The following is a 228,183-nucleotide window of genomic DNA, read 5'->3' as shown; positions in this document are numbered from 1 at the left end:
GCGATCGCGATTTTCAGCCAGCGCTTCGGCTTTTTTTCAGGCTGCACTTCTTCCTCTGGAGGAGGGTTGAAAAATTCCTCTTTCGTTAAATAGTTTTCGCCATCAAAGTATAGAGGTTCTTCCGGTGGACGCTTTTCTTCCACCTCTGACTCCCCACCTTCTCTTTGATTGATATCCGTATTTTCCTCTGCTGGAGAAGTGTTTTCGTTATCTTCGTCATGTTCTCTCATCTACTTCGGCCCTTTCTATCTACAGTATGCGCTCTCCAGCTGCAGCTCTTGCTGCCAGTACTCCTGAACTCGCTGCCCCGATCGATCCTGCTCCGGGGAATACCGTATCACCGCAGACATAAACGCCCTTCAGACCGGTCGTAACGTCCGGTGCATGCCAGAGTGTATTGGAGGGAAACTGCGGATAGCCTCCAACTCCGCTGCGGTTAATATACCGCTTCCATGCAGCGGGACCTCCGTTTTCTAAATGGACAATACTGTCCCGAAACCCTGGATACTGTTCCTCCAGACGCTGGAGCACCTGCTCTGTAAGAAGCTGTTTCTGGCTGTCGTATTCTTTTTTCGTTTTCCACCTGTTTAAATCGATGTGGGTCGACATAGTTATTGTAACAAATCCTCCCGGCGCACGCAGTTCATCGTTCTCCATTGATTTGGAAACGAAGAAGTGATCTGCTTCTTCAGAGAGGTAAAGCTGATGAAAAAGCGGCATGCTTGTTACAGCTCCGGCTTCTACGGCAGCGTAGATTACAAACGCTCCCCACTCCTTTTTCTTTTCGGGAAGTGCTACTTTATGCTGAAGGTTTTCCGGAAACAGCTCGGCAGCGCGGTGATGGGAATTGTTTATAATTATCGTATCCGCCTCATGAACCCGTCCACGGTGTTCCACCGCTTCATAACGGGCATTTACACCACGCCGGATCCGGGTGATTTTTCGTGCCCGGATACAGGTTCCCCCTTCACTTGTAATATGCTCAAGCAGGTTCTCGATCACTTTATACAGACCCCCATGAACGTAAAATGTTCCGCGGTGATAAATATCGAGAGCAGTACAGCCGAATAAAAGGGAACATTTATCGTGCGTTGTCTGCATGCTGTCCAGAAGAATATGGTCGAGCAGCTGAAGGAATCTGCTCTCATTCTGTAATTGATGTCTGGTTATCAGTAAATCCATCGTTTTCATCAGCTCGGGCACCAGCTTAAGCTGCCCCGGTCGAAATCCTTTGAGCAGACTGCCTGCAGCTGAAGCCGATGCCGGAGGAATGGATGGAAATTGTTTCATCAGCGGACGAAGAAGCGCCGCACGTGACCAGACATCGCGGAAAAACCGGCGTATTCTGCCCGCAGCATGCGGAAACAGACGGTCCCACTCCTGAAGAAATGCTTCTCTCTCTTCATAGTAGTACAACGTTTCCCCTTGACTGGAAAGCGTCATAGCATACTGCTGGCGCGTATAGGCTGGTCTGGAACCGAGATACGTATGAATCCGGTCATGAATGCCTCCAGGCTCCCACCCCATTCCGAGTGTAGCTCCCACAGGAAAGCGGTATTTCCTCCGCTGAAATTTACCTGCGCTTCCACCCCACTCGACGGAAGATTCAATAAGTGTCACCGTTTCTCCATGTTTCTGCAGCAGTGCTCCCGCAGTGGCGCCTGCGAATCCGGAACCAATTATAAGGATATTTCCCACGGTCCAACCACCTCCGGTTTCAGTATATCGCTTCCTTCAATAAATGTCCTCGAATGCGAAGTGGAGGCCGTCCGTTATACGAGGTCCGAATCGGCATCTGTTGAATGTAGACAGCTGCCCGAAAACGACGGATGCTGAATAAGTCAGCAGAACAAATTACTGTTTCAGCAAAGCTTTACCACTGCACCTGAAGCTGGCCGCTCCGAAACATAGGCCGCATCCGCCCATGCTCTCCAGCCGTGCAGACAGCACCCGGCTATACGAAAAGTCTAAGCCAGACATCTGCCGAAAAGCAGAGAAACCGATAGATGGAACAAAGGTGAACTGCCGAGTCCTTTGGCACACCAGCTGGAATGAAGTTTCGAATTGTATACATTTCAAAGCTGTGAAATAAACCAGGCAGAAACCGCCTGGTCTTAAAAGAAAAGTGAGGTATGTTGAATAGGTTCCCGCTTTCTGCCTGCACGTGCAGCCGTACGCGTTCCGGAGGGATTTCGAAAAGCGGAAGCGCCCTGCTCACGAGCGACCAGTCCTGGAAGCCCTGTCGACGAAAGCCGCTCTTCGCTTTCTTCGGCAGGGGTGAAGGAACCTCGAGCGAGTGGGTGCTGGAGCTGGACATTGCTTCGATTGAAGAAGCACGGCTCCGCGCGGCCGCGCCGCAGGCCAGAAGTTCGCTGCCCTGCGCCTCAAACCATAGGCCGGCTCCACGCGTGCTTTCAGCCGCTTGACGCGGAATGGATTTTCGCCTCGTTCCGATCCTCCCGGAGTCGACGGCCTCCGGTTTCGGCAGGTAGGAAGAAAACACTTGTTAGAAGCGATCCCTTTTGCGCAGAAAATGCTGTCATTCCATCGAATTGGAAGAGACCATCATTACCATATAAACATCGTTTCTGCTATAAATCCTTCGTATTTCATCTCTATTTTACTGCGCTTCGAAGCGTTCGGCAGGGGTGAAGGAACCTCGAGCGAGTGGGCGCTGGAGCTGGACATTGCTTCGATTGAAGAAGCATGGCTCCGCACGGCCGCGCCGCAGGCCAGAAGTTCGCTGCCCTGCGGCTCAAACCATAGGCCGGCTCCGCTCATGCTATACAGCCGTGCAAACAGCGCCCGGCTGGAAGACAAGCCCACGGCAAGCTTCTGCCGAAAAGCGGAGAAGCTCCATTAACAAAAACAAGCGGCACATAGATCAGAACGTTGAAATGCTATAACCCTTGGCATTCCTGCTCGAAAGAGGCTTTGGATTTTATACACTCTTATCAGTCAAAAAAGACCACACGCTGATACTAGTCAACGTGTGGTCCGGAAAATTTCGTAATATGATTAACCCTGGAGAAGCAGCTGTTCCGGATCTTCGATTAATTCTTTAATAGTTACGAGGAACCCAACTGCATCTTTTCCATCGATAATACGGTGGTCGTAGGAAAGAGCAATGTACATCATTGGACGATTTTCAAAGCGGTCCTTATCGATTGCCACCGGACGGTTCTGAACGGTGTGCATTCCGAGAATTCCCACCTGCGGCGCGTTAAGAATCGGCGTGGACCAGAGGGAACCGAAGATACCACCATTTGTAATGGTAAAGCTTCCTCCCTGGAGCTCATCCAGTTTCAGTTTTTTGTTCTGAGCCTTCTGCGCAAGATCACCGATTTCACGCTCAATGCCGGCAAAATCGAGACGGTCTGCATCGCGGACAACCGGAACGACGAGTCCGTCATCGGTGGAAACAGCCATACCGATATCATAAAACTGTTTCAGCACTACTTCGTCTCCATCAATTTCAGCATTAACATATGGGTACTTCTTCAATGCACCGATAACAGCTTTTGTGAAGAAAGACATAAAGCCGAGCTTCACTCCGTTCTTATCCTGGAAGCTGTCTTTATGACGCTTTCTCAGTTCCATCAGATTCGTCATATCCACTTCGTTGAACGTTGTCAGCATAGCAGCTGTCTGCTGGGCTTCGACAAGACGCTTTGCAATCGTCTGACGGCGGCGGGACATCTTCTCCCGCTTCACCGGCTTGCCAGACGTTTCCTGCTTCGGCTCTTCTTTGGCTTCTTTTTTCGGAGCCTGCTGCTTGGACTGGTGCTCATCGATATCTTCTTTTCTTACGCGGCCGAGCGGATCACGCGCATCGATATCATGCAGGTCGATGCCTTTTTCACGCGCATAGCGGCGTGCTGCCGGGGACGCAACAACCCGGTCGGAGGAGCTTTTCTCTTCTGCAGCAGGAGCTTCGCCCGGTTTCTCTTTTTGTGTATCTTCTTTCGGTGTTTCTTTTTTCTCCTCAGGCTTACTTTCTTTCTTTTCTTCTGAAGAAGAGCTGTCTTTGCTCTCTTCCGAAGCCCCGCCTTCTGCGTTCGTATCGATGACGGCAATCACGTCACCTACTTTTACAGTATCGCCTTCATCTGCTTTTGCTTCTTTAAGAACTCCTGCTTCATCGGCAGAAATCTCTACGTTTACTTTGTCCGTTTCAAGTTCGACGATATCTTCGCCTTTTTCCACGTAATCACCCGGCTGCTTTAACCATTCTGCAACCGTGCCTTCTGTTACGGATTCTGCCAGTTCAGGTACTTTTACTTCCAGCATTATTCATTGCTCCCTTCAACGTCTCGGTTAAGTGCTTCCTCAATTATACGTGCCTGTTCCAGCTTATGAACTTTCGGATCTCCTTCCGCCGTGGAGGATCGTCTGCGGCGGCCTGCGAAATGAACAGGCAGTTCCCCGCCGGAGAGGCTGCGGAGGTACGGATAAATATAGTGCCATGCCCCCATATTCTGCGGTTCTTCCTGAACCCACATATACTCTTCAATGTTGTCAGCACCTTCAAGAATTTCTTCAATATGCTTTCTCGGGAACGGGTAAAGCTCTTCTACTTTCAGGATATGGAGCCATTCCGGATAGTCGCCTGTTTCCTGAAGCTTTTCCTCCAGATCCACTGCTACTTTCCCGGAGGCAAAAACGACTTTTTTAATCTTTTCCGGAGACGTACCGAGCCCTTCTACCGGCAGCACCGGTTCGAACGTTCCTTCTGTAAAGGAAGCAAGTGTAGAAGCAACGCTTTCGTTACGCAGCAGGCTTTTCGGCGCCATCAGAACGAGCGGGCGCACTTCATCTTTCGTAAGCGTCAGAGCCTGACGACGAAGAAGATGGAAATACTGGCTTGCTCTCGTTAAGTTCGCCACGTGCCAGTTGTTTTCCGCTGCAAGCGTAAGGAAGCGCTCCATACGGCCGCTGGAATGTTCCGGGCCCTGTCCCTCATAGCCGTGCGGAAGCAGAAGTACCAGACCGGATTTTTGTCCCCACTTTGCGCGTCCGCTCGAGATAAACTGATCAAAGAGGACCTGGGCACCATTGGAAAAGTCACCGTACTGCGCTTCCCAGATCGTCAGCGTTTCCGGCGAGTGAACATTGTAGCCGTATTCAAAACCGACACAGGCTGCCTCAGAAAGCGGACTGTTATGGACCGTAAAGGTTGCATTCGCATCCTTTAAGCCATGAAGCGGGTTATATTCCCCATTCTTCTCATAGTCATGAAGCACAAGGTGGCGCTGGGAGAATGTTCCCCGCTCCGAATCCTGGCCGGTCAGACGGATTGGCGTTCCGTCCGTAATGATGGTGGCAAAAGCGAGTGCTTCTGCGTGCCCCCAGTCAATACGGTCGTCCTTTTCAGCAGCGTCGAGTCTTCTGTTCAGGATTTTTTCGAGCTTAGGAAAGATCGTAAAATCCTCAGGATACTCAAGAAGCTGGCGGTTTATGTCCAGCAGCGATTCTTTCGAAATCGCTGATTCAATTCCTTCCAGACGATCTTCTACATACTCCGGTGGATTCATATCATTATCAATATGATCACGCTTATTTCCTTTAATTTCCTCGAAGAAATCGGTCAGTTTTTCCATAAAGGAGTCTCTCATTGAAGAGAATGTCTCCTCTTCGATCACCTTTTCCTTCACCAGTTCTTCGCCGTAAATATGGAAAACGGTCGGATGTTCTTTTACTTTTTTGTAAAGCTGCGGCTGTGTCGCAAGCGGCTCATCCATTTCATTGTGGCCGTAACGGCGGTAGCCGATCAGGTCAATGACAATATCTTTATGGAATTCCTTCCGGTAAAGATACGCCAGGTGCATGGCGGATACACACGCTTCCACATCGTCCGCATTCACATGGATCACCGGCACTTCATACCCTTTTGCCGGATCACTGGCATACGTCGTTGAACGGGAATCCGTACTTACAGTCGTAAAGCCGATCAGATTGTTTGCGATAACGTGGATCGTACCGCCGGTATTGTAGCCGTCCAGACGGCTGAGGTTAAGTGTCTCCGCAACGATGCCCTGACCAGGGAAAGCAGCGTCTCCATGAATAAGGATTGGCAGCGCCCGGTTGTGGTCCTGTTTCGGCGTACCAGCTCCGTCACGGTCATCCTGTGCCGCTCTCGCAAGTCCCTCCACCACTGGATTGACGAATTCAAGGTGACTTGGATTGTTTGCCAGTGTCACCGTCGTATCTGTGGATTCTTCATGAATTTCCCGGTCGGCGCCAAGGTGATACTTTACATCCCCTGTCCAGCCGTAGTTAATGCCGACGGAACCTTCAGATGGCACGAGATCTTTGTTCGGTGCATCATGAAATTCAGAGAAAATAAGTTCGTACGGCTTGCCGAGAACGTGTGCAAGAACGTTCAGACGGCCGCGGTGGGCCATTCCGATCATCACGTGCTCAGTGCCGTCCTCCACTGCTTCCGTAACAGCCTCATCAAGAAGCGGAATCATGGAGTCTAGCCCCTCGACGGAAAACCGCTTCTGGCCTTTAAACGTTTTATGTATGAAATGTTCAAAGCCCTCCACCTGGTTCAGCCGCTCGAGAAGTTTGACGCGCATATCATTCGTAAGGCTCGGCAGATAATCCCCTGATTCCACCTGTTGGAACAGCCAGCGCCGCTCGTTAATATCATGCACCTGATTAAATTCAAAAGCGAGCCGCTTCGTGTACGTTTCTTTTAAATGCTGGACAGCTTCCAGACCATTGGATAAAGAGGAATGATTATGCGGAGAGAGCAGTTCAGCCGGAACTTTTTTCAGCTCTTCCTCCGACAGATCGAATTCTTCCAGCTGGAAAATGTCTTTCGGCTCGTTCATTTTCACCGGAACAATATCTGCCATTAAATGACCATTTCTCCGGATTGATTCAGCCAGACGCATGGCATTAACGGCAGTAGTATACTGCTCAGCACTGCCTTGAGCCGTCTGTGACGGCGCCTGTGCAGATGTTTTTTCCTCATAAGGGCCCCACGTCTTAAAAAACTGGACGATATCCTCGTCCACTTCTTCCGGACTGCTTTCGTACAAATCGTACATTTCAAGCATATACCCCAGGTTGGGACCGTAAAACTGGGACCATCCTTCGCTCAGATTAATTGACTCACTACCCATTTGTGCTACCTCCAGTGAAGTTCGGAATATGTAGAGCATACACCTCGGAACGTGAAGCGTTTACACCGCATATTCTACCATTTTCTGCGAATATTCTCAAAGGGAACTTTCCATTCTTCGGCAGGGAAAATACGGCTGTGCCGGTTTTCTCTACTCACTGCGTGTTATTTTTTTCCAAAATGAACCTATCCGCTGCGCAGCCTTTTCCAGATCCTCCTCCCCGCATGCGTAGGACATACGGACATACCCTTCCCCGAAGGAGGAGAATGCGGTACCGGGAACCACTGCTACGCCGGCTTCTTCCAGCAGTCGTACAGCAAATGCTTCAGAAGACAGCCCTGCTCCTGTTATATCGGGAAACACATACAATGCGCCCTGCGGACGGACGACAGGAATGGACAGCTCTTCCAGAAACGATATGACATAATCCCGGCGCTGTTTAAATACATCCCGCATTGCTTCCGGGTCGTCTATTCCATCTGTTACGGCGCTTAAGGCAGCTGCCTGGGAAATCGACGAAGCACAGCTGACATTATACTGAAGCACCTTTATCATCTGCTCCGCCAGCCAGGAAGGTGCAAAGAGAAAACCAATTCTCCAGCCGGTCATCGCATGGGATTTACTCACTCCGTTGATCACGATAGTTTTTTCTTTCATACCGCTCATGGATCCCATGGATATATGCCTGCCGTCATAGATCAGCTCGCTGTAAATTTCATCACAGACAACAAAAATTTCTTTTTCACGCAGTACTTCATACAGGCCGTTCAGCTGCGGTTTAGTCAACGCAACGCCGGTCGGGTTGGAAGGATATGGGAGAAGCACTGCCTTTGTTGAGGAGGTGAGGTGCTTCTCCAGCTGTTCAGGAGTTAATACGAAATCTGTCTCCCTCGTATCCACATAGACGACTTCTGCACCACATTGTGTAATGATCGGGGCATATGCCGGATAGACTGGCGCGGGGATAATCACTTCGTCACCGGGCTCCAGAATCGTTCTCATTGTAATATCAATTGCCTGAGAGGCCCCGACGGTAACGAGTACTTCCTCCCAGCTGTACGAAATTCCAAGACGCTTTTCCGCCCAGGACGAAGCCGCTTTTCTCAGCTCCGGCGTACCGGCATTCGGCGTATACGTCGTACGCCCCTCATCAACTGCCTGAACCGCGGCTTCCCCTATATGCCCCGGAGTCGGAAAGTCCGGCTGTCCGATCGTCAGCTGCACCGCATCCGGAAACTGCTGAACCCGCTGAAAAAACTTGCGGATGCCCGAAATTTCGATGTTTTCAACAAGCGGATTTATATGTAGACTCATCACCAACACTCCAAATAACTACCATTTTATTTACCAGGCAAACGAAACCTGAAACATAACGTAAAAATAAACTAAATACAAAGCGAGCGCGAAAGGGAATATCTTCCAGAAAGCAGATACCCGCTTGTTTTCGATGAAAACACCCGAAGCCTGACGCACTGCCGGCAGAGAGAATATAAGAAGTACTGCTGCATAAAACAAGATGTAAAACACGTCCGCTGCACCGATGCCCTGCGACTCCTGACCTGTGAAAAGGCCCGCGACGGAAAGGACGATATTCGCCAGGACAAGCACTACCTTGGAAAGCAGCAGGTACACGAATCCAATCATCAGCAGCCACCACCCCGGCGCCTTAAAGAAGAAGAGCAGGACAGCCGCCGGGAGAAGCAGCAGCAGGATGCCATCGCTTACGAGCAGGCCGGCACTTCCTTCACGCAGCCCCCAGTGCATACCAATATACGTATAGTACCCGAAATAAAACAGAATAAAAAGCAGCAGAGCCGCGGAAAAAATCCGGATGCCAAGCTCTAATTGTAACGGTCGGCTATTCATGTATCTATTCACCCAATTCTGAAGAAAAAATGTCTGCACCCGCCCGCCCGAGAAGATACGCGGCGATGGCAAATGCTTCTGTCTGTTCTTTGACCCCATCGATTCCCTGCGGCGGCTGCTTTACCTGAACGGCAAATTCATCCGGGAAAAGCAGCTGCTCATTATTCGCCTGCCGGATAAATGCAGAGGCTTCCTGGATCCCGCTTCTGCCGCTCTGCATTACTTCATGAAAGGATACAAATCCGTGCATAACACCGCGGTATCTGGATGTGCGCACCGGAACCCCTTCAGCATGGAGTCTCTCAGCGTACTGTTCCCCTTCATCACGCAGAGGATCAAATTCTGCAGTAATGATGAGTGCGGGCGGAAGCCCGCTTAGATCATCCGCCTGAAGCGGGGATGTATACGGATGATCCCACATCCACTCTTCGGGAGTATATCCGTCGCGGGCCTGGTACATCACGTTCCGCGACAACAGATAGTATCCACTGTCATACACTTCACGTGATGCGAGCGGAACGTCCTGAAAGGTTGTCAGCGGATAAAAGAGCACCTGCGCCTGAATATCCGGCCCGCTCCTGTCTCTTGCAATCTGTGACGTCACAGTCGCCAGATTGCCGCCGGCGCTGTCTCCTGCAACCGTAATTCTGTCAATATCCCCGTGAAACGACTCTGCATTCCGCTCCGCCCACTGAAGAGCGGAGTAGCTGTCCTCTGCCGCCGTCGGGAAAACGTGCTCCGGCGCCAGTCTGTATCCGGGAGCAATAACGATGCTGGAACTTCTGGAAGCGATGGAGCGGATAATATTGTCATGCGTATCGATACTGCCATACCCTTCCAGGAACGCCCCGCCGTGATAGTACATGACGATCGGGAATGGCCCCTCTCCCCTGGGCCTGTACATAACTGCCGGAATATCTCCGCCGCCCTGGACTGGAATCTGAAACGATTCTTTCAAAATTGACGGACGCGAAGCGCCTCCGCTTCCATCCCCGGAAATAATTTTCGGTGGATTGAATTCTATATCCAGATCCACTAAATTGTTGTTTACTGCATGAAGAATAACTGCTGTTTTCGGAGGAAGTCTCCCTTCCTCGGTTGTCTGCCATAAGTACACAGCAGCACCGGTTACAGCGAGCGCTGTAACACTGACCAGCAGCATTCCAAGCAGCGTGTTTTTCACAACTGCCTTAAACCACTCCATCACTGTCCCATCCTCCTGAGCCGGCAACGTCCCGGGTTTATTGATTCCCATTAATAGGGTATATAGTCACAGCTGGATTTCATCGGTTTCTATGCATTCTATTATACACACTTTTCAATCATATTGGCACCGATGACGTTAATTCCATAACAGGAGGCAGAAATTATGAAATCACTTACTGAACTTGAAACACAGCTGAAAAAACTCGATATGAAATCATACCGTGCGTTAAAAGATATTCAGGGCAGCTACGCAGGTGATCAATTCCGGCTCCACCTGGATTATGTGCAGGGCGATCCGTTTGCGGCCCCTTCAAGACTCCGCCTGGAGATGAACCTGAAAGACACACCTGTTGATCCCGGCATGCTTACTACGGAATCCCGGACTGCCGCACTAAAGCACCTGTTTACAAAGCAGTTTGAATCCATCCGCAGAAAAACAGAAAACAAAACCGGCGGAACCGGCAAAAGCGGCATGATCATGATTGACACCCCGGGCAGAGAAGTACTTGACACAACCTCCGTTTACTTGACAGAAAATACATTAGAATTTCGTATTTCCTGCGGCCTGCCGGCTAAAGGAAGGAAAATACTCGGCGGGCAGTGTGCTACTCTTCTGACAAACGTTATTCCTTCGATTCTCTCCGGCTGGTTAAAAACATACGACCACAGCGAGGCGCAGGCTGCCGTGACACTTTCTGATGATCAGGATGCACTCCGACGGCAGCTGGCGGAAAACGGACTTGTCTCCTTCATAGCGGACGGCAGTATTCTGCCGAGAAGAAGCGGAAGCAGCACCAGGCCTATGAAAGAGGGCGCCGTACCTTTCAAAGCTCCGGACAGCCTCCGCGTTACATTGAAAAAAGCAGACGGGTCTTCTATCACCGGGCTCGGCATCAGGCAGGGAATTACGTTGATTGCCGGCGGCGGCTACCATGGAAAAAGCACCCTTCTGCAGGCTGTGGAGCTCGGCGTCTACAATCATGAAGAAGGAGACGGACGTGAGTATACAGTAAGTGATGCTTCCGGAGTGAAAATCAGGGCGGAAGACGGCAGAGAAGTCCGTCGAGTGAACATTTCCCCTTTCATCAACGAGCTGCCGATGAAAAAAAGGACCGACTCTTTCTCTTCCACAGATGCAAGCGGAAGTACGTCACAGGCAGCAAATATTATGGAAGCACTTGAAGCAGGAGCAGAAAGTTTATTTATCGACGAAGATACGAGTGCGACAAACTTTATGATCCGAGATGCACGCATGCAGCGACTTGTCGTAAAAGAGAAGGAGCCCATCACTCCATTTATCGACCGCATCCGCGATCTGTATGAGCAGAAAGGTGTTTCCACCGTCCTCGTTCTCGGTGGCTCCGGTGATTATTTTGATGTTGCCGATACAGTAATTATGATGGATGAATATGTTCCTCATGAAGTGACAGAACGAGCGAAAGAAATCGCTCAGGAGTATGAAACAAAGCGGTCGAGAGAAGCGCCCGTACCGCTTCCCGATACGATCAGCCGCGATTTTGAGCCATCTCTTATAAAACAGCACCTGGACCGGAAAGGGAAAATTCAGGCGAGGGGTCTCCATCAGATTTCGATCGGCCGTGAGCCGCTCCCTCTTCATTCGGTCGAACAGCTCGTTCACCCATCTCAGACGGAAGCGCTGGCACTTATGTTAAAAAAGCTCGAGAGATCAGAATCAGGTTCTTTAACTGAATCGATCCGCCGTATTTATAAAGAAATAGAGGAGAAAGGTATCGATTCCCTTTCCCCTTTTTATGGAAAACACCCCGGTGCTGCAGCACTACCGAGGTTTTACGAAGCGTGCGCTGCCATTAACCGGATCCGCTCCAGGCAGCGCTGACGCCAGTACACATTTAGAGGGCTCTCCACCTATTTTGGAGAGCCCTCTTTCTATTGGTTACACTTATTCAAACGTCGAAAGGTACGTACCGAGGCCTTCTTTCTCCAATTCTTCTTTCGGAACGAACCGGAGGGATGCCGAGTTAATACAATAGCGCAGCCCACTCGGCGGCGGTCCGTCCGGGAACACATGACCAAGGTGGGAATCGGCGACGCTGCTCCGGACTTCTGTACGGACCATAAAATGGCTCCGGTCGGTTTTTTCCACTACCATGCTTTCATCAATCGGCTTCGTGAAACTCGGCCAGCCGCAGTTCGAGTGAAACTTGTCGTTTGAATGAAACAAAGCTTCACCGGAAACGACATCTACATAAATACCGTCTTCAAAAAAATCCCATAATTTATTTTTAAACGGCGGTTCGGTAGCGTCTTCCTGAGTTACCTGGTATTCGAGCGGTGATAAATGATCGAGATTTTTATTTTGACTCATGTTCTCCCCTCCAGTATTTATCAATAAATCCTGCCCGGCCGCTCCCGCGGTTGTACATTTTATAGTGGAGCGGATGCTTCCGGTAATAATCCTGATGGTACGTCTCTGCTTCGTAAAACGTCTTTGCCGGAAGGATATCGGTGACGACCGGTTTCTGAAAGCGGCTGCTTTGATCAATCCTGTCTCTGGATGCTTCGGCCAATGCTTTCTGCTCCTCATCATGATAGTAAACAGCCGTTTTATACGATTCGCCGCGGTCGTGGAACTGGCCGCCGGGGTCCGTCGGATCAATCTGAGACCAGAAAATGTCCAGCATCTTCTCATAGGAGAAAACTTCGGGGTCATACGTGATCTGCACCGCTTCACGGTGACCGGTCGTTTCGGAACAGACTTCTTCGTACGTTGGATTTTCAGTATGACCGCCGGTATATCCGGATATAACACGGTGGATTCCGGGCTGCTCGTCAAACGGGCGCACCATGCACCAGAAACATCCACCTGCAAATGTCGCTTTCTTCTCCATACCAGCACCACCTTTCTTTCATTGCTGTTTTTAGTGTATCACGGAGATGATTTTAACCAACAGTAATCCGCTCACTGCAGAGCTGTTTTAAGTTGTGCAGAAGAGAAGGCCGGCTGGACAATGGATGTCCGGCCGGCCCTGAGCATTTTTGAACTGCTCATTGGTATATCCGCCTTATTTTCCTGCGCGCAGCAGAAATTCATGAGCATTTTTCCAGGAAATTTTTTCTGTAATATCAACACCAAAAACACTCTTGAGCCGCTCCTGCAGCACCCGGTGCCCTGATGCATCAGAAAGACCCTCTACTTTCTCTTCGATCCCGTCAAAATCGGACCCCAGCGCAATACAGTTCTCTCCGCCAAGTTCCAGCATATGCTCTGTGTGGGCAAGGAGATCATCCAAGTTTGCATCCGCCCCGTCTATGACGAATGGAGGGTTGTAGACGAGTCCGCAGAGCCCCTTCTTTTCAAAAAGCATCTTCAGCTGATCATCCGATAAATTACGCCGGTGCCCGCATACTGATTTCGCATTGGAATGAGTAGCTAATGCGTATGCATCCAGACTGAGAACGTCGTAGACCCCCTGGACGGATAAGTGGGAAACATCTGTCAGGACGCCGCGTTCCGTATTCCACTGCACTACTTCTTTCCCGAATGAGGTCAGCCCTGCTCCGCGCGTTTCCCCGATGCCGTCTGCTGTCAGGTTTGCCTGGTTCCAGGTTAATCCGAGTGAACGAACGCCCCGGTCATAAAAGTAGGACATCCGGCTGAGGTCATGATGAATCGGTTCGGCACCTTCCAGGGTCAGTACGCAGCCGATATCGCCTTCTTTCAGCTGTGCAAGCTTCCGCCAGTCATCAATGAAAACCATACCCGGGGTGCGCGCCACTACCTCATGAAACAGATCCACCTGACGTACAGCTTCGGAAAACGTTTTTTCCGGAGGGACATCCGGTTCGAGAAATACCGCAAAAAACTGCAGCCGGGCCCCTCCCCGTTTTAACTGCGGCAGACCGGCATCCAGTTGGATCCCCTTTTCAAAATCGGCCCCTTTCTCTTCTGCAAGCTTCAAGAGAACGTCACAGTGGAGATCGTATACCGGGGCTGTCATGCTTTCGGCCGCACCATTTTTTCCAGGTCAATGTATTCATCAAACTGCTCTTCCGTCAGGTAACCTAGCTCTACCGCCGTTTCTTTCAGCGTGCTGTTGTTCTGGAAAGCTGTCTTGGCAATAACTGCCGCTTTCTCATATCCAATATGAGGATTCAGTGCTGTAACAAGCATCAGTGAATTTTTTACGTGCTTTTCAATAATTTCCTCATTCACTTCTATACCTTTTGCACAGCGCTCATTAAAGGAATGCATGGCATCTGTCAGAAGTCTGACAGACTGAAGGAAATTGTATGCGATAACCGGCTTGAACACATTCAGCTCAAAATTACCCTGGCTCGCTGCTACGCCTACGGCCGTATCATTCCCCATTACCTGCACACTGACCATCGTCAGCGCCTCGGACTGTGTTGGATTTACTTTCCCGGGCATAATGGAAGAGCCGGGCTCGTTCGCCGGGATGGTAATTTCTCCGATTCCGGAACGGGGGCCGCTCGACAGCCAGCGCACATCATTGGCAATCTTCATCAAGTCCGCAGCAAGCCCTTTCAAAGCACCGTGAGCGTAAACGATCTCATCGTGGCTCGTCAGTGCATGAAATTTATTCGGGGATGAATGGAACGTCATACCGGTAATGCGGCTGATCTCTTCTGCTGTGAGTTTTCCGAAATCCGGGTGCGCATTGATTCCCGTGCCGACTGCTGTTCCGCCGATAGCAAGATTGCGCAGCTGTTCCGCGGACTGCTTGATCATCTCCTCGGATTTTTGGAGCATAAAGGCCCAGCCGCTGATTTCCTGCCCGAGAGTGAGCGGCGTTGCATCCTGAAGGTGTGTACGGCCGATCTTAATGACGTCATTGAACTGCTCTGCTTTCTGCTCCAGTGTTTCACGAAGAGACGCCAGTGAAGGCAGGAGCTGTTCATGGACAGCTTTTAAAGCAGCGATATGCATCGCTGTCGGGTACGTATCATTGGAGCTCTGGGAGCGGTTGACGTCATCATTTGGATGAATACGGGTGTCGAGACCTTCCGCTTCAAAATGCTGATTGGAACGGTAGGCCGCAACTTCATTCATGTTCATATTCGACTGCGTTCCGCTTCCTGTCTGCCACACGACAAGCGGGAAGTGCTCTTCGTGGTCGTTTTCTCTAATCTCGCGGCATACCCGCTGAATCATCGTCCCTTTTTCTTCGTCCATATTTTCAAGACGTACATTGGCAGCCGCACAGGCTTCTTTCAGCACCGAAAATGCATACGTAATCTCACGGGGCATCGTTTCTTCACCGATGCGGAAGTTTTCCGTGCTGCGCTGCGTCTGTGCACCCCACCATTTATCTGCGGGTACGTTTATTTCTCCAAGCGTATCTTTTTCTGTGCGATAATCCATCCTTACGCCTCCTATGACAGCTGTTTTATAATAATTATTTACGTTCATTACGTTACCCATTCCTGCAGGAAAAATCAAGAAGAGAGGATGAAAAAAGAAGGTAACGATTGAATTTTCAGAATGATACCGTTATCATAAAAGCGTGGGATTAACATTTATTGGAGGTGTCGTTATGGAGATTTTAGAAGCTGGACAAGGTACATATCAGCTGCAGGACTACCAGAAAGAGCGTGAAACTTTCGACTGGAAGCAGGTGGAGAAGGCTTTCTCCTGGTCTGAAACCGGCAAAGTGAACATCGCTTATGAAACGATTGACCGGCACGTAAACGAAGGCAGAGGAGATAAAAAGGCGCTGCTTTACTCAGATAAAAACCGCGAGGAGTCCTACACCTTTTCTGAATTAAAGGAAAAGACGGACCAGGCTGCTCATATGTACCGGAACCTCGGAATTTCCAAGGGGGACAGGGTATTTATTTTCATGCCCAGAAGCCCCGAGCTGTACGTAGCGCTTCTCGGTGCTGTGAAAGTCGGTGCGGTCGTCGGCCCGCTGTTTGAAGCATTTATGCAGGATGCGGTTAAGGCCCGGCTGGAAGACAGTGAAGCTTCCATGATCGTCACCACTCCGGATCTCGTATCCAGAATTCCTCATGAGGACCTGCCTCACCTGAAAACGATTCTTATTTCCGGTGACTCGGATAAAACAGGATCTTCTGAGAAATTTGTATCGATGGATGAGAAGCTTGCAGAAGCGGATACAGACGACTCTGCAATCGAATGGGTGGATCTTGAAGATGGATTTATCCTTCATTATACATCCGGCTCCACCGGAAAACCGAAAGGTGTCTACCATGTTCATAAAGCCATGCTGCAGCACTATCAGACAGGTAAATGGGTGCTGGATCTGCGCGAAGACGACGTTTACTGGTGTACAGCCGACCCCGGCTGGGTGACAGGTACCTCCTACGGCATTTTCGGCCCGTGGCTTAATGGTGTGACGAACGTTGTCCGGGGCGGGCGCTTTTCCCCTGATGACTGGTACGGAACGATCGATAAATACAACGTCACGGTCTGGTACAGCGCGCCGACAGCGTTCCGGATGCTTATGGCCGCTCCGCAGGAGACGCTGAAAAATCACGATCTATCTTCCCTGCGGCACATCTTAAGCGTCGGTGAACCGCTGAATCCGGAAGTTGTCCGCTGGGGCTGGGATGTATTCAACCTCCGCATTCATGATACATGGTGGATGACCGAAACGGGCGCCATGCTAATCTGCAACTATCCTTCCGAGCCGATAAAACCAGGCTCGATGGGAAAACCGATTCCGGGCGTTGATGCTTCCATCGTCGATGATCACGGCAACGAACTTCCGCCGGGAGAGATGGGCAACCTCGCCATAAAAACAGGCTGGCCTGCCCAGATGCGTAAGATCTGGAATAACGAGCCGAAATTCAATGAGTATTTTGCCATAGAAGGCTGGTACGTCTCAGGCGATACAGCGTACCGCGATGAGGATGGCTACTTCTGGTTCCAGGGCAGAAATGATGACGTCATCATGACTGCAGGAGAACGCGTGGGACCATTTGAAATCGAAAGCAAGCTTGTCGAGCACGAAGCCGTTGCTGAAGCGGGTGTCATCGGTAAGCCGGACGAAATCCGCGGCCACATTATCAAAGCTTTCATCGCGCTGAGAGAAGGCTACGAAGAGTCCGACGAGCTGAAAGAGCAGATTCAGAAATTCATCAAATCTGAACTTGCCGCACACGCCGTGCCTCGCGAAATAGAGTTTAAGGACAAGCTTCCAAAAACACGCAGCGGTAAAATTATGCGCCGTGTCTTAAAAGCGTGGGAACTGGATGAGCCGACAGGTGACCTGTCGACAATGGACGATAACTGATAATATGGAATAAATTCTCTCATAGATAGACGAAGTGCCGGCGGTCTATATTGACCGCCGGCACTTTATTATGTCTGCAGCATGTTAAGGTGCTCCGCCAGCTGCCGGGCGGTTAAACGGAACCTGTCTGCCGCCCTTCGTGCACCTTACGGATGTGAGCAGCATTCGTTTCAGCAAGACTGGAAATATAGGCGTGGGCTCCCTGCAGATCCGAAGGCGATCCAACGCCTATTACTGTCATACCTGCTTTTCGTCCTGCGTCCACTCCAGCCTGTGCGTCTTCAAAAACGACGCAGTCTTCAGGTGGAACACGCATGCGTTCCGCTCCCAGAAGAAACACCTGCGGATCCGGCTTTGCCTTTTCGACATCGTTCCCGTCCACAACCGCCTCAAAATAAGGCGTGATACCGGTGTTTTTCAGTATCAGAGGGGCATTTCTGCTTGCAGAACCGAGCGCTGCCGGGATATTTTCCGACTGAAGCTCCGTTAGAAGATTCGATGCGCCAGGAAGAAGCTCGCCTGCATCCATCGTGGAAATCTTGCTCACGTACTGCTCGTTCTTCTGTGCGGCGAGTTTCTGTTTTTCTTCTTCAGCCAGTGTGACCCCGCCGATCTCAAGCAGAATATTCAGTGAATCCATGCGGCTTACGCCCTTCAGCCGTTCATTGTGTGCTTCGGTAAATGAAAATCCAAGCTGATCAGCGATCGCTTTCCAGGCGCCAAAATGATGGACTGCCGTATCAACAAGCACGCCGTCCAGATCGAAAATAACCCCTCTTACTTCCGCCACAGGCATCGGCCTCCCTCAATAAATTTAAAATGAATAATATGGAGAAATCATGACGTAGACAAGGACTCCGGTAAAGCTTACGTACAGCCACATCGGCATCGTCCAGCGAACCCATTTCCGGTGTTTCGGACGCATGTCTTTAAACCCGGTAAAGAAACTCATTAAAGCCAGCGGCACGATTATTGCTGCAAGGACGATATGGGTGATCAGTATAAAGTAGTAAAAGCCGGCAATGAACCCTTCTCCCCCGTAGGGAGTTGATTCCGCCATAAAATGAAACGTAACGTAGGAAACGAGAAAAAATGTCGTCGTTATAAAGGCACTGTATATGAAACGCCGGTGAATTTTTACATTTCCATTAATGATTGCAAGGAGCGCTCCAAGCAGAAAAATGAACGTAAGTGAGTTCATCACCGCATTAAATAGTGGAAGCCTCGTAATCCATTCAGGCAGTTCCCCGACGTATCCAGGAATAAACGAGAGTGCAACGACGAGAAGATTGACGACGAGTGTGACGATCACCACGGTCCGGATATGGTGCCGGACAATGCTGTTCCAGATATTTTTCAATGTTGTACACCTCCCCCAGGCTGTCTGTACCGCGTTTAGTATACCGTATCTACCAACCCGGGAAAAGCAGATTCTATAATTTTGACGGATTTGTCGAATTTACACGTTCATTCCGGATCGACTGGTCCAGCTTTTCCTCCAGCTCGGACAGCTGGTCATTTCTGCCGGCCCGAAACCACCGCCGCCGTTTTTCTTTCGCCACAAGCTTTTTTAGCAGCTTCTTCTCAGCCTTCGTTAACAGCATGGTTCCGTGCTCCTTTCTTTTCCTTCATTATAACAAGCGCATAAAGGGCAGCTCCAGCTGCAAGGACTGCACCGGAAAGAATGAAGACAGAAGCAAGACCGAACAGGCCGGCTGCAACCCCTCCCGCTGCAGGCCCTGCGACATTACCAAGAAAACGGAAGCTTTGGTTATAGCCGAGCACTTCCCCCTGCATGTCCAGCGGCACCGCTCTTCGAATATAAGCGGTGACACAGGGAATAACACCCCCGAGAGCCAGACCGAATAAAAACCGCAGCAGGAGAAGCACAGTCAGTGAGCCGGAAAACGCCTGCGGTATTAAAAACAATGCACACAACGCCATACAGATAAGTACGATCCATTCATGACCGTACCGGTCCCCCTGTATTCCCCAGAACCTCGTCGCTATTAAATTGCCGAGCCCTGTCATACTGAAGGCAGCCCCGGCCAGAAAAGCGGCATTTTCAACAGAAACGAGTTGATCGACAAACAGGGCAAGCTGCGGCTGGATACTGAAGTTTGCCGCCTGTACAGCAAAACTCAAAAGCATGACGAACAGGAGCATACGGTTGGTAAAAATCGTTTTATAGACCGTTGCAGCCGATGCCTTTTCCTGCGGTCCGCTTTTACTTCTAATTTCGTGAATACCAAAAGCAACAGCCGTTGTGGCAAGCGTAATACCAATGGCCGTGAGCACAAATGTATACGTAAAACCGACGCTGTCGGCAAGGATACCGCCGAGAAGCGGTCCGAAAAGGCTGCCTGACACGGTACCCATCTGCAGTGTACCGAGCACTTTCCCCGCCTCTTCTTTGTTCGTCTGCGCCGAGATCAGCGCCATCGATGTCGGGATAAATCCTGTCACGAGACCCATGAAGGCCCGCAGGAAAAACAATTCCCATACACTGTTTACAAAACTCATGAGGAAAATAGAAACAGCTATTCCGTACCCTGTAATCAGAAGAATCTTCTTCCTGCCGAACCGGTCCCCGAACCGGCCCCAGAGCGGCGCTGCAATAAAAGCAACTAAAAAGGTGATGCCAAAAATAAAGCCGGCCCACCGCTGCACATATGCATCCGAATAAGCACCGAAGGTTTCAATATAAACAGCGAGAAACGGCAGAACCATCGTTGCACTTGCTGCGACGAAAAAGTTTGCTGTCCACATGACAATTAAATTATGTTTCTGCATCCGCTACCCTGCTTCCGAGAAAAATTTCGACTCCCGATATAATAACATATTTTCCTCGCAGGGAACGGTTATACGCTCTTAGATTGCAGTCTAATTCCATTTAATTATTCCTCGGCTTCCCCTGGGAACGCAAGCGGCCAGAGAAGCAGTCAGATCTATTGTTATTCACTCTTGACCACTTTCTCTGCAGCCCCCGCTCTTCTTCAATATCACTTAGAGGAAATAAGGTCAGTCAGCTGTTCAATTTCCTCTCTTTTTTCTGCCGCTTTTTCAAAACCATGGGCGTAGAGTGTTTCGAGTTTCGTTTTATTCCGCTCCACTCTCGAGACGACACGGGATGATTCCGGTCGGATGACGACCGCCCTTCCCTGCTGTTCCAGCTGAAGAACAGAACGCATTGCATCATTATATAGTTTCCACCGCGTCTCCATGAGGTGAACCAGCTCAGGGAACTGCTTCAGCCTTCTGCGCATATACCAGAAGGACCTTCCCGGCGGCTGCTTTGAGTATCCTTCGGGCTGAGTCATGACGATGACTAGAGGTCCGCTCCCATCTTTTAACGCTCGTTGAAAAGGAATCGGTTCACTCAGTCCCCCATCCAGCAGATATCTCCCCTGAAAAGGAACGACAGGCGCAGCCAGCGGCAGAGAGGAGGAAGCTCTCAGTATCGTATTCAGATCATCCTGTACTTCCTGTTTTTCATAAAACACCGGTTCTGCTGTTTCACAGTCCGTCGTACCGATAAAAAACTTCGTTGAGGAGGCGAAAAAACGCTCGTAATGAAATGGCTGCTCTTCATTTGGTATCCGGTCAAATATCAGATCCATGTTGAACAATTCGCCATGTCTCAGGAGGCGCCGGATCGAAATATATTCCGGATGATCGGTGTAGTCAATGGTGACAGCGCGGTTTCGGCCGGACTGCATGGAAATATAGGAGGCGGCATTGCAGGCACCTGCGGAGACACCGTATACAGCAGGGAACTGAATGTCGTTTTCCAAAAAATATTCCAGCACACCGCTCGTAAAAACACCGCGCATCCCGCCGCCTTCCAGTATCAGCGCACTGCCCATCTTATTCCTCCTCTTCTGTATAGAACATAAATGCAAGCGCCCCTGGGCCGGTGTGGGTGCTGATAATCGGCGTGGTACCAATTATTGAAACGGGAATATCTCTAACCTGCTTTACAGATTCTGCAAGCCGCTCCGATAATTGCAGAGCTCCGGCGTGGGCGATGCCCGCTCCTTTTACAATGCCTGCTCCTGCCTCTTCACGAAGTGTATCAGTCATCCATTTAATCATCTGGCTGTGTGTTCTTACTTTGGCTGCCGGCGTATATTCCCCTCCGTCAAGCACTGCCAGCGGCTTAATTTTAAGAAGCGAACCGACGAACGCTCTGCCACGGCCGATCCGCCCTCCTTTTACCAGGTTCTCGAGTGTATCCACCATAATATAAAGCCGGGTATTCTCTTTTACTTTCTGCACTTTTGCAGTAATCTCTTCCATGGAAGCTCCCTGCTCTGCCAGACGGGCGGCCTCCACCACTTGAAACCCCAGTGCTGTGGAGATATATTCCGAATCAACGACCGTTACTGAAGCTTCGGACATACCTGCTGCCTGACGGGCACTGTCATACGTCCCGCTCAGCTTCGATGCCATATGTATCGAGATGACTTCTGAACCGTCTTCGCCCAGACGGTCGTAGAGCTCTTTAAATGTTCCCGGAGAAGGCTGGGAACTTTTAGGGAGTTCATCCGCTTCTTTCATTTTGTCTATAAAAGAAGCACTGTCTATTTCGACCCGGTCAACATATGTTTTTCCGCCTACGGTCACGGAAAGCGGCACAACATGAATTCCGTATTTTTCAATCTGATGTTCCTCTAAGTCCAGCGTTGAATCCGTAACAATATGAATTTTCGGCATCTGCAGCATCCACCTTTCAAGCTATTAATTTCCAGATTTACTGCTTTCAGCATACTATAAGCCGTATCCGGTGTTAAGTATCCCGTTCTATAAGTTCTGCATATTCCGCGAAATTCTTCCTCAACCTGCCGCGTTCTTATGATAAAATGAAAAAGCTGAATTTGTCATTGTGAGGAGGAAACCAGTTGCCAAAGCAGTATGATGCGCCATTCATCGCCGTTGAAGGCCCGATTGGTGTCGGAAAAACGTCCTTATCGGAAAAGCTCAGCAGCTATTATCAATATCATCACTTAAAAGAAATCGTCGATGAAAATCCTTTTCTTGGAAAGTTTTATGAAGATATTCAGGAATGGAGCTTTCAGACAGAGATGTTTTTTCTCTGCAACCGATTTAAGCAGCTCGAAGATGTGTATGAGCACCACCTTGCCAAAGGCTACCCGGTAATCAGCGATTACCATATTTTTAAAAATCACTTGTTTGCCAAACAGACGCTTCAGGAGGAACACCTGGAAAAATATGAGCGGATTTTTTCTATTTTAACCGGTGATCTGGCCCGCCCGAATATCATCATTTATTTAAACGCAGGCCTCGATACGCTGCTGGAGCGAATTTCTCGCCGTGGAAGGGAAATTGAAAAATCCATCGATCCAGCATACCTGCAGCGGCTCAGTGCAGATTATGAACAGTTTATGCGGGATCATGAGCGAGTTTACCCGGAAATTCCCGTAATCCGGATCTCCGGAGATGAGATGGATTTTGTCGAGCGGGAACACGACTTTCAACGGATCGTTGATATGGTTGAAGACGCGATGACGCGGAAGCAGACACTTTTCTAGACATGACATTATATTCTGAGCAGCACGCATACACCTCTGCGTCAGTCTGTATGGGAGGAATTACGAATGGAACCTGTAAAACATGACCTTAAAAACAATTCGCTGATCACACTCGCCGGAACCGTTGGTGTCGGTAAATCTACGCTTACCAATGCACTTTCCGACACACTCGGTTTTAAAGCAGCATTTGAAAAGGTGGACGGAAATCCTTATTTGGAAGATTACTACGATGACTTTGAAAAATGGTCGTTTCATCTCCAGATGTATTTTTTAGCTGAACGGTTCAAACAGCAGAAACGCATGCATGAGGAAGGTCTCGGGTATGTTCAGGACCGGAGTATCTACGAAGATGTCGGCATTTTTGCCCAGCTGCAGTATGATCAGGGAAATATGACGACGCGCGACTTTTCCACCTATCACTCTCTTTTTGAAGCGATGGTAATGAATCCTTATTTCCCGAAACCCGATGTGCTCATTTATATTAACGGCTCTCTGGAAAGCATTCTCCGCCGGATTGAATCACGCGGCAGGCAGATGGAAATCGATACCCCCCGCTCTTTCTGGGAGGATTTATACGAAAGGTATCAAACCTGGATAGTAAATTTCCGTGAATGCCCTGTACTTCATCTGGATATCGATCAGTATGACTGCCGGAGCGAGCAGTCGATGAAAGAAATCGTCCGTGCTCTGGAAGAGCTTCAGCAGGCTGACGAACCCCGTCATTTAAAACTTTCTTCAATGACAAAGAACGGGACATTATAGAAAAAAGGCCATTTCCTCTTTTGGGAAAATGGCCTTTTTTCATTACATGCTTCCGGATGAAGCATTCTTTTCTTCCTCTCTGAGCCTCCGCAGCCGTTTTTTGTATACCACTGCGGACAGCCGGATACTGATTTCATACAGGACAATCAGAGGGAGAATAACGAGAACATCCGAAAGAAAATCCGGAGGCGAAACGAGTACACTGACAATGACGATCGCAAAGTACGCGTATTTCCTGTTTTTCTGCATGCCGTATGGGCTGATAACACCTATCGTCGTCAAAAACATGACGACAAGCGGCATTTCAAAAAGAATACTAAAAGGCACTGTCATTCGCAGCACAAACTGGAAATACCGGTCTGCAGTGAACATCGTCTGAAAGGTTCCTTCGCCGAGCGCAAGCAGAAACTGCAGGACAAGCGGGAGAATAATGAAGTACCCGAACAGAATGCCTGCTGCAAAGAGCACAAATGATACAGGTATGTATACAGCAGAAGCTTTCCGCTCCTCCTCCGTCAGTCCAGGTTTAACAAACATCCACACTTGGCTGATAATAACCGGGACCGTTACAGCAAGTGCAATAACAGCAGCAATACTTAAGTAGATCAAGATAATATCCAGTGGACCGAGCACTACAAGCTGCGTTCCCAGATCTTTAGTCAGCAGGTCGTAAATTTCTTCCACAAAAATGAAGGATGCTGCAAACGCGGCAATAAATACGCCCAGAACGATAAAAATCCGCTTCCGCAGCTCATCCAGATGTTCGACAATTTCCATTTCTCTCGACTGCTTGGACATAACCGCTCTCCTTCACTATAGTAGTTTCAGCTTGATCCTTCTTGTGAAGACAAAAGCGCGGTACAGCCGTTCCTGCTTTCTTCACAAAAGAAAGCCTGTCCTGGGATACCGGGACAAGCTGGCAGATTACTGTTTTTTATTCTCTGTTTCATCGTCCTGCGTCAGTTCCTTCGTGGAATTACGGAATTCCTTCAGCGTCTGACCCATCGCTCTGCCGATTTCCGGAAGTTTCTTCGGTCCGAAGATGACGAGTGCAATAACGAGAATCAGAATTAGGCCGGGGACACCAATACCAGATAACATGATAACCCTCCTTGGCTCTAAAAGCCGTATAGATCATTACCCATTCATCATACCACATGAGTAACCGCGCGGCAATTTATTATTGCTGCAGCTCACGGAGAAGTACATCAACAGAAACTCCCTCGCCATAACCAATATCATCCCCGTCCCGGACGTCGGGCGGTGGCTGCGGTTCAAATCCGTCAAGCTCAGGAATCTCCGGCTCATTTCCCTGTTCCGGCTCCGGTTCTTCCTGACTAATTTCTTCTGTAGATGACTCGTTATTGGACGCCGGATCCGGAACGTCCTCTGTTTCGGAAGAAGGTGTTTCCAGAGAAACGGTATCATCATCCGGAACCTCTTCCACTGCATCGAAATAGTTATCCGGTTCATTTATTGAATCTACAGACGCTGACGATCCATCTTCTCCACCTGATAAAACAGCCCAGAGCGCAGCGGACCATACAGCTGCTGTAATGACACCTGCTGCACCGACAGACAACCATTGTTTCACTGGATTTCCTCCTTTCTGGAATAAATCTTTTTTCGTGATTACTATGACCTGAATAATAGCACAGTTTCCTATTTTTTGCGATAAATCTGCTCAAACATTATAAAATATAGATCTTTTTACTTAGTTAATCCGAAAATGAATATCTGTATCGAAGACGGGGTCCTGCAGCTGCCGTTCTTTAAAATAAACATTGTTCTGATGATCGATAAGAAGAATGCTGCTGCACCTGCTTCCATAATGGTCCATCCGGATATTTAAAGGTGACAGCTTCTTTTCAAGCTCCATGCCCACACCTGTATCCGGGAGCATCTTTTCCGGCCATGGGTCGCTTTTTGAGAGTGCATGTAAGAGCGTTTCTACAAGCTCATCCCTCTGTAAATGAATGGAGTCTTTGAGTTTCTGTTTAAGAAACGTCGTTTTCGGCCAGGCAGTATGCAGGTCTGCGTTCGAAAGTGTATAAATGCCTTCATTCAGTACAGCTCTTTCTGCTGGCTGATTCGTTGTGTAATGCAGCTGGTCTTTCGTTCCGTAAAGCAGATTAAATCCGCTGTATTTATTGAAAGGGAGCTGAGATATGTCATTTCCGCTAAGCCATGCCGGTACGAGCTCCCCTCTCGAGCGCCCTCTGCTCTTGTCCTGATCCGGACGGCGGACATTTGTCAACGCTGCGATTCTTCCCTCTAAGGAAACGCCGAGCCATGTACCTCCGGCCTGTTTATCTTTTCCTGCGAAAAAAATCCCCTCCTGTAAATGCAGTGCTTTTGTGGGCCTTTCCAGAAGTTCATCCCGATTAGCTGCCAGTATAAATGGAAACTCCGGATGCTGATTCATCATGACACCGATGATGCACATATCTATCCCTCTTTTCCGTTGTTCACATCAATGAAATCCTCCCGGTGAATCTGGCGGTAAACTTCCGTTTCAAACGCAGAACGGGTATGCCGGTTGATCAGCATACAGGATTTCATCATATCGAATTCTCTTTCTGAGACGTCACCGTCAAAACGCATCCGTTCAAGCACAGGTACTTTGAACCTGGAGTGCGTCATCATTGCAACACGTACCTCTTCCTTTTCACAAATGGATATAAACACAGCATTTATCGATGGAGACAATGCTCCTGACCAAGAAGTTCTGCTCTTATATGACTCGGAATGCGCTTTTTCAACATGCGGACTTCTGTTCGGAAGCGTAACAAAATACGTCATTTCCTCAAAAGAAAATACAAGATTATCCGGTTTCTTCCCTTTTCGTTTAAAGAGTATACTTCCGTAAATCATCAGAAAAGCAAGATAAAGCGGCCGTTGAAGTAAAAGCAGCAGTGCCGTTCCGAGTAAAATACCGGTCCACGTCATACATACATCTCCCTTTCATGAAGCACCATCTGATTTCTGCCGTTTCTCTTTGCTTCATAAGCCGCCTGATCCGCTTCATGGAGCAATGCTTCAGCAGTCATCCCCCGCCTTAATTCAGCACCGCCGATGCTTACTGATATGTGACCAAACGGCTGCGAAGCAGCTCCGGCTGTTTCTATTTTCTTTACGTCCTCCATTATCTGTTCTGCGGTCTGTCCAGCTTCCTCTAATGAAGCTCCCGGCAGCAGGAGGACAAATTCCTCTCCTCCAAACCGGCAGGCACTCCCTGATTCTCCTGAAAGATTTTGCAGCACTTCAGCCAAAGCCTTTAATACTTCGTCTCCGAGCAGGTGGCCGTTCGTATCGTTAAACTGTTTGAAATAGTCAATGTCGAGAAGCAGCACCGATACCTCTTTATTATTACGGGAAAATGAATCGACGACATGTGCCAGCTGCTGCTCCAAATACCGTTTGTTATACAATCCGGTCAATCCATCTTTCCATGCCATCGATTTCGTCATTTCATACAGGTAGGCGTTTTCCATTGCCATCGCTGCCTGATTGACAAGAGGCATCAGCTGATCAAGGTCCTCATACGTTATCGGGCGGTTGTCTACAATATTGTCCACGGCGGCAAAGCCGATGATTTTATCGTTTGCAGTCAATGGAAGAACCGCTGCTTCTGAGATCGAAAAGGAGGCCATCCATCCGGACAGTTGATCTTGAGCTTCCAGTGAGGAAGGATGCAGCAGAAGAGGTTCACGATCAGCAACCATTTGATAGAGAATAGAACTGTCTTTGTTCGAAAAATGCATTGTCTGCAGAAGACTGTTCAGTTCACTATCATTTGATTCCGCTTCTTTCTGCTGAAGGATAAAATCGCGCAGTGTCCATTTCTGAACAGCTACGTTTTCCCACACGTCATACCCCTGCTCTGCAGTCAGCGGTCCGATTGCTGCTTTTCCATAAAATTCACCATTCCCTTTATGAATGAACAGCATTGCCCGGTTGTATCCGAGACCGTAACCGGCTGTCAGGGAGGTAAGAAAAATATGCGACAGCCTCGTCGGTTCGAGCGTACTCTGCATAACGAGCGATATTTCCCGCAGAACGTGCAGGTTTTTAGACTGGTGGTGATAAAAATCCATCCAGTCCGTCTCTTTCTTTTCCCGCGACCGGATCATCCAGGCACCTGTGTAAATGAAAAAAGCAGCTCCTGTCACTGCGGCAATCCATGCAATCGGTTGCCCAAAATACAGAAAAAGAACGCTCACTCCGAGAACAACCGCAGAGAGGCTGATTAGATTAAGAAAGACAGCCGCTGCTGCCACTGCAGCAGTAAACGCCGGCCCCGACGCATCCGCCCCCTCCAGCACCATACCGAAAACCGAAGCGGTCATTACGGCTGCCGTGAACATCCAGCCTGCCAGTCTGCCGGGAAACAAAAACAGTGCAGCTCCTCCACATAAAATAACGAAAATACTAACTGCTGCAGTCCACATGTATATACACTCCCTCCTCCGTGGTAACGCTTTCCTAAATTGTACCATACCTTATGGAACTACGCCTTAGGTCTTACCCTGTTCTGAGACTCCCTATCAATTGTTTTCTGCTCCTCTGCGGGGGTATACTGATACTAGCGAAACTTTTCCCAGCAGTCTTTCGTAACTAGTGGAAAGGCTTCGGATAAAGAGGAGGAATTTTCATGAGTGATCAGTCCCGCCCGGAAGAAATAACCGGATATGAGGAGAGCCCGTCAGGCGAAGAACGCCGGCGCGCCGAGGAAATGATGGAAGGCATTCAGGACAAATCAAAAATTGAAGATATTATGAATACGCTGAACACACTCGGAACAGCCGAACAGGAGAAAGCCGGTGAATCACTGGAAGCACTGAAGCGGCCGGTTTCCGACATGATGAACGACCCAAACCACAGCCTTCCCGATCAATTGGGACGGCTGAAAGAAGTCGTCGCCGAACTGGAACCGGACTATCTGCAGGAAGGCCGATTCAAACAGTTTTTATCTAAACTGGTCCGCAGAAGCCCGATTGAAAAATACGCTCAGAAATACCAGACCGTAGAGACAGAAGTGAATACCATTATCGATGCACTTCTCCATGGGAAAGATAAACTTCAGGAAGATACGGTGATGCTCCATCAGCTGAAAGATACAGCAAAAGAACGAATTGAAGCATTAAATGGTCAGATCAGTGTCGGGAAGGAACTAAATACGATGCTGGAAGCGGAGCTTGCAAAGCCCGAGTGGCAGGATGACCCTTCTCCTATACAGAAGGGCCAGCAGAAAGTATTGTCCCGTGTGAAAAACATGCAGCAGGCTGTACTCGTTCTGCAGCAGTCTCTCGCCTCCGTTGACATTATCGTTGAAAATAACGACAAGCTGGAAGAAGCTATTTTTAATTCCATCACCATGACGAAAAATATCGTTACCGTCACGGCCTCCATCCAGCTTGCATTAAGCAACCAGAAGCAGGTAATTGATGCGGTGCAGAACGTGAACCGCTCGACAGAGCAGATGCTTATAAACAACGCAGAAATGCTGAAATCCAATACGGAACAGACGTTAAAAACGCTCGAGGAGCCTGCTGTAGCTATGGAAACGTTCCGAAAAGCATATGAAGATGTCTACGCTGCCATTGAAATGACGGAGCAGTCCAATGAGCGGATTATCACTTCCAGCAAAAAATTCATTTCCGAAATGGACGAATTGAACGAACAGATGGAACGAAAATTATTGAAGTAAAGAAAGAAGGGAACAGCTATGCAGTGGCGGGACCGATTAATGGAAATGAACTGGATCCAGCCATTCATTCCCAGCTATATGAAGCCGCTTGATGAGCCTGCAATGATGAATGAAACAATGCAGGAGTTTATATATGAGGCTGAAGAGTTTATTTCCGACCTTGCAGCGCTTTCTGAAATACCAAGAATGAATAAAACGTTTAAGCGCAGTATTCAGGGCTTTTCCTATAAAGTCAAAATTAAACCGAAGAAGATTTTCGTTGAAATGATTGACACCCACACGTCGGTTTCAACGATGAAAAAGCGGGTGTATATCACCGCCCTGCGACGAGAACATAAACAGGAGCAGGGCACGGGCAGAATGGCGGATGCGACGATCTACTACCAGAAAAATCACCAGACAATCGTAAGGAGTATTAAAAAACATCCTTCATTCCAATCTATTTTCTATCACCTGCACCGGCTTGACGTTTCACTGGAGGGCGGCTCTCTGGAATCGCTCCCCGCAGCACCTCCGGAAATTTCAGAAGCTGCAGCTGCAGAAGGCAGAGAACTCGAAGTTCTTACCAGTGCGCTGAAGGACTATCAAAAGCGCTACAGGCAATCCGACTTTTCGGGCGAACTTACGCAGCTTCAGCACGAGCTTTCGAAAGCGGAAGAGGAGTTTGATCTTTTGGATGTTGAAGAAAAACATCATATGAAGCGGATGATTCTGCACGATGTACCAAATCTTCTGCAGACGTATGAATCGCTGAATGACGTCCAGAAACGGGAAGCCGCACCGCGCATCCAGAGCTCATTCAGCCGGATGGCAGCATTTCTTGAAGCCCAGGCAGCCGATCTGGAGGCGACCCGCATGGACCGCATGAACCACCTCCTCCATTTGAACGATATCCGCTACAGTCCGGAAGCCGGCCAGGTCAGCACGTCCTCCCTAATGAAAAAGCATTACCGGGAATGGAAAAACGAAGACACGACAGGAAAGCAGCCTTAAGCTGACGTGCATTTTCCTGCAGCCTGTCGTTTATAAGGAGGGGCGTAAAACCCCTACGCCTTTAGGCTAGGGGATGTAAGCCCTAATTCCCTTGTGTTTGGATATATTTTTGAATTGTATCTTTGCCAACGTTCCCAATGCTACAGGAGAAGTATCCATCACTCCAAAAAGTACGTTCCTTCCAAAAGTGTTTAGAGAGGTAATCACTATACTTTTCCCATGCCCTATAAGTCGTTAGTTGCTTTAGTAATCTAACAATTTCAAGAACACTCCACTTAGGAGAGTATCGGACTAAGATGTGAATAGGCTCTTGGTCTATCTCTTATTCGATCATTTGCCACCCGTACATACCTGAAATAGAATCGACTTCAGACTTAACGAATTTACCTACATGACCTAAGAGGTTTTTACGGTATTTGCAAACGAATATTAAGTGACAGACCAACAGATGCTTACTGTGGTTTTCGGAAATATAATCCATTACTTCTCTAATCCTTTGCGGATTAACTCATAAACCGCCCCTGCAAAGGTAGATATATTGTTCTTTTCTTGATATTCCTCAATTCTTACTACTAAGTCTACAGGAAATTTAATCAATTTCGGTATACGTTCCACTATGATTCAACCCCTTTTAATGTATATTATTTTGACATTCATTAATCAAAAATATATACTTATAGTATATACTTAAAAGGAGGTGAAAATCAATGCTAGTGAATAAAGCCTACAAATTCCGAATCTATCCGAATAGACAACAGGAAATATTAATTGCTAAGACGATTGGTTGTTCTCGTTTTGTATTCAATCATTTTCTTTCGGCATGGAATGACACGTACGAACGAACAGGTAAAGGGCTTACTTATCACGCTTGTTCCTCTCAACTTCCTAAGATAAAAAAAGAATACGAATGGCTCAAAGAAGTTGATAGTATCGCTTTGCAAACAAGTGTTAAGTATCTTTCAGATAGTTTCAGCCGTTTCTTCAAGAAGCAGAATAAAGCCCGACGATTCAAGTCAAAGAAAAATCCTGTTCAATCCTATACGACAAAACAAACGAACGGGAATATTGCAATCATTGACAATAAGGTTAAACTCCCAAAACTCGGACTTGTGAAGTTTGCTAAAAGCCGTGACGTTGAGGGGCGTATTCTGTCTGCGACAATCAGACGGAACGTAACTGGAAAGCACTTCATATCCATTCTTACTGAAACGGAAGTCTATGGTCTCCCTAAAACAGAAAGCACAGTAGGAATAGACGTTGGATTAAAAGATTTCGCTATTCTTTCAGATGGAACGGTTCATAAGAACCCTCGTTTCCTCCGTTCGTTAGAACGGAAATTAGAAACGGAACAACGGAAATTATCACGCAGATACGAACAGAAAAAGAAAGACAGCAAGCCGTTGTACGAAGCGAAAAATTATCAGAAGCAAAAAGTAAAAGTAGCTCGTATTCACGAAAAAATTAAAAACGCTCGTATTGACTTTCTGCATAAACTCAGTACCAATATTGTCAAAAACCACGACATCATAGGTATTGAGGATTTGCCGGTGTCAAACATGGTTAAAAACCATAAACTTGCAAGAGCCATTAGCGAAGTAAGTTGGTCAGAATTTCGTACTATACTTGAATATAAAGCAAAATGGTACGGAAAACAGGTTGTGCCAGTAGGAAAAACCTTCCCTTCAAGCCAACTATGTTCCTCTTGTGGCTATCGCAATAAAGACGTGAAGAATCTTGCTTTGCGTGAATGGAAGTGTCCAACGTGTCACACCCATCACGACAGAGATTTGAACGCAAGTAAAAATATTGAAGCCGAAGCTATAAGGCTTCTAACCGAAGGGACTTCGGGAATAGCCTAATGAATTAGGGTTCGTTAGAACCCCGTACTTAGGAATCCGCTATGGCTTTAGCCTAGCGGTAGTTCAAAGTTTCTTAAGCTGTAATAAAGGCCTGCCGTTCTCATTGAACAGCAGGCCTTTTCATCGATAGACTATATTTTGACTCCCAGAAACTATAATGGTTCTGTTTAAACCGCCCATTCTTTCAGCCGATCATAATCCCCTGCGAGAATAAGCCATAGAGCAATAATATACTTCCGGTTCCGCTCCAGCGTTTTTCGGCTCATGCTCACCCGCTTCATCACTTCGTTCATCGGCATCCGCTTTTTCTTTTTCATAAGCAGGCTAAGCATTTCATCTGAAGCAAGCTCGCCGGCAATCGCTGCCATATTATCCCTGGCATCCCGGTGTCTCGGACATTGGGATGCTACATCTGATAACGTTATTTGAAACGGCAGTAGCTCCTCCTTCAGCTGAGTCAGCTCTTCCCGCTGCTCCGAAGACAGTTGGTCCCGGTGGTAGGATGAAAGTGAAATGACAGATTCCACAGCATTCTCCATTCCTTCACTTCCATCTTCTTCGTAGTCAAGCGAAACCCAGCCTGGAAGCCGCTGTTCCCGACGGATAAAGTCGATGACTCGTCTTCTGATGACAAGTCCGGCAAAAGAAAGAAAAGACGCGCCCCTGCCCGGTGTATAGTGGTGAAGCGCTTCGCTGAATGCCAGCAGTGCAATAGAAAGTTCTTCATCACGCCCCTCCTGAATAAATCGGCGGCAGACGGAAGACACTGTTTTTTTAATGAATGGAATATACTTCCGGATCAGCCGGCTTTCCACTTCTTTGTTGCCATTCTGCACTTCCCAGACAGCCTTTTCCAGTTCATCATTTATAAATAAACGGCGTGCTGATAATGTCGCTGCTTCCAATTCCCTCACCCCATGTATGCCTCACAGTTCGTTGTGCTCCTATTTTAAGCGCAGGGCAGAAAAAATACAGGGGTCCATACGCCCAGAAGGGATTTACATTTTGATGATAACGCATTACAGTTGCATGACGGAGTTTAACAGGAAAAGAGAAAACGTGCGCTGAGCCAGGGTTTATGCAATATAGAATCCATTTTAAGTAAATTTAAAAGGACGATGAATTATTCTTTATACCTATGAACCGCGCAGGTTTTCTTCATGGTATACTGCTCTCTAACGTGGTAAGATGAGCAGAGATACTGAAAAAGTTGAGGTTGATAGCATGAATAGACAAGAAGCACATACATTTTTAGGGAGGCACGTCCTCATAAACGAAGGCAGATCCGGAAGTTATGTTGGAACGCTTCTCGATATTGAAAGTCCTGCAGGCTCCCCCTGGAAAGGACGTGTCCGGATCGAAGGAATTGTAGAAGCACCCGATTTTAATGAGCTTCTTACCGGCCTGGAGCCGCTTTCCTACGAAAAAGGAGAGGAAGTTTACCTGCCCGGAAGAGCTGTACAGCCGTGGCATGACTCGTTTGAGCTCTCTTACCGGCAGTCTCTCGGTGCATCATTAAAAGAACGCTGGGATCAGGCTTCAGAAGCTGCTGCTCAGGCAGAGGAAAAACGGAGAGTCCTTCAGATGGAGCTGCGCAAATGGCAGATGGAGCATCTTTTATCTGAGGATGCCTATGTATATTATGATATCGTCCAGAAGCGCCGGACGCTTTATATTTATGATTCCTTAAAAGAAGAATCCCTTACACTTGAAGGGTGTCCATTCGAGTTTGAACTGAAGGTTCAGAACCGGTGGGAGCCCGTGTATTATTCAGAGGGGCGCCGGTTTGTAACTCCGGATGGTGAAGAGTATACAGCGGGTGAAGGCGACAAAGTAAGGCTGAACAAAGAACAGTTTGACCCGTACAAAATGCTGTTGAATGAACTGGAGACGCCAGCGGTCAAAGCACTCGAACGAGGCCTTTCTAAATTAAAGGCGAGTCATGAAAACTGCATGCACTGCCATAATTCACTGCTCGTAAAGCTGCTGGGATCGTTTGAACAGCAGTCGTTTCAGGGAGTTAACTTTATAACGTATGAAACACCGGAAGGCACCCTTATGGTCCAGCATCACTATGAGCGCGATATGTATGACGACCGTCCGGACCGGACGTTTGACCGCTTTGAATTTACTCTGGATGACGGCACAAGAATGATTACTTCCTACTCCACCCCGCTTTCTAACGACAGCGGTAAAGAATTATAATGGAATTTCTGCACATGGTATAATAACAGCGGGCCGCCGGAGACATTCCTCTCCGGCGGCCCGCTGTGTTTTGTATACATGATCAACCTTCATTCCACAGTTTCAGCATGAGCCCGATCGATGTCAGAAGCATTGGGGCTTCCGTTCTGATAAGAATACCAGGACATCACATCTTCTTTCTGATCATCGCCGGTATGCTTTAAAGAAAACGTTTTTCCCGTCACCGTTGTTAAAACAGACATATGAAGAGAAAAGAGACCGGCATTCCGCTGCAGTGGATTCTGCGTAAAAGCCACTGACTGGATTCGGGGTCTCGGCAGAAATGCTTCTTCCAGTGACAGCGTTCTCCAGCGGAGAAAAACGTGACGGTCCGACAGTGCAAGACCGGCACTTTTATACTGCAGGTAGCCTAATAATGCCGCCGGCACCAGCAGAATCCAGATAAGCCACCCGAAAGGAAGAAAATAGGAAGCAGCCGCAGCCCCGGCAGTAATCGGAATAAGCGGCTTGATCATGTACCTTCTCACAGCCGTGCGCGGCAGTGGATGAAATTCCGGTGTAAAAGCAAAATCGGGCGCCATCGTTTCCAAAAGTTCGGGGACCTGCGATTTTTTACACATCGGAAGAAGAATCGTAGAGAAATCTTCATCTTTCGTTCCGCCCCCGGCACTCTCGATATATACGGCACAATAACCGAGCGGCTGCCTGAGAACATTCTGCACAATACGGACCGCATTGATCCGGTGCTGCTGAATCGTGAGCTGTTTTTTCTCAATCAGCCCTTTGGAGATAAAAAGCTCTCCATTTTGTTCTGTCACCTGGAACTGCCCATATTTAATAACAGTAGAGAGAATCGTGAATATCCAGGCAAGCAGCAGGACCGTCACGATGAACAGCCCAATATACACGAGCGACGACTGCACGATCCAGCCAAGTGCAATGCCCAGCAGCCAGTCCGGCAGAAACTGCGGAAGCTGTGACAACAATGCAGCTGCAAATGTGGCAGCAATACCAACGCCGCTGGATGTCACAGCTGCAAGCAGGAGACGGCGGAAGCCAAGTTCCCAAGTTCGGCGCGGCTTCTCCTCCACCGGCTCAGAAAGAGCCTGGTCCATCCCGCTGCTGATTTCTCCGGCAAAAATTTCTTCTTTTTCCGAACCGTAGAGAAGCTCACCGCGTATCTGCTCCGCTTTTTCCACCGGCAGAGCAGAAAGGGTGAATTCCGGCTCATCCCCTCCTCCGGCTGTTTCAATAGAAACTTCCACCAGCCCGAAAAAGCGCTGCGGCACGGGCGCATTAATATGAATACTCTGCACCCTGTTGCGTCGGATGTAACGTTTTTTTCGGACGAACAGCCCCTGCTTCACCTGCAGTTCCTCTTCAATTAGACGGAATTCAAACCGGTACCAGGAAACAGCGGACACAATAAGCGAACCGGTCAGAATGACAAGCATAATTCCTGCTGTATACAGCAGCCGCATGCCACCGGAGGTTGAACCAAAGATGAAAATGACGACAAAGGAGACGATCAGCTGACGGAGTCCTTGAAAAAACGAAACGAGGATGGCGGCAGGATGCTGCCGCTGCCAGTTATTCATCGGGATCGGCCTCCCTCGCAAGTCTGGCAATGCTGTCCCGCAGTTCGTCCGCATCGGCTTCTTTCAGACCCGGAATTTCATGGATGGTCGCTGCTGTGGAAATAGTGACAGAAGCGAGCCCATAATGTCTCAGAAGCGGCCCCTGTCTGGTATCCACGTGCTGAACACGGATCATCGGGATAATCACCCGCTCCCGGATGATGACACCTCTTAAAAGTTCGACCTCATCTTCATAAACGGCATACTTCCATCGTTTCCATTTCCATCTCTGCATGAAAATAATGTCGAACAGACCGAGCAGAACCACTCCGCCGATAAGTATGTACATGATCCATAATGGCAGATCCCAGAGAAGCGATGCTCCGAAATACCCGAGCGGAAAAATACAGAGAAACAACGTACTCCCCAAAGAACTGATCCGCCAGACGCGGAGCAGTTCCGGGGCGAGAGAGTGATCCGGGAGCGGCCGCATCACTCATCTTCTTCTTTCACGTATTCAATCTCGACACCTTTCTGTTTCAGGTGGTAAAGAAGTGCATTGTTCAGCTCTTCATCCCGCAGAAGACCGAGTGAAGGAGCAAGCTCCAGTACTTGGAGGCGCCCCCCTTCTGCATCATCCAGCAGCTCCAGCGCTTCTTCCATGTTGCTTTCTTCCAGTTTTTCTCTCAGCTGTGCTTCTTCCATCATGTTGTTTCTCCTCCTTGATCAAAAGCATCTGACATCTGTTTCCAGACTGACCCTTTTGCTTCTTCTCCCTGCTCAATTCTCGCTGCTGCAAGCTTCGCCTGGAGGCTCACTTCAAATTCCGGATCTTCTTCCGCCTGCTTTAATGCCGGAAGCGCCGACTCGTCACCGACTTCATATAAAAACATTGCTGCACGCCAGCGGACGAGCTTACTTTTGTCCTGCAGTGCTTCGGTCATGGCAGGAATGCCTTTTGAACTCCCGATGTCGGAAAATGCGTCGCCGGCTGTACGTCTTACTGTCACTGATTTATCCTGCATCGCTTTTTCCAGATAAGGCAGCACAGCCTCATCCTCCAGCATGCCTAAATAGACGACGGCAAGCCTGCGGATCGATGCTTTCTCATCCTGAAGCGCTTTATCCAGTACCGGAAGATCTTCCATTTTCGGATCCATCTTATCCATCCAGGCAAATCTTGTACGCCAGTCCGGTTCATCGAGCATTTCTTTCGTTACTTTCACCCACTCGCGCTCCACTTTCGGCGCCTCCGGCTCTTTTGCCTGGCGGACGAGTGCATCGAGATGTTCCTGTGAAAAACTCGCATCGTATTCCGCAGCTACTTCAAGAGCTGCCTCTGCCGCATCGCCGTAACGCGGCTTCTGCTCCACCCATTTACGCATCATCACGATATTATCTTCCGGCATCGCTGCTTCTCCAGCTGCTAATACAAATCGTTCGGGCAGCGCTTCCCTTTTTTCCGTTTCGCCGTCGACAGCTTTGATCTGCATCGGGATACCTTTAAATTCCTGTACTTGAATACTTACTTCTCCAAAGTGTTCATCCACCTGGTCTCTTTCGCTTCCTGCCTCTTCTTCTTCACCGAAAATGCTGCGTATTTTCGGCAGGATCGTTTTCCAGTCAGCCTTCGGATGGCGGTCTACCGCTATGAAATCCGCTACATGGTAGACACCTTTTACACCTTCCACTTCGAAAATGTCTTTAACAAAATCCGGTGCCTCGTCTTTTGTCTCCGGCGTATAATTCGCAGCGCTGCCGGAAGGGAGTTCCTCACTCAGCGTAAATTTCATGGTATTTGGACTTGGTGTAGGTTCCACCGCTTTAATATACATACATCATTCTCCTTTCAACTGCATCTCTTTTCCACTGCGTCGTATTCTGATACTGTAAGGGAGAATCAAAAACGATCTACAGAGGAGTGATTTGCATGAAACTCGCAGTAATATCTGATATTCACGGGAACAGGCAGGCACTCGAAGCGGTGCTGGATGATATCTCCACCCAGCGGACAGATGCCGTTCTCTGCCTCGGTGATATTTCCTTCCGCGGGCCTGATCCCAAAGGGTGTCTCGAACTGGTGCAGAAGCATACGGATTATGCTGTTCTCGGAAATGCAGACCTCTGGGCTGCAAGGGGTATCAATGAAGGCGAGGTACCGGACGCCGCACTGACGATGATGCGGGCGGAACAGCAGTTCACGCAGGCGCTTCTTTCAGAAGAAGATCTGCACTATCTGGCTTCCCTTCCTAAAAACCTCGAGATTCCATTCAGTAACAAAACGCAGCTTTTTGCCTTTCATGCTACGCCGGAAGACCCTTTTCCGCCTGTACTAAAAGATGCCCCGGATGACACATTCCGCAGCTGGACAGCTGCTGATTCCAGAGCAGAAGCGTACGTTTACGGACACGTTCATACCGCACACCACCGGACACTGGACGGAAAACTTTTTCTAAATCCCGGAAGCGTAGGCCTTCCTTTCGACGGCGATCCGCGGGCCTCCTACCTTCTTCTGCACAAAGATGAGCACGGCGTTCATCCTGCATTCCGGAGAGTCCAGTACGACATCCCCCGTCAGGTGAAGCGTCTCGAAGAAACAGGCTATCCAGGGGCTGCCCACCCCCTTTTAACCTACATCTATGAAAACGGCGCACTGCCACCACAGAAATAAGTTACATCATCGCGTTTGCCACTGCGGGCATCATATCCTGAATGGAGGCTTTGTCACGGAACTTGGCCTCCGTCTCCCCCCGCTTATTTAAAACGAGCGTTGTCGGAAGCGTCTGGCATTCATACGCATCAAACAATTCCCTTCCGTTGTCTTCCAGCAGCTGAAACGGAAGCGGGTGTTCATGCAGAAAGGTGTGCACTGCTTCAGGATCTGCCTCCCGCGCTGGGACATGAACCATGACCATATTCAATCCTTTATCTGTCATGGCTTCATGCAGCATCCGCTTCTGTTCAAGATCCCTCCGGCAGTCGGGGCACCAGGATACCCAGAACGTGACGATCAGCGCTTCTCCTTTAAAATCCTCAAGCGTTTTCCTCTCTTGTGATGCCATATCTGTTACCGGTATCTGAAGTGCATTCACGTTAACTCCTCCTTCAAAAACGAAAACATCGATGTCACACTGTTCATCGCATATTTTTTTGCTGTTATTTCTCCATTGGAAATCACCGCAAGGCAGGGGACGCTTTCCACCTGCCATCCGGCAGCTTTCCCGGGAAGTTCTGTAATGTCCACCCGGCGTATGGAATAGCTGGATGCTTCCTCTACGAGATCGACGTAGCGCTGTGCCATCCGGCACGTTCCGCACATCGCAGCATATATAAAGACAGGCACAGCCTGAAAACGGCTTGCTTCGACCAGTTCTTTCTCTGCAGCAGTCACGTCAGTCCACCTCCCGTATAACAGCCCGGACAGGCGAACCGTCACTGCCTTCCAGAAGCAGCGGCAGCGCCATAAATTCATAAAATCCCGGTTCAGCATCCGCAAGCCGCAGCCCTTCCACAATATAGATATCCGACTGGAGGCAGGCATGATGTGCAGGAAGATCCTTACTTGTCAACGAATCCACAGAAGGAGCGTCCGTTCCAAGCAGCCGGACTCCCTCCGAGTGAAGGAGTTCCACTGCTTCTTTTGAAAACACCGGAAACGAATCATAGGAATGCACAGTATCCGTCGTTTTAAAAAGTATAATCGATTCGTTGAACGGGCCGTGGGCTGCCAGATCGGATGCTGAGATCACAGGCACATTCTTTAGTTCAATGAGCCGGCAGATGCCTGACAGCTCATTGACATCCATCTGGTCAATCGTTCTGCCCCGGCTGCTGTAATGATAAGGGGCATCCAGGTGCGTCCCGGTATGTGTGCTCATATGCAGCACAGATGTATTGACACTGGCTCCGTCAGACTGCTTCATTGAAGGTGTTCGGCGGAATGCCTCATCCCCCGGCCAGACGTCCATTCCTTCCCGTAAACGCTGGGAAATGTCTTTCCACATGACCGATTCTCCTTTCTGTATCTAGTTTCCTATTGTAGCATATGTCGATTCTCTCCAGGTACCGGTAAGGTCTGACTCTGCACATGAGAAAAAGCCGCTCCGGAGTGTCCGGAACAGCCAGGGGGTGTCTCCCTTTATAGAGAACCCGGATCAGTCATTCTCACCATGCTCACGCTCATACTGTGCTTCTGACCAGGAGAACAGCCTACGGCAGAGTTCATCCACCTCCACATCAAGGTGGTAGCCGATCTTGAATTCTTCCTTTTCATTATCACTGAGCCGCTGATAAGAGTTTTTCATCTCCTGACTCATGTGGGAAACATCTTCTAATTTTTTACGGATGGTTTTTAAGTCCATGAATGATCCCTCCTCAAAACCCCTTTACCCAAAGTTGAAGAGGGTCAACCATTCTTTTGCACAACGTCAGCGCCGAGTGTCTGTTTAAAATGACGAAGCGCCCATGCATGTCCTTCCTGGTCAAAGCTCTGCACGGCATCCGCGTGAATAGTCATGGAAAAACCACGGTTGTATGCGTCCACAGCTGTATGAAGAACGCAGATATCGGTACAGACGCCCGCAAGATGCAGGTGTGTCACCCCGCGCTCGCGCAGACGGAGTTCGAGATCGGTTCCTGCAAAAGCGCTGTACCTCGTTTTATCCATCCAGTAATAAGGAGCTCCGTTCATCGATTCGACCAGGTCGCCCAGGGCACCATACAGCCTGCGTCCTTTTGTTCCGATGATATTGTGCTCCGGAAACAATGCTGATTCAGGATGATACGTGTCTCCAGCTTCATGCGCATCGACGGCGAAGACGGTAAACAGGCCTTTTTCTATCCAGGATTCGGTCAATTCTGTGATACGCTCTTCCACGGACTGACCATGCTCTCCACACGTCAGTTTTCCGTCGTCTGCAACAAAATCATTCGTATAATCAATAATGATGGCTGCCTCCATGTTATGTCTGCCTCCTTGTGCCAATGGTTGTTTTTCAAGTATAACACAGCGTTTCATTCTTCCGGCAGATGGTATATACTAGAAATTATACTTGATAAGACAGGAGGCTTCATGATGCAGATTAAATACAACATTATCCCCGCAGCTCAGGTAGTGACCTGTTCCGCACGGGCTTCGGTTCAGGAAGCACTAAATACGCTTGAGGAAAGCGGCTACCGCTGCATTCCGGCAGTGGACGAAGGCAAATTCAAAGGAAATATTTATGCACAGACGCTGTACCGTGCCCTCTGGCTCGGAGAGATCGAACCACAGGATATGGTGGAGCCGCTCTTAAAAGATTCCCTCGTACATATTGATGAGCTTACGTCCTTTTTCCGTGTCTTTTCTTCCATCCAGCGCTATCCGTACCTCGCTGTCTCTACCGGCGAAGGGAGCTTCAGCGGGATTTTAACCCACAGTAATGTCATGAATGTACTCGAGGATTCCTGGGGGATTAAGACAGGAAATTATACGCTGACGATTTCAACAAACGAATATCAGGGTGCTCTGAGCGCCATTTTAACGACTGTGAAGAAGTTTACTTCTATCCACAGTATGATGACTCTGGATCAGGACAGCACGTTTTTCAGAAGAATTATTCTCACGCTTCCTTCGAGCATAAAAAAAGAAACGCTGACCCAATTGATCCAGGAGCTGGAGTCCATTGGTTTCCGCGTTTCTGATCCCGAAGTCATTTAGTCTGACTGCCGGCGGCCGACTGCTTCCATCTTCATTTCTCCGCCGGCTTCTTCAATATAATAATACCGGCTGACGGCATCTTCAGCCGTTTCTCCGTATTCCGTGACGAGAAGGTTTACATCTGCACGGATTCGTTCTTTCCCGGCATCATTGACTTCCTTTGTCAGCTCCGGCTCTCCCTGCTGTTCTTCCTGGTACCTGGCGGCAGTGAGTTCCTGATGGTGGCGACGGTCCGCATGATAACCGTGGGAATTAATAATATAGTACGGCTCCATAATGGAAAAATTCTGACTGTCGAGACTCTCTTCCCATATCTGCCTGTACTCTTCGACAAAGGCGGCTTCCTCCTCCGACACGTTCCCTTCCTCCTGCCAGTTCGTTCCACCGCATCCGGTAAAAATCAGTGTAATAATAATCATTGCTCCAAGCCTACTTACTATCTTCATCTGCAAGCTCCTCCGCCATGGAAAGCGTGTAATCAATAGACTGATACTGCTCCCGGAATCGTTTTTTCTTCGTATCTTTCTGAAAACAGGTTACGGAGAGCATCTCAAAATTTTCTGTAAGCTGGTCAATCTGCTGTGGATGCAGATAAGCCGGTTTTTTCTTCTCCAGCAGCCGCAGTATTTCCGGAACCCAGATTTCCAGATCCTCTCTGACTGCATCAGCAAATGGCTTCACATCACCGTGAAAGTCTGCTTCACTATCCCCCAGCCGGTATTTCTTAAAAAACGTATATGCCTGCTCATTATGCTCTTTCAATTTTCTGGTATATTCCAGAAGTGTTTTATTCGCTGTCGTCATTTACTTCACCCCGCACTTGATTGTAACAAATTGCGTAAAGACACGCGAATAACTTCGCCGGACGCTCATTTATGGTAAAATACATGGGTGAAATCGTTACGGGACATGCAGTTGCCCCGGCTTGCACATTAGGATAACAAAACAGCCAGTAAAATCCTGCCCGATCCTGCTCATAAAGCGGAATTTTTTAATGACCGGACGCCGCTGCCTGCAGCGTTGCAGCGATGGCTGGAGCACAATCCGGACATTTTGCATTTTACAATGATAAAAGGAGGGCCGAGATGGCTATCCGCTATCCAAACGGGAAAAAATTTTCGCAGAAGCGAATCCCCGAGAAGAAAAAAAACGACAAACCTAAAGACAACAGCTACAGCAACCGGGGCATGCAGTTTGAAGAAGAAATTCAGGAAAGCAATGAATTTTACCTCAGCCGCGGCACCGCTGTTATCCATAAGAAGCCGACGCCTCTGCAGATTGTGCAGGTCGACTACCCTGCAAGGAGTGCAGCTGTTGTCAAGGAAGCCTACTTTCAAAAACCGTCCACGACTGATTTCAACGGTGTTTACAAAGGGCTTCACCTGGATTTTGAAGCAAAGGAAACACGGAACAAAACAAGTTTCCCACTGAAAAACTTTCATGATCATCAGGTGGAGCATATGAAAAATGTATGCAGACAGCGTGGACTCTGTTTTATATTGATTCACTTTCGTCCTCAGGAGGAGATTTACCTCTACCCTGCAGAAGCATTTTTTCCTTGGTATGACAGCCGGATGAATGGACGAAAATCGATACCGAAAGAGAGCATTGAGAACGAAGGCTACCTTGTAAAGCGGGGGTTTCTCCCGCGCGTGGATTATTTAAAAGCAGTGGATGAGCTGCTTCAGGATAGAAAGGAAGAATGACTATGAGTGATTTATCCAGACAGGACCGCAGAAAAAAACCTGAAAAACCGAAGAAAAAAAAGCGTGGCATTATTAAAAAGACGGGATTCGTGCTGCTTGTCCTGCTCCTTATCGGTACCATTGCCGGAGGTATTGCAGCTGCAGCCATCATTTCCGATGCCCCGGAACTTGACCGGGAACAGCTCACGCTGAGCCAGAATCCGATCATTTACGATAAGGACGGCGAAGAGCTCCCGGCCCTCGAAACTGGTATGAACCGTCAGTCGGTGACGATGGACGAAATACCGCCGGTGATGGTGGATGCTGTTATTGCGATTGAAGACACGCGCTTCTACGACCACTTTGGTGTGGATATCCGCCGTCTCGGCGGCGCGGTCATCGCGAACTTCCGAAGCGGCTTCGGCAGCGAAGGAGCCAGTACCATTACCCAGCAGGTCGTGAAGAATCTGTTTCTTGACTTTGATAAAACGATTACAAGAAAACTGCAGGAGCAGTACCTTGCTGTCCAGCTCGAACAGCAGTTTACAAAAGATCAAATACTCGAAATGTACATGAACGCCATTTATTTCTCGGATGGCCAGTACGGCATTTCTGCAGCGGCAGAGTATTATTTCAATAAAGAGCTCTCTGAACTGACGATTGAAGATGCAGCGCTTCTGGCAGGCATTCCGCAGCGGCCAAATGCCCACAATCCGTTTAACAATCCGGAAGACGCAGAAGACCGCCGGAACACGGTTATAAACCGGATGGAAGCAACCGGGAAAATCTCCGCTGAAAATGCGGAATCTGCCCGATCTGTGTCCGTTTCTGACCAGCTGGAGCCGACCGACCGGGAAGAAAACCAGTACCAATCGTACATCGATCAGGTGCTTTCGGAAGTAGAAGAAATTGAAGGAATTGAATCAAGCGATATATATACAGGCGGGCTGAAAATTTATACGAACCTGGATCAGGATATGCAGACGCGTATTGAAGAAATCATGCAGACTGATGAATATATTCAATTCCCCGACGAACAGATGCAGGCTGGTGTGACACTTATGGAAACCGACACCGGCAAAGTCCGCGCCATCGGCGGAATGCGTGAGCCTGCAGAAGGCGTCCGCAGCTGGAATTGGGCAACCAATCCGCAGCGGCAGGCAGGATCAGCAGCGAAGCCGATTTTCGCGTACGGCCCTGTCATCGATGAACTGCAGTGGTCCACTGCCCATCAGATTGAAGATGAGCCGCTCGATTACTCCAACAGCGATCAGCCGGTCCGCAACTTCAGCCGGGATTACCGCGGCGATGTGTCTATGCGGGAAGCGCTGAAAGACTCATTAAACGTACCTGCTGTAAGAGCCATCATGGAAGCAGGCACAGATAATGCACAGCAGTTCGCTTCGCAGGTGGGGATTCAGACCGATGAAGTATACGAATCCTCAGCGCTAGGAACCAACCCCGTCTCTTCCTATGAGATGGCCGGAGCTTATGCCTCCTTTGGAAATGGCGGCACGTACAATGAGCCGCACACAGTGGAGAGGGTGGAATTTCCAGATGGTCAGGAAATTTCCATGGCACCTGAACCCACTCAGGCTATGAATGATTATACCGCCTATATGGTGACGGATATGCTCCGCGACGTTATTGATGACGGAACCGCCCGACGGATGTCACTGAACGGATTCGATGCGGCAGGAAAAACCGGTTCGACAAACTTTACGGATGAAGACCGCGAAGGATTTGGCATTCCGGAAGGTGCGGATGCGATTCCTGATGCCTGGTTCGTCGGCTATTCCCCTCACCTGACTGCTTCTGTGTGGACAGGGTACGACAGTGGAAATGCCGGCTATATCGACCGCGGAAACAACGAGCATCATATTTCGCAGGATATTTTCCAGCATATTATGAATTATGCTCACGAGAATCTGGAAGACCGAAGCTTCGAGCAGCCCGATTCTGTCGTTGAAATAGCCGTAGAGGAAGCCACCGGACTGCTTCCAAGCGACTACACGCCGGACGATGAAATCGTGGAAGAACTGTTTGTACGCGGTACAGAGCCAGGCACTGTGAGTGATGAATTCGAGCTGGAAGAAGCATCAGACGTGTCCGGTTTAAGTGCTTCCTATGATGAAGGAACCGACACACTCTCTGTGAGCTGGGGCTTCCCTGAAGAAGAGCTGGAATTCTTTAATTTCCGTATTGAAACGGCTGCCGGAGGTGCCGACTTCACAACGGTCGACACAATCGGTGAGCGTTCCTACAGCTTTACCGGCCCGACGAAGGGAGAAACGTACCGTATCCGCGTGACTCCGGTGGATGACACCGGCTCCGGTGCCGGAGGCAGTGCAGAGACGTCTATTACTATTCCGGAGGAAGAAGAGCCGGAAGAAGAGATTGAAGAAAACGAAGAGAACGAAGAAAATCAGGAAAATGAAGAAAACGAGGAAACAGAAGAGAATATGCTGGAAGAGAACGAGACTGAAAACAATGAGAACACCGAGCCGGTGGAAAATGAAGAAAATAACGCACCGGAAGAAAACAACGTGGAGAACAATAACGGTTCCAACGAGCCGGCTGAAGAAACTCCCGCTGAAAACGACGCCCCGGATGAAGAAACAGGTGGAAATGCCCCTGCAGAAAACAACGGCGGCAACGGAAACACGGAAACACAAAATAATAATTCGAACCAGAATGAAGCGCCGGAAACAAATAATGCAGATGGAAATACCGAAACGCAGGAATCGAATACAAATTCCGGTAACAACGGTAATGAAAATGTCAGTACGCAGGAAAATGCAGAAACCAATACACCGGAAACGAATAACAATTCCAATTCCAATTCCCAGGAGGAAAACAACTCCTGATTCTGAAGACTGTTCACTCCCTTCAGCCTATAATAAATCAAAACGGACGCTCCCATCCGGGGCGTCCGTTTTGATATGAACAGAAGCCTGCCATCTGAAATGATGACAGGCTGTTAACTACCACAGTCAGCTGCGGCGTTTCAGAAGCTCTTTTATCTCCTGCATTTCTTCTTTTAATTCCTGATTGTCTGCAAATAGCTTTTCCATCTGCTGTTTCTGTTCTATTTCTTCATCATGGCCAAGGTAATCGAGGATAACGGCGACAACAAGGTTCAGGATAATCAGTGCACCGACGATGATGAAGGAGACGAAATAAAACCATGCCCACGGTATTTCCGCGATTACCGGTCTCGCTACCTGGCTGGCCCACGATTCAAATGTCACTACCTGAAGCAGGGTAAAAAGCGCAGTATGAAAACTGCCGAAAAATTCATATGGCAGCACGTCCCGGAAAAATACTGTGCCGATAATGGCATACATCGAGAAAATAAGTGATGTCAGGCCAAGTATACCGGTAAGCGCCGGAATCGAGCGTACGAGAGAGTCAATGATCCGTTTCAATGCCGGAATGGCCGGGATCATCCGGATAAGTCGCAGTACACGGACGAGACGCAGTACACTGACGAGCGGCGTGTTATATAAAACGAGACTTAACGTTACGATTGTAAAATCAAAAATATTCCATCCGTTTGAAAAGTACCGCTTTATACCGAGCCCTTTTAATTTCACCGCTGCTTCCAGAACAAAGAGCCAGACGATAATCGTATCGATGGTTAACAATACATCATTGCCCGGAAGATACGTTTCTGCGGTGATGACGACACCGTTCAACAGAATGAGTGCAATAATGATACGTTGAAACCAGGGATGAAGGACGAGCTTTTCTATTGTGGACGTGCTGTCTGCTGTTTGTTCAGCCATGTAGTATCGAAACCTTTCTCGTTGTATGCCGGGTAAAGACTTTCATTATTTTGCTTCTCTTGGATCAGGAGGGACTGACAGCCCTTCTTTAGTCAATCGCTTCCGGCCTTCACGGCACAAAAAAGCAAGCGGACAGCTTGTGCAGCCCGGCTTCTGGGATTTGCAGTGATATCTTCCGAAAAAAATGAGACGGTGATGCGTTACAGACCATTCCCCTCGGGGAATTTTTTTCATCAGTGTTTTTTCTACTTCCAGTACCGAATCTTTCCAGCGGCATATGCCGAGGCGTTTGCTCACCCGCTCTACATGGGTATCGACGGCTATGGCCGGTTCATCAAATGCAACCGATGCAACAACGTTTGCCGTTTTCCGGCCGACACCGGCGAGTGTTTCGAGCTCCTCCTGCGTTCTTGGCACATCTCCGTCAAAATCATCCAGAAGCGACCGGCACAATTTCTGAATATTTTTCGCCTTGCTCCGGTACAGTCCGATCGAGCGGATGTCCTGCTCCAGTTCTTCCAGAGGAACGTCCAGATAATCCTCCGGTTTTTTATATTTAGCAAACAGGCCGGGGGTTACTTTGTTTACGAGAGCATCTGTCGCCTGTGCGGACAAAAGGACGGCGATGGTTAATTCAAATGGATTGGAATGAGTCAGTTCGCATTCTGCTTCCGGAAACATTTCCGCGATTGTATCGAGTGAGTACCTAATATCCTTTTTTGTCAGCAGCAGGAACGCCTCCTTCCAGCCAGTTGTACCCGGGAGGGGTTTTAAGCTCCCGCTTTCTCTCTTCGCCTGCATGGCGGTTTCTTCGGACGTTCTCGCCATGTTTTTTTGCTTCCTGAAGGCTCCGGATACCGTTTCGTTTCCATTCATGAAGAATACGGTCGATGTAACGGAAATTCAATCTAGAGGAGATGACAGATTCTTTAAGCGCTCCTTCTATCAGCTCGACGCTGTGCCCATCCTCATCGAGCCACATCGAGATCATCTCAATTTCCATCGGCGAGAGCGGGCGGGCAAATTCTTCTTCAAAGCAGCGGAACAGATTTCCCTGATTCTGCTTATGCATATCTTCTTCCGGTTCATCGGCATTCATCCATTCGCCGAGCTTTTCATACAGCGGTTTCAGCGAGACAAACTCTTCAATTGTGCCATCCGCCTGCTGCGTCTCTTTTATTTCGATAAACCTGGCGGAAAGCAGTGAGCTGAGAAGACGCGAGCAGTCTTTTTCCGGTGTGCTCATCCGGGAAGCCAGCTGTGCAGGAGAAGGAAGCACTTCCCCCTCCTGTTTGAACTGGTGCACGTGCATCAGCATCAAAAACTGCATATCATCGAGACCGAGAGAAAGATACGTTCTGAAAAGAACAGCTGGAAACTGGAAAGGAGTTTCTTCGAGAAGCTGAATGTACTGATCGGGCTTCATTGATATAATCTCCTTCCTTTGAACGTTCATTAAGGGTAAAGACGGTTAAGAAGCCGTGGAAATGGAATCGTTTCACGTACGTGCTCTGTTCCTGTGATCCAGGCCACCGTTCTCTCCAGACCGAGCCCGAAGCCGGAATGTGGAACAGATCCGTATTTCCGGAGGTCGAGATACCACTGGTAGGCATCTTCGGAGAGGTTATGCTCCTTAAACCGCTCAGCGAGAAGCGCTTCATCATCAATCCGCTGGCTTCCTCCGATAATTTCGCCGTAGCCTTCCGGAGCAATGAGATCCGCGCAGAGAACGACATCATCGCGTTCAGGATGCGGCTTCATGTAGAATGCTTTAATATCTTTTGGATAATTCAGGATAAATACCGGTTTATCAAAAGATTCGGCAATAGCCGTTTCATGCGGGGCGCCGAAGTCTTCCCCCCATTCAATTTCATAGCCTTCTTTCTGCAGAAAGGCAATGGCATCATCATAACTGATCCGGGCAAACGGCGCTTTGATTTTCTCAAGAGCTGTAATATCCCGCTCCAGCGCATCCAGTTCAAGGCGGCAGTTATCGATGACAGACTGGACGACGAAAGAAACGTAGTTTTCCTGAATCTCCAGACTTTCTTCATGGTCGACGAATGCCATTTCCGGTTCAATCATCCAGAACTCGATCAAATGGCGGCGCGTTTTCGACTTTTCTGCACGGAATGTCGGGCCGAAAGAGAATACACGGCCGAGTGCCATTGCGGCTGCTTCCATATACAGCTGACCGCTCTGGGACAGGTAGGCATCCTCATCAAAATATTTCGTATGAAAAAGATTCGTCGTTCCTTCCGCGGAACTTCCCGTTAAGATCGGCGGATCTACTTTGACGAAACCTTCTTTATTAAAGAATTCATAAGTGGCACGGATAATTTCATTGCGTATCGTCATAATTGCATGCTGGCGTCTGGAACGCAGCCATAAATGCCGGTGGTCCATGAGAAATTCCGTTCCGTGCTCCTTCGGTGTGATCGGATAGTCCACCGCTTCATGAATGACGTCGACGCTTGATACAGCCAGCTCATAACCTGAAGGAGCACGGTCATCCTTCTGTACCGTTCCCGTGACGTAAAGCGCACTTTCCTGCGTCAGTTCTTTTATTTTCTGGAATGCTTCTTCGCCCGCTTCTGCCTTCACGACGACACCCTGAATAAATCCAGAGCCGTCGCGGAGCTGCAGAAATGCGATTTTTCCGCTGGAGCGCTTATTTGAAAGCCACGCGCCAAGCGTTACTTCTTCTCCTACGTGATTTCCAATCGTTCGAATCGTTGTTTTCACCAAAATCCCTCCAACACAATGTTATGACTGCACGAATGCTTCGATTCTTGTTAATGCTTCTTCCAGCAGATCCAGACTGGTTGCGTAACTGAGCCGGATGTTATCCGGCGCACCAAATCCGCTTCCCGGAACGACGGCAACTTTCGCTTCTTCAAGGAGAGCAGCCACCCAGTCATCGGTAGAGGCATAGCCGCCCCGCTTTACTGCTTCTTTTACATTTGGGAACAGATAAAATGCCCCTTTCGGCTTCTGGCAGCTGAATCCCGGTATCGCATTGAGCCGGTCGATAACAGCGTTTAAACGTTCCTCAAACGCGCTGCGCATCGTCTCAACGGACCCATCGTCCTCCGTGTAGGCTGCAAGAGCCCCGTACTGCGCCATGACAGCCGGATTGGACGTTGTGTGGCTGGCAAGGTTTGACATCTTTTTAATAATCTCTTTGTTACCAGCCGTGTAGCCGATCCGCCAGCCTGTCATGGAATGAGATTTGGAAACGCCGTTTACTAGCAGTGTCTGCTCCTTCAGTTCAGGCGAAATCTGGGCGATGGATACATGCTCCGAGCCGTCATAAAGCAGCTTTTCATAGATTTCATCCGAAATAATCAGGAGATTATTCTTGAGGCAGACGTTTCCGAGCTGTTCAAGCTCCTCTCTGGAGTACGTCATCCCGGTTGGATTGCTCGGCGAATTAATAATGACAGCCTTCGTTCTGGCGGTTACTGCCTCTTCCAGCTGATCCGCGGTCGCTTTAAATTCATTTTCTTCGCGTCCTTCAATAAAGACCGGCTTTCCGCCTGCAATCTTCACCTGTTCCGGATAGCTTACCCAGTACGGAGTGATAATAAGTACTTCATCGTCTTCTTCAAGAATCGTCAGAAATATCGAGGAGAGCGCATGCTTCGCGCCGGTGGACACGATGATTTCCTCCGGTGAATAATCCAGCCCGTTATCCTGCTTGAATTTATCACAGATTGCCTGCTTTAACTGCGGCATACCGGCTGCCGGCGTGTATTTCGTATGTCCTTCCATCATCGAGCGGTAGCTTGCTTCGATGATATACTGCGGTGTATTAAAATCAGGCTCTCCGGCTCCGAGGCCGATCACATCGTGACCCTGAGCTTTCAATTCTTTCGCTTTCGCCGTAATGGCGAGTGTTGATGACGGTGTAATGGATTCAACTCTTGGGGAAAAACGCATTTTTCTATCGTCTCCTTTCAAATTGTCAAACAGCATTCAGGCCGGTTCTTCCGGCAGAAGGTAATTCCGGAGGTAGCTTCCATCATTAAATGACGTGTAGTAATAGCCGTATCGTCCTTCTTCATCACGATAGCGGACTTCATAAACAGGCTCTCCGCTCTCCAGCCCGGGAAGCACGCTGATTAGTTCAACTGCTTCAGTTTCTTCTTCCGCTTGAGCAGCAGCCTCCTCCGGCGGGATACCGCCGGATCGGTCTACAACAGTAATTTCTCCTGCATTTTCTTCTTCCTCGGTCCTTTCAGGAACAAAGACAAACTGCGGCGTTCCATCTGCCGTGAGTGTATGAAGAACGATAAACGACTCTCTTCCGTGGAAAAAGGTCCGCTCCTCCACCTCAGCTATATCTGCAGCAGCATAAGCACGCTCCTCTGCCTGATCTGCACGTGCTTCCAGTGGGTTCTCCACCGAATTGTACAGCAGATAAGCAGCGGATGCTGCCGTGCCGAGAACGAAAATAATCACTGCTGGAATCCATGTTTTCATGAATCCACTTCCAGCGTTTCGTAAATGGAAAAAACCATCCGTTCTTTATCCGTTTCATCCAGAGCCAGACCGAACATCAGATTTTTCTCTTTCAGCGTCCGGTTCAGCGAGTCCACCAGCTTGTATACATCCGGTGTTTTTTCAATCGTTACAGTGGAAAGCAGACGTACCTGATCATGAGTCATAGGTATCCATCCTTCTTTAACAAAATCATATCTATTTGATTATAGCAATTTTGCAGCCTGCTTGTCTGCGTTAAATCGGATTCTTTCCTCATCGAGCGTGACAAGCTCTTTGTTCTTCATCAGCCTCCGCCCCTGCACCCAGACGTCTTCCACATCCGAGGATTTCAGCGAGTACGCAGTGTGGGCAGCTGCACGGTCAAGGTTGGGCGTAAGATGAAGAGAATGTGGATTGACAGCAATAAAATCAGCCTCCATGCCAGCCTGAATCACGCCGGTCTGGTGAAAACCAAGAAGCTCCGAGCCGCCGGACGTCGCCATTCGAAATACATCGGCTGCAGGCAGCGCCTCGGGATCCTCCAGACGACCTTTATGAATCAGTGCAGCCAGGCGCATCTCTTCAACCATATCGAGCGTATTATTGCTAGCTGTCGAATCTGTACCGAGTGCTGTTCTCACACCGGCCTTCATCATTTCCGGAATAGGTGCGGTACCTGAACCGAGCTTTGCATTGGATGACGGGTTGTGGGAGACGCCGGTTCCTGTGTCCGCAAGAATCTGCATGTGTGCTTCTGTTATATGTACAGCATGAGCCAGAAGCACATCGAGTTGGAAAATACCTAGCTGATGCAGATGATCAACTGGATGAAGACCGTGCTCCCTGCGGTGGTCTCTGCATTCCTGACGGGTTTCTGCACAATGTGTATGAAACAGCACGCCCTTTTCCACAGCAAGTGACGCGGCTTTCTCCATAAATGCCGGCGGGCACGTATAAGGGGCATGCGGCATGACCGCTGTCCGGATACGCCCCTCAGCCGCTTCATGCCATGAATCAATAAAATCGGCGGAAGCGTCCAGACGTTCCTGCCAGCCTGCTTCCCCTCCAAAACCGATCATCCCTCTGCCAAGAACCGCACGCATACCGGACGCAGACGTTTTTTCAGCGAGATCATGAATACCGAGGTGATACATATCGAGAAAGGCTGTCGTACCGGATCGGAGCATTTCCGCCAGAGCGAGATCCTGAGCCGCTGACACCATGTCGCGGTCTAGTTTCTGTTCATTCGGCCACATAACCTGCTCCAGCCACTGCCGCAGAGGAAGTTCCTCTCCCGCTCCGCGGAGAAGCGTACTACCCGCGTGACCATGTGTGTTAACGAAGCCGGGGAGAAACCAGCGGCCTTTTCCGTCTATATGTTCATCATAGTCTTCTGTTTCTCTCGATACGCCGCTGCCGGCGCGGGTAATTGTACCGCCTTCCATGATGATCCCCCCGGCGGTCAGCTTTCCTTCCGCGGACATGATGAGACCATTATCGATGAGCGTCTTCATGTTTTGTCTCCTCTCTGCTTCGGTACAGCCATTTTTCCGTAAAATCCGCCATTTCCTCCAGCGTTCCCCGCTCTACGCTGGCTCCGGGAAGCGAACGCAGAAACTGTTTTCCGTAGCGGGCTTTCTCGATACGGCGGTCCATGACGATGACGACGCCTTTATCCTTTTCCGTACGGATCAGACGTCCAAAGCCCTGCCTGAAGCGGAGGATAGCCTCCGGCAGTGCCAGTTTCATAAACGGAGACTTCCCTTCTTCTTCCAGACGTCCCGCTTTTGCCCGGTAAACAGGGTCCGATGGAGGCGCGAATGGAAGCCGTGCCATCAAAAGCACGGATAAATCCTCTCCGGGTATATCGACTCCTTCCCAGAAACTGCTCGTACCGAGAAGGATACTCTGGTCAAACTGCTGAAACAGCTTAATTAATTTCGTGCGGCTTTTTGACTGAACGCCCTGACCGATGACAAGGTACGTATCATCGAGCATTTCCTGAAGTCTCCGGTACGTTTTTTTCAGCATGGCATAGGACGTAAAAAGAACGAGCATTTTTCCTTTTGAGGCACTCGAAATGCGGACAACCGCTTCTGCCAGTTTTTCAACGTAAGCTTCCTCTTCTTTTACCGGCGGAATATCCTGCGGAAGCAGAATGGCAGCCTGATTCTCCCAGTCAAACGGCGATTCCGCCTGCATCTGCTTCACCTCAAAATCCTCCATGCCGAGCTGTTCCATAACAAATGAAAACGACTGGTTTACCGCAAGTGTGGCACTTGTGAGGACGACGTGTTTTTTCTTGGCGAAAAAATAGTCAGCAAGCAGATCAGCTACATCCACAGGGCTGCTGTAAACGGTCAGCGCCTGTTTCGGACCGCGGTTAGCCCGCTCCATCCAGTAAACATGGGAGTCCGCCGGCCGAAGCAGCAGACTGCCGGCTTTATCGATACAGCGGCCGATCTCTTCCATAAGGGAGGAGACACCGGTTTCCTGAGACGTTATTTCTTCACTTTCCATCATATACGTCAGCTGGCGGTAAGCTTCCCGCAGCCGGACCGCAGCATCCTCCACTTTGGCAAACGCTTTTTTCTCATGATCGATGACCGTCGACCATTCACCCATATCGTTCTGCGCACTGCTTTTCCGGGAAAAGTCGTAGAGCGTCATGAAAAGATCATTCCAGTCGTCCTTCAGTCCGGTCAGCCTGTCTTTCCAAAAATCAGGCAGAATAGGGTCCGGTTTCTGCAGCCACTCATTGATCGGTCTTGCTGCATCAGCATAACTCATCCGCTCTGCGAACTGACGGGAAGCCGTTTTCTGCAGGTGGTGGGCTTCGTCCACAATGATATGCTGATAAGACGGAAGGACAGACGTAGATATATCTGTGAGAAGCATCGCGTGGTTGGTAATAATGATGTCGGAATGCCTCGCTTTTTTCCGGGCACGCTGGTAAAAGCACCGGGAAAACCAGGGACAGTCCGGGCTGCTGCAGGAGCCGGGTTCACTGACAAGCTCGTACATAAACCGCTCACCGGAAGCGGCGTTCACTTCTTCAAGGTCGCCGCTTGCCGTCTGGGTGAGCCAGACGATTATCTGTGACAGCGAGAGCTGCTGATCATATGTTTTTTCTGCCTGGGATGAAAGCATGTGCTCCAATTTCTGCAGACAGAGATAATGGCTTCTCCCTTTCATGAGTGAAGCGCGTACCTGCCGGTTCAGAAGCGTTTCGACAACAGGAATTTCTTTGTAAAGAATCTGTTCCTGCAGTTGAATCGTTTCGGTACTGACAAGGACCCTCTTCTCTTCTGAAAGAGACGTTAATACAGCCGGCAGAAGATAGGCAAGTGTTTTTCCGGTGCCGGTGCCTGCTTCAGCGATACCGATATGACCATCATTTAAAATATTCTGAACGAACAGACTCATGTTCTGCTGTGCCGTTCTCTCCACCATAGATGGGTGGACAGAGGCGAGTACTTCCGACGTTAAATAGGCGGAGGGATCTGTTCCGCAGGCTTCCGCAGCTTCTTTAATTTCTTCATTGACCCGGACGGCGGTCCCCCGGTATTCCTCCACTCCGTCAGGCACTTCTGCATGTTCAAGCCATTCGCCGAGCAGCGCCCCCATATCACTTTTCCATGCCTGCTGCAGGTACAAAAGCCGGTGCAGCGATGCAGGTGGCAGCGAACGCCCTTTTTCCATAATTTTTAGAAGGATGGACGCGGAAGCCTCGGCATCGCTCAGCGCCTGGTGAGGATTGTCATGAACAATGGAAAACATGTCAGCCAGATTCTGCAGCCTGAAACTCTCTGCAGTCGGGAAAAAGATTCGTGACAATTCCACCGTATCCAGCACCGGACCGGAGAAAGGGGAATACCCTGCATCTTCCAGTGCTTCGTTTAAAAAGGAGAGGTCAAAGTCGACATTGTGGGCCACAAACCAGGCCCCGTCCAGATCAGAGAGGATCTCGGGGGCCAGTTCTTCGAAGGCCGGGGCGCCAGCGACGTCTTTCTGCTCAATCTGCGTCAGCTGCTGGACAAAAGGAGGGATTTCTTTTTCTGTCTGAACGTGGGACTGAAAACGGCGGATGACCGTGTCATTTTCCATAACACAGTAAGCGATCTCCAGAATTCTGTCTCCTTCAGAAAAAGACATTCCCGTTGTTTCCAGGTCCAGTACTACAAAACGTGTCATGATTACGCGCCTACCTTCTGTTCAATTTACTCACCGGATCGTTGCTTCCGGCTCCGTTCCAATCCGCTCCTGTACACGGTTGTTCTCATCCAGAATAATGACGTTCGGTACGTGGGACTGAGCTTCAGCTTCTTCCAGCCATTTGTAGGAAATAATAATGACTTTATCCCCCGGCTGGACGAGACGGGCTGCAGCGCCGTTCAGGCAGACGGTACCGCTGCCGCGGGCACCCGAAATCGTGTACGTTTCCAGGCGCGCACCATTGTTGTTGTTTACGACCTGCACTTTTTCGTTTTCAAGAATCCCTGCCTCATCAAGAAGGTCCTGATCCACCGTAATGCTTCCGACATACTGAAGATTCGCTTCTGTTACTGTTGCTCGGTGCAGTTTCCCTGCCATCATTTCTCTCATCATCGTTATCGGTTCTCCTTTTAGGGTATGAAAATGATATTGTCAATTAATCTGGCGTGATCATATTGAACGGCCGCAGCCAGAACGAGCCGTTCTGCTTCCTTACCGGGCTCCTGCAGATCCGGATAGGTCCAGAGCTCGACATAATCCACCGTTCCCGACAGTCCGGCGAGCGTTCCGCTGACCTGCTCCACTGCTTTCTGTTTTCCAAGCTGTCTGTACGTGTCGACTCCTGCTTTCAGCGATTCGTAGATTGCCGGAGCCTCTTTCCGCTCCGCCTCTGAAAGCCGGACGTTCCGTGAACTTTTCGCAAGACCATCGTTTTCCCTTACCGTCGGCACGGCGCGGATGGAGGTGTCCAGATTGTAGTCGGCAGCCATCGTTTCAAGCACCGCCGCCTGCTGTGCATCTTTTTGTCCGAAGTACGCTGCGTCCGGACGGACTATCTGCAGAAGCTTCATGACGACCGTTGCTACTCCGGAAAAGTGGCCGGGACGGCTTCTGCCGCAGAGGACGTCTGTTCCTTTTTCCACAGCGATGCTGGAAGCCATTTTTTTCGGGTACATTTCCTCTGCAGAAGGCATAAATACGACATCGACGCCTTCCTCCCTGCAGACGGTTTTATCCCGCTCTTCGTCCCGCGGATACGTTTCAAAATCCTCCCCCGGTCCGAACTGAAGCGGATTGACGAAAACCGAGACAACCGTTACATCGTGGTTGTGGCTGCTTTCCTGCATCAGCCTCCGGTGGCCTTCGTGAAGATAACCCATCGTGGCCACGAAACCGATCGTTCTGCCATTCTTCTGTTCCCTGCGGAGATGTTTTTTTAATTCACGGATACTCGTGATGACATTCATTTCTTTTCACCATATGGCTTAAAGACATGCGCTTCTTCCGGAAACCTCTTTTCTTTCACATCTTCTTTAAAGGCGGATAGTGCGTCATGTATGACCGGGCGTATATCCGTATACTGCTTGACAAACTTCGGCGTATGTCCGCCGTAGTAGCCGATAATATCGTGGTACACAAGCACCTGGCCGTCTGTAAAACGTCCCGCGCCGATACCGATAACAGGGATCGTCAGCTCTTCCTGCACAAGCCGGGCTGTCTCTTCCGGAACACATTCCAGGACGAGCATGCAGGCCCCTGCCTTTTCGACAGCGGCGGCATCTTCCAGAAGCTTTTTCTTTGATTCTTCTGTTTTGCCCTGAACGCGGTACCCGCCTTCGACGCCGACGGTCTGCGGAGTCAGGCCGAGGTGGGAAACGACAGGGACGCCGCCCTCTGTGAGCCTGTTGATGATATCAATGACCGGACCGCTTCCCTCGATTTTTACCGCGTCCGCCCCGCTCTTCTGCATGACGTCCGCAGAGGCCTTTAACGCATGTTCTGTAGAAATATGCGCCGCCATGAACGGGATATCCGTCACTGTGAAGATCGAATCTGTTCCCCGTTTCACCGCTTTTGTATGGTAAATCATATCCTCCACCGTAACCTGGACCGTGGAGTCATAGCCGAGCACGACCATGCCGAGTGAATCGCCGACAAGCAGAACATCTGCACCGGCCTCTTCCGCGAGCGATGCGGACGGAGCATCATAGGCGGTGATCATGACAATCGGGTCGTTGTCTTCTTTCATTTTCCGGAAATCCTGCGTCGTTTTCATTTTTCATTCCTCCTTCTGTCTCCGCTCTTCTTAAAAGAGTCGAAGCAGCACCAGTTCTCTCTTCATGTCATCAGGTACAGGCCGTGACGGTCCTGTCCAGTTCGTATTATAGCAATTTCACGGACAGCTGTCGAAAACTAGATGGAGATATCTCCGGAAATGACTTCCTTCTGACCAGTCTCTGTTTCCACTATCAGCCTGCCGTCCTCCCGGATATCCACCGCTCTGCCTTTCCAGCTCTGGTGTCTCTGGTGTATGGTAATTTCTTTATTGATTACCGTACTGTAACGAAGCCAGTCTTCCCTGAACGGCGTGAATCCGTTTTCTTCAAATTCAGGCAGCCGTTTTTTTAACTCATCAAGCAGCGCGGCCAGAAGGGCAGACCGGTCCCACTCTTGTCCCGTAAGATGGCGGAGAGAGACAGCTGTAGGTTTGATCTCCTCCGGAAAATCCGTCTCATTGACATTTACGCCGATACCGATAATAAGGTAGTGGAGCTCATCCATTTCCGCATGCATTTCCGTTAAAATGCCGCAGACTTTCCTGCCTTCTGCCAGAATATCATTGGGCCACTTGATCCGCGTATCCACTCCGTACCGCTGCAGGACATCATTGATAATAACGGCTGCTGTAGGCGTAATGGCTGCCGCCTCCTGAGGAAGTTTATCCAGTCTTAGAATAATGCTTGCTGCAAGTGCTGTTCCTTTTTTCGTAGACCAGGGGCGTCCGCGCCGTCCGCGTCCACCGGTCTGTTCATCTGCAGTAACCACGGTCCAGCCCCGTGCTCCTCCCTGGGCGAGCCGCTGTGCCCGCGTCTGTGTGGACGGGATTTTTTCGTGGTGTTCGATGTGAATACCCTCTGTCCGAAGCTTTGAAGACACCGCGTGAGCACTGAACCCTGTTCCGCTGTGCTCCAGCCGATAGCCTTTTTTTCTGACAGAAACGATGGTATAACCTTCTTCCCGTAATGACTGAATATGCTTCCAGACTCCGGTCCGGGAAATACCGAGCTGTTCACTGATATGCTCCCCGGAAGTATATCCTTCGGCACGGGAAAGCATCTTTAATATTTCTCCTTTCATGAAATCCACCCCTCTCTTCGTAAAAAGCGGTGCACGTCCGCCTCGTTATTCGGGATTTTCCCTTCCACCACAGCACGGGCTGCACTTTTAACTGCCATCCCGCGGTCTGCTTTTGGAACAGCGTGAATGGTTTCTGCTGATAACGCCGTCTCCCTGACATCATAAATCGGAAGTTCGGGAATGACCGGGGGCGTTTCTCCGAGCAGCAGCGCCAGGTTTTTGGCACTGGTCACCGCTGGCTGGTGGAACTGGAATACATCCCACCGGCTCCACGGAAGAGATCGGTGCGCACGCCATGCATCCGTATGCTGCTTCTTCTGTTTACGGGACAGCGCCTTGAACCAGTAAGGCGGGAAGCGTCCCGGCAGCACGACCCACTTCTCTCCTTCGTGAAACATTTCCGGTCTGTTTATAAGTCCATGCCGCAGATCGTTATCTTCAGCCACCGGAAACGACACCACGCTGGTCAACATAAAATACCGCTCCCACTGCATGGAGTTCCAGCATGAGAATGGTGTCCGTCCGAGCTCCTGTACAATCCGCTCGTATGCTGTCGTTTTGAGAAGCGGTGCCTGCTCTTCCATCGCACGAAAAAAGATCTGCTGCAATCTCCCCGTCGTACTGGAGGGAAAAACGGACAGCCCGGAGGATCCGGACCGGATCGTCTTTTATTTTTTCGACAGCATCCCCCGGGGCAGTCAGTCTCCGCTGATGAAGGTCTTCTGCACCTCCGGCAGGATCGATCAATCTTTTCTCCGCGTCCAGCGCCATGGCATTCCATGTAAAATCACGCCGCAGCAGGTCGGTTTGAATATCCGACTGCAGGAGCGTCACTTCCACCGCTTCATTCCACGGAAAAATGAGAAAGACCGGATGCTTCCGGCCGACCCGGTGCATCCGGCTGTAAAGAGAGCGGAGTGCCAACTCATCTGTCCTGATGACGAGGTCAACATCCCGCGGGACCGATCCTGTCAGCATGTCCCGGACCGCTCCTCCGGCAATCCAGGCATCGATGCCGGCTTCCTTCAGCCGCTTCAGCTCCAATACTGCCAGATCCAGCCGGTTCATACGGTCGTTAATACCTCCTTATAAAGACGTTCATACTGACTAACGATATCTTCTTTATGAAAATCCTCTTTGACTCTCCGTTTCGCCTCGATCCGCATCGCTTCGTGCCTCTTTGGATCTTTCAAAACAGATACGATTCCGGCTGCGGTTTCATCCAGTGCGCCGAGCGGAAAAATGAGTCCGCTCCGACCGTCCTCGATGACTTCAGGAATGCCGCCGACATCTGTCCCGCAGACCGGTACTCCGCATGCCATCGCTTCCAGCAGCACAAGACCGAAGCTTTCCTTGGAGGAAAGAAGCAGTTTCATATCACTGATGGATAAAAGATCAGCCACCTGTCTCTGTGTCCCCGTGATATGTACATGCTGAATGTTCTGCTTCTGAACCATTTCCCGGATCACCGGCAGTTCCGGTCCATCGCCGATCAAGAGAAGATGCGCGGGCATTTCCTTCTGAACACGCTGGAAAACACGGACCACGTCCTCCACCCGCTTTACTTTGCGGAAGTTGGACACGTGGGAAAGAACTTTTTCTCCAGGCTTTATGCCGAACGACTCCCGTAATCCGGTATCCGGCTTGGGATAATAATCCGCTTCATCAATAAAATTATATACGGTCCGGATCGCTTTATCCGTACCGAGAAGAGACTGCGTCTGACGGATTAGATCCGTTGACACAGCGGTTACAAGATCCGAGCGTTCGATCCCAAACCGGATCATATCCGTAAAGGAGGGGTCGTGACCAAGCACAGTAATATCTGTACCGTGAAGCGTCGTCACGATACGGACACGTCCTCCAGTCATCTCTTTTGCAAGATATGCACTGACAGCATGCGGGATCGCATAATGAACGTGCAGTATATCCAGGTTTTCCTGCTTGATGACATCCGCCATTTTGCTTGCAAGGGTCAGATCATACGGCGGGTACTGGAACACTGAATAGGAATTCACTGTCACCTCATGAAAAAAGATATTCTCTGCATTCACGTCCAGGCGGTACGGAATACTTGAGGTAATAAAGTGAACTTCATGACCTCTCTGGGCGAGCGCCCGTCCAAGTTCTGTTGCCACCACTCCGGATCCGCCCACGGTAGGGTAGCAGGTAATTCCGATTTTCATTTCTGCCGCCTTTCTGCAAATGAATGCACCAGTAATTTTTCGGAGCGGAAGCCTTCTGCAGATTCGACACCGGCTTCCCGTCCGATAAGCCGGTTTCCGGAGAGGGTATCTTCAATATAGCTCTCTGTAAGCGGCGTCGAAACGCTCCCTTTTCCTTTTGTGAACTGGGATTCGTAACAGGAAAGAGCTGCTTTTTTCACAGAGACCGTTTCCGAGATATCTACGGTAAATACCGGACTTCCGGTACCGTTCACCTGATAGTAGAACAGATTCTCCGGCCTGAACGGCGGAAGCGTACCATATCGGCGGATACCGGAATTAAAAAACGCCTCACGGACGATGGCTCCAGTGGCTTCGTGATCCGGATGACGATCCGGAGATGCCGGAGCAAAGACGTAAACAGGCTTTCGTTCACGTATCCACTCCGTCAGTTTTTCAATAATGGCATGTTTCATTTCATCAAGTCCCCGGTCAGGATACGCCCAGAAAATTGGTTCTGCTGCTCCGAGGAGAGAAGCCGAGGCCCGGCATTCTTTCTTTCTCTGCTCCGGTGTTCCATTGGAAGAAAGGCCGGCTTCCGTCAAATGAAGCATATGTACCTGCCACCCCTGTCCGGCAAGAACGGCAGCTGTACCGCCCATTCCAATTTCAATATCGTCAGGATGGGCACCGATACACAGTACTTCAGGAGTCACTTGGTTTTCTGGATTTTCCATGAACGAGATCCCTCCATCCGAGGTCCCCTCTGGCCAGTGCTGCGACGAGGACTTCTGCTGTTGCCATATTTGTAGCAAGCGGCACGCTGTACACATCACAGAGACGGATCAGCGCATTGATGTCCGGCTCATGCGGCTGTGCCGTCAATGGGTCACGGAAGAAGAAGACGAGATCCATATTGTTTTCTGCAATCTCAGCGCCGATCTGCTGGTCTCCTCCGAGTGGGCCGGATTTGAATCGTGTCAATGGAAGAGATGTGGCTTCCATAATCCGTGTACCGGTGGTGCCTGTTGCAAACAGGCAGTGGTCTTTTAATAAATGTTCATATGCAATCATAAATTGTACGAGATCATCTTTTTTCGTGTCGTGGGCGATACATGCGATATTCATGACAGCCTCCTAATCCATTAGTTGATCGAGACCGTAAACAAGTCCCGTCAAGTTCATTACATGCTCCACCGCCATTTTCACACCCGGCATGAAGGATGTCCGGTTCATGGAGTCGTGACGGATCGTGAGCGTCTGACCCTCGCCTCCGAAAATGACTTCCTGATGGGCAACTCTTCCCGGCAGACGGACACTGTGGATATGCATGCCTTCATATTCAGCCCCTCTGGCATGCTCCCAGGCTTCCGTTTCCTGTGGGTGCCCCTGCTTTTTCTCTTCCCGGACTTCCGAGATCATCTGCGCCGTTTTCATGGCGGTCCCGGATGGTGCGTCCAGTTTCTTATCATGATGCTGTTCAATGATTTCCACGTCCGGCATATATTTGGCAGCCATCACGGATAGTTTCATCAGGAGAATCGCACCTACTGCAAAGTTGGGCGCAATAACCGCTCCGGTCTGTTTCGATTCTGCCAGAATACGCAGCCTGTCGATATCGTCTTCAGAGAAACCAGTCGTACCAATCACTGCGCGGATACCTGAATCCAGAGCTGTTTCAAGGTGCTTTTTTCCCGTCTCCGGGTTGGTCAGATCAACAAGCACATCCACGGCTTCACTGCTCAGGCACTCCTCAAGCGTTTCATAAACCGTTACGTCAAGCGGCTCCATGCCGTCCGCCTCTTTCATCTGCTTTCCACCGTGTTTGTAGTCGATCACCGCCCGAAGGTTCAAGCCGTTTTCAGACTCAATCATTTTCACTGCTTCTTTTCCCATGTTTCCTCTCGGACCTGCTACAGCAATGTTAATCATGTTGATTCTCCTCCTTTTTTGTCCACCGGTCTTTATCTCTCGTCTGAAATTTCGTCATTACCTGATCAAACGCTTCCTCCAGATCAATCTCCAGCGAATTGGCAAGACAGATCAGTACAAATAGAATGTCTCCGCTCTCCTGGGACATCGAATTATCTTCTTCAGAATGCTTCTTCGGTTTCTCCCCATAGTGATGGTTAACTTCCCGGGCGAGCTCGCCCATCTCTTCTGTCATTCTGGCCATCATCGACAGCGGGCTGAAATAGCCTTCTTCAAACTGGCCTATGTATTGATCCACTTCTTTCTGCATCTGTTTCAGCGACTTCTCATTCATTTATGTCCTTCCTTTCCCATTAACAGTCTCTGGTTAATCGTAGCGGATTGAACGCCTGATGACAAATGAAGCAGCTGTTGCGGCTTGAGCGAACCTTCTATATACTTGAATCTGGTCTTTACAATGCCGCCCTGTTTCTATTACTTGAATCCCGGCCCTGGGCAGGAAAGGAGTTTTACACATGCCAGTCTGGAAACATATCCGCAATATTTTCTTCATTTTACTCGGCACAGCCATCGTCTCGTTCGGTCTCGTTTATTTTAACATGGAAAACAATCTTGCTGACGGTGGTTTTACGGGAATCACACTCGTTCTATTCTTCCTATTTGACTGGAATCCGGCCTACTCCAATATCTGGCTGAACATTCCGCTATTTATTATTGGCTGGAAAGTGCTGAGCCGGACGGCATTCATTTACACAATCATCGGCACCGCAGGGTTATCGCTGTTTTTATGGTTTTTCCAAGTGTTCCAAGTCGTCTCGCTTCCACTTCAGGATGATATGACCCTTGCTGCACTGTTTGCTGGTGTCTGTATTGGTGCCGGGCTCGGTATTGTCTTCCGGACCGGCGGCACGACAGGCGGTATTGATATCCTCGCAAAACTCGGTTTTAAATATTACGGATGGAGCATGGGGCGGACGATGTTTGTCTTCGACGCTGCGGTCATTACCAGTTCGTTGATCTACCTCGATTACCGCGAGGCCATGTATACGCTTGTCGCGGTGTTCACTGCAGCGAAGGTGATCGATTTTATACAGCAGGGGGCATACTCCGGAAAAGCGGCAATGATTATTTCAGAACACGCCCCCCGCATCTCGTCAGCTATACTTGCGGAGATGGACCGGGGCGCGACACTACTGCAGGCGAAAGGCTCCTTTACCGGCACAGAGAGAGAAGTCCTTTACTGCGTCGTCGGGCGGAATGAAATGGTGCGGTTAAAACAGCTTATTCATGAAGTCGATCCGCACGCCTTCGTCACCTTCCAGGACGTACAGGATGTTATGGGGGAGGGATTTACACTCGACAGCAGAAAACGGCCGGTGGATCCGGTTGGATAATGAAAAAAGGCAGAATGGCGTGTCTGCGCCGTTCTGCCTTGTTTCCTATTTCTATTCGTCCATCGCAAAATACATCCAGATGAAGCGGGTCAGTTCGAGAACCGCTACAAGCGCGGAAGCTACGTAGGTCAATGCAGCCGCATTGAGTACTTTTTTCGTTTCCCTTTCTTCTTCGTTACGGATAATTCCTGTGGAGACGATCTGCGTCATCGCTCTTGAAGACGCATTAAATTCCACGGGAAGTGTAACAACCTGGAATAATACAGCCGCCGCCATCAAGAAAATACCAGCGAGCATCAGCCCCTGCGAGGTAAGAAGAATGCCGCCGATAATGAAAAAGATGGAGGCGTTCGAACCAAACCCGGCAGCCGGCACCAGTGCCGAGCGCAGTTTAAGGAAGCTGTAATTTTCTGCGTCCTGTATCGCATGGCCGACTTCATGTGCGGCAACGGCAGCTCCCGCAATCGACCGTCCGTAATAGTTGCCTTCTGAGAGACGGACTACTTTTGCACGGGGATCGTAATGATCGGTCAGCTGTCCTTTTACCGGCTCGACGGACACATCATATATGCCGTTTTCGTGCAGAATCCGCTGTGCCGTTTCCGCTCCGGTCATTCCGGAGGAAGCACCTACCTTCGAGTATTTTTTATAGGTCGATTTCACACGGCTGCTTGCCCATAGCGGAATAATAATCAGCAGGCCGAAATACAATAAAAACGTGCCGGTGGAAAACATAGTCATCCCCCTTCTCATCTATACTTAAGGTCAATTTTAGTCAATGTAGTGAGGAAAAGCAAGTATTCTGCTTTTAAAGCCCATTATCGTGTGATAAATGGAAGTTTTTGTTTCCCACCCAGACGAGAAGCAGCGAAAACAGACTCAATAAAAACGTAAAATATCCAATCTGCGGAATGTAAGCATTCAACGACTGCGAAACCCATGGGTGCATATTGAACACATAATCAATGATGTCGTTATGAATTGTCCATACAGCGGTGCAGACGAGATGCCAGGTCTTTATACGGTAGAATGGGAAGTAGAGGCACCCCTGCACCGCCATCCCTCCGTGGGAAAAAATAAGCATCCAGTGAAGATAGTTCAGCTCTGTTCCGGCGGCACCGGCCGCCAGATTCATGACCACCGCCCACAGACCATACTTAATCAGGGTGACAGAAGCAAGAGCTTCCATAAGCGGCCACCTTTTCCCGGCAAGAAAAAAACCGAGAACGATCGTGAAAAACAAACTTGCCGTGGGACTGTCGGGTACAAAGGGCAGAAAATACCAGGGTGTCTGCATAAGCTGGGACTCATACCAGTAGTATCCGTAAAGCGTTCCTAAAAAATTGATGACAAAAAGTGCAGATAAAAATGATTTATTCATAAGTATGTATGGAAACCAGAACTTCATCAGGTTCCCTCCCTTTTTTAATGATGCAGCATTGATTTGACCTTCTTCACCGAGAAAGGAAAGCAGATATCTTCGCAGCTGTAGGTTCAGGAATAGATAGTCCTGTCTGCAGAAAAAAGCCGGCGACACACACTCCGCCGGCTCTTTCCTATATTACTCTTCGTTTCCTTCTTCAGAACCTTCATCCGATTCTTCATCACCGGAATCTTCTCCGCCGTCTTCACCTTCACCGCCGGAACCGCCTTCCCCATCCGGGGCCTGACCGTTATTGGCAATGAATGCTGCCAGCGTTTCAAGCTCTTCATCAGAGCCCTCGAACTGGTCTGCAGGCATGTCGCCCTGACCATTCTGAATAATATCGATGACTTCATCTGTTTCAAGCTCTGTCGTCAGAAGGTTCGGTCCCGCTGCTCCGCCGGACATATCGCCGCCGTGACAGCCGATACAGGAATCCTGTGACTGATAAATTTCATAGCCGGCAGCCGATTCATCGACTTCGACATCTTCTTCTTCATCTGCCATCTGGCCCTGCTCCGCTGCTGCTTCCCAGTCGTGCTGGTCTACAGATTCCCATGTAAGGAAAATAGTAGCGACGACACCGAGCATCATCAGCCCGCTTGCAATCGGCCGCTTATAAGGCCGGCGCTCTTTCCCGACATCCAGCCAAGGTGCAAGAAGCAGTGCTCCAAAAGCGATGCCGGGAATAATGACGGCACCGATCACCGTATATGGACCGGATGCAAATTCATACTTCAGAAGCTGGTACAGAAACAGGAAGTACCAGTCCGGAAGCGGAATGTAACTTGTTTCTGTCGGATCAGCTACACCTTCCAGCGGAGCCGGATGTGCAACTGTAAGTACGAGAAATCCGATAAGGAAGACTGCGCCGACCATCCACTCACGAAGGAGGAAGTTCGGCCAGAAGGCTTCCGTTTTACCCGGATACTCGGAATAGTCTTTTGGTATATTCGGCTTTTTTTCCGCCGGGACACGCGAGTCACCGACGAATTTCATGCCTTTTCCGCGATGCATGCAAATCCCTCCTCTTTATCCTATTTTACAATGGTCCGGAAATACCCTGCTTACGGATCATAAAGAAGTGTGCTCCCAGAAGTCCAAGCAGTGCTCCCGGCAGGAAGAAGACGTGGATTGCAAAGAACCGCGCCAGCGTCTGTGCTCCAATAACTTCCCCGCCTGCAAGAAGGATTTTCGCAAATTCGCCGACTACTGGTGCTGCTTCCGCAATTTCCAGCCCTACTACTGTCGCGAAGTAGGCTTTCATATCCCATGGAAGAAGGTATCCGGTAAAACCAAGGCCGAGGATAACAAAGAAAAGCAGAACCCCGACAACCCAGTTCAATTCACGAGGTTTTTTGTACGAGCCGGTGAAGAACACGCGGAGCGTATGTAAAAACATCATGACGATAACCAGACTGGCACCCCAGTGGTGCATCCCTCGTACAATCATACCGTGGGTGACTTCATTCTGAAGATAATATACGGATTCATAAGCATGAATAATGTCCGGTACGTAATACATCGTCAGGAACATTCCTGACAAAATTTGAATAACAACAACAAAAAAGGTCAGTCCGCCGAAACAATAAACGAACGCTGAAAAATGATGGGCCGGATTGACGTGCTCTGGTACCTCGTGGTCTGCAATATCGCGCCATAGAGGGGTGATATCGAGCCGTTCATCCACCCAGTCGTACACTTTCTGTAACATTGCTGGCCCCCCTTAATTAACCGCGCTGATTGATCTGTCCCAGGTAAATCATGCCGTCACGGACTTCGACATCGTATACATCAAGCGGACGTGTCGGCGGTGTTCCCGGAATGTTTGTTCCGTCGCGCTCAAAGCGTCCGAAATGACATGGACAGAAAAACTGATCCGGATATTCTTCATTTGTTCCAAAGTTTACAGTACACCCGAGATGGGTACATGTTGGTGAAAGAGCCAGTATCTCGCCTTCATACAGAAAGACCCACGCAGATCGGCTCTGCTCGGATGTATACCACCCGTCTACGATCTCTACATTGAAATCCACACGCTGCGGCTCCTCACTCAAGTCGTCTTCACTCAGCCCGACAGAGACGAACTCTGCACCTCCTGAAGCCTCCAGCGCTGGATCCAGCGCCATACGGACCATTGGAGCGAGCATTCCTGCTGCCATAAATCCACCTACACCTGTAAGAGTATATGTGAGAAACTGGCGTCTTGACACCCGGTGATTTTTCTCGCTCACGACTTTCCCTCCTCACTTCCGTTTCTACACACAATAATAGAAAAAATCATACTAAGACATTATCATCATAGCCTATCAAACGTTTGCATGTCAATAAATTCCCCGTCATTTGCTTTTGAAGAATAGTATATGCGAAAAGGAATTTACTTTTCTTCAGACTGCCACATATCCATCATCAACGGTACGAGCTGCTGCACCTGCTGTTCCATCGTTTTTGCAAGCTCCTGTACCTCCATATTCTCTACGGAGAATGCGGGAATCCAGAAAAGTTCTCCGAATGAGTCCGCGCTTGTTCTTCTCCACGAAGCATCGGATGTAATGAAGAGAAAATGGTTGAATCCTTCTTCCCGGAGTAATTCCTGCCAGTGTTTCAGCTGCTCCTCCGGCACCTGCTTTGTCTTTATATACGTAAAAGCCGGAAACAAGTAAACCCGCCCGGCATACTGCCGCTCCAGGTATTCCGTGAAATAACGAATGAATTCACCTGATTTCACCACGTCCTGCATATCTTTTCCGGCTGTTACCGGCATCAGCGGAATGACTGCCGTATCGACATATTCCTTTTCTGCCAGATACATCGCTGCATCTTTTTCCTTCCACTTCATCTGCTGCACCTCCTGTCCCATACATGCACAATGTGAACTTTCTTTACCGGATTACATAGATCCGGACACCGGCAGAGGCTCACTGAATGTACAATTCTTTCTGCATCGCGGCGCCCGGAACGTTTATCCAATTCTATATCAAAAAAAAGAGCCCTATGAATCAAGGGCCTTTAAATCCGAATACTGCCTGGAAAGGTCCAGAAATGCCTCCCGGTCTTTCTGCAGAAGAGCTGTATCGATTTTACCCTCCAGCGCCTCCATCTGACTGCGGCGGAGTGATTCATCCAGAACTAGTTCTGCAAGCAGCTCATTCACTGACTGCTCCACCGCATTCTCAGGCAGATACGGGTTGTCTTCCAACACTGCCGCATACTCCGGAAGGGACTGCTTCTCTTTAAAATTCAACTGGATATAAATATCCTCATTGCGGTTCAGCCGGATGTCGTGAAATGATTTTTCTGCATCCATCGTGACATGACGGTGTTTGTGAAAAGCAAAAGGCACCTGGTCCACATCTCCTGCAGAGATCATCAGCGCTTTTGGGCAGTGTTCTGCATTTTCTACAAAATGGACACGCTCCATCAGCACATCATCACTCATCAGGAAGTTCAAAAGCCACGCACACTCTCTGCGCTTGAGCTGGTATTTTTCCAGAAACCACTTTAAAAAACTGCGCTTCTCCATGACTGGTATTGGATTATTCATCCATTATCCCTCCCATTCACGATCCGGCCGGCCTGAGGTAATCCGGTATAGTTAATATTCTACCTTTTGAAGGAAAGTCCTGCAAAGAAAAGCGGTTTCTTTCTCGATTTCTTCATAAAATAGACACATTTACTCCGAGTAACCTAGCTTGCGCTGGATATCTTCACGCTCCGGGTCCAGTTCCAGAACCTGCTTTAATGCGTCTGCTGCTTTTTCTCTCTGGCCGTTTGCCGCGTATATTTCTGCTGCTTCCTCAAGAAGACGCTCATCGTGGCTCATTTGGCTGAGAGCTGCATCCATAGCCTGAGCGGCACCGCTGACATCATCTTCCTCAAACAGTGCTTTTGCGCGGAACCGTTCATAGACAGGATCAAATTCGTTGTAGTCGTCAAGAAATCGAAGCAGCTCCAATATCTCTTCATAATCTTCCTGATCATCATAAAAATACAGTGCTTCCTGCACGGCCGATACGTTGGAAGGGTTCAGTGCAATAACCCGCTTTAAAAAGTCGCGTCCTTCCTCAAGCTCCCCCCGGCCGAGAAGCAGCTCCGCCATCTGCAGGTATAATTCTTCGTTAAATTCATCGCGCTGAATACCTTCCTGCAGTACTTCTCTTGCTTCATCCCAATTTTTCATCGCCAGGTGTGCTTTCCCAAGTGCGGAATAAGCTGTCGTGTAGTCCGGGTCCTGCTCAAGCAGTTTGTTAAAGGAATCCACAGCTGTCTGATAGTCCTCCATCTGCAGAGATGTGTAGCCGAAACCAAACCAGCCATCTGCTGTAGGATTCTCTTTTAATCCTTCCCGATAGTAATCCAGGGCATCCTCAAACTGCCCGGCTGCACTGTATGCTTCCGCAAGACGAAGATTCGGATCGATCGGCAGCCCTTCAGGAAGACCCTGGTGAATCGCTCTCTTGAAATAGGAAGCTGCCTGCTGGTAATCCCCCCGGTTCAGGTAAAACTCCCCGAGGCCAAGCTGAAGCACTGCTTCTTCAGGCAGTTTTTTCAACGCCTCCAGCAGTTTCGTTTCGGCAACCTCCTCCAGCCCCTGACTCTCATAAAGGTCTGCAAGGAGCAGCCTTGCCTGAACGTACGCCGGGTCTTTTTCGGAAATATCATTCAGCATATCCAGAGCTTCTTCTTCTTTTCCGAGCTCAATGTAGCATTCAGATGCAAACGCAAACAGTTCGCCATGATCCGGATATCGGAACATCAGCTCTTCTGCAAGCTCCAGCGCTTTATCCACGAGGCCCAGTTCAAAATACAGTTCTGCAGCCGTCCGCTTCGTTTCGTCATCCGCTTCTTTAATCACTTCTTCGGTCAGTTCAAGACCTTCCTCGTGATAGCCGTTTTCAATTTTCTTTATCGCTTCCTGAAGTTTTTCATTCATTATTATCCGCCTTTCCTTGGTTCTCTGTACCGTCGTTGATTACAACACGTCGTTTTTCATACGTCAAGCAGGCCGTTTCCAATGCAGCAAGCGACCAAATGAAGAAAGCGCAGCTCCGGATTATCTTTCCGGCTGCTGCGCATCTCCCATTACGAAGGCTCAAGCGACGTTAAATCGTCAAAAAATCCTGGATAGGAAACATCAATTGCTTCTGTGCCGTTTACGAGCACCGGCGCCGTCGAAGCTGCGGCTGCCAGCGCCATCGTCATTCCGATCCGGTGATCATGAAAACTGTCAGCCCGGCCGCCGGTCAATGTTACCGGCCCCTCGATAATCATGCCATCCTCGGTGGCTCTGCAGTCGGCACCAAGGGCATTCAGCTGATTGACCACCGTATCAATACGGTTCGTTTCTTTCACCTTCAGCTCCTGAGCATCTTTAATAATCGTTGTTCCTTCTGCCTGGGTAGCGAGAAGGGCAATTGCCGGAATCTCGTCGATCAGACGGGGAATATCCGCACCATCAATCGTACAGCCTTTGAGCGGCGCATACCGCACCCGGATATCTGCCACCGGCTCTCCGCCGAGATGATATTCCCTTTCCATTGTCCAGTTGACTCCCATTCGCGTCATCACATCCAATATGCCGGCGCGCGTCGGGTTAATTCCAACGTTTTTAACGAGGATGTCACTATCTTTGATGATTGCTGCTGCAGTAAACATAAAAGCAGCAGAAGAAATGTCGCCTGGGACGTCGACATTCGTTCCTTTTAATGTAGACCCGCCTTCCACCACCGCATAATCGGGACCATTTTCAACAGAGACGCCGAAAGTCTCAAGCATCCGCTCCGTGTGGTCACGGGATTTAAATGGTTCGGACACCGTCGTTTTTCCCTCTGCGTAAAGACCGGCAAGAAGGATGGCTGATTTCACCTGGGCACTTGCAACAGGCGATAAATAATGAATAGCCTGGAGGCCGCCCCCGCGGATCGAGATAGGCGTATAGTTTCCGTACTCTCTTCCATCGATCTGCGCGTTCATCATTTTCAGCGGCCCTGTTACGCGGCGCATCGGTCTGCGGGCAATCGATTGATCTCCTGCAAGCACCGACGAAAACGGCTGACCTGCAAGAATGCCGGACAGCAGGCGGATGGTCGTGCCGGAGTTTCCGACATCCAGAAGTTCCCGCGGTTCCGTAAGGCCGTACTTCCCGTTCCCTTTCACCCGGATCTCCTGTCCGCTGTCTTCGATTTCAACGCCAAGAAGGCGCATGCAGTGCATCGTGGAAAGACAGTCCTGGCCTCTAAGAAACCCGCGGATGACGGACTCCCCTTCAGCAATAGATGCAAACAGTACAGCACGATGGCTGATCGATTTATCTCCGGGAACGACCACTTCCCCTTTAAACGGGCCGGAAGCCGGCTGAACATTCTTCTGCATAGCTGTCCCTCATTTCATGATTATGGTGCTTCGTACGTTTCATACATATGTTCTTTCAGAAGCGCTTCAGCCAGGACCAGATCGCTTTCTGACCGGAAGCTGAGGCGCAGTACGCCGAGAATACCTTCTCTCGCTTCAATAATGCGGATATTTGTAATACTGATCTGCTGCTTAGCCAGAATAGCGGTAACGTCCGAAATGACACCCGGATGGTCCGGGATGTCCACGTAAAGATCGTAAAAAGGGAGAATAGCCCCTTTCTGCCTTGACGGGAGTTTATCTCTGGACTGTTTGGCATCGTCAAAAAACGCATGCAGACCATCCGCGTCTTCTTCTTCCACCAATGTCTGGACACGGCTCATCCGCTCCTGCCATTCCGACAGCATCGGCAGAAGCACTTCTTTATTATGAACGAGGATATCCCTCCACATCGCAGGAGATGCAGAAGCAATTCGTGTGATGTCTTTAAATCCGCCTGCAGCAAGCTGCTGGACGAATGGATTTTCTTTCCCTGCATCCTCCACCTGATGGACGAGAGCAGAAGCAACAATGTGCGGAAGGTGGGAAATCAGCCCGGCAAACGTATCGTGCGTTTTCGGGTCGAGCTGCACAAACTTCGCTTTCGTCCCTTTCAGCAGATTCTGAAGCTGAATGATAGACCGTGTATCGGCGTCTTCCGACGGAGTCAGGACATAAAAAGCGTTCTCAAAAAGACGCTCCTTTGCCGCCTCAATTCCCGTTTTGTGAGAACCGGCCATCGGATGACCGCCGATGAAGACAGCTCCTTTTTTCTCCAGGAGCTTTCCTGCTTCCACTACTGTCTGCTTAGTGGAGCCTACGTCCGTTATGACAGCACCTTCTTTTAAATCTGCATTCTGCAGTTCGTGGATCAGTGAAATCGTACTTTCCACCGGCGCAGCAAGAATGATAAAGTCGGCAGCCTCTGCGGCCTCTGCAAAATCTACGGCCTCCCGGTCAATCACGCGGAGGCTCATCGCCATGCGCACCGCATTGGTATCCAGATCAAATCCCGCGATAACCGTATCCGGGTAGCTTTTCTTCACTGCAAGAGCCAGTGAGCCTCCGATCAGTCCGAGTCCGGCAATTAATACCTGTTTACTCATCAGGCTCATCCAACTCCAGCCAGCGGCGGATTTCGTTTCTGATTCCCTGATTCTGCTCCCGGGTTCCAAGTGTAATACGCACGTGCTCCGGAAAACCGAGTGCTTCACCATTTCGAACAATATAGCCGGCCCGCAGCAGCCGGTCGAACACTTCCCCGCCCGGACGGTGCACACTCAGCAGCAGAAAATTCGCTTCTGAAGGATAGTAGGAAAACCCGTGACGGTCCAGGAAGTCCGTGAACTTTCTCATTTCCTCTGCATTTTTTTCGGTGCATTCCTGAAGAAATGTCGTGTCGTCCAGCGCTGCTTCTGCTGCTGCCTGTGCGGCACTGTTGGTATTAAACGGCTCACGGCCGGGCTCCACGGCCTGTATCAGTGCTTCACTTCCGACACCGAATCCGACACGAAGGCTTGCAAGTCCGTACGCTTTTGAAAATGTCCGCAGAATGAGCAGGTTCGGATGATCCTTCAATAACGGAATGGTATCCGGATAATCCGCTGCGGTGACATATTCGTAATAGGCTTCATCACTGACAACGAGAACATCTTCCGGTACCTTGTTCAGAAAATCAAGAAATGCTGCTTCATTCACATACGTTCCGGACGGATTATTTGGGTTGCAGACGAAGACAATTTTCGTCTTTTCTGTAATTGCCTGAAGCATTGCATCCAGGTCGTGGACACCGTTTTTCAGCGGAACTTCGACCGTGTCGGCTCCTTCGATCACTGCATTGTGTTTATACTGTGGGAACGTTGGGTGGGCTGTGACAATATTCTCGCCGGGATTCAGCATTGCCCGGCAGAGAATAAGAATGACTTCATCCGATCCATTGCCGAAAAGAAGCTGTTTTTCACTGACATGAAGTTTTTCAGCCGTTTTTTCCCGGATTTTTTTTGCGTATCCGTCCGGATACACAGCGATCCCCTGAACCGCATCGGAAACCGCTGAAATGGCCTTCGGTGATGCACCGTATGGATTTTCATTGGAGGCCAGTTTCACGACCTGGTCCAGGCCGAGCTCCTGCTTCACTTCCTCCATAGACCTGCCGGGCTGGTAAGGGACCAGCCCGATCATGGATTCTTTTACTTTCACGATTCAACACCATCCTTTGCCATCAGCGCTTCCACAAATGACTGAATTTCGTTCAGCGCATCATCCGGATTTCCGGATACAAGCGCCTCTTTCCGGTCACCGATGAATTTCACCAGTGCACTTCCGACAATGACGCCGTCTGCATATTTTTGGAACTCCGCTACGTGCTCCGGCTTTGAAATACCGAAACCGGCGAGTACCGGAACGTCAGCATGTTTTTTCAGCGCATTTACCGACTCTTCAATTCCTTCAGCAAACGTGTCTCTCGTACCGGTGACTCCAAGCGACGTGACATAATAAATAAAACCATCGCCGAGGCGGCTGATCGCTTCCATTCTGCTTCGTGAACTCGGCGCAACCAGAGCGATAAGAGAAATGCCGTATTCCCGGCAGAAATTACGGAGCTCTTCGCTTTCTTCGTGGGGAAGGTCCGGAATGAGAATGGCGTCCATATCCGCATCTTTCATCAGATCGAGCGTCTCTTTCCAGCCGACAGAGAGAACGGGGTTCACGTACGTAAACAGCACAAGCGGAACCGTCAGTCCTTTTTCTCTCGCCAGTTTCGCTCCGCGCACTGCTTCGCGGAGGCTTCCTCCCTGACTTCTTGCATGGTCGCCTGCATTTTGGATAACAGGTCCATCTGCAAGCGGGTCACTGAAAGGGACGCCCCATTCAATCGCATCCACACCGGCTTTCTCCAGTCTCAGTGCAATGTCCACGGAAGCATCAAAGGAAGGAAAGCTGCTCATCATATACGGAACAAATAAATTCTGCTTCTGTTGGAATTCATCTTTTACTAAGCGGTTCATGCTTCATTTCCCTCCAATGCCTGCTGGATCGTCTGCACGTCTTTGTCTCCACGGCCGGACAGGCAGACGACGAGGATATCATCTTTATCCATGTTCCCGGCTTCTCTGTCTACAAACGCCAGCGCATGCGCGGTTTCTATCGCAGGAAGAATACCCTCGAGTTTACACAGCTTTGTCAGAGCCTCCATGGCTTCGTCATCTGTCGCCGGTTCATAGTTGACCCGCTCAATATCTCTTAGGTGGGCATGCTCTGGTCCAATACCCGGATAGTCCAGTCCTGCAGAGATAGAATATGGTTCTGTGATATTTCCGTGCTCGTCCTGAAGCAGGTAGGAAAGGGATCCGTGCAGAACTCCTTTTCTTCCTTTGGAAAGCGTTGCCGCATGCTCGGGACTGTTTACTCCCTTTCCGGCAGCTTCGATCCCGGTCAGTTTCACGGATGTGTCATTTAGAAACGGGTAGAAAATTCCCATCGCATTACTTCCGCCGCCGACGCAGGCAACGATATGATCCGGCAGACGACCGGTGCGCTCTTCGACCTGACGTTTCGTTTCTTCTCCAATCACACTTTGAAAATCCCGGACCATCATTGGATAAGGATGCGGACCGACTACACTTCCAATGAGATAAAACGTATCATTGACGTTCGCAACCCAGTGGCGGATCGCTTCATTTGTGGCATCTTTCAGCGTTTTCCCTCCGGAATGTACCTCGATAACTTCAGCACCAAGAAGGCGCATCCGGAAAACGTTTAATTCCTGACGGCGGATATCCTCCGCACCCATAAATACTTTGCAGCTGAGGCCGAAACGGGCAGCGACTGTTGCTGAAGCAACTCCGTGCTGGCCGGCGCCGGTTTCTGCAATAATCTGGGTTTTACCCATTCGTTTAGCGAGCAGGGCCTGACCTAAAGCATTGTTAATCTTATGCGCTCCGGTATGGTTCAGATCCTCCCGCTTCAGATAAATCTGTGCTCCGCCGTAGTGTTCTGTGAGGCGCTCCGCATACGTAAGTGCTGTTTCCCGGCCGGCGTATTCTTTCATTTCTTTCTGAAGCTCTTCATGAAATGCTGGATCATCCTGCGCTTCCCGGTATGCTGTTTCCAGCTCTTCCAGTGCATACATTAACGTTTCCGGTACATACTTACCGCCGAAATCACCGTATCTGCCGAGGTGGTCGGGAGCCTGATAATGCTGTTTAACCTGCTCTGCCATGGATTTGACCTTCCTTTCGTCATTCCTGTTATCCGTCTCTATGCCGGAGGAAACATCGATCCCATCCGGCTGATATTTCAACAGTTTCTGAACATTTTCGGAGGTGACTCCGCCTGCGATCAGGCAGGGGACCTGCTGCGCAGCTGCTTCGCGCCGATAGGAGGGAACAGCCTCCCAGTCAAACGAAACGCCGGTTCCTCCCCATGCAGCTTCTGTTTTGGTGTCGATAACAAAGCCGTCTGCTGTCCCTTTGAACGCCTTCATCGTTTTCAGCGAACTGCTTCCGTGATGGATCGTCTTCCATACTTCCGCGCGCGTGAGCGCCTTCAGCTTTGCTGCTTTTTTCACCGATTCATTTCCGTGAAGCTGAATGATATCAAGTCCGGCAATGTCTGCAATCCGTGCCATCGTTACATTGTCTTCATTAACAAACACCCCTGCCGTTTTCCGGTTCTGCTTCCCGTGGCTTTTTATCCACCTTTTTACGTCCTGTGGGTGCACACGCCGCTTACCGGGCGCAAAAATAAAGCCGATATAATCAGAGGAGGCCGAGAGTGCAGTTAAAAGATCCGATTCACTGCGCGTTCCGCAGAATTTTAAGAGCGTCATGATTCATCACCGAACAGACTTTCAAGAAACTGTCTGCGGTCACTGCTTTTCATAAAGCCTTCTCCAATCAGAAGCCCACGGGCTCCGTGATTCTTCAGGTAATCGGCATCTGCTTTGGTATGAACACCGCTTTCGCTTACAAATAATGAAGACTCAGGCATCATCGGAGCAAGTCTCTTCGAGATCGTTAAATCCGTCTCAAACGTGCGGAGGTCGCGGTTATTTACGCCGATCAGACCAGGGGTCAGGACGCGGAGTACCTGTTCCAGCTCTTCTTCGCTGTGTACTTCCACCAGCGCCTCCATGCCAAGCTCTTCCGCCTGAAGATAAAGTTCTTTCAGCTGCTCCGGATCGAGAATGGCAGCAATGAGCAGAATGGCATCTGCTCCGATACGGTCTGCTTCGAGGACCTGCACAGGGTCTATAATAAAGTCCTTCCGCAGTATCGGTGTTTTCACTGAACGGCGGATCGACGTTAAATATTCCGGTGCTCCCTGGAAAAAGTCGCGATCCGTTAATACGGAAATTCCGCTCACCTGCAGTTTTTCATATTCTTCAGCAATAGCTGTCGGATGAAAATCCTCCAGAATGACTCCTTTGGACGGAGACGCTTTTTTCACTTCAGCAATCAGCCCCAATGGGTAACTGGAGGCGCGGAGCGATTCAGCGAGTGACCGCTTTGTGCCTTCGATAAGGTGTGTTTCCGGAACAATTAGAGAAGCAATCTCCTCTTTTTTCCGGTCCGTAATTTTATCCAGGATTGTACTCATGTTACGATTTCCTCCTCCTGCTGCAGTCGTTCCAGATGTTGAAGAACCGGGGTTCCGAGAAGAGCCTCCGCCTGCTTTACGCCTTCACGGATCGAGTCAGCCCGTCCCATGACATAGAGACCGGCGCCCGCATTCAGCAGCAGCAGCCCCCGGGCAGAATCAGACCCTTTCTGCTCAAATACAGATTTGATAACAGCAGCACTTTCTTCTGCGTCCGCGGAAACAGCTCCGCTCAAATCCGTCATCGATGACAGACCAGCATCCTCCGGTGTCATCGTATATTCATGAAGCTTTCCATCTTTCAATTCAATGATTGTGGACGGCCCCTGGATCGTAATTTCATCCATGCCGTCGCTGCCTGAAACGAACAGCGCGCGCTCAATCGGCAGATGCTTTGCTGCTTCCGCCATCTTTCTCGCCATCTCCACGCTGTAAACGCCGATAACTCTTCTGCTCGCACCTGCAGGATTCGTAAGCGGTCCAAGCACATTGAAGATCGTCCGGATTCCGAGCGCTTTACGAACCGGCCCTACATATTTCATCGCTTCATGGTAAAGCGGTGCGAAGAAAAAAGAGAGGGAATGTGTTTCCAGCATTTTAGCCGCTTCTTTTTCCCGGTGCTGCACGGGAATGCCGAGTACTTCCAGAACGTCCGCACTTCCTGATTTTGATGAAACACTCCTGTTTCCATGCTTCGCTACCGGTACGCCTCCGGCACTTAGAAGCAGTGCGGAAGCTGTGGAAACATTGAACGTGCCCGTACCGTCTCCGCCGGTGCCGCATGTATCAAGCACCGGCTGCGGAACATGTACCGATGCTGCTTTTTCTGTCATGCCTGCTGCAAAGCCGCTTATTTCCTCCGGTGTCTCCCCGCGGTATGCGAGAACGGAGAGAACAGCAGCTGTCTGCTCATTCGTCATGTTACCGCTCATCATTTTATCGACAATCTGTCTTGCCTCTTCTATGCTCAGCTTTTCTCCACTCATTACCTTAGTCAGCGTCATTTGCCGTGACCTCCTCCTGGTATCTCTGCTCTGCTATTTTCACTGCGTAAAGCAGTGCTCTTGCTTTATTTCTCGTCTCTTCCCATTCTAATTCAGGAACGGAATCCTGAACAACTCCTGCGCCTGCCTGGACATAAACACGCCCGTTTTTCAGTACCATCGTCCGGATCGCAATACAGGAATCGATGGCCCGGTTGTATCCGTAGTAGGCAACAGCACCTGCATACACACCGCGGTGCATCTGTTCAAGCTCCTGAATAATTTCCACGGCACGGACTTTCGGTGCCCCCGAAACAGTTCCTGCCGGATGAGCTGCGTAAAGCGCCTCAAAAGGGTGAACGTTTTCGCGGAGCCTGCCGGTGACACGTGTCGTTAAGTGCATCACATGCGAGAAGTACGAGACGTGCATCATATCGTGGACCCGGACGGAACCGTAGTCACTCACTCTGCCTATATCATTGCGTGCCAGATCAACAAGCATCAAATGCTCTGCCTGTTCCTTTTCGTCTGCAGAGAGCTCAGCAGCAAGCGCTGCATCTTCCTCGCTGTCTCTGCCACGCTTTCTCGTACCGGCGATCGGATGAATTTCCAGCTCCCGGTCCTCATCTGCTTTCACGAGACGCTCCGGAGAGCTGCCGATGATTTCCTGGTCGAGAAAGCGAATGTAGTAAAGGTAGGGGCTTGGATTTACTTTCCGTAGTACTCTGTACAGGGAGAGACCGTCCGTAGATACAGGGGTCTCGAACCGCTGCGAAAGAACAGTCTGAAACACATCTCCTGCTGCGATATATTCTTTTACAGCAAGAACAGCGTTCTCAAATTCTTCTTTCGTATAGTTTGAAGCCACACCTTCAAAGACGTCGTCTGCAGAAATATCCACTGCCGATGGAACGAGCGGCAGAGAGACGGCAGAAGGAAATTCAATCTGCTGCATAATCGACTGGATCCGTCCGGCTGCCTTGTCATAGGACGGGCGTTCTTCTTCAGCAGACTGAAAATGGACGATCGTCAATGTTTCTTTTTGATGATGGTAGGCAAGGATCGTATCGCAGAACATGAAATGCACATCATGCCCTTCGTCTTCCAGCCGCTTTATGCGCGGTTCGTAGTAACGGAAACCTTCAAAGCCGAGGTAGCCGACGGCCCCTCCCGGAAATGGAATATCCGGAAGCGCCTCCGGCAGATTCTTCTCTGCCATGACCCTCTCCCACGCTTCCTCCAGCGTATTTTCCTGCCAGAGAATGGTCCCGTCAGCGGAGGCATATTCAAAGACACCTTCCGAATCTCTCAGGTAACTCGAAGGGCGGAGACCGATAAAGGAATAATTGGACCATGGAGAAACCGGATCGTTGCTTTCCAGCAGAAATGCTGCTTCCTCATCAAATAGATGAAACAGCTGAATCGGAGTTTTCGTGTCGGCAACAACGGAGACTGAAAGTGGTACAGTTGCATAGTTTTCTGAAAGTTTTTGGAACTGTTCTTTTGATAATGAATACATATGGGGATCACCTCATCTGATCGGTAGATGGAGGCGGAGGTGCCGCGAGAAGAATGTAGGTGAAAAACTGCACGTGTGGTGCTGAAAAAAGAAACTCTGCTCTACTCTGCTGGTGCTCCGCTCAACTCTACTCTGCTCTACTCTCTTACTTTTTCTCAGCTCGTTAGCGACCATGATACGTCCTCACCCTTCGTTTGTCAAGGAAAGGTCCGGACGGAGCTTTTCTGCTTCATTCAGGTACACGTGACGGACATCCTTCTGCGGTACATGGACCTCTGCACTGACCATCAGGCGGATACACTTCCTGATACTTCCCGGTACGGGAATCTCCTGAGCACACATAACAGGAACATATTGATAATCTTTCATTTCGCGGAGAGCCCGCGCAGGAAAGGTCGATGTTAAATCGTCCGTAACGGTAATTATAACGTGGGAAATCGACTCCGGCTGCAGACTGTTCTCCGATTCTATTTTCCGCATTAATTCTTCTGTCGCCTGCCAAACCGCTTTTTCATCATCTTCAGGTACAGTCGTCGCTCCGCGGATACCTCGTATCATGTCAGCCCCTCCTTTTCGAGCAGTTTCCGGACTTCTTCTTCCGGAACGGTGCATAGCTCCGGACGCCCGAGTTCGTGGAGCAGCACGAACCGGAGCGTACCATCTGCTGCTTTTTTATCGATACGCATCCGCCTGATCAAATCATCAATGCGGAGATGTTTATCTATTTCTGTCGTATAACCAAGCCTCGTCAGCATCTGTTTTAATTCATGAATCGGAAGATCGGCCTTCAGAATGTTCCGGCTTAATTCAGCTGCAAACAGCATACCGACAGCAACCGCTTCCCCGTGCGTAAAACGGCCGTAGCCGGCAGCGGATTCCAGTGCATGGCCGAGCGTATGACCGAAATTTAAAAAGGCACGCTTCCCTTTTTCGCGCTCATCCTCTTCGACAATCCGGGCTTTTACCTGAATCGAAGCAGATAAAAGTTCTTCCATCTTTGACTTTGGAAACTTTGTCAGACTTGGAACAAATTGATCCAGCCACGAAAACCAGCTGTCCCCGCTGATCCAGGCATGTTTTATCACTTCCGCAAAGCCGGAGCGGAGTTCTCTTTCCGGAAGTGTTTCAAACGTTTCCGGATCATAGATTACCGCAGATGGCGCGTGGAACGAGCCGATTAAGTTTTTACCGGCAGCGTGATTGATTCCCGTTTTTCCACCGACACTGCTGTCATGCGCTAAAAGCGTTGTCGGTATCTGAACAAAGGAAATGCCCCGCATAAACGTAGCCGCCGCAAATCCTGCAAGATCTCCGGTCACTCCGCCGCCAAGGGCGCAGATGACCGATTTCCGGTCAAGGCCTGCTTCCAGTGCCGCCGTCAGAAGGCGGAAGTATTCTTCCTGCGACTTGGATTCTTCCCCTGAAGGGATGATATAAATGTCCGGACGTTCCGCAAATGAGGCAGCTATATCCTCCAGATAATGGGATGCAGCGTGCTCATCTGCTGCGATCAGCACTCTGGAATGACCGGGAACCGAAGCATTTACAAGGCTTCCGACGCGGTGCCGCACCCCTCCTTCAATATGAATCGGGTACGTGCGGGCTTCCGCACGTACCTCCAGAGTATGACCCATTAAAACTCCCTCGCTTCGTTCATGTAATTCTCATACGCCTGCTTGATATCCTCCAGCGTATCCGAACCGAACTTCTCCAGAAAAGCATCGGCAAGCTCCCATGCGACAGCTGCCTCCGCCACAACAGCTGCTGCAGGTACTGCACAGCTGTCAGAACGCTCGATGGAAGCTGTGAATGGTTCCTTGGAATCGATATCCACACTCTTCAACGGCTTATAAAGTGTCGGAATCGGCTTCATCGCACCGTGAACAACGACAGGCATGCCATTTGTCATTCCGCCTTCAAAACCACCAAGGCGGTTGGAGCTTCGGTGAAAGCCCTGCTCCTCATCGTAGGCAATTTCATCATGCACCTGACTTCCTTTCATCCGGGCAGCTTCAAAACCGAGGCCTATTTCCACCCCTTTGAAAGCGTTGATGCTGAGAACGGACTGAGCTATTTTTCCGTCCAGTTTCCGGTCATAATGAACGTGGCTTCCGAGCCCGATCGGCACATTCTCTGCAATGACTTCGACAATTCCACCGATGGAATCGCCGTTCTGCTTCGCATCATCGATCGCCTGCTTCATTTTTTCGGATGCTGACTCATCCATGCAGCGGACTTCCGAGTTCTCTGTCTTCTCTTTGAGCGCTTCAACGGTTGTAAACGGCTGCTGCTCTGCTTTGACATCTCCAATTTCAAGGACATGTCCAGCAAGATGGATGCCGAACTGACGAAGAATAACCTGAGCAAGAGCACCGACTGCGACCCGCACGGTCGTTTCACGGGCACTGGAACGCTCGAGAACATTCCGCATGTCCCGATGGCGGTATTTAATCGCTCCGTTCAGATCCGCATGTCCCGGACGAGGCCGGGTAATTTTCCGCTTCACTTCCTGTTCCTCTTCTTCCGATAACGGTTCAGGCCCCATGATCTTCGTCCAGTGCGTCCAGTCTTTATTTTCAACGACCAGCGTAATCGGTGCTCCCGTTGTTTTCCCGTGGCGCACTCCACTCATAATTTGAACCTGGTCTTTTTCAATCTGCATACGGCGTCCACGGCCGTACCCTTTCTGACGCCGTGCAAGATGTTCATTAATGTCTTCTGCCGTCAGCGGAAGCTGGGACGGTACTCCTTCAATAATCGCGGTCAGCTGTGGACCGTGTGACTCTCCTGCTGTTAAAAATCTCATGCTATTCCCTCCACATTTCTCTTTATCGCTTTTATGCGTTAAATTGTCATATTGCTATTGTTCCTTATTTCGGCTCTCTTTTCAAGTAGTCCGCTCAAATTTTTCAGCATGTCTGCGGAAAAATGTCGTTGCAGCATATCAGTATGTGCCGCACCCGGGAGTACAATTAATTTCCTACTGGAGCTTTTTTGTAAAAAAACGTATCTTCCGGTATGAGCCCGTACTGCTCCGGTGAGAAAATCTGCTCGGTACTGCCGACAAATAAAATGCCTCCCGGTTTTAACGATGCTGCAAAGCGGTGATAAATTTCTTTCTTTGCTTCTTCCGTGAAATAAATCATTACATTTCTGCATAAAATCAAATCCATGGATGACGGATAGGCATCTGCCAGCAGATTATGACGTTTAAACTGTATCGACTTTTTAATCTCGCCTGAAATACGCAGTCCCATCTCTTCCTTGATAAAGTACTGTTCTTTCTCCTTTTCAGTTACTTCCTTCAATGCTTTTTCTGCATAAAAACCGTGCCCCGCCTTATCCAGAATCGACTGATCCAGATCCGTGGCCAGTATGGAAAACTGATCAGGCCTCATATGCTTTCTCAGAAGAATCGAGAGAGAATAAGGTTCCTCACCGGTCGAACAGGCTGCACTCCAGACAGACAGGCGGCCCCGTTCTGCTTTCAGAGCCGGAAGAATGCGGCTGTCCAGAACGTCCCAACGGCCTTTATTACGGAAAAACTCCGATACGTTGATCGTCATCCGCTGGAGAAACTCCTCGAACATTTCCTGATTCTGCTGCATCGCATGAAAGTAGTCACGAAAGCTGGAAAACCCCCTCTTATCACGAAGTGACGTCAGCCGGCGCTTCATCTGTGCTTCTTTGTAAAGTGACAAATTAATACCTGTTTTCTTGTAAACCTGATTGATAAACTCCTGATAATCATCCATCGTATGTTCCGCTCCATCCCATTCATCGTTTCACTTTTTCACTCAGGACAGCTGTTTTATCCGGGAGGAACTCACCGTTTCCCCGCTGCTTGATTGAAAAAGTCATTTTGGCACGTAAAAAGCCGTATTCGTCTATTTTAACAGACGAATACGGCTCTGAGAGATCGTTTTTATGAAATAACAGAATTTTTACCCGTTTCAATCAGCTCATGCTTCTGAAAGAAAAGATTGATTTCCCGCTCCGCACTCTCCGGTGAATCAGATCCGTGAATAACGTTCTCGGATTTTTTCACAGCGAGATCTCCGCGGATCGTACCCGGTGCTGCTTCAGCGGGATCTGTGCTCCCGATCAGCCGGCGGGCTTCCGCTATCATTCCTTCGCCTTCCCAGACCATGGCAAAAACAGGGCCGGATGTAATAAACTCAACAAGATCGGGAAAAAAAGGACGTTCTTTATGCTCTGCGTAGTGCTGCTCGGCAAGAGCCTGCTCCATCTGCATCAATTTAGCTCCGCGGAGTGTAAATCCTTTCTGCTGAAACCTCGTTAAAATCTCCGCTATGAGACCTCTGCGGACCCCATCCGGCTTAATCATAATAAAAGACTGTTCCATTGACATCATCTCCTGTCTCATTCCTATGTAATTCTATCCCAGTATAGCAAAGCAGGGACTTTTTGACAACGCTTTCACAAAAGAAAATAAAAGACGGACAGAACATGTAAAGCCTGTCCGTCTTTTTCTATTCGTCTGCACCGTTAAAACTGTCGATTTCCGATATAGGAAGCAATTTCTCTCAGGGAGGCAGAGGCTTCATTCTGATCAAGCTCATCCAACGCTTCATGAGCTTTTTTCACGTAGCTTGCTGCCAGTTTTTTCGATGCCTCCACGGCTCCGGACTGCTTGACAGCCTCCACCGCCTGAGAAATTGGCAGCGGGTAAACTTCCGGCTTCAGCATGTAATGCTTTACCGAATCGTAAAATTCCGGGTTATGTTCCATGGCATATAGTGCGGGATACGTAATGTTACCCTGAATTAAATCACTGCCTGCCGGTTTGCCGAGCTGCTTTTCCGAACCGACAAAATCAAGAATGTCATCGGTTACTTGAAAAGCCATGCCTGCAAAATACCCGTACCGCCGGAGCGCCCTGCGCGTCCGCTCGTCTCCACCACTCACCAGTGCCCCAAGTTCACAGCTCACAGAAATCAGGAGAGCAGTTTTTCGTTTGATCCGGCGGAGGTACGTCCGGAGATTCTGGTCCAGCTGAAACTGGTCGCGCAGCTGTTCAATCTCCCCGACACACATTTCACGCATCGCCATCGACAGGATCTCATGAACATCCGGGTAAGAGCTTGATGAGGCGATTTCAATGGCACGGGCAAATAAATAATCACCGGTATACATCGCCGTCCGGTTATCCCACCGCTCTTTAATCGTCGCCTTCCCGCGGCGGAGATCCGCATTATCTATGACATCATCATGTACGAGGGAAGCCATATGAATCATTTCCAGTGGAACGGCAACACGTTCTACTTCCTCCGCCGTTTTTGATGGACCAAACTGGGCAGATAAAAGTACGAAAACAGGGCGGATTCTTTTCCCGCCGGCTTTCATGATGTGCACAGACGCCTTTTTCAGCGTCTGTTCTTCTGCCAGCAGCTGCTGCTCCATACGTCTTTCCAGCCGGAGGATTTCCGGCCGGTATTTCCGGTAAATTTCTGCTAGTGTCATAAACGATCCACCTTCGAATAAATCCCTGCTCCGCTTCTGTTCCAAAACGAAAATGCCGGATACTGCTGAATCCAGCGGTCCTCATACAAAAAGCGGCAGTACTGTTTTAAGCCTGACAGATAGTAAGGGTCCAGCCGGTGGATAAGCCTGGAGAAATACGCGCTCCAAAAGGATACAGTTCCTCCCTTTTCCCGCAGGGCCCATTCAATCAGTTGTTCATATGATTCTCCGGCGGCCGTATCACGGCTTTCATTGAATGCCTCCCACAGCCGTGAAAGAGAATCAGGATATTTTTCCGCTGCTTCTTTTCTCACAGCAAAAACGGCATAGGTCATTGGAAGACCAGTCCATTCCTTCCACCAGGCGCCGAGATCATATTGATACTCCGCTGTCCCGCTCCAGGCGGCAGCAATCGCATCATCCCCGATTAAAAGCGCCGCATCGCAGTCTGCCAGCATCGTTTTCACATCCGGGTCCATCACCGTATACTCATTGTGAACTCCCTGATTTCTTTCCAAGAGCAGTTTTAATAAGTGTACAGATGTTGCCGAACTGGAAGTAAGAGCAACCTTTCTGTTCGACAGCTGGCTAATGGGTACTTTGGAAAACAACAGGATGGAACCGACTTCACCATCTGTAGAGACGCCCAGATCTGGAAGCAGAAGATACTTATCTGGATTCCTTGCATACTCAAACGAGCTGATGCCGCCGACATCTACTGTTCCATCAGCCATCCCTTGATTAAGCTGGGCAGGCGTACTGGATTGAAATTGAAACCCTTCCTGCAGCAGCGCCGTTTTAGGCAGATGAAAAAACATCGGCATAATGTTTGTATAGTGAATTTCGCCAATTCGGAGCGTCATTCTATCCACTTCTTTCAATAGTCTCATTACGGCAGGCGTCTTAACGAAACCGCTGCCAGCCTTTCATGGGTCATCCTCAATTACAAAAGGAGGCGGTCTCCAATTGTAAAAGTGAACATAAGCAGGCTGATAACTCCGTTCATGGTAAAAAAGGCTACGTTTACCTTCGATAAGTCTTTTGGAGATACCAGCGAATGCTCATAAATCATCACCGCTCCCACAACCAGCGTTCCAGCAGCATAAATCCAGCTGAGCTCTGTAAGAGCAATCAGCGACAGCATTCCGGAAAAACTGATTAAATGAAACAGTCGTGCCGCTTTCAGTGCCCCGGCTGTACCAAACCGCTGTGGAATGGAATGAAGATTGGTTTCACGGTCAAACCCTTCATCCTGCGTCGCATAAATCACATCAAACCCTGCTGTCCAGAATGCTACGGCAGCAAATAAAACGAACGCTTCCCAGCTTAAGGTCCCGGATGCAGCCACCCAGCCTCCCAGAGGGGCCAGACCGATCGTGGCACCGAGTACAAGGTGGCAGGCCCATGTAAATCGTTTCGTATATGAGTAAAATACGAGAAAAAATACTGCAAGCGGCAGCAGATACACAGCGAGCATGTTCAGCTGCCATGCTGCCCCGATTAAAACAGCAAAGGAAACAAGAATAAACAGCATCGTCTCTCCCAGAGACAAAAGCCCTGCCGGAATCGCTCTGCCGCTCGTACGCGGATTGGCTTTATCAATCTGCCTGTCAATTACCCGATTCAATGCCATAGCTGCGCTGCGGGCTCCTACCATCGCAAGCGTCATCCAGAGCCAGATCTGAAGTGTAGGCCACGTGCCTGTTTCTGTGAGGCTTCCAAGTACCGCTCCGAGGAACGCAAACGGAAGCGCGAATACGGTATGTTCAAATTTGATCATTTCTAAAATGATTTTAAGTTTACGAATCATGCTGATCGTCCTTCCTGCCGAAATGGGCGGCAGCGGCTCCAAGTGCGAATGCTTTTACACGGACCGTATGAAATCCCGCATCAAAAAACATCGCCCGGAGCTCTTCTCTTCCCGGAAATTCTCTGCTTGATTCCTGAAGCCAGGAATACTGTTCATAGCTTCCCGCAAACAACCGGCCGAGCTGCGGCATTAAGATAGAAAAATAAAACCAGTACAGTCCGGAGACGACCGGCATTTCCGGCTGTGACGTCTCCAGACAGACAACCTGCCCGCCCGGCTTGACGACCCGGTGCATTTCAGCCAGCACCTGCATATAATCCGGAACATTTCGTAAACCAAAACCAATAGTAACGACATCATATGTATTATCTTCAAATGGCAGAGCCATTGCGTTCCCCTGGATCAGGTTAATGTCCGGTCTGTCGTTTGTTTTCACTCTTCCGACCTGAAGCATGTTTTCACTGAAATCAAGTCCAGTGACGTCTCCATCCGGGCCCGCGGCATCAGAAAGAGCCAGCGTCCAGTCTGCTGTACCACAGCAGACATCCAGACACCGGTCTCCGGGCTGCACGTTCATCTGCTTCATCGTCTTTTTTCTCCACCGTTTATGCTGCTGAAAACTAATAATGGAGTTCATACGGTCGTATCGTCCTGATATCGTCTCAAATACGTCATGTACCCGCTTTTCTTTTGGATGTTCCAATTTTACACGCCCCTGTTCTCATAAGCGGACAGCAGACGGGAGGCTTCCCTTTCCATGACCTGCTGCAGCTTCCATGTATCTGCCCGCAGACTGTGAATTGTCTCTGCCGCTTCCACCAGCTTTTCTTTCGTACGTCCTCCGGAAGCTTCCGGATACTCGACGAGGTACTGCAGGAAAAAAAGCTGCTTCATGCCTGCACCCGATTCCGGAAGTCCAAGGTGCAGCGCAACTTCTGAAGTGAGCATGTTTTTGGCTTCGATTAAATGATACAGCCGCTCTTCTTCATTTTCCGCACGATACGCCCTCATTTTTTCCATGTTTATCTTCTGTACTGCTCTGGACAGCACTTTTAACAGAGCCGTCTCCCCATGCTGAGCAAGGATGGAATAATACAGGCTGCTGTAATAATCTCCTGCAAGCACCGTGAGCTGCCGTTGTTTTCTTTCGGATTCCGAAAATACCGGGCCGGCACCAATGCGGTCGTGCGCATCCATTGCTGCCTGTACGAGCAGTGCTGCAAGAACAGCAGCCCGCTTCGACTCCTCTGTAAACGTTTCGTCCGACTGCTCAAGCAGTGTCAGCAGAAGCCCAGCCTGCATTGGATTGAGTGCAGGCTCGGGCAGATACCGCTGTACATAAGGCTGCCGGACACTCTTATAAAATTCCGTTGTTAATGTATGAATTGTATGCAGGTTGTCATAAGTTGCGGTCATCCCATTTCCTCCATCCCTGCTCCCTTTCCAGCGAACAGAAAAATACGCCTGTCCAGTATAGCACATTCTATTTCCAGTCAGGAAGCATGATTGAAGAAACCAGGGCCTGTATGAGCAGTGCGCGGCGGGTGCAGCTGAAACCTACTCTTCTTCAGACGGTGTTTTCATTTCACCATGCGCCGTCTGCACCGTCGCTTTCCCGCGGATTTTGATCGCTGACGTATGTTCTGTAAACTGAGCAATCATTACCTCATGCTTATCGAGTTTTTCCGAATGGTGAAAGCGTGTGTCTGTGCCGCGTGTCAGCCCGATCACATTTACACCGTTCTCATCAGCGCGGATAACAATATAGTCGTTGTTTTGTGCCAATTAAGACGCCCCCTGGGAACGAATAAGTGATAATACTTCTGCTCTGGCAGCTTCGTCCGTCCGGAATGCTCCGCGGACAGCGGACGTCACCGTAGAAGAGCCCGGTTTTTTCACGCCGCGCATCGTCATGCACATATGTTCTGCTTCCACGATTACCATAACACCGCGCGGGTCGAGGGTCTCCACCATGGAGTCTGCGATGGTGGACGTAATTCTTTCCTGAAGCTGGGGTCTTTTTGTTACAGCTTCGACGGCACGGGCCAGTTTACTCAACCCAGTCACTTTTCCTCCCTGTGGGAGGTAGCCGATATGCGCTTTACCGAAAAACGGTACGAGGTGATGTTCACACATGGAATAGAAAGGAATGTCTTTTACGAGAACAAGTTCTTCGTGGTCTTCACCAAATACTGTTTTAAAATGTTCCTTTGGATCCTGGTGGAGGCCCTGAAAGACTTCTTCATACATTCTCGCTACACGCTGCGGCGTATCCTGGAGTCCTTCTCTGGATGGATCTTCCCCGATCGCTTCCAGTATCATCGTCACAGCCTGCTGAATTTTATCGTGATTTACCTGGCTCATAGTCATCTGCCTCCAATGTTGAATTCATGTTTTGATCATAGCACAGGTGAAAAATGCCCTACAACAGATATGGCTTTTCTCCTGCTGCAGGGAGCATTTCCTTGAACTGCGCAGCCCGCTTCTTGAAAATGGGGAGTTGAACGGTTCATGTACCTGAATTTTTCATTTTCTATCATCCATACAAAAAGATCCCCGGCAGAGTCTCCACCGGGGATCTTTTTATTACATAAGGTACCTTATGTAATTATTTCACTGCATCCTTAAGCGCTTTACCTGGCTTGAACGCAGGTACGTTGCTTGCTGGAATTTCGATCTCTTCGCCTGTCTGTGGGTTGCGGCCTTTACGGGCAGCACGTTCACGGACTTCAAAGTTACCGAAACCGATCAGCTGGACTTTTTCTTCCTTTTTCAGGGAATCCGTGATGATGTCAAATACTGCGTCGACAGCACCAGTCGCATCCTTCTTAGAAAGATCCGTTTTCTCAGCAACTGCATTAATCAGTTCTGTTTTGTTCATGTAACTCACCTCCCTGCAACATAGGATTGGTTACCATTTTACTCCAAACCGCGCTATCCCTTGATGTGAAAGGGATAACAACGCTTATGTTAAACGAAAAAGCCCGCGAATTCAACAACTTTCGTGTAATTCATGTTTTTTTTATAAATATATATGGAATTGGAGGAAAAAAATACATGATTTCACCCGGTCTGTGGCACAACCTGCTCCAAATCAGGGCGGAATTCAATTTCCCCCTCCTCATTCATCACCTGCGGAACCGAGTTGAACGGTACAAATGGTGCGTGATCCGTCAGTAGAGGAAGAAGATTTTCTCCAGTTTCATACTCTTCCATGCCATATTCATCAATGTAATGAAGAATGTCGAGACGGTAGTCAACGACGATTTCTCCATCTGTCGTATACAGCAGTGGAAGGCGGTGTGTTGGATGAAAAGGACTCTCCACCGTGGGCTCCTCTTCATATCCCAGTTCTGAATAATCCAGTTTCAACAGTTCCGGCCCCGCGACCTCCAGGATAGGTGCGTAATCATTAGACCTTCTGTATGCGGTTAACCTCGTCTGAAGCGACTGGAGGTCCGACAGCGCTGCAAGATCAATGAGTTTCACCTGAGGTGTTTCTTCCACTTCAATCAGGACATATTGATACTTCCCGCCATTCTCGAATGCGTTCGGCGGCGACTCGTTTAAATACTGAGGCACAAGCTGGGAAAATTGAACAGGATACCGCCTGTAGGCAGGGGTAGCTGCATCTCTCGTTTCGATCGGCAGCACCTGGGTGTTCTCCTGAAAGGATTCGACTGCAGTCTGCACTTGAGCAAGCTGTTCCTCGTTCGGAGCCGTATCCTGGGCACGCTGCTCATCGGGATAAAGACATCCGCTGAGGAAAAACACGCTTAAAAGCAGCCACAAATAGTTCTGCATAGTCTGACCCTGCTTTCTTCTAAGATGTTATTCCGGTACCGGCCCGCTGAATGTAACCAGAAAGACGATCAGCCCGGAGATGATAATACAGACAAAACTGATGGATAAAAGCGAATACCGAAGAAATCCCTTCAGCTTTAATTTAGTGAATACAGTCAATATAACAGATAAAGTCATTAGTCCCATAGCAATGAAGGATACCCACATTTTGAGTAACGGATCTTCAAACATTTTTCTCCCCCTCCTTCACGATGAAGTCGGCATCATTATAGCACAGCGCCGGCCGCTGTGCATGTATGAGCCGTGTGTACATTTATTGAATGAGTGGACCTGAACACAGCCACAAAAATGATATGCAGCAGGATCAGGAACACGCCCACAGGCAAAAATGGCTGCGGCCGGTCCTGAAATAACCGCCGCAGCCAGTGTGCGCAGGAAGCGGGACTGTGCCGGCTTCATCTGTGTATCACACCATATATAGATAAGAAATTTCCAATAATCAAATAGAAGCGACAGGACCGGCACTTCCCTCGTCCGCCCTGAACTACGGTTCGAAATGATCGAGCGGGTCTCTATTCGTGTTTCGTGAAACTGCGGGAGCTTCCATTTCATGTTTTTTCACACGCCCCATCAATGCTTCTACTGCCTCTTCCACGTCTTTGTTTTCAAAAAGAACTGCGTAAAGCTCCGATGTGATAGGCATTTCGACATCCAGTTTTTCCGCCAACTGCTGGGCTGCTTTCGTCGTCCGGACACCTTCGACGACCATGCCCATTTCGGTTTCCACCTGATTGATTGTCATGCCTTTACCTATCATGTTCCCGGCACGCCAATTCCGGCTGTGATAGGAAGTACAGGTTACAATCAGATCGCCGAGACCGGAAAGACCCGAAAAGGTAAGCGGGTCGGCTCCGAGTTTGACTCCGAGGCGGGAGATTTCTGCAAGACCTCTCGTCATTAACGCTGCCCGGGCATTATCGCCAAAGCCCAGTCCACTAGTCATCCCGGACCCGATCGCAATAATATTTTTTAAAGAGCCGCCTATCTCCACACCGGTCAGATCCGGATTTGTGTACACCCGGAAATATGTATTCATAAACACATCCTGTACGAGCTCTGCCGTTTCCATATGCAGCGACGAGCTAGTCACTGTTGTCGGCTGTCGTTTGCACACCTCTTCCGCGTGCGACGGCCCGCTCAGACAGGCAACCGGATGACCCGGAAGCTCTTCGGCAATAACTTCCGAAACGCGAAGATGCGTTTCCGGTTCGATCCCTTTGCTTGCGTGAGCAATGACTGCTCCTTCTTTCAGGAGCGGCCGCAGCGCCGGAAGTACTTCCCGGACTGCTTTGGTTGGTACAACGAGGACAATCATGTCCTTGTCTTTTACTGCTGTCTCAAGGGAAGCAGTCGGTTTAATCTGTTCAGGAAGTTCAACGCCCGGCAGGTAGCGCATGTTTCTGCGCGATGAATGCATTGCTTCCGCCTGCTTTTCTGACCGGGCCCATAAATCCACTTCAAGTCCATTGTCTGCCAGAACGAGGGCAAGTGCAGTACCCCAGCTCCCAGCTCCGATTACGGCCGTCTGTTTCACAGCTTTTCCCCCTTTAAGATGCTTTCTCACCAATGCGGCTCTCTGTCCCGCTGATTAATCGCTTGATATTCGTCCGATGACGCCAGAAAGACAAAATCGTTAATCCCAGTACAGTATAAAAATATACGGCAGGATAATTGAAAAAAGGAAGCAGAATCGTTGTTCCTGTCATAAACAACAGTGAACCGAGCGAAACATACCTGGTGATAAAAATGGAAGCGATGGCAGCGATCCCTGCTGCAAGCGCCGGCCAGAAAACGATTGTTGCAAGAACACCAATCGTCGTAGCCACTCCTTTTCCGCCGCGGAAACCAAAGTACACCGGCCAGTTGTGGCCGATAACAGATGCTGCGCCGGCAAGAGCTGCAAACAGTGGATCGCCTCCGCTCATGCTGTAGCCGATCCAGACTGCTGCGATCCCCTTGGCACAATCCAGAAGAAGGACCGCCACTGCCGGACCCGTCCCGAGAACACGGAGTGTATTTGTCGCCCCTGCATTCCCGCTGCCGTGATCACGGATATCTAATTTTTTCATTATCTGCCCGGCCAGATAACTGAAACTTACCGCACCGAGCAGATACCCGATGACAATGGATAAAAAAGCCATGGGCTCCCCCCTTTACTCATTTACCTGCTGTCCCTGAAATACCAGATTCAGCTCTTCGTGTGGATCAGCTGTCACTTTTCTTACGGGCAAGTATCCGAATCGGCGTGCCGGCAAAGCCGAACGCACGGCGGATGTTGTTTTCAAGGTACCGCTTATAGGAAAAGTGCAGCAGCTCCGGATCATTTACAAACAATACGAATGTCGGCGGCGCCACAGAAACCTGAGTGGAATAGTTGATCCTGAGCCGCTTCCCGCCGTGGTCTGTCGGCGTCGGATTCGACGTGACAGCATCGACGATCACATCGTTCAGGACATTTGTTTTAATCCGCAGATTATGGGATTCGCTGACCTGCTGCACGACCGGGAGAAGCTGATGCAGCTTCTGTTTCGTTTTCGCACTCAGGAAAACGATCGGAGCATAATCCATGTATTGAAAATTATCCCGGATTTTATCTTCCATTTCTTTCATCGTTTTATCTGATTTTGTCACTGCATCCCATTTGTTCACAACAATGACAACTGCACGCCCAGCCTCGTGGGCATAGCCGGCAATTTTCTTATCCTGTTCGATAATGCCTTCTTCTCCATCAAGAACAACAAGCACAACATCCGAGCGCTCAATGGCTTTCAACGCACGGAGCACACTGTATTTTTCTGTCGATTCGTATACTTTTCCACGTTTCCGCATGCCTGCCGTATCGATGACAACATAGTCCTGTTCATCTTTTGTAAACGGCGTATCCACCGCGTCTCTTGTTGTTCCGGGGATATCACTTACGATAACCCGTTCTTCTCCGAGGATGGCATTGACAAGGGACGATTTCCCGACATTCGGTCTGCCGATCAAACTGATGCGGATAGTCTCATCGTCATATTCTGCATGAGCATCATCCGGAAAATGACCACAGGCTGAATCGAGAAGATCACCGAGGCCAAGACCGTGCGATCCTGAAACAGGGAAGGGTTCACCGACACCGAGGCTGTAAAATTCATACATTTTCTCATGCAGCGTCGGATCATCCATTTTATTTACAGCAATGACAACAGGCTTGTTGGAACGGCGTAGAAGTGCAGCCACTTCCTCATCAGCTCCTGTAATGCCTTCTCTTCCATTTACAACAAAGCAGATGACATCCGCCTCGTCGATGGCAAGTTCTGCCTGGGCTCTCATCTGTTCGATAAGCGGCTCATCCGACATTTCTATGCCGCCGGTATCGATAAGGAAAAATTCGTGATGCAGCCACTCTGCCGAACTATAAATCCGGTCCCGGGTGACACCGGGCTTATCTTCAACAATCGCGAGCCGCTCTCCAATCAAGCGGTTAAAAATCGTAGACTTTCCAACATTAGGCCGGCCGACTATGGCCAGTACAGGTTTTACCAAAACATTTCCCTACTTTCTCTGATCTAGACTCTTCTTTCATACTAGCACCTGGGCTTAAAGAACAAAAGAACTTATTTATTACCTCTGTGCAAAGCCTTCCACAGAAAAGCCGCGGAGCTTTAACCATTCAGCGGTTTCGCCGGTAATAAGAATTTTCGTGTTTTTCCATTCGTTCATGTTCCGAACGCCGAGAAGGGTCATAATGGTACGGAGTTCTTTTTTCATTTCCCCAAGTTCTTCAGCAGCTGCTTCCCAGCCTTGCTCTGTAACCAGTTTTAACATATGGCCTGCCATCCCGCACGCACCTGCTCCAAGCGCATACGATTTAGCTGCATCCAATGAAGAACGTATACCTCCTGCAGCCGTTACCAGAGAAAAGGACTGCGAAGCGGCCTCTACAATCGACACGCTCGTCGGAATTCCCCATTCGTTTAAAAAGGAGACCGGACGCTCCCGGCGGAGGTTCTCAATTTCCGCAAAATTCGTTCCTCCCCGGCCTCCTGCATCGACGGCATTCACACCTGCCTCTTTCAAAAGTGCAGCTGTTTCCATACTAATACCAAATCCAACTTCTTTAACGATAACCGGCACATCCACGTTCCGGCAGATGGTGGTGAGCCTCTCCAGCACACCGGTAAAATCACGGTCTCCCTCCGGCATGATCATCTCCTGAACGGGATTTAAATGTATCTGGAGTGCATCCGCTTCAATCATCTCGACCGCACGGAGTGCTTCTTCCACGCCGGCATCCATCCCGATATTCCCAAAAACAATCCCATCAGGGTTTTCTCTGCGCACTACGGCAAACGTGTCCGCCTGTCCCGGATCTTTCACCGCTGCCATCTGGGAGCCGACAGCCACCGGTATGCCTGCAGCACCGGCCGCTTTTGCAAGTGCTCCGTTAATTTCTTTGGTTTTCTGTCCACCCCCGCCGGTCATCGCATTTATATAAAATGGTGCCTCCCACCGCCTGTCAGCCCAGTCCACCTTCATATCGATCTCCTGCTCTCCTATGCCGGCAAGACTCTGATGTACAAACTGTACTTGGTCGAGTCCGTGCCGGCCGGACTGTCCTGTCTGTAGTGCGTGGTTTATGTGATCCTGTTTGCGCAGCTCTCTGCTCATGATGCCCCTCCTGTTGTCTTCCGCTCGTATACCGCCTGCTTTATGTACATTTCAATCACAAAAAAGACGGGATGAATCGGCGGAAATACGCCATTCACCCCGTCCGGAAAGCAGGCTTTTATTTCTTGTATTTTTTCAGCTGATCGCCGATCATATCTCCAAGAGAAAAGCCGCCGTCATCTTCTTTCTTGTATTCCTGACGCTCATTTTCCGAGTCCTGTCCGACTTTGTCTTCTTCCAGCACACGCATGGAAAGGCTGATACGCTTTTCGCCTGGATTTACATCCAGAACTTTCGCCTTTACGATATCTCCTTCGGACAGAACTTCTCCAGGAGTCGCAATATGCCGGTTCGCGATCTGGGAAATATGCACAAGGCCTTCAACGCCGGGCGCCACTTCGATGAAAGCACCGAATGACACAAGTCGTTTTACAGTACCTTCAATAACTTCATCCTGGCTTACTTTTTGTGCAATCTGCTCCCACGGTCCGGGCAGCGTATCCTTAATGGACAGTGAAATCCGTTCATTATCAGGATCCACAGACAATACTTTCACGTTTACCTGATCTCCTTCAGATACAACATCTCCGGGCTTTTCCACATGATGATGGGCCATCTGCGAAATATGAACGAGCCCATCCACTCCGCCGACATCGACGAATGCGCCAAAATCAGTGAGCCGCTGCACGGTACCGGCGATGACATCGCCTTCCTGAATTTTCTCAAGCGTTTCTTTTTTCCGGTCGCCGGCTTCCTCATCAAGAACCGCGCGCTGTGAAAGAATCAGCTTATTGCGACTTCTGTCCATTTCCACTGCTTTCAGGCGGAGTGTGCGTCCTTTATAGGCAGAGAAATCCTCTACGTAGTGACGCTCCACAAGCGAAGCTGGAATAAAGCCGCGTACACCTACATCTACGACGAGACCGCCTTTAACGACGTCTGCAACTTCCGCTTCAAAAATTTCTCCTGATTCAAGACGGCGTTCCATCTCTTCCCAGGCCTTTTCAGCGGCTACTGCTTTTTTGGATAGTACAAGCTCATCTTCCGTCAGCTTGGTCACCTTAAACTCATGCTCTTCCCCTTCGCTGAGTACATCGCTGACTTTCTCAACGTGCAGGCTGGACAGCTCGCTGATCGGCAGAACGCCGTCCATCTTATAACCGACGTTAACAAACGCCTGTTTATCTTCCACCTTCGCTATCGTACCTTTGACGAGATCTCCAACTGAAATCGACTGGAAATTCATCATTTCGTTGTTCATTTCTTCTGACATTGACAAATACCTCCCTATCCCCGTCAAAAAAGCGGGCCTATGCTTCTTCTCATTATACAGAATTCTTCACTGAAGAAGAAAATTCCTGCCTATTTTTTATTTTTATCTAAAAGTTCCTGAATTCCAGCCATAATCGCTTCAGCTGCCTCTTCCGGGGAAGCTTTTTCCTCCCTGAGCTTCTGCATATCAAGCGGCGGTCCGTAGATAAGATCCACTCTGCTGAACGGACGGTAGCTGCCGATGATGGCACATGGAACGACCGCTGCCTCGGAGCGCAGAGCAAAGAATCCGACTCCCGCAAGTCCTTTTCCAAGCTTGCCGTCACGACTTCTGGTGCCTTCAGGAAACACACCTACCATTTCCCCTTCACGCAGCAACTTTAAACCTGACCTCATTGCCTGACGGTCACTGGTCCCCCGTTTAATAGGGAAAGCGCCTAGTTTTGGAAGCAGGCTTTTCAGGATCGGCGCTTCAAATAACTCCGCTTTTGCCATATAGCGGGTCTGGCGCTTTAAAAATGCGCCGACGAGCGGTGGATCAAGATTATTAATATGGTTGCTGCAGAGAAGGGCCCCTTCTTTTTCCGGAATGTTTTCCCGGCCATGGATGTGCACCCTGAAAAACAGGCGCAGAAATGTGCGGCAGACAAACTGCCCGGCTGAATAAAGTCTGCTATTCACCGGCACTCACCCTGCTTCCTATGCGGTTGATGAGAAACTGCACCACTTCCTCAAACTCCATCGCCGTTGTATCCACCTCTTCCGCATCCTCCGCTTTCGTAAGCGGCGCAAATTCCCTTTCGGAATCGATGCGGTCTCTTTCGGCAATCTCTTTTTTCAACTGCTCCAGTTCCGAGGGAATTCCTTTTTTCTTTTCTTCTGCAAAACGGCGTGCTGCCCGCTCTTCCACACTTGCGGTAAGGTAAAATTTTAACTCGGCATCCGGAAGAACGGCTGTGCCGATATCGCGGCCATCCATCACGACACTGCCCTGTGAGGCAAGCTCCCGCTGCTTCTCCACCATCGCCTGCCGGATTTTTTCATGAACCGCTGTATAGGAGACTTCCGCCGTTACGCGGGGCTCACGGATCGCTTCTGTGACATCTGTTCCGTCAACGATGACACGGTCGGTCCCCGTTCCAGTCACCAGTTCAAGTGCCATGTTTTTTAAAAGGCGATGAAGCCCCTCTTCATCTCTAGTGCTTACCTCTTTTTCCAGGGCGAGCCACGTCAGCGCACGATACATGGCGCCGGTGTCGATATAAGTCATTCCCAGTTCCAGGGCGACCTGCCTTGCTGTCGAACTTTTACCGGCTCCAGCCGGACCATCAATTGCTACAGCTACTGTCTTTTCCATACTCATTCCCCACCAACTCATTGTTTTCGTATTTTTATCGTAACATATCAGACAAAAGACTTATACAATTCCCCGCTCTTTATCTTCCTGCTGCTTCTCAAAGATGTAGCGGATCAATTTCTGCCGCACCTGCTCATCCGCTTCTTCAAATTTCACATGCGCCCGCGTTCTTCCCTCGGACGAAGAAATGCGGATAACAGAAGCTTTGAAGCAGAGGTATTGAATTTCTCCACTGCGGTAAGGGACGGACAGCCAGACATCCACTTCAGTGAGGGCTTCAAGTGGATGCCCTTCCTTCAATGCCAGTGCCGCCCCTCCCCCACTGACATCAGCAGTTACTGCTGTAAAAGGAGGAAAAAGCCCATCCGGACTATGAACGGCTGCATCCAGTGATGCTTCCACACGGACAAATTCTCTACGCTGAATTCTGGAATACTCCTCTTTTCCGGGATCTTTCAGAACCAGCATCGGGACATGGGTCTTTAAACGCCCCGTCACTTCCGTGGAAAATGAATAAACAGCTTCATCTGTTCCAATGAATGTAGCCTGAAATTCAGATCCTTCCAGAAAAAAGCGCACTTTTCCTGTTGCTTCTTCAATCGGATAATCTATGTATATTTTTCCTTTGGCCTGATCCAGAATACTTGTACGGAAAAACTGCCTTTCCCCTTCTGCTGACGCCTCCAGTTGAACTGGCGTGCCGATCTTCATCATACGGAAGCCTCCTCTGTGCATCTTTGTATATTATCTGTGGAACCGGGGAAAAAATCAAGCCGGCACGGAGCTTTCCCCGCATAGGTGATAAAAAAAGTTTCTGCAAAAAAACGAGCTTTCCGAAGCACGGGCAGCGGCCGGCAGAAAAACCGGTACTGCAGCAGGCGGAAAGCTCGCAGACAGTTCAATACATGGCGGACCGGCTGTATTGACTGTTTTGTTATTCGGGGGAAACATCAATATCAAACGCGGTCTCATTCCCGCAGACACACCGTTTGAATCCTGTGTCAAATCCACCATCCTCATTGGGACGCCCGCGGAGAATATATTTCTCTCCGCAGTTGTCACAGCGGATGATCACTTTATAGCGCTGCTTTGTTTCAGGCAAAACGATCACTCTCCTATCAGGGTCCGGATATCTGACACTTACTATACAACGTCCGGCGGCAGTTTATCAAGAAATCCGATGTTCCCTGTGCTGTTCCTGATTGGCGCGCTTTACTTTCCAGAGCCCAAGCATCCAGAGTCCGAGCATAAACGGAAACAAAAGCCCCTGGCTTAAATCACCTGTAAGCACTGCTGCATTGTAAATGCCATGGAGAATAACGGGAATGGCAAGCGAAAGTATTAACGGGACAGCCGGACGCCTGGAAAATTTAGCGGCACCTAAATAATACCCCATCACCACCCCCATCAATGCGTGGAGTGATACCGGGAAGAACGCTCTGGAAAATGCGGTACTGAGCCCTTCCGCACTTAAGTAAAGGATGTTCTCAACTGTAGCAAAACCGAGTGCCACCGCCCCGGCATAAACGATGCCGTCATACCGCTGATTGAAATGTACATGAAAATAAGCCGTGAGCAGAACGATCAGCCATTTCGCGGATTCTTCAACCAGCGCTGCCTGCAGGAGCCCTTCAACAAGGGGGCCGTTCCAGTTCCCTTCTACTTGGAAAACATATTGGATAAACATAACCGGAAATGCGAGAAGCGCTCCGAACAGATACGTTCTGACAACCATATGAACCGGCTCCGGTTCCAGCTCATCCCGCAGATAGAAAAAAAGCAGCAGCCCCATCGCAGGAGCACAGGCCGCTGCAAGAAGGCTGATCATGGTTCAAAAACGTCACGTGCAGAGACTCCGGCAAGAAGTGCAGCACGCAGCTTCAACCTGGCCTTTTTACTGTCCGCATCGCGTCCAAGCACGACTCCGCGCTCATATAAATCATAGGCACTTCCTGGATAGTCATACGTCGTGTAGACGTGCCCCTCTTCAGAAGCGGTCGTCAGCACAACCGGTATACCTTTCTCAACTGCTTTGGAACACCATGGCGCCCACTCCGGCGGAACCTGGCCTCTTCCGAGTGCTTCGATTACAATCCCGTCCACATGGCTGTTCACTGCTGCTTCGAGTGCGAGCGGAGGCTCCTCCAGAGCTGCTTTTATTAAAACAACAGTAAGAGGCCTGTTTTCTCCTGCCGGAATCCGATGCCTTTCAACGGGACGCTGGTAAAGGTGAATTTTGTCATTATCGATAATTCCCAGGTAGCCGAAGCCAAACGAATTAAATCCCTGAACATTCGATGCATGTTCTTTTTTTACGTATTCTGCGGAAAAAATGCGTTCATTGAATACAACGGTTACGCCGGTGCCCCGGAGCACAGGATCCGCCGCTGTATAAACAGCGTGGCGCAGGTTGATAAATGCATCACTCCCCAGCTGGTCCGGCGACCGCTGTGAACCGGTAAAAACGACCGGTATGTCTAAATGGAGAAGGAGATCCAGGTAATATGCAGATTCCTCCAGCGTATCTGTGCCGTGCGTAATAACGATGCCGTCGGCTTCTGTATTTTTAATTTTCTCAGCAAGAAGATGCAGATCATCGAACGTCATATGAACGCTCGGTTTCTGGAAAGAGGACTCCACCGTCACATCAATATCTTCCGGCAGGCCAAGTTTCCGCGCCAGGTCTTCTCCGCTGTACCGCCCGGCCTCCAGTTTTCCCCGTTCATTTTTCATACTGGCAATTGTGCCGCCTGTACTGATTATTTGAACTTTTCTCATGTGCGCCACTCCTGGAGGTCTTTCGTTCCTGTACCTGCTTCTCTTTTTGCTATGGCCTGTGCAATTTGTCCGCCGTGCCAGCGGCCGTTTTCGATGAAAATCTCATTGGCGTTGTTTCCTGCCGCAATTACGCCTGCTATGAATATTCCTGAAACATTCGTTTCCATCGTTTCGGAATCAAATACAGGCCTTCCGCTTTCGGGGTCTGTCTCCACCCCCATATTCTGCAGAAAGCCGTGATCCGGATGATAGCCGGTCATGGCAAACACAAAATCTGCCTCCAGCTTCTCTCTTCCTTCCGGATGACGGATTAGGATATGCTCCGATTCAATTTTTTCTACCTCAGCGTCGAAATGCATCGTTATATTTCCAGAGCGGACCTGTGCTTCAAATTCGGGCAGCACCCACGGTTTAATACTTTTTGAATACGTGCTTCCCCGGTAAACAACAGTCACGTCCGCCCCTGCTTTATCCAGCTCAAGGGCAGTATCCACGGCAGAGTTTTTTCCACCAATGACGACCACTTTCTGGTTGAAGTAAGGGTGACCTTCATGGAAATAATGGTAGACATGAGGTTTCTCTTCGCCTTCAATCTGCAGCAGGTTCGGCGATGCATAATAACCCGTAGCTGCAATAATGTAATCCGCCGCATAATGGTACGTTTCTCCACGTTTATCGGTTTCCACTTGAAAAAAGCTTCCTTTTTTTATGGAGGTCACCTCCTCATACGACCGTATCCGCAGGTTCCGTTCCTCAGCTACTTTCCGGTAATAAACAAGTGCTTCATTCCGCTTCGGCTTCCGCTCCGTGGAGTAAAATGGAATGCCCCCGACAGAAAGCTTTTCACTCGTGCTGAAAAACTGCTGGTGAGTTGGATATTTGTAAATAGCGTGCACGATATTTCCCCGCTCAATCAGGAGAGGATCCATTCCAAGATCCTGAAGCGCTGCGGCCGCCGCAATCCCACACGGCCCTGCTCCTACGATAATCACTTTTTCATGCTGCACCGGACATTCTCCTTTCTTTCTCTTTATATAGTTTAGTAAATATCATCCCTGCGCGCAAAAGTTCTGTCACACAGAGCGCACCATTCCTGATTCCCGGCATCTATTTTGAACAGAAACAGCCGCTCGACGTGAAAGATCCGTCCAGGCACCACCTGAACGGACATTTTTACGAAATAATCAATTTTATAGTTGAGGACCGACTATATCCAGCCGCGGAACCGGCTTGCCTCTGCCATTTTTCTTACTCCAACCATATAGGCAGCAAGACGCATATCCACATTCCGCATCTGGGCGACCCGGTAGACATTATCAAAAGCTGTTGTCATTACTTTTTCCAGCTTTTCGTCCACCTCTTCTTCCTCCCAGTAATAACCTTGATTGTTCTGGACCCATTCAAAGTAGGAAACGGTAACCCCGCCTGAACTTGCAAGTACATCCGGCACAAGCAGAATGCCCCGCTGGTGAAGAATTTCTGTCGCTTTCATCGTAGTTGGTCCGTTCGCTGCCTCCACTACAATCTGTGCCTGAATGTTATCTGCATTCGCTTCTGTGATCTGGTTTTCAATAGCAGCAGGAACAAGAATATCGCACTCCTGCTCAAGAATTTCCTGATTCGTCAATGTATTTTTAAACAGGTTCGTTACTGTTCCAAAGCTGTCTCGTCTGTCGAGCAGATAATCAATGTCCAGACCATCCGGATCGTAAAGTCCACCCTGAACATCAGAAATACCTACAACATTTGCTCCGGCATCATTCATAAACTTCGCAAGAAAACTTCCGGCATTTCCGAATCCCTGTATAATAATCCTTGCACCTTCCAGCTGAATGCCGCGGCGCTTGGCTGCTTCACGGATGGAGATCGTGACTCCTTTCGCTGTCGCTGCTTCCCTACCGTGGGAACCGCCGAGAACAAGTGGCTTTCCAGTAATAAATCCGGGAGAGTCAAATTCTTTCATCCGGCTGTATTCATCCATCATCCATGCCATAATCTGAGAATTTGTCTGCACATCCGGAGCTGGTATATCCTTCGTCGGACCGACGATTTGACTAATGGCACGGACATACCCTCTGCTGAGCCGTTCCACTTCAGGGAAAGACATAGTGCGGGGGTCGCACACGATGCCACCTTTTCCGCCTCCGTAGGGAAGATCAACGATGCCCGCTTTCAGACTCATCCAAATAGAGAGGGCTTTCACTTCCGTTTCTGAAACATCCGGGTGAAAACGTACGCCGCCCTTTGTCGGTCCGATCGCATCATTATGCTGAGCACGATAACCGGTGAAAATTTTGACAGAGCCATCATCCATTCGGACTGGAATCCGCACTGTCATCATACGGAGCGGTTCCTTCATAAGCTGGTACACTTCGTCAGAATATCCTAACTTTTCAAGTGCCTGTTTAATTACCGTTTGTGTTGACGTAAGTACATTTTGTTCCTGGGAACTGCCTGCATTCTCTCCCATATACGTTCACCATCCCGTCTGAAGACTTTTGGCACCTATACTTAAGTAATCTCTACTTCCATCATAAAGAAAGAAACATCTTTTTTCCACACTAATCCGTGCTTTCAGCGAAATTTCAAGCGTACTGCTCTTTCAAACTCCCTATAGAATAACGCCGCCTGCTGAAATATCCGTTCCTTCTGCTCTATTTCCATCCGCCTCAGCGTGAAAACGAAAGAAAAAGACGCACCTCTTCAGGATACGCCTTTTCGCAGCCACTGCTGCCATTCATTTTCAGTACGTCCGATAAAACAGTCGGCGTACTGTTGTTTAGCTGATTCCGAAAGCGAATCAAGCGCTCTTCCACCAAGACCGACTTTTATTTCCGGATACCTCGATAAAATACTCTTCGTCAGATCCAGCGCCTTCTCACGGTGCTCTGGTATCGTCGTAGAGATAACGACCGCACTGGCATCGATTTCTTTTATGATCTTTTCTACGTCTTCTCCGGGAATACCGGCCCCGAGATAAATGGTCTCGTATCCCCTGCGTTTCAAATAATAAGTAAAGATCAGCAGACCAATTTCATGGAGGTCGTCCGGCCCGCAGACGCAGACGACGCGGGGAAGAAAACTGTTCACCGGCAGTGACTGAAACACCATACCGATGCGGGTGCGCAGCACAGAGGTTACGAAATGCTCGTGCGCGGTAAGAATCTCACCCTTTTCCCACCGCATCCCTACATCCTGGAGAATGCCGCCGAGAATATGGATGAGCACTTTTTCCGAAGAAAAAAGACCGAATGCCCGGTCAATCAGTTCATGCGCCCGGTTTTCCCGGAAATGCAGCAGTTCATTTGTAATCTCGATGCGGAGCTGATCCATATGGTTATCATGCCGGGGATCGTCCGCAATAAATGCCGGCTCTTCCTGGTTGTTCAGAAGATCGACAGCCTGGCCGATGGTGAAACCGCTTTCGACCTTGTTCACCACCCACTTTAAAATGCGCACATGGTCGTCCGTATACAGCCGGTGGCCGGCGTCATTACGGACTGGTTCAATTATATTATAGCGCCTTTCCCATGCTCTTAACGTCCCTGCGTGGACACCGAGCAGGTTGGAAACAGCTTTTATATTGTATTTACCCTGGTTCTCGCTCATCACATTCGTCACCTGCTTATTTATAGAAATTGCATAGGGCGTCCATTAAGAATATAGTACAATCGGCGATTACGCAAGTCACGGGCCCATCGGCACGAGCGTGATCCGGTGAATTTCAGGCGGGGCTCCGAACCGCACGGGGACGCCGGTTGTACCAAACCCATTGGAAATAATGAGAGGGAGCCCTTTTCTCCGTGTCACTTTCCCCTTTTCTGCAATACCGAAAGGCCCAAAGCGGATCTGCCCCCCATGTGTATGTCCGGAAAGCATGAGACAGAAGTCGTCTCTTTGTTTCATCCGATTAATAAGGTCGGGATTGTGCGTTAACAGGACCGTGGGATGACTGGTACAAAGAACAGAGAGATGATCTCTATTTGATGTAGAATCGCCGGCACCGGCAAGAATCCAGCTATCCATATCAACAGCTTCATTATCCAGAAGGTGGGCTCCGTTCTCTTCATATACATTTCTCAGTTCGGCTTCGGAAGGGTAATCATGGTTGCCAAAAACAGCGAAGACACTGCCGATTCTTCGCATCTGATGGACGTTTTCTTTCACATTCCTCAGCGGGCACCGCTTATCCTGAATGTCCCCTCCCACTAAGACAGCATCCACCCTGCCGGCAGGCAGATGATGTTCACGGAGCCTCCGCCCATGAAGGTCGCTTATAAACACAAGGTCCACCCTGCGCTTTAACCCATCCACCTTTATGGTGGTATGCTTTTTACGCACAGGGATCGTATCTTTCAGAATCAGCAGTGAAAGAAGCAGCAGACTAGAAAAGACCAGCCGCACGGCCATCATCCAGCACATCCATTTCCATCGCCGCCGGTTTTTCCGGGAGACCGGGCATCGTCATTACACTACCCGTCAATGCAACAATAAAGCCCGCCCCTCTGGAAATGCGCAGTTCTCTGACTGTAATTCTAAAACCGCGAGGACGGCCTAATTTTGATGGATCATCACTCAGCGAATACTGCGTTTTCGCCATGCAGACAGGAAGTTCTTCCAGGCCTTCCTGCCGGATGGTTTCAAGCATATTACGTGCCTCTTTGGAAAAATCGACGCCCTCTGCTCCATAAACCTCCTGAACGATCCGCCGGATTTTATCTTTTACAGGAATCTTTTTGTCATAAAGCGGCGTATGATATCCGTCGAAAGCGTCGGCTGCTTTTGCTGCTGCTTTGGCAAGAGCTGTGCCTCCAGCTCCTCCATGCTCCCAGACTTCTGCCGTTTCTGCCGGCACACCTTTGTCTCTGCAGAAGGAAAGGACCCGGTCTGTTTCTGCTTTCGTGTCGTGTACAAATGCATTTACAGCAACAACGACCGGCACGCCGAAAGCATGAATCGTTTCCAGATGTTTTTCCAGATTTTCCAATCCTTTTTCCAGCGCTTCAAGGTCTTCGGTTTTTAAATCGTCTTTTGCCCTTCCGCCGTGCATTTTCAATGCGCGGACGGTTGCTACCAGAACGACAGCGGAAGGAGAAAAACCACCGGCTTCTGCTTTTATATGGAAAAATTTTTCTGCGCCGAGATCCGCTCCGAAACCCGATTCAGTTACAGCAAATTCTCCGTAGGACGCGGCCATTTTCGTTGCAGCAAGACTGTTGCACCCATGCGCGATGTTTGCAAACGGTCCTCCATGGACAAACGCAGGCGTATTCTCCAAAGTTTGAACGAGGTTCGGCTTTACTGCTTCGCGGAGAAGAAGTGCCAGCGCCCCCTCAGCTTTTAAGTCGCCGCACGTGACGGGCTTACCGGAGGAATTATAGCCGATGATCATCCGCCGCAGCCTGTCTTTTAAGTCAGCCACTCCATCAGCGAGACAGAGAACGGCCATAATTTCAGAAGCCACCGTAATGTCAAACCCGGTTTCATGCGGCACGCCGTGCAGTCTTCCACCAAGGCCGGCTACAATGTTACGGAGAGAACGGTCGTTAATGTCCAGTACCCGTTTCCAGGTCCCTTTCCGGATATCAAGGTCCAGCTCATTTCCCCGGTGGATGTGGTTATCCACAAGTGCAGCCAGCGTATTATGGGCGCTCGTTATGGCATGAAGATCGCCGGTGAAATGAAGGTTAATATCCTCCATCGGTACAACCTGGCTTTTTCCGCCGCCGCATGCTCCCCCTTTCAACCCCATTGTCGGCCCCAGGGAGGGTTCGCGCAGAGCAACGACAGCTTTTCTGCCGATCGCATTCAGCGCCTGACCAAGTCCAACGGTAACCGTGGATTTTCCTTCTCCTGCGGGAGTTGGGTTCAGAGACGTTACAAGGATAATTTTTCCTCTTTCTTCCTCCGGCTTTACAGCCTCGAGAGGTACTTTCGCCTTAAAATGACCATATGGCTCAAGAATATCCGGGTCGATGCCCATTTCTTTACCAAGCTGCATAACAGGCTTTAATACTGCTTCCTGTGCAATTTCAATATCCGATTTGTAGGCTGTCATTTGTCAGACCCCTTTCCATAATTAGTATATTGCCGGAAACCAGAATGGATAAAGAAGGATACCGAAAATAAGCACAAAAAAGAGGATCAGCCAGATACGTACAAGCGGAAATTCCGGTTTGGCTTTATGCTTTTTCTTCTTTTTTGATTTTCTGCTCCGTTCCATACGCGAAGGCAGTTTTTCTTCTTCCTGCTCATCCATGAAGGTCACCTCCAGTAGTTATTTCCGTGAGCCGGAGCCGGATGATTCCGGCAAGAACGAGATCGATGATGAAATGTGCGGTCACAACTGCCGCAAGACTTCCACTCCATTCATAAACAACACCGATACTGACGCTGATAAGAACGACGACAAATAATAAAAACGGTTTTGAAGCATAACGGAAATGCATCAATGCAAAAAGAAGTGATGCAGCCAGAAGACCAAACTGTTCCTGAAGAACACCGCGGAACAGCACTTCTTCTGCAAATGCTACGAGAAAGCACACTGCAGCCAGTGCAGGCCAGGGCATGTTTCTAAACACACGAATATTGATTCCGCCGTCGTCGAACCACCTGCGCGGGACAATGAACCAAAGTATCAGCTCAAACACCAGCACAGCTGCTGCAAGGACTGCTCCGGTAAAAAGCGCTGCCCGGGAAAAATTCCACTGGCTGAATGGGTGGAACGCATCCCCGAAAAACAACCATGCCCCCACGGCTGCGACAGTTAAAAACAACACCTGGGTAACGACGACATTTAACTGAAGTTCCCGGTCATTCAAATCAGAGGCATCAGGTAATTTCATGGCGGCGCTCCGGATAGAATAATTGAATCAGCCGGTTTTCCCACCCTGTTTCCTCATTAGAAAAAAACAGCTGTGAGGAGGCTATTTCCGGTCTGAGACCGCAGACACTGCAGCAGTTTTGCTGTGCTTCTGCTTCCTCCTGGAAATAGCGGAGGATCTGCTTTCTCAGGCACTCTGTGTCCGTATAAAAAGAGAGCATTTTCTCAAACTGCCGCAGTTTAATCCGGCGCCTCGCTTCGTAAATACTTCCAAGGCGGTCGATATCTTCTCTTTCAGGCACCCGTTGAAAACGGCCGTTTTTAAGCAGGCCGGACTGCTCAAAATGATGCTCCGCCGTTCGATTGACGACTTCCGGAAAAGGAAGTGTCTCATGTGGAAAATCAATCTGCTGCTGAAAAACCGGAAGCATATAACGGAATAAATCGCTTTTTTCCGGAAGAGCAGACTGTATCAGATGCATCTGCAGGCGTTCCTCTTCAGGACCTGCAAGCAGGACAGCAATACTGTCGCTGCCGTCCCTTCCGGCTCTGCCGGTTTCCTGAACATACTGTTCCAGCGATGGCGGCAGATACAGGTGGACGACGCTGCGGATATCTTTCTTGTTAATTCCCATACCAAACGCATTCGTTGCGGCAAGAACTGAAACACTTCCTTCGACAAACTGAAGCTGGACAGCTCTTCTCTCCTCAGGGCTCATCCCTGCATGGTAGCACGCAGCTGAGAAATTCCGTCCCGCTTTGGCAGCGGCTTCTTCTGCCTCTTTTCTTGTGCCGGTGTAAATAATCATCGGCTTCGGCAGTGCTTCCATTTCCCGCTCCAGGCGCTCCCATTTCTCTTCCCGGTTCTCAACCTTCACTGCTTCGAGAAAAATGTTCCGGCGGTTTACAGAGCGGCGGTATATAAACGGATGATTCAGCTTCAGCAGTTCTTTTATATCCGCTTCCACCTGTGGTGTTGCGGTGGCGGTGAGTGCCAGCACCACCGGTCTGTGAAGCTCTTCTATCACCCCGGCGAGGCTTTTGTAGTCCGGACGGAATTCATGGCCCCACTGGGATATGCAGTGCGCTTCATCGACTACAAATAAGGAGATTGTCAGCTGTTTCAACCGTTCTTTTATTCTTTCCGACTGCAGCATTTCCGGAGAAAGAAACAGCATATTCAGCTGTGGGAGCCGGTAAAGAATGTCTTTTTTCTCCTGAAAAGAGAGCTGTCCGGTCAATGATTCCACTCTTCTTCTTCCCTGTGACTGAAGCTGCGTCACTTGATCCTGCATTAGTGATACGAGCGGGGACACTACCACTGTGAGTCCCTGAAGCATTCGTGAAGGAAGATCATAGCAGAGCGTTTTACCTCCGCCTGTAGGGAGTACAGCGAGCGTATCCTCTCCCTTCATGACAGAACGGATGACCTCCTCCTGTCCCGGCCGGAAAGAAGTAAATCCTGCATCTTTTAACATATCTTCATAAATAAGCGGTCCCTCCTTTTCCGGTCCTGGAAGAGAGTACGAGACGTATTTGAAAATAGTCTGCTTTCTCACCAATACGCTCCCTTATATCCCTCAGTCTCCCGCCGCTGGTGGAGGCCGCCTGAAGAATCTCACGCTGCAATTCCGCTGCCGCGTACACATCCACCGGAAATTCAGGATCTGAAGCAGCCATCTCAACAAAATGATCCTCAATAGTACTCACTTTCAGCCGGCGCTCTGCTGCAATCTGCTGTAAGTCGTACCCTGCCATAAAAAGTTCCCTCGTTTTTTCAGCAGACCTGGTCAGTTCTTTTTTTTGTTTCCACTGCTTAAAAAGCGTATTAAGACATTCCGGAGACTCCGGACCTCCGCTTTCGATTAAATCATGAAGAATACTTCGGAAACGAAGCCAGGTATGAAAGGGCACTTCTCCGGAAGAAGTCATCTGTCCCAGGGTCTTTCCGCTCCGGTCCGGACCGGATAAACTGTCAGTAAAAAGCTCCGCATCACTCCGGGAGCGTTTCAACAGTTCCCTGTAAAGCCATTCGTACAGTCCTTCGGCAATCTGTTCTGCAGAAGCCTCCCTAAAAAGTGAGCGGACATTCTGCTTAGCAGTAGTATCAGCATATACAGGAATAAACTGTTTCCGCCCTGCTTTCAGGTGTGATGCCGTTTGAATGAGAAGGTTCAGTGTACGCCAGCAGTCATCTGTGTGCCCTTCCCATTCATATTTCCATCCTGATAATCGAACGTTCTCAAACACTTTCCTGCTGACTGATTCTGCATCCAGGCCTGACTGCGTTACGCTGTCCACTGTACTGCTGATGGGCTCAATAAATCCTTGATCCCGAAGCCGCTGCGCCTGTTCCCACAGCGTTCCATAAGACGTATGACGAAGCAGTCCGGCCCACTTGTGGAGCCGGAACAGATGAATATCCTGAATGGTCTGGGAAGAGCGCTTCCCTTTTAAAATATGTACCGGACCGCTGATGGACCGCTGTCCATTCATGTGCATAAAAATATGAAGAAGCAGCCTGTCCATCTTGACGTCCTCCTCTCAAATACTGGTTTTATTCTATCATATTGAGTGCGGCCGCTGTTGAAAAACCGACAGTAAAAGAGTAGAATAATTTAACGAGAAGATATACATCACCGCTCACTATTGAGACAAAGGAGGAACCACCCGTGGCTAAATTTACAATCGTCGACCAGGACACCTGCATCGCCTGCGGTGCCTGTGGTGCAGCTGCACCGGACATATATGATTATGATGATGAAGGCATTGCATTCGTCATCCTTGATGACAACAAAGGAACAGAAGCTGTACCTGAAGATCTTTACGAAGATCTGGAGGACGCCTTTGACGGATGTCCGACCGACTCCATTAAAATTGCCGAGGAACCATTTGACGGCGATGCACTGAAGTTCGAATAGTACCCCTTTTAGACCGGAGGTTTCTCCGGTCTTTTTTTATAGGGTAAGAATGTATAAAATTCAAAGCCTCTTTCGAGCAGCTATGCCAAGGGCTGCGGCATTTCAGTGTTCTGTTCCATGTACCGTTTGTTTCTGTTGATAGAGCTTCTCCACTTTTCGGCAGAAGCCTGCGTGGGCTTGTCTTCCAGCCGGGCGCTGTTTGCACGGCTGCAGGTGCAGGCAGAAAGCGGGAACCTATTCAACAAACCTCTCTTTTCTTTTAAGACCAGGCAGTTTCTGCCTGGTTTATTTTATGTCGTTCACTGAATCCGCCGAGATTTATTAGCCGCTTCCACCCTTCTCTCTTCAGCATTTTCATAATAATTGGATATGTAAGCGCATACGATGTCAGACTACTTCGTCCTCCTGAAAAAAACTTTTGGTTTTTGAGCGGATACACCCACTTTCTTCTTATTTCATGTTAGTATAAGAAAATCAAGTAGGAAAAGGTGGGGATGTTAAAGATGGTGCAAGCTGTACAGCCTGTGAAGAAGCAGAGCGGGACATATACCGTACTGGTGGCTGATGCCATGAGCGAGGATGGTCTTAAGCCTATTCTCGAAAGTTCAGAAGTGAACGTAGTCCGTGAGAAAATTGACGAAGCAACCATTCCTCTCGAGGAAGTGGACGCACTTTTAATCCGCAGTGCTACAACGGTTACCTCAGAAGTACTCGATAAACTGCCGAACCTGAAGATCATCGGACGGGCCGGTGTTGGTGTAGATAATGTTGATATGGAGGCTGCAACCGCACATGGTGTAGTCGTCATTAACGCTCCGGATGGAAATACGATTTCCACTGCGGAACATACATTTGCCATGATCGCCTCTCTTGCCAGAAATATACCTCAGGCCAGCAGATCCATGCAGGAAGGCCGCTGGGACCGGAAGAAGTATCAGGGCGCGGAACTTTATGGAAAAACGCTCGGTATCGTCGGTTTCGGCAGGATCGGAGCAGAACTTGCACAGCGTGCGCGTGCATTCCGTATGAACGTCCTTGCCTTCGATCCGTTTCTGACGCAGAGCCGGGCAGAGAAAAATCATGTTACGGCAGTTTCTCTCGATGAAATACTCGAGCAGTCGGATATTTTAACGGTACACACGCCGCTTACAAAAGATACAAAAGGGCTTTTGAATGAAAAGACATTAAAGCAGACAAAACCCGGTGTGTTTATCATTAACTGTGCCAGAGGCGGAATTATCGATGAGAGTGCGCTGTATGATGCCGTACAAGATGGCCATGTGCGCGGCGCTGCGATCGATGTATTCGAAGAAGAGCCCGCAGCCAACCACCCGCTAAGCTCTCTTCCTCAGGTCATTACCACGCCGCACATTGCTGCTTCAACATCCGAAGCACAGCAGAACGTGGCTGAATCTGTTTCTCAGGAAGTTCTCGACTACCTCCAGGGAAACCCTGCTCCGCATGCATTGAACCTGCCTTATCTGGATCAGGATGCATTTGAGAAATTCTCTCCGTTTACAAGTTTGACGAAAACACTCGGAGCGATCGCCTCCCAGCTTTTCAAGGAACCTGCGGGTCAGGTGGAGATCAGCTACGCAGGAGAAATTTCCCACCAGGAAACCGGGTTATTCAGCCGCAGCCTGCTCGCAGGATTTTTCCGGCACCGCATTGATGACTACGTAAACGAAGTAAATGCTGGAGTTATTGCAAAAGAGCGCGATGTCGAGGTTTCCGAAAAACATGAATCAGAGTCAAAAGGCTACGCCAATTTTGTGAAAGTGAAAGTTACGGGAGAGAGCAGCTCCCTGGAAGTTCATGGTACGTACAGCTCTGAGATCGGGCCCCGTGTCGTGCAGATAAACGGCTTTCAGCTCGACTTCTCCCCGGCAAAACATACGTTTTATGTACGGCACCATGACCGCCCGGGAGTAATCGGTAAAGTCGGTCAGCTGCTTGGAACCCACGGGGTCAACATTGCTACCATGCAGGTTGGACGAAAAGAAGAAGGCGGGGAAGCCATTATGCTGCTATCCACCGATAAAGAATGCGGAGATGACGTTCTTCAGGCGTTCAGTGAAATTGACGAGATCGCTCACGTCACTTCGATTGAATTATAATCTATCCCGTCAGCCCTCTTTTTACCTGGACTGTCGATCGGAGCGCCGGACAGCAGTCCGGCGCTTTTTATACTGTCTAAAGTCTTCTCCCGCGGACGGAAGGAAATTGCGGTGCACACTGCAAGTATGGTACATTAATACAGCATCATAGATACGAAGAAAGGCAGGAACTCCCTCATGCGTAAATGGACAATGAGCCTCTCCCTCGGCGTACTTCTTTTTGCTGCAGCGTGCAGCGGAAACGATGAAAACAATACTGCGGAGGAAGAAGCAGAACAGCAGGATACGAATACATCAGAAGAGGAAGAAGAACAGGCTTCGGAAAATGAATCTCTCGAAATGGACAATACATCCGAAGAAATGGATGAAGTCACCGCAGAAGAAATCGAAGAAACGGAAGCCGATCTTCCTGAATTAATGAACATGGACCCGGAAGAAACAGCTATTATTGTGAATGGTGAAGAGATTCCCGCTTCCCAGCTGCAGAATCAGCTCGGTCCAATTTTTGATATATTCCAAAGTCAGGAAATGGAAGATGGACAGATGGAGATGATGATGGCGCAGATGCAGGAACAATATCTCGCACAAATCGTCAATCAGGAATTGATGAAACAGGAAGCAGAACGACAGAATATTGAAGCGGATGAAGAATTCGTGGAAGAGGAATACGAGACCATCCGCAGCTCCTTTGACTCAGAAGAGGCGTTCCAGGAACAGATGGCTTCGCTGAACTACTCGGAAGATCAGATCCGCGAAGAACTCCGCCAGGTTTCACTCGTTGAGCAGCTGATGGAATCGGAGGATGTTCTTGCTGAATATGAAGTGTCCGAAGAAGATGTCCGCAGTTACTACGACACCCTCTCCTCTCAGGATGCCTCTCTTGCAGAAGAAGGGTTTGAAGCAGCTAAGGAAGATATTGAAAACACGTTGATCCAGCAGGAAATGCTGCGTGATTTGAACGATCAGGCAGAAATCGAAATTATGCTGTAATAACAGCTCAGGCTGTCTGCCGACTGTTGTTGAGCAGTCGTGTTGTTTCCGGTACAAAAAAGAGGCTGGGACAAAATAGTTGCCCAGCATGTAAAAAACGCTTTCGATGACCCAAGTGGGTCGTCGAAAGCGTTTTGTCTGGGAGAAACAATTACGAACCTGTCTCATGGCCGTGAACTTTCTCATGTTCACGGCCATGAGTGCAGATCCCAATTCCTGTTTTACCATGGCTTTGCCACTCACCGACATTCTGGTGAAACGCAAATTCGCCTTCAGAAATCCAAAAACGGCTTCTACGTCGGTTTTACACCGACCGTAGATGGCTCCAGTTTTTCTTCCGAAAGTTGGCGGATATGTGTTTTTTGCGTTTCCCATCGTTCATATGCGGGAAAAGCAGGAGCTGAAGATCCACCGCCGCTGTTTTTGCGGCAGTTAGCTGAAGCCTTGCCCGCGGCAGGCGATTGGCATTGGAAGGATCAACCCCCCTTATATAGAAAGCCCTCACCAAAAATGGTAAGGGCTTCTTTTGATGCTGGTTTTTCCCAGCCTCCTTTTGTAAGGAAACTATCGCACTTATGATTTTTCTTACAACCGATATTTCTTTATTCTTTATCTGTAGAGAAAACCTGACTGCCGCGTGCATAAAGAACATCTTCTCTTCCTGCATCTGAATTGACCGCGCGGGCTGCTGCAAAGAAGTAATCGGAGAGACGGTTTAAGTATGGCAGCGCCTGAGGAGGAAATGGTTCTTCTGTTGAAGCTGCCGCTGTAAGACGTTCCGCTCTTCTCGCCACAGTACGGCACACGTGAAGTTGAGCCGCACCAGGTTCTCCTCCGGGGAGTATAAACGTGCGGATTTCAGGTGCCTGATCCCAGTGATGGTCAATCTGTTCTTCAAGCCGCTGAACAGATTTTTCCGTCAGTTTCCACTTGTTTTTTCCGCTGACATCGGCCATGTCCCCTCCGAGATCAAACAGTTCGTGCTGAATCTCATGCAGTTCGTGGAGGAGCTTTTTCATAGAGGTTTTTTCCAGCTCTGCACAGGCGGAACCGATAAAACTGTTCAGTTCATCCACCGTACCATACGCTTCGACACGTGGGTCCGTTTTGGAAACGCGCTTTCCAATCAGCTGTGTCTGTCCTTTGTCGCCCTGCTTTGTATAAATTTTCATTTCCGTTCCTCCTTATATTCTGGAAGCCGTACTTGAAAGGTTGTCCCCTCTCCATGGTGGCTGTGAGCTGCCACCGTACCACCGTGGGCATCAATAATATTTTTCACGATAGCGAGCCCCAGACCGGTTCCGGCGCGTCCACGTGTGCGTGCTTTATCTGCCTTGTAAAAGCGTTCGAAAATGAATGGAAGGTCCTCTTCCGGGATTCCTGCACCGGTATCTTCCACTTCGAGAAGCAGTTCCGAGTCGATAAGCCTTACACGGAAATAAATATCTCCATCCTCTCCGGTATGACGGATCGCGTTATCGATCAGATTGGTAGCGACCTGCTCCAGACGGTCCGCATCTGCATAAAAAACAGCCCGTTCCGGCGTTTCAAGGTCATAATGGAGATTTACATCCTGCTCTTTTGCCACAACCTGAAATTTTCGGACCATCTTCTCTGTAAACTCACCGAGATGAATTTCTTCACGGTGCAGCGATAGGTAGCCAGCTTCCATCCTGGCCAGATCAAGCAGTTCATTGACCAGCCTTCCGATCCGGAGGGATTCATCATAAATGATACCGGCCATTTCTTTCTTTTCCGCCTCTGTCTCTGCAATGCCGTCGACGATCGCTTCGGAATATCCCTGCAGCATAGAGATCGGTGTGCGGAGTTCATGTGAAACATTTGCAATAAAATCTTTTCTTAACTTATCATGCTGGCGCTCTTCCGTCATGTCCCGCAGAACGGCAACCGCGCCGCGGATCACATTTTCTCCATAAAGCGGAGTCATCAGGATGACCCAAGTCCTCCCCTGTACGGTTGTCTCACTCACCACTTCTTCTCCCCGGTTCAGCACTTCTTTAAAAAGCTCTTCCAGAACCGGAGGCAGGTTTGTCTCTGATTCTTTCGATTCAAATCGAAAAGCTTCGAGAAATGTATCTGCAGGTGGATTGGTAACAATCAGTTCCCGGTTCCGGTTTATGGTCAAAACTCCGTCTGCCATCGAACTCAGTATCCGGGACAGCTGCTCTTTTTCCTCATTCACTGCCTGAATATTTGTCTGAATGGCCCGCCCCATCCGATTGAATGCCATCGCGAGAAGCCCGATCTCATCTTTCGTCTGAATCGGTATTTTCGTATCAAAGTTACCATGTGCCGCTTCCAGGGAAGCCTGCCGCATCTGCCGGAGCGGGGCAGTGATCCGGGAGCTCAGGAAAAAAGCGAAAATGGTCGTAAGTATAATGGCCACGCCTGCAGAGAGAAAGACAATCTGCTTTGTCTGACTGGTTGCTTCTTCAATCACATCCAGCGGCTGATATAAAAAAAGAGAACCTTCCTCCCCGTCTGAAAACGTAACCGGCATGCCGACAATCATAATTTCACTTGCTTCTTCTGTCACGGCATAATTTCCCTGTGTCACAATCGTCTCGCGGTCCTCGGTTACTTCCTGAAATTCCGGTTCTTCAAAAAAGAGATCAATCGGCAGATTATGTTCATCCCGATTGGCTGTATACCAGTAGTTATCTTCACCGATCAGAACGGCATTTGAAGCATACGTGGCCGAAATCGTTTCACTCATCTCGAGTGCTCCATTTCCCGTTGTCTCCGTTTCCAAAAACGTAACGAGAAGTGCAGCATGATCCGTCAGCTCACTCTCTGCCTGTTCGGTGTGAAACCGTTCGAAGTATTCAAGAAGCAGGACCGTCAGAACGAGGAGCACGACGGACACAAGCAGCAGAATAGTGAACCAGAGTTTTCCTACAACACTTCTCCAGAACATCATGTCCCCTGCGAAACCTCAAATTTGTAGCCGACACCCCACACCGTCCGGATCATGTCTGCTGCCTTCGGTTCCACCGCACTCAATTTTTCCCGGAGACGCTTCACGTGCGTGTCAACAGTACGCAGATCACCAAAGAACTCGTAGTTCCAGACGTCTTTCAACAGCTGTTCGCGTGCGAACACTTTATCCGGCGCCTGTGCAAGGTAAAGAAGCAGTTCGTATTCTTTCGGTGTGAGACTGATATGCGTATCTTTTACCGTGACTCTGTGGGCATCATCGTCGATCGTTACAAAAGGGAATTCATACAATTCTTTTGTTTTCGTATCCGTCTGCAGAAATTTTGTCGTCGATGCCCGGCGCAGAAGCGCCTTAACTCGTAAAACAACTTCACGTGGGCTGAACGGCTTTACGATATAATCGTCGGCTCCGGACTCAAACCCCTGCACGCGGTTTGCCTCTTCCCCTTTGGCTGTCAGCATAATGACAGGTGTCGCTTTATGCCTGCGCAGTTCCTCACAGACTTCGATCCCATCCATTCCCGGCATCATTAAATCAAGAATAATTAAGTCGTAGTCTTTGTTCATCGCTTTTTCCAGAGCGTCCTCGCCATTTTCTGCATCTTCCACCGTATAATTTTCTTTTTCAAGATACATACGGAGCAGCCTGCGGATCCGCTCCTCGTCGTCTACTACCAGAATACTCGTGCTCTCAGCTGCCAAGACAACCCCTCCTTGTTTAAAGCCTGTCTATGCGTACGAATGAAGCCCGGCAATAATCAGATTAACAAATACCAGGTTGAACATAATCAACGCGAACCCGATCACACAGAGCCAGGCGCTTTTTTCTCCGTGCCATCCGCGGGAAAGCCGCAGGTGAAGATAAGCGGCGTAAAACAAAAATGTAATGAGTGCCCAGACTTCTTTCGGATCCCATCCCCAGAAACGGGTCCAGGCAATCTGCGCCCAAATCATCGCGAATATCAGCCCGCCGAGTGTAAAGACCGGAAATCCAATGGCTATCGCGCGGTAGCTGATCTCATCCACTGTCTGCGGATTCACGTTTTTCACTACCGGCTGAAGAGACGCAGCCACCGGTTTCCGGCCGATTCCACGGATGCCTCCGTAAAGGACCAGACCGCCGATAAAGGACCATAGTACCGTATTTAAGTCATTACTCCGGACAAAAGCAGGCGTGTTGATAACAGGCGTGAACCCCTGCTCCGATACGAGCTCTCCTTCATTAGGTCCGACGAGCGGAGGAAGGTAGTAGTCCATAACGGCTTCTTCTGCATTTTCATCTACGTAGTTGAACTGTGCCGTATAATCTGCCGCACCAAAACCGATGCCGATACCGACATACGCTACGAGACTTAAAATGCTGAACATAATGAATTCAATGCCCTTCACTTTCCGGGACTTTTTCGTGAAATCAATCTTCCGGACAAGATAAAGAACTCCTGCAGCGAACCCGATGGATAAAATCCCCTGCCCGATCACCGTTGTTATAACGTGTATAAACAGCCAGTTGGACTGCAGAGCCGGAATCAGAGGCTGTGCCTCGCCTGGGAACATCGAGGCGTAGGCAATAATCAGCATGACCACAGGCATTGTAAATAAGCCAAGATAGTTATTTTTGTACATCGGATAAATAATCGCAAATGCAAGAGACATGGCAATACCGAGCGCAGTCATGTATTCGAACATATTGCTTACCGGTGCGAAACCGACAGCGATCCAGCGGGTGACAAAATAAGTCAGACCGCTGAGGAGCGCTGCGATGGACGCAGCATAGCCGAGAATTCCTGCACGGTTCTTCTCTTCTCCGGATTTATCCTTAAACCGCTTCCCTGTAATTGAGACGGCAAATAATATTGTCGCCAGCAGATACAGCACAAAAGCAGCGTAGAGCATGGCGGAACTAAATTCAAACATCATGCATTTCCTCCTTTTTTCTGCTGCACTTCCTCTTCGTTCTCCGCTTCATCATCAAGCTGATCCGCGGCTTCAGGAAGGCGGGTGTTCTCCGAAACAAATGAGAGGTCCCGCTTGAGAGCGTGCCAGTTTTTATTGGCGTGACCGGCTACGTAAAGACGGCCGGCCTTTTCCTGAATCCAGATCCGTCGGTGATGCCAGTAGGATCCCTGAATAAGTCCAACCATAAATATAGCTCCTCCCGCAATAAGAAAAGGCAGTGTATGATCCCGGCGGACAGTCAGTCCGGTAGCATCCACCAGTTCCACATCCTCCATGCGGATAACATGATCACGCTCCCCGTTAAGCTCTTCATTCACGCGGACGCCGATCAGACTGAGCTCTCCTTCCGTGCCTTCTGCTTCCGGATCCTGATCAGGTGTAAAGAGTTCGAAAATGATCCTTGGATTATCCGGGACCCGGTTCTGCGTGCTCGGTTCCCCGTTATTATCGATATAAAAGTTCGGGAAATATTCCAGAAGTTCAATCTGATAGCCATTCTCAAATTCGTAATACCTTGCCGGATCGTTTAAATCAACTTGGAACGTCATATCTTCTTCCAAATCTACCGTATCGGATTCAACAGTAAATGTGAATGTAGACAGTTCATTCAGCCGGTAGTCCACCTGGTAAAGAGAAATACCTTCGAACGTCAGCGGCTGATTTACGCGGATGTCATGATCTTTAACCTTCTCAAGCTCCGCATTGTCTCCGATAATGCCTTCCGGGCGCTTGTAAAGTGTCGCAGATGTCTGAAAGTTGGAAACAACAGGATTATCTTCTCTCGTCAGTGCCTCCTGGAAAAGATCCTCTTCCTGATCATCGTACAGTTCCACCATAAATTCGCGGTTTTCCACAAAATATTCGCCGTTCGTTCCGCTGATTACTTCCCGTTCACCTTCGCGGATCCAGACATATTCATCCAGGTACATCCCAGGGAAAAAGCGGAGCATACCGCCGATGAGGAAGATAATCAGCCCGATGTGATTAACGTACGGACCCCATCTGGAGAAGCGGTTTTTTTCAGCGAAAAGGTTCCCATTTTCTTCTTTTACCCGGTACCGCTTCTGCTTCAGCCGCTCTTTCATTATGGTTCTATCTTCTTCTGTGAGCGACCCTTCTGATTCACCGAATACACGCTGCTTTTTCATAAAGGCTGTGTGGCGTGTTGTACGCTGCTTCTTCAATGCACGGTACAGCGGCACAAATCGGTCCAGACTTGCGATCACAAGTGAAATGCCGAGCGCCGCTATAAGCATCATGTACCACCATGAGCTGTACAGGTTATGAAAACCGAGATCGTAATACAGCTGCCCGGCGATACCATATTCTTCCTGATAATACTCGGTGGCAGTCGTTCCCGGAGGAATGTACATTTCCTGTGGGAAGATCGTTCCGAGCGACGAAGTCACCAGGATAAGTACAATAATCCAAATTCCTACTTTTACTGAAGAAAAGAAGTTCCAGATTTTATCGACTATAGAGGATTTATACGTCTGGGACCGTCTGGCAACCCCTTCATACCTCATATTCGCTACTTTTTCATCACTTTCCTGCAGCGGCTTGCCGCAGGATTCACATAAATACGTGCCATACGGGTTCTGATGACCGCATTCACATGTTACTTTATTCATCGTCATCCCCCACTTCAGCTTCCGGGCACAATCTCCTCGAGTGAAGAAACAAGCTGTTCTTCTGTTTTGCCCCCGATTTGACGCTCCACGACTTCTCCCTCTTCATTAATTAAAAATGCAGATGGAAGAACCCCGACTCCATAAGCATTGCTGACCAGCATATTGCGGTCAATGTACAATTCATAAGGCAGGTTGTACCGGTCTCTGTGACGCTCCACCTGAAGGTTTGTTTCATCCACATTTACATGAATGACCTGAACGCCTTTCTGCTCATACTCCTCATAATACTCTTTTAAAATTTCCATTTTATCTCTGCAGTACGTGCAGTATGTGGCCCAGAAGTTCAGGTACACCCCCTGCCCTTCCATCTCAGCAAGTTCCAGTTCTTCCCCCTGCATGTTCTCAAGGATGAAGTTCGGGGCTTCATCCCCGCTGTCCACCAGTCCCCGTTCTTCCGAGAAATGATTGTAGAATGTATAACCGATCGCAGCGATCATGACAAATAAAATGATGGCTCTCGTCATACGGCGCTTCGTTTTCACTATAAATCCCCCACTTTCACACACAGCTGTCTTTAGTGTATCACTACACTCCTGAAGACTGCATTTACACGGCGCAGGTAAAATCGAACGTTATGTGACAGCACTTTCACGCAGCTTTTTTACTTCATACGGCTTAAGCTCCCGGTATTCTCCTGCATTTAACCCCTGCAGATCAACGACTCCGTACTGCTCCCTGCGGAGTTTCAACACCGGATGACCGACTGCTTCAAGCATTCTGCGTACCTGCCGGTTGCGGCCTTCATGAATGACGAGCTCCACGAGGGAGGTCCCTTTGCGGTTATTCGTCTGACGGACTTTTGCAAAAGCGGGGGACGTTTTGTGTCCATCGATCTCTATCCCGCGGCGGAGCTGCTTAATGGCCTCTTTGTCGGGAATTCCTTCCACCTTCGCATAGTACGTTTTTTCCACTTTGTATTTCGGGTGCATAAGCTGATTGGCAAATTCCCCGTCATTTGTCAGAATGATGGCGCCTGAAGTATCATAATCCAGCCGTCCAACCGGATAAATCCGCTTTTCCGTTGTAATATAATCAGTCACTACTTTTCTGCCTGCTTCATCCGACACACTGGAAATGACGCCTGCCGGTTTATACAGCAGATAGTAGACAGGTTCTTCATTTTCAAGCGGCACGCCGTCTACGACGATTTTATCCGTCTGCTGATTTGCTTTTGCACCAAGCTCCGTCACTTTCTTCCCGTTTACTTCTACTCTTCCGTCCTCGATGAGCTTTTCGGCTTTTCGACGGGACGTGATCCCTGCTTTGGCAATAATTTTCTGAAGTCGTTCCATTTGAACGCACTCTCCTTCTGTTATCATCCCGACAACGTATAAATGTGATACAATCGCACGTATCCAGCATTATTTTACTCCTTCCAGCGGGGTGAAGTAAAGGAGAGAGCTCTCATGACTGCATCCATTATCGTACTTATCATACTCATTTTATCAGCCGGACTCCTGTTATTTGTATTCCGACGGAAGAAAAAGACCTCTGCTGCACAGATTTCTCCTTCCACGGAGAAGAATATTCTGCTTGAAGAGGAACGAGTCCGGGCACAGGAGCTCACCATGCTCCGGATGCGGAACGCCGTTTTAAGGCAGAGCGAGCAGCCGCATGTAACGGAAATCCGCCTCGCCCGCGGGCTTCGTTTTATTGAACTTCCTGACCGCGCACTGCAGCAGATAAGCGATGATTTTCTATCTGTATTTGATCACTACCTCGACAGCTGCTGGCTGACATCAGATGGCGCATTGCGGACGGTATTCAGCGGCATCAGTACTGATACGGCCACGACTCTTGGAAAAATGACAGCGGCTTCACGTGAAACAGCTGTGGAGATGGATATGCTGTTGAAAAGATGGTACGCGCAGGTCGATGAAGGTTTTTCCACACATAAGGAGGGGAATGAGTAACCGGACAGGATTTACACAATGTGAAAGGGGCTGCTGCAGAGTGGGGAAATTCACCAGAGCACCACGAGCCAGAGGACTTGATAATACGCATCTTTTATTGAAGGAAGGCTTTACATTTCTCTCAGACCGGCATAATGAACTTAAATCAGACATCTTTGAAACCAGACTCGTTGGAAAGAAAGCCCTCTGCATAACCGGCGCGGAAGCAGCGGAAAAATTTTACGATTCATCGCTTTTCATTCGAAAAAATGCAGTTCCGTCCGTCATCAGTCAATCGCTTTTAGGAAAAGGCATCCACGGGATGGATGGAGAAGATCACCTTCATCGGAAGCGGATGTTTTTATCCATGATGACTCCGGAACGCGTTGAAGATATAAAAGATATTTTCCTTGAAGAACTGGACCGGCGCGCCGGAGAATGGGAGAAAATGCCGTCTATCCATATGTACGATGAATTAAGAGAAATACTTGTGCGGACCGGCTGCAGGTGGGGAGGCGTGCCGCTTTCCGATGCAGAAGCTCCGCAGCGAACAGAAGAAATGAGCCTGATGGTCGATTCTTTCGGCTCCTTAGGCCGGATGAAAGAAGGAAAGAAAGCCCGGGAATCGCAGGAAAAGTGGCTGGAAGGGATCATCCGGGATGTCCGCAGTGGAAAACTGACGCCGCACCCTCAGACCGCGGCCTACATCACTGCTCATTACCGCACTCCTTCCGGAAAAAAACTATCTGCAAGAGATGCCGGTATCGAGCTGAATAATGCCATCCGCCCTCTTCTTGCGACCGCCTATTTCCTCGTCTTCGGCCTTCTGGCGATGCATCAATTCCCCGGAGAGAAAGAGAAAATCGCTCAGGATCAGAATAACTACTCCCATAAGTTCTCCCAGGAAGTCCGCCGCTATTATCCGTTTGCGCCGGCCATGGCTGCAAAAGTGCGGAAGTCGTTTTCCTGGCGGAATGTCGAATTTAAAAAAGGCACGCTCGTCGTACTCGACTTTTACGGAACGAACCATCACAGAGACAGCTGGAACTCCCCGGAGACTTTCCAGCCGGAACGTTTTAACAACTGGCAGGGGAGCCCTTTCTCCTTCGTTCCTCAGGGTGGAGGGGATCACCACTCCGGCCACCGCTGTGCAGGAGAATGGCTCACTGTCATTGTGATGAAAGCTTTCTTCCGCTATATGTCCACCGGCCTGGACTATCATGTTCCAGAACAGAATCTTTCCTGGTCCCTCCACCGCGTTCCAACGATTCCGGAGGATGGCTTTAGAATCACGAATGTTCAGAGGACGCCTGGAACGGCCGCACTGCTTCAAAAAGAAGAAGCGAGCCAGACCGTCATTAAATCTTAGTCACGAACAGCGATCAATACTCAAGGAGGCGTTACGATGTCAGTACTATTTCACCGTGATCATTTCGAAGGAAAACATATTCTTGTAACTGGTGCAACCGGCGGTATTGGGGAGGCTGTCGTCCAAAAGCTGCTTGCTTCTGGAGCGAATGTTACTGCTGCCGGAAGATCCGATGAGAAACTGTCCCGTTTAAAGCAGACGGCCCATTATCACAGCGATGCCTCAAGACTTATGGCAGTTTCTGCAGATATTGGGGACTCCGATGGCAGAAAATACCTGATGGAGCAGGCAGAGGATGGATTCGGTCCGGTTTATGGCCTCGTAAACAGCGCAGGCATCACCGGAGGCGATACGGTGGACCAGATTCAGGAAGACGACCTGGAGAAAGTTATGCATCTTAACTTCACCGCTGCAGTCATGCTCTCCCAGCTCGTGTACCAGGGCATGAAAGATATGCAGGGCGGCAGAATCGTCAATATCTCCTCCCTTTCCGGTCTGCGCGGCACATACGGCAGTACAGCGTACGCCGGGTCCAAATTTGCCCTCATCGGCTTTACGCAGTCATTTGCTCTCGAAGCAGTGGAGCATAATATAAGGGTTAACGCTGTCTGTCCGGGGTTTGTGGATACGGAAATGGCTAGAGAGATTCTGGAGAAGAAAGCTTCCAGAAACGGAAGAAGCTACGAAGAGGAACGCAGGGAAGCAGAAAAAGGACTTCCTTCCGGCAGAATGACCCGTCCGGAGGAAGTCGCAGATGCTGTTCTTTTCTTATTGTCCGACGCATGCGGAAATATGATCGGCGAGTCCATGAAAATATCGGGCGGAAGCGTCATGCGTTAATCTTCTGCTGCTTCGCGGAAACGCTGGAAAAATAAATCAAATTCTTCAGCCTCTTCTTCCGGATCTGTACCTTCCGGAAGTGGAGGCAGCTCTTCCAGCGATTTCAGCCCAAACTGTTCAAGAAAATGTCTCGTCGTTCTGTACAGAATGGCGCGTCCGGCTCCTTCTTTTCTACCGGATTCTTCAATAAGCCCTTTCGCATGGAGCGTACGGATCGGACGGTCTGTTCTTACCCCCCGTATATCTTCAATCTCCATTCTGGAAACCGGCTGTTTATAAGCAATAACAGCGAGTGTCTCCAGCGAAGCCTGGGACAGCGTGCCGGACGCAGGCGAATGCACAAGCCTCCGGAAATAGTCTGCATGCTCCGGAAGTGTTGTCAGCTGAAATCCTTCTGCAACTTCCAGAAGCTGAATTCCCCGCCCTTCTTCCCTGCAGCGCCGCTGCAGCAGCTCTACTGCTTCATCAAGCTGAGCTTCATTAACCTGCATCACATCCAGAAGCTGGCTCTTTTCCAGACCCTCTTCTCCCGCTACAAATAAAAGCCCCTCCAGGACAGCGGTTATTTCCATTAAATCCTTCATGATGTAACTCCCTCTGCTTCGATCCATATATCTTCATAATTGTCTTTCTGCGTACATCTGATCTCTCTTTTTTTCATGAGCTCCAGGACGGCTAGAAATGATACAACCAGTGCGTCATCTCTACCTTCCAAAAGCGTCTGAAACGTGGATCGGCCGCCCGATGCATCAAGACGGCTCCGGAGATAGATCATCTGTTCATTGATCGGGATTTCTTCTCTCGTAATTCTTCTCTCTCTCGGCTTCTTTTGATCTTTCCGTTTTTTCATCTTTTTAAATGCTTTCAGCATGTCGAAAACGTTCGCTTCCACCTGCGTACCCTCTTCCTTCGTTTCCTGAAGAAGCGGTGTCAGATCGGTCATCGGCTTCGTAAACAGACGGCTTCTCTCCATTTCCCTCATCTTCAATTCACCTGCCGCTTCTTTATAGCGTTTATACTCCGCCAGACGTTCCACAAGGTCTTCTTCAGTGACCATATCCTCTTCCTCCATATAGAGCGGATCTTCTTCCACCGGCTCTTCGATCGGCAGCAGCAGGCGGGATTTCATCTGGAGCAGTGTAGCAGCCATGACGAGGTATTCACTTGCTATATCCAGTTCAAGCACCTGCATTGCATGTATGTAGGTGAGATATTGTTCCGTAATCTCTTTTAGTGGAATGTCGTATAAATCCACGTCATTTTTATGAATTAAGTGCAGCAGCAGATCGAGCGGACCTTCAAAACTGTGCAGTTTTACTTCATAACTCATTTGTACACGCCTCCGTTCCGGCGCTATTATATCATATTCCTTTATCGTTTGACTTCACAAATGAAGGGGATTTGCTATATGATGGATGGATAGTAAACTTAGATGATCGGAGAGTGGCTTTTGTGACCAGACCGTTTTATCCGGAAGCTTATATAAACTATCTTTACGAATTCCACTGCACGAGGGATTACTTTGAGTGCCACGAGATTCTGGAGGAGTACTGGCTGGAGACTGGACGTGAAAAACACTGGCTTGTGCTGATTCAGCTTGCTGTGGCTGTGTATCACGAACGCCGCGGGAACCTCAAAGGAAGCAGAAAGCTTCTGACGAGTGTACTGGAGCAGCTCGATGAGACAAAAAACCAGTTGGAGGATCTCGGAATTCATACCGCTCTTTTAAAAGAAGAAGTGGCAGACCGAAGGAACCAGCTGTCGGCTGATTTCTATGTACCGTTTAATCTTCCGCTTCACGATGCCTCACTGGAACAATACTGCCTGAGTCTTGCTGACCAGCACGGTACTGAGTGGAAATGGGACGGGGATATTCATCATTATCCGCTGATTCACCGCCATAAACTCCGCGACCGTTCAGAAGTAATCGAGGCACGAAATGATGCGCTTTTAGCTAAGCGCCGATAACAGAATATATATCGGTAACGAAGGAGACCGGGCTTTTTTCCAGCCCGGTCTCTTTCATATATTATTAAAGCTGATTAAGAAATTCGTTATTGAGGTTTGCCATCTCAATTGCAGCCACAGCCGCTTCCCAGCCTTTATTGCCGGCTTTGGTGCCGGCGCGTTCAATCGCCTGTTCAATCGTATTTGTCGTGATGACACCAAAAATAACGGGCACTCCGCTTTGAGAAGCAGCATTTGCCACTCCTTTTGATGCTTCGCCGCACACATAATCAAAATGAGGCGTAGAACCGCGGATCACCGCTCCAAGCGTTACTACTGCATCATATTTCCCGGATTCCGCCAGTTTTTTCGCTGCGAATGGGATTTCATAGGCTCCCGGAACCCATACGAGCGTCACGTCTTCGTCTGCTGCACCGTGTCGTCTGCAGGCATCTTCAGCACCTGAAACGAGGCGCTCCGTAATAAAATCATTAAACCTTCCGGCAACAATAGCAACTTTCAATCCTTTGGCAGAGAGGCTGCCTTCCATTACATTTTTCATCGTATCAATTCTCCTTCAGTGAATGTTTGTCTTTTTCTGAACCGGCTTACAGGTGAAGCATATGGCCGAGCTTGTCTTTTTTCGTACGCAGGTATTTCTTATTGTCTTTCGAATGCGGCAGCTGAATCGGCACACGATCGACCACTTCCAGCTCATAGCCTTTTAAACCGGTGATCTTACGGGGGTTATTCGTCATCAGCTTCATTTTACGGATGCCTAGATCTTTTAAAATCTGGGCACCTATGCCGTATTCACGCAGGTCTGGCCCAAAGCCCAGCTTTTCGTTGGCCTCTACCGTGTCCAGACCCTCTTCCTGCAGCTTGTACGCCTTCATTTTATTCAACAGCCCGATACCACGGCCTTCCTGTCTCATATACAGGACGACACCGGAGCCGTGCTGCTCAATCTGCTGAAGCGCTGCGTGAAGCTGCGGCCCGCAGTCACACCGTCTGGAACCAAAGACATCTCCTGTAAGACACTCCGAGTGCACACGCACTAGAGTAGGTTTACTGCCGCCGATCTCCCCTTTCACTATCGCTACGTGCTCCTTACCGTCCACTACGTTGGAGTAGCCGATCGCACGGAAGTCGCCGTAGTCTGTGGGCAGGTTGATTTCCACTTCCCGCTCCACTAGTTTATCTTTACGGTTGCGGTACTGGATCAGATCTTTAATCGTAATCATTTTCAATCCGTGCTCATCGGCTATTTTCCTCAGATCCGGCACTCTTGCCATCGATCCATCTTCTTTCATAATTTCGCAGATGACTCCTGCCGGTTCAGCTCCGGACATTCTGGCAAGATCAACGGAAGCCTCCGTGTGACCAGCTCTCCGCAGGACGCCTCCATCCTTTGCAATGAGCGGGAAAATATGTCCTGGACGCTGAAAGTCTGCCGGCTTTGATTCCGGGTCGATCAGCTGCTGAATGGTCATAGCGCGTTCCTGGGCAGATATTCCTGTTGTAGTATGTTTATGGTCTACGCTGACCGTAAATGCCGTACCGTGCGGATCGGAGCTGCGGTCGACCATCGGCGCCAGGCCGAGCTTTCCAGCGCGGTCTTCTGTAATCGGAGTACAGACCAGCCCCCGGCCATGCGTCACCATAAAATTAATCGTTTCTGCAGTCGTTTTTTCGGCGATACTGACGAAATCGCCTTCGTTTTCCCTGTCTTCATCATCACAGACGATAATGACTTCCCCCTGCGCGAGGGCATAAATCGCTTCCTCAATAGGATCAAACATCCGTTTCTCCTCCTCTGTCATCCACCTGAATTAAAAGCCGTGTTCCTTCAGAAAATCTGCTGAAAGCGTCTCCCCGGTTTCCTGAGTACGGAAGCGCTGCTGCAGAAGCTCCTCTACGTATTTTGCCAGCATGTCACACTCGATATTAACGACATCCCCGGTATCTTTTTCCCCGATGACGGTTTCCTCGAGCGTATGCGGAATAATCGAAATGGTAAAGGATGATTCTCCGACACCAAATACGGTCAAGCTCGTACCATCTACGCTTACGCTTCCCTTAAGCGTTAGATAAGGGCGCAGCTCCGGAGGAACGCCAATTTCATAATAGACGGCGTTGTGGTCTGCTTTTTTAGAGAGTATTTCCCCTACGCCATCTACATGCCCGCTTACAAAGTGACCACCGAACCGGCCGCCGGCAGCCATTGCCCGTTCCAGATTGACATAAGAGCCGACATCCCGGTCACGAAGGCTTGTGCCTCTTACTGTTTCGGGCATTAAATCCACTTGAAATTCCTCTTCTGTGTATGATGTAACGGTAAGACAGACGCCGTTGACGGAAATGCTGTCACCGGAATGAACATCTTTTAAAATTTCCGGCGCCTGAACTTTCATTGTAATCGCATCACCGCTGCGTTCCATCGCTGTAATTTTTCCTTTTTCTTCAATAATTCCAGTAAACATTACTGCTCTTCCTTTCTTCGGTAAATAATACGGAGGTCGTTTCCGAGGACAGTGACATCATGACGGTGGAGTCTCGGCGCTCCGCTTAATGAAGCTGTACCGCTTCCCCCTGCCGCTCCCGGGGCTTTCTCGCCGCCGATTAAAATCGGAGCGCTGTAATGGACCACCTGCTCAAAGAGACCTGAACGGAGAAAACTGTCATGAATCGATGCACCGCCTTCGACAAGGAGAGATTGAACCTGCTCACTGCCCAGCATATCCAGGACGTCAGGAACATCGATCCGAAACGATGGGAGCACCGTTACCGAAGCGCCTTTCTCTCTTAACCGGGTGACTTTATCAGCCGGTGCCTGTTCGGTTGTGAAAATCCGGACACCGCCGCCGTCCTGCAGCAGGCGGGCCTGTTCTGGAAAGCGGAGTGTCGTATCAAGCACGACTCTCAGCGGCTGCATTCCTCCTTCCGGCAGGCGGACTGTCAGAGAAGGATCATCGGTTTCCACCGTATTAATACCGGTTAGAATGGCGTCATGCGTACGACGGAGCCGGTGACCGTCCTCCCTGCTTTCGGGACCGGTAATCCATTGGCTCTCCCCCGAGGCTGTCGCTGTTTTTCCATCGATGCTTGTAGCCATTTTCAGTGTGACATAAGGCCTCTGCGTATGAATGTAATGGAAGAAAAAACGGTTCAACTCATCTGCTTCTCCTTTCAATACATTGGTCACTACTTCAATACCGGCATCACGGAGCATCTGAATACCCCGTCCGGACACCCGTGGATCAGGGTCATCAGAGGCCGTAAACACCCGTTTGACACCAGCCTCAATAAGAGCTTCTGCACAAGGAGGTGTTCTGCCTGTATGAGAACAGGGCTCCAGCGTGACATAGGCATCTGCTCCCTCTGCAAGCTCCCCTGCCATCGAAAGCGCATGTCTTTCTGCATGGGGGCCGCCGGCTTTTAAGTGAACGCCGGTCCCGACAACTTCACCATTATTGACGATAACACAGCCGACAGACGGATTCGGCGAGGTCTGTCCAACTGTCATTTCAGCCATTTGGACTGCTTTTTTCATAAATAAATGCTGCACGGTCTGCTTCCTCCCTGCGTGCCTTTCCGGGGCAAAAAAAGCCCTGAACAGATATATCTCCGTTCAGGGCATACGTGCAGAATATAAGCACGATCAGCTGAAAGATGTATTAGGACACACTTCTCCCGTATCATCAGACAGCGTCCTTCTCCCATCCAGACTATACTGTCGGCTTTGGAATTTCACCAAATCCACCGCTGCAGACACTGCACCGGGTCACGGACTGAAAGGCTGCATCACCTTATCACCGCCGGTTGGGACTTTCACCCGACCCCGAAGGACAAACGTATAAACGTCACGCGTTATTTGTGAATAACTTAACTATATCATTCCCGAATAGCGCCGGCAACAATCCTGAACTGAATAAAACTGTACTTTTTCACATCGCCATTATGTAAAAAAACCCTCAGAGGAATCTCTGAGGGGGTAAACCGTAAAAGATGTCAGGCGTCGTAAACAGAAACTTCCTGCATCGTATCGCCGGGCTTAATACGTTCCAGCGTATCGATACCCTCTGTCACTTTGCCGAAGACAGTGTGGACGCCGTCCAGGTGAGGCTGCTGCTCCAGGACGAGGAAGAACTGGCTGCCTCCTGTGTCCCGGCCTGCGTGCGCCATCGACAGGCTTCCTTTTTCATGGCGGTGAGGGTTGTTGTCCGTTTCACACTTGATTGTATACCCAGGTCCGCCGGTACCGTTACCATTAGGACATCCGCCCTGCGCTACAAAACCAGGAATGACGCGGTGGAACGTCAGTCCGTTATAGAAACCGTCGTTTGCAAGCTTCTCAAAGTTTTCCACCGTTCCGGGAGCTGCCTCCGGGTAGAATTCCATCGTAATAACTTCTCCGTTTTCAAACGTTATTTTTCCTTGTTTCATAAACATTCATCCTCTCTGTTTGCCATTGATTTCTAACTGCATCAGTCCGATGCACATTCTCTATCATAGCAGAATTCCTCTATCTGTAACCACTGAAAAGAAAAAAGAGGAGGCTTTATAAGAAGCACTCCTCCACAAGGTTACGAGCTGTAGGAAGCTGTCTCTTTTAACCTGGAAAAAGACCGCTCTCTGCTCGTTAAATCTTCCAGTTTTTCTCTTTCAATCACACACTCATGGTGTCCATCCTCGACAAATACAACAGCCGGACGGAGGATTCGATTATAGTTGCTTGCCATCGAATAGCCGTAGGCGCCTGTTGAAAACACAGCCAGTGTATCTCCCTGCTGCACTTTTGGGAGGTCCAGATCCCAGATAAGCATATCTCCACTCTCGCAGCATTTCCCTGCAACGGAGACTACTTCCTCTGTCTGTTCAGCAGCACGGTTTGCCAGAAGGGCACTGTATTCTGCCTGGTAGAGAGCCGGACGGATGTTGTCCGTCATGCCGCCGTCAACAGAAATATACGTACGGATATCGGGAATATCTTTTCTCGCACCAGTCGAATAAAGCGTCGTACCGGCCTCTCCGACGAGCGCACGGCCCGGCTCAATCCAGAACTCCGGCACCGGCATCCCCATTTTTTCAGCTTCTTCTTTTCCTGTTTCCACCATCCGGTCAATGTAGACATGGAGGGGGAGGGGCTTATCCCCTTCTGCGTAGCGGATGCCGAATCCTCCGCCGACGTTCAGTACTTCCGGATAAAAACCGAGTGACTCATTCCAGGAGCGGATCGAGCGGAAGATTTCTTTTACCGCTTCTTCAAAGCCTTCTGCTTTAAAAATCTGCGAACCGATATGAGAGTGCACCCCTCTAAGATGAAGGTAGTCATTTCCCTGAATCATCCGGATCGCTCTATCCGCCTGTCCGCTGTTTAAATCAAAGCCGAACTTGGAATCTTCCTGTCCTGTAGAAATATATTCATGGGTGTGGGCTTCTACTCCCGGTGTGATACGGATGAGTACATTCATTTTTTGTTTCCTGGATTCAGTCAGCGCCATCAGCCAGGAGAGCTCCGTGAAATTATCGACGACGATACAGCCGATATTGTTATCAACGGCCATTTCCAGCTCCTGAGGAGTCTTGTTATTTCCGTGAAAATGGATGCGTTCCACAGGAAACCGCGCTTCAAGCGCCGTATAGAGCTCTCCTTCCGAACAGACGTCCAGGCTCAGGCTGAGATCCGCTGCAAGCTCCATCATTGCGATACAGCTGAAAGCCTTCGAGGCGTAAGCAATTTCATATTGAACGCCCTGATTGATAAACGCCTGATGAAATTCGTCAGCACGATTTCTTATATCCGCAGTGTCATAGACAAAAAGCGGTGTTCCATATGTTTCCGTCAGGACGGAGCTGTCCACTCCCCCAATTTCCAATCTTCCATGTTCGTTTATTTTCTGCGTTCCTCGCAGGTGCATGATATCATCCTTTCTGCATGCATAAGCAAAACAGTACCTGTATTGTGCCTTGAGCTGAAACAGCCTGAAAGCACAAAAAAAGAAATGAACAGTGAAGACACCATTCATTTCTCATCCCATTGAAAACGGACAAAAAAAGATAGTTCTCCACAACAGGGTGTGACAGTACTGCACTTATTCAATGCAGTCCCAGCCGTCTTTTTCCGGCAGAAAAATCGGCTTCGGCATTCATGCCTTTCTCCCTGCTTCCCAGTGCTGCCTGCACTCCACAGAAATACTGTTCATGTCTGCTCCTCTATCTCTTATGCAATATGTTTATACAATGTAGCATATTCTTTTTGCCCGGGCAAGTACTTTACTTAATTACCTTGTGAATCAATGGACGGGACTCCGGCTTTTCCGGCGAAATAGAATATGCCTCCGTAATTTTTGCACGGGAGTCATCCGCATCTTTGGACTGGGAATGGAGAACAACGAGCGCTTCTCCTTTTTCCACGTAGTCGCCGGTTTTTTTCTTCAGCGTAATGCCGACACCATGATCAATCGTGTCATCTTTTGTTGCTCTTCCTGCACCAAGGTACATGGCAGCTGTACCGACTGCTGCTGCATCAATGGCGGAGACATAGCCTGATTCAAGCGCCGGAACTTCCACGTCAAATGCTGCTTCAGGAAGCTTCGTCATATCGTCAAGAACAGAAGCATCCCCGCCCTGCGCATCAACAAATGTTTTCAGCGCCTGGAATGCAGCACCGCTTTCGATGCTCTCTTCCAGCGCTTTTCTTGCTTCCTGGTCATTTTCAAAGATACCAGCCGTAACAGCCATGTGAGTACCGAGTTCGAGCGAAAGTTCACGGAGATCTGCGACGTTTTTACCCTGAAGTACTTCTACGGCCTCTTTAATTTCATTCGCATTGCCGACTTCAAAGCCTAGAGGCTGGTCCATGTCGCTGATCACTGCTGTCGTGCGGCGTCCGAGCCGGTTACCGATCGTAACCATCGTTTCTGCAAGTGCCTGTGCGTCTTCCAGTGATTTCATAAAAGCACCGGAACCTGTCTTTACGTCCAGAACAATACCATCCGCACCGGAAGCAAGCTTTTTGGACATGATGGACCCCGCAATAAGAGGAATCGAATCGACCGTTGCCGTTACGTCCCGCAGCGCATACAGTTTTTTGTCGGCCGGAGCGAGGTTTCCGGTCTGTCCGGCCACAGCGAGTTTATGCTTATTCACATTTTCTACAAACTGCTCTTTTGTCATTTCCACATGAAAACCGGGAATGGACTCCAGTTTATCAATTGTTCCGCCGGTATGCCCAAGACCGCGGCCGCTCATTTTGGCAACAGGTACGCCGACCGATGCTACGAGCGGTCCAACGATAAAGCTGATTTTATCACCGACCCCGCCGGTGGAGTGTTTGTCGATTTTCATTCCTTCGATCGAAGACAAATCAATCGTGTCTCCGGAATCCACCATCGCCTGTGTGAGCGTGGATGTTTCCTTCTCACTCATCCCTTTGAAATAAACAGCCATCATTAAGGCAGACACTTGATAATCCGGAATCGTTCCTTCGGTATATCCTTCAATAAAAAAGCGGATCTCTTCTTCTGTCAGCTCCCCGCCATTTCGTTTCTTCTCAATAATATCGACCATCCGCATACACGTTTCCTCCTTTAATATCCAGTAAATTCAGAAAGGAGGCCAGGAGCCTCCTTTCAGGAATCAGCTCATTTTTAGAGCTTTTTTACTACTGCTGTTACGAGCTGCAGGAAATCCTGTTTGACGCGCTCTGTCGTCTCCATTACTTCATCGTGCGTAAGCGGCTGATCGAGAATGCCTGCGGCCATGTTGGAGATACAGGAGATGCCGAGCACTTTCATTCCGCCGTGCACTGCTGCAATGACTTCAGGCACCGTCGACATACCGACAGCATCGCCGCCGAGCGTACGGAGCATACGGACTTCCGCCGGTGTTTCATAGGACGGCCCGGTATTTCCAACATACACGCCTTTTTTGAGAGCGACGCCGATTTCCGAAGCTGTCGTTTCTGCGAGCTGTTTTAATTCCGGCGCGTAGGCCTGACTCATATCTGGAAAACGCACTCCCAGTGCATCGTCATTTTTGCCGATAAGTGGATTCGTTCCAAATTGATTAATGTGATCGTCAATGATCATCAGATCGCCTGCTTCAAACGATTCGTTGATTCCGCCGGCAGCATTCGTAACGACCAGTGTAGATACCCCTGCCGCTTTCATTACGCGGACAGGAAACGTTACGAGATCCATGGAATAGCCTTCATAAAAATGAAATCGTCCCTGCATGGCTACCACGCGTGTGCCCTCCAGTTCACCGATGACCAGCTGGCCTTTATGACCAGCAACAGTGGAGGATGGGAATCCCGGGATATCTGTGTAAGGAATAGTGACCGGGTTTTGAATGTCATCCGCCAGAACGCCGAGGCCGGATCCTAGAATCAGGCCGATATCAGGCAGATTGTCTGTTTTGGATAATATAAACTGCTTCGCTTCTTCAATTTGAGTCATGATTTACTCTCCTCTCAGTTCTTTCATAAAGCTTGTACCGTAGTCCGGCATTTTCACACCAAAATTATCTGCTACTGTCGCGCCGATATCAGCAAATGTCAGGCGCGTACCGAGGTCGACCGGATGCGCATTTTTCGCATAGGCAAGCAGCGGTACGAATTCACGCGTATGATCCGTTCCGTGATGAACAGGATCATTACCATGGTCGGCGGTTATAAGTAGAAGATCATCTTCTCTCATCTGGTCCAGCACTTCCGGGAGTCGTGCGTCATATTCCTCCAGAGCTTCCCCGTAGCCGATAGGATCTCTGCGGTGCCCGAACTTTGCATCGAAGTCAACGAGATTTAAAAAGCTCAGTCCTTTAAAATTCATTTTCAACGTTTCATTCAGCTTATCCATTCCATCCATATTTGAAGTAGTACGGAGAGATTTTGTCACTCCTTCTCCATCATAGATATCGGAAATCTTACCGATGGCAATCGAATCGAAGCCTTTATCTTCAAGCTCATTCATCACGGTACGGCCAAAAGGTTTCAGCGCATAATCATGACGGTTCGCTGTACGTTCCCAGTTACCGGGTCCGCCGATAAACGGGCGGGCGATAACCCGGCCGATCATGTAAGGCTCTTCTTTTGTCATTTCACGCGCCATTTCGCAGATTTCATGCAGTTCGTGGGCAGGAATAATATCTTCGTGAGCGGCAATCTGAAGTACAGAGTCTGCCGAGGTGTACACGATCAAATCACCTGTCTCCATGTGCTGCTCCCCCAGTTCATCGAGAATAGCAGTTCCGCTCGCCGGCTTATTGCCGAGAACGCGGCGGCCGGTACGGGACTCTATTTCCTGTACCAGTTCCGGCGGGAATCCTTCCGGGAATGTCCGGAACGGCGTATCAATGTAAAGACCCATAATCTCCCAGTGCCCAGTCATCGTATCTTTACCTGCCGACTGTTCCTGCATCTTTCCATAGGATGCAGCTGGCGGATGGATCGTACCTCCCTGATACGATTTTATCGTCGAGAAGCCGAGCTTATCCATATTCGGCATGGAAAGACCATTCATTTTTTCAGCAATATGACCGACAGTATCGGCTCCTTTGTCATCAAACTGTTCGGCATCCGGCGCTTCGCCGATCCCGACGGAATCCATAACGATAAGAAAAATACGTGAGAATGACTGTTTGCTCATTGGTAATTCATCCTTTCCTGTATATTGTCTGAGGTCAGACGTCTAGTGTTGTGAATGAAGTGCTATGCCCGGGGGTGATACATCGAATACATTTCTTTCATCCGCACTTTTGTTACATGTGTATAAATCTGTGTGGTGGAAATGTCAGCATGACCGAGCATTTCCTGAACCGCCCGCAGATCGGCTCCATTCTCAAGAAGGTGTGTAGCAAAAGAATGGCGGAGCATATGAGGAGATAATTCTTTATCCACTCCGGCATCCCGGGCTGTCTGCTTTAAAATTTTCCAGAATCCCTGCCTTGTCAGCGGACGACCGTGGTGATTCACGAACAGTGCTTGTTCTTTTGCGCGGAGCAGTCTGCTTCTGCCGAATTGAATATAATTCGTTACAGCATCGAGAGCGTGGGAACCGAGCGGAATAATCCGTTCTTTTCCTCCCTTTCCTCTGCACTGGACAAATCCCATCTCTGCATGGAGGTCAGCCGTCGTTAAAGATACAAGTTCACTCACCCGCATGCCTGTTGCATACATCATTTCAAGCATTGCTTTTGTCCGTAGATCAAGTGGCTTCTCTGAACCCGGATGCTGAAGAAGCGCTTCCACTTCTGAACTTGATAATACTTTTGGCAGATTCTGCTGCTGCTTTGGTCTTTCAATGTGAACACTCGGGTCGTGGTCACTCCATTTTTCCCGAAGAAGAAACTGATGAAACGTACGGATGGAAGATAATACACGAGCAGTAGTGGAAGGTGCTCTTCCTCTGTCATGCAGATCACGAAGATATAGAAGAATGTCTGTCCGTGTTACGTCTGTCCATCTGCTCCGTCCTGAAGCCTCCAGGAAACGATGATAGGACCGCAGATCACGCTCTGCAGCCTGAATGGAGTTAGCAGCCAGGTTTTTTTCTACTGTAAGGTAATGAATGAATTCTTCTATTTCGTGCTGCATAAAGCACCTCACTCCCATTGAGCCCTTTCTCGCTCCATCATATCACAATTTCAAACTATTGTGCATGTGCTCATGAAATTATGTAATATTTTATTTTGAAGATTGCAGCGCTCCGCTGACTTAACAGCGAAAAGCCCCCGTGCGCTTTTTCATTCCCGCAAAAATAAGGAAGCCCGGCTCCCAGGCCCCGGGCTTCCTTATATAAAAGTTGATGCTTTTTATTAACGCAGTAATTATTCTTCGATCAGGAGGAAGGATCTTCTGAATGACAGCGGTGGCAGATTCCATGAAATGTGAGCCGGTGGTCTTTGATTTGAAAATTCCACCGCTTTTCCACTTCATCTTCCACATCACCAAGCAGATCCTCCTGAATTTCATCAACCGCGCCGCACTCCAGGCAGACGAGATGGTGATGAAAATGAGCTGCTCCCTCCTGACGCAGATCGTAACGGGATACACCGTCCCCGAAATTTATTTTATCTACGACTTTCAGTTCCGTCAGCAGTTCCAGCGTCCGGTAGACAGTCGCAAGGCCTATCTCAGGGTATTTTTCTTTTACCAACATGTACACATCTTCTGCACTTAGGTGATCATCTTCGTGTTCAAGCAGAACGCGGACAGTTGCTTCACGCTGAGGTGTCAGTTTGTAGCTTTGAGACTGAAGCTGTTTTTTTATGCGGTCAATGCGCTGCTCCATTACGGCTGCTTCCCTCCAATCGATCCCCGAATTCACACTTACACCCGGTTCTCATACTCTGACATAAGTATAATGCTTAATGATAATGAGTGTCAAATGATAATGATTATCATGTAGTGGAGGTTCTTAATTTTGTTTCCCACAGCAGAAGAGCGTACATCGTCTTCGCATCATGAATTTCCTGTCTCAGAACCATTTCTGCCGCTTCGCCGGGGGTCACATCCATTCTTTCCACAAACTCATCCTCATCTGCTTCGACGGTTCCCTGCGACAGTCCTTCCGCAAGAAATAGATAAACCAGCTCATCTGCAAATCCAGGGCTTGTATAAAATGATCCCAGTGGACGCATTTTAGACGCCCGTATGCCGGTTTCCTCTTCTAATTCTCTTGCGGCACATACAGCAGGTTCTTCTCCTGCTTCCAGTTTCCCTGCAGGGATTTCTGCAATTGCTTTCTCCAGCGCTTTCCGGTACTGCTTGACAAGAACAAGCTTTCCTTCTTCTGTCACACAGATCACTGCTACTGCTCCAGGGTGCTTTACCAGTTCTCTTCTGCTTGTTTTTCCGTTTGGAAGCGTCACTTCGTCTTCGTGTACACGGATAACGCTGCCATTGAATATTGGCGTGGATTGAATCGTTTTTTCCTCCATCGATGACATGGTCAGCCTCCTTCTATTCGTCACTATTAAGCATAGGCTATCCCGACCCGTTCTGCAATTGTACATTGCGTTTATTATTAAAAATTATTCAATGGATAAATGAATACTGCCGCTGGAATGAGGGAAGTATCAGGTTAGGAGGTGTTAATGATGCGAAAAAATCAACTAGGTTCTTCTGGACTTCACGTTTCTGAAATCGGACTCGGCTGCATGTCACTATCCGATAACCAGAACGAAAACGAACGCCTTCTGCATGAAGCAGTGGACGGTGGTATTAATTACTTCGACACAGCGGACCTTTACCAGTTCGGCGAAAATGAACGATCAGTGGGAGAAGCACTGCGCGGGATGAGAGAAAAGGTGATCATTGCCACGAAAGGCGGTAACGAATGGGGCCCGGGTATTGACGGCTGGCGCTGGAACCCATCCAAAGAATATATTCACCAGGCCTGCAGAGATTCTCTCTCCCGGCTACAGGTGGATTATATTGATGTCTATCAGCTGCACGGCGGCACATTGGATGACCCTTTTGATGAAACGATCGAAGCGCTGCAGGAGTTAAAGCAGGAAGGGCTTATCCGCCACATTGGAATGTCTTCCATCCGGCCGAATGTTATCAACCGCTTTTTAAGTGAGAAAGATATCGTCTCCAACATGATGCAGTACAGCATTCTGGACAGGAGGCCCGAGGAGTTGTTCCCGGCGCTCATGCAGCATGAAATCAACGTCGTTGCACGCGGACCGGTGGCAAAAGGCCTTCTCACATCGAACGCATACGATAAGATCGGAAGCGACGGTTACCTCGATTACAGCAGACAGCAGCTTTCTGAAACCATTGACAGCCTCATGAATATTGCTGAGGAAGCGGGAATGAGCCTTTCTACGCTGGCGCTGCGCTATGTTATTGATCAGCCGGCTGTGGCTGTTGCCATTCAGGGTGCCAGAACGTCCAGTCAGCTGAAGGCCAACCTCGAAGCCGCCGATCAGGCGCCTCTCAGCAGTGACATTATTGAAGCCGTTCAAAAAGCCGCTCCTGCCTCTTTTTATACAAATCACCGCAGCTGATTTCTGTGGGCATTGAAGAAGCCCGGGATGAAACACGGCTCAATGAACAAACCGAACGATGCTGAAACGCTGTTAAGAGCTTCAGGCATCGTTCGGTTTGTTCCGTTCGATTAACTATTTGACAGGAGAAACGTCTACGATGCTTCGTTGTTTTCTCTTACTTCTTCATATGTTTCTACGAGAACGTCATAATTTATAAGCCCCGGACGGTTCATGGCCACGCGGCCGTCCGGTGTTATTAAATACGTCGACGGCATGGCATATACTTCGTACAGAGATTCAATCTCCCCTTCTTTATCCAGTACATTCGTGAATGGCAGGCTGAAATCATCCACAAACTGTTCAACGGGGGTGAGTCCTGTTTCTGTAGAGGTCATATTGACTCCGACAACGTTGACGCCTTCTTCTTTGTATTCTTCATAAAACTGGGCAAAGTCCGGCATTTCGTCTTTGCACGGACCACACCAGGTTGCCCACATATTCACTAAGACATAGTCTCCCCGGAGTTCAGACAGCTGAAACGCTTCTCCTTCTATCGTCTCCAGCGTAAAATCCGGCGCCTGCATTCCCGGCTGCACCCCGGTTTCATCAATAGATTCATGACTTACAGTCTCTTCTCCTGCCGGCAGATCCCGTTCAATCCCCTGATTTTCAAGATATGCTTCCAGAGCTTCGCTGCCGTTGGAAGGTTCCGGCCTCATCTCGGAATAAATGACAAAACCGGCCGCTGCAAGTGCCGCTGCCGCAAGTATATAAGTGATAAGTTTCCGCATCGTACCAACTCCCTCATACGACAAGTATACGAAATTGTCCGCTGCATGCACAGCGTTTACGATATTTTTCACAAAATTGACGTTCTAAGCAATTCGCCAATCTGGTACAATAAGGCAGGTATCTAATTTATATAGAGAGAAAGAGGCTTTGTTTATGACATGGATTGAAGCACTAATTTTTGGTGTGGTGCAGGGAATCACTGAATTTCTTCCCATTTCCAGTACAGCACATATCGTCATTGTACAGTTAATGTTCGGGTATTCATTTCCGGGCTTATCATTTGAAATCTTTCTTCACCTTGCCTCTGTTCTGGCTGTCCTTCTTTATTTCTGGAAGGATATGTGGGAAGTGCTGCAGGGATTTTTCCGTTACATAGCCCACAGAGACAATAAAGATAGAACGAAATTCTTTTTCGGCGTATACATCCTTACCGCTACCGTCATTACAGGCGGACTCGGCGCGGTTTTATCTGATACGATCGGAGAAGGGCTGAAGTCACCTTATGTCATTGGCTCCGCGTTGATTTTAACCGGGTTTGCCCTCGTGTTTATTGAACGATTCCACCGCACAGGCCGAAAACAGGAAAAGGACATGACGTTTCTAGATGCTGTCATTGTGGGACTCGGTCAGACACTGGCTGTATTCCCTGGTATCTCACGCTCCGGCGCAACTCTGGTTGTCGGCCTGCTCAGAGGTCTCGACAAAGATACGGCCGTCCGCTACTCCTTTTTACTGGCTATACCGGTCATCTTAGGTTCCACCGTACTTGGAGTCAGTGATTTTACGATGGAAATGGTCACGTATGTAACCGTACCGAACCTCATCCTATCGTTTGTCGTCACTTTCATCTTTTCTATGCTCGGGATCATCTGGCTGATCGATTTTCTTAAAAAGAGTAAGCTTATCTATTTTGCCATTTATTGTTTCGCCGCCGGTATTCTTGTCATGATATTTATTGACCCGTCCGTTGTAGTTGAAGTGTAACGGTGGAAATTGTTTAAGGAGAGGGGCTCTTACCTATGAGAGCGCCTCTCTTTTTTGTGGATCTACGAATTTGAATCAAAAAAAGAGGACCCTGGATGAGGGCCCTGCAATTCATTGATTCTGTTATTTTGCCGTTACAGACATAATTTCCGTCTCGCCTGCCTTCACTTCTTTTCCTTCCACCTTATCGATGGAACCAACGGCATCCCCGTTCGTAATAATAATAGGGGTGATCGTGCTTTCCGCTTTCTCGTTGACGAGATCCATATCAAATTCGATCAGCTTATCTCCAGGAGCTACTTTGTCTCCTTCTTTCACAAAAGCTTTAAAACCGTCTCCCTGCATGTTAACGGTTTCGATACCGATATGAATCAGCACTTCAATTCCGTTGACGGTTTTAAGACCGACAGCATGCTTTGTCGGGAAAAGCTGGACGATTTCTCCATGGACCGGCGCAGAAATCACTCCGGATGATGGTTTTACAGCAACGCCGTCCCCCATCATTTTTTCAGCAAAGGTAGGGTCAGGAACTTCGGAAAGGGCTACGACTTCCCCGTCAGCCGGGCTGACGAGAATATCTTTACCGTCTGCTTCCGGCATTTCCACTTCCTGTTTTTTGTCGAGTCCAAATAATTTTTTAAGCATACAAAACGACTCCTTTAATTTGATATTATGGTGTATATACAAGTCGCGCACCGTCATAGTATAGCAGACCTCTGTAAATCTGCAAACTAATGGTTCGTCATTGACATTCCCCGGAAGCCGGGTCATTAAACCTTCGGGGGAACGGCGCTTAATGAGGACCCGGGAAGGGTAAATATCATAAAGGTACATAATCATGGAAAGTTGGTGTGTTAATGAAAACAAAACCATGGGAGCATTATTTGTTCCGCTTTTTTCTAATCTGGTATGCAATTGGTGTCGTGCTGCTGGCATTTGATCTTGTTCCTCCGTGGCTGGAATGGGCGAACGTTGTCTTTCTCGTAACTTCCGGCCTGCTCGGGGCCGTTTTTTTCCTGAGAAGTTCCAACCCCGCAGCCGGCCTGCTGCTTGTTCTCATCATTTTCTTCGGTTCCATTCTGATTGAAAGCTTCGGCGTACATACCGGCCTCTTCTTTGGCAGTTATTATTACGAAGCCGATTTTGGTCCAAAACTTCTCGGTGTTCCGGTAACGATCGGCTTTGCATGGGTAATGGTCACCGCTGCAGCACACGCTGTTGCCGCTCCCGCCGCTTCCCTGGCACCTGCCTTTCCAAGGCTGGTCTATGCTGTATACGCTTCTCTATGCGCTGTCATCATGGATTTAATTATTGATCCGGTAGCATATGAAGTAAAGCAGTATTGGATCTGGGAGGATACCGGCGCTTACTACGGTATACCATTCAGTAATTTTGCAGGGTGGTTTATTCTATCATTTGTTTTCCATCTTCTCATCAGCCTGCTGTTTTTCAGAAACAGCGTATGGAAAAACACAAGAAGTCCTTTCTGGAGCCATAAAATGCTTCTCCTTTACGGATTGATGATTATCATGTTTGTTATTACCGCCGCAGCAGGAGGCCTCATTCTGGCGCCGATTCTCTGTGCAGGTCTCCTCGCAGCTGTATACATTCTCTATGGAACGGCAGCAGGAAGGAAACGCATATGAGTGTTTTTCCGGCTGTCTTTCACCCGTATAATACCTGGCTGATCAAACGACACTTTTCCCGTGTCCATCTGCACAGAAATAGCCACGCTCCTGCTTCCGGCCGGACGATTGTAGTGATGAATCACAGCACCTGGTGGGATCCGCTCCTGCTTTTGTATCTTAATCAGCGGCTGTGGAACCTGGACGGACGGGCCCTTATGGACCGGGAAGGACTGGACCGCTTCCCTTTTTTTGAGAAGGTCGGAGCGCTCCCTGTAGACACTTCAACGCTTCAGAAGACAAAAGAATCTCTGGCAGAAGCTTCTGCTGTTCTGGATGACGAAAAGCCACTTTTTCTATTTCCACAGGGCAGAGAAGTTCCTCTTGGGGCTCCGATCCGCATTTCATCTGGAGCTGCATGGCTGAAAACGGAAGTGCCGGATACCCGTATCTATAATATGACGTTTTACCACGGATTGTTTCATCAGCAGCAGCCCGAGTGGTTTGTTTACGTATCTGAAATCACTGGTGCACCTTCATGGAGCCGGAAGCAGTGGACATCCCATATTCAGACATGTATGCAGGAGCAGTTTCATTTCGTTCAGGATCAGATTTTCAGTCGGGACCAAGCCGACTGGCAGACAGTCCTGAGGGGAGCAGAAGGGATCGGTGCTGCCTGGGAGAATGTAAAAGGTCTTTGGAAAGGAGCAGGTCGATGACTGCCGTTCTGATTATTATTCTGACAGGGCTCCTTATATGGACATTTATCAATACGCGGATCGTTTCCGACCTGGCTCCTTCCAACAGGGAGCAGAGCAGCGCGCCCTACTCCCTGTTGATTCCCATGCGGAATGAAGAAAAAAATGTAGACCGGCTTCTGGCCTCTGTTCAAAAGCTTTCAAGCCCGCCAATGGAGATCATCGTGCTCGATGATCATTCAGAAGATACTACGTATGAAAAACTGTGCGTCTGGCAGGAAAAGCTTCCTCTCCAAATTATTAAAGGACGCACTCTGCCGGATGGATGGGTCGGAAAAGTTCATGCCTGTCATCAACTGGCTGCAGCAGCTGATGGGGATTATTACTTATTTATCGATGCGGATGTCGAGCTGCATCCCCATGCAGCAGGAGCAGCACTGGCTTCAATGAGAGATTCAGATGGACTGGTAACCGGCTTCCCAAAGGTGCCGGCCTCTTCGTTTCTGGGTAAGCTCATAATTCCGATGCAGCACTTTCTCGTCTATGCCTTTCTTCCGGCAGCAGCCGCCAATTATTCAACCTGGCCTCCTGCTTCCGCAGCCCATGGGGCATTTATGCTTTTTACGAGAGAAGCCTACGAAAAAACCGGTGGTCACGAATCGGTAAAACAGTCTCTTGTTGAAGATATCCATCTTGCCAAAGCAGTGAAAAAAAACGGCTTCGGTGTTCACCTGGTAAACCCTGCTCCACTGGTGACGTGCTATATGTATGATACAAACCGGGAAGTATGGAACGGCTTCGTTAAAAATTTTTTCCCCGGCCTCGGCAGAAGCTATATTGCAGCCGTTCTCTACATTGCAGCATTTACTATTCTCTTTATACTTCCACTGCCGCTTGCAGCAGCCGGATTATTCACAGGAGAATATTTGGCGGTGGTACCGCTTCTTCTTTCCGTTATGATTAAATGGCTGTCGGATCGAAAGAGCAGGCAGCCCTGGTGGACAGCGCTTCTCTTCCCCGCAGCCGCCGCAGCATCGATCGCCGTTCTCATTCGTTCTGCTCAGACACAGCTGTCTGGTAAAAGATTTCACTGGAAAGGCAGGAGCTATTCATGACACAAAAAGCAGTTATTATCGGGGCAGGTCTTGGAGGACTTGCCGCCTCCATCCGGCTGCAGTCTGCCGGATTTCAAGTTACGCTTATTGAAAAAAACAGCCACTGCGGCGGGAAAATGCAGCGGATGCAGGTCGGAAGTGCTTCGTTTGACTATGGACCGAATACGATTACGATGCCGCATATTTTTCAACAGGTGCTTACGGATGCCGGACTTGATCCGGATGACTATTTTTCCTTCAGGCACTTAGAAAATCATACGACCAATCAATTTAAAGATGGGAGCTCATTTACCTTCTCCTCAAATAAAGAGCAGATGAAAACAGAGCTTGAGAAAATTGACTGGTCTGCGGCAGATCAATATGAGAATTATTTAACTGAAGTCGGAAAGCTGTATGAGCAGTCTGCCGCTCAATTTTTTAAGCGGACATTTCACCATCCGAAAACATATATGTCCCCTTCTCTTTTTAAAGCGTTTACGAAAGTACGTCCATTTGAAACGATGGATCATTTTCACCGCCGTTTTTTCCGTGACGAGCGAATAACAGCGGCATTTAACCGGTATGCAACGTACATCGGTTCTTCTCCCTATACAGCACCGGCAACGTTCGGCCTTATCGGCCATCTGGAGCTCTCCCAGGGCGTGTATTACACAGAGGGCGGCAACCCAAGCATTGCAGAGGGCCTCACACGTGCAGCACGCACGCTCGGCGTCAGCATCCACACAGAAGAAGCTGTCCGCTCGCTCGTCATAAAGGATAAGAAAGTTACTGCTGCTGTTACGGATCACCAGGTGTACGAAGCCGATGTCTTAATACTAAATGGAGATCTGATGACGCAGGTTCCGGCACTTCTTCCTCCATCGGCAAGACCGTCGATGCCGGACACTTTTTTCAATAAAGCAGAGCCCTCTCTGTCCGCCTGGGTGCTGCTGGCTGATATTGATGAATCGCTTCCGCTTAACCATCACCACGTCTTCTTCGGAGAGAATCCGAAAGAAGAATTCGATGCAATTTTCCGCCGGAGGCAGTTTGCAGAAGACCCGATCATTTATCTCTGCACGTCCGCAAAGACAGAACCCGAAAGGCGTCCCGGCGGAGAAAATACTTTTATTTTAGTCAACGCTCCTGCCAGAACAGGCGCAGAGCAGCCTTTTTCCAAAGATCGATTGTGGGAAAAACTACGAGAACGGGGCCTTCCGCTGACAAAACCACCTGCTGCGGAAAAAATACTGGATCCCGGGTTCGTGGAGCAGCAGTACAACGCCTACCGGGGAGCGCTTTACGGGTTATCCTCCCACTCGAAAAAAAGCAGCTTTCTGCGTCCCGGAAATAAAAGCAGAGACTTATCCAATTTTTATTACTGCGGCGGTTCGACGCACCCCGGCGGCGGTTCTCCCATGGTAACAATGAGCGGCATGAACACCGCTGATTTAGTGATAAAGGAGTACTCCCTCTCCTGAACGGAACGGGCCGGCACAGCTTATTCCACTGCCGTTATCATCCTTTTTTTGCTTTATCAATTATAAAAAGCCGTGCTGCAGGATGGGCAGCACGGCTTTTTAAGTTCTTCAGGGCAGCGCTCAAGAGGTTGCAGCTGTCTGCAGATTTGATAGAATGCGCTTTTTTTCTTCACTGGAAACAACTGCACGCTTTTGAAATACATCATATTGATTCCGTCTTGCTGTGTTCAGAATCTGTTGATACAAAAGCGCTGCAGCCTGCACAGGCAGACGCGAATGCATCGGATATAGATGAATATCTTTAAGCCCGAGCTCATAGTACGCCTCGGCTTCAGCCGCCAGGTGTTCCCAGACGTTAATAAAAGCTGCGTCCGGCTTCCTTTCCCGGCAGACCGTTTCGATCCGGCAGCCATATGTCTGAAGCAGTTCTTCAGGAAGGTAAAGCCTGCCCCGCTCAAAATCTTCTCCTACATCCCGCAGAATATTTGTGATCTGCATCGCATACCCTAAATAGACGGCACTCTGGTGAAGCTTCTGTTCCTTCCCCGGTGCAAGAATTGGCAGCAGCATCAGTCCGACAGAACTCGCCACATAATAAGAATAGCGGAGAACATCGGCAGTCGTTTCATACTGATAATGATATAAGTCCATCTCCTGACCGCGGATCATATCATAAAACGGCTTTTTATCGAAATGAAATCGTTCAAACGCATCCCCCAGGGCTGTCCATAAAGGCTCATCGTTCGGCAGAACACCGGACAGAAAAACATCCAGGTCTTTCCGAAATTCATGAAGGTCTTTTGACGACGGGAGATCTTCATCTACAATATCATCGGCCGTCCGGCAGAAAGCGTAAACCGCCCATACTGCCCTGCGTTTATCTCCCGGAAGATGCTGAAACGCTTTAGAAAACGTTTTTGAATGTTTATCAATGATCTGCCTGCAGTGCTGATATGCAGCTTCCGTTTTCATCGGATCGGCTCCTCTCAAACAATCTTACTATCAGATTATCATATTTTACCCGTTGTACGATCTTTTTTCACCGCGACGGCATCGTTATCCTCACGCCGTAAAATATCATTTAGGATTTTAGCCCCATTCATTACGATTGGAACGCCGCCTCCCGGATGAACAGAAGCACCCACTGCGTAGACATTTTCCCATCCGGCGGCTTTCAGCTGAGGACGAAACACACCGGACTGCAGAAGTGTCGGCGCGATCCCGAAGCTTCCGCCTTCAAACAATCCTTCCTGCTCTGCTTCGAAAGGCGTTTTCTGTTCCTCCCAGATAATTTTTCTTTTAAGATCCGGATCAATCTGCATGTAGATATTTTCACGGATTTTGTCAGCGTACTCTTCATATTCGTCTTTTGTTTTTTTCGATGCATCCGGTACGGGGACGAGTACATAAAGAGTAAAGCGGCCCTCCGGTGCTAGAGAATCATCGATGAGACCTGGATGAAATACATAAAAGGAAGGATCATCCGCAAACGTATCGTTTTTGAACATTGCGTTCATGTGTGAATCCAGTCCGCCGCCCATGTAAAACTGATGAACATAGCTGCATGCAGGTTTTTCGTTCAGACCGATATAAAATAACAGGCAGCCGGAAGAAGGTGTATAGGAACGTTTTTTCTTTTCCGGCAGAAGTTTTTCTGCTCCTGGAAAGTCTCCGTTTAATATTACTCTGTCTCCATAATACGCTCCCGTTTCTGTCTCCACTCCATATGCTGAATGCTCTTTTGTAAGTACCTTCTCCACGCCTTCGTTCAAATGGACTGTTCCTCCCCGCTCCCGCACAGCGGTCTCAAGCTTTTCTGCAAGCGAGGCGTATCCACCGTATACATACCATATCCCGTGGGCATGTTCGCTGTAGGATACGAGCGAATACATTGCAGGAGTAGCGGAAGGGGAGCCGCCGATGTAAAGCGACTGCAGAGAAAACGCCTCCTGCAGCTGAGTGCTGCGAAAATAGCGGGCGGACTGCTTCCTGACAGACTGATAGGCTCTCAGCTTCAGCAGTGTTTTCACATTTCCTGCCGTCCAGAAATTTTTCGGATCTGCAAAGGAGTGGTCCAGAAAGGACTGCTTTCCCTGCAGAAACGAATCGTTCATCTCTCTCACATATTTTTTATACCCGCCGGACTCTCCGGGAAAGTGCCGCTCAATTTCCTGTTCCTGCTTAAACGAATCACTCCATTTCAAAAAGGATGGACCATTTTTAAAGTGCATTGGATAAAGCGGATCAATCCGTACGAGCTGGATCTCCTTCTCCAGATGCAGTTCACTTAGTATGTCTTTAATCATATCCGGAAGCAGGACGATGGTGGGGCCTTCATCAATGCGGTGCCCATCCCGCTCACGGTACCGGAGGCGTCCGCCGGTGCGGGAATCCTTCTCAAATACCTCTACGTCATTTCCTGCCTTTAATTCATAAAGAGCTGTAACGAGCCCTCCGAGGCCTGCACCGCAGATAATCGTTTTCATGATCCCACCTTCTTTTTTCCGGCACCGATAAGACCAGCGGTAATTTTCGCGGATTCAAAGATCGTCGGCAGTCCGCTCCCTGGATGAGTTCCTCCGCCGGTCAGCCAGAGGCCGTCTATCTCTTCAAACTGATTGTGCGGCCGGAAATACATCATCTGCCCGAGATTGTGCGCCATGCTGAATACGGCGCCTTCATATACATATTTTTCCTCCTGCCAGCCTTTTGGTGTAAGAATCGTCTCTGATACGATCCGGCTGTTTAAATCGTCAATTCCGGTCCTTCTGGCCACTGTGTCAATAACGAGGTCGCGGAAGGTCTGCTCATATTTCTCCCAGTCGATTCGGGATAGATTATTTGGAACCGGTGCAAGGATATAAAGCGCACTGTCTCCTTCAGGTGCCAGGCTGTCGTCCGTGATCGAACCGTTCTGAACATAGATAGATGGATCCTCAGACAAAACCTGCGTCTGCATAATTTCGTCAACGTTTTTCTTATAATCATCTGCAAAGAGCACCGTATGATGGTCCAGAGGAAGTTCACCTTTTACGCCGATATATATCATAAACGTGGAGCAGGAATATTTTTTTCCCTTTAATTTTTCGCTGCTGTATTTTTTCAGGGTGCCCTCAGGAAGCATCGTTTCCATCGTATAGGCAAAATCACTGTTTGCAATTAAGTGGTCAGCCGGTCTGTGTTCTCCATTATCAAGCGTGATACCGGTTACTGTCTTCCCTTCAAGGTGAATGGATTTTACCCCGGCACCCGTATGGATGACAGCCCCAGCTTCTTCTGCGGCTTCTGCCAATGCCTTTGTAAGCTGGTTCATTCCGCCCCTTGGATGGTATACGCCGTATTCATGCTCCATAAAGGAGAGAATACTGAACGCACCCGGGCAGTCCCACGGAGACATTCCCAGATACTTCGATTGAAACGTAAAAGCAAGCGCCAAACGGTCATCGTCGAAATACCGTTTTAACACGTCGTATAGGGAGCGCCCCACCTCCAGTTCCGGAAGTGCCTTTAAGCTTCTAAGTCTCAAATAATCTGTAAGAGATGCGTGAGGAGCCTGAAGAATAGGAGATAATCTGGCCAGCTTTCGGCGGGTGTCTTTCATAAAACGCTGGTAGGAAGCCCCGCTACCCGGAAAATGGCGTTCTATTTCTTCAAACATTTTCTGCTCATCGCTCGAAGCCCGGATCGTCATATCAGGAAAAATAAGAGAATACATGGGGTCCAGCTTGATCAAGTCTACATAGTCATGCAGATTTTTTCCTGCCGATTCAAAAATCTCTTCCAGAATATGCGGCATACTAAAAAATGTAGGGCCTAGATCAAACGTAAAGCCGTCTTTTTCAAACGAAGATGTCCGTCCGCCGACGTACGGCTGCTTCTCGAACACTTCCACCTCATATCCCTCTGATGCGAGGAGAAGCGCGGAGGCTAATCCGCCCGGTCCGGCACCGATAACTGTCACTTGTGTCATTTTTCTGCACCTGCTTCCTGCAACTTCTGTTTTTTAATATTCCCTCAACTTAAAATGAATAAACAACGAATGTACAAGGAATTACATAAGGTTTTTGAACAAAAATGGTTTTATGCATAAACAGAGCCGCTCCTCTCTGTCAGCATACTGCTGCATCGCCTGGAGCGGCTTGTAGATCGACAGGAAACCATTTCCTATCAGGATTGTTTTTTCATGTTAATTAAATACCATCCGCCCTCACGTATCAAGGGTTTAAACGTTTCCACCTTCATTCCGCCGGCTTCAGCAAACCGTTCCATATCTTCCGGCGATGGAAGCGGGTACAGGTTTTCATGGGCAGTCATAAATGCATTAAATGCTGCTGTAAATGAAGCGCCGTACTTCGCATTTACAAGCGGGCAGATGACAGTTACAGAGCCTTTGGAGGAGAGGGTCCGCGAAATCCGCTTAAACAAGTCTTCTCGTTCCTCAGGGGGAAAATAGTACAGCAGGTTATGCGCCATAATCATATCTGCGCGGCCATCATATTCCTCCAGAAAATTTTCGATATCCCCCTGGCGTATATCTATCTTATCACCGTGCTTCTCCCGTGCGTTTTTTACGACTTCTTCGCTCAGTTCAACACCGATCAGTTCGGTATTCGGGTATTTATCATAAACAGCACGAAGATATCCGCAGTAGCCGCTTCCGAGATCAATGATGCTTGCCGGTTTTTCTTTTTTTACCCAGGAAAGGATGGGAGATACAGCTGCTTTTTCAAGAAGAGTGGAAGTTTCCGCTACAACCTCCGCAAACTTATCGCCGAGATATGTAAGGCGCTCATCCGACTTCAGCAGTGCCGGGTACTCCAGAAGCGTCGGAATATGCAGTTCCAGCATTTCCTCCAGCAGAATACCGACAGATTCCCGGCTGTTTTTTGATGCATACTTTATCATATCTTTTTTTGCTTTTACTTTTCCGTTCCGCGCGCGTTTTAAATGGCCGACCTGCAGGCCGACGTCCACCCAGCGCTGCAGCAGTTCGCTGGATACCTGCTGTTCGACAGCTGCTGCTTCGGGATGAATCGCTTTTTTAAATGCATCAAATAAGTCCATTTTATAACCGACATGTGCATGCCACGTGCCCAGAAAATTTTCATTGGTCTTCATCCAGTTTCGTGCTTTCAGCACCCGTTGAATTTCCCCCATGCCTCTCACCTGCTTCATTCAATAGTATTGTAGTTCATTTCTACCTGTTTTCCCTGTATCCGGGATTTTAAACGGTTTCAACTGGAAAAACGATCCTTCAGCAACTCTGACTCGAGAGAGCAGGAGTCGGCTGCTATTTTTTTTGAAACTGCTTTCCTGCTGCTTTTTCTACGATTTTCGGGGCTGTCTGGTATAAAACGGACAGCAGAAAACCGACTTTAGGCAGGTGGCTTTCACGGCTTTTTTTCTCTGTCAGCTTTCCTACAGCAACGGCTGTTTCCCGGACGGTCAGCATCATTCGGCCGAGACGGCTCCGGTAATTTCCTGTTTTATCGGCCTTATCAAGGAATGGTGTGTCGATCGGGCCGGGGTAAAAAATCGACACATTGACATTGGTACCTGCAAGTTCCATCCGCACGGCCCTTGCATAGCCTATAACCGCATGCTTGGAAGCAGCATATACAGACGCTTTCGGACTTGGGATCTTGCCGGCAAGAGAGCTGATAAATAGTAATTTTCCCTGGTCTCTCGCTTTCATATAAGGGAGAGCTGCTTTCGTCATGTTATGAACGCCTGTAACATTGACAGAAAGCATTTCCTCCACTTCCACTGCCTGGAGCTCTTCTATCTTTTTAAACGTTCCAGCCCCGGCATTGTTTATAAGAATATCTACAGAGCCATTATTTTCTTCCGCCTGCTTCATAAATTGGACGCAGCTTTGTTCATTTGTGACGTCCAGTGCATACACTTCACAGCTTCCTCCTTCAGACTGAATCCGTTTTTTAACCTCTTTCAGTTTTTGAATGGACCGTGACCCGAGTATGACACGATGCCCTTCTGCAGCAAGAAGCGCTGCGGTCTCTGCTCCCAGTCCACTTGACGCACCGGTAATGACGATATTCATAAAACCCCCGCCTTCTCTTCTCTGAATGGACAATTGTCATTATCCACAGGACGTGATTTTCCTGTTATACTAATTCTATTGCAGTTTACAGGAGGAATACAACGATGAAAATTACTTTTATTGGTGCCGGTTCCATGGCCGAAGCGATGATCGCAGGCTGGTCCCAGCTTAAAGAGCCGCCGGAAATCACCGTAACGAACCGAAGTGACGATGAAAAGCTGGAACGTCTGGAGAAAACGTATGGCATCCATACGAGCAGAAGCATGTCAGCGCTTGTTGATGCGGACTTTATTTTTGCGGCATGCAAGCCGAAAGACTGGGAAGAGGCCGTCTATCCATTTCTTCAGTCTGCATCATCTTCCACCGTATTTGTTTCTGTTATGGCTGGGATTACGCTGGACTCCCTCAAGCAGCTGGATCCGTCAAAAAGCTGGGCACGCTCGATGCCGAATACATCAGCGGCAGTTCAGGCATCGATGACATCCATCTCTTTTGATAAAACAGTACCTGATTCTAAAAAAACAGATCTCCTCCATTTATTAAAGGAGATCGGTGAAACTGCCGTCATTGAAGAATCTATTATGGATGCTGTAACGGCACTCACCGGGACAGGTCCCGCATATATTTATTACTTAATGGAGTCGATGGAAAAAGCTGCTGCAAATATCGGCATTCCCGAATCCATAGGCAGAAACCTCGTTGCCCAGACGTTAATCGGCGCAAGCAGACGCGTGCAGGCGGAAGAAAAAACACCGAAAGAACTTTACACACAGATTATGAGCCCCGGCGGAACCACCGAAGCGGGTTTTCATGTGCTCCAGGACCGCGGCGTCCAGGAAGCTTTAATTGCCTGCATAACAAGAGCACACGAACGTGCCGGTGAACTCGGCGCGAGGCAGCCTGCTGAAAAAACAGACTGAGAAGCCGGTCCGCCTTTTCCTTAGCCGGTCTCCCTCACTGTGCCTGCCGGACACCTAATGTCCGACAGGCTTTTTACATAGCTGATCATCTTTTAATGAACAGGAGCGTGAAAAATAGTGGTTTCCAACTGGAAACAGTCTTTAAACAACATAGTCACCCATACAGCTTTTACGTCAGCGGTTATTCTGCTGATTCTATTCAACGCGGTTTTAGTCGGTCTGGAAACGTACCCTTCCATTTATGAAGGCAGGGAATCTTTTTTCCAGAGCCTGGACCGGATTCTTCTGTGGATATTTACGGTGGAGATAGCGATGCGCCTTCTTGCCTCTTCCTCACTGAAGTCATTTTTTTCGAGCAGCTGGAACTGGTTTGATTTCTGCATCGTTGCTGCTGGACACATTTTTATGGGAGCCCACTTCGTTACCGTGCTCCGGATTCTGCGTGTGATTCGTGTTTTCCGGGCCGTATCTGTCATTCCGTCCCTCCGGAGACTTGTCGATGCACTCATTATGACCATTCCGTCACTCGGAAATATTATGCTGTTAATGAGCATTATTTTCTATATTTTTGCGGTGATTGGTACGATGCTGTTTCAGGAAACCTCCCCCGAATATTTCGGCACGCTGGAATTATCACTTCTCACGCTGTTCCAGGTAGTCACACTGGAGTCCTGGGCTTCTCAGGTAATGCGCCCTATTATGGAAGTACACAGCTTTGCCTGGATGTATTTTGTCAGCTTTGTTCTCGTTGGTACATTCGTTATATTCAACCTGTTTATCGGAGTAATTGTCTCAAATGTTGATAAAAGCGAAGACCATCCTCCTGATGAAGAAGCGGAAGCGCTCAGACGGGAAGTTGAGCAGACGAGAAACGATATTAAAGAGTTAAAAGACATGATCAAAAAACTGCAGCAGTGATCCGGAAACTGATTTCGATGAAAACCGTCAGATTATCTGACAATTTTCCACGCCTGCTTTTTCTATCGTGCTATAGTATATAAAAAGTTCTTATTTGGAAGGATGGAGATTCCTTTGGCAGAGCCTGTATCCTATAAAGATAAAAAGGTGATTGGAATTGGAATCGCCAGTGAGCTCACAGGTCTTACCGAAAGACAGATACGGTATTACGAAGAACGTAAGCTGATTTTCCCCGACCGGAGCAAAGGCGGAACCAGAAAATATTCATTTGCAGACGTCGAACGTCTCGTCGACATTGCAAATAAAATGGAAGACGGGATGCAGACGTTTGAAATCCGGCGCGAAGAAATGAAAAAGTCTGATATCCGGAACAAAATGCTCCGAGGTCAATTGAATGCGGCATTTAAAATGAGAAAATAACAGACATCTGCCGGATGCACGGCCAGGGATGCAGAGACAGTGGCTCCATCCCGGCCGCTGCGCCTTTTCATATGATTGAAACCGTCCGTAACCCTCCATAAAAGTGTAGATTTGTAAACGCTTACAATTGACAGGAGCGTGAATTCCCTTTACCATAAGAGAGTAACTAAATTGTCATAGAGAGTGTGCTGTGTATGCCAAACATTCAGGAAACAGACTTATTAGCCGGCGGAATTGACACATTTATCATTCCCGCTGACCAGGTTGCTCATGTACAGCCTGATAATTCATTGGAGCACGCCCTGCTCGTTCTCGTGAAATCCGGCTATACCGCTATTCCGGTGCTGGGTATGGACAGCTGTCTGCGCGGAATCATTAGTAAAGCAAAAATTCTGGATTCCATTTTAGGCGTGGAACGGATGGAACCGGAAAAATTATCCTCCCTTACGGTGGAGGAAGTGATGGAACGTGATTTTTCTGCAGTGAAAGCAGATGTTGTTTTTGAAAAAGTTATGTCGCTTTCCATTCAGTATCCTTTCGTCTGTGTTGAAAACCATGACGGCCAGTTTAAAGGGATCATTCCCAGAAGTAAAATTCTTGCGCATTTAAATGGGTACCTGCATGAACTCCGCAAAACAAATCCATCTATGTGATATAACATACGTAACTAAACGAGGCTGGGACAAAATAGTTCTCCAGCACGTAAAAAACGCTTTCGATGACCCAGGCGGGTCGTCGAAAGCGTTTTGTTTGGGAGAAGCAATAATGAATCTGTCTCATGGCCGTGAACTTTCTCATGTTCACGGCCATGAGTGCGAATCCAAGTTCTTGTTTTACCTTGGCTTTTCCTCTCACCGACATCCTGGTGAAACGCAAATTCGCCTTCAGAAATCCAAAAACTGGTTCCACGTCGGTTTTGCGCCGACCATAGATGGCTCCAGTTTTCTCTTCCGAAAGCAGTTGGCGGATATGTGCTTTTTGCGTTTCCCATCGCTCATTGTAATAAACCTTTCGGTTCGTCCCCTCCTTCGCCCTGGAACAATCGACGCGGAAAGGACAACTCGTACAGTCTTCACATTCGTAGACCTTGAATGTCCGCTCAAATCCTGATCGATCCTTTCGGCGGGACCTATAACGGAAAGGGACTTTTTGTCCGTTAGGACAGAGGAACGAATCCTCTTCCGGATCGTATTCCCAATTTACGGCATGGTAGGGATCCTGTTTGAACGATCGCTTCTTTTCCTTGCGGTACATCCCGTAGGTGATTAAGGGAGTGGTACCTGGATGATTGGAAAGGATCGTGTCGTAATTTTGTTCACTTCCGTATCCGGCGTCTCCGACCAGGTAGTCGGGCAGAGGGAAATAGTCCTTTTCGATCGTGTCAAGAAAGGGAAGAAGGGTCCGGGTATCTGTTGGATTTGGGAAGACATCATAAGCGAGCGTATACTGCCCTTCTGTCGCTATTTGAAGATTATACCCGGCTTTTAGTTGGCCATTTCTCATGTAATCATCTTTCATTCGCATGAATGTTGCATCCGGATCGGTTTTCGAATAACTGTTTCGATCCCCGAGGATCGCAAGGTCTTTTTCATACCGGATTTTCCGATCGATGAACTCCTTGATTTTCTTTCGTTTTTCCTTGGGCTCCTTGCGGGCCGAGCGCAGCTGTTTTCTTTCCTGCGCATCGCTGCTTTGTTCGATTTGTTCGTTGAACTGTTCGACCGTCCGGTCTAACGATTCGTGCATGTCTTTCATTTCCTGGTCCGTCAACATGTCTTCCTCTTCCTGGTCCCGTTCGATCGCTGGAATGATTTCCTGCTCCACCAATGCATCATACATCGCCTTCGACTTGGTAATCACGTCCTGGTGATAGCGTTGAACAGATTTTTTCCACACGAAGCTGAATTTCGTAGCGTTCGCTTCGATCTTCGTCCCGTCGATAAATATCGCTTCGTTATCGATGGTCTCTTCCTCAACCAATCGGCATCGGAACTGGACAAAGCATTGACGTAATAGTTCCTGAATATTCGGGTGAACACGGAATCGATTAAGGCTTCGATAGGTCGGCGTATATCCTTGGGCGAGCCACATCATACGAATGCTGTCATGCAGCATAGCCTCTATTTTCCGTCCGGAAAAAACGGATTGCGTATAGGCACAAAGAATGACTTTCATCATCATTTTCGGGTGATACGAAGGCCGTCCATTGCTTGTATAAAATGCATCAAAGGCTTCTTCCGGTATAGATTCAATGAGATCATTTACCGCAAAGGCCACATCATGTTTTTGTAATTGAAAGGATAAATCCATCGGCAGAACGAGCTGATCCATGTTATACTCTTTAAACATAAGGATACCTCCGGTTTTGTTATGACTTGGTCGTTCTAACTTAACCTGAAGGTATCCTTTTTTTATCGGGAAATCAAGACCGTGCGGTCTTTATCATGGGTTGATCGTGAAAAGACAAGAGACGCCTGCGGGAAAAGCAAGGGCTGAAGATCCACCGCCGCTGTTTTTGCGGCGGTTAGCTGAAGCCTTGCCCGCGGCAAGCGATTGGCATTGAAAGGATCAACCCCCTCATACAGAAAGCCCTCACCAAAAATGGTAAGGGCTTCTTTTGATGCTGGTTTTGTCCCAGCCTCGTTTAATTGACGTGCTTAAAATACATACGCAGCTGTCTTTTCCGGTCTGAAAACATGCCGGCAAGCATCAGCTTAATCAGCGGTGCAGGGAGCCAGCTTGAGAATTCCACGCGGTCAATCATTCTTGTTTTTCCTTCCGCTGTTTCTTTAAAAGCATGCGTGTGACGCCACGAGCGGAAAGGGAAAGGAAGCTTTCTGCCTTCATCGATGAAATAGGCGCCTTCCTGCCGTTCAACAATAGCGCCTTCCCATCGGAGCTTAAAAAGATAGAAGTTCATGTGAAGGACAATCTGTGCGCCTTCATAAACCGTGCGGTCTCCTTCAAGCTCAATTTTTGGAAAGCCGGTGATTGCCACGAGATTGTCGTTTTTCTGAAAGAAATTCCACACTTTCTCTTTTGGTTCTTCCATTTCCGTTTTAAAATACCAGGTGCTCGAAAACATGCCTGCAGCCTCCTTCAAACTTATTCCAGGTTCTATACCCGTTTTCCTTAAAATTAGCCGTTCGATTGCTGTCAGGCGTACAGATTTACAAGCAGCCCCTGTATTTCCCCGGTCATTTTTAATATATCCAGGCCTTTTTTCTGAGTGCGGACCACAGCATCAGTCAAATCGACCAGTCTCGAATCAACTTCTTTGACAATTTTATATACTTTCGTTCTCCCGCGGCGGTTAAATCCGCGGTTTTCTTCCAGATTCAGTCCGGTTTTTACTGCATCGTCCATAAATTCTTTCACAAGCTGCTTGTACTTTCTTAATTCTTCGACCGTGCGCGATTCAGAAAGTACTTTTCCCTGATCTTCAATCTGATGCAGCAGCTGGCCGAGCCGTTCATACTGGGCATTGTTCTGTCTTCCCTGCTTCATAATCTCCTGAAACGTAACACCGGCTTCGGTTTTCTGCGTCTCGGGCCGTCCGGTCCGCTGCACAGAGGATTTTTGTATACGGGAAATATCCATGTCAGTCACCTCTCTGTTCTGCTTTAAGCCTATCACAGGTTGTTCTTCCCGGAAACACCCGGCGCCCGGGAAACCTCCATTTCTATTGAAAAGGACTGCCGGTCTTTTCCCCGGCAGTCCTCCAACCTATATGTTACTGCAGAAGCTGCAGCACGCCCTGCGGCAGCTGGTTTGCCTGGGCCAGCATCGCTGTCGCGGACTGATTTAAAATATTGTTTCGTGTAAATTCGGTCATTTCCTCCGCCATATCGGCATCACGGATCCGTGATTCGGAACTGGACAGGTTCTCATGCGTTACCTGGAGGTTGTTGATCGTGTGCTCCATCCGGTTCTGAACCGCACCGAGCTTTGCCCGTAAAGACGATACCTGCTGGATGGCGCCGTCGAGTGCAAATATCGTGTCATTCGCTTCTTTCTGTGTCGTGACAGAAATCGAATCAATGCCAAGTTCCACCGCGCTCAGCTGTGGAATATCAATATTTACACTCTGATTTGTATTCGGACCGATCTGGAAAGCCAGCGCATTGTTCGTTATATCAAACTGCGTTTCCTGATCAGCCGAATCGCTGATGGAGCTGTCAAACTGAAACTCCATGCCGCCGTGCTTGATTTTCCCGTTCACTGTTGTGATTTCTTTATCCGCAGCAATACTTACAAACTCATCGTCTGTGAGACTCTGCTGCGTAACGTTAAACGTTGCTTTCGCTTCCAGGGATACTTTAAGTGTCCCGGATTTGCTGATTTCGGCAACCCGGTCGGAACCGATCGTCAACCCGCCGACTTCTTCGTCCTGAGGCGTATCAGAATTTAATACTATTTCTTTCTTTTCCCCACGCGGCAGACCATCCGGACCGGTTACCTCCACAGAAGCACTAACCGCATCGCCATCTTCATTCCGCTGAAGATTTGTCACATTGATCGTATACGTGCCGAGCGTATTTTCGCTGTCTGGGCCTGAATCGGTGAATGATATTCTTTCAGCATCAGTATCTCCATCAACCGCAGAAATTCCCGCTCCTGGCTGGACAACTTCTCTAACTATTTCGGTGCCTGTTGTTTCCAGCGCGTATGATCCTGACCGCAGCGAAGCATCGGTAACTACCGGATCCCGGGTCAGTCCAGCCGCATTAGAATCGTTGTCAATCGTCGACAAAATGGCACTCTCTCCGTTTAACAGCTTGCGCGTATTGAATTCTGTTTTTTCTGCGACACTGTCAATTTCAGTCAGGAGCTGATCGATTTCTTTTTGGATCTCTTCCCGGTCCTGGTCGGTATTCGTATCATTAGCTCCCTGTGTGGCAAGCTCGCGCATCCGCTGCAGCATTTCATGGATTTCCTGCATCGCGCCTTCCGATGTCTGAATGAGGGAAATGCCGTCCATCGCGTTCCGTTCGGCCATTTTCAAGCCCCGGATCTGGGATCGCATTTTCTCGGAAATAGCAAGCCCGGCTGCGTCATCCGCCGCCCGGTTAATCCGGAGACCGGAAGAGAGTTTTTCGAGGTTTTTCGCAGTGGCTCCCTGGTTCTGGTTTAAATTTCGATAGGCGTTCAATGCCTGAATGTTATTGTTAATTTTCACGTATATTCACTCCCGCTGTTATTCATACATGCTCAGTTTGTCATAAGCCTGTGTCTGTGTCCGCTGCCCGGCTGTCGTCCTGGCAGCGGATGTCGAAGCCGCTTTGTTCCATGCCTGCGCGACCGGCTGAAGCAGCTCCCTTACAGCACCAATGACCTCATAATTACCGCTGTAGACAGCGCGGACCAACTCATCGGCAGCGTAATTGTATACCTGCTCGAGCTGATCTGCCACGATACCCGCTTCATAGTTTAAGCCGCTTCCGAGACGGGTCAGAATATCCACTGCTTTTTGAATATTTTTTGAAGCTGCGGCATAATTTTTTGCTTCAGCCGCCTCTTCTGCCTCCGTCAGACGTTCCAGCAGCGCTTCGTAAAGCAGCGTTGTCAGCTGCTGAGGCGTCTTCTGGTAGAGGGCTTCATTTGTCAGCACTCTCTCACCCCCGTTCTTTCGATTCAGACATCCGTGTCTGTCATTTCCTCCGTGGGTTGTTCTACTCTATGTATCGGCTGAGAACGCCGAAATGTTAATCCATCCGCTCCATTTCTTCAAGCAGAAGCAGTATTTCTGCAATAACCGCATAAAGCTGCGGCGGCACCTGCTCGCCGAGGTCCAGGTCGATTAAATTTTCCAGCAGAAACGTATCTTCCTCCATCGGAATGCCGTTTTCTTCCGCGAGTGCGAGAATCCGTTCTGCCACATAGCCTCTGCCGCTTGCAATAACCTGCGGTTCATTGTCTCCTCCAGCTTCATCGTAGCGGAGTACGGCGGCAGAGCGGCCACTCACTTTTTTTCTGTTTACTTGGTTGAAGTGTTTTTGAATCATCATATTTTAAAATCAAATCCTTTTTCGGATACTGGTTTCTCTGCATCCGGTGCCGGTTTTTCCAGTTGAGGACTCTCCGAGAGCTGACCGGTGCGGATAGATTTAATTTTGTAGCCGATTTCCTCCAGATTGCCGATATACTTTTCAGCGAGAGGCTCTGCTTTCCCTGCAAAAGCCGGATTGTCATTTTTTAATGTGACGCCGATTTCTCTGTTCGCAATCTGCAGGTTAATGCCGACATCCCCCATGGACGGCGTGGAAATATGGAAATACAGCTGCATGTTCTCCCAGTCCATTCCGCCCTCTGCTTCCCTCGATTGTACGTAAACGTGCAGGTCGGCATCCTGATCTTTCAGCTGCATCGGAAGCTGGAAATGGTGCGTTGGATGCTGACTTTCGTTCCGGTTTACGAGCTGCTGGCCCTGCAGCTGGGAAAGAAGCTGCTGAAGCGGCTGCCGGCTGTCATCATCTGCCTGCCGGGCTGCCTGCATCAAAAGGGATTTTACATCTTTCATCTGATTCTCTGCCGGTACTTTGCCGGAGGCAAGCTGCTGGGCGATGTCGCTTTCCCTCGTCAGTCCGAGCATACGCATTCCTTCCAGCACCTGCCGCGCAGAATGATCATTTTTCGTTATCATACGGGAGGCTTCTTCCATGCGTTGGGCTGCCTGTGTCTGAACAGGTGCAGCCTTGTCCTGAGCTGTCTGCGTCAAGGAAGCTGCGTGGTGGATCCGTTTATTCGAGGGCTGGAACTGAATGGCAGACAGTGTCTGCTTCACCTCCCGGACAATGTTCGCCGCTTCTGTTCCTTTCCCTTGAGAAGCAAGTGTCTTTGCTTCAGTCAGCATGGCAGATGCTTTCATCACGGTCCGTTCCTGTTTCATGTCTGCATACAAAAGCCAGTCACTTTTCGTGACAGCCTGCTGCAGCTGGCGGATCGATGTCTCAAGGAGCGGCTGTGCCTGCTTTGCCTGCTGGGTGGAACTCTGCAGGATCTGCTCCGTTCTCGATAAATGCTGTACCTGCTCCCGCTGAAACTGCTTGAACGTATCTGCCGAGCGGGCAAGCGTCTCTGTCACTTCTGTAACGAGAATCAGCCGCTGGGGCGCATTTTCAGAAGAAGGCATCTGCTGGCGGACAAATGCTTCCAGTTCCTGCTTTAACGATGCCGGTATCTGCGCCTGGGCGCGGGGATTGTCCGGTACTCTTTCCAGAATCTGCGCTGCTGCTTCTCTCGCTTTCAGCTCTCTTCCGGATTCAAGCAGTGGAGCCGTCATCTCCCGGGCCCGCCCGAGTGCCTCAACCAGTTCCCGGGATGATCCGCTCTTCACGGCTTCAGCTTCCAGCTTCACCAGCGCTGTCTGCAGGTCCGGTGCTGCCGCCGCCTGCTGCAGCGCACGTCCGGCACTGAGCTGACGACCTTCCTGCACCGGCGGCGCTTCCTGGGGTTTTTCACTCAAAAAGGCTCGGAGTGTTTCAGCAGCGGCGGCTTTACCTCCGGATGCCTGGCTCGTAAGCATCTGCTTCAGCAGCTGCTGAACTTCGGTCTGCTGATCTTTCGCTGCATATTTTCCTGCAGCCTCCTGCAGCTGCTGCACGGCTCTCCGGACTCCGCTGCCGGTTTCCATCGCCTGTGCCAGCTGCTGGACCGCTCTTCTCACTTCGGGTGGAAAAGACTGCTCTGAACTTTTAAAGAGAGCTTCGCGTGCCTCCTGACCGCTGCTTTGACGACCGGTCTGAGGGAGAGCATCCCGAAGTGGCGCTCCGGATCTTGCAAGATGGATTTGTTCAAGCTGTCTTTGGCCCGGGGTAAGTTTTTTCTCAGCGGCGACAAGCGCCGTTTCCATCCGGGACTGCCTCGTCCCTTCCCCTTCCTTCATAAAACGATCCAGAGCCTGTGCGGATTCCCGATCCATCGGGACACCGTTTTTCATGAATGCTTCCGCCGCTTTAATGGTACTTTCGGAGGGGTTGGATACGCCGAGCTGGGAAAGCCTCTGCTGGGCACCGCTTTCCGGAGTCTGTTTCGTCTGCTGTGTCTCTCTAACGTGGAGGACTCCGTCTTTTTTTTCTGTTACTTCCACCTGCACCCGTGTTTTGTCCGGGACGCCGTTTTCAAAAACAGCTTTCTGCTCTTTTCCCCGGATCTCGACCACTGCTTCCCTCCCGGAAACTTTTTCTTTGATGACCGCCTGGACATTATCTCCTGTTTTTACGTTTCCCGGCTGCTGACGGCCCGGGGCCGGCTGAGAGATCTGTGGTTGAATTTCCATGCTACCGCTCCTCTGATTCCAAGTAGTTCTTTTATCGGCGGATCACCCGCATAACTTAAGTTTCCAGCGGCGTTATCACACACTCTCTCAATAAAAAAAAGAGCAGGGACGGCAGTTTTTCTGCGCATGCTCTTCTATTGGTAGCCTGAGTCCTTAAAATAGCCACGCCGGACAGCACCTTCTCCAAGCTGGCGGTTCAGCTCATTCAGCAGTTTCTCTTTCTCGTACGTCTCTTGATCTTCTTTGTAGGAGAATAAATTCAGCTGTTTCTGCGCCTGTCCTCTTTCCACCAGGTCGATTCCAGTAATTCCTATCAGCCGCACTGGCGCTCCGCTCCAATAGTCTTCCCAGAGAAGTCTGCCCATTTGATAAAAAGGTTCCCATCCGGATGATGGCTCCTGGAGGCGGGCAGAACGCTGCACCGTCGTCCAGTCTGCATAGCGGATCGTCAGCTGCACTCCGGATGCATACACGTGCTTTTTTTTCATTCGTTTTTCCAATGAATATGCCATCTCTTTTAGGACCGGCAGAATATCTTCTGTGGCAGAAGCATCTTTTGGGAGCGTCCTCGAATGTCCGACACTTTTAAACTGTTCGGCAGCTTCCGGGTCCACCGGCCGGTCATCGTTACCGTGGGCACGCTCATACATCCTCCGGCCGCTGACACCGAATACACGCTCCAGAAAATCTGGGTCCGCCGCTGCAATATCTCCAATCGTATGAAGGTGATGACGAGCCAGCTTTTCAGCGGTTTTCCCTCCAATTCCGTGCATTTCCCTGCAGGGAAGCGGCCAGAGAAGTGTTTTCGTATCCCGCTTGCGAAGCACTGTAATACCGAGGGGCTTTTTCATATCGCTGGCTGTTTTAGCCAGAAATTTGTTCGGAGCAACTCCGATACTGCATGGCAGCTTCAACTCCTCCATTATCCGTTTCTGAATGGATGCGGCAATATCCGGAGCCCGGATGCCTGCCGTCGTCATGTCCAAATATCCTTCGTCAATCGACACCGGCTCGACCAGGGGGGTGTATTCAAGCAGAAGCTGAAACATCTGTCGGGAGATTTCCCGGTAACGGTCAAATCTCGGCTCCCGGACAAGCAGATCCGGACATGTTTTTTTCGCCTCCCACAGCGGCTGCGGGGGCTTTACTCCTTTTCTGCGGGCTTCATAGCTTGCTGTCACCACAATACCCTTTCTTTTTTTAGCATTTCCTGCAATAGCCAGCGGTTTTCCTTGAAGAGCCGGATCGTCGGCCGATTCCACCGAAGCATAAAAGCTGTTCATGTCCACGTGCATTACAATTCTTCCGGCCATGATGGATCCCTTCCCTGTACAAACGTTTGTTCTTCTATTATAGCATAATGCTGTTTATCCACTCTACGCTGAGCATCATTTTCTTCTGCATGTGATTTGATGAAAGGAAATTTCATCTTTTGGCAGGGTCGCGGCTGTTATCTACGTGTGTTATACTACACGTAAGAAAGGTGGTCGATATCATGTCTGGAACTCTGATGAACCATCCAGGTTATCAGTCTGTTCTCGTACATGTCCTCGAAGTGGTTCAGGACTTCGCAAGGCAAAACAGACCATCACCTACGATTCGACAGCTTGCCCTTTGTGCGGGGTATTCCGAAGAGCTTATTTTAGAATCTTTGGAGTTCGGGACAGTCGAGCCTGCTTCGCTTCTGCATTGATGCAGGAAGCAGTTGTACGACGAATTGACAAAGAGCCGACCGGGGTACCGGGCGGCTCTTTTTCTATTGAATCAGGCAGTTTGGATAATTTCTACGACGTATGCAGCCAGTGTCTGCAGCTCGCGGATGGACTGGCGCTCCTCCGTTGTATGAATATTCTCGTACCCTACACCGAGATTGACGGTGGGTATGCCGTGTCCGGCGATGATATTGGCATCACTCCCGCCACCGCTCTGCTTTAGAACAGCCCGGCGGCCGACAGCTTCCGCTGCTTTTTTCGCCGTATGGACGACTTGATCTGATTCTGACTGCTTATACCCGGGGTAGACGAGCTGCGTATTGATTTCTGCACGGCCGCCGCCTTCGTCAGCTGCTGTTTCGAGAGCATGCTCCATTTTTTTCACCTGTTCCTGGAGCTTTTCCCGGTCCAGTGATCTCGCCTCCGCTTTTATTTCCACTTTGTCGCACACGATATTTGTCTGGGAACCGCCGTCGATGCGGCCGATATTGGCCGTCGTTTCTTCATCGATCCGGCCGAGAGGCATCGCTGCAATCGCTTCTGCAGCCAGTTTAATTGCAGACACACCTTTTTCCGGAGCGACTCCTGCATGGGCTTTCTTCCCGTGCATCGTCACGAATAATTTCGCCTGATTCGGTGCTGCCGTAATAATCGTGCCGACTTCCCCGTCACTGTCAAGTGCATAACCGTAAGCTGCATCCACAAGATTCATATCCAGATGCCGCGCGCCGACAAGCCCCGATTCCTCCCCGGCCGTAAGTATAAACTGAACCTGGCCGTGGGAAATATTCTCTTCCTTCAAACGCTCGACAGCCTCAATCATAACAGCAAGCCCAGCTTTATCGTCTGCGCCGAGCACCGTCGTGCCATCCGAAGTTATCCACTCCTCTGTCACCTGCGGTGTTACACCGATGCCGGGCACGACCGTGTCCATATGGGAAGTGAAATAGATCGGCGGCGCATCTTTCCCCGAAGCCGGCAGCGTACAGATTAAATTTCCTGCAGCATGTCCCGTTTTTCGTGAAGAGCTGTCTTCCTTCACGTGGAGACCGAGACCCTGCATGCGTTTAATTAAATAATCTGCGATTTCCCTTTCGTATTTTGTTTCTGAATCAATCTGTATGAGCGTAAGAAACTCCTCGATTAATCGTTCGTTTGACATTCCTGCACCATCCTCTGCGATTTATCGTCCGCACGTATTGTATCACAAAGGAATGTTGCCGTGCCTGCGCGGTGGACGTGATTCCTGTTTGGATTCCAGCATATGGAAGGCATCTTTCAGCCTGACCCGTGTGTCTGCCGGGTCAATTACATCGTCCACCATACCGTGGGAAGCCGCGATATATGGATTGGCAAATTTCTCGCGGTAAATCTCCATCTTATCGAGTCTCGTCTGATCAGGGTCAGCACTCTCACGTATTTCTTTAGCAAAAATAATATTTGCAGCTCCCTGCGGCCCCATAACCGCAATTTCTGCATTCGGCCAGGCAAAAACAATATCTGCTCCGATTGCTTTACTGTTCAGCGCGACGTAAGCCCCGCCGTAAGCTTTTCTCGTTATAACTGTAATTTTTGGAACTACTGCTTCGGAATAGGCGTAAAGTATTTTCGCTCCGTGCCGGATAATGCCACCGTGCTCCTGCTGTACCCCGGGAAGAAATCCGGTCACATCTTCAAATGTAAGCAGTGGAATGGAAAAACTGTCGCAGAAGCGGATAAAGCGCGAAATTTTATCCGATGAATTAATATCCAGCCCGCCTGCGAGTACTTTGGGCTGATTGGCAATAACACCTATTGTTCTGCCATCAAGCCTTGCAAAGCCGGTCACGGCATTTTTGGCAAAGGAGGCATGCACTTCCAAAAACGAGTCCGCATCCATAATTTCCTGGATGACACGCCGCACATCATACGTCCGTCCCGGATCGAGCGGGACGAGTTCCTGGAGTTCAGGAAGCTCTGCACGGGCGTCCTTTTCCTCTGAAACCGGAGGAGTCTCCCCTTCCCCTGATGGCAGGTAAGCCAGAAGTTCACGCACTTTTAACAGCGCCTCCTGCTCTGTCGGACAAGTGAAATGTGCATTTCCGCTCACTGCCCCATGGACCCGGGCACCTCCGAGTTCTTCAGAGGAAATCGTCTCTCCGGTCACACTTTCAATCACTTTCGGTCCGGTAATGAACATCTGGCTCGTTTTTTCCACCATGATCACAAAATCGGTAATCGCCGGGGAGTAGACAGCGCCTCCTGCGCAGGGCCCCATAATAACAGATATCTGCGGTATGACACCGGAGTAGACAGCATTCCGGTAGAAAACACTGCCATATCCATCGAGTGACAGAACGCCTTCCTGAATTCTGGCGCCGCCTGAGTCGTTCAGTCCGATAAATGGAGCTTTTGTTTTCGCTGCCATATCCATCGCATGAGCTATTTTGGCCGCGTGCATTTCACCAAGTGCCCCGCCGTAAACGGTAAAATCCTGAGCAAACAAAAATACTCTTCTTCCTTCGATCGTCCCGTACCCTGTCACAACGCCTTCCCCCGGTGCTGAACCTGCTTCCATACCGGGTTCATTGAAGCGGTGCTCAATAAACGGCTGCAGTTCCACAAAGCTGTCCTCATCAAGAAGAAGGTCAATCCGTTCTCTGGCAGTAAGTTTTCCTTTCTCGTGCTGCTTTCTGCGCCGGTCATCGCCTCCGCCCATTTCGATGCGGCGTCGTTTTTCATAGAGTTCATTCAGTTTCTCGAACATGTCCATCGTCTGCGCCCTCCTCCATCAATTCGATCAAGGTGCCGCCTGAAGCTTTGGGATGCATAAATGCAATAGAATGCCCTCTTCCGCCGGAACGCGGTGCTTCATCAATCATTGGGAACCCGTTTTCCTTTAAGGCTGTAATCCGTTTTTTCAAATCGCTCACTTCAAATGCAATATGATGAAGCCCGGGACCTCGTTTTTTCAAAAAGGCTGCTACAGGAGAGGAATCATCCGTCGGCTCGATCAGCTCCAGGTAAACCGAACCGCAGTCAATAAATGCTGCACGGACTTTCTGGGAGGGGATCTCTTCCACGTGTGCCGCAGACAGCTGAAAAGCAGCAGCATAAAAAGACGCAGTTTCTTCAATGGAGTGCACCGCAATGCCGATGTGTTCGATCCGTTTCGGTGGAGCGCTGTCACTGCTTCCGCCGGCAAGCTGTTGAATATAGGCCGCCACTGCTTTCGTCGGCGTACCCGGTGTAAATATTCGGGCTACACCAATCGATTCCAGATGGATAATATCTTCCTGAGGAATCACTCCGCCGCCGATCACCGGTATATCTGAAGCATCTGCTTTTTTCAATGCCTCCATTACGGCAGGAAACAATGTGTTATGCGCACCGGATAAGCTGGAAAGGCCGATCACATCTACATCTTCCTGAACAGCCGCCCGGACAATTTTTTCAGGTGACTGCCTCAGCCCTGTGTAAATAACTTCCATCCCGGCATCACGGAGTGCCTGGGCAATCACGAGAGCCCCGCGGTCATGTCCGTCCAGCCCCGGCTTTGCTATTAATACTCGAATCCGTTTCATCACACTGCCTCCCTACCCGTTGTATTCTCCGAAAATGTCTCTCATCACACCGCAGATTTCCCCGACAGTTGCATAGACTTTTACCGCCTCTTTGATCGGATACATCACGTTCGCTCCGGATAGACAGGTTTCCCGCAGCGTCTCCAGACAGCTATCAACCGCCTTTTGATCTCGCGTTTCTCTAAGGCGCTTAAGACGTGCTTTCTGCTCCGCTACAAACGTTTCATCCACTTTTAACAGGTCCGGCTGCGGTTCTTCCTCGGTGCGGAACTGATTCACACCGACAACGATTTCCTGTCCGCTCTCCTGCTTTTTCTGCGTGTCGTAAGCTGCGCGCTGAATTTCCCGCTGTACATAGCGCTCCTCCACTGCCCTGACAGCGCCGCCCATTTCTTCGATGCGGTCCATGTAACGAAGTGCTTCTTCCTCCAGTTTGTCGGTGAGCGCTTCCACGTAATAGGAACCACCGAGAGGATCCACGGTATCGGCTGCGCCGCTCTCATGAGCGATGATCTGCTGGGTTCTCAGGGCTGTCCGGGCAGAAGTTTCTGTCGGCAGCGAGAGTGCTTCATCTTTCGCATTCGTATGAAGGCTCTGTGTTCCGCCGAGAACGGCTGCGAGCGCTTGCAGGCTGACCCTGATGATATTGTTTTCCGGCTGCTGGGCAGTCAGTGTAGAGCCTGCCACCTGGGTATGAAAACGAAGCTGCATACTTTTCGGATCCTCTGCATGAAACTCGTCTTTCATCATCGAAGCCCACATTCTCCGGGCAGCCCGGAATTTCGCTGCTTCTTCAAAGAAATGATTGTGACCATTAAAGAAAAACGCCAGCTGTGGTGCAAATTCATCGACCGGAAGGCCGCTTTCCACTGCCGCTTTTACGTAGGCTTTAGCATTACTCAGCGTAAAGGCCAGCTCCTGGACAGCTGTGGCTCCTGCTTCCCGGATATGATAGCCGCTGATGCTGATCGTATTAAATTTAGGTGCTTCCTGTCTGCAGTAGGAAAAAATATCCGTAATCAGCCTCATCGATGGCGCCGGCGGATAAATATAAGTTCCTCTCGCTGCGTATTCTTTTAAAATATCGTTTTGAATCGTCCCCCGGATTTTTTCAGGAGGGACTCCCTGTTTCTCTGCCACAGCTGTATACATTGCCAGGAGAACTGCAGCCGGTGCGTTAATCGTCATGGAAGTGCTTACCTCATGCAGCGAAATGTCATCGAATAGTATTTCCATGTCTTCCAGCGAGTCGATCGCCACACCTACTTTACCGACTTCTCCTTCAGCCATCGCATCATCCGAGTCATATCCAATCTGTGTAGGCAGATCAAACGCTGCGGAAAGACCGGTCTGCCCTTCATCCAGAAGATATTTAAAGCGTCTGTTCGTCTCTTCTGCAGAGCCGAATCCGGCATACTGCCGCATCGTCCAGAGTCTTCCCCGGTACATCGTCGGACGGATTCCTCTCGTGTAGGGAAAATCACCGGGAAATCCCTGTTTTGCTATGTAAGCGCTGTCAATTCTGTCCGGAACATACAGCCGTTCCATTTCAAAGCCGGATGTTGACTGGAACGAATCACGCCGCTCAGGGCGTTTCTCTATCTGTGCTTTCACTTTTTTCTGCCACGTTTCATAGGCTGAGCGGAAATCCTCCATAAAGGCCGTCCCCCTGTACTAGATAAATGAACACATATTCATTATACCATATATTCACAGACGATAGGGAGGTCTTGAAAACCTCTCCCGTCCCCGTTACACTATAGAAAGTAATATGGTGAGGAGGGACTTCAATGCCCCGGAAATTTCGAAAAGCCATCGTGTATATGATGATTATCGTTATGTTTCTCGGAACTGCGCTGATGGGTGTGTCCTACTTCTAAAAAGAGGAGAGCACTCCTGCAGTACCGTGCAGAAAAACATGATCAAAAAAGGAGCTCCGCTGTTTTCACTGCGGGGCTCCTTTTTTTCAGCTCTAAATACTTTTCCTTCATGCTTCGGCGGGTTCTCTCCGCTACCGCTGGGAACCTGCCGCCTTAAATACGCCGTATTTTTTCGTGAGCCTGAACTGCTGCTTTACCTGCAGATAAAGGTCCAGTTCATAAACGAGGTGGGCCAGGGAAGCTCTTGCCTCAAATTCCTCTCTCGTAGACGGTAGATTCATTTCTTTGTAGGACTGTTTCAGTTCTTCCAGCTGTTCCAGGTAGCGGTGGGCTGTATTTCCGGGCTGAACCCCTTCGGCCAGATCATCCAGAAAGGAGGCCAGCATGTCCGCCTGCTTCACATGATAATCAATCGTCGTAAGAAGCGGCATCATGCGCTCGAGAATATCCAGCTGCTTTTCCCTCATTTTAAAATAGTGATAATACGTATCTTCATATCGGAGAATATGATTCTCCAGATTCTGCACCGCCCGGTTCTTCGCCCGGTGAAGCAGTGCTGCTGCCTCCGTAATTTCTCTTCCGGTCCAGCTGTCTTCGCCGGTCCGGATAAAGTGGGCAAATTCTTTTAAGATACGCGAAAAATATTGTTCCAGCTCCACTTGATATTCATCCAGAATCTTTTCATTGCTTGGAATATATACATTCATTAACAGCGCGATACCGACACCGATAACGATAATAAGCATCTCATTGACGACCAGGGCGGGGGTGAACGACTGCATGGTATAAACGTGCAGCATGATGACGATACTCGTGACAATCCCGGAAGTAATCTTTAGACGGACGGTAATCGGAATAAAAATCATGAGTACAATAGCCACGCTGTAAAATGCGTAGCCGACCACCTCAAATACGAGACCTGCAGTAAACAGACCGATGACACTGGCAATCAGCCTTTCCCAGGCACTGACGAATGATTTTCTGCGTGTTTTTTGTATACATAATACAGCGATGATGCCGGCGGATACATAAAAATCAAGCTGAAGCAGTTCCGCAATCCAGATAGCCACTGCGGCACCTCCGGCCGTCTTCATCGTCCGATAGCCGAACCCTCTCATACAATCACCGCTTTCTTTAACGTAATGAACCTGATTCATCGTTCCACTGCAAAAACAAAAAAGAGCCATCCCACTTAAAGGGACGACTCTATCATAAATAAAATTTGGCGCGCCCGCCAGGATTCGAACCCGGAATGCGAGACCCGGAATCTCGAGTGATATCCATTTCACCACGGGCGCTCAGTGAGCGGAAAAGTGATCCGCCGACACTTAAATACTATACCAGAATAATTTCAGGCACGCAAGACTTTTTTTCAGCCTTCCTGTTCCTGCTTAAATTTCTCGTAGTCATCAAACATTTTTTCAAAACGGGCATTCATCTGTTCTTCATTATACCCTTTGCGCGCCAGACGGGCTGCAAAATTCTGTGCCCATAGCGTCAGACGCTGAGACATACGGGAGTACTTTTTCGATTCTTTTTTATCCGTAACTTCTTTCGCCCGGCCGTCCGCATTGGACATAACGTTCTCTGAGATAAAGAGCGCTTTCCAGACATCTTCTTCTTCGAATTCATCCGAGTGGTCGTTAAAAAATTTCAGAACACGCTTGTAGTAATTGTCGAACTGCTTAAATTCAATTTCTTCTTCCTGATTCAAATACATATGTATTTCTTTATACAGATCATGTATCACACATATCACTCCTCAAAAGATTCCCGGACATAGTGCCTGCGATAAACGATTATAGCATAAAGGATTCTGGTTGCATAGTGTTTTCCAGATCACGCATGTCTTCCTGGTCCGGATGGAAACAAAAAAGCAGGGAAGAGCTGACCTGGTGATCATGCTCTTTCCTGCAGATTCATTCATGCTCAGTACAACTTCTAGAAAAAAAGCGTTACTTTTTGAAGTGCTCATCAAAGTAGGATTCAAGCTTATTCACTACTTCGATCGGCTCGTGGCCTTCGATTTCATGACGCTCCACCATTGCTTTCAGCTCGCCATCTTTAATCAGTGCAAAAGACGGGGAGGATGGAGGATAACCGGTAAAGTACGAACGTGCTTTTTCTGTTGCCTCTTTGTCCTGTCCTGCAAAAACCGTAACAAACCGGTCCGGCTGCACTTCATAGTTTTTCATATAAGCTGCAGAAGGACGGGCAATTCCGCCGGCACAGCCGCATACAGAGTTAACGACGACAAACGTTGTGCCATTACCCTGAAGCGCCTGATCCACATCCTCCGGCGTTGTCAGCTGATCGTAGCCGGCCTGGTCCATATCCTGACGAGCGGCCTGAACCACATCGTTCATAAACATTTGGAATTCCATAGCGTACACCCTTTCTCTTTAGAATCTACTCCCATAATACATGTTTTCCCGGAGAATTCCAAAGAGAAAACCTGAATCTACTGAAGAGCTGTACGGAGCGCTTCGAGATTACTCTCCATCAGCGTGAAATAATTCTCATCCGAAGCAGTATCTTCTTCTGTCAGTGCTTCAAGATTGTGAAGATCCAGACCTTCTGCACCGGTCTGTTCCTGAACAGTTTCCGTAATATCTGAGGGAATGTTCTGCTCGAACATCACGTACTCAACACCTTCAGATTCCATCCGCTCCACCGTGCTCTCCACCTGTTGAATAGAGGGCTCATTCGAAGGAGATAGACCTGCAATGCCCAGCTGTTCAATGCCGTAGCGGTCCTCCCAGTATCCGTACCCTGCATGGGAGACTACGATGAGATTTTTATCTGCTTCATCCACCATACTCTGAAACGACTCGTCCAGCTGAAGAAGCTCTTCTTCCAGTGCTTCAAAATTCTCTGTAAATACTTCTTCCTGCTCCGGACGCAGCTCTGTCAGCTTATCTTTCATGTTTTCCGCCGCTTCTGCTGCTTTTACAGGATCCAGCCATACGTGAGGATCTTCTTCCCCGCCGGCATGGTTATCTTCTTCATGATTCTCCGAATCGTTATGATTATTGTCATCGTGGGCGTGATTATCGCCTTCATCATTGGAAGATGACTCATTATGATTTCCGTGGTTGTTGTGCTCATCCTCTTCCTGTTCATGAGCATGATCGTGATCATAACTTAGAAGATCCATACCTTCAGTTACTTCAAGCATTTCCGTATTTTCATTGGCTGCAGCGTCAGTCACTGCTTCCACAAAGCCTTCATATCCTGCACCGTTATAGATAAAGAGGTCCCCTTCGGCGATATCGATCATTTGATTCGCTGTCGGCTCAAACGTATGAGCATCCGCCCCAATCGGAACGATGTTCGTTACATCGACATGTCCGCCGCCGATTTCTTCGGCAAAAAATTCATATGGATAAAGAGACGTATATACTGCAAGCGGGTCGTCCGATCCCTCCGCGGTATTTTCTTCGTTTTCATCCGCTTCTTCTGAGGTATCTGTTCCACCCTCGTTTTCTGTCCCTTCGTCGTTTTCCACGCCATCTGTGTTATTTCCTTCATTCTCCACACTGCCGCAGGCAGCGAGAAAAACAATGCTCGTAAGTAGAAGTGTCTTTTTCATGATGATCCCCTTTCGTAACCATTACGTTTTGAACAATATGAAGTATACTGGACTTATCCTTTTTTGTAAATAGTAACGATTACGATTGTATGAAATACTCTTTTACATTCTCAAAATATGCTGCCAATTCAAATTTCAACAATAGCAAAAAGCCGCCCCTCTGAACAGGGACAGCTTTACTGGTAACGATGATTTCTACAAACACCTAACTGCTACGTCAGGCTCCATTTCGTCTCCGGATCGGACTCGAGCGTTTCTTTAATATCCTGAAGAAACCTGCCGCAGATTAGACCATCAAGGACACGATGGTCAAGCGACATACATAAATTCACCATGTGACGGACGGCAATCGCGTCATTATCAAGAACGACCGGGCGCTTGACAATCGCTTCGACAGAAAGAATAGCGGCCTGCGGCGGATTCAAAATCGGCTGCGACTGAATCGAGCCGAATGCACCGGTGTTGTTCAACGTAAATGTTCCACCCCGCATCGATTCTGCATCAAGCGTTCCTTTTTTTACTTTGTTTACTGTTTCATCCAGTGAACGTGCCAGTCCCCGCAGGTTTTTCTGGTCCGTATCTTTTATTACCGGGACATACAAAGCGTCTTCAGAAGCTGCAGCAATCGACAGATGCACACTCTGATACTGGCGGATGGTGTCATTCTGCCACGACGAATTCACCTGAGGATAGCGGCGGAGCGCTTCGGTAACTGCCTGCATAAAAAACGGCATATACGTCAGCTTGACGCCTTCCTGCTCGTAAAAGCGCTCTTTGTTTTTTTCCCTCCACCGCACCAAGTCGGTGACATCCACTTCGATCATCATCCAGGCGTGCGGCGCATTCTGCTTGGAGAAGGCCATATTATCGGCGATGGCTTTACGGACGCCTGATACCGGAATATCCTTTACCCTTCCGTCAGCAGGCGCCTGCTTTTCTACAGTTCTCTCCGCAGGCGCACTTTCTTTCTGATCGGGAACGGAAGGAGCAGGTTTTTCGGCAGCAGCTTCCACATCTTTTCTCGTAATTCTTCCGCCGCGTCCGCTGCCTTTCAGCTGAGAGAGGTCCACACCGTATTTTTGGGATAGATTCAATACCGCAGGCGAAAACCGTGCCGGCTGTTCCTGCTTTTCTTCCGGACTGGAAGCTTGCTTCACTTTCTCTTCCTCTTCTGCGGGCGGGTCTTCTTTCACTTCTTTAGACGAATCAGATGATTCCTCTGTTTCAATCAGACAGATGACTTCACCGACCTCGACCGTCGTATCCTCATTTACAACGAGCTCTTTGATCGTTCCGGAAAATGAGGAGGGTACTTCTGCATTGACTTTATCTGTCATCACTTCTGCGATTGGATCATATTTTTTGACGGTATCCCCGGGAGAAACGAGCCATTTCGTAATCGTTCCCTCTGTAACACTCTCACCGAGCTTCGGCATTGTAATGGATTCTGCCATATTCACCCCTCCTAAAATTGAGCCAGCTCTCGTAAAGCAGCTTCAATGTCTTCCGCCGTGACCATAAACGCTTTCTCAAGTGGAGGCGAATACGGCATGGACGGACAGTCGGGTCCTGCCAGACGCTGAATAGGGGCATCGAGGTCGAACAGACAGTTTTCCGCGATAATGGCTGCCGCTTCCCCAATGACACTCCCCTCTTTGTTATCTTCTGTAACAAGCAGAACTTTACCTGTTTTGGATGCTGCACGGATAATCGCTTCTTTATCCATTGGATAGACCGTGCGGAGATCCAGAATTTCTGTTGATACTCCTTCTTTTTCCAGTTCATCCGCTGCCTGTTTGGACTGGTGTACGCACAAGCCGTAGGTAATGATCGTTACGTCGGCTCCTTCACGGACAACCGCTGCTTCACCGATCGGCACGAGATGCTCCCCTTCCGGCACTTCTTCTTTCAACAGGCGGTAGGCCCGTTTATGTTCAAAGAACAGGACCGGATCGTTGGACCGGATGGCCGATTTCAGCAAGCCTTTAGCATCCGCCGGACTGGACGGCATGACAATTTTCAATCCGGGTGTCCCTGCGAATACTGCTTCCACAGACTGGGAATGGTAAAGTGCTCCGTGGACACCACCGCCATAAGGAGCACGGATCGTTATAGGACAGTGCCAGTCATTATTGGAACGGTAGCGGATTTTCGCAGCTTCAGAGATAATCTGATTCACTGCCGGCATGATGAAATCTGCAAACTGCATCTCTGCAACTGGACGCATTCCGCCCATGGCAGCTCCGATTCCGACTCCGGCAATGGCCGACTCAGCAAGCGGCGTATCGATAACACGGCCTTCACCAAACTGATCATAGAGGCCCTGCGTTGCCCGGAATACACCTCCCCGCTTTCCCACATCCTCTCCGAGTACGAACACACTCTCGTCGCGTTCCATCTCTTCTTTCATTGCGAGTGTCACCGCTTCGATATAGGTCATGACGGTCATGAATTCCCCTCCTCATACACATGGTTCATCAGCGTCGTCGGATCCGGATACGACGCCTGCTCAGCGGCTTCTGTTGCTTCATCGATGACGGCACGGATTTCCGACCGGAGCGCTTCCTCCCCCTCCGGTGTCAGAAGGGATACTTCCTCCAGATAATGACGGAAGGTTTCCAGAGCATCGGTCGTTCGGGCCTGGTCGACTTCCTCTTTCGAACGGTACGTCATGTCATCATCATCACTCGAGTGGGGAGTCAGCCGGTAGGAGACTGTTTCAATAAGCGATGGTCCTTCGCCGCGGAGGGCACGCTCTCTCGCGCGCTTGACTGCATCATACACAGCGAGCGGATCGTTCCCATCAATCGATTCTCCTGGAATACCATAGGCAGCAGCACGGTCGGAAACATGCTCTACATTCAGCTGTTTATCCAGCGGCACCGAGATAGCATACTTATTGTTCTCACACATGAAAATAACCGGCAGTTGATGAACACTGGCAAAATTGATGCCTTCATGGAAATCTCCCTGATTGGAAGAACCTTCTCCAAATGTCGTAAACGCTACAGCTTCCTTCTTTTTCTGCTTTAACGCAAGAGCGATCCCGGCAGCATGCGGCACCTGGGTTGTCACCGGAGAAGAACCGGTGACGATGTTGCTCTCTCTTTTACCGAAGTGTCCGGGCATCTGTCTGCCCCCGGAGTTAGGATCCCCTTCTCTGGCAAAATTTGAAAGCATGACTTCTTCCGGTGTCATCCCGAAGTGAAGAACGACTCCGAGATCCCGGTAATAGGGAAGAACATAATCTACTGTTGTATCCAGAGCAGCGGAGGCTCCTGCCTGCGCCGCTTCCTGTCCCTGACAGGAAATAACAAAAGGAATTTTTCCGGCACGGTTCAACAGCCAGAGGCGCTCGTCCAGCATTCTTGCCGTAAGCATCGTACGGTACATCTCCATCACGTGTTCATCGCTCATGCCCAGTTCCTGATGGCGGTTTGTCATCTGTCATCTCCTCCTTATCCGTGTATTTGCCGGCCGCTGACAGCAGCTGCTGCTTCTGCCGATGCTTCAGACAGCGCCGGATGCGGATGTATCGTTTGTGCTACTTCAAAATGGGCAGCGTCCAGAAGCATGGCGAGGGATGCCTCCGAAATCAGCTCCGTCACATGCGGGCCGATCATATGCACACCGAGAAGGTCATCCGTCTTCTCATCAGCAATAAAACGGACAAAGCCATCCTCTTCTCCGTAAACGAGCGCTTTGCCGTTATGCTTGAATGGAAAATGGCCTGTCTTTACGGAATAACCTGCTTTTTCTGCCTGCTCCTCAGTCAATCCGATGGATGCTGCTTCCGGAAAGCTGTAAATGCAGCGCGGGATAAGGTTCTGCTTAACAGGAAATGGTTCGTTTCCTGCCATATGGTTTACTGCTGTAATTCCTTCTGCAGAGGCAGCGTGAGCCAGCTGAAGACCGCCGGTAATATCGCCGGAAGCGTAAATGTGACGGTCTTTCGTCTGACCCCATTCATTAACTTCCACAAAGCCGTCCTTTATGACGATGCTGGTGTTTTCGATACCGATATTCGTCAAATTGGCTTTCCTGCCAATACTGACGAGCAGCTTTTCTGCATGCACGCTTTCTGATCCGTTTTCGGTATCAAATGGAACAGTAACGCCGTTTTCTTTCGTTATTTCCTCCGCTTTCACCTGAACAGAGGTATGTATTTTCACGCCTCTGGATGTCAGGCAGCGTTTCATTTCTTCCCCTACCCGCTTATCCTCCTGCGGGAGAATGCCGGGAGCACTTTCAAGAAGCGTGACGTCCACATCAAAATCAACGAGCATGGATGCCCACTCTACGCCGATTGCACCACCACCAATAATCGTAATGGAAGATGGCAGCTCTTTTAGTCCCAGCGCGCCTTCAGACGTCAGGATGAGGTCTTCATCCGGGATGAGTCCGGGAAGCATATTCGGACTGCCGCCGCAGGCGATCAGTACGTTATCCGGAAGAAGCATATCATTTTCTTTATCTTCTTCGTATTCTACAGATATCGTACCGGGGACCGGGGAGAAAATAGACGGTCCGAGAATCCGTCCGGTTCCTTTGTATACATCGATGTTTTTATGTCCCATCAATGACTCCACCCCTTGATGCAGCCGGGAGACGATCTCCTCTTTCCGCTTCTGTACCTGCCGGAAGTCCAGCGAGGTATTTTCTGCAGTGACACCGAATTGTTCTGCATCTTTTGTCTGCCGGTACACTTCCGCGCTCCGGAGCATTGCTTTACTCGGAATACATCCGCGGTGCAGACAGGTTCCCCCCGTCTTTCCTTTTTCCACAACTGCCGTTTTCATTCCAAGCTTCGCTGCGTGAACGGCGGCGGTATATCCGCCGGTACCAGCTCCTAATATGACCAGATCATATTTTTCAGCCATACGTCTGCCTCCTTCTGCATTTATTCTGCAGGAGTATACTGTTTTGGCTTTTCCTGCTGTCGAAGTACTCTCAGCGCCCCCTCCGTCAACGATTGAAGTTCATCTTCACCGGGATAGACGAGGACATCTGTTATCCATTGTACACGAGAAGAAATTTTCTGCACAAATTCTTTTCCGTGGGCCAGTCCTCCTGTAAGAATAATCCGGTCTACCCGGCCTTCCAGTACTGCAGCACACGCAGCAATTTCTTTCGCTGTCTGATAGGCCATTGCTTCATAAACGAGAGCTGCGCGTTCGTCCCCATGTTCGATGCGCTTTTCGACTTCCACTGCATCACTCGTTCCGAGAAGTCCTTTCAGTCCGCCGGCACCGACAATTTCCTTCATCACTTCATCTGCATAGAACTCCCCTGAAAAACAGCGGGCGGCAAGGTCCCCTGCGGGAACGGTTCCGGCGCGCTCCGGAGAAAATGGCCCTTCGCCGTGCAGCCCGTTGTTGACGTCAATGACACGTCCATAGCGGTGAGCCCCTACGGTAATGCCTCCACCCATATGGCAGACAATCAGCCGAAGCTGCTCATAGGAAGTATCGAGCTCCTGCGCTGCTCTTCTTGCAGCTGCTTTTTGATTCAGCGCATGAAAAATACTTTTACGTTCGAAAGCGGCGTATCCACTGACTTTTGCCACCGGCTCCATTTCGTCTACGACAACCGGATCGACAATGTAGGCAGGAATACCGATTTCTTTTGCTGCGTTGAATGCAATGACGCCTCCAAGATTGGAAGCATGCTGTCCGGAAACGCCTTTCCGCAGATCCCGGAGCATGCGGTCATTTACTTCATAGGTCCCGCCTTCCAGCGGCTTCAGAAGCCCCCCGCGTCCGACGACTGCCTGCATCGTGGAGATGTTGATGCCGAAATTCCGGAGCGTGGAAAAAATAGCATCTGTGCGGTAGGCTTCCTGAGCCATAATTGATGTGAAAGCTGCTAATTCGGACTCAGGGTGACGGATCGTCTGCGTCATTATTTCTTTTTCGTTATCAAAAACACCGATCTTTGTCGAAGTGGATCCGGGATTTACTGCCAGAATCCGAAGGTGTGTCATGCGCCGGGCCCCCTCTTTTTCCCCCGGGATAAAAGCGAGTGGCTGTTCGGAAGAAACTGCTTTCTGGAGCGGCGCATCGCTTCAATCCGCTCTTCGGCCATTTTGTCAGCAGCTTCACTGGAAGGAATACTGTCGCGGGAGGCGATGTCAAAAACATTTAATATCGAATCATAAATGGTTTCTACTTTCTTCATGGCACGTTCACGGTTATAGCCGAGAAGCTCGTCCGCTACGTTAATGACTCCGCCTGAATTGATGACGTAATCCGGGGCATAAACGATGCCTAGTTTATCGAGAACTTCTCCATGACGGTTTTCCAGCAGCTGATTGTTGGCTGCTCCGGCAATGACTGAAGCTTTCAGCCGGCTCAGTGTGTCGTCGTTAATCGTTGCACCGAGTGCACAGGGAGAGTAAATATCACACTCTACATCATAGATTTCCTCCGGCTTCACTACCACGGCCTGAAAATCTCTCGCTGCCCTTGCGCACGCTTCTTCGGAAATATCGGTGACGATCAGCTCCGCTCCTTCTTTATGGAGATACTCACACATTCTGTAGGCGACATTTCCGACACCCTGCACAGCTATTTTCTTTCCGTTCAGATCATCTGTACCAAATGCTTTTTTTGCCGCGGCTTTGATACCTACATATACACCATAAGCAGTCACCGGAGCAGGGTTGCCGGAGGAACCGAACGCCGGGGAGACGCCGGTTACATAATCCGTCTCCTGGTAGATGTTGTCCATATCCGCAACCGTTGTGCCGACATCTTCAGCGGTAATATAGCGCCCGTTCAGCCCTTGAATATAGCGGCCGAATGCCCGGAACATGGCTTCGTTTTTATCCTTCTTCGGATCCCCGATAATAACCGTTTTCCCACCGCCGAGATTCAGACCGGCTGCGGCATTTTTATACGTCATTCCTCTGGCCAGGCGGAGAGCATCCTCGAGCGCTTTTTCTTCTGATTCATACGTCCACATTCTCGTGCCGCCGAGAGCCGGTCCTAGTGTTGTATCGTGAATGGCGATAAACGCCTTCAGTCCGGAAGCTCTGTCCTGGCAGACAACCACCTGTTCATAATCATGGTTTTCCATATACGAAAATAATTCCATTTATAATCCTCCTCCGGATACTTGATTTTTAAGAGAGGCCGCGCAGGCAAGCTCCAATGAAAACAGCCTGCTTTCAGCAGAGTCCGTGCGGGACGTCAATACTACCGGGGCGGATGCTCCGGTAATCATACCGCCGACGGATGCACCTCCCAGATATGTAAAAGCTTTGTAGAGCACATTGCCGGTTTCGATTTCCGGAGCGAGAAGTAAATCTGCTGCTCCGGCAGCCGGGGAATCGATTTTTTTCATCGCAGCAGCAGCTTCGGAAAGGGCGTTATCGAGGCCGAGCGGACCATCGATCGTACAGCCGGTAATCTGATTCCGCCGGTTCATCTGCGTTAAGGCTGCGGCATCCAATGTCGCCTGCATCGAAGGATTCACTTTCTCTACGGCTGCAAGCACCGCACATACCGGGTTCGTAATACCAACTGCATGCATGGTCCGCACGGCATTTTCTGTAATCAGTACTTTATCTTCAAGCGACGGCCGGATATTCATTGCAGAATCAGTAAGAAAAATAAGTTCCTCGTCCGGACGTTCGAATGCTGCAATGTGGGAAAGAATACTCCCGGTGCGCAGGCCGTATTCTTTATTCAATACTTCTTTTAAAAGGACAGATGTACCTGCAAGTCCTTTCATGACGATATCTGCTTCTCCGCTGGAAACAAGCTTGACCGCTGTTTCACACGAAGCTTTCTCATCCGTACAGTCTATATAGCGTACATGTTTTTCCGAAACGGAAAACGAAGCTTCTTCCATCGCATCTGTCATTTCCTGAAACGGTCCTGTGAATACAAAAGACGCGGTTCCATTTTCTACGGCTTCCTGAGCAGCGTGAAATATCGAGGCATCTGTTGCATATGCTACAGCGACTACTGGACGCGCCGGTGATTGACTGAGCTGCTGCTGCAGGTCTTTTCGTTTCATCGTCATCAAACTCCTTTCTTCTACTATGTAATGCAAGAAACATGCCACCCAAAGTGCTTCATTTACGCAGTATCACTCTGCAAAAATATGCATTATTGCATATTTTTGCGTGCAATATTTTGCAGAAAATCAATGTATCCCGTATTTTTCCAGCTTATAATACAGACTGCGAATACTGATCTCCAGCTGCTTTGCTGTTTGTGTCTTATTGCCGTTATTGTCCCGCAGAGCTGTATAAAGGGCATGTTTTTCTGCTTCTTCTACAATTTCGGCAAGGCTGTCTCCACCTGAAGCCGGTATGATGACAGGACCGGGCACGTCTTCCCGGTCGAGGTGCAGCACCTCAAACGTGATGTTCTTTGCTGCAGGCGGAAGATGAATCATCGCCCGGCTGATGACATTTTCCAATTCCCTTACGTTCCCGGGCCAGGCGTACTCTTCCAGTGCGGCCAGCGCTTCTTTCGTCAGCCCGTTTATGACCCGCCCGTATTCCTGATTCAGTTTTTTAATCAAATGATCCGACAGCGGTTGAATATCCTCGGGTCTTTCTCGAAGGGAAGGAATAAAAATCGGCATTCGGTTCAATCGGTAAAACAAATCAGCGCGGAAGGACCCTGCTTCAATATTTCCTTCTACCGGGGCATTGGTTGCTGCAATGATACGGACATCCACGGGCACCGGTCTACTTCCGCCCACACGGACGATTTCACGTTCCTGCAGTACTCTGAGAAGCTTTGCCTGCACACTGCTGCTCATTTCCCCAATTTCATCTAAAAAAATACTGCCTCCGTCTGCTTCTTCAAACAGTCCTTTTTTCCCTCCCCTGCGGGCACCGGAAAATGCACCTTCTTCGTAGCCGAACAGTTCACTCTCAAGGAGCTGTTCCGGAAGAGCAGCACAGTTAACCCGAATAAAGGGACGGAACCGGCGGCTGCTTTCATTGTGAATCGCATGGGCGAATAATTCCTTACCTGTACCGGATTCACCCCGGAGCAGGATCGTCGCCGGTGTTCTCGCAGCCACTTTTGCCTGATCTTTTGCCATCGCCATCTGCGGAGAGCTCCCTATGATGTCTGTAAACTCATAGGCAGCTTCCAATTTGCGGATGATACTCCTGGCTATTTCGAGCTCCGACGCCAGATATTCCAAGTTGGAGATATCATGAATGACACCGACACTTCCCTTGACTTCTCCATCCACGATCACCGGAGCTACATTTACCAGTACTTCCTTTTTCGCCGGACCGACTCTCATTCTCGCTCCGCGGACAGGTTCTGCTTCGCGCAGCACTTTCATATGTATGCTTTCTCCTTCAGATATATCCACAGCCGCTGGCTTCCCGAGCACATCTTCCTCTTTTAATCCCGTCAGCCGGGTATAGGCAGGATTAATCATCAGACCGCGTCCATTTTCATCTACGACGGAAATCGCTTCTTCTGAAGAGTATATAATCGCCTCCAGCATTTTACGGATACTTTTTAGGCTGGTCACTTCTTCTGCAAGCTCTTCAAGTTCCGTAATATCCTGAAATACACCGAGTGCTCCTATCAGCCTCCCTTTTTCCATTAATGGAACACGTGTTGTAATAATCGTTCGTGTTTTTGATAATTCCTGCCGCTGGTGATATTCTGCTTTCCCGGTTTCAAGTACCCTCGGCAGGCGGCTTGTCGGCATCACTTTTTCAATTGGCGCGCCGAGACACTCTGATGCTTTTAATCCGGTCATTTCCCTTGCCCGCGCATTTAAAAGTGTTACCCTTCCTTCTGCATCTACAGCAATCATTCCGTCCCGCGTCGCTTCGATTACACCTGCAAGGCGTTCATTTTCTTCCCCGAGCTCCAGGCAGCGCGCTGCCTGACGGACGATCATCGATGCCGCCTCTCTGCCGCATGTATCATCAGCCGCGGATGCCCGGAACTTTACGTCAGCTGTATCCGCCGATGTTATAAAAGACTGCTCCCGATCTGTAAAAATGTCTTCTCCTATAAATGATTCCCACGTTTCTCTCGGTATGCTGATCAGTGGTTTTTTCTCCATAATACACCTGCTTTCTCCGGCTCGACTTTCTTAAACAGATCTTATACAATAAGTACGAGAGTGACCGAAAAGGAGAATGATTGCATGACGATACAACGATTCCTCGCACTGATAGTTCTATTAATACCAATTTTCACTGCAGGATATGGAATAAAATTAATGCGGGACACCCTGTTTTCTATTGTAAATCCGCCGTTTCCGAGTCCTTACCTGCAGTTTCTGGCAGGAATGGCCGCCCTCGCAGTCGGTGTCTGGTTTATCGGCGGCTTTATTCTGCACCGTGACCGGAAAAATAACAAAGTTGCGCCAAAATTCCAGCGTTCCAATTGACTGGCGGGACCTGCATTCTGTCCGGGGGCGCAGTACACCCCCACTGCAGGAACTTCTCCGGCCGTAACGTTAAAAAGCTGCCCGGATACCTTTTCAGGTTATCCGGGCAGCTTCTGCTTTACCTCCGGTGCTCCACCCGGAGCTTATCGGCGACCATCGCAATAAATTCGGAATTGGCCTTTGCCCCGGCGGGCTTTTTGCACCTATACGGTAGAATAATCGACGTAATCAACCTCTATTTATCGGCTTTTATCGGCACAGCTAGCGCACCTGATTACCGAAAATTATACTGTATCTGGCGATGATTTACAAGCGTCCATTCTGCGCACATGAACCGTACTATACGTGGCGGCGCAATAAAGTTTATGTCCACAGCATGGACGTATAAGCACAAAAAACGCCCCGCTGGCGACGAATCACCGGCGGGGCTTGCTGCGTTGCTATTCAAATGTCGGGTGGATCACGTAAAAGCTCGCAATATCTTCGAGGTTGTCGACCGTCATATCGGCGGCATCATCACGCATGACCGACACGCGCACGGCCTGCGTACCAGTTTCCGGCATTTCAAACTGCACGAATACCTCCAGCACGTCGGCATGTTGCGCAAATATCTGCGTGGCAATCGTCCGGAATTTCGCCAGCATCTCGCGCTTGTCCGGTTCTTCCGCGGGAAATACCGTCGCGTGTACGTTAAGGTCGTCGCCGGACGGGTTGCTGCCGTGCGGACTTACGTCGACCTCCGTCGTGGCGTCAGGACCCGCAAAATAGTCGAGTATTTCCTCGACGGTTTCCGGCCCTTCGTCGGCTGGCGCTTCGGCCGATTCTTCTTGCGCCGCATTTTCCTCGACTTCTTCCGCCGCTGCTTCGCGTTCAGCTTGCGTATTTTCTTCAGCTTCGGCTTCCGCTTCCGCTGCCTCACGCTCAGTTTCCGCTTCTTGCCGATCTTGTTCCGCCTGCGCCTCGGCTTCGGCTTCTTCGGCCGCTTCCTCCTCTGCTTGCGCCTGTTCTTCCGCTTCTTGCGCCTCACGTTCGGCCTGCTCAGCGGCTTCCTGCGCGGCTAACTCTTCCGGCGGCGTTGGCTCCACCGTAAACATAAACGCCACAAATGCGGCCGCCATAGCGCCCACACTCGCAAGCAACACGCCTTTACCCTGCTTGCGTATAATGCGCCACATCCCGACCAACAGCCCAACTCCGGCTGCGAGTATAACTAGCGTTAGTACCGTCTGTATTGCGTTAATTACGTCCATATAATCGACCCCCTACGTTTAGTCTACCGCATCCGGAATTATCTGTAAATAACGCGTTACTTATTACGTGAAACTTAAAAAGGGCGGCCGGCCAGCCGCCGCTGCTTCGTTACTCGTCGCCATCGCCGTCCATAAGCGAAGCCAATTCGGCCCGCATGTCGTCGAGGCTTTCGCTGCTTCCTCTCCGGCCGGTTGTCCGGATAGTTCCAAAATTCGCTCTGTTTGTCGGCCACGACCGTATACTTGCCGCGCTCCTGCAGGTACTTCATATATTCGCGAATCAATTCCGGCGTGACAGCGCTGGGCTTGCTGACGTTTTGCTCCGCCTCACACCACTGCGCAAACAGCCGCATGGTCTGCTCATACGAGTGCATCGTCTTGGGCCGCAGCCCTTTTGCGTGACAGTACAGCATGTAGTCGTCGATATGGCGCTGAAATTCCGTTAGATACAACAAAAAACCCCCTTTCCGTCGAATGTTCCGACAAAAAGAGGGCGAACGGACTTAGGCAATACGGCAGCGAATACGTGTTTATCGTACACGGCTGCGTAACCTGTTCCGTTAGATTATTCGATTATTCTACGGGCAGCTTCTGCTTTACCTCCGGTGCTCCACCCGGAGCTTATCGGCGACCATCGCAATAAATTCGGAATTGGTCGGTTTCGATTTGGATGCATTTACTGTATAGCCGAACATTTTAGAAATCGATTCGATGTTCCCTCTGCTCCAGGCAACTTCAATCGCATGACGGATCGCCCGTTCTACGCGGCTGGGTGTCGTACTGAATTTTTTCGCAATATCCGGGTACAATACTTTCGTCACAGAACCGAGAAGGTCAATGTCATGGTAGACGAGTGTAATGGCTTCGCGGAGGTACATATATCCTTTAATGTGTGCCGGGACGCCGATCTCATGAATGATGCTCGTTATGCTTGCATCTAGATGCATCGGCATATTTTCTTCTTTCATCTCACGGGTGCGGGCCTTCTTTTCTGGAAAAGCCGGCTCTTTTTTCGCCACGTCCCGGATTTTATTCACGAGCATATCCATATCAAAAGGTTTTAATACGTAATAGGAAGCGCCGAGATCGACGGCTTTCTTTGTCACATCTTCCTGCCCAAATGCAGTAAGCATGATGATGTTGGGTCTGTCCTCTTCATCCAGTTTTTCCAGCACCGCAAGTCCGTCAAGGTGCGGCATGATTATATCAAGAAGCAGAACATCCGGTGACGTTTCCGCCATTAAATCCAGACACTCCTGCCCGTTATAGGCTTTGCCGATTACTTCTATATCGGATTCTTCATTCATATATTCTTCAAGCAGCTGCACCAGTTCACGGTTATCATCTGCTACACAAACAGTAATAGTTGCCAATTACAGCTTCCCCCTAACCTCTGCTGACTCCCACAGATTACGTTAACATAATTTAGTATAGCACACCCATTCCCCGGCATGGAAGGCGCTCTGGAAAGGATTATTTTTTCGCAGCTGCCTGCTGAATCAGCTCGCGTGCATGCTCCAGTGTAAGTTCGGTCATTTCCACACCGGATATCATTCTCGCTATTTCCTCCGTCTGCTTTTCAGCCGGAAGTGGATTGACCTGCGTAATCGTCCGTTCTTTTTTTTCTTCTTTCGAAATAAATAAATGCGTATCCGCCATAGCCGCTACCTGCGGAAGGTGAGTGATGCAAAGCACCTGTGAACCGGAAGCCAGCCCGTGAATTTTTTCTGCGATCGACTGGGCTACGCGGCCGCTTACACCAGTATCTACTTCATCAAAAATGAGAGACGTAATGCCTTCGTTTGCTGCCAGGATCGACTTCAATGCCAGGATCATCCGGGAAATTTCTCCCCCGGAAGCGATTTTAGCAAGAGACTTTAAAGGCTCGCCACGGTTAGTCGCTACAAGAAATTCCACATGATCCATTCCGGTTTTTGTAAATGGGTGCTTTTTCACTAATGTATCAGCCTGGAAATCAGGTTTCTCCGGTGGACGGACATCCACTTCAAAAATGGTATTTGGCATATAAAGATCCTGAAGCTGCTGCTGAATCGCCTCTTTCAGCGAACCGGCTGCTTTTCGGCGTATTCGGGAGATATTTTCCGCTTCCACATACAAGTCTTCTGCTGCTTCCTCCAGCTCTTTCTGCCACTGATCCATCCGCTGCTCCCGGTTCGTCAGTGTATCAAGCTCCTCTTCAATGCCGGCGGCATATTCCAGAATCTGCTCCACACTTTCCCCGTATTTTCGTTTTAATTGATGGATTTCCGAGAGCCGCGCTTCAATTTCATTTAACCGGTCCGGATCGAATTCAATGGCTTCGTAATAATCCCGGAGCGAAAACGCTGTTTCTTCCAATAAATAATAATTTGACGTGATCGTCTCCTTCACTTCCTGCAGAGATGGATCAAGTTCTGCCGCTTCTTCGATCTGATTCATCGCAGCCATGACCCATTCCAGACCTTTTCCATCTCCATACAGCGTGTCATATGCGCCGTGGACATGTTTATATAACCCTTCGCTGTTTGCCAGAAGCCGCCGCTCCTCTTCGAGCGACTCATCTTCTTTAGGCTGGAGTCCCGCTGCCTGAATCTCCTCAAACTGATAGGATATCAGATCGAGCCGCTGAGCAACCTGCTGCTCATTATCTGTGACCTGAAGCAGCTGGCGCCTCTTTTTTTCAAATAGATGAAACAGTTCTTCGTACTGTTCTTTTGCTTCGTGCAGCTCTTCTTCAGCAAACCTGTCCAGGAACAACTGATGCTTTTCCGTCTGCAGCAGCTGCTGGTGCTCATGCTGTCCGTGTATGTCGACCAGCTGCTGCCCTGCCTGCCTGAGAATGCCGAGCGTTGTCAGCCGCCCATTTATCCGGCAGACACTTTTTCCCTGATGCGTAATTTCTCTTTTCAAGACGATCGTATCTTCCTCATTTAATTGTATATCAAGGTCTTGAAACAGCGCTTCGGTCTCAGGTGACATCGGACCGTCTACAGAAAACAAACCTTCTATTTCCGCCCGCCTGCTCCCGTGACGTACGAAATCCACCGAACCGCGGCCGCCGATCAGCAGCCCTATCGCATCGATGATGATCGACTTTCCTGCGCCGGTTTCCCCGGTTAGTACGGTCAGACCTTCTTCAAATGATACAGACAATTCTTCGATGATGGCAAAATTGCGTATAGATAATTCCATCAGCATGAAAAGTGACTCCTCCTCCGGATGCGAACATAGATACGGTTACTATATCATACTTTTTCCAAACGCCCAATCCAGGATACAAGTGCGTTCAGTTGTGTTATGTGCAGCTGTCAAAATTACGCGGATTCAATCGTCGATAATGAGTATGCAAAATCCGTGGTATGCCTAAGTGAAAGAAGCGGTCTGATACCGAAAAAAGAAGGCACTGTATCAGTACCTTCCTGCAGTCTTTTATGTATGCCCGGTGGCTCTATTACGAACCAATTAGAGCATTTCGAGAAATTTCTCTGTTAAGTCGCCCGGATTGTGTTCCGACCGGCAGATAATAAGTATCGTATCATCGCCGCAGATTGTCCCCATAATTTCTTCCCAGTCCAGGTTGTCAATCAGTGCCCCTACCGCATTGGCATTGCCGGGAAGTGTCTTAATGACGATCATATTGGACGTATGATCGATAGATATGAAACTGTCCACCAGTGCCCGCTTCAGCTTCTGCAGCGGATTAAACCGCTGATCGGAAGGAAGGCTGTATTTGTAACGTCCATCGATCATCGGCACTTTAACCAGGTGTAGTTCTTTAATATCCCGGCTTACGGTAGCCTGTGTCACATTAAACCCTGCATTTTGAAGCTGCTCCACCAGATCATCCTGTGTTTCGACATCATTGTTACCGATAATATCCCGTATCTTAATATGACGCTGCCCTTTATTCATCTGTTCCCTCCAGACTTGAGCGCTCCTGCTCATGAAGTGCTTCAGCAATATCGCCGGCTGTGATGGATCCTTCTCCGCTGCATGTCAGATAGAGAAGGAATTCACGATTTCCTCCTCCGCCCCGGATCGGGGAAGGAGCGATTCCTTTCGGTGCATAACCAAGTGATTCTGCAAATGCGATCATCTCTTTAATTACGCGCTCATGAACTGCCGGATCCCGGACGATTCCTTTCCGGCCGACATCCTCACGCCCTGCCTCAAACTGAGGCTTTATCAGCGCCATCACTTCACCTTCTGCAGGAAGAATGGATTTGATAACAGGGAGCATCAGACGTATCGATATAAACGATACATCCATGACCGCAGTATGCGGACGCCCCTCTGTAAAATCTTCCAATCCAGCGTAGCGGAAATTTGTTCTTTCCATCACCACAACCTGCTCATGCCGGCGGAGCTTCCAGGCCAGCTGGTTATAGCCGACATCTACAGCATAAACGAGCGACGCTCCGTGCTGAAGAGCACAGTCCGTAAACCCGCCTGTGGATGCTCCGACGTCCAGGACAATTTTATCTTTTACCTGAAGAGGAAAAAGCTGAAGAGCTCTCTCCAGCTTCAGTCCTCCCCGGCCGACATAAGGACTTTCCTGACCTTTTAAACGAAGCTCTGCATCGACCGGAACTTTCATTCCTGCTTTATCCACCCGCTGTCCATCTGCCAGGACCAGTCCTGCCATAATTGAGCGCTTTGCTTTTTCTCTTGATTCTACGAGACCCTGCTCGACAAGCAGCAGATCAATTCGTTCTTTTTTCATTCATCAGGCTCTTTTCTGTTTTTTCGGCACCTGTGCTGCTGCACGTTCTGCCGTTTTTTCTGCAGTCAGACCGATTTCTTCCAGAAGCTTCGGAATGCTTCCGTGTTCAATATACCAGTCCGGGATTCCCATGCGGTCGACTACTGCACTGTGGCGCCCGCTCTCGTGAAGGTATTCCAGTACAGCACTTCCAAATCCGCCGAGAAGCGCATGTTCTTCCAGCGTGACGATCGGCGTCCCACTGTCTGCAAGCTGGTTCAGCTTCTCTTCATCCAGCGGTTTAATGGAACGTGCATTCACTACTTCCGCTTCAATACCACGGCTTTTCAGCAGATCGCATGCTTCCAGCGCAGTCGGAACCATCGTACCAAACGTAAGGATGGAGACATCTTTTCCTTCCCGGAGCGTTTCCCACTTTCCAAACGGGAGCTCTTTCAATTCATCATCCATCTCAACGCCAAGGCCTGCTCCGCGCGGATATCTGACAGCTGTCGGTCCATCTTCGTTCTGAAACGCCGTATATAAAAGGTGCTGGAATTCATTCTCGTCTTTCGGACTGAGTATTTTCATGTTCGGCAGATGACGCATATAGGAAATATCAAACACACCTTGATGTGTTTCACCGTCTGCACCAACAAGCCCCGCCCGGTCTATGGCGAAAACGACGTTCGCATTCTGGCGGCACACATCGTGGACAAGCTGATCATAGCCGCGCTGCATGAATGTAGAGTATATCGCCAGTACCGGCTTCATACCCTGCAGCGCAAGTCCTGCAGACATCGTCGTCGCGTGCTGCTCAGCGATACCGACATCAAACATCCGCTCTGGAAACTCTTTCGCGAATTTATCCAGACCGCTTCCGTTCGGCATGGCCGGTGTAACAGCTACCATCCGCTTGTCGCTGCGGGCGATCGTTTTCATTGTTTCTGCGAAAATACTGCTGTATCCGGGAGGGCCGGGCTTTTTAACGACTTCCCCGGATTCGATTTTATATGGTCCCAGACCGTGCCACGTTCCTTTTGCATCGTTCTCAGCAGGCGCATATCCTTTTCCTTTTTTCGTTACAACGTGGATAAGGACCGGCCCATGTGTTTTTTTCGCGTAGTTAATATTGGATTTCAAGTCGGAGAGATCGTGGCCATCCACAGGACCTAGATACGTAAAACCGAGCTCTTCGAAAAACATTCCGCTCACAAGCAGATATTTCAGGCTGTCCTTCACCCGCTCTGCTGCATCTGCCAGGCGGCCGCCGAAAGCAGGAACTCTGCGGATAAGCATTTCCAGATCATCTTTCGCTTTCTGGTAACTTCCTGCGGTGCGCATCCGGCCCAGCATATTATGCATAGCCCCAACGTTCGGTGCAATGGACATTTCATTGTCGTTTAAAATGATGGTAATATCCCGCTGCTCATGGCCAAGGTGGTTAAGCGCTTCCATCGCCATCCCTCCGGTGAGGGCTCCGTCACCAATAATCGGAATGATATGCTCATCGGTTCCTTTCAGATCGCGCGCGAGCGTCATACCTGCAGCACCGGAAAGCGAGGTGGAGCTGTGACCGGTCTCCCACGCGTCGTGTTCTGATTCGGAACGTTTCGGGAATCCGCAGAGACCTTTAAACTGGCGCAGCGTATCAAATTGATCTGCACGGCCTGTCAGTATTTTATGAACGTAAGCCTGGTGTCCAACGTCGAATAGAAATTTGTCTTTCGGACTGTCGTAAATCTGATGCAGTGCAAGAGTCAGTTCCACTACGCCGAGATTCGGCCCGAGATGTCCCCCGGTTACCGACAATTTATCAATTAGAAAAGACCGTATATCCTGAGCCAGGCTGTCAAGCTGCTCATCGGTCATGTCTTTCAGGAACGCTGGATTCTGTATATCCATCAAATCCATGAAGACCCCTCACTTTCTAGCTTGTTTTTTCTTCCGCTTGCTCTTAAAAATGGTTATCCCCAATTTTACCTCCAATAAATAAAATAATCTACCCACATGAAAAATGATCGGTGTAGAATGCTGGATGGCAATCGTTTTGCCGACTGCTTTTCCACCGACAGTCGTCGCAGCAACCACACTTGTAAATAACACCGAGATTATAAATTGGAGCGTGCTTTCATCGGAGGAGCCGAGTGCAAACGTCAGCTGAAGAACGACGTAGGCGGATGCGGTTCCACTGATGACACCGGCAATATCCCCGATCACGTCATTGGTAAAATTGGAAAATTTATCTGCATTTCTCGTAATAACGGAAGCCTGACGGGCCCCCGGGACCCGGTCGGCTGCCATCGCATGAAATGGGGCTTCAGACGCAGCTGTTGCGGCAACACCAATTGTATCGGATATTACCCCTGTCAGGACAATGGCAAACACAATGACCATCCCCACCGCCCAGGAGACACCGCTCAGCATCGCTGTAGATATGACAGAAAAAAGAGCCGCCAGCACAAGAGTGACAACGGCTATAATCCAGCTCCATCGGAGGGACTGCTTCATTGATTCATTCATTAGACGACCCGGCTTCCTGTCCTTGATTTATGTATCGTGAGTGGCCGCTGAAAACGTAAACGCTGCGTCTTAGGTCCAGTAGGTTTTCCCAGACAGGTACCGCCGCGTCGCCGCAGCGGGGGTTTCCCGATTACACCTGTCTCGGCGCCGTCTCCGGTCACCGGACTGGATTGCCACTCAGTACGCACTATAATCCATCCTCAGCGTCCATCAGAACAGCCTAGGGGATTTCCCCGGCAGCTCACATCATACTCTATCCTCTTTTGCAGAGCCGATTTCATGCAGCTGGCTGGCTGCAATCCCCTCGGACTCCACTCAAGGCAGGCTACGCTGCCCGCAGATTCCCGAAATCTGCGGATACAGGTTCATACCTGTGAACACAGCACAGTTGGGATAGTGCCGCGGCCACAGGCCTCCGCGGCTGCAGGGTTCACGCCCACATGCCTTTGTGGATCGCCCAACAGCCTTTACTCCCAGTCAGGACCCAGGGCTGGGCGCCTCAAGCCCAGACTAGGAACTTCATCGATGTGCCCTTTAGCGGATTTTTAGGCCCGCTTTCGAGTATGCAGAACCGACTAGGATACTGCGCCACTCACTTTCGTATAGTTTATCACAGCGAATCGGTATGATGCCAGCAGTTACGCTGTACGCTGAGCGATGTAGCGCGCCAGATCAGATAAAATCTCCGTGTCTGCATCAATATGCCCGAGTGCATCCAGTGCATCCCGGAGAAGCTGATCCAGAAATTCGCGCGCGCCTTCGATTCCCATCAGCCGGACGTACGTATGCTTATTATTTGTTTCATCACTTCCAACCGGTTTTCCGATCTCTGCCTCATCTCCTTCGACATCGAGCAGATCATCTTTTACCTGAAAGGCAAGTCCGATACATCTGCCGTAGCGGTCCAGCTGCGACTGCTCTATCTCCGTACAGTCTGAGAGCACACCGCCCATCTGCAGAGCGACCGCAAGAAGATCGCCGGTTTTATGGTCATGTATCGCAGCGAGCTCGCTCGAAGTAATTTCTGTCTGCTCTTCTGCCTGCATGTCTTCCATCTGGCCGCCTACCATTCCTTCCGCACCTGATGCAGCTGTCAGCAGCTGGAGCAGACGGATCTTTTTCTCATCGGAATTTTCCCTGTCGTCTGCAGCAAGCTGAAAAGCTCTTGTTAACAGGGCATCTCCGGCAAGAATGGCCGTCGCTTCATCAAAACGGCGGTGGCTCGTCGGTTTCCCCCTGCGCAGATCATCATCATCCATTGCGGGCAGGTCGTCATGAATAAGGGAATATGTATGGATCATCTCCAGAGAGCAGGCAGCTGCGTCTCCCTTTTCAGGAGCAGTGCGGAAACAGTCAAGAACGGCGTAGAGCAGAAGCGGACGGACTCTTTTTCCACCCGCCTCCAGTGAATACATCATCGCTTCCCCGAGTCTTTGAGGCGTTTCTTTTTTTCTGGCAGACTGCAGAAGAAGAGCTTCCACTCTTGATTTATACTGTTCCATAAAACGCGCCAGCTTATCTGTAGTCACGTTACAATTCCTCCTCAGGCAGCGTGGAAAGCGAGCCATCTTCACTCAGCACATCCGTCATCTGCTTTTCCACTTTCGTCAGACGCTCGTGGCAGTCTTTTGACAGTTTCATTCCCTCCTGAAACAGTTCCATTGCCTCTTCCAGAGGGACATCTCCTTTTTCAAGCCGCTGTACAATTTCCTCCAGCTGGCGCATCGACGTTTCAAACGTATGGTTTTCCTGCTCTTCACTCATGCGGTGGGTCCTCCTTCTGTATGGGAGTATTTGATTCAACGCGGCAGGCGAGGAGTCCATCGGATACACGCAGCTTCAGCATGCTTTTTTCCGGGGCATCCTCACGGCTTCGTACAAGCTTTCCATCCTCAGCGTAAGGAAGCGCATAACCTTTACGCATCAGCTGCACCGGCGAGAGAAGGTCCAGCTTGGAAAGCTGCAGCTCCAGTCGGGACGCTTTCTCCTGATGGAGCTTTCTGACGGCCCGCTCAAGCTGATGTTTTCTTTCTTGAAGCTGTTCTCTGTTTCTTTCCAGCTGTTTTTTCGGATGTGCAGCATGGAGCCGGTTTGTAAGCGACCGCTCCTGCTCTCTTTTCCGGCTTCCGCTTTCCTGGAGACGCTGTTTTAACCGGTCTGTCATCCAGTCCAGCTGCTGCTCTTTTTCCTCGATAAGCCGCTTTGGATAACGGAACGCATAAGACTGCTCCAGGCGCTTTAATGCATCCTGAGCCCGCTCGAACCGCTCAGCTGCAGCCCGGTGGATCCTCCCGCGGCGGTCGTGGACAAACTCCCGCATTTCCGTTATATCCGGCACGGCCAATTCCGCAGCAGCCGTAGGCGTCGGCGCACGGAGGTCAGCAGCAAAATCAAAGAGCGTTGTATCTGTTTCGTGGCCGACAGCTGAGATGACCGGTGTCCGGCAGGAAGCAGCAGCCAGAACGGTTTCTTCTTCATTAAACGCCCACAAATCCTCAATGGATCCTCCGCCCCTTCCGGCGATAATCGTATCAAACCAGCCGGTTTCATCCGCCTGCCTGATCGCTCTTGCAATCGAAGGGGCGGCATCCGGCCCCTGAACGAGAACGGGCAGCAGCGTTACTTTCACGAGCGGATATCTACGGCGGAGTGTGGTGATCATATCACGGACGGCAGCGCCGGTGGGAGAGGTTATTACGGCAATGTGTTTAGGGAGCCGCGGAATGGCTTTCTTTTTATCCTGAGCAAAATATCCGGCCGCAGTCAATTTTTTCTTCAGCTGTTCGTAGGCTGCAAATAAATTACCGGTTCCGTCCGGCTGCATTTCTTTTACCATCAGCTGATACTGACCAAACGGTTCATACACAGTTACATCCCCGCGCACAAGAACGCTCATCCCATCTTCCGGAGTGAATGTAAGGTTCTTGTTACTTCCCGCAAACATAACAGACTGGATGCGGGAACGGTCGTCTTTCAGCGAGAAGTACATATGCCCCCGGCTGTGACGTTTGAAATTCGAAATCTCCGCCTGAATCCAGACATTCTGGACCATGCCGGACGTTTCCAGGAGCCGTTTGATCCGGGTGGTGACGTCCGCTACGGAAAGATAGGAGCTCACTCTGCTCCCTCCTGCGCACTCTGAACGGTATTCGCAAGAAGCATGGTAATGGTCATCGGACCGACGCCTCCCGGTACTGGCGTGATGTATCCTGCTTTTTCCTTCACCGATTCAAAATCCACATCCCCGGTCAGCGTTCCTTCCTCCGTACGGTTAATACCGACATCCACCACGACGGCACCTTCTTTAATATCATCTGCAGTAATGAAATGCTTTTTGCCGACGGCGGCGATTAAAATATCAGCCTGCTTCGTGATTTCCTGCATGTTTTTTGTGCGTGAATGGCAGTAGGTTACTGTTGCATTCTCATTCAGAAGAAGCTGTCCGACCGGTTTTCCAACAATATTGCTTCTGCCGACAATGACAGCGTGGCTTCCTTCAATAGGAATATCTTTTGATTTCAGCATGCGGATAATTCCGTGCGGCGTACAGGGAAGGAATGCTTTTCTCCCAATAACCATATTTCCGATACTGACAGGATGAAAACCGTCCACATCTTTCAGCGGGGAAATCGCATCGATGACACGGTGTTCAGAAATGTGGTCAGGAAGCGGCAGCTGAACAAGTATCCCGTGAATAGAAGGATCCTGATTTAATTCTTCGATTCTGCCGAGCAGATCCTCTTCAGAGATAGAGGCGGAAACGCGGTCTACTGTCGAGTGGATTCCTGTCTCGCGGCAGGCTTTCTCTTTGCCGCGCACGTAGGAAGCAGAGGCCGGATCGTCTCCTGCGAGAATGACGGCCAGCCCCGGAACAATCCCTTTTTGTTTCAGCTTCCCGGTCTCTTCTTTCAGCTGTTGACGAATAACTTGTGCTACTTCTTTTCCTGAAATAATTTCTGCAGTCATCGTTGTCTCCCTCCTGGTTTTCTTATTCTGCCGTGGATTCGCCGAGCATAGAAGCTACTTTTGAAGCGACACCATTCACAAAACGGCCGGATTCCTCCTCGCCGTTGAACCCTTTTGCAAGATCAATCGCTTCGTTAATGCTGACATTGACCGGCATATCGTCCATGTATTTCATTTCGAACACGCACTGCCGCAGAATGGCGCGGTCAATTCTTGTCAGTCGGTTCAATGTCCAGTGTTCCAGCGCTTCTTCGAGATAGGAATCGATCTCACCGCCATGCTCCAGGGTGCCCCGGACGAGCTCATAAAGAAACGGGCTTGCTTCCTCCCCTTCTTCAAGCGCGGCTTCGACGGCCTCTTCCGCACTGATTCCGGTCATTTCTACTTGATAAAGCGCCTGAACCGATTTGATCCGCGCTACTCTTCTTTTCATGATGTATCTTCTCCTTTTACTTTCCTCGTGCAATTCAACACTTCACATCATAGCATAATTTTCATGAACGTTGCACGGGCAGTTTTGAATCGATGATGAGGTGTGTTTTTCCTTTGTAAACAAAAAGACTGCCGCAGAAAAGCACGACAGTCTTCAGTGAAAAGAAAAAGAAGTTTATTCAGGCAGGCGGCTACTCTTTCGGATTTTCTAGAGCCTCGGGCAGTTCCACACCTGTAACATGCACATTTACTTCGCGCGTTTTAATCGCGGTCATCGTATCGAGCGTTTCCACGATATTCTTTTGAATCTGGCGGGCTGTATCCGGAATGGATTTCCCATAGGCCGCGGTGATGTATACGTCAATGACAGCTTCTTCCTCCTGCATGTCGACCTTGATCCCTTTGCCGGATGATCTGCGGCCGAGACGTTCTGCCACGCCCGATGCGAAGGAACCGCGCAGGTGGGCCACGCCTTCTACTTCCTGTGCGGCAAGACTGGTAATGACTTCGATTACCTCTGGCGAAATAACGACTCTTCCATTGTCCTGCCTGGAAGTCTGCAGTTGAATTTCTACGTTTTCACTCATGATTGCTCCCCCTTTTCTTCTATTGGATACAGTTCCAGAAACTTTGTATTAAAGTCTCCTGAACGGAAAACGTCATGTTCGAAAAGGCGCTGATGGAATGGGATCGTCGTTTTGACTCCCTCCACCAGAAACTCGGAAAGTGCCCGCTCCATCTTGGACACTGCTTCTGCTCTCGTCGGTGCATGAACAATCAGCTTTGCCACCATGGAATCGTAGTAAGGTGATATCATGTAATCCGGGTAGGCTGCGCTGTCAACGCGAACTCCCGGTCCGCCCGGCGGAAGATAAAAACCGATCCGTCCCGGTGACGGCATAAACTGTTTAAACGGATCTTCTGCATTGATCCTGCACTCGATGGACCAGCCCTGGAAGCGGATATCTTCCTGTTTCAGCTCCAGTCGTTCCCCGGAGGCGATTTTCAACTGTTCTTTTATCAGGTCTACTCCCGTAACCATTTCCGTTACAGGGTGCTCCACTTGAATGCGGGTGTTCATTTCCATAAAATAAAATGTTTGATTGACATGATCAAAAATGAACTCAACAGTCCCTGCACCTTCATAGTTCACTGCTTCAGCAGCGCGGACCGCTGCTTCTCCCATCTGCCGGCGCATCTCCGGACTGATTGCCGGAGACGGGGTTTCCTCCACAAGTTTCTGAAGGCGGCGCTGAATCGAACAGTCCCGCTCTCCAAGATGAATGACGTGGCCGTAACTGTCGGCGAGCACCTGAATTTCCACATGACGGAAATCCTCTATATATTTCTCCAGATAAACGCCTTCGTTTCCAAAATTGGCTCTTGCTTCCTGCTGGGTAATCGAAATGCCCTTTTTTAACTCTTCTTCGTTACGGGCCACACGAATGCCTTTTCCACCGCCGCCCGCCGTCGCCTTAATGATCACAGGATAGCCGATTTCCTCCGCTGTCCGAGCACCTTCTTCCGGTCCTGCAACGAGTCCATCAGACCCGGGTACAACCGGTACTCCTGCTTCGTCCATCGTTTTTCTGGCAACGTCTTTTGTTCCCATGCGGCTGATAGCTTCCGGACTCGGTCCGATAAATTTAATGTTGCATGCGGCGCATATTTCAGCAAAGTCAGGATTTTCTGAGAGAAAACCGTAGCCCGGGTGGATGCCATCCGACTGAGTCAGTGTGGCAGCACTCATGACATTCGTAAAATTCAGGTAGCTGTCCGCACTGGAAACAGGGCCGATACAATAAGCTTCATCGGCAAGACGTACGTGAAGCGCTTCTTCGTCTGCTGTGGAATAAACAGCCACTGTCTCAATACCGAGTTCCCGGCAGGCACGGATGACTCTGACTGCAATTTCTCCACGGTTGGCTATAAGTACTTTTTTCAGCATAGGATCCCTCTATTCCGGTTTCACGAGGAAAAGATCCTGGCCGTATTCTACAAGCTCTCCGTCTTTTACGAGAACCTCGACGATTTCCCCGTTTACTTCCGCTTCAATTTCATTCATCAGCTTCATCGCTTCAACAATACAGACGACGCTGTCCTGCTTCACGGTATCGCCTTTCGTGACGTAAGGGTCAGCATCCGGTGAAGGAGCTGCATAAAACGTCCCCACCATCGGAGAAGTGACCGCATGCGTGCCGCTCCGGTCCTCTGCTTCTGTTTTTTCAGAGGCAGAGGATGTTTCCTGCGCAGGAGACTGCGGTGCCGGCTGTGACGGCTGCACCGGCTGCGGAGCCTCCTGTACGGTGCGGATGGTCTCTCCTCCGCCCTGCTGATGCTTTCGAAGCGTTACTTTTTCTCCGTTCTGCTCATATTTGAATTCATCAATACTCGAGTTATCAATTAACTGAATTAACTCCCGGATTTCTTGAATTTTAAGCATCCAATCACTCCTATTCAAATCGTCATTCTATTTATGTACCCAGTGGTATGACCACTGTGAAATCAGCAGTCTATTTTATGCTACCGCAAAAGCAGAAGAAAGAAAACCTTTTTTCCTGCTCTAAATGACAGGTTTCTTTCACGAGGTACTGGAGCAGCACGTTTTTTCTGAGACACCCCTTTTATGAAGAAACCACCGGAAGCTTCACTTCCGGCGGTCTGCTGAATCATATTACTCTTCGTTTTCTGCTTCTTCCACAGCCTCTTCTTCTGTCTGCACCTGCGTTTTATATTCGCGGTGGATTGGAAAATCCGACAGATTGTCAGGAATTTTCCCGTCTTCCAGCAGAATAATTTTCACTGTGCCTTTGTTGCGGGCCATATGATACTTTTCCCCGTATTCATTCTCCTGCGTATACCGCTTCAGCGACTGGTAATCTTCTTCTTGAATCGAAACCGGTTCGCCTCCGTCAGCTTCCTCCTCTGACTGAGTGAAGCCGACTTCGAACTCCACAATCTGAATCCGGTCGTTTTTAATATTTCGTGTCTGCTCCAGAACCGCTTTGGCTCCTTCTGTTAGATCGGACCAATCCATTCCGAGTACCTCCTTCAATTGATTATGCGCGGGAAACATACTTTCCTTCGCGTGTGTCGATCACGAGCATGTCGCCCTGGTTGACAAAAAACGGCACCTGAACGGTCAGGCCGGTTTCGAGTGTAGCTGGCTTTGTTCCGCCGGATGCTGTATCTCCTTTAATGCCGGGTTCTGTTTCTGTTACTTCAAGCTCTACAGACTGCGGGGGTTCCACTCCAAGGATTTCGTCCCCGTACGTCAGTACACTCACTTCCATATTTTCTTTCAAAAACTGAAGCTGGCGCTTGATCTGTGAAGCTGGAATTTCCAGCTGTTCATACGAATGTGTATCCATAAACGCGTGCGTATCACCATTAGCAAACAGGTACTGCATTTTATTGTTCTCAATGTGGGCACGCCCTACTTTTTCACCGGCGCGGAATGTCTTTTCCTGAATGTTTCCGCTGCGGAGACTGCGCAGTTTTGAACGGACAAATGCAGCACCTTTGCCGGGTTTAACATGTTGAAATTCCACTACCTGCCAAATATCGTTATCCGTTTCAATCGTCAGTCCTGTTTTAAAATCGTTTACTGAAATCATGTGTGTTCCTCCTTATTATTTATTCCAGAATCAATAGCTCTTTTGTAGATGATGATAAGATCCGGCAGCCATCTTCGGTAATTAGAAGATCATCTTCGATTCTCGTACCACCGGTTCCTGCTACATAAATACCAGGTTCGACTGTCACGACATGACCCGGCTCCAGCTTTTTATCACTCCGGTGGGAAAGTGCAGGTCCTTCATGCACTTCCATACCCATTCCGTGTCCGGTGGAATGGCCGAAGTAGGAACCGTAGCCTGCTTCTGTAATATAATCCCGTGTCAGCGCATCCGCTTCTTTACCAGTCATACCCGGACGAATTTTCTGAACACCGATTTCCTGGGCTTTCTGTACCGTTTCGTAAATTGTTCTCAGTTTTTCAGACGGCTCTCCGACTGCCACTGTTCTCGTAATATCCGAGCAGTACCCTTGAAAATATGCTCCGAAGTCCAGTGTCACCAGTTCTCCTGACGCTATTTCCTTTGCACTTGCTACACCATGAGGAAAGGCTGAGCGGAGTCCGGAGGCGACGATAATATCAAACGAAGAAGATTCAGCGCCCTGCTTCCGCATGAAAAATTCCAGCTCTGTTGCAACGTCTATTTCCTTTACTCCCGGCTGGATGTAGGACTGGATGTGTGTAAAGGCACGGTCGGCGATATCGACTGCCTGCTGAATGATATCGATCTCTCCGGCGTCTTTTTTCAGCCGCAGATCCTCCACCATGCCGGATACCGGTATAAGCTCTGCCTCAAACGCCTGCTTGTATGCTTCATACTGCGCGAAAGTGACATGCTCTTTTTCAAATGCGAGTGTAGAAATACCGAGCTTCTTCAGCTGCGCTGCTGCCTCTTCAACGAGGGGTACTTTGTGCTCCACAATCGTAAACCCTTCCGCCTGTGCTGCTGCCTGCTCCGTATAACGGAAGTCCGTAATAAAAAGTGCTGCTTCCGCTGTAATGAGCACCGCTCCAGCAGTTCCGGTGAATCCGGTCAGGTACCGGCGGTTTACACTGCTCGTAACCAGCAGAGCGTCTGCATTCTCTTCCTGAAGTTTCTGCCTGACTGCTTCAACTCGTTTCATGACTAAACCTCCTGACAAAGTAATCGACGGCTGTATGATAGCTGTCGAATCCGAACCCGCTGATCTGTCCTGTACACACTGGAGCAGTGACGGATACCGCACGGAACGGCTCTCTTGCGTGAACATTTGATATATGTACTTCCACCACCGGTACAGATATGGCGGCCACCGCATCCCGCAGACTGTAACTGTAGTGGGTGAGGGCGCCGGGGTTCATAATCACACCATCTGCTCCTGTTTCATGAAGCTTGTTGATTAATTCCCCTTCTACATTGGACTGAAACACGTCCATCTGAATGCCTTTTTCCGCTGCAGCATTCATCAGTTCCTGTTCGAGTGACTCGAGTGTCTCCTGCCCATATACGCCTGGTTCACGACGGCCGAGCATATTTAAATTCGGGCCGTTCAACACGAGTAGTTTCATCCCCATCGCCTCCTCAGCTGTCCACCGTGTATTCTATCACATGGTAGAAGTTATGGACAGACACCAGAAATATGGACGTGTAAAAACATGCAGAATCGGGTATTAGATCTACAACTACAATCGTAGCTTCCTTTTCCGTTTTCAGGTAAAATAGATGTACCGATTTACTTACAGCAGCATCCTTTCTGGAGGTGACAATTGAGATGAAAAACAAACGGATACATCCACTGCTGATCGTCCTTTTCGCATTGGCAGCCCTTGGTATCGGCACGCAGCTGGTCCAGAGCCCGGGGCAGTTTATTACCGGAATTTTTGTCACGATCGGTGTAGTGACCCTGCTGATTCTTGTCGTGAAGAAGTTTATCCAGCCGCGGATGATGCAGCAGCGGTCCGGATTTGAAGTACCGGTCAAAAACGGCCGCCCTGTTCCCGGCAAACAAAAACCGAAACCGAAAAACCGCCGGCGGAGCACTGTCCCGCTGAAGACGGTAAAGCAGGAAAAACGCTCTCCAAAACCATTGGTCAAACGTCAATCTGATGTAAAGCTTACAGTCATTGAAGGCCGCAAGAACATGAAGAAAAAGAGCCGGGCATTGTTTTAAACGCTTGGCTCTTTCTTTTCGTGATAGAGGAGGGTAAATAATGGATTCTCCGGATACATTTGTCACCTTATATTCCCAGGCTCTTTTTATCGGCTGGCTCTGTACCGCAGGCGTTGTCATCTGGAGCCTCCATAAACGGGCAGGTGTAGAGCTTCTTTATCTGACTGTCCTGTCACTCGCTCTCAGCTACATTCTTCTTATGTACGTCCCGCCGTTTGAAATGACGATGGGAGAAGCTGTTGCTGTCACTCACCCGCACATTCAGGCAACGATTACGCTATCTGCTTTTTTATTTCCTCTCTGTTCAAAAAAATGGGAGCTTGCCGGATGTATTTTTCTTCCTACGGCGATAGCAGTCAGTTATCTTCTGCTGTTTCAGGTGCCGGTATTTACAATTGTCGGGGCAGTGCTCATTGGCGGTTTTCTCAGCTATATTTATTACCACAGCCTCGAATGGCTTGGTGCCATGCCGGATACGTATATTCTTGCTTTCGCCGTTATTCTTCCTATCTTTACGGCTGTACTTATTTACCCTGAAAATTATTTCCTTTTCCTGCCAGGGCTGCTTCTCGGTACCGGGGTCGGTGCTGCTATGGAGCAGTACAAAGTCCGGATGAGGCTCGATGCAGAGGGCAGGCGCGTTCGTCTGTGGACAGGCATCCTCGGTGTCTCCGGTATTATCTTATTGTTTATGGGCGTTCGTCCAGTCATTGAGCAGCTTCCCGGTGGAGAGGGATTCTCCGGTTTTCTAACTGGTCTGTGGATTACATTCCTTGTGCCGGCCGCGGCCGTCGCAGGCGGTCACCCCCGCTATGGCGCAGGCGAAGAAATCATACATCGGTCTATTGCTGAGGAGAGGCAGTAGAAAGAACCTGTACTTCCCGGAGCGGCGGGCAGTACAGGTTCTTTTCTTTTATGATAAACGTTTGGTTATTTTTCGGACTCATTTTTCTCCTGGACGAGCCTTAAATCGTGCAGACGTCCCGGTTCTTCTTCAAAATACTGAACAAGATCTCCGATTCTGTCGATCGTTTCCCAGCTCAAATGGTGTTCCATACCCTCGACATCCTCATAGATTCTGGACTCCGCTACGCCAATCATTTTCAAAAATTCTTCAAGCAGCTCGTGGCGGAACACGAGTCGTTTTCCAATTTTTTCACCTTTGGCGGTAAGTACAAGCCCGCGGTATTTCTCATAAACGAGATATTCACTCGCATCCAGTTTCTGCACCATTTTTGTGACAGAGGAAGGATGTACCTCCAGCGCTCCTGCAATATCAGAGACTCTGGCATACCCCTTTTCGTCAATCAGCTGATAAATTCGTTCCAGGTAATCTTCCATACTCGGTGTCGGCATAGGCGGTCCTCCAAATCGTCCAGTTAAATCATCGTTTCCAGTTTAGCACAGCTGCAGTGGAAATTCTATACTGCCCGCGGGAGCTGTAGAGGAATCTTCCTGGCGGATACTAAAACACATCACCGGCTTCTGCATGAACAGAAGCCGGTGACGGAAACTATTTCTTATAAGCCGCACTTCAGCTGTGCGCTGCAGTTCGTACACGTGTTGCATCCGCCGATATCTTCCACTGTTCCCTGTCGGCATACCGGGCACGTATCTCCGACTTCACTTCCATAGTTCACGGAAGTGGAACGAACGTCTGCAATCGTATCGACCAGCACGACAGGCTGTTTTCTCTCGTCCGCCTCTTCCCCGCCGGTGAGATCGACCGTGTATTCATCATTCTCTTCTGCTTTCAGTGTCAGTACCTGGGAATCCCGGCTTCCATCTACATAAACCGTACCGCCCTTGGCACCTCCGCGGTAGAGACGTTCATAGACAGACTTTACCTGATCCACCGTGTAGCCTTTCGGTGCATTCACTGTTTTACTCAATGAGCTGTCCACCCACTTTTGAATCACACACTGAACATCTGCATGTGCTTCCGGTGTCAGCTCCATGCTCGAGATAAACCACGCAGGCAGATTATCCGGATCCTGCTCAGGGTGTGCTTCCAGATAACGCTGCAGGATCGCTGCCTTCACTTCAATAAATTTACCGAGTCTTCCGCTCCGGTAATAGGAGAAGGAGAAGTAAGGCTCCAGTCCGGTGGATACACCGACCATCGTTCCGGTCGATCCTGTCGGTGCTACCGTGAGAAGGTGGGAATTGCGGATTCCCGATGTAACGATTCCCTGCTTAATATCTTCCGGCATTTTTGCCATGTAGCCGGTCTCGGTAAAGCGGCGGCGGAGGTAGGCTGTTTCTTCTTCTGAAGCTCCCTCCAGGAACGGAAAGCTGCCCTTCTCTTCTGCCAGTTCAATTGACGTCCGGTAGGCAGTGGTCGCAATCGTCTCGAATATGGCGTCTACAAGCTGATTGCCTTCCTCGGAGCCGTATACGGTCTCCGTTTCAATGAGAAGGTCATGCAGACCCATGACACCGAGCCCGACGCGCCGCTCTCCTTTTGCCTGCTTTGTATTCTCCTCCAGGAAGTACGGGGTTGCATCGATCACATTATCCTGCATCCGGACACCGACAGAAACGGTCTTTTCAAGCTTTTTGAAATCAACCTGCTTCGACTCCGTATCAGCCATTTCAGCAAGGTTTACCGCTGCCAGATTACAGACAGAGTAAGGTGCCAGCGGCTGTTCGCCGCATGGGTTTGTAGCGACAACTTTCTGACCGTATGCGCTGGCGTTGGTCATCTCATTTGCATTATCGATAAAGAAGATTCCCGGCTCCGCCGAATAAGTGGCACAGATGTTAATCAGGTTCCACAGCTCCTCTGCCTGAATCGTCCGATACGTCCGTACGCCAAAGCCGAGCTTTTCCCATTCGCGCACATCTCCATATTCCTGCCATTCACGGTTATATGCTTCCATTTCTGCTTCTGTATAATTTTCCACGTCCGGAAAGCGGAGTTCATATTCTGCTTTCTGCTCGACCGCTTCCATGAACTCTTTTGTAATACAGACAGAGATATTCGCCCCTGTCAGAAACTCAGGATGGTTTACTTGATAGGTGCCTCCGTCCCGGAGCTTCGACTCTGCTTCGAGGATCACTTTTGGATCAAAACCGCCCTGGCCTTCAATATGCTTGAAATTGACGATGCTCTGATACATCGCCTCCTCCAGTTCTGAGAGCGGTGTGAATTTCAGCTTATCCTGAATCAGACTGCGGATATGGCTGTCTTTCGTCTGCTCCAGCAGGTACCGGAGAATCCGTGGATTCTGCATTTTCGAGATAATAAATTCAAGAATATCCGGGTGCCAGTCGGAAAGCATAATCATTTGAGCCCCGCGCCGGGACCCTCCCTGCTCTACAAGATGTGTCAGCTTTGCAATATCATCAAGCCAGGATACGGAGCCGGAAGACTTCCCGTTCACACCGCGCGCCAAAGCATTTCTAGGGCGCAGCGTTGATCCATTCGTTCCGACGCCTCCGCCGCGGCTCATGATTTCCATTACCTGTTTGCGGTGGTCAGAAATCCCTTCCCTTGAGTCTGCGACAAACGGCATCACATAGCAGTTGAAGTAAGTGACATCTGTTTCTGCACCGGCTCCGTAGAGTACACGGCCGGCAGGAACAAAATTCATGTTTACGAGCTGTTCATAAAATGCGTCAAACGACTGCTGCCGCTTTTCTTCTGTCGTTTCAACGGAAGCAAGCCCGCGTGCGTTCCGTTTAGCAATCTGTTCATAGTAAATTTCGAGCGGCTTATCGATCGTAGCAAGCGTGCGTTCAACAATGCCTGTTTCTTTCTCTTCCGGCTCCTCCAGCATGCCTGTGAATTCTTCTTCCACAGCAATTTTTGCAGTGCCGCGGTTCCAATCTACTTCTGTCACAAAACCGTAGCCGCGTGCTGGAAATTTCGGATCGGATTTTACGGTGAGGACGACGAAGTCCCCGGATTTCAGCGTTTTTTTCTCTGTATCTTTAAACGTATATCTGTCGAGCATAACGAGACGGGACACGCCGCTCTGTCTGCGGTGCATGTCCGGCGTTACTGGAAACACCTGTGGGAATTGTTCTATATCCTGGTTAAGCTGATCGATGTCGACACGCTTTTCCGACATAAATGTAGTCACATGCGTCGCTCCTTTACTTCGTGAAGTTGCCGGGCTGTAGCCGGGCTGCTGCAGTCAGCCGTTTGTGCCTGGCACCATATATTGTGTTTATGTATAATAATCATCAATATATGGTTGTCTAATTGCTAATTTTATACCCTTCCCCGCTTATTGTAAACGAGTTATTTCTGCACTTCTTTCCGAAAAATCACGAAAAGGCTGATGCATCAGGTTCTTTTTCCTGAAATGAAAATATTTTCATTTTACCCTTCCCCTGAATGATGTATTTTTACATATGTTTATCTTTTTCTCAAGCAGCAAAGCGGCTGAAGTTTTTCCAATTTCTATAACGAAGTAAATCCCTCTGGAGGACAGCAGACGGGACCCTCCCCCGTGGGGACGGTCCCACTGCTTCAATATTTGTACGTCCAGGCATCCGCTTCGTATTTCTGTGCGGCGAGCTCTTCCACCTGCCTGTTTTCTTCACTGTCCGGCTCCCATGGAAGGAGGCGGATGTTCAGAGCAGATTCAAACCCTTTTCGGAATGCCTCTTTCATCACTTCTCTTTCAGGGAGAGGAGACATAAGGGAAGCGAGCGGAGTTGCTTTGTTCCGGAACCCCTTCTGCATCCGCTCCCTGACTTTCAGACTTGGAAACTTGAACATATCAAACAGCTGCTCTTCGTTAAAAGTCCGGATGACGGAGCCGTGCTGCAGAATAACACCTTTCTGTCTGGTCTGGGCGCTCCCTGCGATCTTTCTTCCTTCGACAACCATTTCATACCAGGAAGGAGCATCGAAACAGACGGCGGAACGCGGGTTGCGTAAAGCAGCTTTTTCTTCTTCTGTACGCGGTACAGAGAAATCTGCATCCAGTCCCATGTCCCTGAACCCATCAAGCAGTCCCTGGGAAATCACACGATACGCCTCTGTCACTCCCTGCGGCATAGCAGGATGTTCTTCTGAAACGATGACACTATAAGTGATTTCGTCATCGTGCAGGACAGCCCGCCCCCCGGTAGGTCTGCGGACAAAGCCGACTTTCTCCCGCCGGACAGCCTCCTGGTCAATATCACGCTCCACCCGCTGAAAATAACCGAGTGACAGCGTAGCCGGATTCCATTCATAAAAACGTACCACCGGAGGGATAACCCCTTCCCGGTGCCAGTCCATCAGTTTTTCATCCATTGCCATATTATAAGCCGGTGTCCGAGCACCGGAATCAAGATAATACCATGTTTCCATAAACGACTGCCTCCTTTCTTTCTATCATAGCTTAAAGACAGCAGCGAAACAAAAAGCCTGCTGTATGCATTGCACAAATCATTATTAAGGTATATCATTTAAAAAGATACTTGTAAATCGATAAAGGAGTGGCAAAATGAGCTGGTGGATTCTAATTGCAGTTACCGTCCTTCTGGCGGTCTTTTTATTTTTCAGAATGAAAAAACCTTCCTATCTGAGGACGCTTGATCAGGAAGAATTTACGAAAAACTACCGTAAGGCACAGTTGATCGATGTACGGGAGGAACGGGAATTTAAAACCGGGCATATTCTCGGCGCGAGAAATATTCCTCTTTCCCAGCTCCGTATGCGCAATCAGGAAATCCGTCCGGATAAACCGGTCTACCTTTACTGTCAGAACGGATCGCGGTCTGTGCAGGCAGCAAAGCTGATTCACAAAAAGCGCGGTGCCGATGACATTGCTATGCTGAAAGGCGGCTTTAAAAAGTGGAGCGGCAAAATTAAAAAGTAGCCTCAGCTGGTCCTTGTACAGCAAAACCCGCTTCATGCACTGCATGAAGCGGGTTTTGCTGTTATTGAACTCGGTTACGTGGAAACCGTCTCCCGCTTTTCCCAGCGGAGTACAGGTTTTCTGGCTGCTGTGGTTTCATCCATACGGCCGACCACCGTTGTATGCGGCGCATCCTGGACGATTTCAGGATTCGATTCCGCCTCCTGAGCAATCTGGATCATGGCATCGCAGAATTCATCCAGTGTTTCCTTGGACTCTGTCTCTGTCGGCTCAATCATGAGGCACTCTTCAACATTAACCGGGAAATAGATTGTCGGTGGGTGGTATCCGAAATCAAGCAGACGCTTCGCGATATCCAGCGTTCTCACACCGAGCTTCTTCTGTCTTTTCCCGGAGAGGACAAACTCATGCTTGCAGTGCTGCGTATACGGAGTATCAAAATGAGGCTCCAGCCTGCGCAGCATGTAATTGGCATTCAGGACAGCCTGCCGTGAAACCTGTCTGAGTCCCTCCGGCCCCATCGTCCGGATGTACGTGTATGCACGGACGTTAATGCCGAAATTACCGTAAAAAGGCTTTACTCTTCCGATTGTTTCCGGAATGTCGTAATGGAACGTATAGCCATGCTGAGCCTTCCGAATGACAGGCGCCGGCAGATACGGAACAAGATCCTGTTTTACACCGACAGGTCCCGATCCGGGTCCGCCGCCGCCATGAGGTGTCGTGAACGTCTTATGAAGGTTTAAATGAACGACATCAAATCCCATATCCCCCGGACGTGTCATACCGAGAATAGCATTTGAGTTTGCGCCATCATAATACAATTTGCCTCCGGCTTCGTGAATGATATCTGCCATTTCTACAATCTGCCGCTCAAATAGTCCGAGAGTATTCGGATTTGTCAGCATAAGCGCTGCCGTATCCGATCCCGCCAGTTCCCGCAGATGTTCCAGATCGACGAGTCCTTCCTCTGTCGACCGGACCGTTACCGCTTCAAATCCGGCAACGACGGCAGAAGCCGGATTGGTTCCGTGAGCCGAGTCTGGTACGATCACCTTCGTCCTTCCATGATCCCCATTTGCTTCATGATAGGCCCGGATCAGCATCAATCCGGTCCACTCCCCGTGTGCCCCCGCAGCCGGCTGCAGTGTCACCTGGTCCATCCCTGTCACTGCTTCAAGAGACTGCTGGAGGGAGTACATCAGCTCCAGAGCCCCCTGGATCTGTTCTTCCGGCTGATACGGATGAAGGTGAGCAAAACCGGGAAGACGCGCTGCATCCTCATTCACTTTCGGATTGTACTTCATCGTACACGAACCGAGTGGATAAAATCCGGAATCCACGCCATGGTTTCTTCTTGAGAGCGCCGTATAATGGCGGACAAGCTGAAGTTCAGACACCTGCGGCAGTTCCGCAGGCTCTTTCCGCTTAAATTTCCCGGGAAGCAGGTCTTCCACAGCAGGTGCTTCAACATCCATATCCGGCAGACTGTGTCCGGTTCTGCCTTCCCGGCTCAATTCGAAAATTAACGCCTGATCTTTTGTCATTTGACTCCCTCCAATGCTTCGACAAACGCGTCGAGCTCTTCTTTCGTACGGAGTTCCGTAACAGCGGTAAGCATCTGGCTTTCCCGGCCTTTAAAAAACCGTCCCAGGTCCAGTCCGCCGATGATTCCTTTATCAAACAGCTCTTTATTCACCTCTTGTGCCGGTTTTGGCAGATCGATCACAAATTCATTAAAGGATGGACTGCTTCCATAAATAGCGAATCCTGCATCCTGTAGCCGCTGCTTTAAATAATGCGCTTTGCGGATATTCTGCTCTGCCATTTCCTCAAGCCCATATTTACCGATCGCGCTCATAGCTATGGAGGCAGCCAGCGCATTCAGCGCCTGGTTGGAGCAGATGTTGCTCGTCGCTTTTTCTCTCCGGATGTGCTGCTCTCTCGCCTGCAGCGTCAGAACATAGCCGCGGATGCCGTTCTCGTCTTTCGTTTCACCAACGAGTCGGCCCGGCACCTTGCGCATCAGCTTTTTTGTCACCGCAAAATAGCCGCAGTGCGGACCGCCGAGCTGAGTCGGTATACCGAAAGGCTGGGCGTCCCCGGTGACAACGTCCGCTCCGAACGCGCCGGGCGGCTGAAGTACTCCGAGGCTCAGTGGATTACTCGAAACGATAAAATGAGCTTTATCCTGATGAGCTACGGCTTCCACCGCTTCCAGGTCCTCAATCTGACCGAAGAAATTCGGATACTGCACGATGACGCACGAAGTATGTTCAGAGTAAGCCTCCGAGAGTGCATCAATGTCGGTGACACCTTCTTTTTCCGGGATAACGACAACGTCCAGACCCTGCCCGGCAGCATTCGTCTTCAGCACTTCCACTGCTTCCGGGTGTACACAGGCAGAAACGAGAATCTGTTTCTTTTTCGTCTGACCACAGCTCATCATCGCAGCTTCCGTCAATGCCGTCGGACCGTCGTACATGGAACTGTTCGCGATATCCATGCCGGTCAGTTCACAGATCATTGTCTGAAATTCGAAAATACCCTGCAGCTCGCCCTGGGATATTTCCGGCTGGTATGGCGTATAGGCCGTGAAAAATTCCGAGCGGAGCAGCATATGGTTAACGACCGAAGGAATATAATGCTCATATACTCCAGCACCGAGAAAGGAAGGATACTGCTTCACATTGACATTTTTATCTGACAGCTCCTGCATGTGCTTCATCAGTGCAGTTTCTTTCAGTGACGGCGGAACATTCAGAGCACCGGAAAATGCTACTTCCTCCGGAACATCTGAAAAAAGTTCTTCCACACTGGAAACGCCGATCGTCTCAAGCATTTCCTGCTGATCCTGTTCGGTTAATGGCAGATAACGGTGTTCACTCATTTTTTATCCTCCCTGCTCCGCTGATAAAACGGCGTTTTCACCGTTACAGCCCGGAGTGTTTTCTTACGCACCTGTACCTCTACTTCCGTTCCCGGTGAGGTATAGGATGCATCGACCAGACAAAGGCCAATGTTTTTCCCAAGTGTCGGGGACTGTGTACCTGTAGTGACAAAACCAATTTCCTTTCCATCGGCAGACACGGTATAGCCGGTGCGCGGAATACCTTTATCCACCATTTCAATGCCTGTCAGTTTCCTTGATGGACCGTTCTCTTTCTGTTTTCTCAGCACATCTTCACCGAGAAACGGCACTCCTTTATCCGGCTTAACGACAAAGCCGATACCTGCTTCAACCGGCGTTATGTCTTTTGACAGCTCCTGGCCGTAAAGCGCCAGCCGTGCTTCAAACCGGAGTGTATCTCTGGCGCCGAGACCGATTGGGCGGGCTCCTTTTTCTATTAATGCCTGCCAGACAGCCCGGGCATCCGAAGCACGGCAGTAAATCTCAAATCCGTCTTCCCCGGTGTACCCGGTTCGTGACAGCAGTACCGCCCTGCCCTGAATGTCCACCTCATTTTGAAAACGGAAAAAACCAATCTCAGAAAGATCTGCAGACGTCAGCTTCTGGAGCAGTGGCTCTGCAGCAGGTCCCTGTAGTGCCAGAAGAGCTGTATCTTCCGATTCATCCGTAATGATGATATCCATGCCCAAAGCATGTTTTTCGAGCCACTGGATGTCTTTTTCTATGTTTGCTGCATTGACGACAAGAAGAACTTCCGTTTCGGAAAAGCGAAAAAGAACGAGATCGTCGACCGTTCCGCCGTCTTCATAGCACATCGCCGTATACTGGCACTGCCCGAACGACGCTTTTTCCAGATCATTCGTAAGCATTTTCTGCAGAAATGCGGTCGTGTCCGGCCCGGTAACACGTACTTCCCCCATATGGGAAACATCAAATACTCCTGCTTCGCTGCGGACGTGATGATGCTCTTCCTTGATCGACGTAAACTGGACGGGCAGATCCCATCCCCCAAAATCAATCGTTTTCGCCTGATACTTCTCATATTCCGGATACAATGGCGTTTTTTTCCCCATTGGACCACCTCCTGATAAGTAAGTATTTACATGAAACGCAATCGTTAAATGGCAGCTGCAGCTTATGTATGTCTAAATGACAGCGGGGTAGAACCGCATCATCGCTGCTTCCGGGCCGGCTGAAGACTGATCTTTTTCCATACAAAAAAGGACAGAAACATTCAGCTGAAACCTGAATGCCTCTGTCCTTTTGTACCTGAGAGTTTACGCCTGTTATGAACAGGGTTTTCCCCATCGGTGATCCGGCTTTACGGATCTCTCCAGAGAAGCGTCCGGCAGGAGTACTTTTGCCTGAGAGATTCACGTTTCCGCTTGCTCCTTCGGCGACGGTCGAACCGTTCTCTCCCCCTGCTGTCATCCGCAGTATGCTGTTGCAGTAAGTTTATCACTATTCACATTTTTCAGGCAAGCCCGGCCCGCTTTTTTATTTCTTCCACAATCTGGAGAGGTGACTTGTCTTCCGTATCTACACAGATATCTGCCTTCCGGTATGCAGAGCTCCGCCGGTCAAAGCGTTCCTGCAGCGCTTCTCTGCCGCCGGCAGTCAGAGGGCGTGTTTCGTCGCCGGAAATTCGCTCATACAGAACAGCAAACGGTGCGTGAAGATAGACGACGGTCCCATTTTTACGCATTTCTTCCACTGCTTCCGGCGTTTCGACTATACCACCGCCTGTAGCTGTGATGCAGCCGCGACCCTTCAGTTCACGCACCATATTCAGCTCCATTTTTCTAAACCCCTGCTCTCCGTCCTTCTGAAATATTTCCGGTATTGTCTTTTTTTCCACCCGTGTAATTTCTTCATCCAGATCAAGAAATGCTCGCCCGCATTTTTCTGCAAGAAGCCGTCCGACGGTCGTTTTCCCCACACCCATAAAACCAGTTAAATAAATCGGCTGAACCATACTGTTACATCCTTTCTTCCCAGTTCGTTATCTCCCCGCTTTCTCTATTATAATGAAACGTTACCTTTCTTGTATACGACGGTTTTTGAACAGTAAGTGTAACGGACCAACCCGCCTCTGATATTCTGTCCGCATCAATTACAAGGGATCCATTCTCCGGACTCCTCGTAACGGTAAAAGAAGTGTCTGCTTCCTCCGCCTGCAGAACAGCATATTTCATTCCGGCGTGCAGAAGAGCACCGGCTTCATCTGAAGAGGCACGAATTGTCTCGAGCCCGCGCTTCTGCTCCAGTTCCTGAACGAAAAAAAGCAGAGAAGCACTTGTCAGAAACAAAACAATACAGGCATAAAGAAAAACGGTGCCCCGTTCATTCCGCAGCCTGGACACGGTAGCTTCCCGGATGCGGATAATAGGCTTCGTAGACATTGTTACCGAATAAAACCTCCACGTGCATCCCCTCTTCCTCTTTTTGAAATTGAACGCTCGTCATATACTGCAGGACTACTTCGTGACCAGTACTGTTTACCCGGCGGATGTAGGAACGGGTTCCGTAAGGTTCGTAAGCTATTGTCCTTCCCTGATGGTTAAGAAGAAGCCTTCTTCCGCCGCTGATACTGAACGCTGCGCTTTCCTGAAACTCTTTTTCAAGCTGCATAAAAAAAATAGAAACTTCCTGTTCATGCCGCCGCTTTTCCCCCATTTCCTGTGTATGCCAGTAAAATAAAAAGGATGATACCGTCAGCAGCAGCAGGAAAATGACAGCCGCACCGATCATCGTGGAAAGTAACATATACCCTCGTTCATTGGATATGTTCTGCAAGACAGACATCCTTTCCCTCCCTTTCTGTACCAGGAAGAGAGGTACAGACATATAAAACTCCCTCATCTGATTTCTCGTAAACACCGCCGGCTGGAAGCTTATCCAGATAGATGTAGTCAGCCAGCTGTACACGTGCCTCCCGGGTTTCATCGATAATACGATTTTCCATAAATAGAACCGGAACCACCTGTGAAACAGAAGCCGCCGACACCGTGAGAAGCAGCAGCGACACGAGCGCTTCCAATAAAAAATACCCTTCCTCATTTTTCCGCATAGAAGCGTCCTCTTCCGATAAGAAATACGAGGCGGTACCGGACATCTGATGCCGTAAGGTGTACGGTTCCAAACTGTCTGACCGTCCCGGAAGGTGTAAAATACACTTCCATTCCGAATAAGGATCCCGGGGCGAAGGAGCGCCCCGGATCGGCCTGCTTATCCAAAAGTGTCTCCGTGCCGCTTGTCACCGTATACCTTCCGCTGCGGTAGAAACGGACCCGTACCAGCTTTTTTTCCGACAGTGCCGTAAGCTGTGCCCCGTATAAATCCTGCATGACGGATTCTTTCTGCTGTTCTGCTTCCACTATTTGCATATTTTTATGAAGAAGCATATTCCCCGCTGCTGCAAATACGCCTATAACAACGAGAGCGAGCATCACATCAAGAAGCGCATATCCTCTGCTGTTACGGAGCATCCACAGAAACATCCAGGCCGGAGATTACAATTCCGGAACCATCCGGACACTCCGTCCGGTCGACGTATCCTTCTGTTTCCAATTCTTCAATGCTCGCTGGATAATCGCCATTATCACTGTAGTAGGCAAGAACCTGGGACTCCGTTAATTCGAGCACGGCCTCACAGGATTTCTCCCCGGCTACTGACTGGTTTTTCGCCAGATTCGGGATAAACACGAGAAGCAGCATGGAAATAATAACAAGAACCACCATCACTTCTATTAACGTAAACCCTTTTTCATTTGATATTCTACTCATCCAACATCCTCCTCGTTTTAGATCGTATCAACAATGGAAAAAACCGGCATCATCATGGACATAAACAACAAAATGACCACACCGCCTATGACACAAAATACAATCGGCTGAATCAGTGCAACAAAGCGGTTGGTCTTTTCAGAGAGCTGCCGGAACATGTATCCGGCAAATGTTTGAAGCTCCTGAGCCTGAGAGCCTTTTAACCCGCCGATACTCCATACATCAGCAAGCTGAGGCACATAGCATTCCCTGGAGCGCAGAATATCCTCAAACGGTTCTCCATCAGATAAGTACGCCAGATACTGGGCGGCCTCCAACTGAAAAAACGGAAGTACGGCCTCCTCTTCAATAATGCGGAGTGATTCCTGAAGGCTTCTCCCCTGCTTCATCATTGGAGCAAGCTGCGCACAGAAATAATAGGTTAATATCCGCTGCATATATCCTTTTAATCCTGGTACCTTCAGCGCAGCTCCGACCCTTTCCATGGCTGTTTTCCTTCTCATGATCAAAAACAAGGCCCCGCCGGCTGCGGCGGCTGCAAAAAACGCCGGGCCGAGCAGCCAGTCAGCTGCAAACAGCAGCACTTTTGTCATCCAAGGAAGTTCATAGTCCACGGCGTCAAAAAAGCCGCGGAACTGAGGAAGAATCCCTTGAAGCAGAGCAGCAGCCAGAACAAGAACACTGATGCAGAGAAACATCGGGTAATACATAACCTGCCTGAGCTGCTTCTGGGTCCGGCTTCTGGACTGCAGAAGCTCTCCCGCCTGTTCCAGTCCTTCAATGAGGGAACCGTGGGATTCCATCATTTTAATTAAATGTACGGTCTCTGCGGGAAAACCAGCTTTTGCAAGAGGTTCGCTGAACGTACTCCCACCGGCCATGTCTTCTTCCAGTTCGTGCAGCCAGTCGACCGTCCTTCCGGATAAAAATGTGTCCAGCAGCATGACAGCTTCTTTGATGGAATAGCCTTCCCGGAGAATGGAAGCCGTATTCAATAAAAACGACGCTCTAGCTTCATGCGAGGAGAATATTTTCCGGCTTACTGCCATGCGCCTTTACCTGTCAATTCCCAGACACTTCCCGGTATGTAGCCGAGCGCAATTCCGCGGCGCACCTGTCCGGAAATGGAACCGGGCCATTCCTGTATGACTGGTTCTGAGAAAACTTGTTCCAGTCTTTCGTCCATCAAAATTTCACAGACTGCTTTTCTGCGGCTCTCCGTATGTCCGGTGCAGTATCTGCCGCATCGGCCGCCGCATCGCATACACTGCACTTCAATCAGACGCTGGGCACAGGACCCCCGCAGCACTTCACGCAGATCATCTTTATCAATACCGAGATCCATCATTCTGCGGACTGCACCGGCTGCAGTTGCTGAATGGAGGGAGGAAAGCACAAGGTGACCGCTCATTGCTGCACGGACCGCAATCGCTGCTGTTTCTTCATCGCGGATTTCTCCGATCATAATTAAGTCGGGATCGTGGCGGAGAAGGCTCCGCAGACCTGCAGCATAGGTCACTCCTGCTTTCTCATTAATTTCCATCTGAAGCAGACCGTCTTCACGGCACTCTACGGGATCTTCAAGAGTCATAATATTTTCTTCCCTGTGCCGGGCACGTTCATGAAGCATGGAATAAATCGTTGTGGTTTTGCCTGCGCCGGTCGGACCGCATAAAAGGACCAGGCCGTGCGGGCTGTGAATGAGTTTCTGTAAGGGGGCAGCCTGTCCCGGAAAGAGGAAGAGCTCACGGAGAGCACGGGAAGGCGAATAAGGAAATAATCGAAGAACAACGGTTTCCAGATAGGCACCTGGAAACGTAGATACACGGACGTAGATGGTTGTCCCGCCGGATGTAATCTCGAGCCGCTTGTTCTGCGGCCTCCGGCGTTCGCTGATATCCATTCCTGAAATAAATTTCAGATGGGAAATCAGCCTGCTGCCTTTCTGCTCGGTCAGTCTCTCTGCTCTGTGAAGCACGCCGTCAATTCGACAGCGGACGAGAACCCCCGATGCATCCGGAAGCAGATGAATATCCGAAGCTTTCATCCGGACGGCATCTATAATCATCTTCTGCAGCTTTTGGGAAATATCCATATACCACGCTCCTGCTTACATATTTGCTTACAGGAACATATATTCGACGTTTGTGTGTTATTCTCCTGCTATTAGTTGAAAATTTTTCTATTATTTACACACCTGTCCTTTTTCCAATACGCATTACTACACTTAGAAAGGTATTGAATATGTTCCTGCTGAAGCCACCACGAAAGAAAAGGCCTTCGATAATCCTTATGGGATCATCGAAGGCCTTTTTTTGCTTTCAGCGTTATTCCGATTCTGTTTTTGATGCCGACTGTTCTTTTTTCAACTCTTCTACATCTTCGCGGAGGCGCTGTTTCGTCTCCTCAATTTCCTGAACAACCTGCTGGGCAAGCTTGCGACCTTCTGTTTTTTCGGTTTCCATAATTTCTTTTACGTCGGAAGCCAGTTCATCACTCATGTCGCCGGCTTTATTGCGGAGACCTGCAGCTTTTTCGGAGATGCGGCCGAACTGATCTTTGGCTGCACTGGAAATGTTCCCGGACTTTTCTTTTACTGTGTGGGAATACTCCGTTCCTTTCTCCTTCGCTGTGTTTGTCCACTCTTTCGTGCGATCTGTGGCTGTATTCGTCCATTCCTTCGTGCGGTCAGCCGCTGTGCCTGCTCGCTCGTTCAATGTACCACGGATTTCTTCACCGGTTTTCGGTGTCATTAAAACAGCTGCGGCTGCACCTGCTGCTGCTCCTACCAGAGCACCGATAAGAAAATCTTTTGTGTTCATACTGCTCATGAAAATGCCTCCTTCAAAAATTACGGATATGTATTACTTCTACATGAATTTGATTATACCTCTTTTTTTGAAAAACCAAACATATTTATTTTGCCACGGTTTCTCCTGCTTTCCGAGAGATAGAACTCCTCCCTGCAGAAACCCGCAGTCTTTTTGTTTAATTTCCCAGCATAATAGTTTACAAACAGACAGAATTCGATTTATAATAAGGTGAACTTACTTTCGCTATTATTTTTTTATTCAGCTACATAATGAAGGAGGGGACACCATGGAGCGCATGTACCGCGTTCTCGGATTCTGGACCGGCATTTTTGCTGTGCTGTTCCTCGTCGGGGATATGATTGAAGCGTCCATTATCTTTTTTGTGCAGACCGGCCTGTTCATTGCTCTCAGCTATTTGAACTTGTCCGAACGTGCCTATGTTTATATCTTTGGTGCGTATCTCACGGTCTTTTTTGTCGGATTTACTTATTACACGACATTTATTATGGTGCCGAGTTTCGGCCATTAAAAAAAGCTTCAGCCGCCGGGCTGAAGCTTTTTTTGTTGCATTGCGCAGTTACCAGCCGAATCCGTTGATAAACGGATTGGTTTCCATCTCCATTTCTATGGTCGTTTCCGGCCCGTGGCCTGGAGCAATGGTCGTCTCCGGTGGCAGATCCAGCATTTTCTCATGAATGCTGTGAAGCAGCACCTTCTCACTTCCTCCATATAAATCCGTTCTGCCGACGCCGCCGCGGAACAAGACATCTCCACTGAATGCTGTGTCCAGTTTCGGCAGATAAAATGTCACACTTCCCGGGGAATGGCCGGGGGTTTCCAGTACTTCAAATGTAAACGGACCGACTTCCAGCTTCTGTTCTCTTTTTATAAGCTGATCTGCCGGCGAAAATGCCACAGGGCTGATTCCCGGAAAGACACCGGAACCGTTCTTTTCGGGATCTCCGAGCCACTCTGCTTCCAGCTCATGAAGGTAAACAGGGCATTTTATCTCCCCGCGCAGGGCTTCCAGGCCGCCGATATGGTCAAAATGCGCATGTGTCAGCAGTATCGCCTGCAGCTGCAGTGACTCCTGCTTCAGAATATCGAGAATAATCTCCGGATTTCCGCCGGGGTCAATCATAACGGCATCCTGTCCGTCTACAAGAAGGTATCCGTTTGTTTCAAGAGGTCCTAAAGGGATTTGTCTATATTCCACGCTTATTCACGCTCCTTGGTTGTTCAGCATTAAGTCCTTTTTCTGCTGAGAGGTTATTTCAACTCCCCCATGAAAAATGTCCGTTTTACTCGACAAGCTTTCAAAAACAAAGTAGAATAGGGAGTAGTATCGTTCAGAAACTCTGAACCTGCTACATAGCCATTATTTTTATCATTATTTTATTCTCTCGGAAAGAAGGAGGTCTGATCCTGTGGTTCTCGGACTTATTACATTCGCTGTTACGATTCTCTCCCTGATCGGCATGGTCAAGGAAGTCAAACGAAAGAACTTTTTTGGAGCCGGCTTTGCCTTCGTCACTGTGCTTGTTTTCGGCTGGTTCAGTGTACGGACGCTGTTCGCTGTCATCTTTACCGGCGGCGGCGGTGTAGTCGCCTGAAGAATGAATCCGCATCAGTTTCTGATGCGGATTTTCTGCTGTTCAGATTCCTTTTTACTGTTCACCCAGAGGCATCTCCACCATCCAGTACTGGCCGGGAAGCCGATCCGACAATACCTGTTCGACCGAGCTGCTTTCCATCAGCTCCATGTCAATATTTGCCCACGTATGGTAATACCGGACTGACTCGACGCCGCTGCCCTCAAAAAAGGCTGTTCCTGAAGCACCGGTCGTCCGTCCCTCTTCTTCAAACGTCTGGAACCAGACCGCTGTCCCGTCTTCAGTCTCAACGACGCCGTCCTCCGAAGCAATCACTTCACCAGCCTGCGTCAGCTCAGCGCTGACATCCACTTCGTCACTCGTGACAAACTCAACAATATCCGGTCCGGCTACACCATCTTCCGGAAAAGCACCCCACTGCCAGGAAACTGAACTGTCCGCCACGTCTATCTGCATGTTATCCTGCAGCTGCGCATTGGTCATTCCATCCCCGCCGCCGAGCGTAAAATACCCGGCGGCAAACAGTCCCGCCATGACGGCCAGCGGCAGCAGGACGACAAGCCAGTTTCCCCTCACAGCTCTGCCGTCCCTTCTCCGCGGTAAGCTTTCGCAGCAAGCCACGCAGCGCCAATGACCCCCGCGTCATTTCCAAGTTCAGCAAGACGGATCGTTGTTTCTGCAGCAATTTTAGGAATTGCATACGTTTTAAAGGAGGCTGTTATTTTCTCGACAAGGTAATCACCGGCCTTGGAAACGCCGCCTCCGATAACGATCGTTTCCGGGTTCAGGGAATTACACAAGTTGGCAAGTGCAAATCCAAGGTGATCAGCAGCTTCATTTACGGCTTCTTCTGCTGCATGATCTCCATTTTTTGCAGCATCAATAATTTCCTTTGCAGACAGTGACCCCTTTGCTTTCAGCGCACCACCGATACTGCTTGATGGATTCGCAGCCGCTTTTTCTCTACCGATCCGGGCAATTCCAGTAGCAGAAGCAACGGTTTCAAGACAGCCGTTTTTTCCGCAGTTACACCGGGCACCGCCTTCACGTACTGCAGTAATGTGACCGATCTCTCCCGCCATTCCGCTCTGTCCGTGTATGATGCTGCCTCCTGCGATAATGCCTCCGCCGACGCCGGTTCCGAGCGTTACCGCAAGCAGGTTATCAGCTCCACCCCCGGCTCCTTTCCATTTTTCGCCGCCTGCTGCGAGGTTTGCGTCATTATCGACGACAACGGGAAGACCCAGCAGCGATTCCATTTCTTCACGCAGGGGGTATGATTTCCAGCCGACATTTACTGCTTCATAAATAAATCCCCGTTCGACATCGATAAATCCCGGTGCACCAACACCGACAGCACCAATATCAACATTGTACTCCCGCTGCTTCTCTTTTATTGAGGCTGCAGCTTCCGAAATGATGTGAGCTCCTTTATCCGATTGATTCGTCGGAATTTCCCATTTAGCTGCGATTTCTCCATCGTGCGTAACAAAAGCCATTTTCAACGATGTGCCGCCTACATCCACTGCTGCTAATACTGATTTCATCTGCAAAACTCCTCCACTCACCGTTATGTTGATTTCTTTTTTATCTCTGCACGCCGGACCATGACTGCCCGGAATGCCTGCTGATAAAATTCAGCATCGATCATTCCTATTTCTTTCTGCTCTTTCAGTTCATCGAGAATCAAGTCGCAGTCTGCTTCCGCATTCCCTGTGTAGATCACTGCCTGACTGTCCCGGAGATGATGTAGAACATCCAGATAATTCATCATGCAAACGCCTCCGATCTACCCGGCTTTCATTATACCAGACATCGATTCTGCCGCCAGCCGTGAAGGAGAAATTCCCCATCGATTATTGCCGAACCTTAGCAGCTGTGGTATGATTAGACTATGCTCAGTAATTCACAATTAAAAGGAGAGTTCACCATGGGAAATGACAAACTGGATCAGATGCTGCAGCAGGGGATTTACGGAACGCCGGAACTCCGCCCTCAGGAAAAGCAGTTGTTTCTCGGCACATTTGCCGAACGGATCCGCCTCGCGCTTACGAATGGCCAGGTATACAAAAAGGGAATGTATCCTGAAGCAGAACGGCTTATGGAACGCTCTTCCAGCGTCCACTTAATCATTAACGGCACACTGCCTTATCATGCTTACAATAATTACGTGAAAAAAGCAGGCGAAACAAACACGCCTTTTACAATTCACAACGATTTTCATGAAACCCCTATTGGTATTGTTTTGGCAGAAGAAACAGCCGTTCATCAGGACCCTGATATTTTTGTACGTGACGACCATTATGAAGAAGAGCTGGGCGGAGAAAATTAATTATCCGTCCAGCTCTTCGTTTATTCGCTCTTCAAGCTCCAGGTATGGCTCTTCCCTGCTCTCATTAAGCGCCTTTTGTACATATTCCGCCGCTTCTTCTGTGTTTCCCTGTTCAAACGTGATCAGTGCGAGATTAAACCATGCTTCATGAAAGTTATCTTCAATCTCCACCGCCTGCTGAAGAAGCGACGCTGCTTCAGCATCTCTTCCTGCCTGGATTTCCGTATAGGAAAGCAGAAAATAGGCGTTTGCTGTAATTTCTCCTGCTTCGTCCCCCTGCTGATCGGAGAGCGTTATCGAACGTTCCAGGTACTCCGCTGCTTCTTCCTCTCTCTCATCTGCCAGAGCTTCCCGTCCCATTTCATAGTAGACTGCCTGCAGTGCCTCTCCTTCAGGTGTCTGTGAATAACCTGCAGTAAGGAGAATGACTGCTCCGGCTGCTGAAGCGGCAAAAGCCAGCAGCTGCCGTGAACGCTTTGCTGCTCCGGGAAGTCCTGCAGTGGCAGCGGCTAAAAAGCCGCCTGCAAGGCCGCCCATATGCGCCCCATTATCCACCATCGGCACAAGAAAGCCGAAAGCCAGATTAATGAGAAGAATCACAATGATATTTAATCCAAAGGTTCGGAAAAATACCCGGCGGTGCACCACACCGAAAAAGAGAAGCGCACCAAAAAGGCCGAATATCGCACCACTTGCACCGGCCGATACGTTATCGTTAAACGTAAAGCTCGCAATGGAGCCGAAAAATGCCGCTGCAGTGTAAATATAGAGAAAGCGGCCCGTTCCGTACATCCTTTCGACAGCTGTTCCCAGATAAAACAGGGCAAGGCCGTTCATGAATAAATGAAAGCCGCCGATATGAAGAAATGCAGCACTGAAAAAGCGCCACCATTCTCCCTGCAGGATCAACGGATCGAACTTGGCGCCAAGGGCAATCAGCGTGGATGTCGACGTCGTCGAACCGATCGATTCCGCATACATGTAAACGAGGATAATGGCAGCGAGCAGAACGAAAGTCAACCGGGGCTTTCCCTGCTGGAAAAGCTGCTGATCCGATTCCAGTTCCTCTTTATGCATCCGACGGATCATAAATGTCAATGTTCTGCTGAACTGCTCTCTGTCCTCTTCTGATTCCAGCTGCGTACGGGCAATGTACGGCGGCATTTCTTTGAGTCCAAGTTCGGAAGCGAGAGGAAATAATGTATCCTGAAGCGCATCCATCGGCACACCAATATGCCGCAGGCTTCCTCTGCTTCCGCCTGTAAATGGAAGCGCCCTGTCCGTTTCATATTCATCGACAGGAGCGAAAGGCATGAATACGATATTAATCACTTCTGCCCGGCGCATGTTAACCTGCCGACGCATCCGGGAAGCAGCTTCCTCCGCGCGGCCCAGATCAGTCTGCAGCTGCCTGTTCCAGTCATAGCTTCGGAGCTGCAGCCGGAGAAGACGTTTCTGTTTCGGACGCTCGTCTTCCAGCCAGACGATTCCTCCCTCTTCCTTCCAGTGGATCAGCCGGAAGTGCTCGCGTTTGACGAAGTGGTACACAATTTCGAGAAAGCGGACTTCCGCAAGAGACTGCTCCATTCCGGCCTCACCACCCTTCTGCTTCTATTCTACCTCAAACACCGGCTCCATTGCTTTTTTAAGCACTTGAGCGGAATGAGTCAGCTGCTTTTTCTCTTCCTCATTTAAATCAATTTCAACGACCGACTGAATCCCGCTTTTTCCAACGATTGCAGGAATACCGATGTACAGATCATCCAGACCATATTCCCCCTGCATCAGCGTCGAAACAGTAAGAATCGAGTGTTCATTACGCAGAATGGTTTTTGTAAGCCGTGTCAGGCCCATGGCGATCGCATAATGAGTAGCGCCTTTCTTTTCGATGATATGGTACGCGGCATCCCGGACATTAATAAACATATCATCGAGGTCCTTCTGCGTACCTTCCGGCTTGTACTTTTCCATAAACCGGTGGATATGCTCTGAACCGATCCGTGCCTGGCTCCAGACGGGAAGTTCTGTATCGCCGTGCTCTCCAATAATATATCCATGTACATTCCGCACGTCCAGCTGGAAATAATCACTCAGCATAAAGCGGAACCGTGCTGTATCAAGAATCGTTCCAGAGCCGATGACTCTCTCTGCCGGCAGACCTGAATACTTCCACACAGCGTAGGATAAAACGTCTACCGGATTCGTCGCAATTAAAAAGATGCCATCGAAGGAAGCAGCCATCACTTCATCCACGATGCCTTTAAAAATTGCTGCGTTTTTACTGATAAGATCAAGTCGGGTTTCGCCGGGCTTCTGGTTGGCGCCTGCTGTGATTACCACAATGTCCGCATCTCTGCAGTCATCGTAGGTGCCGGCCCAGATCTTTGTCGGTGAGCCGAATGGAATACCGTGGTTTAAATCCATCACATCGCCTTCGGTTTTTTCTTTGTTTAAATCGATCAGAACAAGTTCATCTGTAATATTCTGATTAATCATTGAATAAGCATAGCTCGATCCAACAAATCCTGTTCCAATTACTACGACACGGACGGGTTTAGAATGAAAAGCCAATAGAAGCACCCCTTTTAGTTTGTGAATATTTTCACATTAATTATAACGTACTCCAGCTCTTGTTACCAGAGGGAACTTAGTAAAACCACTGCTGCCGCTGCTATTCCGGTAATACTTGAAGAAACAGCGTTTACGGTCGTATTGGACCACCCGCGCCACCCTTTGACGCGTATTGATTTTGTATCCGGGGGTGGTTCTTCCGTCAATGTTCCGTCCTCAAGCTTAAACAACTGCTGAAAGCGCTCACCTAACACAGCATCCAGAACCTGGCCTGTAAATCCGGCACCTGCCGTGAAAAGAGCCCATTCAAACGAAGAGACCACACCGGTCATCCAGGCGGAGGCGGCGATGAAAACAGCTCCGGCTGCACCGAACGCAGTCCCGATTTTCGTCACACCCCCAGATCTTCCGGGAGGCGCAGGACTGCGGCTGATGATGAATGCCGGTCTGCCTCCCACTGCCCTGCCGGCTGTGGAAGCCCATGTGTCAGATGCTGCAAACGCCAGAGAAGCAGCAGCGCCGGTATATAGAACCTGCGACCATTCTGGCAGAAGGAGAGCCAGACCGAAAAAGCATGCGGCGGCTCCACCGTTTGCAGCCACCTGAGCGCCGGATCTTGTTTCACCGCTTTTTTCTTTCTTTTCCCTGCTGAAGAGCATCTCTAAAAGAACAGAGGATAGAAAAAAAGCGCCGAGCAGAAAAAATCCGGAAGCTCCTCCCCCGCTCCATATCAGTCCTCCGGTCACCCACGCACAAAGTGCACCCGAAATGGTAAGTGTACGCAGTTTCCAGGCCGCTGCAGCAGCAAGACCAATTACCAGCCACGCTGTCATGGACAGAGCACTTCCGCTACTTTTTCGTCATGAACTTCCCGCGGTACTGCCTTCACCTGCTGGCAGCTCAGTGCCAGTGATACAGAGTGCGCGGAAGTCTGTTTCAATACACGGTCAAAATAGCCTCCGCCATAACCGATACGATACCCGTCGGGAGAATAGGCGAGTCCCGGAACAACCAGCAGCTCTAAGTCATCCAGCGATACCGGCGGCTGCGTATCAGGATCTGGTTCGATCAGACCGAAAGCTGCTTTCCTGCAGTCATCAAAAGACGTTATCTCATAAAAACGGAGAAGCGGATTACCTTTCTCCACCACCGGTGCCGCTGTCCGTTTTCCTTCCTTCCACGCCCATTCAAAAAGCGGCCGGGTCTCTACTTCCCAGCCAACGGAAATCGTCATGCCGATTACCGCTGCATTTTTCCATTCGTTTGATTGAATCAACTGCTTATGGAGTTTTTCTTCTTCTATCCGTTTTTTCTCTTCAGGAAACCCTTTTAAGGTTTCTTTTGCCATTTCACGGAAAACTTCTTTATCCATCTGTCCCCCACCTTTCCCTCTAAATCGTACCGCTCCTCTATTTCTCCCGTCAAACAGGTTTTTCCACCATGGAAAAAAGGTATGGTAGGATAGAGAATGGGAGGAGGTTACTTAATGAAAAAATATATGATTTTATCCGCCGCTGTCCTGTTTCTGGCCGGGTGCGGAAATGCGAAAGGCGATACCGTTGATATTGACGCGCTGACCTCAAAAGAAGTTCCAATGGCTTCCCAGGCGCAGATTGATGAAGCCCAGCAGATGATGGAAGAGCAGCAGGAACAGCAGGAAGAAGAGTCCGAAGGAGATTCTGAAGAAGATACCGAAGAATCAGAGGAAAACAGCGGAGAAGAATCTGAAGAAAATTCCGAAGAAAATGCAGAAACCGAAGGAGAAAACGAGTCTTCAGAAGATGATGAGAATAGTGAAGACGGTGTTGAAAATGACAGCAGTGATTCCGGTGAAGAAGCGGACACAGAAGAAAATAATTCCTAATTACTACCATAGCGCTAATCGAGTAGGAGGAGGGTTCTCCCCTCCGTCCTCTCACACCACCGTACGTACGGATCCGTACACGGCGGTTCAATAAGTTTCGTGGAATCGTTCATGCATTTTGGTGTAGAACGCGTTCATGTGGAGGAGCCCTGCCTTGTGCAGGGCTTCGTTCGTGATGGAGCGGTGGAGGATGTGCGATTTGGCTATACGCCAATAACCCTTTCGGGTATTGGCCCATTCCCAGGCTTTGTCCGTCGGAATACCGCGCTTCCTCAGCTTCTGGTAGCGGGTTTTAACTTTCTTCCACCGTTTCCAGATCAATTGCCGGAATCGGCGGCGAACCCACTGGGCCAGGTCCTGGATGTAGTTTTTCATCCTGGAGATCCCGTAGTAGGCGATCCATCCCCGGAGCACTTGGTTGACCTCCCGCAGGATGTCCATGAGTTTCCCTGGCCGCTTCCGCGACAGACGTTTCTGCAGCGTTTGTTTCAGCCGCTGCTTCGCCCGGCGGTGCGGACGGATCCCGGTTCTCCCTTTCGGAAGAGCCTGCAGACAGAAACCGAGAAATTTCCGTTTGGTCGGTGTGCCGACGGCACTCTTTTCCCGGTTCACCGTCAGACGCAGCTCCTTTTCCAGGAACGTCGTCACGCTCTCCAGGACACGCTCGCCTGCTTTCCGGCTCTGCACGTAGATATTGCAGTCGTCGGCATAGCGGACGAAGCGGTGTCCCCGCCGCTCGAGCTCTTTATCCAACTCGTGGAGATAGATATTACTGAGGAGGGGAGATAGATTGCCGCCCTGCGGCGTGCCGATGCCGTTCGGCATGACGCTGTCACCGAGAAGAATGCCCGTCCGAAGAAATCGACGGATCAGCTGAAGGATCGAGCGGTCCGGAATAAACTGTTCGACCAAATGCATCAGTTTGTCGTGATGCACCGTGTCAAAGTATTGTTTCAGGTCGATGTCCACCACGTAGCGGTACCCCGCTTCGTGATAGGAAGCTGCCTGCTGGATCGCATCGTGTGCGCTCTTTCCCGGACGGAATCCATAGCTGTGTTCGGAGAAGTGCGGGTCAATGTGCGGCGTCAACACCTGTACCAGCGCCTGCTGGACCACACGGTCCCGGTTCGTTGGAATGCCGAGCTTCCGTTTACCTCCGCCTTCTTTGGGGATGAACACCTGGCGGATCGGATCCGGCTGATACGTAT

At 49.4% G+C, this 228,183-nt stretch carries 244 protein-coding genes, 1 tRNA gene, 1 pseudogene and 4 riboswitches (1 of these 250 only partly in view); of the genes and pseudogenes, 41 read left to right on the top strand and 205 right to left on the bottom strand.

The genetic code is table 11. The features are described 5' to 3' along the window. Positions 1-230 carry the start of a S1 family peptidase gene (locus C6I21_RS02940; RefSeq protein ID WP_105957930.1) on the bottom strand. It extends 682 nt beyond the left edge of the window, so the window shows 230 of its 912 coding nt (coding positions 1-230); it begins with the start codon at positions 228-230; its stop codon lies off the left edge, out of view. 19 nt (positions 231-249) lie between these two features. After that, positions 250-1,698 carry a phytoene desaturase family protein gene (locus C6I21_RS02935; protein WP_105957929.1) on the bottom strand — a complete coding sequence of 483 codons (1,449 nt, stop codon included), beginning with the start codon at positions 1,696-1,698 and terminating at the stop codon, positions 250-252. A gap of 434 nt (positions 1,699-2,132) precedes the next feature. Here C6I21_RS02935 and C6I21_RS16320 point away from each other — a divergent pair, with 434 nt between their 5' ends. Both C6I21_RS16320 and C6I21_RS02925 read left to right on the top strand, forming a co-directional pair. After that, positions 2,133-2,426 (top strand): hypothetical protein, encoded by a 294-nt coding sequence (locus C6I21_RS16320; RefSeq protein ID WP_181186060.1) that lies wholly within the window; start codon positions 2,133-2,135, stop codon positions 2,424-2,426. Between the two features lie 77 nt (positions 2,427-2,503). Then, a complete protein-coding gene (locus C6I21_RS02925; RefSeq protein ID WP_105957927.1) occupies positions 2,504-2,863 on the top strand; it encodes a hypothetical protein in 360 nt (119 codons plus the stop codon). A gap of 155 nt (positions 2,864-3,018) precedes the next feature. Here the strand turns inward: C6I21_RS02925 and odhB are convergent, their stop codons facing one another. From odhB to C6I21_RS02900, 5 genes are all read right to left on the bottom strand, one after another. Beyond that, entirely contained in the window at positions 3,019-4,290 is a 1,272-nt protein-coding gene (odhB, locus tag C6I21_RS02920; RefSeq protein ID WP_105957926.1) for a 2-oxoglutarate dehydrogenase complex dihydrolipoyllysine-residue succinyltransferase, read from the bottom strand. Continuing rightward, on the bottom strand, positions 4,290-7,133 hold the full coding sequence (locus C6I21_RS02915; RefSeq protein ID WP_105957925.1) for a 2-oxoglutarate dehydrogenase E1 component: 2,844 nt from the start codon (positions 7,131-7,133) through the stop codon (positions 4,290-4,292). Before C6I21_RS02915 ends, odhB begins: the two co-directional genes overlap by 1 nt. A gap of 150 nt (positions 7,134-7,283) precedes the next feature. Then, positions 7,284-8,447, bottom strand: a complete 1,164-nt coding sequence (locus tag C6I21_RS02910; protein ID WP_105957924.1) for an aminotransferase class I/II-fold pyridoxal phosphate-dependent enzyme — start codon at positions 8,445-8,447, stop codon at positions 7,284-7,286. Positions 8,448-8,477: 30 nt separating this feature from the next. Continuing rightward, positions 8,478-8,999, bottom strand: a complete 522-nt coding sequence (locus C6I21_RS02905) for a hypothetical protein (protein ID WP_105957923.1) — start codon at positions 8,997-8,999, stop codon at positions 8,478-8,480. 4 nt (positions 9,000-9,003) lie between these two features. Continuing rightward, positions 9,004-10,203, bottom strand: a complete 1,200-nt coding sequence (locus tag C6I21_RS02900; protein ID WP_245411524.1) for an alpha/beta hydrolase — start codon at positions 10,201-10,203, stop codon at positions 9,004-9,006. A gap of 165 nt (positions 10,204-10,368) precedes the next feature. Between C6I21_RS02900 and C6I21_RS02895 the strand changes: the two genes are divergently transcribed. Further along, positions 10,369-12,063 carry an ABC-ATPase domain-containing protein gene (locus C6I21_RS02895; protein ID WP_105957922.1) on the top strand — a complete coding sequence of 565 codons (1,695 nt, stop codon included), beginning with the start codon at positions 10,369-10,371 and terminating at the stop codon, positions 12,061-12,063. A gap of 63 nt (positions 12,064-12,126) precedes the next feature. Here C6I21_RS02895 and msrB read toward each other — a convergent pair whose 3' ends face one another. The 4 genes from msrB to fumC form a co-directional block, all read right to left on the bottom strand. Then, positions 12,127-12,552: a peptide-methionine (R)-S-oxide reductase MsrB gene (gene msrB, locus C6I21_RS02890; protein ID WP_105957921.1), complete on the bottom strand. Its 426-nt coding sequence runs from the start codon at positions 12,550-12,552 to the stop codon at positions 12,127-12,129. Continuing rightward, positions 12,539-13,075: a peptide-methionine (S)-S-oxide reductase MsrA gene (gene msrA / locus C6I21_RS02885; RefSeq protein WP_105957920.1), complete on the bottom strand. Its 537-nt coding sequence runs from the start codon at positions 13,073-13,075 to the stop codon at positions 12,539-12,541. Before msrA ends, msrB begins: the two co-directional genes overlap by 14 nt. A 174-nt stretch (positions 13,076-13,249) precedes the next feature. Continuing rightward, on the bottom strand, positions 13,250-14,185 hold the full coding sequence (locus C6I21_RS02880; RefSeq protein WP_105957919.1) for a dipeptidase: 936 nt from the start codon (positions 14,183-14,185) through the stop codon (positions 13,250-13,252). Next, a complete protein-coding gene (gene fumC / locus C6I21_RS02875; RefSeq protein ID WP_105957918.1) occupies positions 14,182-15,570 on the bottom strand; it encodes a class II fumarate hydratase in 1,389 nt (462 codons plus the stop codon). Before fumC ends, C6I21_RS02880 begins: the two co-directional genes overlap by 4 nt. A 172-nt stretch (positions 15,571-15,742) precedes the next feature. Here fumC and acsA point away from each other — a divergent pair, with 172 nt between their 5' ends. Then, on the top strand, positions 15,743-17,464 hold the full coding sequence (gene acsA / locus C6I21_RS02870) for an acetate--CoA ligase (protein ID WP_105957917.1): 1,722 nt from the start codon (positions 15,743-15,745) through the stop codon (positions 17,462-17,464). Positions 17,465-17,576: 112 nt separating this feature from the next. Here acsA and pgmB read toward each other — a convergent pair whose 3' ends face one another. The 6 genes from pgmB to C6I21_RS02845 all read right to left on the bottom strand — a co-directional run bounded on the left by pgmB (position 17,577) and on the right by C6I21_RS02845 (position 22,180). Then, the gene (gene pgmB / locus C6I21_RS02865) at positions 17,577-18,254 is read right to left on the bottom strand and encodes a beta-phosphoglucomutase (RefSeq protein WP_245411518.1); all 678 of its coding nucleotides are present in this window, start codon (positions 18,252-18,254) and stop codon (positions 17,577-17,579) included. A gap of 24 nt (positions 18,255-18,278) precedes the next feature. Next, a complete protein-coding gene (locus tag C6I21_RS02860; protein WP_245411517.1) occupies positions 18,279-18,824 on the bottom strand; it encodes a DUF420 domain-containing protein in 546 nt (181 codons plus the stop codon). A 73-nt stretch (positions 18,825-18,897) separates the two neighbouring features. Further along, entirely contained in the window at positions 18,898-19,068 is a 171-nt protein-coding gene (locus tag C6I21_RS16315) for a hypothetical protein (RefSeq protein ID WP_181186059.1), read from the bottom strand. Then, complete coding sequence (locus C6I21_RS02855; protein WP_245411516.1) at positions 19,049-20,257, bottom strand: MFS transporter; 1,209 nt, start codon at positions 20,255-20,257, stop codon at positions 19,049-19,051. Before C6I21_RS02855 ends, C6I21_RS16315 begins: the two co-directional genes overlap by 20 nt. A gap of 209 nt (positions 20,258-20,466) precedes the next feature. Continuing rightward, positions 20,467-21,330 (bottom strand): patatin-like phospholipase family protein, encoded by an 864-nt coding sequence (locus C6I21_RS02850; RefSeq protein WP_105957915.1) that lies wholly within the window; start codon positions 21,328-21,330, stop codon positions 20,467-20,469. A gap of 1 nt (position 21,331) precedes the next feature. Beyond that, positions 21,332-22,180, bottom strand: coding sequence for a DegV family protein (locus tag C6I21_RS02845; protein WP_105957914.1), 849 nt, complete (start codon positions 22,178-22,180; stop codon positions 21,332-21,334). A 185-nt stretch (positions 22,181-22,365) separates the two neighbouring features. Between C6I21_RS02845 and C6I21_RS02840 the strand changes: the two genes are divergently transcribed. Together C6I21_RS02840 and C6I21_RS02835 are read left to right on the top strand one after the other, a co-directional pair. Continuing rightward, complete coding sequence (locus C6I21_RS02840; RefSeq protein WP_105957913.1) at positions 22,366-23,016, top strand: deoxynucleoside kinase; 651 nt, start codon at positions 22,366-22,368, stop codon at positions 23,014-23,016. A 66-nt stretch (positions 23,017-23,082) separates the two neighbouring features. Continuing rightward, positions 23,083-23,778 carry a deoxynucleoside kinase gene (locus C6I21_RS02835; RefSeq protein ID WP_105957912.1) on the top strand — a complete coding sequence of 232 codons (696 nt, stop codon included), beginning with the start codon at positions 23,083-23,085 and terminating at the stop codon, positions 23,776-23,778. A gap of 42 nt (positions 23,779-23,820) precedes the next feature. Here the strand turns inward: C6I21_RS02835 and tatC are convergent, their stop codons facing one another. The 6 genes from tatC to C6I21_RS02805 form a co-directional block, all read right to left on the bottom strand. Further along, on the bottom strand, positions 23,821-24,576 hold the full coding sequence (gene tatC, locus C6I21_RS02830; protein WP_105957911.1) for a twin-arginine translocase subunit TatC: 756 nt from the start codon (positions 24,574-24,576) through the stop codon (positions 23,821-23,823). A gap of 126 nt (positions 24,577-24,702) precedes the next feature. After that, positions 24,703-24,879 carry a twin-arginine translocase TatA/TatE family subunit gene (locus tag C6I21_RS02825; protein WP_105957910.1) on the bottom strand — a complete coding sequence of 59 codons (177 nt, stop codon included), beginning with the start codon at positions 24,877-24,879 and terminating at the stop codon, positions 24,703-24,705. 79 nt (positions 24,880-24,958) lie between these two features. Beyond that, positions 24,959-25,372 carry a hypothetical protein gene (locus C6I21_RS02820; RefSeq protein ID WP_105957909.1) on the bottom strand — a complete coding sequence of 138 codons (414 nt, stop codon included), beginning with the start codon at positions 25,370-25,372 and terminating at the stop codon, positions 24,959-24,961. A 120-nt stretch (positions 25,373-25,492) separates the two neighbouring features. Next, complete coding sequence (locus C6I21_RS02815) at positions 25,493-26,224, bottom strand: NRDE family protein (protein WP_105957908.1); 732 nt, start codon at positions 26,222-26,224, stop codon at positions 25,493-25,495. Between the two features lie 2 nt (positions 26,225-26,226). Continuing rightward, positions 26,227-26,466: a hypothetical protein gene (locus tag C6I21_RS16310; protein WP_181186058.1), complete on the bottom strand. Its 240-nt coding sequence runs from the start codon at positions 26,464-26,466 to the stop codon at positions 26,227-26,229. Positions 26,467-26,723: 257 nt separating this feature from the next. Next, positions 26,724-28,229 (bottom strand): sensor domain-containing diguanylate cyclase, encoded by a 1,506-nt coding sequence (locus C6I21_RS02805; RefSeq protein ID WP_181186057.1) that lies wholly within the window; start codon positions 28,227-28,229, stop codon positions 26,724-26,726. 287 nt (positions 28,230-28,516) lie between these two features. Between C6I21_RS02805 and C6I21_RS02800 the strand changes: the two genes are divergently transcribed. Further along, positions 28,517-29,488: a toxic anion resistance protein gene (locus C6I21_RS02800; RefSeq protein WP_425352469.1), complete on the top strand. Its 972-nt coding sequence runs from the start codon at positions 28,517-28,519 to the stop codon at positions 29,486-29,488. An 18-nt stretch (positions 29,489-29,506) separates the two neighbouring features. Further along, on the top strand, positions 29,507-30,481 hold the full coding sequence (locus C6I21_RS02795) for a hypothetical protein (RefSeq protein WP_105957904.1): 975 nt from the start codon (positions 29,507-29,509) through the stop codon (positions 30,479-30,481). Positions 30,482-30,563: 82 nt separating this feature from the next. On the opposite strand, the gene tnpA is transcribed toward C6I21_RS02795, so the two are convergent. Next, entirely contained in the window at positions 30,564-30,800 is a 237-nt protein-coding gene (gene tnpA, locus C6I21_RS16860; RefSeq protein ID WP_210200628.1) for an IS200/IS605 family transposase, read from the bottom strand. A 388-nt stretch (positions 30,801-31,188) separates the two neighbouring features. On the opposite strand from tnpA, the gene tnpB reads away from it, so the two are divergent. Next, positions 31,189-32,340, top strand: a complete 1,152-nt coding sequence (gene tnpB / locus C6I21_RS02785; RefSeq protein ID WP_105957903.1) for an IS200/IS605 family element RNA-guided endonuclease TnpB — start codon at positions 31,189-31,191, stop codon at positions 32,338-32,340. Positions 32,341-32,507: 167 nt separating this feature from the next. Here the strand turns inward: tnpB and sigI are convergent, their stop codons facing one another. Next, positions 32,508-33,254, bottom strand: coding sequence for an RNA polymerase sigma-I factor (sigI, locus tag C6I21_RS02780; RefSeq protein ID WP_181186056.1), 747 nt, complete (start codon positions 33,252-33,254; stop codon positions 32,508-32,510). A gap of 310 nt (positions 33,255-33,564) precedes the next feature. Here sigI and C6I21_RS02775 point away from each other — a divergent pair, with 310 nt between their 5' ends. Beyond that, positions 33,565-34,545: a DUF2777 family protein gene (locus tag C6I21_RS02775; protein ID WP_181186055.1), complete on the top strand. Its 981-nt coding sequence runs from the start codon at positions 33,565-33,567 to the stop codon at positions 34,543-34,545. Between the two features lie 89 nt (positions 34,546-34,634). Here C6I21_RS02775 and C6I21_RS02770 read toward each other — a convergent pair whose 3' ends face one another. The 4 genes from C6I21_RS02770 to C6I21_RS02755 are packed head-to-tail and all read right to left on the bottom strand — an operon-like array spanning position 34,635 to position 37,957. After that, the gene (locus tag C6I21_RS02770) at positions 34,635-36,143 is read right to left on the bottom strand and encodes a PH domain-containing protein (protein ID WP_181186054.1); all 1,509 of its coding nucleotides are present in this window, start codon (positions 36,141-36,143) and stop codon (positions 34,635-34,637) included. Then, positions 36,136-36,615 (bottom strand): PH domain-containing protein, encoded by a 480-nt coding sequence (locus tag C6I21_RS02765; RefSeq protein WP_105957899.1) that lies wholly within the window; start codon positions 36,613-36,615, stop codon positions 36,136-36,138. The genes C6I21_RS02770 and C6I21_RS02765 overlap by 8 nt, the downstream gene beginning before the upstream one ends. Continuing rightward, positions 36,615-36,830: a hypothetical protein gene (locus C6I21_RS02760; RefSeq protein WP_342587716.1), complete on the bottom strand. Its 216-nt coding sequence runs from the start codon at positions 36,828-36,830 to the stop codon at positions 36,615-36,617. The genes C6I21_RS02765 and C6I21_RS02760 overlap by 1 nt, the downstream gene beginning before the upstream one ends. Next, positions 36,827-37,957, bottom strand: coding sequence for a conserved virulence factor C family protein (locus tag C6I21_RS02755; protein WP_105957898.1), 1,131 nt, complete (start codon positions 37,955-37,957; stop codon positions 36,827-36,829). Before C6I21_RS02755 ends, C6I21_RS02760 begins: the two co-directional genes overlap by 4 nt. Before the next feature lie 95 nt (positions 37,958-38,052). Between C6I21_RS02755 and C6I21_RS02750 the strand changes: the two genes are divergently transcribed. Next, on the top strand, positions 38,053-38,793 hold the full coding sequence (locus C6I21_RS02750) for a metallophosphoesterase family protein (RefSeq protein ID WP_105957897.1): 741 nt from the start codon (positions 38,053-38,055) through the stop codon (positions 38,791-38,793). A gap of 1 nt (position 38,794) precedes the next feature. Here C6I21_RS02750 and C6I21_RS02745 read toward each other — a convergent pair whose 3' ends face one another. From C6I21_RS02745 to C6I21_RS02725, 5 genes are all read right to left on the bottom strand, one after another. Beyond that, a complete protein-coding gene (locus C6I21_RS02745) occupies positions 38,795-39,214 on the bottom strand; it encodes a TlpA disulfide reductase family protein (RefSeq protein WP_181186053.1) in 420 nt (139 codons plus the stop codon). Further along, complete coding sequence (locus C6I21_RS02740; RefSeq protein ID WP_181186052.1) at positions 39,211-39,513, bottom strand: thioredoxin family protein; 303 nt, start codon at positions 39,511-39,513, stop codon at positions 39,211-39,213. The genes C6I21_RS02745 and C6I21_RS02740 overlap by 4 nt, the downstream gene beginning before the upstream one ends. Position 39,514: 1 nt before the next feature. Then, positions 39,515-40,126: a cyclase family protein gene (locus C6I21_RS02735; RefSeq protein WP_105957894.1), complete on the bottom strand. Its 612-nt coding sequence runs from the start codon at positions 40,124-40,126 to the stop codon at positions 39,515-39,517. A gap of 150 nt (positions 40,127-40,276) precedes the next feature. Next, the gene (locus tag C6I21_RS02730; protein WP_105957893.1) at positions 40,277-40,483 is read right to left on the bottom strand and encodes an HIT family protein; all 207 of its coding nucleotides are present in this window, start codon (positions 40,481-40,483) and stop codon (positions 40,277-40,279) included. A 44-nt stretch (positions 40,484-40,527) separates the two neighbouring features. Further along, on the bottom strand, positions 40,528-41,082 hold the full coding sequence (locus C6I21_RS02725) for a cysteine hydrolase family protein (protein ID WP_105957892.1): 555 nt from the start codon (positions 41,080-41,082) through the stop codon (positions 40,528-40,530). A 111-nt stretch (positions 41,083-41,193) separates the two neighbouring features. Between C6I21_RS02725 and cbpA the strand changes: the two genes are divergently transcribed. Then, the gene (gene cbpA, locus C6I21_RS02720; RefSeq protein ID WP_245411515.1) at positions 41,194-41,820 is read left to right on the top strand and encodes a cyclic di-AMP binding protein CbpA; all 627 of its coding nucleotides are present in this window, start codon (positions 41,194-41,196) and stop codon (positions 41,818-41,820) included. Here cbpA and C6I21_RS02715 read toward each other — a convergent pair. Both C6I21_RS02715 and C6I21_RS02710 read right to left on the bottom strand, forming a co-directional pair. Continuing rightward, on the bottom strand, positions 41,817-42,266 hold the full coding sequence (locus C6I21_RS02715; RefSeq protein ID WP_142393202.1) for a hypothetical protein: 450 nt from the start codon (positions 42,264-42,266) through the stop codon (positions 41,817-41,819). The two genes, cbpA and C6I21_RS02715, sit on opposite strands and share 4 nt — an antisense overlap. Continuing rightward, entirely contained in the window at positions 42,250-42,624 is a 375-nt protein-coding gene (locus C6I21_RS02710; RefSeq protein ID WP_105957889.1) for a YppE family protein, read from the bottom strand. The genes C6I21_RS02715 and C6I21_RS02710 overlap by 17 nt, the downstream gene beginning before the upstream one ends. 281 nt (positions 42,625-42,905) lie before the next feature. On the opposite strand from C6I21_RS02710, the gene recU reads away from it, so the two are divergent. After that, positions 42,906-43,526, top strand: coding sequence for a Holliday junction resolvase RecU (gene recU / locus C6I21_RS02705; protein ID WP_105957888.1), 621 nt, complete (start codon positions 42,906-42,908; stop codon positions 43,524-43,526). A gap of 2 nt (positions 43,527-43,528) precedes the next feature. Further along, positions 43,529-46,372, top strand: coding sequence for a PBP1A family penicillin-binding protein (locus tag C6I21_RS02700; RefSeq protein ID WP_181186051.1), 2,844 nt, complete (start codon positions 43,529-43,531; stop codon positions 46,370-46,372). 126 nt (positions 46,373-46,498) lie between these two features. Here the strand turns inward: C6I21_RS02700 and C6I21_RS02695 are convergent, their stop codons facing one another. The 20 genes from C6I21_RS02695 to C6I21_RS02600 form a co-directional block, all read right to left on the bottom strand. Further along, the gene (locus C6I21_RS02695; RefSeq protein WP_105957886.1) at positions 46,499-47,293 is read right to left on the bottom strand and encodes an ion transporter; all 795 of its coding nucleotides are present in this window, start codon (positions 47,291-47,293) and stop codon (positions 46,499-46,501) included. A 45-nt stretch (positions 47,294-47,338) separates the two neighbouring features. Beyond that, on the bottom strand, positions 47,339-48,022 hold the full coding sequence (gene nth / locus C6I21_RS02690; protein ID WP_105958015.1) for an endonuclease III: 684 nt from the start codon (positions 48,020-48,022) through the stop codon (positions 47,339-47,341). Further along, entirely contained in the window at positions 48,000-48,719 is a 720-nt protein-coding gene (locus tag C6I21_RS02685) for a DnaD domain-containing protein (protein ID WP_181186050.1), read from the bottom strand. Before C6I21_RS02685 ends, nth begins: the two co-directional genes overlap by 23 nt. Positions 48,720-48,748: 29 nt before the next feature. After that, positions 48,749-50,038 carry an asparagine--tRNA ligase gene (gene asnS, locus C6I21_RS02680; protein ID WP_105957884.1) on the bottom strand — a complete coding sequence of 430 codons (1,290 nt, stop codon included), beginning with the start codon at positions 50,036-50,038 and terminating at the stop codon, positions 48,749-48,751. A 21-nt stretch (positions 50,039-50,059) separates the two neighbouring features. After that, positions 50,060-51,235, bottom strand: coding sequence for a pyridoxal phosphate-dependent aminotransferase (locus tag C6I21_RS02675; RefSeq protein ID WP_105957883.1), 1,176 nt, complete (start codon positions 51,233-51,235; stop codon positions 50,060-50,062). A 36-nt stretch (positions 51,236-51,271) separates the two neighbouring features. Then, the gene (locus C6I21_RS02670; protein ID WP_105957882.1) at positions 51,272-51,778 is read right to left on the bottom strand and encodes a DUF5590 domain-containing protein; all 507 of its coding nucleotides are present in this window, start codon (positions 51,776-51,778) and stop codon (positions 51,272-51,274) included. After that, complete coding sequence (locus tag C6I21_RS02665; protein ID WP_105957881.1) at positions 51,775-51,963, bottom strand: YpmA family protein; 189 nt, start codon at positions 51,961-51,963, stop codon at positions 51,775-51,777. Before C6I21_RS02665 ends, C6I21_RS02670 begins: the two co-directional genes overlap by 4 nt. Positions 51,964-52,002: 39 nt before the next feature. Further along, positions 52,003-53,292 (bottom strand): amidohydrolase, encoded by a 1,290-nt coding sequence (locus C6I21_RS02660; RefSeq protein ID WP_105957880.1) that lies wholly within the window; start codon positions 53,290-53,292, stop codon positions 52,003-52,005. Then, on the bottom strand, positions 53,273-55,972 hold the full coding sequence (gene dinG / locus C6I21_RS02655; RefSeq protein WP_105957879.1) for an ATP-dependent DNA helicase DinG: 2,700 nt from the start codon (positions 55,970-55,972) through the stop codon (positions 53,273-53,275). The genes C6I21_RS02660 and dinG overlap by 20 nt, the downstream gene beginning before the upstream one ends. A gap of 30 nt (positions 55,973-56,002) precedes the next feature. Continuing rightward, positions 56,003-56,386, bottom strand: a complete 384-nt coding sequence (gene panD / locus C6I21_RS02650) for an aspartate 1-decarboxylase (RefSeq protein WP_105957878.1) — start codon at positions 56,384-56,386, stop codon at positions 56,003-56,005. A gap of 17 nt (positions 56,387-56,403) precedes the next feature. Further along, positions 56,404-57,240 carry a pantoate--beta-alanine ligase gene (gene panC, locus C6I21_RS02645; protein WP_105957877.1) on the bottom strand — a complete coding sequence of 279 codons (837 nt, stop codon included), beginning with the start codon at positions 57,238-57,240 and terminating at the stop codon, positions 56,404-56,406. Beyond that, positions 57,237-58,049 (bottom strand): 3-methyl-2-oxobutanoate hydroxymethyltransferase, encoded by an 813-nt coding sequence (gene panB, locus C6I21_RS02640; RefSeq protein WP_105957876.1) that lies wholly within the window; start codon positions 58,047-58,049, stop codon positions 57,237-57,239. Before panB ends, panC begins: the two co-directional genes overlap by 4 nt. A 137-nt stretch (positions 58,050-58,186) precedes the next feature. Continuing rightward, positions 58,187-59,131, bottom strand: a complete 945-nt coding sequence (locus tag C6I21_RS02635) for a biotin--[acetyl-CoA-carboxylase] ligase (RefSeq protein WP_105957875.1) — start codon at positions 59,129-59,131, stop codon at positions 58,187-58,189. Continuing rightward, entirely contained in the window at positions 59,128-59,604 is a 477-nt protein-coding gene (locus C6I21_RS02630; protein WP_142393201.1) for an HD domain-containing protein, read from the bottom strand. Before C6I21_RS02630 ends, C6I21_RS02635 begins: the two co-directional genes overlap by 4 nt. Next, a complete protein-coding gene (locus tag C6I21_RS02625) occupies positions 59,570-60,199 on the bottom strand; it encodes a tRNA nucleotidyltransferase/poly(A) polymerase family protein (protein WP_105957873.1) in 630 nt (209 codons plus the stop codon). The genes C6I21_RS02630 and C6I21_RS02625 overlap by 35 nt, the downstream gene beginning before the upstream one ends. Further along, positions 60,196-61,317: an N-acetyl-alpha-D-glucosaminyl L-malate synthase BshA gene (gene bshA / locus C6I21_RS02620; RefSeq protein ID WP_105957872.1), complete on the bottom strand. Its 1,122-nt coding sequence runs from the start codon at positions 61,315-61,317 to the stop codon at positions 60,196-60,198. The genes C6I21_RS02625 and bshA overlap by 4 nt, the downstream gene beginning before the upstream one ends. Further along, entirely contained in the window at positions 61,314-62,033 is a 720-nt protein-coding gene (gene bshB1, locus C6I21_RS02615) for a bacillithiol biosynthesis deacetylase BshB1 (RefSeq protein WP_105957871.1), read from the bottom strand. The genes bshA and bshB1 overlap by 4 nt, the downstream gene beginning before the upstream one ends. After that, entirely contained in the window at positions 62,002-62,424 is a 423-nt protein-coding gene (gene mgsA, locus C6I21_RS02610) for a methylglyoxal synthase (RefSeq protein ID WP_105957870.1), read from the bottom strand. Before mgsA ends, bshB1 begins: the two co-directional genes overlap by 32 nt. 9 nt (positions 62,425-62,433) lie before the next feature. Beyond that, on the bottom strand, positions 62,434-63,228 hold the full coding sequence (dapB, locus tag C6I21_RS02605; RefSeq protein WP_105957869.1) for a 4-hydroxy-tetrahydrodipicolinate reductase: 795 nt from the start codon (positions 63,226-63,228) through the stop codon (positions 62,434-62,436). Then, positions 63,221-63,562 (bottom strand): nucleotide pyrophosphohydrolase, encoded by a 342-nt coding sequence (locus tag C6I21_RS02600; RefSeq protein WP_105957868.1) that lies wholly within the window; start codon positions 63,560-63,562, stop codon positions 63,221-63,223. The genes dapB and C6I21_RS02600 overlap by 8 nt, the downstream gene beginning before the upstream one ends. 181 nt (positions 63,563-63,743) lie before the next feature. On the opposite strand from C6I21_RS02600, the gene C6I21_RS02595 reads away from it, so the two are divergent. After that, complete coding sequence (locus C6I21_RS02595) at positions 63,744-64,622, top strand: YitT family protein (protein WP_105957867.1); 879 nt, start codon at positions 63,744-63,746, stop codon at positions 64,620-64,622. 51 nt (positions 64,623-64,673) lie between these two features. Here the strand turns inward: C6I21_RS02595 and C6I21_RS02590 are convergent, their stop codons facing one another. From C6I21_RS02590 to C6I21_RS02340, 51 genes are all read right to left on the bottom strand, one after another. Continuing rightward, positions 64,674-65,357, bottom strand: coding sequence for a zinc metallopeptidase (locus C6I21_RS02590; RefSeq protein WP_105957866.1), 684 nt, complete (start codon positions 65,355-65,357; stop codon positions 64,674-64,676). 73 nt (positions 65,358-65,430) lie between these two features. Further along, complete coding sequence (gene lhaT, locus C6I21_RS02585; RefSeq protein ID WP_105957865.1) at positions 65,431-66,030, bottom strand: lipoprotein heptaprenylglyceryl N-acetyltransferase LhaT; 600 nt, start codon at positions 66,028-66,030, stop codon at positions 65,431-65,433. A gap of 153 nt (positions 66,031-66,183) precedes the next feature. Further along, entirely contained in the window at positions 66,184-67,062 is an 879-nt protein-coding gene (locus C6I21_RS02580; protein WP_105957864.1) for a menaquinol-cytochrome c reductase cytochrome b/c subunit, read from the bottom strand. A 25-nt stretch (positions 67,063-67,087) separates the two neighbouring features. Continuing rightward, entirely contained in the window at positions 67,088-67,759 is a 672-nt protein-coding gene (gene qcrB, locus C6I21_RS02575; RefSeq protein ID WP_105957863.1) for a menaquinol-cytochrome c reductase cytochrome b subunit, read from the bottom strand. 16 nt (positions 67,760-67,775) lie between these two features. Then, positions 67,776-68,279 (bottom strand): QcrA and Rieske domain-containing protein, encoded by a 504-nt coding sequence (locus C6I21_RS02570; RefSeq protein ID WP_105957862.1) that lies wholly within the window; start codon positions 68,277-68,279, stop codon positions 67,776-67,778. 143 nt (positions 68,280-68,422) lie between these two features. Next, positions 68,423-68,884 (bottom strand): DUF2487 family protein, encoded by a 462-nt coding sequence (locus C6I21_RS02565; protein ID WP_181186049.1) that lies wholly within the window; start codon positions 68,882-68,884, stop codon positions 68,423-68,425. A gap of 153 nt (positions 68,885-69,037) precedes the next feature. Further along, positions 69,038-69,589 carry a ReoY family proteolytic degradation factor gene (locus C6I21_RS02560; protein ID WP_105957860.1) on the bottom strand — a complete coding sequence of 184 codons (552 nt, stop codon included), beginning with the start codon at positions 69,587-69,589 and terminating at the stop codon, positions 69,038-69,040. 129 nt (positions 69,590-69,718) lie between these two features. Beyond that, positions 69,719-70,978, bottom strand: a complete 1,260-nt coding sequence (locus C6I21_RS02555) for a tetratricopeptide repeat protein (protein ID WP_105957859.1) — start codon at positions 70,976-70,978, stop codon at positions 69,719-69,721. A 149-nt stretch (positions 70,979-71,127) separates the two neighbouring features. Then, a complete protein-coding gene (aroA, locus tag C6I21_RS02550; protein WP_105957858.1) occupies positions 71,128-72,417 on the bottom strand; it encodes a 3-phosphoshikimate 1-carboxyvinyltransferase in 1,290 nt (429 codons plus the stop codon). A gap of 20 nt (positions 72,418-72,437) precedes the next feature. Further along, positions 72,438-73,541, bottom strand: a complete 1,104-nt coding sequence (locus tag C6I21_RS02545; RefSeq protein ID WP_105957857.1) for a prephenate dehydrogenase — start codon at positions 73,539-73,541, stop codon at positions 72,438-72,440. Continuing rightward, positions 73,534-74,634, bottom strand: a complete 1,101-nt coding sequence (gene hisC, locus C6I21_RS02540; protein ID WP_105957856.1) for a histidinol-phosphate transaminase — start codon at positions 74,632-74,634, stop codon at positions 73,534-73,536. Before hisC ends, C6I21_RS02545 begins: the two co-directional genes overlap by 8 nt. Next, a complete protein-coding gene (gene trpA, locus C6I21_RS02535) occupies positions 74,631-75,443 on the bottom strand; it encodes a tryptophan synthase subunit alpha (protein ID WP_105957855.1) in 813 nt (270 codons plus the stop codon). The genes hisC and trpA overlap by 4 nt, the downstream gene beginning before the upstream one ends. Next, positions 75,440-77,266 carry a bifunctional phosphoribosylanthranilate isomerase/tryptophan synthase subunit beta gene (locus C6I21_RS02530; RefSeq protein WP_105957854.1) on the bottom strand — a complete coding sequence of 609 codons (1,827 nt, stop codon included), beginning with the start codon at positions 77,264-77,266 and terminating at the stop codon, positions 75,440-75,442. The genes trpA and C6I21_RS02530 overlap by 4 nt, the downstream gene beginning before the upstream one ends. Further along, positions 77,263-78,027 carry an indole-3-glycerol phosphate synthase TrpC gene (trpC, locus tag C6I21_RS02525; RefSeq protein WP_105958014.1) on the bottom strand — a complete coding sequence of 255 codons (765 nt, stop codon included), beginning with the start codon at positions 78,025-78,027 and terminating at the stop codon, positions 77,263-77,265. The genes C6I21_RS02530 and trpC overlap by 4 nt, the downstream gene beginning before the upstream one ends. Positions 78,028-78,032: 5 nt before the next feature. Then, the gene (gene trpD / locus C6I21_RS02520; RefSeq protein ID WP_105957853.1) at positions 78,033-79,040 is read right to left on the bottom strand and encodes an anthranilate phosphoribosyltransferase; all 1,008 of its coding nucleotides are present in this window, start codon (positions 79,038-79,040) and stop codon (positions 78,033-78,035) included. Continuing rightward, the gene (gene trpE, locus C6I21_RS02515) at positions 79,027-80,538 is read right to left on the bottom strand and encodes an anthranilate synthase component I (protein ID WP_105957852.1); all 1,512 of its coding nucleotides are present in this window, start codon (positions 80,536-80,538) and stop codon (positions 79,027-79,029) included. The genes trpD and trpE overlap by 14 nt, the downstream gene beginning before the upstream one ends. Before the next feature lie 183 nt (positions 80,539-80,721). Further along, positions 80,722-81,096: a chorismate mutase gene (aroH, locus tag C6I21_RS02510; RefSeq protein WP_105957851.1), complete on the bottom strand. Its 375-nt coding sequence runs from the start codon at positions 81,094-81,096 to the stop codon at positions 80,722-80,724. Next, positions 81,093-82,172 carry a 3-dehydroquinate synthase gene (gene aroB / locus C6I21_RS02505; protein WP_105957850.1) on the bottom strand — a complete coding sequence of 360 codons (1,080 nt, stop codon included), beginning with the start codon at positions 82,170-82,172 and terminating at the stop codon, positions 81,093-81,095. Before aroB ends, aroH begins: the two co-directional genes overlap by 4 nt. Beyond that, positions 82,172-83,344 (bottom strand): chorismate synthase, encoded by a 1,173-nt coding sequence (gene aroC, locus C6I21_RS02500; protein WP_105957849.1) that lies wholly within the window; start codon positions 83,342-83,344, stop codon positions 82,172-82,174. The genes aroB and aroC overlap by 1 nt, the downstream gene beginning before the upstream one ends. A 166-nt stretch (positions 83,345-83,510) precedes the next feature. Beyond that, positions 83,511-84,293, bottom strand: coding sequence for a CheR family methyltransferase (locus C6I21_RS02495; RefSeq protein ID WP_105957848.1), 783 nt, complete (start codon positions 84,291-84,293; stop codon positions 83,511-83,513). Between the two features lie 170 nt (positions 84,294-84,463). Then, positions 84,464-84,904 (bottom strand): nucleoside-diphosphate kinase, encoded by a 441-nt coding sequence (gene ndk / locus C6I21_RS02490; RefSeq protein WP_105957847.1) that lies wholly within the window; start codon positions 84,902-84,904, stop codon positions 84,464-84,466. 143 nt (positions 84,905-85,047) lie between these two features. After that, positions 85,048-86,022: a polyprenyl synthetase family protein gene (locus C6I21_RS02485; RefSeq protein ID WP_105957846.1), complete on the bottom strand. Its 975-nt coding sequence runs from the start codon at positions 86,020-86,022 to the stop codon at positions 85,048-85,050. Beyond that, positions 86,019-86,912 carry a menaquinone biosynthesis protein gene (locus C6I21_RS02480; RefSeq protein ID WP_105957845.1) on the bottom strand — a complete coding sequence of 298 codons (894 nt, stop codon included), beginning with the start codon at positions 86,910-86,912 and terminating at the stop codon, positions 86,019-86,021. The genes C6I21_RS02485 and C6I21_RS02480 overlap by 4 nt, the downstream gene beginning before the upstream one ends. Before the next feature lie 53 nt (positions 86,913-86,965). Next, the gene (locus C6I21_RS02475) at positions 86,966-87,832 is read right to left on the bottom strand and encodes a UbiA-like polyprenyltransferase (RefSeq protein WP_105957844.1); all 867 of its coding nucleotides are present in this window, start codon (positions 87,830-87,832) and stop codon (positions 86,966-86,968) included. Next, positions 87,822-88,535 carry a demethylmenaquinone methyltransferase gene (locus tag C6I21_RS02470; protein ID WP_105957843.1) on the bottom strand — a complete coding sequence of 238 codons (714 nt, stop codon included), beginning with the start codon at positions 88,533-88,535 and terminating at the stop codon, positions 87,822-87,824. Before C6I21_RS02470 ends, C6I21_RS02475 begins: the two co-directional genes overlap by 11 nt. 2 nt (positions 88,536-88,537) lie before the next feature. Beyond that, positions 88,538-89,248, bottom strand: a complete 711-nt coding sequence (locus C6I21_RS02465; protein ID WP_181186048.1) for a heptaprenyl diphosphate synthase component 1 — start codon at positions 89,246-89,248, stop codon at positions 88,538-88,540. Positions 89,249-89,389: 141 nt separating this feature from the next. Further along, the gene (gene mtrB, locus C6I21_RS02460) at positions 89,390-89,617 is read right to left on the bottom strand and encodes a trp RNA-binding attenuation protein MtrB (protein WP_105957841.1); all 228 of its coding nucleotides are present in this window, start codon (positions 89,615-89,617) and stop codon (positions 89,390-89,392) included. Next, positions 89,618-90,196, bottom strand: coding sequence for a GTP cyclohydrolase I FolE (gene folE / locus C6I21_RS02455; protein ID WP_105957840.1), 579 nt, complete (start codon positions 90,194-90,196; stop codon positions 89,618-89,620). 244 nt (positions 90,197-90,440) lie between these two features. Next, complete coding sequence (locus tag C6I21_RS02450; protein WP_105957839.1) at positions 90,441-90,713, bottom strand: HU family DNA-binding protein; 273 nt, start codon at positions 90,711-90,713, stop codon at positions 90,441-90,443. A gap of 182 nt (positions 90,714-90,895) precedes the next feature. Continuing rightward, a complete protein-coding gene (locus C6I21_RS02445; RefSeq protein ID WP_105957838.1) occupies positions 90,896-91,636 on the bottom strand; it encodes a hypothetical protein in 741 nt (246 codons plus the stop codon). Between the two features lie 27 nt (positions 91,637-91,663). Then, positions 91,664-91,867 (bottom strand): DUF2768 domain-containing protein, encoded by a 204-nt coding sequence (locus C6I21_RS02440; protein ID WP_105957837.1) that lies wholly within the window; start codon positions 91,865-91,867, stop codon positions 91,664-91,666. Between the two features lie 313 nt (positions 91,868-92,180). Beyond that, entirely contained in the window at positions 92,181-93,230 is a 1,050-nt protein-coding gene (locus tag C6I21_RS02435; protein WP_105957836.1) for an NAD(P)H-dependent glycerol-3-phosphate dehydrogenase, read from the bottom strand. A 13-nt stretch (positions 93,231-93,243) separates the two neighbouring features. After that, complete coding sequence (gene plsY / locus C6I21_RS02430; protein WP_105957835.1) at positions 93,244-93,837, bottom strand: glycerol-3-phosphate 1-O-acyltransferase PlsY; 594 nt, start codon at positions 93,835-93,837, stop codon at positions 93,244-93,246. A 64-nt stretch (positions 93,838-93,901) separates the two neighbouring features. Continuing rightward, a complete protein-coding gene (der, locus tag C6I21_RS02425) occupies positions 93,902-95,221 on the bottom strand; it encodes a ribosome biogenesis GTPase Der (protein WP_105957834.1) in 1,320 nt (439 codons plus the stop codon). A 78-nt stretch (positions 95,222-95,299) separates the two neighbouring features. Next, the gene (fni, locus tag C6I21_RS02420) at positions 95,300-96,346 is read right to left on the bottom strand and encodes a type 2 isopentenyl-diphosphate Delta-isomerase (RefSeq protein ID WP_105957833.1); all 1,047 of its coding nucleotides are present in this window, start codon (positions 96,344-96,346) and stop codon (positions 95,300-95,302) included. 118 nt (positions 96,347-96,464) lie between these two features. Next, positions 96,465-97,619 carry a 30S ribosomal protein S1 gene (gene rpsA, locus C6I21_RS02415; RefSeq protein ID WP_105957832.1) on the bottom strand — a complete coding sequence of 385 codons (1,155 nt, stop codon included), beginning with the start codon at positions 97,617-97,619 and terminating at the stop codon, positions 96,465-96,467. 89 nt (positions 97,620-97,708) lie between these two features. Then, positions 97,709-98,299, bottom strand: coding sequence for a lysophospholipid acyltransferase family protein (locus tag C6I21_RS02410; protein WP_105958013.1), 591 nt, complete (start codon positions 98,297-98,299; stop codon positions 97,709-97,711). After that, entirely contained in the window at positions 98,292-98,975 is a 684-nt protein-coding gene (gene cmk / locus C6I21_RS02405) for a (d)CMP kinase (protein ID WP_105957831.1), read from the bottom strand. The genes C6I21_RS02410 and cmk overlap by 8 nt, the downstream gene beginning before the upstream one ends. A 60-nt stretch (positions 98,976-99,035) precedes the next feature. Beyond that, positions 99,036-99,689 (bottom strand): flagellar brake protein, encoded by a 654-nt coding sequence (locus C6I21_RS02400; protein WP_181186047.1) that lies wholly within the window; start codon positions 99,687-99,689, stop codon positions 99,036-99,038. A 220-nt stretch (positions 99,690-99,909) separates the two neighbouring features. Continuing rightward, positions 99,910-100,077 carry a hypothetical protein gene (locus tag C6I21_RS16305; protein WP_181186046.1) on the bottom strand — a complete coding sequence of 56 codons (168 nt, stop codon included), beginning with the start codon at positions 100,075-100,077 and terminating at the stop codon, positions 99,910-99,912. Between the two features lie 66 nt (positions 100,078-100,143). Next, positions 100,144-100,803 (bottom strand): glutamic-type intramembrane protease PrsW, encoded by a 660-nt coding sequence (gene prsW, locus C6I21_RS02390; protein WP_105957828.1) that lies wholly within the window; start codon positions 100,801-100,803, stop codon positions 100,144-100,146. Continuing rightward, positions 100,800-101,753, bottom strand: a complete 954-nt coding sequence (locus C6I21_RS02385; RefSeq protein WP_105957827.1) for an asparaginase — start codon at positions 101,751-101,753, stop codon at positions 100,800-100,802. Before C6I21_RS02385 ends, prsW begins: the two co-directional genes overlap by 4 nt. Further along, on the bottom strand, positions 101,750-102,760 hold the full coding sequence (locus tag C6I21_RS02380; RefSeq protein WP_105957826.1) for a YpdA family putative bacillithiol disulfide reductase: 1,011 nt from the start codon (positions 102,758-102,760) through the stop codon (positions 101,750-101,752). The genes C6I21_RS02385 and C6I21_RS02380 overlap by 4 nt, the downstream gene beginning before the upstream one ends. Before the next feature lie 200 nt (positions 102,761-102,960). Continuing rightward, a complete protein-coding gene (locus tag C6I21_RS02375) occupies positions 102,961-104,223 on the bottom strand; it encodes a Glu/Leu/Phe/Val family dehydrogenase (RefSeq protein WP_105957825.1) in 1,263 nt (420 codons plus the stop codon). A gap of 233 nt (positions 104,224-104,456) precedes the next feature. Next, positions 104,457-105,362 carry a MerR family transcriptional regulator gene (locus tag C6I21_RS02370; protein WP_105957824.1) on the bottom strand — a complete coding sequence of 302 codons (906 nt, stop codon included), beginning with the start codon at positions 105,360-105,362 and terminating at the stop codon, positions 104,457-104,459. A gap of 78 nt (positions 105,363-105,440) precedes the next feature. After that, positions 105,441-106,175: a metallophosphoesterase gene (locus C6I21_RS02365; RefSeq protein WP_105957823.1), complete on the bottom strand. Its 735-nt coding sequence runs from the start codon at positions 106,173-106,175 to the stop codon at positions 105,441-105,443. After that, entirely contained in the window at positions 106,138-107,811 is a 1,674-nt protein-coding gene (locus C6I21_RS02360) for a formate--tetrahydrofolate ligase (RefSeq protein WP_105957822.1), read from the bottom strand. The genes C6I21_RS02365 and C6I21_RS02360 overlap by 38 nt, the downstream gene beginning before the upstream one ends. Positions 107,812-107,832: 21 nt before the next feature. Next, positions 107,833-108,012: a hypothetical protein gene (locus C6I21_RS02355; RefSeq protein WP_105957821.1), complete on the bottom strand. Its 180-nt coding sequence runs from the start codon at positions 108,010-108,012 to the stop codon at positions 107,833-107,835. Beyond that, complete coding sequence (locus tag C6I21_RS02350; protein WP_105957820.1) at positions 108,005-108,598, bottom strand: CPBP family intramembrane glutamic endopeptidase; 594 nt, start codon at positions 108,596-108,598, stop codon at positions 108,005-108,007. Before C6I21_RS02350 ends, C6I21_RS02355 begins: the two co-directional genes overlap by 8 nt. After that, positions 108,585-110,054, bottom strand: a complete 1,470-nt coding sequence (locus C6I21_RS02345) for a RecQ family ATP-dependent DNA helicase (protein ID WP_105957819.1) — start codon at positions 110,052-110,054, stop codon at positions 108,585-108,587. The genes C6I21_RS02350 and C6I21_RS02345 overlap by 14 nt, the downstream gene beginning before the upstream one ends. A 4-nt stretch (positions 110,055-110,058) precedes the next feature. Continuing rightward, entirely contained in the window at positions 110,059-111,105 is a 1,047-nt protein-coding gene (locus C6I21_RS02340; protein WP_105957818.1) for a YpbB family protein, read from the bottom strand. A gap of 143 nt (positions 111,106-111,248) precedes the next feature. Between C6I21_RS02340 and C6I21_RS02335 the strand changes: the two genes are divergently transcribed. From C6I21_RS02335 to C6I21_RS02325, 3 genes are all read left to right on the top strand, one after another. Continuing rightward, a complete protein-coding gene (locus C6I21_RS02335; RefSeq protein WP_105957817.1) occupies positions 111,249-111,497 on the top strand; it encodes a ferredoxin in 249 nt (82 codons plus the stop codon). 503 nt (positions 111,498-112,000) lie between these two features. Then, positions 112,001-113,614: a phosphoglycerate dehydrogenase gene (gene serA, locus C6I21_RS02330; RefSeq protein WP_105958012.1), complete on the top strand. Its 1,614-nt coding sequence runs from the start codon at positions 112,001-112,003 to the stop codon at positions 113,612-113,614. A gap of 177 nt (positions 113,615-113,791) precedes the next feature. Continuing rightward, positions 113,792-114,604 (top strand): SurA N-terminal domain-containing protein, encoded by an 813-nt coding sequence (locus tag C6I21_RS02325; protein WP_105957816.1) that lies wholly within the window; start codon positions 113,792-113,794, stop codon positions 114,602-114,604. A 165-nt stretch (positions 114,605-114,769) separates the two neighbouring features. Here the strand turns inward: C6I21_RS02325 and C6I21_RS02320 are convergent. The 8 genes and pseudogenes from C6I21_RS02320 to C6I21_RS02285 form a co-directional block, all read right to left on the bottom strand. After that, positions 114,770-114,984 (bottom strand): annotated as a pseudogene (locus C6I21_RS02320) (transposase); the annotation flags it as partial. A 222-nt stretch (positions 114,985-115,206) separates the two neighbouring features. Next, positions 115,207-115,776: a cob(I)yrinic acid a,c-diamide adenosyltransferase gene (locus tag C6I21_RS02315; protein ID WP_105957815.1), complete on the bottom strand. Its 570-nt coding sequence runs from the start codon at positions 115,774-115,776 to the stop codon at positions 115,207-115,209. Further along, on the bottom strand, positions 115,773-117,545 hold the full coding sequence (locus C6I21_RS02310; RefSeq protein WP_105957814.1) for an ATP-binding protein: 1,773 nt from the start codon (positions 117,543-117,545) through the stop codon (positions 115,773-115,775). Before C6I21_RS02310 ends, C6I21_RS02315 begins: the two co-directional genes overlap by 4 nt. Continuing rightward, a complete protein-coding gene (locus tag C6I21_RS02305; RefSeq protein WP_280953432.1) occupies positions 117,542-118,264 on the bottom strand; it encodes a response regulator transcription factor in 723 nt (240 codons plus the stop codon). The genes C6I21_RS02310 and C6I21_RS02305 overlap by 4 nt, the downstream gene beginning before the upstream one ends. A gap of 27 nt (positions 118,265-118,291) precedes the next feature. After that, a complete protein-coding gene (gene ccsB / locus C6I21_RS02300; protein ID WP_105958010.1) occupies positions 118,292-119,476 on the bottom strand; it encodes a c-type cytochrome biogenesis protein CcsB in 1,185 nt (394 codons plus the stop codon). Continuing rightward, on the bottom strand, positions 119,476-121,149 hold the full coding sequence (gene resB / locus C6I21_RS02295; RefSeq protein WP_105958009.1) for a cytochrome c biogenesis protein ResB: 1,674 nt from the start codon (positions 121,147-121,149) through the stop codon (positions 119,476-119,478). The genes ccsB and resB overlap by 1 nt, the downstream gene beginning before the upstream one ends. Positions 121,150-121,163: 14 nt before the next feature. Next, on the bottom strand, positions 121,164-121,691 hold the full coding sequence (gene resA / locus C6I21_RS02290; RefSeq protein ID WP_105957813.1) for a thiol-disulfide oxidoreductase ResA: 528 nt from the start codon (positions 121,689-121,691) through the stop codon (positions 121,164-121,166). Positions 121,692-121,781: 90 nt separating this feature from the next. Continuing rightward, positions 121,782-122,501 carry a pseudouridine synthase gene (locus tag C6I21_RS02285; RefSeq protein ID WP_105957812.1) on the bottom strand — a complete coding sequence of 240 codons (720 nt, stop codon included), beginning with the start codon at positions 122,499-122,501 and terminating at the stop codon, positions 121,782-121,784. 114 nt (positions 122,502-122,615) lie between these two features. Here C6I21_RS02285 and C6I21_RS02280 point away from each other — a divergent pair, with 114 nt between their 5' ends. From C6I21_RS02280 to C6I21_RS02270, 3 genes are read left to right on the top strand one after another with little or no spacing between them, the layout of a single operon-like run. Beyond that, a complete protein-coding gene (locus C6I21_RS02280; RefSeq protein ID WP_105957811.1) occupies positions 122,616-123,122 on the top strand; it encodes a hypothetical protein in 507 nt (168 codons plus the stop codon). Between the two features lie 40 nt (positions 123,123-123,162). Next, the gene (locus C6I21_RS02275; protein WP_245411513.1) at positions 123,163-124,470 is read left to right on the top strand and encodes a cytochrome P450; all 1,308 of its coding nucleotides are present in this window, start codon (positions 123,163-123,165) and stop codon (positions 124,468-124,470) included. A gap of 36 nt (positions 124,471-124,506) precedes the next feature. Further along, positions 124,507-125,310, top strand: a complete 804-nt coding sequence (locus C6I21_RS02270; RefSeq protein ID WP_105957809.1) for an SDR family NAD(P)-dependent oxidoreductase — start codon at positions 124,507-124,509, stop codon at positions 125,308-125,310. On the opposite strand, the gene scpB is transcribed toward C6I21_RS02270, so the two are convergent. Next, positions 125,307-125,894 (bottom strand): SMC-Scp complex subunit ScpB, encoded by a 588-nt coding sequence (gene scpB, locus C6I21_RS02265; protein ID WP_245411512.1) that lies wholly within the window; start codon positions 125,892-125,894, stop codon positions 125,307-125,309. The genes C6I21_RS02270 and scpB overlap by 4 nt on opposite strands. Then, a complete protein-coding gene (locus C6I21_RS02260; protein ID WP_105957808.1) occupies positions 125,891-126,640 on the bottom strand; it encodes a segregation/condensation protein A in 750 nt (249 codons plus the stop codon). The genes scpB and C6I21_RS02260 overlap by 4 nt, the downstream gene beginning before the upstream one ends. A 122-nt stretch (positions 126,641-126,762) precedes the next feature. On the opposite strand from C6I21_RS02260, the gene C6I21_RS02255 reads away from it, so the two are divergent. Beyond that, complete coding sequence (locus tag C6I21_RS02255) at positions 126,763-127,278, top strand: DUF309 domain-containing protein (protein WP_181186045.1); 516 nt, start codon at positions 126,763-126,765, stop codon at positions 127,276-127,278. Positions 127,279-127,342: 64 nt separating this feature from the next. Here the strand turns inward: C6I21_RS02255 and ribH are convergent, their stop codons facing one another. The 12 genes from ribH to C6I21_RS02195 all read right to left on the bottom strand — a co-directional run bounded on the left by ribH (position 127,343) and on the right by C6I21_RS02195 (position 139,209). Continuing rightward, positions 127,343-127,819, bottom strand: coding sequence for a 6,7-dimethyl-8-ribityllumazine synthase (gene ribH, locus C6I21_RS02250; protein ID WP_105957807.1), 477 nt, complete (start codon positions 127,817-127,819; stop codon positions 127,343-127,345). Between the two features lie 46 nt (positions 127,820-127,865). Beyond that, on the bottom strand, positions 127,866-129,059 hold the full coding sequence (locus C6I21_RS02245) for a bifunctional 3,4-dihydroxy-2-butanone-4-phosphate synthase/GTP cyclohydrolase II (protein ID WP_105957806.1): 1,194 nt from the start codon (positions 129,057-129,059) through the stop codon (positions 127,866-127,868). 30 nt (positions 129,060-129,089) lie between these two features. After that, positions 129,090-129,740, bottom strand: a complete 651-nt coding sequence (ribE, locus tag C6I21_RS02240) for a riboflavin synthase (RefSeq protein WP_105957805.1) — start codon at positions 129,738-129,740, stop codon at positions 129,090-129,092. Next, on the bottom strand, positions 129,740-130,810 hold the full coding sequence (gene ribD / locus C6I21_RS02235) for a bifunctional diaminohydroxyphosphoribosylaminopyrimidine deaminase/5-amino-6-(5-phosphoribosylamino)uracil reductase RibD (protein ID WP_105958006.1): 1,071 nt from the start codon (positions 130,808-130,810) through the stop codon (positions 129,740-129,742). The genes ribE and ribD overlap by 1 nt, the downstream gene beginning before the upstream one ends. Before the next feature lie 154 nt (positions 130,811-130,964). Then, positions 130,965-131,110: riboswitch (FMN riboswitch) on the bottom strand. Between the two features lie 158 nt (positions 131,111-131,268). Beyond that, the gene (locus tag C6I21_RS02230) at positions 131,269-131,703 is read right to left on the bottom strand and encodes a peptidylprolyl isomerase (protein ID WP_105957804.1); all 435 of its coding nucleotides are present in this window, start codon (positions 131,701-131,703) and stop codon (positions 131,269-131,271) included. 140 nt (positions 131,704-131,843) lie between these two features. Continuing rightward, positions 131,844-133,178 carry a diaminopimelate decarboxylase gene (lysA, locus tag C6I21_RS02225; RefSeq protein ID WP_105957803.1) on the bottom strand — a complete coding sequence of 445 codons (1,335 nt, stop codon included), beginning with the start codon at positions 133,176-133,178 and terminating at the stop codon, positions 131,844-131,846. A 132-nt stretch (positions 133,179-133,310) separates the two neighbouring features. Continuing rightward, positions 133,311-133,484, bottom strand: a riboswitch (Lysine riboswitch). A 49-nt stretch (positions 133,485-133,533) separates the two neighbouring features. Further along, positions 133,534-134,835, bottom strand: a complete 1,302-nt coding sequence (locus tag C6I21_RS02220; RefSeq protein ID WP_105957802.1) for a pyrimidine-nucleoside phosphorylase — start codon at positions 134,833-134,835, stop codon at positions 133,534-133,536. Between the two features lie 74 nt (positions 134,836-134,909). Further along, positions 134,910-135,719, bottom strand: coding sequence for a purine-nucleoside phosphorylase (locus tag C6I21_RS02215; RefSeq protein WP_105957801.1), 810 nt, complete (start codon positions 135,717-135,719; stop codon positions 134,910-134,912). 3 nt (positions 135,720-135,722) lie between these two features. Then, positions 135,723-136,907 carry a phosphopentomutase gene (gene deoB / locus C6I21_RS02210; protein WP_105957800.1) on the bottom strand — a complete coding sequence of 395 codons (1,185 nt, stop codon included), beginning with the start codon at positions 136,905-136,907 and terminating at the stop codon, positions 135,723-135,725. 62 nt (positions 136,908-136,969) lie between these two features. Further along, positions 136,970-137,854, bottom strand: coding sequence for a site-specific tyrosine recombinase XerD (gene xerD / locus C6I21_RS02205; protein WP_105957799.1), 885 nt, complete (start codon positions 137,852-137,854; stop codon positions 136,970-136,972). Between the two features lie 244 nt (positions 137,855-138,098). Next, entirely contained in the window at positions 138,099-138,551 is a 453-nt protein-coding gene (gene fur, locus C6I21_RS02200) for a ferric iron uptake transcriptional regulator (protein WP_105957798.1), read from the bottom strand. 109 nt (positions 138,552-138,660) lie between these two features. Then, the gene (locus tag C6I21_RS02195) at positions 138,661-139,209 is read right to left on the bottom strand and encodes an NUDIX hydrolase (protein ID WP_105957797.1); all 549 of its coding nucleotides are present in this window, start codon (positions 139,207-139,209) and stop codon (positions 138,661-138,663) included. 150 nt (positions 139,210-139,359) lie between these two features. Here C6I21_RS02195 and C6I21_RS02190 point away from each other — a divergent pair, with 150 nt between their 5' ends. Then, the gene (locus C6I21_RS02190) at positions 139,360-140,274 is read left to right on the top strand and encodes an aldo/keto reductase (RefSeq protein ID WP_105957796.1); all 915 of its coding nucleotides are present in this window, start codon (positions 139,360-139,362) and stop codon (positions 140,272-140,274) included. Between the two features lie 134 nt (positions 140,275-140,408). Here C6I21_RS02190 and C6I21_RS02185 read toward each other — a convergent pair whose 3' ends face one another. After that, positions 140,409-141,119 carry a peroxiredoxin family protein gene (locus tag C6I21_RS02185; RefSeq protein WP_181186044.1) on the bottom strand — a complete coding sequence of 237 codons (711 nt, stop codon included), beginning with the start codon at positions 141,117-141,119 and terminating at the stop codon, positions 140,409-140,411. Positions 141,120-141,201: 82 nt separating this feature from the next. Here C6I21_RS02185 and uppP point away from each other — a divergent pair, with 82 nt between their 5' ends. Then, a complete protein-coding gene (gene uppP, locus C6I21_RS02180; RefSeq protein WP_105957794.1) occupies positions 141,202-142,032 on the top strand; it encodes an undecaprenyl-diphosphatase UppP in 831 nt (276 codons plus the stop codon). A 123-nt stretch (positions 142,033-142,155) separates the two neighbouring features. Here uppP and C6I21_RS02175 read toward each other — a convergent pair whose 3' ends face one another. Further along, a complete protein-coding gene (locus C6I21_RS02175) occupies positions 142,156-142,677 on the bottom strand; it encodes a PTS sugar transporter subunit IIA (RefSeq protein ID WP_105957793.1) in 522 nt (173 codons plus the stop codon). A 212-nt stretch (positions 142,678-142,889) separates the two neighbouring features. On the opposite strand from C6I21_RS02175, the gene C6I21_RS02170 reads away from it, so the two are divergent. From C6I21_RS02170 to C6I21_RS02155, 4 genes are read left to right on the top strand one after another with little or no spacing between them, the layout of a single operon-like run. Then, complete coding sequence (locus tag C6I21_RS02170) at positions 142,890-143,678, top strand: carotenoid biosynthesis protein (RefSeq protein ID WP_105957792.1); 789 nt, start codon at positions 142,890-142,892, stop codon at positions 143,676-143,678. Continuing rightward, positions 143,675-144,376: a lysophospholipid acyltransferase family protein gene (locus C6I21_RS02165; protein WP_105957791.1), complete on the top strand. Its 702-nt coding sequence runs from the start codon at positions 143,675-143,677 to the stop codon at positions 144,374-144,376. Before C6I21_RS02170 ends, C6I21_RS02165 begins: the two co-directional genes overlap by 4 nt. After that, positions 144,373-145,470 (top strand): glycosyltransferase family 2 protein, encoded by a 1,098-nt coding sequence (locus tag C6I21_RS02160; protein ID WP_181186043.1) that lies wholly within the window; start codon positions 144,373-144,375, stop codon positions 145,468-145,470. The genes C6I21_RS02165 and C6I21_RS02160 overlap by 4 nt, the downstream gene beginning before the upstream one ends. Beyond that, positions 145,467-146,930: a phytoene desaturase family protein gene (locus C6I21_RS02155; RefSeq protein WP_105957789.1), complete on the top strand. Its 1,464-nt coding sequence runs from the start codon at positions 145,467-145,469 to the stop codon at positions 146,928-146,930. The genes C6I21_RS02160 and C6I21_RS02155 overlap by 4 nt, the downstream gene beginning before the upstream one ends. A 120-nt stretch (positions 146,931-147,050) precedes the next feature. Here the strand turns inward: C6I21_RS02155 and C6I21_RS02150 are convergent, their stop codons facing one another. The 5 genes from C6I21_RS02150 to C6I21_RS02130 all read right to left on the bottom strand — a co-directional run bounded on the left by C6I21_RS02150 (position 147,051) and on the right by C6I21_RS02130 (position 152,991). Next, complete coding sequence (locus C6I21_RS02150; protein WP_105957788.1) at positions 147,051-147,902, bottom strand: phytoene/squalene synthase family protein; 852 nt, start codon at positions 147,900-147,902, stop codon at positions 147,051-147,053. A gap of 38 nt (positions 147,903-147,940) precedes the next feature. Beyond that, positions 147,941-149,416, bottom strand: a complete 1,476-nt coding sequence (locus tag C6I21_RS02145) for a phytoene desaturase family protein (RefSeq protein ID WP_105957787.1) — start codon at positions 149,414-149,416, stop codon at positions 147,941-147,943. After that, a complete protein-coding gene (locus tag C6I21_RS02140) occupies positions 149,413-150,900 on the bottom strand; it encodes a phytoene desaturase family protein (RefSeq protein ID WP_105957786.1) in 1,488 nt (495 codons plus the stop codon). Before C6I21_RS02140 ends, C6I21_RS02145 begins: the two co-directional genes overlap by 4 nt. A 197-nt stretch (positions 150,901-151,097) precedes the next feature. Next, positions 151,098-152,105, bottom strand: a complete 1,008-nt coding sequence (locus C6I21_RS02135) for a class I SAM-dependent methyltransferase (RefSeq protein ID WP_105957785.1) — start codon at positions 152,103-152,105, stop codon at positions 151,098-151,100. Between the two features lie 115 nt (positions 152,106-152,220). Continuing rightward, positions 152,221-152,991: an SDR family NAD(P)-dependent oxidoreductase gene (locus C6I21_RS02130; protein ID WP_105957784.1), complete on the bottom strand. Its 771-nt coding sequence runs from the start codon at positions 152,989-152,991 to the stop codon at positions 152,221-152,223. 104 nt (positions 152,992-153,095) lie between these two features. Here C6I21_RS02130 and proC point away from each other — a divergent pair, with 104 nt between their 5' ends. The 4 genes from proC to cbpB all read left to right on the top strand — a co-directional run bounded on the left by proC (position 153,096) and on the right by cbpB (position 155,902). Further along, positions 153,096-153,911 (top strand): pyrroline-5-carboxylate reductase, encoded by an 816-nt coding sequence (gene proC, locus C6I21_RS02125; RefSeq protein ID WP_105957783.1) that lies wholly within the window; start codon positions 153,096-153,098, stop codon positions 153,909-153,911. Between the two features lie 117 nt (positions 153,912-154,028). Beyond that, a complete protein-coding gene (locus C6I21_RS02120) occupies positions 154,029-154,829 on the top strand; it encodes an ion transporter (protein ID WP_245411511.1) in 801 nt (266 codons plus the stop codon). Between the two features lie 102 nt (positions 154,830-154,931). Beyond that, complete coding sequence (locus C6I21_RS02115; RefSeq protein ID WP_105957781.1) at positions 154,932-155,249, top strand: MerR family transcriptional regulator; 318 nt, start codon at positions 154,932-154,934, stop codon at positions 155,247-155,249. A 194-nt stretch (positions 155,250-155,443) separates the two neighbouring features. After that, positions 155,444-155,902, top strand: a complete 459-nt coding sequence (cbpB, locus tag C6I21_RS02110) for a cyclic-di-AMP-binding protein CbpB (protein WP_105957780.1) — start codon at positions 155,444-155,446, stop codon at positions 155,900-155,902. On the opposite strand, the gene C6I21_RS02105 is transcribed toward cbpB, so the two are convergent. The 12 genes from C6I21_RS02105 to C6I21_RS02045 all read right to left on the bottom strand — a co-directional run bounded on the left by C6I21_RS02105 (position 155,895) and on the right by C6I21_RS02045 (position 170,458). Further along, positions 155,895-157,598, bottom strand: a complete 1,704-nt coding sequence (locus tag C6I21_RS02105) for an IS1182 family transposase (protein WP_105957779.1) — start codon at positions 157,596-157,598, stop codon at positions 155,895-155,897. The two genes, cbpB and C6I21_RS02105, sit on opposite strands and share 8 nt — an antisense overlap. A 295-nt stretch (positions 157,599-157,893) precedes the next feature. Then, complete coding sequence (locus tag C6I21_RS02100; RefSeq protein WP_105957778.1) at positions 157,894-158,334, bottom strand: SRPBCC family protein; 441 nt, start codon at positions 158,332-158,334, stop codon at positions 157,894-157,896. A gap of 71 nt (positions 158,335-158,405) precedes the next feature. Continuing rightward, a complete protein-coding gene (locus tag C6I21_RS02095; RefSeq protein WP_105957777.1) occupies positions 158,406-158,849 on the bottom strand; it encodes a YaaR family protein in 444 nt (147 codons plus the stop codon). A gap of 133 nt (positions 158,850-158,982) precedes the next feature. Then, a complete protein-coding gene (locus C6I21_RS02090) occupies positions 158,983-160,428 on the bottom strand; it encodes a flagellin N-terminal helical domain-containing protein (RefSeq protein WP_105957776.1) in 1,446 nt (481 codons plus the stop codon). A gap of 18 nt (positions 160,429-160,446) precedes the next feature. Continuing rightward, the gene (locus C6I21_RS02085) at positions 160,447-160,860 is read right to left on the bottom strand and encodes a flagellar export chaperone FliS (protein ID WP_181186042.1); all 414 of its coding nucleotides are present in this window, start codon (positions 160,858-160,860) and stop codon (positions 160,447-160,449) included. Between the two features lie 94 nt (positions 160,861-160,954). Beyond that, on the bottom strand, positions 160,955-161,257 hold the full coding sequence (locus C6I21_RS02080) for an EscU/YscU/HrcU family type III secretion system export apparatus switch protein (protein ID WP_181186041.1): 303 nt from the start codon (positions 161,255-161,257) through the stop codon (positions 160,955-160,957). After that, positions 161,254-163,527: a hypothetical protein gene (locus C6I21_RS02075; protein WP_105957774.1), complete on the bottom strand. Its 2,274-nt coding sequence runs from the start codon at positions 163,525-163,527 to the stop codon at positions 161,254-161,256. Before C6I21_RS02075 ends, C6I21_RS02080 begins: the two co-directional genes overlap by 4 nt. Before the next feature lie 134 nt (positions 163,528-163,661). Then, the gene (locus C6I21_RS02070) at positions 163,662-164,840 is read right to left on the bottom strand and encodes a DNA polymerase IV (protein ID WP_105957773.1); all 1,179 of its coding nucleotides are present in this window, start codon (positions 164,838-164,840) and stop codon (positions 163,662-163,664) included. Positions 164,841-165,291: 451 nt separating this feature from the next. Further along, on the bottom strand, positions 165,292-166,401 hold the full coding sequence (locus C6I21_RS02060) for a M20/M25/M40 family metallo-hydrolase (protein WP_105957771.1): 1,110 nt from the start codon (positions 166,399-166,401) through the stop codon (positions 165,292-165,294). A 42-nt stretch (positions 166,402-166,443) separates the two neighbouring features. Next, on the bottom strand, positions 166,444-167,991 hold the full coding sequence (locus C6I21_RS02055; protein WP_105957770.1) for an acyl-CoA carboxylase subunit beta: 1,548 nt from the start codon (positions 167,989-167,991) through the stop codon (positions 166,444-166,446). Then, positions 167,966-168,802: a methylmalonyl-CoA epimerase gene (gene mce, locus C6I21_RS02050; RefSeq protein ID WP_105957769.1), complete on the bottom strand. Its 837-nt coding sequence runs from the start codon at positions 168,800-168,802 to the stop codon at positions 167,966-167,968. Before mce ends, C6I21_RS02055 begins: the two co-directional genes overlap by 26 nt. Before the next feature lie 12 nt (positions 168,803-168,814). Then, positions 168,815-170,458 carry an acyl-CoA mutase large subunit family protein gene (locus C6I21_RS02045; protein WP_105957768.1) on the bottom strand — a complete coding sequence of 548 codons (1,644 nt, stop codon included), beginning with the start codon at positions 170,456-170,458 and terminating at the stop codon, positions 168,815-168,817. 134 nt (positions 170,459-170,592) lie between these two features. Between C6I21_RS02045 and prli42 the strand changes: the two genes are divergently transcribed. After that, the gene (gene prli42, locus C6I21_RS16300) at positions 170,593-170,682 is read left to right on the top strand and encodes a stressosome-associated protein Prli42 (protein ID WP_168006330.1); all 90 of its coding nucleotides are present in this window, start codon (positions 170,593-170,595) and stop codon (positions 170,680-170,682) included. Between the two features lie 131 nt (positions 170,683-170,813). Here the strand turns inward: prli42 and C6I21_RS02040 are convergent, their stop codons facing one another. The 13 genes from C6I21_RS02040 to C6I21_RS01980 form a co-directional block, all read right to left on the bottom strand. Then, positions 170,814-171,839, bottom strand: a complete 1,026-nt coding sequence (locus tag C6I21_RS02040; RefSeq protein WP_245411510.1) for an aromatic acid exporter family protein — start codon at positions 171,837-171,839, stop codon at positions 170,814-170,816. A gap of 66 nt (positions 171,840-171,905) precedes the next feature. Beyond that, a tRNA-Arg gene (locus tag C6I21_RS02035) sits at positions 171,906-171,980 on the bottom strand. 74 nt (positions 171,981-172,054) lie between these two features. Continuing rightward, a complete protein-coding gene (locus C6I21_RS02030) occupies positions 172,055-172,432 on the bottom strand; it encodes a hypothetical protein (RefSeq protein WP_342587715.1) in 378 nt (125 codons plus the stop codon). Between the two features lie 205 nt (positions 172,433-172,637). Continuing rightward, a complete protein-coding gene (locus C6I21_RS02025; protein ID WP_105957766.1) occupies positions 172,638-173,066 on the bottom strand; it encodes a BrxA/BrxB family bacilliredoxin in 429 nt (142 codons plus the stop codon). Between the two features lie 77 nt (positions 173,067-173,143). Further along, positions 173,144-174,274: a metal ABC transporter solute-binding protein, Zn/Mn family gene (locus tag C6I21_RS02020; protein WP_105957765.1), complete on the bottom strand. Its 1,131-nt coding sequence runs from the start codon at positions 174,272-174,274 to the stop codon at positions 173,144-173,146. A gap of 212 nt (positions 174,275-174,486) precedes the next feature. Beyond that, complete coding sequence (locus tag C6I21_RS02015) at positions 174,487-175,728, bottom strand: dihydrolipoamide acetyltransferase family protein (RefSeq protein ID WP_105957764.1); 1,242 nt, start codon at positions 175,726-175,728, stop codon at positions 174,487-174,489. Positions 175,729-175,739: 11 nt separating this feature from the next. Then, positions 175,740-176,723 (bottom strand): alpha-ketoacid dehydrogenase subunit beta, encoded by a 984-nt coding sequence (locus C6I21_RS02010; protein ID WP_105957763.1) that lies wholly within the window; start codon positions 176,721-176,723, stop codon positions 175,740-175,742. Beyond that, on the bottom strand, positions 176,720-177,718 hold the full coding sequence (locus tag C6I21_RS02005; protein WP_105957762.1) for a thiamine pyrophosphate-dependent dehydrogenase E1 component subunit alpha: 999 nt from the start codon (positions 177,716-177,718) through the stop codon (positions 176,720-176,722). Before C6I21_RS02005 ends, C6I21_RS02010 begins: the two co-directional genes overlap by 4 nt. Positions 177,719-177,732: 14 nt before the next feature. Further along, positions 177,733-179,154 carry a dihydrolipoyl dehydrogenase gene (gene lpdA, locus C6I21_RS02000; protein ID WP_105957761.1) on the bottom strand — a complete coding sequence of 474 codons (1,422 nt, stop codon included), beginning with the start codon at positions 179,152-179,154 and terminating at the stop codon, positions 177,733-177,735. A gap of 20 nt (positions 179,155-179,174) precedes the next feature. Further along, entirely contained in the window at positions 179,175-180,257 is a 1,083-nt protein-coding gene (gene buk, locus C6I21_RS01995) for a butyrate kinase (RefSeq protein ID WP_105957760.1), read from the bottom strand. Next, entirely contained in the window at positions 180,254-181,369 is a 1,116-nt protein-coding gene (locus C6I21_RS01990) for a Leu/Phe/Val dehydrogenase (protein WP_105957759.1), read from the bottom strand. The genes buk and C6I21_RS01990 overlap by 4 nt, the downstream gene beginning before the upstream one ends. Then, positions 181,370-182,296 (bottom strand): bifunctional enoyl-CoA hydratase/phosphate acetyltransferase, encoded by a 927-nt coding sequence (locus C6I21_RS01985; RefSeq protein WP_105957758.1) that lies wholly within the window; start codon positions 182,294-182,296, stop codon positions 181,370-181,372. 129 nt (positions 182,297-182,425) lie between these two features. Then, positions 182,426-184,333, bottom strand: coding sequence for a sigma-54 interaction domain-containing protein (locus C6I21_RS01980; RefSeq protein ID WP_105957757.1), 1,908 nt, complete (start codon positions 184,331-184,333; stop codon positions 182,426-182,428). Positions 184,334-184,423: 90 nt separating this feature from the next. On the opposite strand from C6I21_RS01980, the gene C6I21_RS01975 reads away from it, so the two are divergent. Beyond that, the gene (locus C6I21_RS01975) at positions 184,424-184,663 is read left to right on the top strand and encodes a DUF2627 domain-containing protein (protein ID WP_105958003.1); all 240 of its coding nucleotides are present in this window, start codon (positions 184,424-184,426) and stop codon (positions 184,661-184,663) included. 440 nt (positions 184,664-185,103) lie between these two features. Here the strand turns inward: C6I21_RS01975 and C6I21_RS16295 are convergent, their stop codons facing one another. The 20 genes from C6I21_RS16295 to aroQ form a co-directional block, all read right to left on the bottom strand. Beyond that, a complete protein-coding gene (locus C6I21_RS16295; protein WP_181186040.1) occupies positions 185,104-185,913 on the bottom strand; it encodes a hypothetical protein in 810 nt (269 codons plus the stop codon). A gap of 74 nt (positions 185,914-185,987) precedes the next feature. Then, a complete protein-coding gene (locus tag C6I21_RS01965; RefSeq protein WP_105957756.1) occupies positions 185,988-186,365 on the bottom strand; it encodes a phage integrase N-terminal SAM-like domain-containing protein in 378 nt (125 codons plus the stop codon). 144 nt (positions 186,366-186,509) lie between these two features. Next, positions 186,510-187,286 (bottom strand): sporulation transcription factor Spo0A, encoded by a 777-nt coding sequence (spo0A, locus tag C6I21_RS01960; RefSeq protein ID WP_105957755.1) that lies wholly within the window; start codon positions 187,284-187,286, stop codon positions 186,510-186,512. Between the two features lie 100 nt (positions 187,287-187,386). After that, complete coding sequence (gene recN, locus C6I21_RS01955; RefSeq protein ID WP_105957754.1) at positions 187,387-189,111, bottom strand: DNA repair protein RecN; 1,725 nt, start codon at positions 189,109-189,111, stop codon at positions 187,387-187,389. 264 nt (positions 189,112-189,375) lie between these two features. Further along, positions 189,376-189,825 (bottom strand): transcriptional regulator AhrC/ArgR, encoded by a 450-nt coding sequence (gene ahrC, locus C6I21_RS01950; protein ID WP_105957753.1) that lies wholly within the window; start codon positions 189,823-189,825, stop codon positions 189,376-189,378. Further along, entirely contained in the window at positions 189,818-190,636 is an 819-nt protein-coding gene (locus C6I21_RS01945; RefSeq protein ID WP_105957752.1) for a TlyA family RNA methyltransferase, read from the bottom strand. Before C6I21_RS01945 ends, ahrC begins: the two co-directional genes overlap by 8 nt. A 3-nt stretch (positions 190,637-190,639) precedes the next feature. Continuing rightward, the gene (dxs, locus tag C6I21_RS01940) at positions 190,640-192,529 is read right to left on the bottom strand and encodes a 1-deoxy-D-xylulose-5-phosphate synthase (RefSeq protein ID WP_105957751.1); all 1,890 of its coding nucleotides are present in this window, start codon (positions 192,527-192,529) and stop codon (positions 190,640-190,642) included. A gap of 9 nt (positions 192,530-192,538) precedes the next feature. After that, the gene (locus C6I21_RS01935; protein ID WP_105957750.1) at positions 192,539-193,138 is read right to left on the bottom strand and encodes a CNNM metal transporter family protein; all 600 of its coding nucleotides are present in this window, start codon (positions 193,136-193,138) and stop codon (positions 192,539-192,541) included. Positions 193,139-193,776: 638 nt separating this feature from the next. Further along, entirely contained in the window at positions 193,777-194,640 is an 864-nt protein-coding gene (locus C6I21_RS01930) for a polyprenyl synthetase family protein (RefSeq protein WP_425352468.1), read from the bottom strand. A gap of 28 nt (positions 194,641-194,668) precedes the next feature. Further along, positions 194,669-194,902, bottom strand: coding sequence for an exodeoxyribonuclease VII small subunit (xseB, locus tag C6I21_RS01925; RefSeq protein ID WP_105957748.1), 234 nt, complete (start codon positions 194,900-194,902; stop codon positions 194,669-194,671). Next, positions 194,895-196,256, bottom strand: a complete 1,362-nt coding sequence (gene xseA / locus C6I21_RS01920; RefSeq protein ID WP_105957747.1) for an exodeoxyribonuclease VII large subunit — start codon at positions 196,254-196,256, stop codon at positions 194,895-194,897. Before xseA ends, xseB begins: the two co-directional genes overlap by 8 nt. After that, complete coding sequence (gene folD, locus C6I21_RS01915) at positions 196,253-197,104, bottom strand: bifunctional methylenetetrahydrofolate dehydrogenase/methenyltetrahydrofolate cyclohydrolase FolD (protein ID WP_105957746.1); 852 nt, start codon at positions 197,102-197,104, stop codon at positions 196,253-196,255. The genes xseA and folD overlap by 4 nt, the downstream gene beginning before the upstream one ends. Positions 197,105-197,126: 22 nt before the next feature. Further along, positions 197,127-197,537 carry a transcription antitermination factor NusB gene (gene nusB, locus C6I21_RS01910; protein WP_105957745.1) on the bottom strand — a complete coding sequence of 137 codons (411 nt, stop codon included), beginning with the start codon at positions 197,535-197,537 and terminating at the stop codon, positions 197,127-197,129. Positions 197,538-197,727: 190 nt separating this feature from the next. Further along, positions 197,728-198,123 (bottom strand): Asp23/Gls24 family envelope stress response protein, encoded by a 396-nt coding sequence (locus C6I21_RS01905; protein WP_105957744.1) that lies wholly within the window; start codon positions 198,121-198,123, stop codon positions 197,728-197,730. Continuing rightward, positions 198,120-199,484: an acetyl-CoA carboxylase biotin carboxylase subunit gene (gene accC, locus C6I21_RS01900; protein WP_105957743.1), complete on the bottom strand. Its 1,365-nt coding sequence runs from the start codon at positions 199,482-199,484 to the stop codon at positions 198,120-198,122. Before accC ends, C6I21_RS01905 begins: the two co-directional genes overlap by 4 nt. Before the next feature lie 9 nt (positions 199,485-199,493). After that, the gene (gene accB / locus C6I21_RS01895) at positions 199,494-199,979 is read right to left on the bottom strand and encodes an acetyl-CoA carboxylase biotin carboxyl carrier protein (RefSeq protein WP_105957742.1); all 486 of its coding nucleotides are present in this window, start codon (positions 199,977-199,979) and stop codon (positions 199,494-199,496) included. Positions 199,980-200,210: 231 nt separating this feature from the next. After that, positions 200,211-200,573, bottom strand: a complete 363-nt coding sequence (locus C6I21_RS01890) for a hypothetical protein (RefSeq protein WP_105957741.1) — start codon at positions 200,571-200,573, stop codon at positions 200,211-200,213. A 22-nt stretch (positions 200,574-200,595) separates the two neighbouring features. Then, positions 200,596-201,153, bottom strand: a complete 558-nt coding sequence (gene efp, locus C6I21_RS01885; protein WP_105957740.1) for an elongation factor P — start codon at positions 201,151-201,153, stop codon at positions 200,596-200,598. 19 nt (positions 201,154-201,172) lie between these two features. Beyond that, on the bottom strand, positions 201,173-202,237 hold the full coding sequence (locus C6I21_RS01880) for a M24 family metallopeptidase (protein WP_105957739.1): 1,065 nt from the start codon (positions 202,235-202,237) through the stop codon (positions 201,173-201,175). Then, positions 202,224-202,661, bottom strand: a complete 438-nt coding sequence (gene aroQ / locus C6I21_RS01875) for a type II 3-dehydroquinate dehydratase (protein WP_105957738.1) — start codon at positions 202,659-202,661, stop codon at positions 202,224-202,226. Before aroQ ends, C6I21_RS01880 begins: the two co-directional genes overlap by 14 nt. Positions 202,662-202,864: 203 nt before the next feature. Here aroQ and C6I21_RS01870 point away from each other — a divergent pair, with 203 nt between their 5' ends. Then, positions 202,865-203,263: an SA1362 family protein gene (locus tag C6I21_RS01870; RefSeq protein WP_105957737.1), complete on the top strand. Its 399-nt coding sequence runs from the start codon at positions 202,865-202,867 to the stop codon at positions 203,261-203,263. A 40-nt stretch (positions 203,264-203,303) separates the two neighbouring features. Next, on the top strand, positions 203,304-204,128 hold the full coding sequence (locus tag C6I21_RS01865) for a hypothetical protein (protein WP_105957736.1): 825 nt from the start codon (positions 203,304-203,306) through the stop codon (positions 204,126-204,128). Positions 204,129-204,193: 65 nt separating this feature from the next. Here the strand turns inward: C6I21_RS01865 and mntR are convergent, their stop codons facing one another. From mntR to C6I21_RS01850, 3 genes are all read right to left on the bottom strand, one after another. Next, positions 204,194-204,619, bottom strand: a complete 426-nt coding sequence (gene mntR, locus C6I21_RS01860; RefSeq protein ID WP_105957735.1) for a transcriptional regulator MntR — start codon at positions 204,617-204,619, stop codon at positions 204,194-204,196. 164 nt (positions 204,620-204,783) lie between these two features. After that, positions 204,784-207,351: a vitamin B12-dependent ribonucleotide reductase gene (locus C6I21_RS01855; RefSeq protein ID WP_105957734.1), complete on the bottom strand. Its 2,568-nt coding sequence runs from the start codon at positions 207,349-207,351 to the stop codon at positions 204,784-204,786. Positions 207,352-207,743: 392 nt separating this feature from the next. Next, entirely contained in the window at positions 207,744-208,574 is an 831-nt protein-coding gene (locus C6I21_RS01850) for a lipoate--protein ligase family protein (protein WP_105957733.1), read from the bottom strand. A 136-nt stretch (positions 208,575-208,710) separates the two neighbouring features. Here C6I21_RS01850 and C6I21_RS01845 point away from each other — a divergent pair, with 136 nt between their 5' ends. Then, positions 208,711-209,085, top strand: a complete 375-nt coding sequence (locus C6I21_RS01845; RefSeq protein WP_105957732.1) for a rhodanese-like domain-containing protein — start codon at positions 208,711-208,713, stop codon at positions 209,083-209,085. A 74-nt stretch (positions 209,086-209,159) separates the two neighbouring features. Here the strand turns inward: C6I21_RS01845 and gcvPB are convergent, their stop codons facing one another. The 12 genes from gcvPB to C6I21_RS01790 form a co-directional block, all read right to left on the bottom strand. Beyond that, positions 209,160-210,632, bottom strand: coding sequence for an aminomethyl-transferring glycine dehydrogenase subunit GcvPB (gene gcvPB / locus C6I21_RS01840; protein WP_105957731.1), 1,473 nt, complete (start codon positions 210,630-210,632; stop codon positions 209,160-209,162). Next, complete coding sequence (gcvPA, locus tag C6I21_RS01835; protein ID WP_105957730.1) at positions 210,629-211,975, bottom strand: aminomethyl-transferring glycine dehydrogenase subunit GcvPA; 1,347 nt, start codon at positions 211,973-211,975, stop codon at positions 210,629-210,631. Before gcvPA ends, gcvPB begins: the two co-directional genes overlap by 4 nt. Further along, positions 211,972-213,069 (bottom strand): glycine cleavage system aminomethyltransferase GcvT, encoded by a 1,098-nt coding sequence (gene gcvT, locus C6I21_RS01830; protein ID WP_105957729.1) that lies wholly within the window; start codon positions 213,067-213,069, stop codon positions 211,972-211,974. The genes gcvPA and gcvT overlap by 4 nt, the downstream gene beginning before the upstream one ends. 180 nt (positions 213,070-213,249) lie before the next feature. Next, a riboswitch (glycine riboswitch) is annotated at positions 213,250-213,335 on the bottom strand. A 3-nt stretch (positions 213,336-213,338) separates the two neighbouring features. Next, positions 213,339-213,427, bottom strand: a riboswitch (glycine riboswitch). A gap of 43 nt (positions 213,428-213,470) precedes the next feature. Next, positions 213,471-213,971: a shikimate kinase gene (locus C6I21_RS01825; RefSeq protein WP_105957728.1), complete on the bottom strand. Its 501-nt coding sequence runs from the start codon at positions 213,969-213,971 to the stop codon at positions 213,471-213,473. Positions 213,972-213,975: 4 nt separating this feature from the next. Next, the gene (locus tag C6I21_RS01820; RefSeq protein WP_181186039.1) at positions 213,976-214,398 is read right to left on the bottom strand and encodes a competence type IV pilus minor pilin ComGG; all 423 of its coding nucleotides are present in this window, start codon (positions 214,396-214,398) and stop codon (positions 213,976-213,978) included. Beyond that, entirely contained in the window at positions 214,340-214,762 is a 423-nt protein-coding gene (locus C6I21_RS16290) for a ComGF family competence protein (RefSeq protein WP_181186038.1), read from the bottom strand. The genes C6I21_RS01820 and C6I21_RS16290 overlap by 59 nt, the downstream gene beginning before the upstream one ends. 10 nt (positions 214,763-214,772) lie before the next feature. Continuing rightward, entirely contained in the window at positions 214,773-215,066 is a 294-nt protein-coding gene (locus C6I21_RS16285) for a hypothetical protein (RefSeq protein ID WP_181186037.1), read from the bottom strand. Further along, positions 215,053-215,496: a type II secretion system protein gene (locus C6I21_RS01810; protein WP_181186036.1), complete on the bottom strand. Its 444-nt coding sequence runs from the start codon at positions 215,494-215,496 to the stop codon at positions 215,053-215,055. The genes C6I21_RS16285 and C6I21_RS01810 overlap by 14 nt, the downstream gene beginning before the upstream one ends. Then, positions 215,474-215,782 carry a competence type IV pilus major pilin ComGC gene (comGC, locus tag C6I21_RS01805; RefSeq protein WP_105957724.1) on the bottom strand — a complete coding sequence of 103 codons (309 nt, stop codon included), beginning with the start codon at positions 215,780-215,782 and terminating at the stop codon, positions 215,474-215,476. Before comGC ends, C6I21_RS01810 begins: the two co-directional genes overlap by 23 nt. Positions 215,783-215,799: 17 nt before the next feature. After that, positions 215,800-216,831 (bottom strand): type II secretion system F family protein, encoded by a 1,032-nt coding sequence (locus C6I21_RS01800; protein WP_105957723.1) that lies wholly within the window; start codon positions 216,829-216,831, stop codon positions 215,800-215,802. Beyond that, on the bottom strand, positions 216,822-217,877 hold the full coding sequence (gene comGA, locus C6I21_RS01795) for a competence type IV pilus ATPase ComGA (RefSeq protein ID WP_105957722.1): 1,056 nt from the start codon (positions 217,875-217,877) through the stop codon (positions 216,822-216,824). Before comGA ends, C6I21_RS01800 begins: the two co-directional genes overlap by 10 nt. A 232-nt stretch (positions 217,878-218,109) precedes the next feature. Continuing rightward, the gene (locus C6I21_RS01790) at positions 218,110-218,613 is read right to left on the bottom strand and encodes a YtxH domain-containing protein (RefSeq protein ID WP_105957721.1); all 504 of its coding nucleotides are present in this window, start codon (positions 218,611-218,613) and stop codon (positions 218,110-218,112) included. Between the two features lie 268 nt (positions 218,614-218,881). Between C6I21_RS01790 and C6I21_RS01785 the strand changes: the two genes are divergently transcribed. After that, positions 218,882-219,124 carry a DUF2626 domain-containing protein gene (locus tag C6I21_RS01785; RefSeq protein ID WP_105957720.1) on the top strand — a complete coding sequence of 81 codons (243 nt, stop codon included), beginning with the start codon at positions 218,882-218,884 and terminating at the stop codon, positions 219,122-219,124. A gap of 48 nt (positions 219,125-219,172) precedes the next feature. On the opposite strand, the gene C6I21_RS01780 is transcribed toward C6I21_RS01785, so the two are convergent. Continuing rightward, positions 219,173-219,811 (bottom strand): MBL fold metallo-hydrolase, encoded by a 639-nt coding sequence (locus tag C6I21_RS01780; RefSeq protein ID WP_105957719.1) that lies wholly within the window; start codon positions 219,809-219,811, stop codon positions 219,173-219,175. 211 nt (positions 219,812-220,022) lie between these two features. Here C6I21_RS01780 and C6I21_RS01775 point away from each other — a divergent pair, with 211 nt between their 5' ends. Beyond that, positions 220,023-220,208 carry a DUF2759 domain-containing protein gene (locus C6I21_RS01775; protein ID WP_105957718.1) on the top strand — a complete coding sequence of 62 codons (186 nt, stop codon included), beginning with the start codon at positions 220,023-220,025 and terminating at the stop codon, positions 220,206-220,208. Positions 220,209-220,262: 54 nt separating this feature from the next. Here the strand turns inward: C6I21_RS01775 and C6I21_RS01770 are convergent, their stop codons facing one another. The 3 genes from C6I21_RS01770 to C6I21_RS01760 are packed head-to-tail and all read right to left on the bottom strand — an operon-like array spanning position 220,263 to position 221,982. Further along, positions 220,263-220,784 (bottom strand): hypothetical protein, encoded by a 522-nt coding sequence (locus C6I21_RS01770; protein WP_105957717.1) that lies wholly within the window; start codon positions 220,782-220,784, stop codon positions 220,263-220,265. Continuing rightward, positions 220,781-221,755 carry an ROK family glucokinase gene (locus tag C6I21_RS01765; RefSeq protein ID WP_105957716.1) on the bottom strand — a complete coding sequence of 325 codons (975 nt, stop codon included), beginning with the start codon at positions 221,753-221,755 and terminating at the stop codon, positions 220,781-220,783. Before C6I21_RS01765 ends, C6I21_RS01770 begins: the two co-directional genes overlap by 4 nt. A gap of 23 nt (positions 221,756-221,778) precedes the next feature. Then, positions 221,779-221,982: a YqgQ family protein gene (locus C6I21_RS01760; RefSeq protein WP_105957715.1), complete on the bottom strand. Its 204-nt coding sequence runs from the start codon at positions 221,980-221,982 to the stop codon at positions 221,779-221,781. Positions 221,983-222,138: 156 nt separating this feature from the next. Here C6I21_RS01760 and C6I21_RS01755 point away from each other — a divergent pair, with 156 nt between their 5' ends. Then, positions 222,139-222,540, top strand: a complete 402-nt coding sequence (locus tag C6I21_RS01755) for a YueI family protein (RefSeq protein ID WP_181186035.1) — start codon at positions 222,139-222,141, stop codon at positions 222,538-222,540. Here C6I21_RS01755 and C6I21_RS01750 read toward each other — a convergent pair whose 3' ends face one another. The 4 genes from C6I21_RS01750 to C6I21_RS01735 all read right to left on the bottom strand — a co-directional run bounded on the left by C6I21_RS01750 (position 222,541) and on the right by C6I21_RS01735 (position 226,483). Next, on the bottom strand, positions 222,541-224,127 hold the full coding sequence (locus C6I21_RS01750) for a rhomboid family intramembrane serine protease (protein ID WP_105957713.1): 1,587 nt from the start codon (positions 224,125-224,127) through the stop codon (positions 222,541-222,543). A gap of 24 nt (positions 224,128-224,151) precedes the next feature. Continuing rightward, positions 224,152-225,036 (bottom strand): L-lactate dehydrogenase, encoded by an 885-nt coding sequence (locus C6I21_RS01745; protein WP_245411508.1) that lies wholly within the window; start codon positions 225,034-225,036, stop codon positions 224,152-224,154. A 137-nt stretch (positions 225,037-225,173) separates the two neighbouring features. After that, entirely contained in the window at positions 225,174-225,944 is a 771-nt protein-coding gene (locus C6I21_RS01740) for a DUF92 domain-containing protein (RefSeq protein WP_105957711.1), read from the bottom strand. Beyond that, the gene (locus C6I21_RS01735) at positions 225,941-226,483 is read right to left on the bottom strand and encodes a 5-formyltetrahydrofolate cyclo-ligase (RefSeq protein ID WP_105957710.1); all 543 of its coding nucleotides are present in this window, start codon (positions 226,481-226,483) and stop codon (positions 225,941-225,943) included. The genes C6I21_RS01740 and C6I21_RS01735 overlap by 4 nt, the downstream gene beginning before the upstream one ends. 114 nt (positions 226,484-226,597) lie before the next feature. Between C6I21_RS01735 and C6I21_RS01730 the strand changes: the two genes are divergently transcribed. Continuing rightward, positions 226,598-226,975 (top strand): putative periplasmic lipoprotein, encoded by a 378-nt coding sequence (locus C6I21_RS01730; protein ID WP_105957709.1) that lies wholly within the window; start codon positions 226,598-226,600, stop codon positions 226,973-226,975. A gap of 87 nt (positions 226,976-227,062) precedes the next feature. Here the strand turns inward: C6I21_RS01730 and ltrA are convergent. Then, positions 227,063-228,183 (bottom strand): group II intron reverse transcriptase/maturase (ltrA, locus tag C6I21_RS01725; RefSeq protein WP_105957708.1); only part of this gene is annotated, 1,121 nt, incomplete at its 5' end.

It is taken from the genome of Alkalicoccus urumqiensis (genome assembly GCF_002993335.1).
In the GTDB taxonomy this organism is placed as follows: Bacteria; Bacillota; Bacilli; order Bacillales; family Salisediminibacteriaceae; genus Alkalicoccus; species Alkalicoccus urumqiensis.
Note: the sequence above shows the minus strand (reverse complement) of the source record. Positions and strands in the feature narration are given on the sequence as shown.

Coding starts and splice junctions, on each gene's coding strand:
- C6I21_RS16320 (WP_181186060.1), top strand. CDS start 2,133: ATGTTGAATAGGTTCCCGCTTTCTGCCTGCACGTGCAGCCGTACGCGT.
- odhB (WP_105957926.1), bottom strand. CDS start 4,290: ATGCTGGAAGTAAAAGTACCTGAACTGGCAGAATCCGTAACAGAAGGC.
- C6I21_RS02915 (WP_105957925.1), bottom strand. CDS start 7,133: ATGGGTAGTGAGTCAATTAATCTGAGCGAAGGATGGTCCCAGTTTTAC.
- C6I21_RS02910 (WP_105957924.1), bottom strand. CDS start 8,447: ATGAGTCTACATATAAATCCGCTTGTTGAAAACATCGAAATTTCGGGC.
- C6I21_RS02905 (WP_105957923.1), bottom strand. CDS start 8,999: ATGAATAGCCGACCGTTACAATTAGAGCTTGGCATCCGGATTTTTTCC.
- C6I21_RS02900 (WP_245411524.1), bottom strand. CDS start 10,203: ATGGAGTGGTTTAAGGCAGTTGTGAAAAACACGCTGCTTGGAATGCTG.
- C6I21_RS02895 (WP_105957922.1), top strand. CDS start 10,369: ATGAAATCACTTACTGAACTTGAAACACAGCTGAAAAAACTCGATATG.
- msrB (WP_105957921.1), bottom strand. CDS start 12,552: ATGAGTCAAAATAAAAATCTCGATCATTTATCACCGCTCGAATACCAG.
- msrA (WP_105957920.1), bottom strand. CDS start 13,075: ATGGAGAAGAAAGCGACATTTGCAGGTGGATGTTTCTGGTGCATGGTG.
- C6I21_RS02880 (WP_105957919.1), bottom strand. CDS start 14,185: ATGACAGCCCCGGTATACGATCTCCACTGTGACGTTCTCTTGAAGCTT.
- fumC (WP_105957918.1), bottom strand. CDS start 15,570: ATGGATTATCGCACAGAAAAAGATACGCTTGGAGAAATAAACGTACCC.
- acsA (WP_105957917.1), top strand. CDS start 15,743: ATGGAGATTTTAGAAGCTGGACAAGGTACATATCAGCTGCAGGACTAC.
- C6I21_RS16315 (WP_181186059.1), bottom strand. CDS start 19,068: ATGCTGTTAACGAAGGCTGAGAAGAAGCTGCTAAAAAAGCTTGTGGCG.
- C6I21_RS02855 (WP_245411516.1), bottom strand. CDS start 20,257: ATGCAGAAACATAATTTAATTGTCATGTGGACAGCAAACTTTTTCGTC.
- C6I21_RS02850 (WP_105957915.1), bottom strand. CDS start 21,330: ATGGGCAGTGCGCTGATACTGGAAGGCGGCGGGATGCGCGGTGTTTTT.
- C6I21_RS02845 (WP_105957914.1), bottom strand. CDS start 22,180: ATGCCGAAAATTCATATTGTTACGGATTCAACGCTGGACTTAGAGGAA.
- C6I21_RS02835 (WP_105957912.1), top strand. CDS start 23,083: ATGGAACCTGTAAAACATGACCTTAAAAACAATTCGCTGATCACACTC.
- tatC (WP_105957911.1), bottom strand. CDS start 24,576: ATGTCCAAGCAGTCGAGAGAAATGGAAATTGTCGAACATCTGGATGAG.
- C6I21_RS02825 (WP_105957910.1), bottom strand. CDS start 24,879: ATGTTATCTGGTATTGGTGTCCCCGGCCTAATTCTGATTCTCGTTATT.
- C6I21_RS02815 (WP_105957908.1), bottom strand. CDS start 26,224: ATGTGCATCATCGGTGTCATGATGAATCAGCATCCGGAGTTTCCATTT.
- C6I21_RS02805 (WP_181186057.1), bottom strand. CDS start 28,229: ATGTGGACTGCAGCAGTTAGTATTTTCGTTATTTTATGTGGAGGAGCT.
- C6I21_RS02800 (WP_425352469.1), top strand. CDS start 28,517: ATGGAAGGCATTCAGGACAAATCAAAAATTGAAGATATTATGAATACG.
- C6I21_RS02795 (WP_105957904.1), top strand. CDS start 29,507: ATGCAGTGGCGGGACCGATTAATGGAAATGAACTGGATCCAGCCATTC.
- tnpB (WP_105957903.1), top strand. CDS start 31,189: ATGCTAGTGAATAAAGCCTACAAATTCCGAATCTATCCGAATAGACAA.
- C6I21_RS02775 (WP_181186055.1), top strand. CDS start 33,565: ATGAATAGACAAGAAGCACATACATTTTTAGGGAGGCACGTCCTCATA.
- C6I21_RS02770 (WP_181186054.1), bottom strand. CDS start 36,143: ATGAATAACTGGCAGCGGCAGCATCCTGCCGCCATCCTCGTTTCGTTT.
- C6I21_RS02765 (WP_105957899.1), bottom strand. CDS start 36,615: ATGCGGCCGCTCCCGGATCACTCTCTCGCCCCGGAACTGCTCCGCGTC.
- C6I21_RS02760 (WP_342587716.1), bottom strand. CDS start 36,830: ATGATGGAAGAAGCACAGCTGAGAGAAAAACTGGAAGAAAGCAACATG.
- C6I21_RS02755 (WP_105957898.1), bottom strand. CDS start 37,957: ATGTATATTAAAGCGGTGGAACCTACACCAAGTCCAAATACCATGAAA.
- C6I21_RS02750 (WP_105957897.1), top strand. CDS start 38,053: ATGAAACTCGCAGTAATATCTGATATTCACGGGAACAGGCAGGCACTC.
- C6I21_RS02735 (WP_105957894.1), bottom strand. CDS start 40,126: ATGTGGAAAGACATTTCCCAGCGTTTACGGGAAGGAATGGACGTCTGG.
- C6I21_RS02730 (WP_105957893.1), bottom strand. CDS start 40,483: ATGGACTTAAAAACCATCCGTAAAAAATTAGAAGATGTTTCCCACATG.
- C6I21_RS02725 (WP_105957892.1), bottom strand. CDS start 41,082: ATGGAGGCAGCCATCATTATTGATTATACGAATGATTTTGTTGCAGAC.
- cbpA (WP_245411515.1), top strand. CDS start 41,194: ATGATGCAGATTAAATACAACATTATCCCCGCAGCTCAGGTAGTGACC.
- C6I21_RS02715 (WP_142393202.1), bottom strand. CDS start 42,266: ATGAAGATAGTAAGTAGGCTTGGAGCAATGATTATTATTACACTGATT.
- C6I21_RS02710 (WP_105957889.1), bottom strand. CDS start 42,624: ATGACGACAGCGAATAAAACACTTCTGGAATATACCAGAAAATTGAAA.
- recU (WP_105957888.1), top strand. CDS start 42,906: ATGGCTATCCGCTATCCAAACGGGAAAAAATTTTCGCAGAAGCGAATC.
- C6I21_RS02700 (WP_181186051.1), top strand. CDS start 43,529: ATGAGTGATTTATCCAGACAGGACCGCAGAAAAAAACCTGAAAAACCG.
- C6I21_RS02695 (WP_105957886.1), bottom strand. CDS start 47,293: ATGGCTGAACAAACAGCAGACAGCACGTCCACAATAGAAAAGCTCGTC.
- C6I21_RS02685 (WP_181186050.1), bottom strand. CDS start 48,719: ATGAAGCCCGATCAGTACATTCAGCTTCTCGAAGAAACTCCTTTCCAG.
- C6I21_RS02675 (WP_105957883.1), bottom strand. CDS start 51,235: ATGCGTTTTTCCCCAAGAGTTGAATCCATTACACCGTCATCAACACTC.
- C6I21_RS02670 (WP_105957882.1), bottom strand. CDS start 51,778: ATGAAAACATGGATTCCAGCAGTGATTATTTTCGTTCTCGGCACGGCA.
- C6I21_RS02665 (WP_105957881.1), bottom strand. CDS start 51,963: ATGACTCATGATCAGGTACGTCTGCTTTCCACTGTAACGATTGAAAAA.
- C6I21_RS02660 (WP_105957880.1), bottom strand. CDS start 53,292: ATGAAGACGCTCATCGATAATGGTCTCATCATGTCCGCGGAAGGAAAG.
- dinG (WP_105957879.1), bottom strand. CDS start 55,972: ATGACACGTTTTGTAGTACTGGACCTGGAAACAACGGGAATGTCTTTT.
- panD (WP_105957878.1), bottom strand. CDS start 56,386: ATGATGAGAGAAATGATGGCAGGGAAACTGCACCGAGCAACAGTAACA.
- panC (WP_105957877.1), bottom strand. CDS start 57,240: ATGAATGTCATCACGAGTATCCGTGAATTAAAAAAACATCTCCGCAGG.
- panB (WP_105957876.1), bottom strand. CDS start 58,049: ATGAAAACGACGCAGGATTTCCGGAAAATGAAAGAAGACAACGACCCG.
- C6I21_RS02635 (WP_105957875.1), bottom strand. CDS start 59,131: ATGAAAGGAGAAATATTAAAGATGCTTTCCCGTGCCGAAGGATATACT.
- C6I21_RS02630 (WP_142393201.1), bottom strand. CDS start 59,604: ATGTTGACCAGCGTGGTGTCGTTTCCGGTGGCTGAAGATAACGATCTG.
- C6I21_RS02625 (WP_105957873.1), bottom strand. CDS start 60,199: ATGAACCGGCTGGATCTGGCAGTATTGGAGCTGAAGCGGCTGAAGGAA.
- bshA (WP_105957872.1), bottom strand. CDS start 61,317: ATGAAAATCGGAATTACCTGCTACCCTACCGTGGGCGGATCCGGAGTG.
- bshB1 (WP_105957871.1), bottom strand. CDS start 62,033: ATGGAAAATCCAGAAAACCAAGTGACTCCTGAAGTACTGTGTATCGGT.
- mgsA (WP_105957870.1), bottom strand. CDS start 62,424: ATGAATATCGCATGTATCGCCCACGACACGAAAAAAGATGATCTCGTA.
- dapB (WP_105957869.1), bottom strand. CDS start 63,228: ATGATTAACATTGCTGTAGCAGGTCCGAGAGGAAACATGGGAAAAGAA.
- C6I21_RS02600 (WP_105957868.1), bottom strand. CDS start 63,562: ATGAATGAGAAGTCGCTGAAACAGATGCAGAAAGAAGTGGATCAATAC.
- C6I21_RS02595 (WP_105957867.1), top strand. CDS start 63,744: ATGCCAGTCTGGAAACATATCCGCAATATTTTCTTCATTTTACTCGGC.
- C6I21_RS02590 (WP_105957866.1), bottom strand. CDS start 65,357: ATGTTTTCCACCGGCACGTTTTTATTGTATTTCGGCCTGCTGATTATT.
- lhaT (WP_105957865.1), bottom strand. CDS start 66,030: ATGAAGTTCTGGTTTCCATACATACTTATGAATAAATCATTTTTATCT.
- C6I21_RS02580 (WP_105957864.1), bottom strand. CDS start 67,062: ATGCATCGCGGAAAAGGCATGAAATTCGTCGGTGACTCGCGTGTCCCG.
- qcrB (WP_105957863.1), bottom strand. CDS start 67,759: ATGTTACAGAAAGTGTACGACTGGGTGGATGAACGGCTCGATATCACC.
- C6I21_RS02565 (WP_181186049.1), bottom strand. CDS start 68,884: ATGAAGTGGAAGGAAAAAGATGCAGCGATGTATCTGGCAGAAAAGGAA.
- C6I21_RS02560 (WP_105957860.1), bottom strand. CDS start 69,589: ATGAATAATCCAATACCAGTCATGGAGAAGCGCAGTTTTTTAAAGTGG.
- C6I21_RS02555 (WP_105957859.1), bottom strand. CDS start 70,978: ATGAATGAAAAACTTCAGGAAGCGATAAAGAAAATTGAAAACGGCTAT.
- aroA (WP_105957858.1), bottom strand. CDS start 72,417: ATGCAGAAGAATGTTCAGCCGGCTTCCGGCCCGTTTAAAGGGGAAGTG.
- C6I21_RS02545 (WP_105957857.1), bottom strand. CDS start 73,541: ATGAGTAAACAGGTATTAATTGCCGGACTCGGACTGATCGGAGGCTCA.
- trpA (WP_105957855.1), bottom strand. CDS start 75,443: ATGAACCGCTTAGTAAAAGATGAATTCCAACAGAAGCAGAATTTATTT.
- C6I21_RS02530 (WP_105957854.1), bottom strand. CDS start 77,266: ATGACGCTCTTAAAATTCTGCGGAACGCGCAGTGAATCGGATCTTTTA.
- trpD (WP_105957853.1), bottom strand. CDS start 79,040: ATGACGCTGACTAAGGTAATGAGTGGAGAAAAGCTGAGCATAGAAGAG.
- trpE (WP_105957852.1), bottom strand. CDS start 80,538: ATGTATTCATTATCAAAAGAACAGTTCCAAAAACTTTCAGAAAACTAT.
- aroH (WP_105957851.1), bottom strand. CDS start 81,096: ATGATACGAGGTATCCGCGGAGCGACGACTGTACCTGAAGATGATGAA.
- aroB (WP_105957850.1), bottom strand. CDS start 82,172: ATGGGTCATACTCTGGAGGTACGTGCGGAAGCCCGCACGTACCCGATT.
- aroC (WP_105957849.1), bottom strand. CDS start 83,344: ATGAGATTTTTAACAGCAGGAGAGTCACACGGTCCACAGCTGACCGCG.
- C6I21_RS02495 (WP_105957848.1), bottom strand. CDS start 84,293: ATGGATGATTATCAGGAGTTTATCAATCAGGTTTACAAGAAAACAGGT.
- ndk (WP_105957847.1), bottom strand. CDS start 84,904: ATGGAACAGTCTTTTATTATGATTAAGCCGGATGGGGTCCGCAGAGGT.
- C6I21_RS02485 (WP_105957846.1), bottom strand. CDS start 86,022: ATGACACTAGCAGAAATTTACCGGAAATACCGGCCGGAAATCCTCCGG.
- C6I21_RS02480 (WP_105957845.1), bottom strand. CDS start 86,912: ATGAGACTATTGAAAGAAGTGGATAGAATGACGCTCCGAATTGGCGAA.
- C6I21_RS02475 (WP_105957844.1), bottom strand. CDS start 87,832: ATGATTCGTAAACTTAAAATCATTTTAGAAATGATCAAATTTGAACAT.
- C6I21_RS02465 (WP_181186048.1), bottom strand. CDS start 89,248: ATGACCGCAACTTATGACAACCTGCATACAATTCATACATTAACAACG.
- folE (WP_105957840.1), bottom strand. CDS start 90,196: ATGAGCCAGGTAAATCACGATAAAATTCAGCAGGCTGTGACGATGATA.
- C6I21_RS02450 (WP_105957839.1), bottom strand. CDS start 90,713: ATGAACAAAACAGAACTGATTAATGCAGTTGCTGAGAAAACGGATCTT.
- C6I21_RS02445 (WP_105957838.1), bottom strand. CDS start 91,636: ATGCAGAACTATTTGTGGCTGCTTTTAAGCGTGTTTTTCCTCAGCGGA.
- C6I21_RS02440 (WP_105957837.1), bottom strand. CDS start 91,867: ATGTTTGAAGATCCGTTACTCAAAATGTGGGTATCCTTCATTGCTATG.
- plsY (WP_105957835.1), bottom strand. CDS start 93,837: ATGGCTTTTTTATCCATTGTCATCGGGTATCTGCTCGGTGCGGTAAGT.
- fni (WP_105957833.1), bottom strand. CDS start 96,346: ATGAGCAGAGAGCTGCGCAAACAGGATCACATAAACCACGCACTACAG.
- rpsA (WP_105957832.1), bottom strand. CDS start 97,619: ATGTCAGAAGAAATGAACAACGAAATGATGAATTTCCAGTCGATTTCA.
- cmk (WP_105957831.1), bottom strand. CDS start 98,975: ATGGAAAAGACAGTAGCTGTAGCAATTGATGGTCCGGCTGGAGCCGGT.
- C6I21_RS02400 (WP_181186047.1), bottom strand. CDS start 99,689: ATGATGAAGATCGGCACGCCAGTTCAACTGGAGGCGTCAGCAGAAGGG.
- prsW (WP_105957828.1), bottom strand. CDS start 100,803: ATGATCAGCCTTCTTGCAGCGGCCTGTGCTCCTGCGATGGGGCTGCTG.
- C6I21_RS02385 (WP_105957827.1), bottom strand. CDS start 101,753: ATGAGAAAAGTTCAAATAATCAGTACAGGCGGCACAATTGCCAGTATG.
- C6I21_RS02375 (WP_105957825.1), bottom strand. CDS start 104,223: ATGGGAGAGAATGCAGGCAGTTCCCAGGAACAAAATGTACTTACGTCA.
- C6I21_RS02370 (WP_105957824.1), bottom strand. CDS start 105,362: ATGAGCGAGAACCAGGGTAAATACAATATAAAAGCTGTTTCCAACCTG.
- C6I21_RS02365 (WP_105957823.1), bottom strand. CDS start 106,175: ATGTGCTGGATGATGGCCGTGCGGCTGGTCTTTTCTAGTCTGCTGCTT.
- C6I21_RS02360 (WP_105957822.1), bottom strand. CDS start 107,811: ATGACAGCCTACAAATCGGATATTGAAATTGCACAGGAAGCAGTATTA.
- C6I21_RS02355 (WP_105957821.1), bottom strand. CDS start 108,012: ATGGATGAGCAGGAAGAAGAAAAACTGCCTTCGCGTATGGAACGGAGC.
- C6I21_RS02350 (WP_105957820.1), bottom strand. CDS start 108,598: ATGAAATTACCTGATGCCTCTGATTTGAATGACCGGGAACTTCAGTTA.
- C6I21_RS02345 (WP_105957819.1), bottom strand. CDS start 110,054: ATGTTAAAAGATGCAGGATTTACTTCTTTCCGGCCGGGACAGGAGGAG.
- C6I21_RS02340 (WP_105957818.1), bottom strand. CDS start 111,105: ATGGACAGGCTGCTTCTTCATATTTTTATGCACATGAATGGACAGCGG.
- serA (WP_105958012.1), top strand. CDS start 112,001: ATGGTGCAAGCTGTACAGCCTGTGAAGAAGCAGAGCGGGACATATACC.
- C6I21_RS02325 (WP_105957816.1), top strand. CDS start 113,792: ATGCGTAAATGGACAATGAGCCTCTCCCTCGGCGTACTTCTTTTTGCT.
- C6I21_RS02315 (WP_105957815.1), bottom strand. CDS start 115,776: ATGAAAATTTATACAAAGCAGGGCGACAAAGGACAGACACAGCTGATT.
- C6I21_RS02310 (WP_105957814.1), bottom strand. CDS start 117,545: ATGATGTTCTGGAGAAGTGTTGTAGGAAAACTCTGGTTCACTATTCTG.
- ccsB (WP_105958010.1), bottom strand. CDS start 119,476: ATGTTTGAATTTAGTTCCGCCATGCTCTACGCTGCTTTTGTGCTGTAT.
- resB (WP_105958009.1), bottom strand. CDS start 121,149: ATGAATAAAGTAACATGTGAATGCGGTCATCAGAACCCGTATGGCACG.
- C6I21_RS02285 (WP_105957812.1), bottom strand. CDS start 122,501: ATGGAACGACTTCAGAAAATTATTGCCAAAGCAGGGATCACGTCCCGT.
- C6I21_RS02280 (WP_105957811.1), top strand. CDS start 122,616: ATGACTGCATCCATTATCGTACTTATCATACTCATTTTATCAGCCGGA.
- C6I21_RS02270 (WP_105957809.1), top strand. CDS start 124,507: ATGTCAGTACTATTTCACCGTGATCATTTCGAAGGAAAACATATTCTT.
- scpB (WP_245411512.1), bottom strand. CDS start 125,894: ATGAAGGATTTAATGGAAATAACCGCTGTCCTGGAGGGGCTTTTATTT.
- C6I21_RS02260 (WP_105957808.1), bottom strand. CDS start 126,640: ATGAGTTATGAAGTAAAACTGCACAGTTTTGAAGGTCCGCTCGATCTG.
- ribH (WP_105957807.1), bottom strand. CDS start 127,819: ATGAAAAATGTAATGGAAGGCAGCCTCTCTGCCAAAGGATTGAAAGTT.
- C6I21_RS02245 (WP_105957806.1), bottom strand. CDS start 129,059: ATGTTTGATCCTATTGAGGAAGCGATTTATGCCCTCGCGCAGGGGGAA.
- ribE (WP_105957805.1), bottom strand. CDS start 129,740: ATGTTTACTGGAATTATTGAAGAAAAAGGAAAAATTACAGCGATGGAA.
- ribD (WP_105958006.1), bottom strand. CDS start 130,810: ATGAAAAAAGCAGTCCAAATGGCTGAAATGACAGTTGGACAGACCTCG.
- C6I21_RS02230 (WP_105957804.1), bottom strand. CDS start 131,703: ATGAAACAAGGAAAAATAACGTTTGAAAACGGAGAAGTTATTACGATG.
- lysA (WP_105957803.1), bottom strand. CDS start 133,178: ATGCACCTGCGAGGAACGCAGAAAATAAACGAACATGGAAGATTGGAA.
- C6I21_RS02220 (WP_105957802.1), bottom strand. CDS start 134,835: ATGCGGATGGTCGATATTATTGAGAAGAAACGAAATGGCGGGGAGCTG.
- C6I21_RS02215 (WP_105957801.1), bottom strand. CDS start 135,719: ATGACTCAAATTGAAGAAGCGAAGCAGTTTATATTATCCAAAACAGAC.
- deoB (WP_105957800.1), bottom strand. CDS start 136,907: ATGAGCAAACAGTCATTCTCACGTATTTTTCTTATCGTTATGGATTCC.
- xerD (WP_105957799.1), bottom strand. CDS start 137,854: ATGCAGCACGAAATAGAAGAATTCATTCATTACCTTACAGTAGAAAAA.
- fur (WP_105957798.1), bottom strand. CDS start 138,551: ATGGAGCAGCGCATTGACCGCATAAAAAAACAGCTTCAGTCTCAAAGC.
- C6I21_RS02195 (WP_105957797.1), bottom strand. CDS start 139,209: ATGTCATCGATGGAGGAAAAAACGATTCAATCCACGCCAATATTCAAT.
- C6I21_RS02190 (WP_105957796.1), top strand. CDS start 139,360: ATGCGAAAAAATCAACTAGGTTCTTCTGGACTTCACGTTTCTGAAATC.
- uppP (WP_105957794.1), top strand. CDS start 141,202: ATGACATGGATTGAAGCACTAATTTTTGGTGTGGTGCAGGGAATCACT.
- C6I21_RS02175 (WP_105957793.1), bottom strand. CDS start 142,677: ATGCTTAAAAAATTATTTGGACTCGACAAAAAACAGGAAGTGGAAATG.
- C6I21_RS02170 (WP_105957792.1), top strand. CDS start 142,890: ATGAAAACAAAACCATGGGAGCATTATTTGTTCCGCTTTTTTCTAATC.
- C6I21_RS02165 (WP_105957791.1), top strand. CDS start 143,675: ATGAGTGTTTTTCCGGCTGTCTTTCACCCGTATAATACCTGGCTGATC.
- C6I21_RS02160 (WP_181186043.1), top strand. CDS start 144,373: ATGACTGCCGTTCTGATTATTATTCTGACAGGGCTCCTTATATGGACA.
- C6I21_RS02155 (WP_105957789.1), top strand. CDS start 145,467: ATGACACAAAAAGCAGTTATTATCGGGGCAGGTCTTGGAGGACTTGCC.
- C6I21_RS02150 (WP_105957788.1), bottom strand. CDS start 147,902: ATGAAAACGGAAGCTGCATATCAGCACTGCAGGCAGATCATTGATAAA.
- C6I21_RS02145 (WP_105957787.1), bottom strand. CDS start 149,416: ATGAAAACGATTATCTGCGGTGCAGGCCTCGGAGGGCTCGTTACAGCT.
- C6I21_RS02140 (WP_105957786.1), bottom strand. CDS start 150,900: ATGACACAAGTGACAGTTATCGGTGCCGGACCGGGCGGATTAGCCTCC.
- C6I21_RS02135 (WP_105957785.1), bottom strand. CDS start 152,105: ATGAAGCAGGTGAGAGGCATGGGGGAAATTCAACGGGTGCTGAAAGCA.
- C6I21_RS02130 (WP_105957784.1), bottom strand. CDS start 152,991: ATGAATATCGTCATTACCGGTGCGTCAAGTGGACTGGGAGCAGAGACC.
- proC (WP_105957783.1), top strand. CDS start 153,096: ATGAAAATTACTTTTATTGGTGCCGGTTCCATGGCCGAAGCGATGATC.
- C6I21_RS02115 (WP_105957781.1), top strand. CDS start 154,932: ATGGAGATTCCTTTGGCAGAGCCTGTATCCTATAAAGATAAAAAGGTG.
- cbpB (WP_105957780.1), top strand. CDS start 155,444: ATGCCAAACATTCAGGAAACAGACTTATTAGCCGGCGGAATTGACACA.
- C6I21_RS02105 (WP_105957779.1), bottom strand. CDS start 157,598: ATGTTTAAAGAGTATAACATGGATCAGCTCGTTCTGCCGATGGATTTA.
- C6I21_RS02100 (WP_105957778.1), bottom strand. CDS start 158,334: ATGTTTTCGAGCACCTGGTATTTTAAAACGGAAATGGAAGAACCAAAA.
- C6I21_RS02095 (WP_105957777.1), bottom strand. CDS start 158,849: ATGGATATTTCCCGTATACAAAAATCCTCTGTGCAGCGGACCGGACGG.
- C6I21_RS02080 (WP_181186041.1), bottom strand. CDS start 161,257: ATGATGATTCAAAAACACTTCAACCAAGTAAACAGAAAAAAAGTGAGT.
- C6I21_RS02075 (WP_105957774.1), bottom strand. CDS start 163,527: ATGGAAATTCAACCACAGATCTCTCAGCCGGCCCCGGGCCGTCAGCAG.
- C6I21_RS02070 (WP_105957773.1), bottom strand. CDS start 164,840: ATGGCCGGAAGAATTGTAATGCACGTGGACATGAACAGCTTTTATGCT.
- C6I21_RS02060 (WP_105957771.1), bottom strand. CDS start 166,401: ATGTCAAACGAACGATTAATCGAGGAGTTTCTTACGCTCATACAGATT.
- C6I21_RS02055 (WP_105957770.1), bottom strand. CDS start 167,991: ATGGACATGTTCGAGAAACTGAATGAACTCTATGAAAAACGACGCCGC.
- mce (WP_105957769.1), bottom strand. CDS start 168,802: ATGAAACGGATTCGAGTATTAATAGCAAAGCCGGGGCTGGACGGACAT.
- C6I21_RS02045 (WP_105957768.1), bottom strand. CDS start 170,458: ATGGAGGATTTCCGCTCAGCCTATGAAACGTGGCAGAAAAAAGTGAAA.
- prli42 (WP_168006330.1), top strand. CDS start 170,593: ATGCCCCGGAAATTTCGAAAAGCCATCGTGTATATGATGATTATCGTT.
- C6I21_RS02040 (WP_245411510.1), bottom strand. CDS start 171,839: ATGAATCAGGTTCATTACGTTAAAGAAAGCGGTGATTGTATGAGAGGG.
- C6I21_RS02025 (WP_105957766.1), bottom strand. CDS start 173,066: ATGGAATTCCAAATGTTTATGAACGATGTGGTTCAGGCCGCTCGTCAG.
- C6I21_RS02020 (WP_105957765.1), bottom strand. CDS start 174,274: ATGAAAAAGACACTTCTACTTACGAGCATTGTTTTTCTCGCTGCCTGC.
- C6I21_RS02015 (WP_105957764.1), bottom strand. CDS start 175,728: ATGGCAGAATCCATTACAATGCCGAAGCTCGGTGAGAGTGTTACAGAG.
- C6I21_RS02010 (WP_105957763.1), bottom strand. CDS start 176,723: ATGACCGTCATGACCTATATCGAAGCGGTGACACTCGCAATGAAAGAA.
- C6I21_RS02005 (WP_105957762.1), bottom strand. CDS start 177,718: ATGACAAACCGCCATCAGGAACTGGGCATGAGCGATGAACACGTGATG.
- lpdA (WP_105957761.1), bottom strand. CDS start 179,154: ATGGCTGAAAAATATGATCTGGTCATATTAGGAGCTGGTACCGGCGGA.
- buk (WP_105957760.1), bottom strand. CDS start 180,257: ATGACACACCTTCGGATTCTGGCAGTAAATCCCGGATCCACTTCGACA.
- C6I21_RS01990 (WP_105957759.1), bottom strand. CDS start 181,369: ATGGAATTATTTTCGTATATGGAAAACCATGATTATGAACAGGTGGTT.
- C6I21_RS01985 (WP_105957758.1), bottom strand. CDS start 182,296: ATGAAACGAAAAGACCTGCAGCAGCAGCTCAGTCAATCACCGGCGCGT.
- C6I21_RS01980 (WP_105957757.1), bottom strand. CDS start 184,333: ATGGAGAAAAAACCACTGATCAGCATACCGAGAGAAACGTGGGAATCA.
- C6I21_RS16295 (WP_181186040.1), bottom strand. CDS start 185,913: ATGGACGTAATTAACGCAATACAGACGGTACTAACGCTAGTTATACTC.
- recN (WP_105957754.1), bottom strand. CDS start 189,111: ATGCTGATGGAATTATCTATACGCAATTTTGCCATCATCGAAGAATTG.
- ahrC (WP_105957753.1), bottom strand. CDS start 189,825: ATGAATAAAGGGCAGCGTCATATTAAGATACGGGATATTATCGGTAAC.
- C6I21_RS01945 (WP_105957752.1), bottom strand. CDS start 190,636: ATGAAAAAAGAACGAATTGATCTGCTGCTTGTCGAGCAGGGTCTCGTA.
- dxs (WP_105957751.1), bottom strand. CDS start 192,529: ATGGATTTGATGGATATACAGAATCCAGCGTTCCTGAAAGACATGACC.
- C6I21_RS01935 (WP_105957750.1), bottom strand. CDS start 193,138: ATGAATGAATCAATGAAGCAGTCCCTCCGATGGAGCTGGATTATAGCC.
- C6I21_RS01930 (WP_425352468.1), bottom strand. CDS start 194,640: ATGGAACAGTATAAATCAAGAGTGGAAGCTCTTCTTCTGCAGTCTGCC.
- xseB (WP_105957748.1), bottom strand. CDS start 194,902: ATGAGTGAAGAGCAGGAAAACCATACGTTTGAAACGTCGATGCGCCAG.
- folD (WP_105957746.1), bottom strand. CDS start 197,104: ATGACTGCAGAAATTATTTCAGGAAAAGAAGTAGCACAAGTTATTCGT.
- nusB (WP_105957745.1), bottom strand. CDS start 197,537: ATGAAAAGAAGAGTAGCGCGGATCAAATCGGTTCAGGCGCTTTATCAA.
- C6I21_RS01905 (WP_105957744.1), bottom strand. CDS start 198,123: ATGAGTGAAAACGTAGAAATTCAACTGCAGACTTCCAGGCAGGACAAT.
- accC (WP_105957743.1), bottom strand. CDS start 199,484: ATGCTGAAAAAAGTACTTATAGCCAACCGTGGAGAAATTGCAGTCAGA.
- accB (WP_105957742.1), bottom strand. CDS start 199,979: ATGCTTAAAATTCAAGAAATCCGGGAGTTAATTCAGTTAATTGATAAC.
- C6I21_RS01890 (WP_105957741.1), bottom strand. CDS start 200,573: ATGGATTGGTCCGATCTAACAGAAGGAGCCAAAGCGGTTCTGGAGCAG.
- efp (WP_105957740.1), bottom strand. CDS start 201,153: ATGATTTCAGTAAACGATTTTAAAACAGGACTGACGATTGAAACGGAT.
- C6I21_RS01880 (WP_105957739.1), bottom strand. CDS start 202,237: ATGAAACGAGTTGAAGCAGTCAGGCAGAAACTTCAGGAAGAGAATGCA.
- aroQ (WP_105957738.1), bottom strand. CDS start 202,661: ATGAAACTACTCGTGTTGAACGGCCCGAATTTAAATATGCTCGGCCGT.
- C6I21_RS01870 (WP_105957737.1), top strand. CDS start 202,865: ATGAAAAACAAACGGATACATCCACTGCTGATCGTCCTTTTCGCATTG.
- C6I21_RS01865 (WP_105957736.1), top strand. CDS start 203,304: ATGGATTCTCCGGATACATTTGTCACCTTATATTCCCAGGCTCTTTTT.
- mntR (WP_105957735.1), bottom strand. CDS start 204,619: ATGCCGACACCGAGTATGGAAGATTACCTGGAACGAATTTATCAGCTG.
- C6I21_RS01850 (WP_105957733.1), bottom strand. CDS start 208,574: ATGGAAACATGGTATTATCTTGATTCCGGTGCTCGGACACCGGCTTAT.
- C6I21_RS01845 (WP_105957732.1), top strand. CDS start 208,711: ATGAGCTGGTGGATTCTAATTGCAGTTACCGTCCTTCTGGCGGTCTTT.
- gcvPB (WP_105957731.1), bottom strand. CDS start 210,632: ATGACAAAAGATCAGGCGTTAATTTTCGAATTGAGCCGGGAAGGCAGA.
- gcvPA (WP_105957730.1), bottom strand. CDS start 211,975: ATGAGTGAACACCGTTATCTGCCATTAACCGAACAGGATCAGCAGGAA.
- gcvT (WP_105957729.1), bottom strand. CDS start 213,069: ATGGGGAAAAAAACGCCATTGTATCCGGAATATGAGAAGTATCAGGCG.
- C6I21_RS01825 (WP_105957728.1), bottom strand. CDS start 213,971: ATGGTTCAGCCGATTTATTTAACTGGTTTTATGGGTGTGGGGAAAACG.
- C6I21_RS01820 (WP_181186039.1), bottom strand. CDS start 214,398: ATGTCTACGAAGCCTATTATCCGCATCCGGGAAGCTACCGTGTCCAGG.
- C6I21_RS16290 (WP_181186038.1), bottom strand. CDS start 214,762: ATGTTACTTTCCACGATGATCGGTGCGGCTGTCATTTTCCTGCTGCTG.
- C6I21_RS16285 (WP_181186037.1), bottom strand. CDS start 215,066: ATGCGGAAAAATGAGGAAGGGTATTTTTTATTGGAAGCGCTCGTGTCG.
- C6I21_RS01810 (WP_181186036.1), bottom strand. CDS start 215,496: ATGTTTCTGTGGATGCTCCGTAACAGCAGAGGATATGCGCTTCTTGAT.
- comGC (WP_105957724.1), bottom strand. CDS start 215,782: ATGAGTAGAATATCAAATGAAAAAGGGTTTACGTTAATAGAAGTGATG.
- C6I21_RS01800 (WP_105957723.1), bottom strand. CDS start 216,831: ATGGCAGTAAGCCGGAAAATATTCTCCTCGCATGAAGCTAGAGCGTCG.
- comGA (WP_105957722.1), bottom strand. CDS start 217,877: ATGGATATTTCCCAAAAGCTGCAGAAGATGATTATAGATGCCGTCCGG.
- C6I21_RS01790 (WP_105957721.1), bottom strand. CDS start 218,613: ATGAGCAGTATGAACACAAAAGATTTTCTTATCGGTGCTCTGGTAGGA.
- C6I21_RS01785 (WP_105957720.1), top strand. CDS start 218,882: ATGGAGCGCATGTACCGCGTTCTCGGATTCTGGACCGGCATTTTTGCT.
- C6I21_RS01765 (WP_105957716.1), bottom strand. CDS start 221,755: ATGAAATCAGTATTAGCAGCAGTGGATGTAGGCGGCACATCGTTGAAA.
- C6I21_RS01760 (WP_105957715.1), bottom strand. CDS start 221,982: ATGATGAATTATCTGGATGTTCTACATCATCTCCGGGACAGTCAGGCA.
- C6I21_RS01755 (WP_181186035.1), top strand. CDS start 222,139: ATGGGAAATGACAAACTGGATCAGATGCTGCAGCAGGGGATTTACGGA.
- C6I21_RS01750 (WP_105957713.1), bottom strand. CDS start 224,127: ATGGAGCAGTCTCTTGCGGAAGTCCGCTTTCTCGAAATTGTGTACCAC.
- C6I21_RS01745 (WP_245411508.1), bottom strand. CDS start 225,036: ATGATTAATCAGAATATTACAGATGAACTTGTTCTGATCGATTTAAAC.
- C6I21_RS01740 (WP_105957711.1), bottom strand. CDS start 225,944: ATGACAGCGTGGCTGGTAATTGGTCTTGCTGCTGCAGCGGCCTGGAAA.
- C6I21_RS01735 (WP_105957710.1), bottom strand. CDS start 226,483: ATGGATAAAGAAGTTTTCCGTGAAATGGCAAAAGAAACCTTAAAAGGG.
- C6I21_RS01730 (WP_105957709.1), top strand. CDS start 226,598: ATGAAAAAATATATGATTTTATCCGCCGCTGTCCTGTTTCTGGCCGGG.